A 226433-nucleotide genomic window follows, 5' to 3' on the forward strand; every position below is an offset into this window, starting at 1 on the left:
GCTATAATAAAACCAGTCAACGCGGGGTGGAGCAGCCCGGTAGCTCGTCAGGCTCATAACCTGAAGGCCGCAGGTTCAAATCCTGCCCCCGCAACCAAAGTTTACGATGACTATCAAGACTTTAAGCGGCCTCCCTCGGGAGGCCGAAGTCGTTTTTACCCCTAGCACAACGCTTGCACAAATCCCGAGGCCGATTTGACTGTTCCCTTGAGGTCGTGATTCCCTGTTCCCATATCGAAGACGGAAACAAACAGGGGCCGGTATGGCGAGCCACGAAATCCTCGGAGGGAAGGTCAACGTTTACCGGCGCGGGGGACTGACTTGAGTGCTCCCCGTTTCACCGGACAGGTCGGCTAGATTGATTTAGCCCTGATGAACTGCCGAGGGGAAGCCATCTTGAGCGCGGAATGTGGATGGATTTCGTTGTAGTCCTCGATCCATCCGTCGATGAGCCGGAGCGCCGTTTGGGCATCCGGTAGTGCCGAGATGCGGATGTAATCCCGCTTCAGGGTTTTAACGAAAGCCTCTGACATTCCGTTCGACTACGGGCTGGCCACCGGCGTGAAGCAGGGCGTTAAATTGAGTGCCTGGGTAAATAGCCTGGTCTCCCGTGCTGTATAAGCCGAACCGTTGTCCGAGAGATGCTCGATAGCGTGCGGGGTTCGGGTTGCTGCGAACCGCTTTTCGACGGCCTCCAGCATCATGTCGCGCACGTCTGAGCCGGAAATACCCGCATTGGCGACCGCCGTCCAAGCGATCATCTCGCGGTCGAAGGCGTCGATGATGGGGGCGAGACGAATGACCTCTCCATTCCAGCAGGTGAACTCCAGACCGTCCGAACACCGGCGCAGGTTGGAGCGCATAGCGGGTGTTGTTGGGGTCGCCGTAACAAGGCCGAGCTTGATTGCAATCAAGATACCTCGGCTTGTTGCGTAGGTATCCGATGAGGGCCGTGCGTTATGCCATTTGAGAGTCGACAGCAGATAGTCGGCTGCGATCAATCGCTTCACAAAGAAGTACGTAATACCCATTTACTTTTATGATTATATAATGCAGTTTCTCCACGTCATACCCATGGAGGTGGGTTCACGCGATAAGGAGGATAGTCGCAATGCTTCATCTCAGAAAATTCCTCGTGGCCGCAACGGTCGCCGCCACTGCCGCGATGTCGGCGGCGAGTGCCACAATGGCGCAGGGTCTTGAGTTCACCATCACCGCTCCGGCCGGCGCCGGTGGCGGGTGGGACTCGGCGTCCCGCTCACTCCAGGAAGTCATGATGGCCACGGGTGCCGCAAAGAGCGTGCAGGTCGTCAATGTTCCGGGTGCCGGCGGCACGGTCGGGCTGGCGCAGTTCGTGGGGTCGGCAAAGGGCAGTCCCAAGCAGCTCCTCGTCGCGGGCATTACCCTTGTCGGCGCCAGCATCTCGAACAAGTCGCCCGTGGATCTTACGCAGATCACGCCGGTCGCCCGCTTGACAGGCGATCCGCTCGTCATCGTCGTTCCCAAGGACTCCCCGATCCAAACCATGGATGACCTGCTCAAGGCCATCAAGACCGACGTTGCCAAGGCCATCTGGGTCGGCGGGTCCGCCGGGGGCGCGGACCACATCCTCGCTGCGCTGGTCACGAAAGCCGCTGGCGAAGATCCCGCGAAGATCAACTACGTTGCCTATTCCGGTGGCGGTGAATCTCTGGCGGCCATGCTTGGCGGGCAGGCGACGGCAGGCGTTTCCGGTTACGGTGAATGGGAAGGCCAGATCAAATCCGGCGATCTCCGCGCTCTGGCTATCTCCTATCCCGAGCCTATCGAAGGAATTGAAGCCAAGCCGCTGAAGGCGCAGGGCCTTGATATCGAACTCGTCAACTGGCGCGGAGTTTTCGCCGGTCCCGGCGTCGAGGGCGCTGACCTTGAGGCTATCGAGGCTGCCGTAGACAAGACGGTAAAATCCGAACAGTGGCAGGCCGTTCTCAAGACGCGCGGCTGGACCGACTACTACGCGCCATCCGGCGAATTCAAGACGTTCATCGGCTCGGAGACCGAGCGCGTGCACGGCATTCTGAAGTCCATCGGCCTCGCCGACTGATTTCTCCCAAGACCGGGATGCCCGTCTGCGGCATCCCGGCGACGAGGAAACAATGACCAGTAAACCAGCTTTTATCCATAACCGCCCCGCGGCGGTCATTGCCATCGTGCTTTTCGCTATCGCCGCAGTGACCTACTGGGACGCGAGCCGAATGGTTGTACGGGCCACATACGGAATGAGCGCCACCGCGGCTTCATATTTCGTTGCGATTCTGTTCGCAATTCTGGCGGCCGGCCATTTGATCAGCGCGTTCAAGCCGAATGATGTCGAGAACGAGGAAGTCGACTGGAAGGCCGTCGGTTGGATCGGTCTCGCCCTGTCGGGACTGATCGCGTCCATCTGGGCAGGGGGCGGGTTCATTCTGGGATCGACGCTGCTTTTTGCCTTCACGGCGCGCGCCTTCGGCCGCAAGGCATTCGTCATCGATATTTGTCTTGGGGCGATCCTCGGCATCGTCATCTTCCTTCTTTTCAACAAGCTTCTGACGCTCGCGTTGCCCACGGGCCCGCTTGAGCGGCTGTTCTGAGGTCGCCATGGACACCCTCATCTATCTTTTCCAGGGCTTCGCCATTGCCATCGATCCCGCGAACCTCATCTACGCGGCAATCGGGGTCATCATAGGCACGGCGGTCGGCGTGCTTCCCGGTATCGGCCCGGCGCTGACGGTCGCGCTTCTGCTTCCCGTCACTTTCAAACTCGATCCCGGCGGCTCCATCATTATGTTCGCGGGCATCTATTATGGCGGGATGTACGGTGGTTCGACGACTGCGATCCTTCTGAATACACCCGGGGAAAGCGCGTCAGTGGTGACCGCGCTCGAAGGCAATCAGATGGCGCGCAGGGGAAGGGGCGGTCCGGCGCTCGCCACGGCCGCAATCGGATCCTTCGTCGCGGCCCTGATCGCAACGGTCGGCCTCGCATTCCTCGCGCCCGTCCTCGTTAAAGTCGCGGTCAAGTTTGGCCCTTGGGATTATTTCGGCCTCATGCTGATTGCGTTCGTCACTGTTTCGGCGACGTTCGGATCGTCGCCGCTACGTGGTCTGACGAGCTTGGCGTTTGGCCTGTGGCTCGGTCTTATGGGCATAGACCAGCTTACGGGCCAGGCACGTCTGACCTTCGGCGTCCCTGAACTTCTCGACGGGGTTGAGGTGACGACGCTCGCGGTTGGCCTGTTCGCCATAGGAGAAGCCCTGATCGTGGCTTCCCGGCATCTCTACAAGCCGGAAAAACCGATCTCGGTGAAGGGATCGATCTGGATGACGAAGGAGGACTGGAGCCGGTCGTGGAAGCCCTGGTTGCGCGGAACCTTCATCGGTTTCCCGATCGGCGCGCTCCCGGCAGGCGGCGCAGAAATCCCGACATTCCTCAGCTACAACATCGAAAGGAAGCTGTCCCGCAAACCCGAGGAATTCGGCGAAGGTGCGATTGAGGGCGTTGCAGGCCCCGAAGCGGCGAACAATGCCTCCGCGGCAGGAACGCTCGTGCCGTTGCTCACGCTTGGCCTGCCTACGTCCGCGACGGCAGCAGTGATGCTTGCGGGATTCCAGCAATATAACATTCAACCGGGACCGCTCCTTTTTGCTCAGCACGCCGATCTCGTGTGGGGTCTCGTTGCGAGCCTGTTCATCGCCAACGTGATGCTACTGGTGCTTAATTTACCGCTGGTTGGCCTTTGGGTCAGGCTGCTGAAGATCCCGCTTCCATGGCTTTACGCCGGAATTCTGGTCTTCGCGTCAATGGGAACGATTGCGGCGAATCCATCCGTCGTCGAACTGCTCTTGCTGACCGGATTCGGTGTCGTCGGATTCCTCATGCGGCGTTTCGACTATCCGATCGCGCCTGCCGTCGTTGGCCTTATCCTTGGTCCTCTTGCTGACAGTGCATTGCGTCGCTCGCTTCAGATGAGCCTCGGCGATCCGATTGTCTTCTTGCAACATCCGAGTTCGGCCATCATGATCGGGATCGCGGTCGTTGCTCTTGTCGCACCGTTCATCTTCCGCGGACTGTCACGTTTCCAGCAGGACGAGGATTGATTGGTGACCGGCGACCCATCGCGCTATGGTAACATGGCGCGATGTTCCGTAAGAGGACATCGCGACCATGCGATGAACAGGACAGGGCGGCGGATGGCTAGGAAAAGCCTGGTACCACAGATCAGCAGCAACATCGTCGAGTATGTACAGACGAACCGCATGCAACAGGGCCAGCACCTGCCATTGCAGCTGCTGGCTGATACGTTCCGGGTTTCGCGTGCGCCGATCCTGAGCGCTCTCCAGAAACTCGAAGGAGATGGTATCGTCCGGGCCGAGCCAAACAGGGGCTACTTCCTTGCCGTCGACGCTGAAAATATCGCGCTTGAAACCGCCAGCGACGATATGGACGCGGCGGGCGACGAGGCGATCTACTTCCGTATGGCCGAAGACCGTCTGTCGGGCAAGCTTGAGGAGCGCGTCAGCGAAAACGAGTTGATGCGCTTCTACGACGTTCCCAGAACCCGTCTCCTGAAAGTTCTGCACCGCATCGCTGACGAAGGCTGGATCGAGCGGCTGCCGGGGAACGGGTGGGCGTTCCGTCAGGCTCTGACCTCCAGACAGAGTTACGAGGATGGATATGCGTTCCGGGCCGTGATCGAGCAGCAGGCGATGCTGTTGCCGACGTTCGAGCCCGACGTCGAGGGCTTGAAGCGCGCCCGCGAGGTCCAGACCGCCTTGCGCGACGGCGGCTTCGAGACCTGGTCGCGTGCCGATATCTTCAAGGCCAACAACGAATTCCATGAGATGCTCGTCGCATGCTCCCGCAACGAGTTCTTCCTCGACTCCATCAAGCGGATCAACAGACTTCGCCGCCTCATCGAATATCACATCACTATCGACCGCAGCCGCCTGCCGAAGCAGACGGCGGAACATCTCCATATCCTCGATCTCGTCGAGGACGGGCGACGAAACGAGGCTGCGGCGTTTCTATTCACCCACATCATGGGCGCGAGCCGCATCAAGACCCCGAAGGTCTGACGTCCATCAGTCCAGCGTCTTGAAGACGATGCAGACAGGGCTCCCGACCGAGAGCACCTCATCCCTCGCAGACAGGCGACCGGTCACTGCGTCTATGTCGAACGCGGTCACGCTGTCCGAATCCTCGTTTGCCGCGAGAAGGGCGCCGTTTGGGAGGATTGTGAAAAATCTCGGTGTCTTTCCGCCGGTCGCCCAATGTCCGGCGAGACGCATGTGGCCGGAACGGTCCAGCTCGAAGACCACGATGGTGTCGCTGCCGCGATTGCTGGCATAGACGAACCGTCCGTCGCCCGATATCGCGATTTCGGCAGCGCGGCTGTTGCCGGTGAAGGTGTCGGGAAGGGTCGAGAGTATCTGGAAGGGCGAGAGGCGTCCGTTGTCGGGATCGAAGCGGTACGCGGTGACAGTTGAGTCGAGCTCGTTGACAACATAGGCGAGGCGGCCGTTGGAGTGGAACGCGATGTGTCGGGGACCCGAGGTTTCCCGCGTGGCGCAGGCGCTCGCTTTCCGCAAGGTTCCGCTCGCCGTGTCGATCTCGTAGATGAGGACGGTGTCGGTACCCTTGTCCGGCACCGCGATCCACCGGCCACTCGGATCGAATTCCACCTGATGAGGCTTGGGCATGGGCTGCTCGACGCGATGTGGGCCGATTTCCCCGGTAACTGCGGCAAGGTCACAGACCTCGCCCAAGGATCCGTTATCGAGGCGCGGAAGAAGGGCGATCGACGACGTAACGTGATTTGCGATGACGAGGTATCGGTTCGTCGGGTCGAAGGAGAGATCGACCGGATTGCGTCCCCGTGTCGATTGCGTTCCCAGTGGCGTCAGCTTGCCCGTCGACCGTTCGATCGAGAATGACGTCACCCGATCCGAGTCGCCGTGGACGGTGTGCAGGAACTGGCCGGTTCGATCGAATGCCAGGAAGGACGGGTTTTCCATCTCGAGGAGCTGAAGGTGTTCCCACTGCATGTCGTTGCGAAGACGGTACACATTGAGGCCGTTGCCGCGCGCATTGCGCTGCCGCGTTGTTCGTGCGCCGACATAAACGACCAGGTCGCCGCGATTTTCCATTTCTCAGGTCTCCTCCGTACGGTCCAGAACCTGATAAACCGATCCTTCAAAAATCACAATTGCATTTTATAATTATAATATGTAAAAAAGGGTCGTGCCTTGGGAGGCAAGCGACATAAACACCTTTGGGAGGGAGCCATGACGCTCACCGATACGAGCACGCTTGAGAAGACCACCACGCGTAAAGTCTTCTGGAGAATCGTGCCCTACTGTTTCATCCTCTATGTCATTTCCTATCTGGATCGCGCCAATCTCGGATACGCGGCCCTCGAGATGAACAAGGATCTTGCCCTTTCCGCCGAAGCTTTCGGCTTTGCGGGAGGAATCTTCTTCATCGGCTATTTCCTGTTCGAGGTTCCGAGCAACGTCGCCCTCCAGAAATACGGCTCGCGCATCTGGATTTCGCGTATTCTGCTTACCTGGGGTGCGGTTGCGGTCCTGACGGGTTTCGTTCAGGAAGCCTGGCAGCTCTATACACTCCGCTTCCTCCTCGGCGTCGCGGAAGCAGGCTTCTTCCCCGGTATCATCATCTATCTCACCTACTGGTTCCGCGCCAAGGAACAGGCAACGACGGTGGCGTTCTTCACCGCCGCTATCCCGGCTTCCTATCTGCTCGGCGCGCCGCTCAGCACCTGGATCATGGACAACGTGAACTGGTTCGGGCATGCGGGCTGGCGCTGGATGCTGGTGCTCGAAGGGTTGCCCGCGATCCTGGCCGGTGTCTTCAACTACTTTTACATGACAGATCGCCCGGAGAAGGCGAAGTGGCTGACCGAGGACGAGCGCAACTGGCTGGTCGGCGAGCTTGCCCAAGACCATAACAAACGCAAGAACGTCCAGCATCTTGGGCTGTGGGCTGCGATCTCCAACCCGAAAGTGCTTTTCCTGTCAGCGATCTATTTCATCTATCAGGTCGGCAACCTCGGGATTGGTCTCTGGATGCCCCAGATCATCCAGAGTTTCGGTAAGTCGCTAACGCACACCCAGATCGGCCTCGTCGCCATGATTCCCTATGCGATCGCCACGGTCGCCATGGTCCTGTGGTCCAGGAGTTCCGACCGCACGGGCGAACGACAAAAGCACAGTGCCGTACCGCTCCTGATCGGAGGATTCGCGCTGGCCGCTACAGGCCTGACAAACGATCCCTATGTCGCGATCGGCCTGATCTCGGTGGCTCTCGCAGGCATCTATGCGTTCAAATCGCCGTTCTGGTCGTTGCCGGGTCTTTTCCTGTCACGTTCGACGGCGGCGGTATCGATTGCGGCGATCAACTCGATCGGCAACCTCGGCGGATTCGTCGGACCCTACGCGATGGGTTGGGCTAAAACGGCGACAGGCAGCCCGCTCGGCGGCCTTTTGTTCCTGGCGGTGCTTCTCGTGATCTTGTTCTTCATGACATGGTTCATGCGCTTCCCGGCTCCCGACGCCGATGACAGTCCGACCGGACAGTTCCACGCCGGCCGTACGTCCTCCCGCAAAGCCTGAATGGAAAAACAGCATGCGCACCACATTCGACATCAACGGCGTCAGCCACGACATCATCGATCTTCCGGCCGAGGCCGGTGATTGTCTGGTGCGCATGCCTTATATCCATCGCATCCTGCTGGAGAACGTTCTCCGTACGGCAGGTGATGACGCCTTTCGTGCCAAGGACGCTATGCTCGCCTGGCTCGAAACGGGCCAGAGCGATGTCGAAATCCCCTTCCTGCCGAACCGGGTGCTGATGCACGACACGACATGCGGGCCCGCGCTCGTGGATATCGCCGGAATGCGCTCGGCGCTCGCTGAGGCAGGCGGCGATCCGGCCCTGCTCAACCCGGTGGTTCCCGTCGATGTCTCCACCGATCACTCGGTCGCCGTCGATGCTTTCGGAACTTCGGCGGCGCTCGCGCGCAACATGGAGCGGGAGTACGAGCGCAATGCCGAGCGCTATAGTTTCATGAAATGGGCGACCAACAGCCTTGCCGACTTCCGGGCGCATCCGCCGGGAACCGGGATCATGCACACGCTCAACCTCGAACGGCTTGCGACGGTCGCGACGTCGGTGCAGCGCGACGGCAGGCTGTGGGCCATGCCGGACACGCTGATCGGGACGGACAGTCATACGCCGATGATCAATGGCATTGGCGTGCTGGCTTGGGGTGTCGGCGGGCTGGAGGCGGAAAGCGTTTTCTTCGGCATGCCTGTCGCCCTTCGCGTTCCCGATGTTGTCGGCGTCCGGCTGACGGGCGCGCTGAGGGAGGGTGTTCTTGCAACCGATCTGGCGCTTGTCGTTACCCATCTGCTCCGCCAGATCGACTTGCAGGACAAGTTCGTCGAGTTCTATGGCCCGGGCGTGTCGAACCTCACGGCGGGCGACCGTGCGGTCGTCGCCAACATGACGCCCGAGTTCGGGGCGAATAGCGGCTATTTCCCGATCGACCGCCAGTCGGTCGACTACCTTCTCGCCACCGGGCGCAGGTCGGTACACGCCGCTTTCGTCGAGGCCTATGCGAAACGGGTCGGCATCTGGTTCGATCCGAACGCCAATCCACGCTACACGTCCACCCTCGATCTTGACCTGTCCAGCGTCGAACCCAGCCTCGCAGGCCCCCGTCGCCCGCAGGACCGGATTGCAGTCAGCGAAACCCGTAGTGCAATCGCGGGAATGAAAAAGAACGGCGGCGCGCCTTCCGTCGAGGGTGAACCGAACGACGGCTCGGTCGCGATCGCGGCCATCACAAGCTGTACCAATACGTCCGATCCGCGCCTGTTGATCGCTGCCGGACTTCTAGCCCGCAAGGCGAAGGCCTATGGGCTTCGCCCTCCGCACTGGGTCAAGACGTCCACCGCGCCCGGCTCGCCGACGGCGGAGCGCTATCTCGTGCGGGCAGGGCTTTTGTCCGATCTCGAATCCGTCGGCTTCGGTATCGTGGGTTACGGCTGCACGACATGTATCGGCAATTCCGGCCCGCTGACCGAGCCGGTCGCGGATGCGATGGCCAGGCGTGGGATCCTTCCGGTCGCCGTGCTTTCGGGGAACCGCAACTTTCCCGGGCGCGTCCATCCCCAGCTTGAGGCCGGGTTCCTCGCCTCGCCACCAATGGTCGTGGCCTTCGCGCTCGCCGGGACCGTCGAACTCGATATCATGAACGATCCGATCGGGGTTTCGCAGGACGGCACGCCGGTGACCCTCTCCATGCTGTGGCCGAGCACCGTGGAGATCGACGAAGCCCTGGCTGCCGCGTCGAAGATAGAGGACTTCGCACCCGCCTACGATGCCGCCGAAGCGAGCAAGGCGTGGAAGGAGCTTCCGGCTCCAACGACGACGCTGTTTCCCTGGGACGAGACATCCACTTACATCCGCCGTCCGCCATTTGCGAGTTTCGGCAAGGGCACCAAGCTCGGAACCTATGAGGCGCATCCGATCCTCGTTGTTGGCGATGACATCACGACCGACCATATTTCACCGGCCGGGGCGATCCCCGCAAAGGGCGATGCCGGGCGCCATCTGATCGAACGCGGGCAAAATCCCTTCGACCTCAACGTCTTCTCGTCGCGGCGCGGCAACTGGGAAGTGATGATTCGTGGCCTGTTCACCAACAAAACGGTGCGCAATCTTCTCGGCGACGACATTCCCCCCGGTTCCACCATCCACGCCGGATCGGGCGATGTCCTGTCACTCTGGGACGCGGCGCAACGATACCAAGCCGAGGGCAGGTCCGTGGTCGTGGTGGCAGGCGAGCGTTATGGAATGGGTTCTTCTCGTGACTGGGCAGCCAAGGGTGTGGCGCTTCTCGGTGTTCGCGCCGTGCTCGCAGCCAGCTTTGAGCGCATTCACCGCTGGAACCTGATCGGCATGGGCGTGCTGCCCTTACGGTTACCGCAAGGCGTCAAGCCCGCTGACCTCGGCATCTCGGCAGATGATGTCGTCGTGATTGATGCCGATCCACAGACCATGACACCACGTTGCGATGTGACCGTGACAATACGCAAGGTGGATGGCACTTCGACGACCCTGGATGCCGTGGCGGCAATCGAAACCAGTGCGGAGGTCGGCATTCTTCGGGCAGGCGGCGTGCTGCCGCTCATCCTCAAGCAATTGCTGAACAGGCCGGGTCGGAAGGCATCCGGGCGGGACGCGTGATCGGAGAAGCGAAATGACAGACATCGACATCGCCAAAGTGCGACGCGCAATCGCTCCCTCGGGTACGTTGCGGACGACGATAAACGTCGGGAATCCGATCCTCGCAAGCCGGAAAGACGTGCCGGGAGGCGTCGCAGGCGTTTCCGTCGATCTCGCTCGGACGCTGGCCGAGCGTCTGGACGTACCGCTCGAACTTGTCGTTCTGGAGTCAGCGGGTAAGGCAGTCACCGCCGTTGAGGAAGGCCGTGCCGATATCGGCTTCTTCGCTCGCGATCCCACACGCGCGCAACTGATTGCGTTCACTGCCCCCTATGTGCTGATCGAGGGATGTTATCTTGTCCGAGACGGCTCGCCGGTCTCCGAAATGAAAGACATTGATGTTGCCGGCCGTAGGGTGGTTGTGGGCAAGGGCAGCGCCTACGATCTGTATCTTACACGAGAACTTCGACACGCCGCGATTGAGCGCGCCGCGACGTCCCCCGCCGTCGTCCAGCATTTCCTGGAAACGTCAGCCGACGTCGCTGCGGGCGTTCGTCAGCAACTCCAGCAGGACGCGGACCGGTTCGGTGGACTGCGGTTTCTGCCCGGCCGCTTTATGGTGATCGAGCAGGCGATGGGAGTGGCACGGACGCATGGCCCGGTGGCGGAGAGCTATCTGACCGCGTTTGTGGAAAGCGCCAAAGCCGAAGGTCTGGTTACCGACTTCCTGAAAGCGAATGGCGTGGATGCGGTCTCGGTGGCTCCGCTGACAGTAGATGTCATATCATCCTGATCTTAATGTTAGCATTTTGCGGAGCACAAGTATCCTCGCGATTTGCGGAGCCGAACTCGTGATGTCCCTGACCAAGATTTGCAGCATTTTTGGACCGACGGAAGGATTATTCGCCGCTTCGATTACCGATCGATCGCCTAGGCTTGCCAGAGCCGTCGACAATACCCTAGCGGTCCTTGATGGTTCGAGCGGACTATTGAAAAGCCAATCAATGTCCTCCTGCTTAAGACGAATGGTCTTGGTCAGAAACCGATCTGCATCGGAAGGCGGTATTTCATCCGTGACGATGCTTCTTACGGTCCGCAAGGCGATATCGTCGGGGATAGCGCCACTCAATACGTCATCGAACTCGGGATAGGCCAATTCCGTTTGGCGGACGACCTCGACAATACGTTCAACTCAATGCTCCTCTGAACTGGCGCGCAAGATACTCGCCAACAAGGGCGCGACAAGCGTTAAGCGAACTTAGTCCCGCTTTGTCCTAATGCGTAAGCAAAGTTGGAGGCTGCTCACTTCCGTCTGGCCTCTAACCTCGGAACCATCTGCTTTTTCCTTTGTTAGTGCCAACCTAAACGCAGCGCACGTTGTCGAGCCGACGCTCTTAGACAATATGACATGTGCGTTTTTGCGTCGGAATCGGTGTAAGCGGTGAGGTGCAGCACGCTATGAACAAGTTCTTCACCCTTTTTGCCAGCCGTACCGCGTCCTTTTCAGGCTCGCCCACTGCGTTTGTCGTCGCGCTTGGCGCGATCATCGTCTGGGGAACAAGCGGGCCGCTGTTTGGCTTTTCGGAGGTCTGGCAACTGGTCATCAACACGGGCACGACCATTGTCACCTTCCTCATGATTTTCCTCGTGCAGAATTCGCAGAACCGGGATTCCGCAGCGATGGAAGCAAAGCTGGACGAACTCCTGAGAGCCGTGGAGCAGGCACGCGCTGATTTTATCGGGATCGAGCATCTCACGGAAGACGAAATAGAGGAGATCCGCTCTCGGCTGGAAAAGGAAAACGGACCTGAAGGCGAGAAGCCGCCTCCGCATCACGCCATGGCGCGACTGCTGTCCCGGCGTTAGGTCAGACGGTTTGCCAGCTGGCGGCGGCGGCAGTCACCCACACCAACATGCGGCAAAGCCCGCTGACAGAAGGAGCTATCATGTCTCTCAAGGTCCTCGCATTGAATGCGACACTCAAGTCTTCCACGTCGGCAGAGCCGTCGTCGACCGGAAAACTGCTGACATTGATCCTTCGGGAACTCGGCGATCATGATGTGCAAACCGAGACGGTCAGGCTTGCCGATCATGACATCAAGGCCGGCGTTACGTCCGATGAAGGCGAGGGAGACGCCTGGCCGGCCATCCGTGAAAAGATCGTTGCAGCCGACATTCTTCTGCTTGGAACGCCGATATGGCTCGGACAGCCCTCGAGCGTTTGCAAAAGAGCGCTGGAGCGCATGGATGCATTTCTGGACGAGACCGACGAGCAGGGGCGTATGGTTTCCTATGGGAAAGTCGCTGCGGTGGCGGTCGTCGGAAATGAAGACGGTGCTCACCATGTTTCGGCGGAACTTTTTCAGGCCCTGAATGATGTCGGCTTCACTGTTCCCGCAAATGCGGTTGCCTACTGGGTGGGGGAGGCAATGGGTTCGAAGAATTTCGTCGATCTCGATGAAACGCCGGACGCCGTTAAAACCATGGTCAGCATGCTTGTGCGCAACACGGTGCACCTGGCTCTGCTCCTTAAGAACAGTCAATATCCGGGCGACAAGGACTGACGTTATAAGGGCGGCGCTGCCGGCTTTTCCGCCAAGGACGTGGTATAAAACGGCTGCTCCTCCTCGCCATACCCCGTCCGGCGTCTCGGGTAAGGCGATCATCGTGTGAGGCGGCATTCTCCCTGCCGATAATTATTTTCGGAACTCTCTGCATGTCGGTTTGTTCGAGAGGCGTTCATGCCGGCCTGAGATGGGTTTCCCGTCTCTCGGAGGAAAATTCCCGAAAGGGAGGTTCGCAATCGATGATCCTAGCGGAGGAAAAATCCAAATGAAGAAAACTGTTTTCGTTGCGTTGCTCTTAGGCGGCGGTGCGCTGTCGGCTTTCGCCCAGCAGACGCCAACCGCCAATCCGGGTGGCGATACGCCGGCTGTCGCGACGCCGGGCGCCAATAATCCGACGGCTCCGGTGGAGGGCGCCAACAGCTTCACTGAAGCGCAGGCCAAACAGAGGATGGAAGAGGCCGGGTACACGCAGGTCAAGAACCTGACGAAAGACGACAAGGGTGTGTGGATGGCATCGGGCATGAAAGGCGGCAAGACCGTGGCCATAGCGCTCGATTATCAGGGCAACGTCGTCGCCAAGTGAGGCGCGCAGGATTTTGGGAGAAGTGACATGAGAACCGTAACCGGACTTTTCGACGACTATGATGATGCAAGCGCCGCCGTTTCCGAACTGGAAAGAGCAGGCGTGCCGTCAAGCGATATCAGCATCGTCGGCAGCAACGCCGACAGGCGGCATGGAGAGGATTCCGATTCCAACGCAGCGGAGGGCGCAGGCACAGGTGCTGGCATCGGTGCGCTTGTCGGTGGCGCGGGCGGTCTGCTGACGGGGCTTGGATTGATGGCGATCCCGGGCGTGGGGCCCGTGGTTGCAGCGGGCTGGCTTGCCGCAACGGCAGTCGGGGCAGCGGGCGGCGCTGTCGCCGGTGGCGCTGCCGGCGGGCTTATCGGAGCCATGACCCGTTCGGGCGTTTCCGAAGAGGATGCCAATCTTTACGCCGAAGGGGTGCGCAGGGGCGGTACGCTGGTGACCGCCCGAGTGGAAGATAACCTGGTGCCGGAGGCGGAGGCCGTGCTCAAGCGGCAGGGGTGGGTCGACCCCGCGGAACGCCGCGCGGCCTATCGCGAACAGGGCTGGACGGGCTTCGACGAGGCGTCAAGACCCTATGCGCCGGAAGACGTTGAACAGGAGCGGAACCGGTATCGCCCCTCAGCAATTTGACGTGCTCACCCGTCAACCCGGGGGCATGGTCTGTCATGCCCCTGGTCAACGCCTTGCAGGAGCTGACATGGCCAGAAAACCAGATTCCACCTCATCATCCGCCACTGCCACCATTCACGACCAGAAGCTTGTTCGGGGAGCCGGCGGCGAACTGCATCAGACTGCTGCCGGCGAGGAGCCCGTGCTGACGACCGCTCAGGGCGGGCCGGTAGCGGACGACCAGAACTCTCTTCGAGTTGGTCCTCGCGGCCCGCTTGTCGTGGATGATTTCCATTTCCGCGAGAAGATTTTCCATTTCGATCACGAAAGAATCCCTGAGCGCGTGGTTCACGCCCGCGGTTATGGTGCGCATGGCTACTTCGAGACCTATGAATCCCTTGCCGCCCACACCAGCGCCGATCTGTTTCAGCGGGCGGGTGAAAAGACCCCGGCCTTCGTGCGGTTCTCGACCGTCGCCGGCAACAAGGGGTCGGCCGACCTCGCGCGGGATGTGCGCGGTTTCGCCGTGAAGCTTTATACCAAGGAGGGTAACTGGGATCTCGTCGGCAACAATATCCCGGTATTCTTCATTCAGGATGCGATCAAGTTTCCGGATCTTATCCATGCCGCCAAGCAGGAGCCTGATCGCGCCTTTCCACAGGCGCAAACCGCGCATGACACCTTCTGGGATTTCATCAGCCTCACGCCCGAAAGCATGAACATGGTCATGTGGATCATGTCGGATCGGACCATTCCACGCTCCTTCCGGTTCATGGAAGGTTTTGGGGTGCACACCTTCCGCTTCATTAACGCGAAGGAGCAATCGACCTTCGTGAAGTTTCACTGGAAGCCGAAGCTCGGATTGCAGTCGGTGGCGTGGAACGAGGCGGTCAAGATCAACGGCGCCGATCCCGATTTTCACCGGCGCGATCTTTGGGCGGCGATCCAGTCCGGCAATTTTCCGGAATGGGAGCTGCAGGTTCAGCTTTTCGATCAGGATTTCGCCGATAGCTTCGATTTCGACGTTCTCGACCCCACCAAGATCATTCCCGAGGAGATATTGGCGCCGAAACCGGTCGGCCGGCTTGTCCTAGACCGTATGCCGGACAACTTCTTTGCCGAAACCGAACAGGTGGCGTTCATGACGCAGAACGTGCCGCCGGGCATCGATTTCAGCAATGATCCGCTGCTGCAGGGCAGGAATTTTTCCTATCTCGATACGCAGCTCAAGCGTCTCGGCGGGCCGAACTTCACGCATCTGCCCATCAATGCTCCCAAGTGTCCTTTCGCGCATTTCCAGCAGGACGGCCATATGGCGATGCGCAATCCGACCGGACGGGCGAATTATCAGCCCAATTCCTTCGGGGAAGGGCCAAGGGAATCGCCGTCGCGTGGATTCCAGCATTTCCCTGCGGAGGAGCAAGGCGCCAAGGCAAGGTTGCGGCCGGAAAGTTTCGCCGATCACTACAGCCAGGCGCGCCAATTCTACATCAGCCAGACGCCACCCGAGCAGCGCCATATCGCATCGGCGCTCACCTTCGAACTCAGCAAGGTAGAAACTCCCGTCATTCGCGAGAGAATGGTCGCGCATCTTCTCAATATCGACGAAACGCTTGCCGCGACGGTGGCGCAGAAGCTCGGCCTGCAAGCCATGCCGAAACCGACGGATGCCGCCATGCCAACCCGTCAGGATCTGGAGCCGTCGCCGGCGCTCAGCATCGTTCAACGGGGTCCCAAACGGTTCGAGGGTCGCAAGCTTGGCATTCTCATTACCGACGGCGTGGACGCTAAACTGCTGAAGGGGCTGACCAAAGCGGTCGAGGCAGAAAAAGCTGTCTTCGAGCTTATCGCGCCCAAGGTCGGAGGGGTAACGGCGTCGGACGGCACCTTTGTCGAGGCACATCACATGATTGATGGCGGGCCTTCAGTGCTTTTCGATGCGGTGGCGCTGCTGACATCGGCGGCGGCCATCGATGAGCTGATCAAGGAGGCAACTGCGCGGGATTTCGTCGCCGATGCGTTCCAGCACTGCAAATTCATTGGCTACGACCAGTCGGCGCTGCCGTTACTGGAAAAAGCGGGAATTGCCGATGTCATGGATGAAGGCATGCTGCCATTGCCGGGTGAAGGGGGACTTTCTGCCTTCGTGTCAGAGCTCGGCAAACTTCGAGTCTGGGCGCGCGAACCGTCGCTCAAACTCGGCAAGGCCTCCGTGCCCGTCGATAAACGGTGAAACACCCACTCTCACTCACCACCAAGCAACAGGAGACTAAAAATGGCTGAGAAGACATTGGAAGACCTTTTCCTCGATACGGTGAAGGATATTTATTTCGCGGAACGCCAGATTCTCAAGGCGCTCCCGAAAATGGCGCGGGCTGCGCAGTCAGCGGAGTTGAAGGCGGCATTCGAAAAGCACAGGGACGAGACCGAGGTCCACGTGGAGCGATTGCAGACTGTCTTCGATTTGCTCGGCAAGCCGGCACGCGGCAAGACCTGCGAGGCGATCCAGGGCATTATCTCGGAAGGCGAGGAAATCATGGAGGAGTTCAAGGGCTCGCCAGCGCTCGATGCCGGGCTGATTTCTTCGGCGCAGGCCGTGGAGCACTACGAGATTACCCGTTATGGCACCTTGAAGACGTGGGCGGTCGAACTCGGCATGAAGGAAGCGGCGAAACTGTTCGAGCAGACGCTGGGCGAGGAAAGCGCAACGGATACGGCTCTCTCGTCGCTTGCCCAGGCACGCGCAAACGTGAAGGCCAAATCCAAGGCGGCGTGAGCCGTCATGCGGACGTGCCGCTGATATTGGCGGCACGTCCAATTTTGCAGTTGTCTCTTTCATGCGAGGCTGAACCATGAGGCTGTTTCGCGACAATGGATTGACGATTGTCCTTGTCCTGACTTCCCTGTTGACGATCGGTGGCATGCTCGCGACCGGCTGGGCTGTTTACAACGAGGAGCTTGCGCAGCATCAGGCGGTGCCCCTTACGCTTCTTTCCTACGCAAAGAGCGGCCATTTTCTTTCCGCCCTGTTCGAAAACTGGGAGAGCGAATTCCTCCAGATGTCGGCGTATGTCATGCTGACCGCGTTTCTTTTTCAGAGAGGCTCATCGGAATCCAAAGACCCCGATAAAGCTGCATCGCAAGACGAAGATCCCGCACAAAAAGCAGATGATCCCGAGGCGCCCTGGCCGGTGAAAGCAGGGGGATTTATCCGCACCCTCTATTCCTATTCTCTGGGATTGGCGCTGTTCTTCCTTTTCATCGTCAGTTTTGTTCTCCATCTGAAATACAGCGCCGACGCAGGGGCAGTGGAAGCCGCCATGCACGGTGAGCCCGAGACAACGCTATTTGCGCATCTGGGAAGTGTGGAATTCTGGTTTGAATCCTTTCAGAACTGGCAATCGGAGTTTCTTTCGACCGCAGTTCTCGTCGTTCTCTCCATCTTCCTGCGCTTCCGCGGATCGCCGGAATCGAAACCCGTTGCCGCTCCTCACAGTGAGACCGGCGGATAGGGAGGAGGAATTGATCGAGTTTTCTCCCGAGGGAGACTGGCGGCACCTGTGCGTCGACATGCAACGCGTTTTCGCCGAGGATACGCCATGGCATGTCGAATGGATGGACCGCATCAGCGAGGAGGTGGAGGCTTTGGTTCAAGGCGATCCCGCCCGATGCATCTTCACCTGTTTTGTGCCGCCGAAATCTGTCGAGCAGGCCGCCGGTGCATGGCGGGCCTATTATGAAAAATGGCCGATGATGACGCAGCAGTCGCTGGCCCCGGAACTGATCGGTGTTATACCAGCGCTGTCGCGCTACATACCGCCCGCCCGCATCTTTCGTAAAAGCGTGTACTCCCCCTGGCAGCATGGAGGACTTGGCGACATCCTGCGGGAGGAACGGGTTTCAACACTGGTGATTACCGGCGGCGAAACAGATGTCTGCGTTCTCGCTACCGTTCTGGGAGCGATAGACCAGGGTTTTTACGTCATTCTGGTCGAAGACGCGCTTTGTAGCGGAAGGGATGCGACACACGATGCGGCGTTGAAGCTGCTGTCCGGCCGTTTTTCGACACAGTTGCAGGTGTGCGATACGGCGACCCTCCTTGCGGCGCTTCCCAGGCAATCCGCTCCGCGGTTCATGAGACCCTAATATCAGAATTGCTTCGGGCGATTAGCGGAAGCAGCCAGCGGTCTTCACCGAAGAAAAGGAACAAGCTTGCCCGAGCGAAGTTAGGCCGCCTATCTTCACACGAACCGGAGGCTCCACCGTGGCCCAAACCGTTGATCACGAAACCAGCAACAGCCTGAATATCGAGGCGGCGACCCCCAAGGTGATTAAGATCATAGTGGGGGAGCGGACGGTGCTCGAGGGCGTGCTGAACACCGGCAGCGTCTTGAGGGTGCAGACAAAAGAAGGCGCCGAGCCACAATCCATCGAACTTGTGATCGAGGACCTGGCTCGGTGAAGGTTGTCGTGTGCGACCGGATTAACCCTGGAAATTGCCGTCGCTGGTATCCCGTTCGTTGTAGTTCAAATCCCAGTCCTTCTCGGGTTTCTTGACGCCGGGCGGCAGCTTGTTGACGGTTGCGTCGTCCGAACCGGTGATAACCCTTGGCTTCGCGCTCGCCACGCCGTTGTTTTTCGAGGTTTTCTTGCCGCGCGCAAATTGCGGTTCACTGTCCTTGTGAATCTGCTTCAGCTTGTCGTTCTTGTTCATGACATCCTCCTTGATCCCTCCCAAACCGTTTTCCCGCGCCACTGTTCCCTTAGTGCCTCAGCAAGATCGGAACCTCTTCATGGAGCTGCGGTTAGAAAGACCGGCCGGATGGCGGATCCGTCATTCCTGTAACCATAAGCGGAGATGAAGCGATGAACCGACCCGACAAGGATACCCAGCCGGAGCCCGGTACGGACGACGCCCGTTCCGGTGATAGTGAAGAAAGCCGCCGCGACAGGGAACAGACGAGAAAGAACGCTGAACGCATGATCGAACAGAGGCGGCGGAGGCAACCGGCCGGGCGCGAGGATGAGGCCTGAAACCACCCTGTCCTGCCTCAACTATTACGCACGCCTGCGGTTTCCAATCAATTCAGCCGCAATCTTCATTGATTGCGCCATTGTACGTTGGCGTACAGCAACCAAGCGTCTGCCGGGACATTTCCCCATAGTGAAAGGATGGGAAAATGGCCAAGCACGCTGTGAGTGGAGTTTCCGGAAACACATTGAGTGAAGCGCAGCTGGAGGTGTTGCGCATCGGTATTGCGGATCTGGCGCCGGCCCTGACGGCTTTTGCGCGCCGCTTCGTCAGAAATGAGGAAGATGTTGACGATCTCGTCCAGGAGACGATGTTGCGGGGGCTTCGGGCTCTGCATGGTTTTACCCCCGGCACGGCGTTGAAATCATGGCTCTTCACCATTTTGCGCAACACGTTCTGCACTCGCTACAAGGTGTCGAGGCGTGAATGCGTCGGCTTGCCGGTCGGTATCGAGCAATCCATGTCTACCCCTGCCAGTCAGGAATGGCGTGTGCAGCATCAGGAGGTCATGCGGGCTATCCGCCATCTCGACAAGGACCAGAAAAAAGCTCTGCTGCTCGTGGCGGCAGGGACGAGTTATTCCGATGCCGCCGCCATCTGCGGCTGCCGGGTGGGCACCATCAAAAGCCGCGTCAACAGGGCGAGGGAGTCGCTACGTCGAAATCTGGACTGAGTGGCGGTGACAGCCAGCCACCTGCCGCAGACAGGCGGGCGCTACCTGTCCTGCTGGTGACCTTGATGTGTCGTGTTTATCTTTATGTTTGCCTGCCTCCCGGTCTGGGTTGAAACCTTCTGTTCCTTGACGGCGGAGGCTTCTTCCGTGTTCAGACGGTCGTTGTCGCCGGGTCCTTGCTGGCTTCTGTTCTCTTCTGGAATGGGGAGTGTTTTCCTGGTCATGTTGTACCTCGTGCGGCATGAGTTCAGTGGAGCGACCCGAACCATGCTTGCGCAGGTTTGTTCCCCTGTCCGTCGACGCCTTTCATATTGCAGGCGAGTGGCGCCACGGATGGATGAATGGGAAACCGGAACGCATCATTCTGCCCTTGGGCGTGACGAGGTACGCGATTTTCCGAAACCGCAGAGGGACGCCCTTCCAGACGTCATCGAACCTGAGACCAAGGCGAGAGATAACGCGTAAGGCTGGAAAATCAGCCGACAAGCAATTTGGTTCGAAAATAGAGAGTTGCGAGCCGCTGAAGTTTCAGGGGATCGACAACGCCGCGATCATACATTTTCAGGACATAGCGGGCGACGTCTGCCCGGCACAAAGCCGGGTCGCGTTCTGCGGACAGAACATTCTCGTAGGCTGTCTTAACGATGTTGATGTCTTCGTTCAGAAAAATTCCGGAACTCTGGTACTCGTGATTGGCGTACATTTCACCTCCTTGAAACGCGTCCTGCATTTCACAGCGTGAGGGAAGATGAATCCATACTATAGGGAAATGGCCAAACGTAAATGTCCGGAAGCGTACCGAACGTCGATTGGGAAGGCGGTCCCGTCTACCGAACCCCACTGCTTTCGACAATGACGAGGTCGCCAAGCGGGATTTCAGACTGGTATTCGGACAGAAAGCGGGCAAATACACGATTGCTTTCCTCTTCAGGCATGCCGTAGAGATCGCGCGCATAGGTCTCGAGCATCTCGCGGTTCCTGATCGTAATTCTTCCCCTTTCGGAACGAATGAACCCATGACTTTCGAGAACGTGGAGGGCGTCCGTTACACTTGCGCGCCTGACGGCCAGCATGGTGGACAAAAAGTCGTGGGTCAGTGGCAGATGATTGCCTTCTACGCGGTCGTGGCACATCAGCAGCCAGCGGGCGAGCCGCTCCGTTACGGACTGGGTGGCATTGGAAGACGCCGTGTATTCCACCTGCGTTCTTGAGATGTGCAGGGCACAGACAAGAATGTCGAAAAAGACCCGATATTTTTCAAGAAGCGCTTCAAACGACCGCATATCCATGAAAAGGGCTTCGCCGGGAGCCTGTACCACGATTTCGGTCAGGTTTGTTTCCGCGCCAGCGACCGCCCCTGTCGGCACAAATCCCTCTCTCCCGACAAGTCCCGCTTCGGTTTTGCGTTCCGATTTGGTGACGACCACGACGGAGGCAATGCCGGATGACAAAAAGAAAACACGTTCGACGGGCGCGCCGGCGGATATCAACACATCGCCCAATGCGAGCTTGATGGGCTTACAGACGCCCGTTACTTCACGCCTGATGTCATCTGGCAGAAGAGAAAGCAGAAAGTTCGCTTCGCCATGGCCCTCGGCTTGCTTCAGCATAACACGTGCCTCGCTTTAATGTCTGATGCCCCCTCCTTGCGCCATCAAAGCGGAAACAATGTTTTCGATGTCTTCCGAACGTCCGGAGAGGACAAAAGGTCCCGGCTCGCTGTCAATAACCGTCTCTGGCACGAAAAAAAGATAAGGAATTGCCTCTTCGTCCAGTTGCTCGGTGAGACGCAGCATGACGTCCGCCTCGTAACGAACGTCAATAATCGCCGCGGCAAATTTGAGAGCGTCTTCACTTTCTATGAAGCTGGCGGAGTAGGGTCCCTCCAGGCCGATCTGGGCATGAAACCACGCCATTCGGATTTCCGATGTAACAGTATCTGTCATGCCGATGATTGCGATGGTGAGGCGTTTAACGGTCTGCATGCTTTACTCCTCGCACACCATCGGCATGCGTGTGCCTGTTCCCCCACCATAACGCCAGAGCAAGATGATTTCAGCCGCATGGTCACTGAATTTATCAAATAAGCGCGAGGGGAATACCGCGGTGTCAGAAATTGATCCCGAAAAACGGCGGCCAATGCTCGAGTTCGAGAAGCAATGACCTGATGGTGCAGGCTTCCTGCTGCGGAACAATTGCGGATGGATGGGGTTAGGCGCGGTGGCACATGAGGGAGTATCCGATGCACGCCAAAAATGAGGACATGGCTAACGCGCCGCGCGAAAGTATCAGGCCCGAGCAAGACATGAACAGACCATTGAGCGAAAGGCTCGATTCGAAATTCTCGCCCGTCGGCATAGATGATGGCGATTTTCGCGGGCGCAAACGGACGTGGAAAACCATGATGGTCTACACGCTGGTCATATTCGCGCTCGCTGTTGCGATTGCGCTCTATTTTCTGACAGGAACACATCCCGGCCGCGCGGTGTGAGGCGAGGCCGGCCCGCCATCCGGTCTATACTTTGCCGGTTGCCAGATCGAGGCCGCCGATCGATGGAAAGCAGACTTCTTCGCTTCTTCGCCGCAAGGGAATATCCACCTGATAGGGCACAGCCACCATCAACTGCAGGGAGGTGCGCAACCGGTTCGGCGCCGTGGTGTCGGTCAGGGTCAGATGGGCGGTCGCAGCAAGGCGTTCCGCCTCCTGCGTCGGGACCACATTGCTCTCCAGCAGCTTCGCAGCCGCCAAAGCCAGGTGGCGACTGGGGTAAACAGCCCTTACGACGTCAGAAACGACAACGGCCCACCCATTTTCATGCGCGATGATCTGGTATTCGATGCTCTTTTCCATGGTGTTCAAGCCTCCCTGTTCGGTCGCACCTAACCACGCTGGGAAAAGCTTGTTCCTGACATTGGGCGCGATTGCGGCAGGCCGGTTACGCTAACTCGTCGCGCCAAGGATTTCGCCTATTTTATGCAGGTCGGAGACGAAGGCGCGGTGCTGTCGATCCGCCTCCTGCCGGTCGCGAAGGCGCAGCAGATAAGACGGATGGATGGTGACGAGAAGGCGTGTGCCGCCCGGCGTCAAAAGAACATGCCCGCGTTCCTTCGTCACGCCGCTTGCGCGTCCCGTCAGCGCGTAAAAGGCCGTGGCGCCCATCGCCACGATAAGGTCTGGCTCGATAAGCCGCAATTCTGCACCTAGCCACCAGGCGCAGCGCTGCACCTCCCCGCCGTTCGGGCGGGCATGCAGACGTCGTTTCCCACGCTGCTCGAATTTGAAATGTTTTACGGCGTTGGTCACATAACATTGCGAACGATCCACACCCGCTTCTTTGAGGCATTCGTCGAGCAGGCGACCGGCCGGACCAACGAAAGGCCGTCCTTTCAGGTCTTCTTCATTGCCGGGCTGTTCGCCGACGAGGACAACGTGCGCCCGGGTGTCGCCGTCGCCAAAAACAAGCTGGGTGGCTTGCCTGTAGAGATCGCATCGTTCACAGCTTTCCGCTTCCTTGCGCAAAGCGCGAAGTGAGGGCGCGCCGGCGCTTTCGGGCTGGAAGGCGGGTGGCGGACGGTTTTTGCGCGTGTTTCGTGCCAAGGCGGTAGCTCCCCGCTGATACGGCCATCTCCCCCTTCCTTGACGGTTGGGGTCCACATACCCAATGGCCGGGTTTCGATGTATGATGCTGCCTGAAAAATGGGTCAAAATTTGAACTTGCGGCCATTCTGCGGTGCAGAACGATCCGTTCTACCAATTCGTACGGAAACGTACTCACTGTTTTCATGGGATTTTCCGCTGCTAATATGACTGCCGCAGGTTGATGTTTTCGAGCAGAGGGGCGAACCGGGCGAACCGCTATGCTTGGATCAGATTTTCTTGTTTATAACCGATTGTTGAAGACCCTCGGCACAGAACGCCTGTCGCAGCTTGCGTCCCGGCTGGAGCCCGTGGATCTGCCGGCGGGATATCGGCTCGTTGCCGCTGGCAAGCCCATTTCTCATCTCTGTTTTATCGAAACCGGTCTTGCATCGACGGTTGTTCATGATGACGGCGGCAAGAGCATTGAAGCCGTGCTTGTTGGGCGAGAGGGCATCACCGGCTGGCCCGTTCTGCTGGGCGCGGAAACCACGCCGGACGAAACCATCATGGGCGTGGGCGGTCGTGGCTTCCTGATTCCGGCCGTTGAAATACGGCGGGAAATGGAGGAAGACGCGCGCCTGCGTGAGCTTTTGCTGGGCTATATCAACGTCTGCCTGCTTCAGGCCGGCCAGCTTGTGCTTGCAAATGGGCAATATGGTCTGCGGGAAAGGCTCGCACGCTGGCTGCTGATGTGTCATGACCGCCTCGATACGGATGATCTGCCGATCACCCATGAGTTTCTCTCCACCGTTCTTGGGGTGCGGCGGCCGGGCATTACCAACGAGCTGCATGTTCTCGAAGGCATTCATGCCATTCGCGCCAGCCGCGGAAATGTCCGGATCGTCAATCGCGGTATACTGGAAGACGTCGCCGACATGACTTACGGCGTCCCCGAAAGAGAATATGAAACACTGATGGCCCGTATGCGGACGGACGATGCCCTTTCAGTCCTTTCGGTCCAGCGCGTCGGTGAAACGGACGACTTTCAGTAAGTCATGCTGCTTGTTACGGATAATGATGCATCCTTCGGAGATGTCACGCCCTTGCAGGATCGCCTCGCTCATCAAGGCGCGGGCGTCCTTGCGCGCCTCTTCGATCGCTTGGTCGAGGGAAGGGAGCTCGCTTCCCTCCGGGTCATCAAGGACGTTTTTACCGCTGATTACATTGAAGAAAAATCTTGGCATGGCGGGTCTTCCCAAGAAAAGATGGTCGCCGCTGACGCATGAAGTGGCCTGTCCCTAGCCAAACTGCCGCAAATATTGCGCCTGTTTCTCAAGCCGTGCGGCAAGTTCGGAAATGCTCATATTCGTCGCGCATAGATGAATGGCGCATTCCAGGAATTGCAGGGACGAGCGTCGGAGAAAGTCCTGCTGCTGCTCATGCGCCATTCTGGAGATGCGATCGGTTTTTCCGGATTTATCCGTCATCGTCTGTTCCCTCGGTTTGAATTCTGGATCGCCTAACCAGTGGAGCGTGCAATTGTTTCGAAAAAAATCCCCCTGTTGCCTCCCGGTCTTTGCGGAACATTGCCGCAGCAAAGTGGTTGGGGAGCGTTGAAACCCAACCGGAGGCAATGATGACCAAGAATTCTCCACGAGACGGCGCTCCCGGCACCACCGACCAATCGCCGCGATGGGAAGGGCCGAAGGAAAGCCGACCCAGAGGCTACATGAAACCCACGGACGACCCCGAGCACGATCGGGATGCTGTCGGTGAAAACCTCAAGGACCCACGGAAGAAGCGTGTTTCCGATGCGATGAAAACCCGCGACGACCAATAGGCCAACGGCTTGTCCGCTGCCACCCAACGACAGGAGGAATAAATGTCCACCTCGACGAAAACACCGGCAAGTATCCGGCAGGGCGGGCCGGGCTCTTCCCATGAAAACGCAAAGGCCCCGCCGGAGATCAAGAAACCTGCGGCAGACAATGACAAACGTTCAAAGAGCAGGGTTTCCGGGGGAGGGGGTGAGCGTGACAGTCACCACACCCATGACCCCGAACGAAAATAATGATCCGCCGGGAGAAGAACGATGAAAAAGGCAAAAAAGAAAAAGAAGTGGTCACAGAAGGTGACGAGGGAAAGCGATGCGCTCGATCTTGATAAGGAGGTCTTCACCAAAGACGATCCCTCGCAGATCGCACGTTCGCTGAAAGCCTCGGCGGAACAATCCTCCAGGCGCAAGACCAGCCCTTTCCGGTCTGCAATGTCGATGCTGGTGTTTTACATCAACCGTGCTGGCCGGACGTTGCCCGGAAAACGAAAGGAAGTGCTGGAAGATGCGAAGGGCGAGCTTCGCAAGGAATTCGGGAAATCGCGATAGACGCACGTGCACTCCCCTTTGGCCCCTATCGCGCGAAGCCCCGAAGGAGGGCGCGGGGCCGTGCAGCAAAAAATCGCTTCTACGCGATATTAAGTCCCGGAACTCCTGTGACGCGCCATGCCGCGGGACGCCGGATGACGACGCGGCGGCGTCAAGAGGCGCTGCCAGAGACGCCGGCCGATCATCTCGAAGGGCTGCCGATCTTTGCGTGGAGGCGCTCGTCGATTGCGTTCATTTGCTCGATTTCTGCGCGCTGGCCGCGGGAAATCTCCGCACAGAGCGCCATAAGTTCCGGATCGGTGATCTTCGCATTTCTGCACATGAGAATGGCACCGGAATGATGGGGGACCATCGAAGCAATGAATTGTCGGTCGCCGATCAGGGTCTGGTTACGTGTGCCGGTGAAAGCTGCCACGAAGAGGAGGGCGAGACCGGCATGGAGAAAAAGGTTCAGCCGCTTGTTCGGATACATCCCATCCATCGTCGCGAGCATGAGGACGCCCATCGGTGCAACCATGGTTAGAGCCATGTAGACCATATTGAGATTGTTCCGGAAGTCGCCCCAGCCATCGATCATGGAGAACATCACGAGGTACATAACCACCAGGCTGAGAACCATGTTAAGCGCGAAAGCCGCATAGGGATGGCTGGCGGCGTGGGGTTTCCCCTCATGATTGGCGCTGTGATTGTCGTCCATCTGGTGCTCCCGTTGCCGCACAGCGGCTTGCCCCGGGGAGGAGTGCAGCCCTCCCCGGTGATGATCTAATCGGTGGAGCCAGTCAAAACAGGCTCCGGGCCATAGGTTTAATGCGGCTGCACGCCCGACTGGCTATGGGTCCCGCCGGGACGGGAGATCGCGGCCAATGCCTCGCCCACGCCGGTGCCGTCGGTTTCCACGGCGACATCGCCGAGGGACAGGATTCCCACCAGCTGCTTGTTGCGGTCGAGGACGGGGATACGGCGGATCTGCTGGTCGCCGAGATTGCCGCAGACATCTTCCACATCCTCGTCATCGAAGCAGTATTTCACTTCCCGGGACATGATGTCGCTCGCTTTGGTGTCCGGACCTTTGCCTTCGGCAACGGCGCGAATTGCGATATCGCGGTCGGTGAGCATTCCCACCAACTTTCCTTCCTTGCCGACCGGCAGGACGCCGGCATCGATTTCCGCCATAATGCGGGCTGCTTCCTGAATGGTTTCTTCCGCATTCACGACGCGCACATCATGCGTCATGACTTCCTGGACTTTCATCGCGGTAACTCCTCCTGACGATAAATCCTTGCTGCAGACCCGCTTAGTGCTGGGCGTGCTGCTCGTTGCGTTTGCGGGTGGCGGCTGCCTTTTTGGCGGAAGCGGATCGCTCTGCCTTCGGTCTTGCAGCAGCGGCCTCACCACCTTTGCGGCCACCCTTTTCGGAAGAGGCGTGGTTCTCGGCATGACCGCGACCGGAGCCGGATTTCTTGCCGCCGCCGCTTTCCTTGTTCACGGTGGCCCAGGCACGCCGCTCGGCCTCTTTCTCGCCGACGCCGCGATCCTCATATCCTTCTTCGATATGCTCGGCCTTGCGCTTCTGTTTGTTCGTATAGGAAGACTTGTCGCCACGGGGCATCGTGCTTCTCCTCTTGGTTGAAGCGCCCCTAACTCCAGTGGTCAAACGATGTTCCTGAAGATGTGAGATCGGTTTTCCGCGTTCTGCGTCCCTCCGCTTGTAAATGCAAACATTAAGGCGGTGAACGACGGAGGGCGTCGCTGTTCTCCCCATTGTCACCGCCCTGGGCTGTTTCGCTGCTCGGGAGACGAGCCTCATTGATCATGCAGGTGAACAAGCTGGCTGATTTCGACATCCCCGGGGACAAGGCGATTCAGGTCTGGACCCTGCCATCCAAAGACAGAGGACCAGTTTCCATCGGCCTCATCGACGGTGCGCGCTCGGCACGTCTGGCTGTTCCGGAATTGCCAACACCAAAGGGGGACCAGCTCTACGAGATCGCTCCGGAAGACGCTGGCGGATCTCCGACCGGGCGGCCGACCGGACCAATATTGGCTAAGGGTCTCGCGAAGTTGCTGCGATAACAATCGCGCCAGATATCTCCGTGTGGTGCTTGTATGGTAATTCAATATTTTGATGATGTGAGTTATGGAAAGGAGGGCTATAACTCATGTGACGTGTGCACTGCCATGCTTACCAGGCAACCTCGTAGATACTGGCAGCATCCGATAGCGACATGGTACGCGGGTTGTTGACCAGCAGGCGGGTCTGTTCCATCGCACTTTCCGCGAGCAGAGGAATTCCCTCCTTTGGAATTCCGACATGCCTCAGTCTTACGGGAAGATCGAGGCGTACTGGCAGCATCGTCAGTCCGTCGATGAAACCGGAGAGACGCCCGTTCTGATCGGCAGACTCAAGGTGAGGAAAGAGACACGGTGCCAGTTCCGCGTAGGCATCACCACACACCGTCGCGTTGAAGCGCAAGACGTGCGGCAGTACCAGACTGTTGGAAAGACCGTGGGGAACGCCGTAGCGGCCTCCGATCGGATAGGCGAGAGCATGAACGGCAGCGACAGGCGAATTAGCAAAGGCCTGCCCCGCCAGCATTGCACCCAGCAGCATCGACTGTCTGGCGGCAAGGTCGGTTCCATCCTCGACGGCGACCGCGATATTCGCTCCGAGAAGCCGCAGGGCTTCTTTGGCAAGGGCACGGGAAACGGGATTGTTGTTTGCACTGGCGGACGTGAAGGCCTCGATGGCGTGGACCATTGCGTCAATTCCCGTCGCCGCGGTCACGGCGGGAGGAAGTCCGATGGTCAGGTTCGCGTCGAGAAGCGCCACGTCTGGCAGAAGTACGGGTGATACTACGCCCTTTTTCTGGTGTTCGCCCGTGGTGATGATCGAAATCGGCGTGACTTCCGATCCGGTACCGGCCGTTGTCGGCACGAGCACCAGCGGCAGACGCTCCCCCGTCACCTTGCCAACGCCGTAGATAGTGTCGAGCGCTTCGCCGCTTTTGGCAATGAGCGCCACAAGCTTTGCGACATCGAGCGACGAGCCGCCGCCGATGCCCAGCACACCGGTTGCGCCAAACGTCACCGCCTGTGCGGCAGCCGTATGGATGATGGCTTCCGGCGGATCAGCGACAACGCCGGTGAAGATTGATGTTTCGGCGCCGGCTTCTGTAAGGCTGGCAAGCGCCGGCTGAACGAGCCCCGCCTTGACGACCCCATCGTCCGAAATCACCAGAACGCGCGGACCGAGCATGCTCCTCAGCTCCGAAAGCCTTGCGATACAGCCCGGTCCCGCAATGATCTGCGGGACGGTTGCGAATGTGAATGCGGACATGCTGCCGACCTTTCACTGATGCCATTTGACGAGAGGCTGATAATGATGCGGCTGGCGCATGACGACAAGGTCCTTTCGTCTGACGATGTTCGTTGGATAGGGCGTGTCGAGATTGGTGGTATCGACGGCGGCATCGGCAATGCCCTCCTCATCGAGAATGGCCGATTCCTGACGCGGAAAGGCAAAGGAATCCGGCCCGAAGACCGCGCTCTTGCCCAGATATCCCCGTGGCTCATCAAGTACATTGGCGAAGGCGAAATAGACGTTGTTCTCGCCGCCGCGAACCCGCAGAGCGTGCCAGTGAAAGGGGTCTGCTCCCTTCGGGATGGGATAGTTGTGCGGAATTTTCGTGCCCGCATGGCTGCCGGTGAACGTGCCGGCGATTGCCGAAGGGCAGGCGACCAGATCGCAGCCCATCAGCGACAGCGAACGGATGGCTTCCGGATAAAGCGCGTCGTGCCCGATCGCGAGACCCAACCGGCCGATGGCGAGATCGTAGATTTTCCATTCGTCGCCCGCCGTCGCCCAGCTATCGGCAATGCCCAGATGCGTCTTGCGATAGCTGCCCACCAGCCCCTCGGGTCCGGCAAGGACCACGCTGTTGTAGACCCTGTCTCCGTCCGCTTCGGCAAACCCTGCGACGAGATAGAAGCCGAGTTTCATGGCCAGACGAACGAAGGTCGATACCGTTGGGCCTGAAAGAGGTTCCGCCCGGGTTTGGGGGGACTCCAGCCCGGTCAGCGACAGTTCCGGAAACACTAGAATGTCCGGCGCTGCCGTCGCCTTCGCCTCGGTCGCCAGCCGTGTGATCTGGGCAATATTGTCGGCAATGACGGACGTAGGGGCGAACTGGGCAACGGCGGCACGGGAGGTGCGTCCGCGCGGGATTGGCTGATAGCCGTAGAGGCGGAAGTAGTCACCGGGGTTCCAGGTGAAACTGTTGGTCATCATGTTCATGTAAAGCTCGGGCCGGCGCGACTTGAAGACCGGTTCACTGAGGACCTCACGGCGGCGCGCGCGGGCAAGATCGATCGCCCCATAGGCTATTCCATCGCCCGTATCGATCGATGCGGCGACCGTCCCATCCGGCTCGATCACGCAGCTTCCGCCGGAGAACTGCACGGTCCGTTCCAGTCCCCACCGGTTGCTTTCGATGACATAGCAGGCGTTTTCGAAGGCGCGGTTGATCCAGTAAGGTGCCGGGGTGCGCTCCTGCAGCCAATTGGAGATATGGCAGATGATGTCGGCGCCGGCCAAGGCTTCCAGCCGCGCCGTCTCGAAGAAATGCAGATCCATGCAGACCAGCATGGAAATACGGCCGATCTCCGTTTCGAACACCTCGTGCACGATATCGCCGTTCGCAGCCCATTTCGGCTCGGCAATATAGGGATGCGACTTGCGGTGTCTGCCAACGACGCCGTCGGGACCGATGAGAACGGCCGTATTGTAATAGAGATCGCTCGCCGGATCGACTTCCGGCATGCCGACCACGATATAGCAGCGGTGTTTGCTGGCAATGGCCTGAAAAACATCAGTGGTCGGTCCGGGGATCGTCTCGACAAACGGTTTGACTTCCGCCCTGTCGAACCAGCAATAACCGGTCGTGCCCATCTCTGGCGTGACGATCAGGCGTGCGCCCGCCTCCGCCGCTTCTTCGCAAAGGGCTTTCAGCCGGGTGATATTGCGTTCTTTTTCAAACATTGTCGGTTCGAACTGGATGGCGGCGGCGGTGTAGCTCTTTATCGATGTCATGATTATTCCCATTGTCTTTATTGAAGGATTTGTCTTTTTCAGACAGCCATATGCCGATGAACGAGCACGTCGGAGAGCATGTCGATGGCGCCGGCCGCAACCACGCTTCCCTTCTCCAGCATGGCGAAGTGGTGAGATGCGTGCCGTGCGAATGCGACGTTCTGCTCTACGAGGATGATCGTCATGCCGATCTCGCGATTGAGCCGGATGATGATCTTTTCGATTTCCTCGACGATAGAGGGCTGGATGCCTTCGTTGGGTTCATCGAGAAGCAGCACTTTCGGGCCGGCGGCCAGCGCGCGTGCGATGGCGAGCTGCTGTTGCTGCCCACCCGAAAGCACGCCGCCGGGCCGGTCCAGATTGGCCATCAGATAGGGGAAAAGTTCCGGCACCAGCGCGGGAATGTCGCGTTTGCCGTCCGCACGTGCGAAGGCGCCCATCAGGATGTTTTCGCGGATGGTAAAATCGGGAATGATCTCCCTGCCCTGGGGGACGTAGGCGATACCGGCACGCGCCCTCCTGTGCGTCGGGGACGCGGCGATGTCCCTGCCCTGGAGATGCATCTCGCCCGTCATGCGGTCTGTCAGCGCCATCAATGTTTTCAACAAAGTGGTCTTGCCGGTGCCGTTGCGGCCGAGAATGCTTGTCACCTTGCCGGCCGGAACATCGAGCGTGACGCCATGCAGAATGTGACTGCGTCCATAATAGCTGTGTACGTCTTTCAGGGTCAGCATCAGGATATTCCTTTCGAACCGAGATAGGCTTCACGGACTTTGGGATTGTGTTCGATATCGCCGACGCAGCCTTCCGCCAGAACCTCGCCCAGATGAAGGACGGTGATACGCTCGGCGATCTCACGCACGAACCCCATGTCGTGCTCGACGACGAGGATGGTGTGGCGGCCTTTGAGGTTTTTGATGATCTGCGCCGTCTTGCGGGTTTCGGCCTGGGTCATGCCGGCTGTCGGTTCGTCCAGCAGAACGACCTTTGGATCCTGGACGATGAGCATGCCAAGTTCCAGCCATTGCGTCTGGCCATGGCTGAGATACGCCGCCGTCATATCCTTTTCTGCTTCGAGGCCGGTAAGGGCGAGTACCTCATCGACGCGTTTGGCTTCCGCACGCGAAAATCCAAACCGGAGGTTGGCAAAAACGGAGGGATTTCGGCAATTTGCTACCTCCAGATTCTGTCGCACGGTAAGATCGCGAAAAATGCTGGGAATCTGGAATTTTCGGCCAATCCCTGCACGGGCGATTTTGTGTTCCGGCCAGTTTGTGATGTCCGTGTCGTAGACGAAGACCTTACCCTGGGTACTGCGCGTCTTGCCGCTGATCAGATCCATCAGGGTCGTCTTGCCGGCGCCGTTGGCGCCGAGCAAAACCCGCAGCTCGCCATCGCCGACGGTGATACTGACATTGTTGACGGCTCTGAAACCGCCGAAATCGACGCTGAGACCGTCGATGGTCAATGCGATTGCACTCATATCACAATGCCTCGCTCTGTTGCTGCAACGATGAAGACGCCACACCCGGCTTGACCCGGCGGATGAACTGCCGCAGCACATCATGCGCCACGCCGCCAAGGCCACGCGGCATGAACAGGACGACGAGAACGAAGATGAGGCCGATGATCGCTTTCCACGCCTCGACCAGTGCTTCGGTTTCGCTGACCTCAGCCTCGATCATGTTGATGAGGATCGCGCCGATGCAGGCACCGAGCAGGGAGGAGCGGCCGCCGACGGCAGCCCAAACCACCATCGTCACGGAGAAGGAAAGATCCATGAAGGTCGGCGAGGCGAACTCCGCGACGACGACGTAGAGCATACCGGCAACGCCGGCTATTCCGGCTGAAATGGCAAAGAAGAACACCTGGTAGAGCGAGACGTCGAAACCGAGATAGCGGGCGCGAACCTGATCGTCGCGGATCGCCTGGAGGATCATGCCAGCACGGGTTTCCACGACAAGACGCGCACCGATGAGCGTCAACGACAGGCATATGGCACACAGATAATAGGTTGCCCGGCTGTAAGGGTCGAATTCAATGCCGCCGATCGTCAGCCAGCCAAGATCCGTCAGGCCGTTGAAGCCGTTCGTCACCGGTTGCGCATCGACCATCACGAGACGCACGAGCAGAACCAGCGCCAATGTAATGATCGAGACGAAGACACCGGAAATGCGCTTGCGGAAAACCAGCATACCGAGTGCGCCGGCCACCACCACCGGAAGCACGATGCCGAGCACGAGACCGACCGACTGGCTTTGAAAGGGAAGCCAGAGGAAGGAGCCCTTGTTGATGCAGCAGAGTTCCGTCGGCGCGCCGGGTTCGGCATTCCAGAGCATGAAATCCGGGACCGGCTTGTCGGAGCCCTGTTGCAGGCTGGTCATGCTCGACAGCTTCAGGGACATGGCGAGCATATAGGCGCCAAGACCAAAAAACAGTCCCTGGCCAAGATTGAGAATGCCCGCATATCCCCATGTCAGCGCAATGGCGACGCCGAGCATCCCGTAGACCAGATATTTCGAAATGCGGTTCAGCCAGAATTCGTCGCCAAAAACAGGCGCTGCAAAGATCAGCGCGATAAAAATGGCGTAGGCGGCGATCTGGAATTTTCGTTCGATGCTCATATCAGCGCCCCTTGAACGAGAACAGCCCGCTGGGCTTGACCAGAATGACGACAATGACGACCCCGAACACGACGGCGCGCGCCAGAATGTCGTTCGTGCCGATGGCCACCAGCGCGTTGATTTCACCCAGCAGCCCTGAAGACAGGGCCGTGCCGAAAAGGCTGCCGACCCCACCGGTCACCACGACCATGAAGCCGTCGACGACCATCGTCGTCCCCATGTCGGGGAAAACGGTCTTGAAGCCGGACATCATCACGCCGGCGACGCCGGCAAGACCGGAACCGAAGGCGAAGGTCAGGGCATTGATGCGTTTCACATCGATGCCGCAAGCGGCAGCCATTTTCGGATTGCGGATGATGGCCCGCACCTGCATGCCTGCTGCCGTACGGTAGAGAATGAACCATGTCGCCAGCGTCAGCGCGGCTGTCACCGCGATGATGAAGGTGCGGTAGGCGTTTATATCGGCCCCGGCGAGCCTGAACGTGCCTTGAAGATAGGAAGGCACCGCCACATTTTGCAATCCGGCGCCAAGGCCTTCGATGTGAATGCCGAAAAATGTGAGGCCGAATTCGAGCCTTACGGCTTGTTGTAAAAGAATGGCGATGCCCCAGGTGGCGAGAAGCGTGTCGAGCAGACGGCCATAGAGCCGCCGCACGACCACCCGTTCGATGACCAGGCCAAGCACTGCGGTTACGACGAAAGCCAGCGGTATTGCGAGTAGCAGGCTTGCCTTCAGCCAGATGCCTGAGAGCACGGCGACATAGGCGCCGATCATGACCATTTCGCCGTGGGCCATATTGATGACGCCCATGGCGCCGTAGGTTATGGCGAGACCGAGCGCCACCAAAAGAAGGATCGAGCCCAGACTGAGGCCGATGAAGAGAATATCGAGCATAACGCCACCGTTCGTAAGAAGGGCGGATCAGACTCTCTTCTGTCCCTTGCCAATGCTGAACGCGGATTGGCAATGAGCAAAGAAAAAACGCAGATCCGCCTTGCCGAGACATGGTCCCGCCAACAAGGTTGGCGGGACAAAGCGGGTAGGGGTCAGCCCTTGAGCTTTGCTGCGTCGAGACCGTTGCTGGTGCAGAACAGATTGCTTTCCGTCTCACCATAGGCCGAATAGGGCAACGGCTTGATTGGTGCCGGGTAGGCGTTGACAACCTTGCTCTGGCCATCCGACTGCCACTGTCCGATGCGCGGCGTCAGCCAGCAATGCAGGTTGTCGGGGTCGGTCGTCACCTTGCCACCAGGTGCTTCATAGGTCTGGCCGCGAATGCCGGCCCGGATCGCGTCGGCAGACAGGTCGCCGGATTTTTCGACTGCCTGCTTCCACAGGAACACCTGGAAATAGGCAGCCTCGAGCGAATGGTACGTCACGGCTTTGGGATCGTTGACGAATGTCCTGAAGCGTTCGATGAAGCTCTTGTTCGCTGGCGTTTCTATCGACATGAAATAGGGGAATGAGGTGTAGCTGCCTGCCGCATATTCGGCGCCCATGGCCGCAATCTCGATTTCGGACGTCACCGTCGCGCAGATCGGGATAACCTCCTGCGAAAGACCCTGATTCTTGAATTCGCGGTAGAAGGCGATGATCGAGTCTCCGACCACGTTGGAAAGAACGACGTCCGCGCCGGATTCCTTGATCTTGCTGACCATGACCGCCCACTCAGAGTGGCCAAGTTCCAGATATTCGTCTGCCACCCATTCAGCGCCGGCCGCTTCAATCAGTTTCTTGGAAACCTTGGCCATTTCACGCGGGTAGACGTAGTTCGAGCCGACGATGAAGAACTTCTTCTTGCCCAGCTTTTCGACGATCCACGGAATGTAATTGGAGAGTTGCTGGTTTGGAACAGCGCCGGAATAGACGACGTTGCGCGAGCACTCGAAGCCTTCATAATGCGTCTGATAGAACAGCATCGCGCCGCGCCGTTCGAAGATCGGCAGGACGGCCTTGCGGCTGGCGGATGTGTGGCAGCCGAATACGGTTGAAATCTTGTCTTTAAGGATCAGCTTCGAAGCTTTCTCGCTGAAGATCTTCGGATCGGAGGACCCGTCTTCAACGACAACTTCGACCGGACGGCCGAGAACGCCGCCGGCCGCATTGATCTCTGCCACGGCCATCATGACACCGTTGGCCAGAAGTTTTTCGGCGACGGAAAGCCCACCCGTCTGGGAGTAGAGCGCACCGACCTTGATCGCGTCGGCTGCAAAGGCCCGGCCGCCCAGCGCCGGCAGGGCGAGTGCGGCGGAAGCGGTGGCTGCGGTTTTCAGAAGTTCACGTCTGTTGAACACCATCTTGGTTCCCCTTTTTTGATTGGCGCACGCGGTGGCACTGCCCGGCTCCATGGCGAGGCTTCATGCCGAAAAAAGTGTAGGAAGGCTGACGTCACTGTCAGCAGACAACAAAAAACCCGCGAGGCTTGTCAAAGCCTGCGGGCACCCTTGCCATCACCGCATCACGGCTGCGCCGCGTGCAACAGCGACACATGGCTTCGATAAAAGAAGGGATGTGCCGGAGGTGTTCATCTGGAACACATCAAAAACTAATCATGTTTTTGGGAAGGGCGCAAGAGCTGTTCAGCGTTGATAATCGAATTGGCGATTTCATCGATCGGCACGCGTCGTGCCATCGCTTGCTCGCGCATTTCGCGGTACGCCTCGTTTTCGCTGGTGCCGCGATTGGCCATCAAAATCGCCTTGGCGCGGGCAAGCTTCTGGTCTCCCAATACCTTGCGTTTATATTTGCGTGCTTCTTTCACGAGCTTTTGGCGCTCCAGCCACAGGCTGCGGGCGATGGCGAGATTGGTCAGCAGACCGAACGGCTTGATCGGCCTCTCGACAATGGCGAGCGCTCCGCTTTCCAGAACGATCTGCAACGTCGAGGGATTTTCGTAACCGACGATGGCAAGCATGGTCGGAGCGGGGTTTGGAAAACACTTCAGCAGACGTTCGATTTCCGGTCGCGCCTCGTCTTCCATGGCAAGAAAGACGACGTCTGTGCCGTGCGGCAATTCGGCAGGCACCGGCCAGAGGCAACTGACCGTGCAGCCGATACGGCGCAGGTGATCGACGAGGAACTCTCCCTCCGATGTCCGGGGATGAATGACCAGGACCTTTAGATCCCGCAAATCTCTGAGAAGGGCGAATGACATCGTCGCTCCTTCTCAGACCCGGACGCGATGCGGGAAAGTTTGCGTCAGATCCGGGCGATATTCGCGCATGAACGGATCTGGCGCCACCCGCAGTGACGGATCATAGACAATATCGTAGCCGCCCTGCGCATTCACCTTTGCCACTCTTGGCCACAGATGCGTGTGGTTTGTCAGCCGGTCTATCTTCACCGCGCCCTGTGGGGCATCGTATTCGACCTCATAGAGTGCCGGCAGAAGCTGCTCAAGCCCGTCGCCGCCGGCAAGCTTTAAAGCCGCCGCATAGAGATATACCTGAAAATAAGCCGCTTCGGCTGGCGCAGTTGGCAGCATCTGCTGGCCGTACCGCTGTTGATAGGCCGAAACGAAGGCGCGGGCGCGGGGGGTGTCGAGAGAAGCGAAAAAGGGAGCCGCGGTTATGTGCCCTTCCGCCACCTCCGGGCGCATGCGTATCACGTCGGCCTCGCTTGTCGATTGACTGGTGATCGGCATCTTCTGCGCATTGAAGCCCGCTTCCTTGAACGCCGTGTAGAAAGGAATGATACCGTTGCCAACGATCGTTGAATAAATAACGTCCGGCTGCGCTGCGCGAATGTGTCTGATGATCTTGGCGACGTCCTCGTCTTTGAGGTTCAGCGGAACATATATCTCGTCCAGGACCTGTCCCCCCACCTGAAGAAAAAGGTCGCTGATCGTCCGGTTCGATTCATAAGGATAGACGTAATTCGACCCCACAAGAAAAACCCGCTTTCCATAGTGCTTGGTGAGGAAATCGACCAATTGGACGGAGTTCTGATTGGGGGCTGCCCCTGTGTAGATGCAATGCCGGGAGTATTCGAACCCCTCGTACAAAGTCGGGTAAAACAGCAAAGCATCACGGGCCTCGATGACGGGAAGAGCGGCTTTGCGGGTGCTCGACATGTGGCAGCCGAAAACGACCCGGACCCGATCTTCGTCGCAAAGTTTGACTGCGAGCTCCTTATAGAGACTGGGAGTTGATTGCGGATCGTAGGCCACCGGCTCTATCTCTCGGCCGAGCACGCCACCGGCTGCGTTGATTTCATCGATCGCCAGCAAGGTAGCAGCTCTCTGGGTTGTTTCCACGGCTCCGGTCACGCCCGTTTCGGAGAACAGCACACCGACCCGCCAGCTTTCTGAATGCATCATCGCCCACCAAAAAATAAAAAAAGCCCCCGCCCGTTTCCGGTCGAGAGCTACCCTGCTCATGGAATATCAGCGGCTCATTTTGAGCCTGCCAGTCAATGATGTCAGTTTCTTTATCTGGTGACAATAGCGGAACGAAGGGCCGTTATGACTATGTCGGTTCGAGCGTGTTCAAAAGTTAGTTTTTAGTTGATGGTATCGCTTCCCACGCAGCCGATGTTCAGGGATGGATAAAGCGCGCTCACCGCATCGACATCCGCCTTCAATTCACGGATCATCCATTCCTTGACCTGCGTGACGATTGGTCGGGCGGGTTTGGTTCGCAGTCGGATAAGATGGCAGCGCCGGCCGGTGACCATCAAGTGTTCGCTTGCTGGAACCAGTGTCCGCGTCCGTAGCCAATGGGCGACGACGTTGAGCCAGCCAAGCGCCACGCCCTGGCCCAGGAGAGCAGCCTGCACGACGATGGCGTAATCGGAGAAGATCATCGAATTCTGCGGGTCGCTACCGCTGGCCGGTGTGAACAGCGTCGACCAGTTGGGCTGCGCATCGCTTAAATTGATGGTCGTATCCGGCACGCGATCAATATCGTTGCCGGAAATGGCATGGCTTTCCCTGTAACCCGGACTGCAGATCGGCAGCAGGATTTCGGGCATGACGAAAGCTGCCTCGTGATGCCTGTCCGGTCCATCGACGAAGCGCATCCCAAGATCGACGTCGTTGACCGGCCCCGACAGGGCGCCCATCATGAGCTGGAACCGAAGATCGACATTGGGAAATTCCCTTTTGAATTCGGCCATTCGCGGCATCATCCAGTGCGTGGTGAAGCCGGTCGAGACGGAAAGGGACACGGTTTCGATACCGGTTCGGCGATCCTCGATTTCCCGCAGGGCGCTTTCTATTCCGGCGAAGCCTCTGGCGATCGCATCGAACAGCAGCTGGCCGGGTTCCGTCAGCATCACGCCACCGGGCTGCCGAAGAAACAATGTCGTATCAAGATGTTCCTCCAGCCGGGACATCATGCGGCTCACAGCCGCCGGCGTCACGTTCAATTCGTCTGCTGCCCTCGAGAAACTGCCGCAGCGCGCAGCGGCCTCGAAAGTAAAGAGGCCATTCATGGAGGGCAGGGAACGGCGAAGGAATGTCATTACATTTTGTAACATCGCATAGATTTTTTTTCAATTGCTTATCCGCCTTTTGTTTGGTCTCTTTGCTGTCAACGAAGGCGAGAGACCTTCCATGAATTGAGGGGAACGCGACAGATTGGTTTCAGGCCGGCGCTGGGCGTCACAGGCTGAAAATCTGCTCTTCGTTCCGCAAAAACGCGCTGCCATACGTCGGAGCACCACCGAACGTACTGGGATTTTTTAGTGGAATCATATGATTGAGCAGCCAAATACAGAGCGGGTAGGCGTTTCCATCAAAGAGGCGGTCAAGTGCTACGGAACGTTTCGTGCGCTGGACGATGTCAATCTCGATGTCGCTCCCGGCGAATTCGTTTCCATTCTCGGGCCTTCGGGGTCAGGCAAGACCACGTTGCTGGGAATTCTCGGCGGCTTTGTCCAGCCGACATCGGGGTCAATTTGGTTAGGCGATCGGGATATTACATTTGAGCCGCCGCATAAGCGGGATATCGGTATCGTCTTTCAGAACTACGCGTTGTTTCCGCATATGAGTGTAGGCGAAAACATTACCTTTCCGCTAAGGGCGCGGCGGCTACCGAAGGCGAGCTGGCCGGCGAAACTCAAGGCTGCGCTCGAGATTGTCGAACTCACCGGCTATGAGAACAGGCGTATCCACGAATTGTCGGGCGGCCAACGTCAGCGCGTGGCGCTGGCGCGCGCCATGATCTTTGAGCCGGGCCTCATTCTCATGGACGAGCCGCTTTCGGCGCTCGACAAGCAGCTGCGCGAGACCATGCAGATCGAACTCAAACGGCTGCATAAGCGGCTCGGCGCCACGATCGTCTATGTGACGCATGATCAGCGCGAGGCACTGACGATGAGCGACCGCGTGGCGATCATGCACAGGGGACGTCTGGTGCAGGTCGATACGCCGGAGCGCCTGCATGACCGTCCCGTCAACGCCTTTGTCGCCCGTTTCATCGGCGAGGCGACCCTGCTTGCGGTTCGGCGCGAAAGCGAAACGGCGGTGCGGCTGGGAGACCGGCTGCTGCACACGGCGCATCGCGTGCCGGAAGGCGAAAAGCTGCATCTCGTGGTCCATTCGGAAAAACTCGTGGTGGCGGATGGCGCCGAAGCCGATGGCGGCAACAGGCTGACAGGCACCGTCACGGATACGCTTTATCAGGGCGAAAGCATTCGGGTTTTCGTGCGGCTGGACAGCGGCGACGATCTGAGTTTCCGGCTTCCCAGCAACCATGCCGGCCGCGCGCTGATGAAATCACCAGGTGAGGCGATCGCGCTTTCACTCCACCCCGAAGACACGGTGATCGTTCCCGAAGCAGGTTGAGACATTCCATTCCATGCAGTCAACAAGGATAAAGACGATGCAGCTTACGCAATTCAAGGTCATGACCTTCGATGTGGTCGGCACTTTGATCGATTTCGAAACGGGTGTGCTCAATGCGGTGCGTGCGCTCGGCGGCGAAAAGGCGGCGAGGGCCACCGACGACGAGATTTTCGAGCCCTACAAGCGCGGCCGCGACAAGTTCTATGGACGGTCTTCCTTCGCCATGAAAGATGTCTATCTTTCTCTCGCCAACGAACTCGGTTTCAACAATGACGACGCCACGGCGGAAGCCTTCCAGCTTGCCGTGCTGCGCTGGCCAGCCTTCGCAGATTCCGTGGAAGCGCTCGCCCGCCTGCGCAAGAACTTCCGTCTTGTCGCCATGACGAATGCCGACCGTACGGCATTTTCCGCCTATTCCGATACGCTTGGCAATCCGTTTCACGACAGCGTCACCTGTGATGAGGCCGGGTGCGCCAAGCCCAATCCGCAGTTTTTCGCCTTCAACAAGGGGCGTCAGTCGGCTTTCGGTTTCAAGCAGTCGGAAATCCTGCATGTCGCCCAGAGCCAGCATCACGATATCGGCGTCGCCCGCGAACTTGGCTACACGACCTGCTGGATCGAGCGTCGCCAGGGCCAGCAGGGGTTCGGCGGCACGCCGGCTCCGAAGGTGGTGACCCGGCCCGACTTCCACTTCTCCTCGCTCAAGCAACTGGCCGATGCCGTGGACGCGGAGCTTGCTGCCGGCGTCAAGACGGCAACGGCAGCCTGAAAGCGAGAGAGCCGTACCGATGGCCGCACGTCCCCCTTTTCCCGATATCCACTCCCTCTGGCAGGAGACGGCTTCGAGCCGTCCTGCCTTCGACCGGCTCTCGGGTGATCGTCGGTTCGATGTCGCGATCATCGGTGGCGGCTATACAGGCCTTTCCGCGGCGCGCTATCTGGCCCGCCGCGGCCTGTCTCCGGTGGTGCTGGAGGCAAGCCGGATCGGCTGGGGCGCGAGCGGCCGCAATGGTGGCGTGGTGTCGGGCAAGTTCCGGCTTTCCTTCTCCGACATCGCCGCCCGCTACGGGCTGGAGACGGCGCGGCGCATGCATGATCTCGGTATCGAGGCCATCGATCATGTTGGCGAACTGGTAGAGGATTACGCAATCGCCGCTGCCGATTATCGCCCAACCGGTTCGCTGCGTTGTGCCCACAATCAGCTGTCACTCGATGGCCTGAAAAAAGAAGTCGAGTGGCTGCGTGGATCGCTTGGCGACCATGCCTGCACCATTCTCTCACCGGAGGAAATGGAGGCGGAGACGGGCTCACGCGATTTCGTCGGCGGCATGCTCAATACCCATGGCGGCGTCATCCACCCCTTGAATTTCGTTTTGGGCATGGCGGCCGGATTGAGTGCCGCAGGCATCGCGATCCACGAGAAGACGCCGGTGGCGGCATTCAGGCGAGATGGCGCCGGCATCGTTCTTGAAACGCCTGACGGTGTCGTTTCGGCCCGGCAGGTGGTAATCGCCACCAATTCCTATTCCGATCTGACGCCGGCCACGTCGACGGTCCGCAAATCCATCATTCCCTTCCGCTCCGCGATGATTGCGACCGAGCCGCTGACCGGCAGACCGGGTGCTTCCCTCCTGTCGCAGGGACGCAGCTATACCGAGACGCGGCGCATGATGCGCTGGTTCCGCAAGGCCGGAGACCGCGTAATGTATGGCGGGCGCGGCGCCTTCGGCAAGGCGGATTCCGAAAGCGCGTTTGCGGCGCTGCACAAGGCCATGGTGCGGCAGTTTCCAGAACTCGCAGCGGTATCTGTCACCCATCGCTGGTCCGGCCTCGTGGCCATGACGATGGACAGCATTCCGCATCTGGGCCGGCTGGACGACCGGGTCGTCTATGCAGTCGGTTATAATGGAACCGGGGTGGCCATGGCCTCCAACATGGGCCGCTACGTTGCGGCCATGGTTGCCGGGCAAAGCCCCGATCTCGGGCTCTTGACCGCGGAGCCGCTCAAACCCGTGCCTTTTTATCCCATCAGGGAGCCAGCCGTCCGGCTCGTCGCCGGCTGGTATCAGTTCCTCGATGCAATCGGGCGCTAAGACCCGACAGTCGCATGCCAACAGGGGCGACAGCGCCTCGCCATAAAGAGGAGAACGACGAATGAAATACAGATTTTCCATGCTCGTGCTTTCCGCATCCGCCGCCGTTTTTTCGGCTGGCTTGGCATCGGCGGAACAGATCACCTTCGTCTCACAGGGCGGCGCCTATCAGGAGGCGCAGACCAAGGCGATCCTCGATCCCGTCGCCAAGCTGCTCGGCATCACTGTCAATCAGGACAGCGCGCCCGATGCCTGGCCGGTGATCAAGACGCAGTCCGCATCCGGCAAGATCGTCTGGGACGTCATCGACACGCCGGCGAAGGATTGCATACGCGGCGGGGAACAGGGAATGATCGAGAAACTCGATTTTTCCAAAATACCCAATGCGGAAAAGATGCCGGCCGAATACAAGAGCCCCTATTCGGTCGCCTATGAATTCTACTCGAGCGTGCTTGCCTACAACAAGGACAAGTTCGGCGGCAACCCGCCCAAGAGCTGGGCGGATTTCTGGGATGTGAAGAAATTTCCGGGCACGCGGGCGCTTCGTAACCATCCCCTGGCGACACTCGAGGCCGCTTTGCTCGCAGATGGCGTGCCAGTGGACAAACTTTATCCGCTCGATGTCGAGCGGGCTTTCAAGAAGCTCGAAGAGATCAAACCCTATGTCACGGTGTGGTGGACCTCCGGCGCCCAGTCGGCGCAGCTTCTGGCCGATGGTGAAGTCGACATGGAGATGGCGTGGAATGGCCGCGTTGCTGCGGTGGTGAAGGAGGGCGCGCCGATCGGTTATTCGTTCAATGAAGGTTTCCTTCAGTATACGTCGCTCTGCATTCTCAAGGGCGCGCCGAACCTCGAAACGGCTGTCAAGTTCGTCAATGCGGCGCTGACCCCTGAAATCCAGGCGAATTTCCCGGCCTATATCGATTACGGTCCAGGCAATCCTGAAGCGTACAAGACCGGCAAGATTTCGCCGGAACGCGCTGCCGAAATGCCGAGTTCGCCGAACAATGCCGCGCTTCAGGTTCTGGTGTCGGATGAGTGGTGGAGTTCCCCGGCCGGTGAGGAGGCGCAAAAACGCTGGGCGCAGTTCATCCAGAAATGATGTTCGGCCTGTGGAGGGTCACTGATGGCACAGTCGAAACGAAATCCGTCGGCGATGCATGAGCAGCGTGAGCAACGGCTCATGCTGTTGCTGCTGGCGCCAGCGCTTGCGGTCGTCGTCGTTCTGCTGGTCCTGCCGCTTCTGTGGCTGGGCTGGCAGTCGATCCGGCAGGATGGCGGCTTTACGCTCGCTCACTATCAGCGGTTCCTGACGGATTCCGTCTACTGGATGACCTTCCTTCAGACCTTCCGCATTGCGGCGGTCGTCACGCTGATGACCGTCCTCCTCGGCTATCCCGTCGCCTATGTGGCGGCGGGCCTGCCCCAGCGCTGGAGCGTGCTTGTTCTCGCCATGGTGCTGCTGCCTTTCTGGACATCCGTTCTGGTGCGCGCCTATGCCTGGCTCATCCTGCTGCAGCGCAACGGTATCATCAATTCGGCGCTGACGGGATCGGGCCTGATCGATGCGCCGCTCCGGCTGGTCAACAACGAATTCGGCACGGTCATGGCGACGATCCACATCCTGCTGCCCTTCATGGTGCTGCCGCTCTATGCGACGATGAAGAAAATACCCACGGAACTGACCATGGCCGGCGCCAGCCTCGGCGGCTCACCCATGCATGTATTCTGGCGGGTTTTCCTGCCGCTGTCGCTGCCGGGCATGATCGCCGGCATGGTGCTGGTCTTCGTGCTCACCCTTGGTTTTTATATCACGCCGGAACTGCTGGGCGGCGGGCGCACCTACATGGTCTCCATGCTCGTTTCGCGCAACATCGAGGTTTATAACGAATGGGGCGCGGCCTCGTCGATCAGCGTCGTCCTGCTTGTCTGCGTTTTTCTGGTTTTCCGGCTGGCGAGCCTCATCATTCCGTTCGAACGCATCATGGGAACGAGGTGACGCATGAGCCTGTCGAAAATCCTTCTCTACGGCTTTGTAGCCCTCGTTCTCGCCTGGCTGATGATCCCCATCCTGATCATCCTGCCAATGTCCTTTTCCGGCGCACGCTTCCTTGCTTTCCCGCCGCCATCCTGGTCGCTGCGCTGGTATGAGGCTTATCTTGGCAGCGCCGCCTGGATGCAGGCAACGCGTGTAAGCCTGATCGTCGCCGTCTCCAGCGCCGTCATCGCCACCATTCTCGGGACTGCGGCGGCCTATGCGCTCAACCTCACGCAATCGCGGCTGGTGCGCAGCCTGCAGGCGCTGCTGCTTCTGCCGCTGATCGTGCCGATCGTCATCACCGCCGTCGGTGTCTTCCTGGTTTACGCACAGATCGGGCTTCTTGCCTCGCTGACCGGGCTGATCCTCGCCAATGTCATGCTGGGCCTGCCCTATGTCGTCACCTCGGTTCTGGTCGGGCTGCGCAAGTTTGACCACACGCAGGAGATGGTGTCGCGTAGCCTCGGCATGAACCGTTGGCGGACCTTCTTCATCGTCACCCTGCCGCAAATCCGCCCGAGCGTCATTTCCGGTCTGCTCTTCGCCTTCATCTCCGCCATCGATGAAACCGTGGTTTCGCTTTTCATTTCCGGCGGCGAATATCAGACGCTTACGAAGCGCATGTTCACAGCGCTGCGCGACGAGATCGATCCGACCATCGCCTCGATCAGCTCCCTGCTGACGGCGATCTCGTTCATCCTGCTGATGCTGGCGGCGATCAACGCCCGCAACACCGAATACTCGCAGGGACGGGCGACATGATCGTCGATCACCTGATCCTCGGCGGTGGATCGGCGGGCTGCGTGCTGGCCGCACGCCTTTCCGCAGATCCGCGGCGGACGGTCGTTCTGGTCGAGGCCGGGCGCAATATTGCGGCGGAGGATATCCCGGATGAGGTGCGCAGCCGTTATCCCGGCCGTGCCTATCTCGATACGCGCAATATCTGGTCGCAGCTCACGGCGTTGATGGGCCATGCCCGTTCCAACGCGGCGTCCCGTCCACCGCGTCGCTACGAGCAGGCGCGGCTTCTGGGGGGAGGCTCGGCGATCAATGCGCTGATGGCCAATCGGGGGGCGCCGGCCGACTATGCCGAGTGGCAGGCGCTTGGGGCGGACGGCTGGGGCTGGGACGATTGCCTGCCCTATTTTCTGAAGATCGAAGCCGACAGGGATTTCTTCGGCCCGCTTCACGGCACGACCGGGCCGCTGACGATCCGGCGCATATCCGACGACAGGATTTCACCCTTCGTCGACCGAGTCATGAAAACGCTCGACCGCCGCGGCTATCCGACAAGGCCGGACCAGAACGGACCCTGGGAAGACGGCGTCTTTCGCGGCGCCATCGCCGTCAGCGATAGCGGGGAGCGCTTGCCGACCTCGCTTGCCTATCTGACGCCGGACGTGCGCAAACGTCGGAATCTCAGGATCATCACCGAAAGCGTCGCGGACCGCATCCTGTTCGATGGTCGTCGGGCCACGGGTGCGATATTGGCGGGTGCTACGGCGGAGACGATCCATGCGGCGGAAGTGATCGTCTCGGCCGGCGCCATTCACACGCCCGCATTGCTGATGCGCTCCGGTATCGGCCTCGTCGGTGACATCGCCGCCGTGGGGGGCAATGTCGTGGCCGGCCGCAGCGGCGTCGGTCGCAATCTGATGGAGCATCCTTCGATCGCCGTCGCTGCCTATCTGCCGCCGCAGATGCGGGTGCGTGACAGGGGAGAACACCACGAACAGGCGATCTGGCGTTTCTCGTCCGGTCTTGACGGCGCGCCGCAGGGTGACATGCATGCCGCGATCCTGTCGCGATCCGGCTGGCACTCCATTGGTCTACGTCTGGGCAGCCTGTTCTTCTGGGTCAACAAGTCCTATTCGCGCGGCTTTGTGAAGCTTGCTTCGCTTGACCCCCATGTGGAGCCGGAGGTCGATTTCAGGATGCTGAGCGACGAGCGTGATCTGAGGCGGCTCAAGCTTGCGCTGCGGCTGGGTGCGGAAGCTCTGACCGATCCTTTTATGGCGGGGCACAGCGGCACTGTTTTTCCATCGAGTTATTCGCCCCGGGTGGCGAAGGTCGCTGCACCGGGGACATGGAACGCGTTGCAACGGGGTCTTTTCTCGGGTCTTCTGGATGTGGCGGGTCCGCTGCGCCCCGCATTGGTGCATTCGGCGATAACACTCGGCACGACCATGCGGGGGCTGCTTGAAGACGACGCGGCGCTGACGGAATTCGTCCGCCGCCATGTGGGCGGCACGTGGCATCCTTCGGGAACGTGCCGCATGGGATCGGCTGACGATCCCATGGCGGTGACGTCGTCCACGGGCCGCGTGCACGGCGTGGAAGGATTGAGGGTCTGCGACGCATCGCTGATGCCGTCGATCCCCTGCGCCAATACCAACATTCCCACAATCATGATCGCGGAGCGGATCGCCGACTTTATCCTGGCCGGCCGCTGAGATCATTGGAGACGGATATGGACAACTATCTCAAATTCTACATCGACGGCGCCTGGGTCGATCCTCTCGGCGGCCAGCGTCTATCCGTCGTCGACCCCGCCACCGAAGAGCCTTTCGCGGAGATAGCCATGGGATCGGCGGCGGATGCCGAGCGCGCCATCGCCGCCGCGCGCCGCGCCTTTGCTGCCTTTTCGCAGACGACGCGGGAAGAGCGCCTCGGCCTGCTCGAGCGCATTCTTGAGATATTGAAACGTCGGCAGAACGAGATAGGCGACGTGATCTCTCATGAGATGGGCGCTCCTCGAAAAATGTCGCGGGATGAGCAGGCGGGTATCGGCGTGGCGCATTTTGAGCAGACTATCCGCGCCATGCGTGATTTTTCGTTCGAATACATGCAGGGCACGACCCGTATCGTCCATGAACCGATCGGTGTCGTCGGCATGATCACGCCGTGGAACTGGCCGATCAACCAGATCGCCTGCAAGGTCGCCCCGGCGCTCGCCACCGGCTGCACAATGGTGCTGAAACCCTCGGAAATCGCGCCGCTCAACGCCATACTTTTCGCCGAAATCCTGCACGAAGCCGGTGTTCCCAAGGGCGTGTTCAACCTTGTCAATGGTGACGGCCCGACCGTGGGCGCGGTACTGGCGAGCCATCCCGATGTCGACATGGTTTCCTTCACCGGCTCGACACGCGCCGGCATTTCGGTCGCGCAGGCGGCGGCCCCGACGGTGAAGCGCGTGCATCAGGAGCTGGGCGGCAAATCGCCCAATATAGTGCTCCGAACCGCTGATCTTAACGCCGCCGTGCGCGCCGGGGTGATCAGGTGCTTTGCCAATTCCGGCCAGTCCTGCAATGCGCCGACCCGTCTTCTCGTCCCTGCGGAGCAAATGGACCGGGTGATTGGCATCGCCCGTGCGGCGGCGGAATCGATCCGTGTCGGTACACCCGGCGATGCCGAAACGGATATCGGGCCGGTTGCCAGCAAAACGCAATTCGACAAGATCCAGAGCCTCATCCGCAAGGGAATGGAGGAAGGGGCGGAGCTCGTTGCCGGCGGGCTCGACCGGCCAGCGCATCTGAACAGCGGCTATTATGTACGGCCAACAGTTTTTGCGCGCGTTACGAACGACATGACGATCGCGCGTGAAGAGATTTTCGGGCCTGTGCTTGCCATTCTCGGTTATGGCAGCGAGGACGAGGCGGCGGATATCGCCAACGACACGCCCTATGGGCTGGCATCCTATATTCAGGGCGCACCCGAGGAGGCGCGTGCCTTCGCACGACGGCTCAGAACCGGCATAGTGCGCCTCAACAGCTCCGCCTGGGATGGGGCCGCGCCCTTCGGCGGCTACAAGCAGTCGGGCAACGGTCGGGAATACGGCAAGTTCGGTCTGCACGAGTTCACCGAAATCAAGGGCATCGTCGGCTTCGGAGATTGACCGTTACGACCCATCTCGTATCGTGACGCGTTCATCGGGACTCGCCTCGAAATCGGGAAGCGTTAGACATTCATCCCCATCGCGCCGTGCCGACAGCGATAACAGGGCCGGTTGCCTGACCAGTCGGCGAGCCGCCGAAAGGTTCGACGCTGATCGCGAAGGTGGTGCCTTCGGTGATGCTGTTGCGCATGTCTGCGGGGATTATAAGATCGCCATTCGTGCCGGGCTGGAAGACGCCGAGCGAGCGGGTCTTGCCGCCATCCATCACCAGCCACAGTTCCAGAGACTTTTCGTCGGTCTTGCCGGTTGCGACAGGCACAATGTGCATCCGTCCGGATTCCGCATCGTAGGAGGCGAGGAGATTGACCTGGCTGTCGGTCGTTGCAAGTTCGGCCACCAGCGGGGTGGCGCCCTGCCACTTTTCGGGGAAGGCGGCGTAAACGATGGCCGCCACGGCGGCTGCGCTGGTGGCAACCGAGATCCAGCGCCAGAAGGACGCGGAATTCCAGAGGCTGCCATTGGTATTGACGGTCCTGCTGCCGAACAGGCGTTCTTCGATACGCGCAAGAACAGCAGCGCTCGGTGCCTGCGCCTGGTAATCGGCATTGAAGTCGGAAAATTCCGCCTCCCAACGCTGCACCAGCTGTGCGAAGGCCGCGTCGTCCTGCATGCGTCGTTCCAGTTCACGGCGCTTTTCGAGCGGCAGGACGCCCAGAACATATTCACCGGCGAGGATGTCGTCGCGCGAATGCTTGCCGCCGCTCTGTTCGCCCGTTGTCATCGCTGCATGCACTCTCTGAGTTTGAGAAGACTGCGTCGCAGCCAGGTTCTGACCGTGTTGAGCGGCACGCGCAATTCTTCGGCGAGTTCGAGATAGCTCAAGCCCTCGACATAGGCCCGACGCACCGCCTGCGCGTGTACAGTCTCAAGCTCGCGCATGCAGTCTTCGATCCTGCGGCCTTCATCGGCGAGAACGATCTGCTGCTCAGGATCGCGGGTGCTCTCGTCGGCAAGATCGTAGGCTTCCTCGATGTCGTCGGTTATGGGCTTGCGCGCGCGGATCGTATCTATTGCATGGTTGCGGGCAATGGCGGCAAGCCATGTGGCGGGTTTGCCGGCGCTGGCGGCAAATGTTCGGGCCCGCTGCCAGACCTTGATATAGATTTCCTGCAGCGCCTCCTCGGCTTCCGTTCTGTCACGCAGGATTTTCAGGCAGATCGCGAAAAGCTTCGGACTGGTTGCCTGATAAAGCGAGACGAATGCTGAACGATCACCCATGCCGACGCGGTTGATAAGGCCTGCGATCTCTGTGCCCTGCATTCGAACCTTCCTTGCTGCGCCTCCTTTATAGGGTCGTCTTTCGCAGGAAGACAAGAGATGCATGCTCATGCTGCGAACCTGGCAACGACTGGGCCGCAGGGTTATCGGACTTAAGCGGCCGGTAAGAGGGGATGTCGTCATCATAGGCCCGTCGGATTTTCCAGCGGGCCGATCAGCCGCACCGTGATGAGATAGCCGATTGTAGCCGCTGCTGCGGAGACGAAGGTTCCCCATAGAAGATCGGCGACGGTCAGGGTCGTGGACCAGCTTTTCAACGTCGCCTGATTGGTCAGGTCGTAAGTGGCATAGGCCATGAAGCCGACCACTGCGCCATAAAGCAGCGCGGTCGTCCATTCCCCCGTCTGAAAGGCCGGGCGAACCGCAAGAAAGGTCAGGCCGGCGGCATAGATGAGGTAAAAGACGACCGCCGGAGTAAGCCGGAAGTTTTCTGCCAGAAGATCGCCGATGGCCGGGCGGTAAAGACGCGACGCCATCGTGCTCAACCAGATGAAGTCAATCACCAGAAAGGCGACGAGAGTAAAAAGGTAGGCTGCGAAATAGGTTTTCATTGGTGTTTTCCTTTGCAGGGCATCGATAAGGAGGCGACGATGTGGGTCGAAGCAACGTGAAGATGTGGCTAGTCGATCCTTGTCCAGTTTATGCCCTTGCACAGCAGACCGGCGACGATACAGCCTTTCGTGGTCATGCCGTTGCCGTTTATTGTCACTGTTATCCTGTAGGATTTGTCCCGCTGGGGGTCGAAAGCGGTGCCGGAATAGCTGCCTGCCTCTGTCTGCTTTATGTCCATGATCAGCCGGTCCCCGGCCTTTTCCTTCGGGGTGCCCTGCTTGATCCAGGTGTTTGTGGCACAGATATTTTCACCGCAGGGCGCGATCAGTACTTTCGCCTTGCCGTCTCCGCGCGCCCAGTTGCCGTCGATATCGGCCGCGGTCGCGTTGGACGCGACCAGCAGTGGCCATAGGACGGAAGCAACCGTCAATCCGTTGATCATCATTGTCTCTCTCCGCAGTTTGGTCCCGCCTTATCTGTGTTCGATCGTATAGAAGCCGACGTTTATGCTCCCCTCGGCAAAGCCTGCCTCGCAATAGCAAAGATAATAATCCCAAAGCCGTCGAAAGCGGTCATCGAAGCCGAGCAGGGAAATCGTCTGCCACCGCGCATGAAAACGCTGGCGCCATTCGGCGAGCGTGAGCGCGTAGGACTGGCCGAAAAGTTCCTTATCGGTGAGCTTCAGGCCGGTTTTGCCGACCGCTTTTTCGAGCGCGGCATTTGAGGGCAGAAAGCCGCCGGGAAAGACGTATTTCTGGATGAAATCCGCCTTACGCCGATATGTATCGAAGCGGCTTTCTTCAATCGAAATGATTTGCAGCACCGCACTGCCGCCCGGTTTCAGGCATCTTTTCAGCGTTTCGAAATAGCTCGGCCAATAGGCCTCGCCGACTGCTTCGAACATTTCGACGGAGACAATCCTGTCGAATTGGCCGTTCAGGTCGCGGTAATCCTGCAGCCTCAGATCGATGCGGTCTGTACTGTCCGCTTTTTCCGCCGCATTTTTTGCCCATTTTAACTGGGACGGGGAGAGAGTGATGCCGGTGACGTTGGCTTTGGCCTGCGTGGCAAGGTGAATGGCGAGTGCGCCCCAGCCGCAGCCGATCTCCAATATGTTTTCGCCGCCGCTCAATTGCAGTTTATCGACGATACGTTCCAGTTTTTTCAGTTGGGCGGCTTCGAGCGTAGACGCCGTGTCATCGAAAATCGCCGACGAATACAGCATAGAGGGATCAAGCCACTGCCGGTAAAACTCGTTGCCGAGATCATAATGCGCTTCGATATTGCGGCGGCTGCCGCGTCTGGTATTGGCATTCAACCCGTGCGCAGTGCGGTTGAGAAGGCGCATCGGCAGGCTGCCGCGCATTGACCTTGCGAACGCCTCGCGATTTTGGGCCGCAAAGCGGATCAGCGCCGTCAGATCTGGTGTGGTCCAGTCGCCTTCGATGAAACCCTCGGCAAAGCCGATGTCGCCGTTCAGCAGCATCCGCCGGATCGCGCGCCAGCTATGCAGGACAAGGATTGCCTCGCTGCCATTCGTTGCGCCGGATTTTTCAATGATGCCGCCGCCGGGAAGAATGATATGTAATCTTCCCCTGTCGATATTGCTCAACAGCCGGTTGATGAGCCACATGCCTGGGCTGATGCGGTCGTTCAGGCGCGTATTCTTCGCCGATAATTCCGTGAGATTGTCAAACGGGGTCATGAATTTTGGCCTCGATTTGCGACGATGAAGGATGACGGAAGGAGACTGGACCGGCAGGCGGCAGCGGCCGTTTTCTGAGCTGCACGCCTTTCAGCCAAATTTTCAGGGCCTCCCAATGAATGCCCAGAATGACCTTGAGCGTCAGGAGGGGAATGGCGACGAAAGCTTTCAGAAGCGCGCCGTCCGTCAATTCGACACGCCGGGCCAGATGCCGGGCGGTCAGGATCAGGCCGTCATTGTCGAAAGTATCGATGACGATTTTCAGCCTGTCGCCGGGCGGGGCGACGCGGAAAACATAGTGGAGATCCATGTCCATGAATGGAGAGACATAAAAGGCCTTGTCGCATTGCTGGACGATCTCGGTCGATTTGCCGGCTTCCACCGGGATCAGGTATGAGTGTCTCTCGCCAAACGTGTTGTCCACCTCCCAGAGGATAGCTTTGAGCGACAAGTCGCGCCCGTAGCAGAAGAAGACACTGAGTGGGTTGAAGGCCCAGCCGAGCACGCGCGGCATGGTGAGCAGACGTATCGGCCCTCCGTCCACCGTCATGCCTGCCGCCGTCATGACTGCCTCGATCTGCTGGCGCAGCCCGATGGCGCTGCGGTTGCCGCGGTCCCTGCTGTGAAACGAGAACAGGTTGAACCGGTCTACGGAGAAAAATCGCAATTTCCGGTCGAGCACGTTCAACTCATCGAGGTCGAGGAGCAGCGAATAAATCCGGTAGGCGAGCTTATGGGTTTTCGGCTTGAAGCGCGCATGCGTTACATGGCCGGGAAAAAGCGCCGAGGCGAGGGGAGACGTCACGCCATCGCCTCCATGATTTCCGTGTCTGTTGCAATCGTCGCCAAATCCAGGCGAATGATCCGGCCGTTGTCGTCGGCAACTTTCCATGGACGGGATATACCGCCAAGATCTTCGGCGACGGCAAGGCCAGCCTGAAGACCGTCTTCATGAAAACCGGATCCGAAATAAGCGCCGCAGAACCAGGTGTTTCTCAGACCTTGCAAGGCCCATAGTTCCTGACGCGCCTGTTCGGTGCCAGCATCAAAAACCGGATGGTGATAGATTTCCTCGGCGATGATTTTTCCTTGATCCGGTTCCCGCACCGAGTTCAGCGTTACGAAAATGTCCGGGGCTTCACCCAGCGGCTGAAGCCTGTTCATCCAGTAGGTAATGCTCGGCTGGCTCGTTTTAATGCGCGTGTCGGCCACATAGTTCCAGCTTGACCAGGCACCGCGGCGGCGCGGCATGAAACGGCTGTCGGTGTGAAGCACGGCGCGGTTTTGGGTGTAGGAAAAAGCGCCAAGAATGCGCCGTTCGGCGCGTGTTGCATCCGCGAGCATGTCGAGCGCCTGATCCGCATGGGTTGCGATCACCACGTCATCGAAGCGCACGGCTTTGCCGTTCGGAGTGGTGATTTCGACGCCGCCCGGCAGGCGGTGGATGCGCTTCACCGGCGTTGAGAGGAAAATTCGATCGGCAAACGGCGCGGTGATGCGTTTCACATATTCGCGCGAGCCACCGACGACTGTGCGCCAGACCGGCCGATTGCGCAGCAACAGCAGGCCGTGATTGCGGCAGAATTTGATAAAATGCGCCGCCGGATAACGGCCGACCTCCATGGCCGGCGTGGACCAGATGGCCGCAGCCATGGGGTAAAGATGATCGTCGCGGAACGCTGAACCATACCGGTTGCGGGAGAGATATTCGTCAAGAGACAGATCGCCCATCAAATGCAGGTCGCGTGGGGCGTTGCGGTAAAAGCGCAAAAGGTCCGCAAGCATCGCCCAGAAACGTGGTCTGAGGATGTTGGACTTCTGGGCCAGGAGGCCAAGGCCGGTTCCGCCGGAATATTCGAAACCGCCATTATCCAGAGAAACGGCGAAAGACATGTTCGACGCCGCTGTCGCCACGCCCAATTTCTGGAAAAGCGCGGTGAGATTGGGATAGGTCTGCTCGTTATAGACAATGAATCCGGTATCGACATGGACTTGTCCATGGTCCGTGCTGAACGCCACCGTATTGGTGTGGCCGCCGATGCGGTTAGCCGCTTCGAAAACAGTTACATCGTGCCGTTGCGACAAAAGCCAGGCCGCCGACAAACCGGAAATTCCCGTTCCGACCACGGCGATGCGGCGCCGGCTTTGTTCTTTTTTCGCTTCGGTATCGAACATTTTTCCTCGCTATCGCACTGTCAATCCAGTCTTGGGGACCGCGACATGTACGAGGAGGCAGCCCGATCAGTTTCACCGGCGCATCGATTTTTTGAAATTTTGTCCGGCGCCTGAAACTCTTTTGCCGGTCCGCTCGTATTCGCCATCACGAGACCCGACCTCAAACAGTTCAAAATGGCGAGCGAAGTGGTGATGTTTTCTGTAGTCCTGGCGCTTGCCATTCTCATCTCGCTTCTGATGGCGGGCGCTTGGCCGTTGCAGAGAGCAACCGGTTCAAGCGGCTGGATCGACACGGTCTGGGCGGCGACTGTCGGGCTTGGCGGAGTTTTCGCTGTTGCTTTCGCCAGCGGAGATGGATGGCGGCGCGGTGCGGTGCTTTTTCTGGTCGTTGTCTGGTCCCTGCGGCTTGCCGGCCACATTGGCATGCGCACGCGAGGAGGCGGGGAGGATCCCCGCTATGCAAAGCTTATGGAGCAATGGGGGAGCGCTGCCGCCGTGCGGCTATTCATCTTCCTGCAGATACAGGCAATCGCCGCTTTCGTGCTCGTTCTTGCGGTCTATCTTGCGGCAAGCAACACCCATGTCTTTCCGCGTTTGGTTGACCTTATCGCCATGGTGGTCGCCCTTGGCGCGCTTGCAGGCGAAGCGCTCTCCGACGCCCAGCTCTCGAAATTCAGAAAGACCGCAGCGGCAAAAAACAGTGTCTGCGAAACCGGCCTGTGGCGTTATTCCCGTCACCCCAACTATTTTTTCGAATGGCTTTTCTGGTGCAGTTTTCCGCTGTTGGCCATTCAGGGGCCGGCCTTGTCATGGGTATCGCTCGCCGCGCCGGCGATGATGTACTGGCTGCTTGTCCACGTCTCCGGGATTCCGCCGCTTGAAGACCATATGCTGCAATCGCGGGGGGAAAAATTCCGCGCCCTTCAACGACGCGTCAACGCCTTCTTTCCGGGGCCGCGCAAGAACGAGGACAGGCCATGAACATGCTCGCATTCGCCATCAACGCCGCCGAGCGCGCGCCGCTCAGCGACAGCGTGACGCTCGCCGGAATAGATATGCTCTGCGCACGGACGAAGCGGCGGATTGCCGCCATTCCAGCGGATGCGGAAGAGGTTTTCGCGGCGGATATGGTGAAGTTTCCCGTCGCCAGCCATACCGACGATGCAAACAAACAGCATTATGAAGTGCCAGCGGCATTTTTTGCGCTCGTTCTGGGAGAGCAGCGCAAATATTCCTGCTGTTATTATGACGATGCCACGACGACGCTGGATGAAGCTGAAAATGTTGCTTTGGCCAAGACCTCGGCCCATGCCGGCCTTGAGGACGGCATGGATATTCTGGAACTCGGCTGCGGATGGGGTTCGTTATCCCTCTATATGGCCGGCCGTTTCCCCAATGCGCGCATCATCTCAGTCTCGAATTCCGTGTCGCAGCGCGAATATATAATCGGTCGTGCCCGAGAACGGGGGTTTTCAAACCTTTCTGTAGTGACGGCCGATATGAATGATTTCACGACGGGCGATCGATTCGACCGTGTCGTATCGGTGGAAATGTTCGAGCATATGTCGAACTGGCGCGTGTTGTTCGAGCGTGTTCACTCGTGGCTGAAGCCGGACGGCAGGTTTTTCCTGCATGTGTTTAACCACCGCGACCGATCCTATCGTTTTGACCACAACAATCCTGCCGACTGGATCGCCCGGCACTTCTTCACCGGCGGCATCATGCCGGCCTTCGACCTTCCCCATCGCTTCAATCAGCTTTTCACCATCGAGCGGGAGTGGCGCTGGTCAGGGTCGCACTATCGTCGAACAGCGTTCGACTGGCTCGAAAATTTCGACAAAAAAATTGACCGTATCCGGCCCATTCTGGAGCAAACCTATGGTGCCGACGCCCGGCTGTGGGAAAGGCGATGGCGATTGTTCTTCCTGGCGACCGCGGGGCTTTTCGGGCACGAGGGTGGTGACGTATGGGGTGTGGGGCACTATTTTTTTAAGAGGGTTTAGTGTTAGCGCCGCGCAATCGGCATGGGCACGTTCTAAAAACCGCGCTCGAAACGTTTGCCAAAACGAACGTTTTCTCTCAGAGAGGGGTGCAGACCGGAAGCGAGGATTCTAATGCCCTGAAGCTCGATAGAACGAAGAATTTCCGGAGGTCCGACGTTCGAGCCATTTTTCGCCGCATCCTGCGCCACGGAGGGGAGACAAGCAGCAGGCTCGATAGAAAGGCAGCGATCGGGAAATTTCGTATCAGATAATTGTAGGGCATCAAGGCGTTCCTTAGGACGATTTCGACGGGCAACTCCCCGACAATCGAGATGAAAGGGAGGCATTGTTCCGGGGGAGATTTGCGAATTATGACCGGGCCTGTTTAATGGCGGCCTTGAGGCCTTTCTCATCCAGAACACCGGGATAGATTGTCTTGCCGATGACGAAGGATGGCGTGCCGACAAAGTTGAAGGCGAGTGCCTGGCGATAGTTTCGATCGAGCAGCGCGGAGATTTTCCTGTTGTTGCTGTTCACCGCTGCGGCGATGCTGTATCGGCTGGCTGCATTTGCCTCTTGAATCAGGATATCATCGACCTCTACAACCGGGTAAAGCCCGGTGCCCGGATCGTTGTACAAGGATAGGTGAAGCCGCTTGATAGTCTGGCGAAGTTCCAGAGGATTCCGAAGCCCGGATTAACCTAAGGCTAGAGGCTGAGACCGGGAAGAACGGTGCGGATGTGATTGCCCAGCGCCCTGGCTGCCGAAGATGTCTGCGTATCGGCAAACTCGATGGCAATGCCGATCGTCGGCAGGGGTGGTAGCCCGCTTTTGACGATATGAAGGTCGGCTGGAACGGCTGTCCTTGTCAGCACGCTGATGGCGTGGCCGGAGCGCGCGATTGCGATGAGGCCGGAAAGGCTGTTGCTGGCGAAGGCGACGCGGTAGCGGCGATTGGCGGCTTCCATGGCGTCGCACGCCGCGCGGTGATCCAGCGTCACGGGCGCGGAGAGCGCCAGCGGCAGCACATCCTTGGCGAGGAGATCCGGCTCCGGCCTGTCCGCCACCCAGACGAAGCTCTCCCTGCGCAGCACATCGCGGTGATCCGGATCGGATTGCGAAACCAGCGCCATGTCGATCTGGCGGCGCTGCAGGAGCGGACGCAGTTCCGTCGTGGGCGCACAGACCATGCGCAGATCGACTTTCGGGTAGGTGCCGAAGAAGCCTCTCAGCAGTTCCGGCAGGAAGGCGATGGAATAATCTTCAGGGCAGCCAAGGCTCACGGTTCCCTGCAGCGTTGCCTCGCCCATATCGGCAAGGATTTCATCATGCCGGGCAAGCAGGGCGCTGGCATGGGCAAGCAGTCTCTCGCCCGCTGCAGTTACGCGCACTCCCGAACCCGTTCGCTGGAGCAGAGTATGGCCGACCAGCTCTTCCAGCCGTTGCATCTGGGTGCTGAGCGCGGATTGGGTGCGCCCGATCTGTGCGGCGGCGACGCTGATGGAGCCGGCGCGAGCGACAATGATAAAGTTCTTCAGCAGGGTAAGATCGAGCATGGCGATATCAAAATTATCGATATCGGAGTAAAATACTATCAATTGGACTGAGGTGGCAATGGGTTGTTATGTTTCGGCAAGATAAACTCTTGGGGAATGTGCCATGGACAAGCTTGCGAAGAACTTCGCCTCGCTCAATGACGAACCGGCTTTCTGGGAGGCCGCCAATAAACATCTGACCCGCTACGGACCGGCCTTCGAGGAGATCATCGTCGAACGGGCTGAGGGGAGTTTCGTCTATGATGCGGATGGGCGCGCCATTCTCGATTTCACCTCCGGCCAGATGAGCGCTTTGCTCGGGCATACCCATCCGGATATCGTCGCCACCGTCAACCGGCAGATGGCATCGGTCGCCCATCTCTTTTCCGGCATGTTGTCGCGCCCGGTCGTCGACCTGGCGGCGCGGCTGGCGGCGCTCGCGCCGGGTCTCGATCGCGTGCAACTGCTGACCACCGGGGCTGAATCCAACGAGGCGGCGATCCGCATGGCGAAGCTCGTCACCGGCGGGCATGAGATCGTCGCTTTTGCGCAGAGCTGGCACGGCATGACCGGCGCTGCGGCCTCCGCCACCTATAGCGCCGGCCGCAGGGGTTATGGCCCGGCCACGGCCGGTTCACTCGTTATTCCCGCGCCGAATGCCTATCGTCCGCGCTTCAAGAATCCCGATGGATCGAATGACTGGCAGGCGGAGCTCGACGATGCCTTCGAACTGATCGATCGCCAGTCGACCGGCAATCTTGCCGCCTTCATTGCCGAACCGATCCTGTCGAGCGGCGGTATCCTCGAACTGCCGGCCGGTTATCTCGCTGCGCTAAAGAAAAAGTGCGAGGAGCGCGGCATGCTGCTCATCCTCGATGAAGCCCAGACCGGCGTCGGCCGGACCGGGCATATGTTCGCCTTCCAGCGCGATGGTGTGACGCCCGATATCATGACGCTGTCGAAGACGCTCGGCGCCGGCCTGCCGCTTGCGGCGGTGATGACGAGCGCGGAGGTCGAACAGAAGGCCTTCGAGAGGGGTTTCCTGTTCTATACGACCCATGTTTCCGATCCGCTGCCGGCGGCTGTCGGCGTGACGGTTCTCGATGTGGTGGCGCGTGATGGGCTGGTGGAACAGACGATTGCCCGCGGGAACCGTTTGAAGGAGGGGCTGTTCTCGCTGCAGCAGCGGTTCGAATGCGTTGGAGATGTGCGCGGGCGCGGGCTTTTGCTCGGACTTGAAGTCGTCGCTGACCGGCATACGAAAGCCCCGGGTTTCGAACTCGGTGCGCGCATCATGCAGGAGGCGATGTTGCGTGGCCTCAGCATGAACATCGTCAAGCTGCCCGGCATGGGCGGCGTCTTCCGCATTGCGCCGGCGCTGACGGTATCGGATTCGCAAATCGACCTTGGGCTGGAGATACTGGCGGATTCGATCGAATCCGCACAGCTTGCCCGCTAGGTGTAGCCGGCATTTGCCGGGAATGTCAGTTCAACCCTTGCGCCTTCGCCGGGTCTGGAACTGATATGCGCTTCGCCGCCGCTCTGGCGCACGAAACCGTAGACCATGGCGAGGCCGAGACCTGCACCGCCATGGTCGCCCCGCGTGGTGAAATAGGGCTCGAAGGCCTTGTCCACGGCCTCCGGCGTCATGCCGATGCCCTCGTCGGTGACGGCGATCACCAGCGTATCTTTGCCGGAGGCGGCCTCGATTGAAATCAGGCCGCCATCGGGCATGGCGGCTGCGGCGTTCAGGCAGAGATTGAGGATGGATTGTTCGAAAAGGGCCGGGTCCAGCGGTATCGAGGGAAGATCGCCATCGATATCGAGCGCGATCCTGCATTTGGGGCCGACGGCGATTTCCAGAATATCGGCCATGCCGCGCAGCAGGCTTGCGACATTGATGACGCTTGGATGAATCGGCTGCTGGCTGCCGATGGTAAGCATGCTGCTGGCCAGAGACCGGCCGCGATCCGCCGCCTTGCGGATGCGGGCGATGTGTCGCTTCTGGCGATCGTTGAAACCGGCTTCGCGCTCCAGAAGTCCTAGACTGCCGGTGATGATGCCGATCATGTTGCCGACCTCATGGCTGACCTGATGGGTCATGCGCATGATGCCATCAAGCCTCTGGGCTTTGACGGCTTCCGCTTCCTGACGATCGAGAGCGGTCACATCGCGGGCGAGCAGCACGATGCCGCCATCCGGCTGGCGTGACATCGATACTTCGATCACCCGCTGATCGTCGGTGCGATGGCGCAGGACTGCGCGGTCGAGCAGTTCTCCCGGCTCTGCATCGAAGGGCAGCAGAGCCGGGTCGATTTCCGGGATCGGTTCGACAAACCTCCGAAGCGGCAGTTTTCGCGACGAGCCGGAGCGTCCGACGAGTTCGATGATGCGACGGTTCATGGTGATGGGCCGGCCGGCCGGATCGAAGAGCGCAATTCCCTCATTCATGGTGCGGAAGGTCGAGCGGATGGTGCGAGCTGCCGCTTCGGCCGTACGCCTGAGGCGCGAGACGCGGTCGACGCTGTCATGGAAGGCGCGAAACGCATCGAGCAGCCGGATCAACTCCGTTTCGGGACCGGTATAGGAGGGCGGGCCGACATCCTTATCTCCCTTGGCGAGGGCATTCATGCCATTGGAGAGCGTCACGATCCCGCGCGAGACACGCATCACCGAGCGGATCGAGAAGATCGCCACGATGAGAACCAGAAGCGAGGCGACGGCGACAATGATCAGCAGCCGGTTGAGAGCATCGGAGGTCGAAATCAGGTCTTCGTTCAGGCTGCGCGCAACCGCATCGCCCTGGGTTTCGGTCACGTGGGAAAGATCGCGTGAGACGGTGTGAAGGCGGGAGACCGAGGCGCGGATGGCGAACATTTCCAGAAGGTAACGGCTCTGGGCCTCGAAGACCCGCTCATAGGGCTGCAGCTCGGCCATGGGCAGGCGCTCGCCGGGATAGCCCTGCTGGCGCGCCGTTGTTTCCGCCACGTAGCGGCGGCGCAGTTCGCCAAGCTGGAAAAGGCTGTCGGATGCGGATGCGGCCTGTACGATGCCGTTCATTCGCCGGCGCAGTTCCGGATCGAGGATGCCCTGACCGGTGGCGATTTCGCCGAGCGCCGCTGCCGCTTCCGCCTTGTGACCCTGTGCCGCATCGGCATCCTTCGCGAGATCGAGCGTCTGTTCCCGGATGATCTGAAGAAGTTCGACGATGCGTTCGCTGGCAAAGCCACGGGTGATCCGTTCGCCGCTGTCCGGTCCTGTCATTTTAAGCAAAATATCGACCTGCTGGACCACCGAGCGGCTTTCGCTGGAAACGCGATAGGGCGAGGCGGCGTTCATCAGGAACGGTGCGCTGGAGACCAGATCGGAGACCTGCCGCGAGACCAGCGACGCCTTGGCGAGACTGGAAAAAGCCTGCAACCCATAGGCCGCCATTTCATCGCGGGCGCGCTGCAGGCCATAAATGGCGATGGCGGAAAGGCTGAAGACGAGGAGGCAGGTAAAGACGATCGCAAAGGGCAGGCGAAAGGCGATGGAGGAAAGGAAGGAGCGGCTGATCACGGGGAAAGCTCGCCCTCATCGGTGTGGAGCACGTAACCCTTGCCGCGCCGCGTCTTGATATGGCGCGGCAGGTCGGGATTGATCTCGATCTTGCGCCTGAGCCGCAGCACCAGCACGTCGACATTTCTGTCGATATAACGGTCGCTCTCCGAACCCAGCCTGTCGAGAATCTGGGAGCGGCTGACGGGCTGGTTGGGTGTTTCCGCCAGTATTTCCAGAAGCGCGAATTCGGCGGTGGTCAGTGTACGGCTGCGGTCCGCGAGGCAGACGGCGCGGCGTGCATCGAGATCGATTGCCCAGTCGCCGAGGCGAAGCGCCCCGCGCCCATGATCGCTGTCCTTCTCCTGTTTCAGCGAAGGGATCGTTCGGCGCAGTACGGCTTTGATCCGGGCCGTGAGTTCGATCGGTTCGAAGGGCTTGACAACATAATCGTCGGCTGCGGTCTCAAGCCCGAGAACCCGGTCGGCGGCGCTGCCGGCGGCGGTGACCATGACAATGCCGATGTCGATCTGGCTGCGCAGCCGCTGGGCAAAGGTGCGTCCGGATGTGCCAGGCAGATTGTGATCGACCAGCACAAGCTGCATCCTGTCCCTTGCCAATATCTCGTCCGCCTCCTCGGCGGAGCGCGCGCAGGTGGGCAGCCAGCCCTCCGCCTCGATGAGGTCCGAGATGAGCTCGGCCATATCCGGATCGTCCTCGACGATCAGAATGCGAACCTTCTGATTAAGCACTGCACTTTCCTCCCGCCATCATCATAGGCATGGCGGCGACGATCTTCAAAGGCTCGCTGGTTATCTCCCCTGTCATAATTGTAATATCTGTAATCTTGTTCGGCGGTGCGGTGAAAGATTGGTAACCATTCTTCGATTGCGGTGCGGACAGGATGTGACATGCTGTAGGTGGAGACTGGAACGGGGAGGTTCCGGGCAGGGAGGCTTAATTGAAAGCATTGACCGCACTTGCGGCGAGCATGGCCCTATGGCTGTGCGGCGCAGGGCATGGCATGGCCGAGCCGAAGTTGAACGTCCTTTGCGGCGTCGACGAGGCTTGGTGCTTGACCATGCAGCGGGCTTTCGAAGCCAGGGCCGGTCTCGAGATTTCGATGGTGCGCAAGAGCACCGGTGAAATCCTCGATCAGATTCGTGCCGAACGATCCCATCCCACTGTCGATGTATGGTGGGGCGGTACTGGCGACACCCATTTGCAGGCGGGTTCTGAAGGGTTGCTGGATGAATACCGGCCCGCCCACCAGCAGGATTTGCTGCCCTGGGCGCAGAATTTCTCGGTGATGTCGGGATCGCGGTCTGCGGGAATTTATGCCGGCGCGCTGGGCTTTGCCTATAATTCGGAACTGCTTGCAAAGAACAATCTGCCGGCGCCGACCTGCTGGAAGGATCTGGCGAAGGATGTCTATCGCGGCCATATCCTGACCGGCAATCCGAACTATTCAGGCACGGCCTTCACCATGCTGGCCACCCTCGTTCAGCTCTTCGGCGAGGAGGAGGCTTTCGGGTTCATGGCGAAGCTCAACCAGAACGTCGTGAGCTATACCAAGGTTGGTGCAGCGCCCGTCAAGGCGGCGGCGCGGGGCGAGATCATGATCGGGATTTCCTTCATGCATGATGCCGTGACCCAGAAGATCGAAGGTTTTCCGCTGGTCATCGTCGCGCCGTGCGAGGGCACCGGTTATGAAATCGGGGCTGTCAGCATCGTCAAGGGCAATCGCAACGCGGCTCTTGCACAGGATTTCGTGGAATTTGCGCTGAGCCCGGAAGGGCAGGCGACCGGGGCTGCGGCCGGCCAGAACCAGGTGCCTTCCAACGCCCGGGCGACATTGCCGCTGACCGCACCTGATATATCGATGATCAAGATGGTGGATTACGACTTCGCCACCTTCGGACAGCCGGAAGAGCGAAGTCGGTTATTGAGCCGCTTCGACAGCGAAATCCACCCGAGCCAGACCCAGTAGGGCCAAAACCAAAATCCCAAAAAGACAGCGCGCGTGCCGCAAGGCGCCGCGACCGGCAGCGCCATGTCTGCGCGCGGCCAAGAATTCAGACGCAAGCTACAGGAGGATAACCATGCGACTGACGATACTTTCCACCCTGCTTTTTGCCGGCACGGCACTCAGCGCCGTTTCCGCGCAGGCGGCGGGCGAACTGAACCTGATCTGCTCGGCCGATGTCGTCATCTGCGAACAGATGAAGGGCGATTTTGAAAAGTCACACGACATCAAGGTCAATATGGTGCGCCTGTCTTCGGGCGAGACCTATGCCAAGGTGCGCGCGGAAGCCCGCAACCCGAAGACCGATATCTGGTGGGCCGGCACCGGCGATCCGCACATGCAGGCGGCGTCCGAGAACCTGACGCTCGAATACAAGTCGCCGATGCTGGACCAATTGCAGGACTGGGCTGTGAAGCAGGCTGAAAGCACCGGCTACAGGACCGTCGGCGTTTATGCCGGCGCGCTGGGCTGGGGCTACAACACCGAAATCTTCAAGTCCAAGGGTTACAAGGAGCCGAAATGCTGGGCCGACCTGCTGGCACCGGAACTGAAGGGCGAAATTCAGATCGCCAATCCGAATTCGTCCGGCACCGCCTATACGGCGCTCGCGTCGCTCGTGCAGATCATGGGCGAGGATCAGGCGATTGATTATCTAAAGAAGCTCAACGCCAATATTTCGCAATATACCAAGTCCGGCTCAGCACCGGTCAAGGCGGCGGCGCGCGGCGAAACGGCGCTCGGCATCGTCTTCATGCATGATGCGGTGGCGCAGACGGCGGAAGGCTTCCCGGTCAAGTCCATCGCGCCCTGCGAAGGCACGGGTTACGAAATCGGCTCCATGTCGATCATCAAGGGTGCGCGCAACCTCGACAATGCGAAGACCTGGTACGACTGGGCGCTGAAGCCGGAAGTGCAGTCGCGCATGAAGGACGCCAAGTCCTTCCAGCTTCCCTCCAACAAGACGGCGGAAGTGCCGAAGGAAGCGCCGAAGTTCGAGGACATCAAGCTCATCGACTACGACTTCAAGACCTATGGCGACCCGGCCAAGCGCAAGGCGCTGCTGGAACGCTGGGACCGCGAGGTCGGTGCGGTCGCCAACTGATCTGAAACACTGATCTTAACTCCGGCGACAGGCATCCCGGCTTTTTAAGCCGGGGTGTCCGCCACTCTTTCATCGGCATGAAACAAGCGAGGTCGGCCATGACACGTGGCAATCGCAGGCTGGACATCGTCCTGGCGCTCGGGGCTTTTGCCCTCATTCTTCTTCCCTGGTATCGCATCGAAGGCGGCTTTTTCAGCTTCCGCTGGCTTTCCGGATTTTTCTCGTCCGCCAGCAATGCGCCCGGCGTGCTGCAAATATTGTCCTATGGAAAACCATGGCTCGTCGGCGTTGTCCTCTTCTTCCTCGCTGCATGCCTTGTCCGGTCCATCCGTGATCCGATGCGGCGCGGCGGGCTGCTTGCCGTCATCGGCGCTGCCGGGCTCGTTTTCCTCGCCTTGCAGGGGCTGGCCATCGGCTTTACCGGCTGGAGCTGGACGGTGAGCGAAAACCTCTTCGGCATGCTTGCCGATGGCCAACCTTCCATGGGTGCCGGTGCCGTCGTCATGTCGTTCGTCTTCGTACTGCTTTTCGCCTTTGGGCTTGCCGAACGCGGCGTCATGAAAGGCGACGCCTTCGTCGTCGGCGCCATTTCCGTTCTGGTTTTCCTCGTCACGGTTTTTGTCTTCTATCCGATCGGCAGCATGCTGGTCGCCTCCGTTCAGGATTTCGATGGCTCCTTCAATGCCGATGGCTTCATCCGCAATATTCAGGATCCCGGCATCTGGAGCCTTGGCTGCGTGGCGGGCGAAGAGCGTTGCGGCGTTGCCTGGCGGACGCTATTTCTGGCGCTGATGACCGCTTTTGGTTCGACCGTGCTCGGTCTCGGCTTTGCGCTGATCGCCACCCGTACGCGCTTTCCCTTCAAGAAGGGCCTGCGGCTTCTGACGGTTCTGCCGATCATCACACCGCCTTTTGTCATCGGCCTTGCCCTGACGCTGCTTTTCGGCCGCGCCGGTGTCGTCACCGAATGGCTTTCCTATCTCTTCGGCATCGAACCGGGTCGCTGGCTTTATGGCATGACCGGCATCTGGATCGCGCAGGTCCTTTCCTTCACGCCCATCTCGTTCCTGGTGCTGATCGGCGTGGTCGAAGGTGTCAGCCCGTCGATGGAAGAGGCATCGCAGACGCTGCGCGCCGACCGCTGGCGCACCTTCTGGCGGGTATCGCTGCCGCTGATGAAACCCGGTCTCGCGAATGCCTTCCTCATCGGCTTTATCGAGAGCATGGCGGATTTCGGCAATCCGCTGGTGCTTGGCGGCACGCATGGCGTGCTGTCGACGGAAATCTTCTTTGCCGTCGTCGGTTCGCAGAACGACCCGTCCCGCGCTGCGGTTCTGGCGATCATCCTGCTGTGCTTCACGCTTTCGGCCTTCCTAGCCCAGCGCTTCTGGCTGACAGGCAAGAATTTTGCGACGGTGACGGGCAAGGGCGACAGCGGCGCGCATATCGCCCTGCCGCGCGGCTTGTCCATCGGCGTCCACGCCGTCGTGGTGCCGTGGATGGTCTTCACCATCGTTGTTTATGGCATGATCCTTGTTGGCGGTTTCGTGAAGACATGGGGTCTCGACAATTCCCTGACCCTAGACCACTACGTCCGCGCTTTTTCCATCAGCTTTTCCAATGGCTCGATTGCCTGGACCGGCGTTGCTTGGAACTCGTTCTGGACGACCATGAAGATCGCACTGGTTTCGGCACCGCTGACCGCCGCCGTCGGTCTTTTGACCGCCTATATCATCGTGCGGCAGAAATTTGCCGGGCGAAACCTGTTCGAATTCGCGCTGATGATGAGCTTTGCCATTCCCGGCACGGTCATCGGCGTCAGCTACATCATGGCCTTCAACCTGCCGCCGGTGGAAATGACCGGCTCGGCGCTGATCCTGATCGCCTGCTTCGTGTTCCGCAACATGCCGGTCGGCGTGCGCGGCGGCATTGCGGCGATGAGCCAGCTGGACAAGAGCCTCGACGAGGCCTCGCTGACGCTGCGGGCCAATAGTTTCCGGACCATCCGCAAGGTCATCCTGCCGCTCTTGAGGCCCGCAATCACGGCCGCACTGGTCTATTCCTTCGTGCGCGCCATCACCTCCATCAGCGCCGTCATCTTCCTCGTCAGCGCCGAATACAACATGGCGACCTCCTATATCGTCGGCCTTGTCGAGAACGGTGAATATGGGGTGGCGATTGCCTATTCCTCCATGCTGATCGTGGTGATGATCACCGTCATCACAGGCTTCCAGCTCATTGTTGGCGAGCGTCGCCTGCGGCGCGAAAACCGCGTCGCCGGCCTGCCCTCCGCTTCCTCCGTTCCTCTCGCTCAGGAGAAAACCGCATGATTTCCGTAAAACCCGGCTCCGTCACCTTTCAGAATGTCCGCAAGACCTTCGGCGCCTTCACCGCCATTCCCGACCTGTCGCTCACCATCGAGCCCGGCACGCTGGTCACCCTGCTCGGTCCCTCCGGCTGCGGCAAGACGACGACGCTGCGCATGCTGGCGGGCCTCGAGCATCCGACCTCGGGCCGCATCCTCATCGGCGACAAGGATGTGACCATGCTGCCCGCCAATGAGCGCGATGTCTCGATGGTCTTCCAGTCCTATGCGCTTTTCCCGCATATGACGGCGCTCGACAATGTCGCCTATGGCCTGCAATCCTCCGGACTGCGCAAGGCGGAAGCGCGGGAAAAGGCGGAAGAGGGCCTGAAGCTCGTCGGCCTTGCCGGCATGGGCCATCGCCTGCCTGCCGAACTTTCCGGCGGTCAGCAGCAGCGCGTCGCGGTCGCGCGCGCTCTCGTGCTCGAGCCGCAGGTGCTGCTGCTGGACGAGCCGCTTTCCAACCTCGATGCCCGCCTTCGCCGTCGGGTCCGCACCGAAATCCGCGAATTGCAGCAGCGGCTGGGTTTCACCGCGGTTTACGTGACGCATGATCAGGATGAGGCGCTGGCGGTTTCCGACCGGATCATCGTGATGAAGGACGGCGAAATCGCCCAGTCTGGTGCGCCACGCGATCTCTACGAGGCTCCGGCCTCCGCCTTCATCGCCGATTTCATGGGTGAGGCGAATGTCGTCGGTTGCGAGGTCATTGGCGTTGAGGGCGCCGATGCGCTGATCCGCGTCGGGGGGATCGATCATCGGGTCGCGGCCCGCAACGCCCGGCCGGGTCCCGCCGAGCTTGCGGTCCGCCCCGGCTCGATTTCCATCGGACAACCGGGCGGGCCGGGGCTTGCCGGACGGGTGCTGCACAGCGCCTATCTCGGCGGTCACGTCGAATATGAGGTGGAAACCGATATCGGTACGCTTTTCATTGTCGACCATGCCGTTGAGACCAGCCTGCCGGCGGCGAGCGATGTGACGCTGGGGTTCAAGAACCGGGGCATTGCCTTGATTCAGGCCTGAAGCCGCTGCCGATCCCGCATTCGTGTCGCGACAGAGGCAGATTTGGTCTGCCTCTGTCTGTCGGGAACGCAGGTCTCAAATATCCTTTGCCAGACGAAGCGCATCGTAGATCGCCGCATGGGTATTGCGCGCGGCGACCGCATCGCCGATCCGGAAGAGCCGGTAGGCGCCTTCCGGGTTGCGCTCGACCGCTTGGGCGGCTCCCGCAAGCAGGGCGTCGTAGGAGATTTCTCCGAGGTTTTTCGAACCGGGCTTGAGTTCGAAATAAAGGTCATCCAGTGGGACCGTGCCATGGTTGACGACGATCTGGTCGACGGTTCTCGATTTCGTCACGCCGCCATAATCGCTGCCGACATGGGCGACAAGCTGGTTGCCGTTTCTTTCCGCCGCTTCCAGCCGGTAGGTAACGGTGAAGGTGACATCGCGTTTCTGCAGCGAGCGCATATAGGGAACGAGGTTCATCGCCATGACTTCCGGGGCGAAGGCGCGGTCGGGCGTCATGATCTCCACTTTCGCCCCGGCTTTTGCGAGACATTCGGCGGCTTGCAGACCGGCATGATCGCCGGCATCGTCGAAAACCAGCACATTCGTTCCCGGCTTGACGTCTCCTGAAATGATATCCCATGCCGAGACGACGAGATCATTGCCGCTGGAAAGCACATCGGTATGCGGCAAGCCGCCGGTGGCGATGATGACCACGTCAGGGTTTTCCGAAAGAACCGTGTCCGCTTCGGCCCAGTTGTTGAAATGAAAGGTGACGCCCAGCCTCTCGCACTGGCTCATGCGCCAGTCGATGATGCTGATCATTTCACGGCGGCGTTCGCTTTGCGCCGTCAGCCGGATCTGGCCGCCGGGATTGTTGGCGGCCTCGAACACGACGACCTCATGGCCGCGTTCGGCACAGACGCGCGCGGCCTCGAGCCCGGCAGGACCGGCGCCGACGATCACCACCTTCCGGCGTTCCGCCGCTTTGGGTATCTCGTGCGGCATGGTTTCCTCACGACCCGTTGCCGCATTGTGAATGCAGAAGGCGAGACCGCCCTGATAGATGCGGTCGAGACAATAATTGGCGCCCACGCAGGGGCGAATATCGTCCTCGCGTTTTTCCATGATCTTGCGCACGATATGCGGATCGGTCATGTGGGCGCGGGTCATGCCCACCATGTCCACCTTGCCGGCGGCGATGGCGTGGCGGGCGGTGGCGACATCGGGGATCTTGGCGGCGTGGAATGTCGGGAAGCTGGTCGCGGCGCGGATTTCACCGGCGAAATCGAGATGCGGCGCATTGGCCATGCCCTGAATGGGGATGACGTCGGTCAGGCCCGGGTCGGTGTCGATATGGCCCCTGATGACATTGAGATAATCGATCAGGCCGCTGTCCTGCAGGCGTCTGGCGATTTCGATGCCCTCTGCCTTTCCGGTGCCGCCCTCAAGACATTCGTCGGCGGTATAGCGAACGCCGAGGATGAAATCGTCGCCCACGCGTTCGCGCATCGCCCTGAAAACGTCGAGACAGAAGCGCATGCGGTTTTCAAGCGGGCCGCCATAGGGGCCGTCCAGTTCGTTGGTCAGCGGCGAGACGAACTGGTCGATCAGATGGCCATAGGCTTCCAGCTCCACCCCGTCCATTCCGCCTGCCTTCATGCGTTCGGCGGCGTCGGCGAAGTCCTTGATGATGCGCTCGATATCCCAGTCCTCGATCTTCTTGGGAAAAGCCCGATGCGCCGCTTCGCGGTGATGGGATGGCGCAAGGATCGGCAGCCAGTCGCCCTTGTCCCAGCGGGTGCGGCGGCCGAGATGCGTGAGCTGGATCATGATAGCCGCACCCTCTTCATGCACGGCGTCGGTCATTTCCCGGATCCACGGGACGATTTCGTCCTTGTAGGCGAGCAGATTGTTGAAGACGGGCGGGCTGTCCCTGGAGACGGCGGCGGAACCGGCCGTCATCGTGAGCGCGACGCCGCCCTTCGCCCGCTCCACCGTGTAGGCGCGGTAACGCCCCTTCGGCATGCCGTCTTCGGGATAAGCGGGTTCGTGCGAGGTGACGATGATGCGGTTGCGCAGGGTGAGGTGTTTTAACTGGTAGGGCTGAAGAAGGGGATCACTGGACATAGCCTGCTCCAAAAGGGTTTCTGTCTCAAGGCTAAGCGTGAATGTACACTTGTGTCAATTTACAAAACACAATTGTCTTTCCTTTTGACATGGGTGTACATCCCGCTTGTCGCGAAGAGACCGATTTGCTACGAACGCGTCATGGAAGCGACATTAAACGACACCGGCTGGCGTGGATCGCAGGAGGGGTGGCTTGAGGCCGCCTATCAGGCTTTGCTGGAGTCGGGCGTGGATTCCGTCAAAATCCTGCCATTGGCGAAAAAGCTAAATCTGTCGCGCACGAGCTTCTACTGGTTCTTCAAGGACCGGGAGGAATTGCTGGCCGCGCTTGTCGCCCGCTGGCGGGAAAAAAATACCGGAAGCATCGTCCGGCAGTCGGAGGCCTATGCCGAGACGCTGGCCGAAGCCATGCTGAATGTTTTCGATTGCTGGCTGGATCCCGCGCTTTTCGACAGCAGATTTGAATTCGCCGTTCGAAGCTGGGCCCTTCAGTCCGATGAGATTCTTGCGGAGGTTCGCAAGGCCGACGAGATGAGAATGGTGGCGCTTGCACGCATGTTCGTGCGGTTCGGCCACAATGAAAACACGGCGGATGTGCGTGCCCGGACCACCTATCTGGTGCAGATCGGCTACATTTCCATGCAGTCCGAGGAAGATGTAGCGGTGCGGATGCAGAGGATTCCGGACTATATCGCCATCTATACCGGTGAGATGCCGCAGCGGCGTGAGCTTGACCGGTTTTATGCGAGACACGGGTACAGGCCTGCAACGGCGCAACCGTGACATTTCCGGAGTGACGTCAGCGCGAAAACGCACGCAATGCCGTCGGATTATGTGCTGTAAGGTGGTAGAAGACGATTTGTCTGCTCGCCCTCCTGCAATGTAGCTGCAACATTTTTCGACCAGTGGTGGGGATGGCAAGAATCCATCTCCGGGGGAAGTCATTGCGAATCTTGCTTCTTGAGGATGAACCCGAAATGGCGCGCGCGCTTCTAGAAGCCCTGCGCCGGCGCGATGTGCTTGCCGATCATGTCAGCACCATCAGCGATGCTGACGCCCTTGCGCGGGACGGGTCTTACGATGTTCTGGTTCTGGATCGCCGCCTTCCCGATGGCGAGGGGCTGAACCTGGTGGCTTCGCTTCGCCGGAGCAGGCATTCCGTGCCGATCCTTGTTCTGACGGCGCTTGGAAGTGTCGATCACCGTGTCGACGGGCTCGATGCCGGAGCGGATGATTATCTTGCCAAGCCCTTTGCAATCGAGGAGCTGCTCGCTCGCCTCAGGGCTCTCCACAGACGCGGCCCTTCTCTTTCTGACAAATATGCGCATTTCGGAAATCTGAGCATCGATCCGCGCAGCAATGAAGTCAGCATTGCCGGCTCCATCATCGAGTTGCGGCGTCGGGAATATCTGGTGCTTGAAGCGCTGATGCGGCGTCCGAACCGCATCGTCACGCGGTCGAACCTGATCGAGGCGGTCTATACGCTCGATGACGAGATCGAGTCCAACGCTCTCGATGCGCACATTTCCCGGATCAGGAAGAAGCTGGCGCAGGCTGACGCCACCGTGGAGATAAGGGCCGTGCGGAATATCGGTTATCTCATCCGGTTGAAGACATGAGACAGGAGCGCAATCGATCGCTGCGATGGGGGCTGATGAAGCGCCTTTTCGCATTGCAGGCGTTCCTGCTCGTCCTTTTCGTCATCCTTCTCATCGGCTGGATATGGACCATCGATCCACGGCTCGAAGGTGCGAATGAAGAGGCTGCCCGTATCGTTGCGGAGAGCGTGACGAAGGACGGACAGGGCAGGCCGCAACTGTCGGTGACGCCGGAGCTGGCGGAGCTGAAACGGCGCTATCCGAATCTCTGGTTTGTGGTGCGCGACGCCAATGACATCGTATTGCAATATGGCGCTGTCCCGGAGCCTGCCCTGTCGGCGGTATTTCCCCGGAGTTTTGACCGTGCGCGTCTGGAGGCGGCCGGAACGCTCCGCGCCACCGTTGAAAACCGCGATACAGCCGCCGGGCGGCTTCAGTTCATCGCCGGGACGGAGGAAGGAATTCCCAATGACGGTCTGAGTATCTGGATCAATGTTCAGCTGGATCTGGAAAAGGATGCCGAGGGCGCCATCCGCTGGCTGACCGTGCTGCCGGCGCTGGGTTTCATCATCCTCATCGCCGTCGTGCCCATGCTGATCCTGACGGGCATCGCGACACTGCTCGTGACCCCGCGGGCGGTCGGCCGCTCTTTGAGCGGGCTGATGGAAACCGTCAAACAGGCGCAGTCCATCGATTTCGAGAACCGGTCCGAGCGTATCGACCGTTCGAAAGTTCCCCTTGAAATCATCCCGCTGGTGGATGCCTTCAACGTCGCGCTGTCGAGGCTCGATGACGGGTATAATCGCCGCAACCGCTTTCTCGCCGATGCGGCGCATGAGCTGCGGACGCCGATCGCAATCGTACGCACCAGAGCTGACCTCTTGCCCGATGACGCGCTGAGCCGTCAGATCAGGGCCGATATCGACCGCTTGACCCGCGTTGCGCACCAGCTGCTGGAAATGCAGGCGGTGGGTGCGGTGAAACTGCCGGCGGAGCCGCGCGATCTCAATAAGCTTGTCGAGCGCATCGCAACAGACCTTGCCCCGATTGCAATGGATGCCGGATATGAATTCGATTTCGAGCCAAGCGCGGATGCGGCCATCTTTACGGTGCAGGCATCGATTATCGAGATGGCGGTCGTCAACCTCCTGCGCAATGCAATCGATCATGCGGGCGGCAGAGGCGCAATCACGATCCGGGTCGACCCGGCAGGTGCGATTGAGGTCCGTGATGAAGGGCCGGGCATCCCGGTTTCCGAACGCGAGCAGGTATTCGAGCCGTTTCATCGGATCAACACCAACTCGCCCGGAGCCGGCCTTGGGTTAAATCTGGTCCAGAAGGCAGCGGAGCTTCATTGCGGCCGTGTCTTGTTCCTCGATCTCGATCCCGGTTTTTGTGTTCGGCTCGAAATTCGCTCGATCTCCTCAAAAGGCATTGCGGCTGGCACCGTTTAGCTGATGAGATTCTCGAGTGCCCGAACGAGCTCCGATGACGAAATTACTTGCGATTTGGTTAAGGAAATTCCTCTAACTTGTTTAAATAAATAAATTATTTTGAATAATGCGCGCTCCATGCAATGCAAGCGCAATTCTCGCTGGGAAAATCCCCTTATCTGCTGAACGCATCCGCACGTCATGTCGGCCGGCGCAGCAGACAAACGGGAGCCGGTTTCCGGTTCTTCAACGCGAACTGAAACTTGGCTGCGCCGGAAGAAGGCGCATCGGTTTCGTCTGGAGTCATTCATGTCGATCATCAAGAAATCGCTTATCGCCGCGACCGTCGCTGTTGCGGTTGCAGGCAATGCCTATTCCGCCGATCTTACGAACTATAATACGCAGCAGTCCTTTGATTATGGCAATCAGCCGGCCTTCTCCTGGGGCGGGGCCTATGTCGGTGTGCATGGTGGCGTCGCTTCCCCGAAATTCAACCCATTGGCCAGCGGCCGCGGCCTGACGGGCGGTGTTCAGGCCGGTTATAATTTCCAGTTCGGCTCGGGTGTGCTCGGCGCGGAACTCGAAGGTTCCTATCTCGGAAATGAGGCGCGTGTGCCCAACGGCCGGTTGCGGGAGCGTTTCCGCGGCGCGGCCAAGATGAAGGCCGGTGTGGCGCTCGACCAGACGCTGATTTACGGCACCGCCGGCCTGACCACGACAAAGTTCAAGGACGGAAACGGCGTGACAGGTCCCGATGGCTGGAAACAGGGCTATCTGGTCGGGGCAGGCGTCGAACAGAGTTTCGGCGGCGGCCTGTCGGCGAAGTTCGAATATAATTATGTGAGCACCGGAAATGTGGCCACGACGACCGCCAGCGGCAAATCGAAAACCGATGTCAGCGATCATGTCATCAAGGCCGGCCTGAATTATCGCTTCTGATCGGCCCTTCCCATGACAGATTCCAGGGAGAATTTTCAAAAGAACGCCGCCGCTTTCGGTCTGGAAGCGGCGGTGAAAAAGGGCGGGGCGCGGCACATGGGGAACCGGGCTGCAATTTGAAACCCGTAACGGTCATTCGCATTCGAGCGAAGGTTGCCGGAAGCTCGTAACATACCATTCGCTCCCTGAATTGCGGGTGTAGAAGGTATAGAAGCAATCGATGCGCTCGATATAGGCCGGCGTTTCGGACACTTCGTAACGTTCGCCACGCCGTGTTGTCCGCACTTCGCCACTCGACGATCCGGCGACAGCCTGCGTCTTGTTTTTCCGCCATTGATAGGCCTGCTGGCCGGGACCCAGACTGTAGATATTGTCCGGCGGCCCATAGTCCAGCATCACGCTGGTTATGGGCGCGCCGATATAGCTTTTCATGACAGTCGAGGCGCAGGCCGTGAGCAGTATCGATGCGCCGGCGATAAGGAAGATTGCTGCCGGGACTGCAAGGGACGATCTGTTGGACATGGAAGTTCCTTTCTGCGGTGACCTTCGCAGGGATAGGAACCGGTTATTGCAAGTACATTGCACGGGAAAAGCGGGGCGAGGCGGTGGCATCCGCTGAAAGCGGCGATGTCCGAATTGCCGGTATCGGAGGCCGGCGATGTTGCGGCCGATATGTGTCGACAAGCCATTTCGACATCCTGGGACAGCGCAGGTTTCGTCGTTCAGGAAGCCATCCTTCATCTTTTGCAGTTAAGAATCATTTGCAATAAGGATTGACGTTGGTTTTATTTCCCATATTCTGCTGTTGCGAATGAGTTGCAATTTCGGTTTCCGGGCGAGTTCAGATGATCGATGTCGAATGGGTCGCTGCGAATGGGTTTATCTGCACGGCGGAGGCGGATGATCCGGCCGGGATCGCAGTTTCTTCCCGCAATTTATCCCTTTCGATCGGATGTCCAGATGCTCTTTGTTCCTGATGAAACCCGCAAACGCTTCCGCACCGAGGAAGCGATGATGCGAACGCGGGCAGCGCTGAAACGGGTCGGCCTGCGTCCAACCCGTCAGCGAATCGTGCTTGGCGGGCTTATTTTCCGGGAAGAGCACAGGCATTTCACGGCCGACGATCTGCATCGTGAGACCATTGCGACAGGAACGCGGCTGTCGCTGGCGACGGTCTATAATACGCTCAACCAGTTTGCCGAGGCGGGTTTCGTTCGCAGGGTCTGCATCGAGGGCGGGCGGACCTATTTCGACACCGATACCGCCAATCACCAGCATTTCTATGTCGAGGCGGAGGATCGGATCATCGATATTCCCGCCGACCGGATCAGTCTGGGAATGCTGCCCGAACCGCCGGAAGGATATGCCATCGACAAGGTGGATATTCTGCTTCGTCTTGTGCGTCTGGAGCCGGAGAAACAGGCTACTCGAGGGTGCGGTTCCGCATGTCGCGATGAGCCTGAACGCCGGGGATTGAGGGATGGAAACCTGAAATGACGACCTTCTGGGGAGCCGCCCGCGCCTGTGCGCCGGGCGCGCGTTCAAACCCGTTCATCGTCTCATAGCCCCGGCGCAGTCGGCGTCCGCTTTGTGAAAGCCGTCACAGATTTTGGAAATTGCGGCCCGCCTTTCCGGATGGAGGCGGAATGAGCCGCCTTGTCTCGTCCGGCAAACGGCAATGAAAGGAAATCCAAATGCTTACCATTGGTGCAAGACTGCCCGCATTCGACCTCCAGGCGGTTGTCTCCACTGATCCGGCCAATGCTTTTATGCGCATCAGCGACACGAGCAGCGCCGGCAAGTGGAAGGTCATCTTCTTCTGGCCAAAGGACTTCACATTCGTCTGCCCGACCGAAATCGCGGCTTTCGGCAAGCTCAACCCGGAATTCGCAGATCGCGACGCGGTCGTCTACGGTGTCTCGACCGACAGTGAATTTGTCCACCTCGCCTGGCGGCAGAACCACGCGGATCTCAAAGAATTGCCAATCCCCATGCTATCGGACATCAAGCGTGAGTTGAGCGCGGCTTTCGGCGTGCTGCATCCCGTGGAAGGCGTTGCGCTGCGCGCCACCTTCATCATCGATCCTGAAGGCATCATTCGCTTCGTCACGGTCAACGATCTCGGCGTCGGGCGCAATCCGCAGGAAGTGCTGCGGGTGCTCGATGCGCTTCAGACCGACCAATTGTGCCCATGCAACTGGCAGAAGGGCGACGACGTCCTGAAGGCCGCATAAGCGAGGGTCGAGCATGAAACAGGTTTCAATCCCAGGCGGAACGCAGGCCTTTGCCGCATCGCGTTCGCGAGACTTCGTCGTCATCGATGGCGGCGACCGATATTGGAAGAGGCTGACCGAACGGGCCAATATGGCCTATTCGCAAGGGGAAATTTCGCTTGCGCGCGGCATCTATGGCGATGCGCTGGCGGAGGGGGAGCGGCTGTTTACCGCCGCTCTCGAAAAGCCCTGCCACTATCCAGCGCCGGTCATCTACAACGTCTCATGCCATAATCTTGCGGAACTGGAGAATGGTGAGGGCAACCAACAGGAGGCGGAAGGGCTTTACCGGAGAGCTTACGAGCGGCTTCTTGAGGCCGCCCGGTCATCTTCCTCGCCGATGGCGATGCGGGTCGCCTGCGTGCAGCATCTCAAACAGGCTCTCGCAGCCCTTGCACATCATCTCCGGTCGCGGGGGCGTGACGACGGGGTGATCGACCGTGCGGTTCAGGAGGCATATGGCACAGCCTTTGCGGTCTTCCGCGCGGCCCGCCATGCCGAGCAGGCGGGCGACGATTGCCCGCATTGCCCGATCATTCCGTCATGACGATGAAAGCCCACTCTCAAACACATTAGGATAATGCAACGTGAATACGCTAGACGATACGATGAAATCTTTTCTCGCCAAACAGCTGCCGATCCAGTCGACGGTCAGCAAGGACGGCTTGCCGGACATCGGGCCGAAGCGCTCGCTCAGGGTCTATGACGACAGGACGCTGATCTACAATGAGAATACCGGCGGTCAAACGCTGCAGAACATCCGTGACGGCTCGAAGATCGCCGTCGCGGTCATAGACCGGGAAGCGCTCGACGGATATCGCTTCGTCGGCCGGCCGGAGATTTTCACCGACGGGGCCCCGTTTCAGAATGCCCTGGGTTTCGCCGGCAAGGCGGGAATGAAAGAACCCAAATGCGCCGTGCTTATCCACCTGGAGGCGATTTATACGCTGCGGTCCGGCCCTGATGCGGGCAAGAAACTCTCAAATCCCGAATAGGCGGAAACCTCTGCCGATCATAACGGTCCGCATTTTTCAAATGCGGGCCGTCTAGAGGCCGGCAATGTTCCGGCCGATATGGCGCAGTATGCTTTTGAAGAGTTTTACTTCGGTCGGGTCGAGGCCCTCGATCGCGGTTTTTTCGAACATGGCGGCGATGGGCATGAGTTCATCGGCCAGTTCCTCGCCCTTCGGGGTGAGGGTGATGCGCACGATGCGCGCATTGTCGAGCGGCCGCTCGCGGCTGACGAGGTTACGCCGTACCATCAGCCCCACAAGCCGGGACAGCGTGGAAATCTCCACCGACACCATGTCCGAAAGCTCGGTCAGCGTCTTGCTCTCCTGCTGCCTCAGCGTCGCCAGCACGCGATACATCGGCAGGGTGATGTCATAGGAGGCCAGTCTTACCGAAAAGCGCTCGCCAAGCCGAACGCCCACCCAGTTGAGCAGGTAGGGTACCGAATCGGTGAATTGATAGGACACGAGCAAATCCCCGTTTGAGAACCATCTGCGCAGATGCTGATGTGCGCCTATCGGCTGTACCGGCACAATCCATCCGTTTCAATAGCTTCGCCCCATAAGACGGGGGAATGCGGCGTTCTGCCTTTCACAAAAAATGACGAAAAACATTTGCATTGACAAATGTTGCAAACGCAAATAAATAAGAATGCAGGATTTGGGAGGATCTCATGACATCAGCATTGTTTGGCCTGAGCAGCCTTGCGCCTGAAGGCGTCGGTCAGAATTTCCGTTCAACGATGCGTCGTTTCCCGGCGACTGTGACGGTTATCACGGCCTGTGCTTCGGGTGATCAGCGCGATCACGGCATGACGGTCACGGCCGTCACTTCGGTCTCGATGGAGCCGCCGTCCCTGCTGGTTTGCCTGAACAATCGCACCCTGCTGCATGAACTGCTGCTGTGCCGGCCCGATTTCATCGTCAATGTGCTGACGCAGGATCAGATTGCCCTGTCGGATGCCTTCAGCGGCAAGGTGTCGCCGGAAGAGCGTTTCCGCGATGGTCAATGGCAGCGCCACGACAATGGCGTTCTCTATCTGCCCACGGCCCATGCCGCCATCGCCTGCCGTCGGGTCGCGGCGATGCCTTACGGAACCCATACCGTCTTCATCGGGCAGGTTGTTTCGGCCGATGTCAGCGAGACGACACGGCCGCTGCTCTACGAAAACGCCCAATATTGCGCCGCAAGCCCCGCGAGCCTGCCCGCCTGATCATTGCCGCCCAGACAATCCCGGCGGGATAACCTCCGGCCAGCAACATCCGGCCAGTAACGTCCGGAAGGAGACAATCATGAACGATATGAGCCATGCGCCGCTGCCGGCGCAAACGAACCCGCGTGCCCGCCTCGCAAGCCGCGTTACCGGCATAGCCGATCTTTTCCGGGCGAGCGCCAGACAGACGGAGGAGGCCCGGCGCGTTCCGGCCAGCCACATCGAGGCGCTTCGCGGCATCGGTTATTTCGATATCGTCAAACCCCGCGCCTTCGGCGGCAAGGGCGGCGATTTCGCTGAACTGGTCGAGGCCAATATCGAGCTTTCGGCCGCCTGTGCGTCGACCGGCTGGGTCGCCGGCCTGCTGTCGGCCCATCAATGGCTGCTGGCGATGTTTCCGGAAGAGGCGCAGGCCGATGTCTGGGGCGAAAACCCCGATGCACTGCTGTGCGGTTCCTATGCGCCGGTAAAGATGGCGGAGCTCGCCGATGGCGGTTACCGCCTCAGCGGCAAATGGGCTTTCGCCTCGGGCTGCGAAAACGCGCAATGGTCCCTCTGCGCCGCCATCCTGCCGCCGCAGGGTGAAGGCAAGCCGGTTCCGGCCTTCCTGCTCGTTCCCGCCGGGCAATATGTGGTCGAAGACACCTGGCACGTGGTCGGCCTCGCCGGCACGGGTTCCAAGACGCTCGTTCTCGACGATGTCGTCGTTCCCAAACACCGGGTTCTGACCTTTCCTGACGCCACCAGCGGAAAGACGCCCGGCGGACACTATTATGCGGAGGAAGGCCTGTTCAACATGCCGCTTCTGACCGGCATTCCCTCCTGTCTCGCGGCGGCCGGCGTCGGCGCGGCCAGGGGCGCGCTTGCCGCCTATGTCGATCACGTCGGCGGTCGGGTGACGCGCGGTGCCGTGGCGGGCGGCAATAATCGCATGGCCGAATTTCCGACCATCCAGCTGCGTGTCGCGGAAGCTGCCGCAAGCGTCGATGCGGCTTGCGAAATATTGCTGCGCGATGTTGCCCGCGCACAGGCGCTCTCGCAGGCAAGGATTGAAGGCCGGGCGGAATTTACGGTGGATGACCGTCTTCTCAGCCGTCGCGGTCAGTCCTTTGCGGTGTCTCTCGCCCTGCGCGCCGTGCAGGCGCTCAACGATTCCACCGGCGGCGTCGGGCTCGATCTTTCCAACCCGGTGCAGCGGGCTTGGCGGGATGCGAATGCAGTCGGCCGTCATATCAGCATGAACTGGGACGCCGTGGGCACCATGATCGGCCAGAGCATGCTCGGGCTGGAACCCAAGGGCCAATATTGATCGCCTCTCAGGCGGCAAATCAAAGAGTGAATTCGGAGGAAACCACATGCAAGGCAAGGTCGCTCTCGAGGAGCATTTCGCAATCCCGGAAACGCTTCAGGATTCGGCCGGGTTCGTACCCGGCGACTACTGGAAGGAACTGCAGCACCGCCTGCTCGACATTCAGGATACGCGCCTGAAGCTGATGGATGCGCATGGCATCGAAACCATGATCCTGTCGCTGAATGCGCCGGCGGTGCAGGCCATTCCCGACAGGAAGAAGGCGATCGAGATCGCGCGGCGGGCAAATGACGTTCTCGCCGAAGAATGCGCCAGGCGGCCGGATCGCTTCCTTGCCTTCGCAGCACTGCCGTTGCAGGACCCGGATGCGGCGACGCAGGAGCTTCAGCGCTGCGTCAACGATCTCGGTTTCGTCGGCGCGCTCGTTAACGGTTTCAGCCAGGAGGGCGATGGCCAGACGCCGCTTTATTACGACCTGCCGCAATATCGCCCGTTCTGGGGCGAGGTGGAAAAGCTCGACGTGCCCTTCTACCTGCATCCGCGCAACCCGCTGCCGCAGGATTCTCGGATTTATGACGGTCATCCCTGGCTGCTCGGCCCCACCTGGGCTTTCGCGCAGGAAACGGCCGTGCACGCGTTGCGTCTGATGGCGTCCGGCCTGTTCGACGAGCATCCGCGGCTCAACATCATTCTCGGCCATATGGGCGAGGGCCTGCCCTACATGATGTGGCGCATCGACCACCGCAATGCCTGGGTAAAGCTGCCGCCGCGTTATCCGGCCAAGCGCCGTTTCGTGGATTATTTCAACGAGAATTTCCACATCACCACCTCGGGCAATTTCCGCACCCAGACGCTGATCGACGCCATTCTGGAAATCGGTGCGGATCGTATCCTGTTTTCCACGGACTGGCCCTTCGAGAATATCGACCACGCCTCCGACTGGTTCAACGCGACGACCATCGCCGAGGCGGACCGGGTGAAGATCGGCCGTACCAATGCGCGCCGCCTGTTCAAGCTCGACGGGCGCTGAACCATGCAGCCGTTCGTCTATATGGCCGCGCCCGCCCGCATCGTCTTCGGCGCGGGCAACTCGGCGGGCGTGGCGGAGGAAATCCGCCGCCTTGGCCTGTCGCGGGCGCTGGTGCTTTCCACGCCGCAGCAGAAGGGCGACGCGGAGGCGCTTGCCGCCCGGCTCGGCCGGCTTGCCGTGGGTGTCTTCTCCGATGCGGCCATGCATACGCCGGTCGAGGTGACGAAAAACGCGGTCGAAGTCTATCGCACCGCCGGATCGGATTGCGTTGTGGCGCTTGGCGGCGGCTCCACCACCGGTCTCGGCAAGGCCATTGCGCTGCGCACCGATGCGGCGCAGATCGTCATCCCGACCACCTATGCCGGTTCCGAGGTGACACCCATTCTCGGCCAGACGGAAAACGGGGTGAAGACCACCATACGCGGGCCGGAAATCCTGCCGGAAGCGGTGATTTACGATGCGGAACTGACGCTTGGATTGCCGGTCGCCATCAGCATGACGAGCGGGCTGAACGCCATGGCGCATGCGGCGGAGGCGCTTTACGCGCAGGATCGCAATCCCATCGCCAGCCTGATGGCGGTTGAGGGATTGCGGGCGATGATCGAGGCGCTTCCCGGCGTGAAGGCTGCGCCGCAGGATGTCAAAGCACGCGAGACCGCGCTTTATGGTGCGTGGCTGTGCGGCACGGTGCTTGGCGCCGTCGGCATGTCGCTGCATCACAAGCTTTGCCACACGCTGGGCGGCAGTCTCGATCTGCCGCACGCGGAAACCCATGCGGTGCTTCTGCCGTATACCATCGCCTATGTGGAACAGGCGGTGCCGGATCTGCTTGCGCCACTTGCTTCTCTTGTAGGCGGCAGGGCCGGGGCGGGACTCTATGATTTTGCCGCCCGGCTTGGCGCGCCGTCGAGCCTTGCTGCTCTCGGGGTCCGGTCGGACGATCTCGACCGCATGGCGGAGCTTGCAACGGCCAATTCTTACTGGTGCCCGCGGCCAATCGAAAAAACTGCGATCCGCGACCTTTTGCAATGCGCCTTCGAGGGCGCGCGGCCGGAGTGATGGGAGGAGACGATGGATATGAAGATGAGCAAAGATGACGGCTACTTCGTCGAGGAACGTTCGGCTGAAACCGTGATCACGCGGATGCGCGACTGTGACGATCCGCGTCTGAAGGAAATCATGGCGGTGGTGACGCGCAAGCTGCATGAGGCGGTGAAGGAAATCGAGCCGACCGAGGAGGAGTGGATGAAGGCCATTCATTTTCTCACCGAGGTTGGCCAGATCTGCAATGAATGGCGGCAGGAATGGATCCTGTTTTCCGATATTCTCGGTGTCTCCATGCTGGTCGACGCCATCAACCATCGCAAGCCGAGCGGCGCGTCGGAATCGACCGTTCTCGGCCCCTTCCATGTCGCGGATGCGCCGGAAATGCCGATGGGTGCGAATATCTGCCTCGATGGCAAGGGTGAGGATATGGTGGTCACCGGCCGCATCCTCGATACACACGGCGCGCCGGTCGCCGGCGCACGCATAGATGTCTGGCAGGCCAATGACGAAGGTTTTTATGACGTGCAGCAGAAGGGCATCCAGCCCGATTTCAACCTGCGCGGCGTCTTCATCACCGGCGAGGACGGGCGCTACTGGTTCCGGGCCGCCAAGCCGAAATATTATCCGATCCCGGATGACGGTCCGGTCGGGCAGCTGCTGCGCGCCATGGGGCGGCATCCCTACCGGCCGGCGCATCTGCACTATATCGTTTCGGCCGAAGGCTTCACTACGCTCGTCACCCATATTTTCGATCCCGACGATCCCTATATCCGTTCGGATGCGGTCTTCGGCGTAAAAGAAAGTCTGCTCGCCGATTTCCAGCGGGTGGATGATGCGCAAAAGGCGCGGGACCTGGGTTTCATCGGCGACTGGTTCTGGTCGGTGAACCACGATTTCGTGCTCGCCCGATGAGCGGCGGGAGCGACCGAACCCGGCTTTACGTGCGTTTCGCCGAAAGCGATCCCGCTGCGGCCGCACAACGGGCGGCGCAGATAGAGGCTCACAAGGCCCATCTGCGCAATGGCGAGGCGATGGCGGAAGGGTTCAGGATTCTTGTCTCCGGCCCGATGAGCGCGATTGCCGACGGCTCATCCGCCGCCCTCATTATTGCGCAGGCGCGCTCCATCGAAGATGTCATCGCCTTCAGCGATGCCGATCCATTCGTCATTCACGGTGTTTATAACCGCATTCATATTTTGAGCTGGACGCCGACGTTGTCGACGATTTCCGGGCTGGAGCCTGGCTGAATTTCGTCGGCGCGGTGCGCCTGGCATTTGTTAATATTTCATTTGCAATTTTTGCAAATGCAACATTTAATCGAAGGCGGGATGCTGGCGATATGTGCTTGACAGGAGCAGGGCACATATCAGTGTGGAGCACGCCGGGCACTCACGGAGGATATCGCAGGAACGGGAGACGCTTATCCATACCGGATGGCGCGTTCATGCGTGAAAGGGAGGAAGATGTCCACGAATTATCTGAGCGCCGCGTCAGCGCGGACGAAGAACCCGGCCGGCGTTATCGCGACATGCGGCCTGATGATCATGTTTGACGGTTACGATCTGGTCGTTTACGGCGCCGTCGCACCGGCACTCTTGAAAGAAAGCGCATGGGCGCTCAACCCGGCCATGGTCGGGCGCGCCGCCGCGCTGACGCTGGTGGGCATGCTGCTCGGCGCGCTTTTTGCCGGCACCATGGCCGACCGCATCGGCCGCCGGAAGGTGGTTCTTCTCAGCCTCGCCGGCTTTTCGGCGATGATGATTGCCTCGGCCATGACGCCGAATTTTCTCGCCTTCGAAATCACACGCTTCTTCGCCGGTCTCGGGCTTGGCGCACTGTTGCCGACGGTCACCGCGCTGGTGCTGGAATTTTCGCCGCCGCATCGCAGAGCGCAGGCCAATTCCCTGTCTTTCCTCGGTTATCTTATCGGCGGCATCATTTCCGGCGTCATGGGCATCCTTCTTCTGGAGACCTATGGCTGGCGGCCCTTGATGCTGATCGGCGGCCTGCCGCTTATTCTTCTGCCGATCTTCATGCGCTTCCTGCCGGAATCGCCCGAATGGCTGGCAAGCAAGGGGCGGCAGGCGGAGGCTGACGGCATTTGCGACAGCTACGGTCTGCAACGCATCGTACCGCATGCGAAAATTCAAAAGGGCGGTGTCGGAGCGCTGTTCTCGGAAGGCCGGTTGCTCTCGACGCTGAATGCCTGGGGCATCCACTTCTGCTCGCTGCTTCTCACCTTCGGCATGGTCAACTGGCTGCCCACCATCATGAACAAGATGGGTTATGACATCAGTTCGGCGCTCAGCTTTTCCGTCATGCTCAATGTCGGGGCTGCGATCGGCATTCTCATCGGCGGGCGGTTTGCGGATAAGGGCAACGTCAAGGTGGTCGTGGCGATCCTGTTTGCCATCGGCGCCGCCTCGATCTTCGCCCTGACGGTGAACAAGGGGCCGCTTCTTTATGCCTTCGTCGCCCTTGCGGGTGCGGGCACCATCGGCACCCAGATTCTCGCCAATGTTCTGGTGGGACGGCTCTACCCCGTTCATATTCGCGGCACGGGTCTCGGCTTTTCGCTGGCGGTTGGGCGGCTCGGCGGCATTGCCGGTCCGATGATCGGCGGCCTCGTGTTGCAGCGCGGTCTGGCGCCCGAGTGGAATTTCTACATTTTCGGCTCGGTCGCACTTGTGGGGCTGATGCTGACGGTATTGACCCTGCTTTACCGCACCTCCGGTGACGCGCGGGTTTGATGAATGAAACGGCCGGCCGCGGAGAACTGAAATCCGCGGCCGGCGCATTTCCGGCAAAACCGCCGAGCGGTTTTACGCCCGGAAAATGACGTTAACGCATCATGCCTTGCGGGATACCGGCGCGATTGTCGCCATCTGCTGCAGCGTCCGTTCGTTGATGCGTTTGGCCCGTGCCAGCGCATCGTCGCGATCTTCCGGCAGTGTATAGGTCATATAGGACAGCGAGGTTTCGAGATCGTTGTTGTTATGTCCGAGAATGGCGGCGAAGTAGCTGTTCTTGGTCACATGCGGCGGCGCGAAATTGTGAAAGGCCACCTCGGCATAGAGGTGCCGGAGGCCATAGGGCTTGGGAAGCTCTTCCTTCGGCCAGAGATCCTCGAACAGGTTAAAAACCGTGTCCCGAAGCAGCAGGCGGGTTTCCGACGAAAAATCGTCGATCGACATGCCATGCCACAATTTTCCCTGTCCGCTTTCGCGCAGGCGCCTATAGGCGGCCAGAATGGTTTCCGAACGGGCAAGCACCGGGATTTCATAGGTAATCCCAAACTTCGTTCCTTCGCCCTGTTTCGTCTTGGCCTGGCCGTTGAACAGGAGGCTCCATTTGGAGACGCCCTTGCCATAGGGGGCAGGTGAAAATTCCGCCTGGGTGAAGACCTCGTAGGGGCGGCGTCCCGTCATGCCGATCAGGCCGATGCCGATCATCAGGGGATCGGCGGACAGGAGCTTATCGGCGCAAATCTTCAGAACCTGCCGATAATTCTCGAAGGTGATCAGCGCGCCGTGCTTTCTGGCGATCTTCTCCATCTTCACCCGGCGTGCATCGTCATACATCGCGGCATCGCCGGTGGCGATCTTCAGCATCGGATGGTCGTCCCCGAAGGCCTCGCGGATGGCGTTGCGATATTTGGTGATGTAGGAGATGATCGTGGTCTGGGCTCTGCCCTTCATGGTGCCGATTTCAGCATTCCACAGGGTCTGCATCTCTTCTTTCGTTCCCATGCCGTTCATCGCCGCAATGAAATCCGCGATACGCAGCAGAACGGTCGGCTTGCGACCGGCGGTATTGAACTCCGCCCGCTCGATTTTCTCGACGATGGAGGTCGCCACGCCGGTTTTCGTATAGTCGGCGCGCGCAATATAGGTGTTCAGCCGCTCGCGCAGCTTCTTCATGTTACAGATGGCAAGCGGTGTGCTCTTGACGCCGAACTCGGCCTTCAGCGCATTGCGATATTTCATGATGTAGAGTTCGAGCGTCTTTTCGGTGCGGCCATTGTCGAAATGGTAGCGGACCTCGGCATCCCACAGATCGCGGATTTTTCTGTTGCGCAGCGTGTCATCGCTCTTCATTGCCTCTTTGACCTGACCGACGAAATGATCGATGCGTTCCACGAGGACTGGTGTTTTCGTCTTTCGCTTTGAAGCGGGCATGCGGCGGCTCCCTGAACCCGTCCGGAAATATAAAATCCATGGTTGGCGATCAACAGCAGCACGGTTGCGGAAATGTGATGAACATCCACTGCAGGCCGGTTTCTTTTGAATAATAGTTTAAGCGATTCCGCAAGCACGGCCGTGATGCGAAGAAGCATCGGCGATGCATTCGCCGTCAAAGATTATCCGAGATTCGGAATATCGGCCTGTGGTGATGCAGGCTATTTCGGCAGCCGGGTCTTCAGCGAGGTCACGATACGCTTGGCCAGTCCCTCATAGTCCTCGTCAAAATGGTGGCCGCCCTCGATGCCGACCGCTTCCACGCCCTTGGCTTTCAGGCCGGGGCAGGGGTCTTCATCTTCTTCTTCCGTGCCATAGATGCATTGCACCAGCTTCGGATCGATCTTGGCGATGTCGTCCACCGTCTTGCCGCCCTTGCCTTCACCGGCAACGCCAAGCCAGCCTTCGACGGAAATCTCGAAATCCACTTCGGTCGAAAGTCCCATCAGGGTCAGTTGCACGACATGGGACTTGTCGCGGTCCGGCAGCAGATTATAGGTGGCGGGAAGAATATCGGCACCGAAGGAATAGCCGATCAACACCACATTGCGCACTTTCCATTCCTTGCGATAGGTGTCGATGATGCGGCCGAGATCGGTGGCGACCTCCTGCGGTTTCTTTTCCTTCCAGAAATAGCGAAGCGAATCGACGCCGATGACGGGTATGCCTTCCTTCTGGAAGGCGCCGCCCACTTCCTCATCGAGATCGCGCCAGCCGCCGTCACCGGAATAGATCACCGCCATGGTGTCCATCACCGGGCTGGTTTCCAGAACCTTGATCGGCAGGCCGAGCGGGCTGTCCGTGTCGCCTGCGGCGTCGATCTGGTCGGACAGGGTCTGGGTCAGAACCTCGTCCGCCTTGTCATCCACATCCGTCACGTCGATATCGGGATGCAGCTTGACGAGCGCATTGACGTGGTCGCGGCCCTTCTGATCCGCGGCAGGCGTGAACAGCACGCTGACGGGGGCGGGCAGCGGGCCGTCGGTCAGGCCATAGACCGTTTCGCCATCCGCCTTGTCCTTGATGGCGGGGGTGCAGAGGATTTTCTCAAGCGGCAGGCCGGCCTTGGGGTCGACGGCGATGGCTTCCCGGACGGTGGAGACGGGGCTCTGCGCAATCATCGCCAGCGCCAGCGTTCCGCCCTTGCCGATGCCGGTGAGGATGGGCTGGCGATAGCTGCTCGTGCCGGCGGTGCGCTGAATCTGCTGCGAGAGCGACTCGATGTCCGAGATCATATAGATGCACTCGTCGTCATCGGCCTCGAGCGCCTTCAGATATTCCTTGAAATCGATACCGACCACGGCGGCACCTTTTTCCACCAGCGCTCTGGCGCGGGTCTCATCGGCGGCCGTCCATCCGTCCGCATTGGAAATCAGGAAGACGCTGGCGAGAATTTCGCCATCCGGCACCATGATGTGTCCGGCGGGGATCATGCCGGTCTCGTAAGCGGGCTTGTCCTGCGCAAGAACGGCGCCGGAAACAAGAAAGGGGGAGGCGAACAGGGCGGAGGCGGCAAGAACCGCTTTCAGCATGCTGGATTTTCTCATTTTCCGATCACTCCTCTGACGCCGCCGCTGATGAGAACCGTCGCGTCCATCAGCGCCAGAGCGGCGTCTGCGCCGTTCTGCACGGCAAGGTAACGCGGTTCCCATTTCGGGTGGAACTTCGCCTTGAAGGCGCGAAGTCCCTTGAAGTTGTAGAAACGTTCTCCGTGTTCGAAAAGCGTGCTGCCGATGCGGTCCCAGACGGGGGCGGCGTCGCGTTTCGACATGCCGGACATGGGGGCCATGCCGAGATTGAAGCTCTCATAGCCCGCTTCGCGCAGATATTGCATGATGCTGACGAAGAGAAAATCCATCGAGCCGCGCGGCGCATCCGGCGAAAAACGCATGAGGTCGACTGTGGCTTCCTTTTTCGTGTCCGTCACCATCAGGTTGGCGAAGGCGGTGATCTTTCCATCCTTGCGCAGCACGGCGACGGGTTGCGACAGGATGTAATCCGGCTCGAAAGCGCCAAGAGAGAAGCGCTTTTCCCGGGTATTGTGGTGGGCGAGCCAGCCATCGGAGACCTGTTTCAGCTCATCCAGAATATCTGCCACCTGCGCTTGCTCGACCACCTCGAAGGTCAGTCCGTCGCGCGCGCCGCGGCTCAGCGACTGGCGAAGATTGGCAAGCTTGCCGCCCTTCAGTTCGAATGCGGTGAGATCGACCAATGCCAGTTCGCCGAGCTTGAAGGCGCGCAGGCCTGCATCGGCGCAATGGGAGAGGAGGAAAGGCGAAATCTGATAGAAGGCGGCGCGCGCGCCGGCGCCACGGGCGGCTTCCACAAATTGCCAGACCAGATCCGGAAAATCATCCTCATCGCCGACCGGATCGGCAAACGCGATCCATGAGCGGCCCTGAATCCCATACATGATGAAGGCGTTGCCGCTTTCGGAGAACATCACGTGTTTGTCGCCCATGCGCACGAGATTGGCGTCGGCCGCATCCTGTGTCATGACGATGCCGGTCGCACTCGTGACGTCGTCGGCCTTGATGGCGTCCGGCCTGAAGGCCACCGGCCGCATCAGGCTGAAGATGGCGATGGTGGAGGAGGCGAGCACGAGGCCGAGAAGGGCGCGCAATCCGCGCGGCGCTTCCTCGGAGAATTCGAACTGCCACCATAATGTCTGGCTGTAATCCGTATCGCGATAGACGAAGAGCAGGATTGTCGCCGCGCCGGCAATGATGACGGCCATGGCGGCGAGCCAGCTTGGCCCAAGCGCCTGCTTCACCAGCGAGGCATGGCGGTTAAAGCTGCGCATATTGACGGAAAGGGCCGCGATGAAGACGCCGAGGATGGCGGCTTCGAACACGGCGATGGCCTTGAGGAGCGAGAGGACCAGCGCCAGCGAGGCCGCGACGAGCGCAATCCACCAGGCGCCGTCAAGCCGCTGCCCAAGGCCGCGCGAAGCGACGACAAGCACGAGGCCGAGAATGCTCGTCAGAAAATGCGCCGCCTCGACGATGGGAAGCGGCACGAAATTGGAGAGGAAATCCAGATTGCTGTCCGGCGTCGGCGTCACGCTAGAAAAGATCAGCATGGTGCCGAGGATCATCGCGAAGGTCGATAGCAGCGGCGGCGCGAGCCTGACGGCAAGCTGGCTGATATCCGACACAACAGGCTTTGCCGCGAACTGCTTCATCTCCGAGACGAGCATGACCAGAATGGCCACCACCAGCGGCAGCACGTGATAGATCACGCGGTAGAGAACGAGGCTTCCGAGCAGCTGATCGACGCTGATGGCGTTGCCAAGCCCCGCAACCATGACGGTTTCGAAGACGCCAAGACCGGCGGGCACATGGCTGAGGACGCCGAGGCCGACGGCGGTGGCGTAGATGGCGAAAAATGTCGGCCAGCCCAGATGCGTGTCGGGCAGCAGGACATAAAGCACGGAGGCGGAGGCGGCGATATCGAAAGCGGAGACGAGAAACTGGCGCGACGATGTCCGGCTGTCCGGGAGACGAAGACGCCATGCGCCGAGCCGGATGGCGCGCCCGTTGCGCCCGACATAGGCCGCCACCACGAGAACCGCGATTATGGCAAGCGCTGCACCCCTGAGAATGACGGCATCGACGCCGATGATGGCGGCGATGCGCGGCGCGACGATGAAGGTGGAGATGGCGCTGACCGAAAGCAGCCCAAGCCCGAAGGACAGCGTGACGAAGGCGATGACGCGGGCGATTTCACCGGGTGACAGACCCAGCCGGGAATAGGCGCGAAAGCGGATGGCGCCACCGCTCAAGGGGCCGAAACCGGCAGTGTTGCCAATGGCATAGGCCGCAAACGCAGTTGCCGCCATGGGCGGAAAGGGTAGCTTGCGGCCGATATATTCGATGGCATTGGCGTCGTAGAATATCAGCGCCAGAAAGCTGAGCGCGGTGAAAACGATGGCGAGCAGCACCGCCGAGGCCGAGGTCTGCGTCAGCGCATCGATGACGTCGTCGTAGCGGACTTCGGAGGTCAGGTGATAGATGGCGAAGGTCATCATCACGAAGACCAGCGTAATGGCGATCGCGGTCAGATAGGGGCGGTTTCTGGCGAAAAAGCTTTCAACCGCAGATTCCGTAACATCGGTTTGTGTAATTTCGCTCTTGTCTGCCATTTACTTTGCCCAGCGCCAGTTCCTGTTGGCGAACCACAGGATTGTGTCGCTAATTCGTTTCGGTTGAGGAAATGTGATTAGCAGAAAAGCATGAAGTGTCGATGTGAAGTTTATGGCCGATCATGCGTTAATTTCACCGGATTTGGGGCGGAAAATGCAACTATGGAATGTATGATTGACGGGATTGTTCCGAATGACGCCAAATTGACCGTTGCGGTTGCTTGGTGGTGCCGTTTGATGCGACTACACGCTCCTTTCGATTGAAGGAGATGCCAATGAACACGCCCATAAGAATAGTCGTTTCGCTCGTCGTCGCCCTCGTGGCGGGCGGCGGATACATGGCGGTGGATAAGATGCACGGCGCCGAATGGGTCGTTTCGCCGCAACAGATCACGGAGGCCAAGGCGAAAGGGCAGATGGGTTATGAATCCCGTCCGGGAACCGTAACCGTATTGCCGATCCGCAGCGAGACGGCGGATGTGCTGCCGATGAAATGGGCGATGATCGGTGTCGTAGCCGGGCTTCTGGCTTTCCGGGCGACCGGCAGGAAAAAAGCGGCAAAGGCTTAAGGGCCTGCCGCTCACATCTCCGGCGCTTTGCGCCGGAGATAAATTGCAATATGCCTTACGCGCCCCAGGTTTTTTCGAGCACACGGATCCAGTTGCCGTGGCAGATTTTGGCAAGCGCCTCGTCGTCATAACCACCCTTGCGCAGGGCTTCGACAAGCAATTGCAGATCGGCTGCGTCCTTCATGGCGGCGGGAATGGTGGTGCCGTCGAAATCCGAGCCGAGCGCGACGTGATCGATGCCGATGCGGTTGACGATATAGTCCACGTGGCGGACGAGTTCGTTGAGATCGGTGTCCGGGTTCTTCACGCCATCCTGCCGCAGGAACAGAACGCCGAAATTGATGCCGGCAAGGCCGCCCGTGTCGCGGATGGCGTCAAGCTGCCGGTCCGTCAGATTGCGGCTGTGATTGCACAGCGCATAGGCGTTGGAGTGCGACGCCACCAGCGGCGCGTCGGAAATCCCGGCAATGTCCCAGAAACCCTGCTCGTTCATGTGCGACAGGTCGACCATGATCTTCAGCTCGTTGCAGGTCTTTATCAGCCGCTTGCCGGCATCGGTGAGGCCGGGGCCGATATCCGGCGTCGAGGGGAAACGGAAGGGAACGCCGTAAGCGAAGATGTTCGGGCGGCTCCAGACCGGCCCGAGCGTGCGCAGGCCCGCTTCGTAGAGAACGTGGAGAGCATCCAGATCGGCGCCGATCGCCTCCGCACCTTCGATATGGAAGACGGAGGCGAAAGCGCCCTCTGCCATGGCGTTGCGGATATCGGCGGCCGTGCGGCAGACCTTGAGCGCGCCTGCGGATTGTTTCTCTGCCCGGAACAAAAGAGCGGCCATGGCGAGCGTCGCCTTCAGCGCATCCGCCTCGGTCGGCGTCGGGTAGTCGCCGTTGGCGTCCTTGTCCATGCTGGGCGAAGGCACATAGGCGGCGCAGAGGCCACCGGCCAGCCCGCCTTTCTTGGCGCGAGGCAGGTCAATGTGGCCGACGGTATCCCCTTCGATGAGAAGCGTTTCGGGGGAAACATTGCCCGATCGCCATAACCGCAGCAGCACGTCGTTGTGGCCGTCGAAGACGGGTACGGTTTTTTGATCGGTCATGGTCATTCACCTTCGGAAATGGGATTGCGCGGACGCGCGTGCGGACGAGTTTTCTGAATTGGTAGAGGAAAGGTCAAGGCGGGAGCAAATGCAATCCGTGCATAGGCTCTGCCAAATTTGGAATTGGTCGGGCCTCGTTTGCTCATGGTAATCGCGGGAAACATAAAAAAAACGACTGGATTGGGGCAAACCCACCATTTTCCGAAAAATAAGGTCCGAAAGGGGATTTTCGATGATTTCAAGACGCAACCTGCTGATTGCCGGCGCTGCCATTCCGTTCCTGTCTTATGCGCGCATTCCGGCATTTGCCGCGACACCGAAGGACATTCTGGTCGTTGCCCAGCAGCTGGACAATATGACGAGCCTTGACCCGCATGAAGGTTTCGAAGCCGTCGGCGGTGAAATCATCTCCAACATGTATCAGAAGCTGGTGCGCGCCAACCGCGAGGATTCCACCAAGGTTGATCCGGTTATCGCGAAATCCTGGGAAGCCGATGCGGACAGCAAGGTCTTCACCTTCGTGATCGGTGACGAAGCGACATTCGCGAGCGGTGAGAAAGTAACCGCGGAAGACGTCGCCTTCTCGCTGCAGCGCGCCATCAAGATGAACAAGAGCCCGGCCTTCATCATCAGCCAGTTCGGCTTCACGCCCGACAATGCCGAGACGACCATCGTTGCCACTGATGACAAGACGGTGAAGCTGACGACGGCAAAGCCGACCGCCATCTCCTTCCTGCTTTATTGCCTCTCCGCCAATATCGGCGCGATCGTCGAAAAGAAGGCGGTTCTCGCCAATGCTTCTGGCGAAGACCTGGGCAATGGCTGGCTGCAGAAGAACAGCGCCGGCTCCGGCGACTTCGTGCTGCAGGCCTGGAAGCCGAGCGAAAGCGTTGCGCTCACCGTCAATCCGAACGGTCCTTACAAGGGCAATATCAAGCGCATCATCCTGCGCCATGTCACCGATCCGTCTTCCCAGCTTCTGATGCTGCAGAAGGGCGATATCGACATTGCCCGCGACCTGACCTCCGAGCAGCTGCGCACGGTCAAGGACGACGCCAATATCGAGCTGGAGCGCAAGTCCATTGCCTCGCTGGTGCTGATCTCGCTCAACCAGGGCAATGAGAACCTCGCCAAGCCGCAGGTCTGGCAGGCCATCAAGTGGGCGCTGGACTACAAGGGCATGCAGGAAAACATCGTGCCGCTGACGCACGAAATCCACCAGAGCTTCGAGCCGAAGGGCTTCCCCGGCGCCGTCAACGACATCCCGTACCAGCGCGATGTCGAAAAGGCCAAGGCGCTGATGGCCGAAGCCGGCTTTGCCGACGGTTTCGAGATCAGTATGGATCACTATTCCGCCCAGCCTTACCCGGATCTGGCGCAGGCCATTCAGGCCAACCTTGCCGATATCGGCATCAAGGTGCGCCTGCAGTCGGCGGAAAACCGTCAGGTTCTGACCAAGATGCGCGCCCGCGAACACCAGATGGCGCTTTCCGCATGGGGCACGGATTATTTCGATCCGCATTCCAACGCCGATGTCTTCAACATCAACAAGGACAATGGCGACGACGCCAAGTCGAAGCCCTTCCTGTGGCGTTCACGTTTCAAGAACGACGACTTCGCCGCCAAGGCGGAAGCCGCCCGTGACGAGAAGGACCCGGCAAAGCGCGTGGAGCTTTATGAAGCCCTGCAGCGCGAGCACATGGAAAACAGCCCCTTCGTGTTCATGTTCCAGACCACGAAGACGGCAGCTTTCCGCAAGGGCGTTTCCGGCTTCGAACTCGGCGTTCTCTCCGAGGGCAATTCCTACCACGATGCGAAGAAAGCGTGACATTGAACAAGCGCGTTAAAAGCATATCGTCGATACTGGGCAGCGTCATCCTGACGCTGTTCGGTTTGATGGTCATCACCTTCATGATCGGGCGCGTCATGCCCGTCGATCCCGTCATCGCGGCGGTCGGCGACAATGCGCCCGAAGACGTCATCGTGCGCGTGCGGGCCGAAATGGGTCTCGACCAGCCGCTGGTCGTGCAGTTCTTCCATTATGTCTCGCAGGTTCTGCATGGCGATTTCGGCAATTCGATCCTGACCCGCAATCCGGTCTGGATCGATATCAAGCGCGTCTTCCCCGCCACTTTCGAACTTGCCACCGCAGCACTTATCCTCGCAGCGCTGATCGGCATTCCGCTCGGTGTCTGGGCCGCCGTGAAGCAGGGCAAGATCACCGATCAGGTCATCCGCGTCGTCTGCCTTGCCGGTCACTCCGTGCCGGTCTTCATGCTGGCGCTGATTTCGCTGCTCGTCTTTTACGCCACGCTTGGCGTCGCACCGGGGCCGGGCCGGCAGGACATCATCTATGACGGCATGATCACGCAGGTCACCGGCCTGATGACGGTCGACACGCTGCTTGCGGGCGACTGGGATGCCTTTTACGACGCCATCGCCCATATGGTGCAGCCCGTCTGCATTCTCGCCTATTTCAGCATGGCCTATATCACCCGCATGACGCGCGCCTTCATGATCGACGCGTTGAAGGGCGAATATGTCATCACCGCTCGTGCCAAGGGGCTGTCCGCCATGACCGTGATCTGGGGCCACGCCTTCCCGACGGTCGCCGTGCAGCTCGTCACGGTTCTGGCGCTCACCTATGCCGGCCTTCTCGAAGGTGCCGTGGTGACGGAAACCGTCTTCAGCTGGCCGGGCCTTGGTCAATACCTCACCGTCTCGCTCATGAACGCGGACATGAACCCGGTCGTCGGAGCAACCCTGTTGATCGGCTTCATCTATGTCGCCCTCAACCTGCTCGCAGACGTGCTTTACAGAGTTATGGATCCTCGCGTTCGATGATGTTAGCTAATTTCAGAAATTGGGCTCTGGATGAGACGCCGCATTCCCGCACACAGGCTGCCTGGGGAAACCGGTATCGCATCTGGCTCAACCTCAAGTCCAATCCGCTGGCGGTGATCGGTCTGACCATCATCGTCCTGTTCATCGCCCTGTCGCTTCTGGCGCCGCTGCTCGCGCCCTATGATCCGGCGACGCAGAATCTCGGCAATCGCTTAGCGTTTCCAAATGCCGAACACTGGTTCGGCACGGATGAGCTGGGCCGCGACATTCTCTCGCGCATTCTTTACGGCGGCCGCGTCACGCTCGGCATGGTCATTGCCGTCGTCGTTCTCGTGGCACCCATTGGCCTCGCCATCGGCTGCATCGCCGGTTATTTCGGCGGCATTGTCGATACGGTGCTGATGCGGGTGACGGATGTGTTTCTGGCTTTCCCGCGCCTCATCCTCGCGCTCGCCTTTGTCGCGGCGCTGAAGCCCGGCGTTGAAAGCGCCATTCTCGCCATCGCGCTCACCGCATGGCCGCCCTATGCGCGTCTTGCACGCGCCGAAACCATGACGGTGCGCGGCAGCGATTTCGTCGCGGCCTACCGGCTGACGGGCGCTTCCGCCTGGCGCATCATCGCCCGCCATATCGCGCCGCTCTGCGTGCCGAGCCTTATCGTGCGCATCACGCTCGACATGAGCTCGATCATCATCACCGCCGCAAGCCTCGGCTTCCTCGGCATGGGCGCGCAGCCGCCTTCGCCGGAATGGGGCGCGATGATTGCCACCGCCAAGCGCTTCATCTTCGAACAATGGTGGGTCGCCACCATTCCCGGCATCGCCATCTTCCTCGTTTCGCTCGCCTTCAACTTCCTTGGCGATGGCTTGCGCGACGTTCTCGACCCGAAGGGACATTGAGCCATGCTGGTCGAAATCGAAAATCTGAAGATCGCTTTCCAGACCCGCACCAGCCGTTTCGAGGCGGTGCGCGGTGTCTCCATGAAGCTTGGCACTGAAAAGCTCGGTATTGTCGGCGAATCCGGTTCCGGCAAGAGCCTGACGGCGCGGGCGCTGATGAAGCTTCTGCCCTCTAATGCCGATATTAGGGCCGACAAGCTCTCCTTCGACGGTATCGATGTGCTCGCCGCCAGCGAAAGGCAGATGCGCCAGATCCGCGGCAAGCGCGCGGGTTTCATCCTGCAGGACCCGAAATATTCGCTGAACCCGGTGAAGACCATGGGTGCGCAGATTGCGGAAGCCTGGCGTGCCCATAAGGGCGGTAGCAAGCGTGCTGCCATGGAAGCGGCAATTGCGCTTCTCGATCAGGTGAAGATCCGCAATCCGCGCCAGGTCGCTTCTTCCTATGCGCATGAGGTTTCCGGCGGCATGGGCCAGCGCGTGATGATCGCCATGATGCTGGCGCCCGATCCCGAACTCCTGATCGCCGACGAGCCGACCAGCGCGCTCGATGCGACGGTGCAGGCGGAAATCCTGCGGCTGATCGAGGAGCTGGTGTCGGAACGCGGCATGGGCCTCATCCTCATCAGCCACGACCTGCCGCTCGTTTCGCATTTCTGCGACCGCGTGGCCGTGATGTATTCCGGCCGGGTGATGGAGGAGCTGAAGGCGTCCGAACTCCTGAAAGCCGAACATCCCTATACAAAGGGACTTCTGAACTGCATTCCCTCGCTGACGCATCCGCGCGAGCGTCTTCCCGTTCTCAACCGTGATGCAGCGTGGTCCAGCCAATGATCGATGTCGACAATCTCCGTATCAAGTTCGGCGACCGTGAAGTCGTGAAAGGCGTGTCCTTTTTGGTTGAGAAGGGTGGCAGCTTCGGCATCGTCGGTGAAAGCGGATCGGGCAAGTCCACCATCCTGCGCGCCATGGCCGGCCTCAACGAAAGCTGGGAAGGCCGCATCGCCTTTGCCGGCAAGGATGCACCGCTGAGGCGCACGCCGGAATTCTTCCGGCAGGTGCAGATGGTGTTTCAGGATCCTTACGGGTCGTTGCATCCGCGCCAGACCATCGACCGCATTCTCAGCGAACTGCCGCTGGTGCACGGCATGGACAATATTGAAAAGCGCATCCAGCAGGCGCTCTCGGATGTGGCTCTGCCGCAGGCAGTGCGCTTCCGTTTTCCGCACCAGCTTTCCGGCGGCCAGCGCCAGCGCGTGGCGATTGCCCGCGCGCTGATCGCGGACCCGCAGGTGCTGCTGCTGGATGAGCCGACCTCGGCGCTCGACGTGTCGGTGCAGGCGGAAATCCTGAACCTCTTGCAGGACCTGCGTGCGGCACGCAACCTCACCTATATTCTCGTCAGCCACAATCTGGCGGTTATTGCGCATCTGTGCCCGCAGGTTGGCGTGATGTTGAATGGGGAAATGGTGGAGCAGCTGAGTGCGAGCGATCTGCGCGAGGGCCGCACGAAACATCCGCATACGGAAGAGCTGCGCAGCCTGAGCATCCGGCTGGAAGAGCCGGCCTGACGGCCGGTCACCCGGCCAACGTTACACATGGATCGAGCGGGTGCCGCCCGCTTCTTCTCCCCGGCGGGGAGAAGAAACAAGCGGCGATGCCGGTGACAAAACCGTTGTCCTCGCACGCTGCAATAGAGATACGAGACCGAACCATGCCACAGCAATTCGACTGGAACGCCGCTTCAACCCTTTCAGAGAGCTTCGTCTCGCAATGGGCGGGCAACGAGCCGGGTGGAGCGGTCATCGGTTTCGATCTCAACGGTATCCGTTTCGCCCATGCGGGCGGTGTCGAGAGCCTTTCGACATTCGCACCTTTCACGCCGCAGAGCGTGGTGCGTTATGCTTCCGTCACCAAACACGCTTTTTGCGCGATGGTGCTTACCCATTCCGATCTGATCGGGCTTGACGATACACTCGGCAAGCATCTGCCGGAGTTGCAATCGCCGCTCCGCGAGGTGACGGTGGGGCAGGCGCTGGATATGAGTGGCGGCTTGCCGGATACGCGGGAATGCCTCTCACTGCTTGGCCTTTCCGTCTATACCGAGACGAAGGCCGGCCCGCTTCTCGAATACCTGTCGAGGTTGGCCCGGCTGAATTTCGAAGCCGGCAGCGAGGTGTCCTATTCCAATACCGGTTATCGTCTGGTGGAAGCGGCGTTGGAACGCCGGGGTTTCCGTTTTGACGATTTCGTGCAGACGCAGATTGCCGGCCCCTTCGGCGTGTTCCTGAAGGCGCCCGATGTCTGGAACGATCCGGTCGATGGCCTCGTGCCGGGTTACTGGAAAGCCGAAGACAACTGGCAGCTTTCGGCCGCCGGTCTGCATATTTCCGCTTCGGGCAGTCTTGCCGGCAGCGCCGAAGCGCTGACCCGCTGGCTGCAGGGGCTGATGCGGGGCGAGGGCAGCTTTGCGGGCGTTCTCGACAGGCTTTCTGCTGAACGTTCGTTGGCCGATGGGCGGATGAGCGAATATGGCCTCGGCCTGCGCTGGTCGCATCTCGGCGACAGGCGCTTCGTCGGCCATGGCGGTTCGCATCCGGGCTACAAGACTTATTTCCTGCTCGATCCGGAAAACGGCACGGGTTTCGTCGTGGTGTCGAACCGCGAGGATACCAACGGCTTCAAGATCGCGCTCGAAAACATGGTGGCCCTCACCGGCCTGCCTTTGCCCAAGCCGGCCGCCAGCCTGCCGGAAGGCCTTTACGTGACCGAAAGCGGGCCGTGGTGGCTGGAAATCAAGGGCAGCACATCCACCTTCATCGATGGTGACGACACGCTTTATGAAGATGTCGATGGCTGGGTATCGTCGCGTTCGGCATCGTCGCCCATGCGTCTGAGGCTTGAGGGCGGTGCGATTGTCGGTGAGGCCGGTCACGCCGCCCGCCGCTTCCTGCCGGTCCGCGATCATGCGGTGCCGGATGATCTTTCAGGATCATGGCGCTCCGATGAGGGCGCCGAATTTTCGATCAGCGGCTCCTCATTGACGATGGGCATCGGCCCGACGCGCCGCAGCATGCCTCTGAAGGCGCTCGGCAATGGCCGTTTCCTCTTCACGCTGATTGACGGGCCATGGACGAAGCGCGTCTGCCTCAATCGTCTGGGCGATGACCGGATCGAGCTGGTTTCCAGCCGGGCGCGGATGATCGAATATTCAAGGGCTCTTTAAAAGAGTTTCATTCACATCCCATTGCTCCTAATAAAGACGCTTTCCGAATGAACGGATAGGATATTGTTGGTGGGGGAGTGTGAGCCGTGGAAGTCAAATGGCTCGAGGATTTCCTGGCGCTGGCCGGAACGCTCAATTTCTCGAAGGCGGCGGATGAGCGGCATGTGACGCAATCCGCCTTCAGCCGGCGCATCAAGCAGCTGGAGGCTTGGGTGGGCGCGACGCTGGTTGACCGCGCCTCCTATCCTTCCCGGCTGACCGAAGCGGGCGTGAAATTCGTGCCGGTGGCGCAGGAAACGCTGAAGCAGCTTTATCATGCCCGGCGCACGCTTCTTCAGGAAGAGGGGGCGGATGCCAGGACGGTGCGGCTGACGGCTCTGCACACCCTGTCCTTCACCTTCTTTCCCGACTGGCTGAAGCGGGTGAACGAAAAGGCGGGACCGCTGTTTTCTGTGTTGAGGCCCGATTCCGGCAGCATGGAGGAAAACCTCAATTCGCTGGTGGATGGGCAGAGCGATTTCCTGCTGACCTATGCCCACCCTGAAGTGCCGATGCTGCTCGATGCGCAGACCTTCGAGTTCCGGGTGCTGGGTGCGGAAAACATCATTCCCGTTTCCGCGCCGGCGAAAGATGGTTCACCGCTGCATGAACTGGTGGAAAATGCGCGAAAACCCTTTGCCTATCTCGATTATGAAAAGGCCTCGTTCTTCGGGCCGTTGCTGCGCGATCTCCTGAGCGCGCGCCTGCCGCAATTCGAGCGGGTGCATGAGGGCAGCATGTCGGTGGGGCTGAAAGCCATGGCGATGGCCGGCTGGGGTGTCGCCTGGGTGCCGGAAAGCCTGATGCGGCACGAGCTGGATAGCGGCGCTCTGGTGCGGGCCGCTGATTCAAGTTTCGATATTGCCGTCGATATCAGGCTTTATCGTTCGAAGGAGAACCGCCGGCCCGTGGTTGAGCGCATCTGGGCGGTTCTCGAAGGTTAGAGCATTTCCGGTAAAAGTGGCCCCCGGTTTTCCATCCGGAAATGCGGCAAACAAAACGCTTTCGATCAGATGGCGGTGCGGCGGGCGTTTTCGAGGTAGAGCGCGCGCAGGCGGCTCACCATCGGGCCGGGCTTGCCGTTACCCACCGGCTTGCCGTCGATCTTCGTGACCGAAACCACGAAGTTGGAGGCGCTGGTCAGGCAGGCCTCGTCGGCATTCAGCGCCTCTTCCAGCGTGAAGGGGCGTTCTTCCAGCGTAAAGCCGGCTTCCTTGGCCAGCTGTAGGGCGGCAAGACGGGTGCAGCCGGGCAGGGTCTTGTTGCTGTTGCCGCGGGTGATGATCTTCTTGTCGGCGGTGACGATATAGGCGGTCGAGGACGCGCCTTCGGTGACGAAACCATCCTCGATCATCCAGGCTTCGTCGCAGCCTTCGGCCTTGGCGATGCGCTTGGCCATGACCTGCGGCAGAAGGCAGACGGTCTTGATGTCGCGGCGTTCCCAGCGCTGGTCGGGAACGGATTTGACGGCGATGCCGGCTTCCTCGACCGGGGTGCCGATCAGCTTCTTGGCCTGGGTGAACATGACCAGCGTCGGCTTCAGATCGGTGGAAAACAGGAAGTTGCGGTCTTCGGCACCACGCGTCAGCTGCAGGTAGATCATGCCTTCGACGAGGTTGTTATCGGCGATCAGGCGGCGCTCGGCCTCGACGATTTCCTTGGTCGTGACCGGCAGGGCCACGTCGATTTCGCGGGCGCTGCGCTCCAGCCGGGCCATATGCAGGTCGCTGTCGATCAGCTTGCCTTCCAGAACCGAGGTGACTTCATAAATACCGTCGCCGAACAGGAAACCGCGGTCGAAGATGGAAAGGCGGGCGTCCGCTTCGGGCAGGAATTCGCCGTTGACGTAAACGATGCGACCGGATTGGCTAGTCATGAAAACTCCGTCTGGAAAAGTCAGGCTGAAAGAAGGGTTTTAAGGGCGTCGATGGAAATGGCCTCGACCGTGGAGGCCTTGCCGGTGCCGGCATTTAAGCCCGTGGTCGTGGTTGCTGCGCAGAGCGAATTGAGGATCGCCTCCTCTGTCGCCTCAATCGCTGCTTCGAAGAGCGGCGAAATCGCATCGTTGGAAAGCTCCGGGTATTCTGTCACCGCCTTGCGGCGTGCGGGCGTGCGGCGAAGGCGCTCATCGGTGGAGAATGCCAGTGCGTAGTCGCCGGAGCCATTGCTGAGTGCGGCGCCCGTGCGAGCCAGCCCACCGAAGCTCCTGGCGGCCAGACGCTTCAGATTGCGGGACGACAGCGGCGCGTCGGTCGCGACCACGATGACGATGGAGCCGTCCTTATCCTTATGCTCCGGGCTGAGATAGGGCTTGCCGCAGACCAGCAGATGGCCGCCATAATTGGATTGTACGAGAACGCCGAGCGTATAGGTCTTTCCGGCAATTGTGACGATTCGCGAGGTGGTGCCGATGCCGCCCTTCATGCCGAAGGCCACCGTGCCCGTTCCGGCGCCAACGCCGCCCTCGGCCACCGGGCCTGTGGCCGCGTTTTGCGGCGCGGCCGAAATTTCCTCGATGGTCGGGCGGCCGGCGCGGATGTCGTTGAGCCGGGAATCGTTGGTTTCGCCGACGACGGCATTGATCGACACGACTTTCTCATTGCCCGGCTGCGCCAGCGTATGGCGGTTGATCGCCTCGATGGCCCGGCCTGTCGCCAGCGTATTGGTGAGGATAACAGGTGTTTCGAGTTCGCCGAGTTCCTCGATCTGGGTGGAGCCGGCAAATTTGCCGAAGCCGTTATAGACGGCGAAGGCGGCGGGCACCTTGTCCTGAAAGAGATTGCCGCCATGCGGCAGGATCGCGGTTGCGCCGGTGCGGATCGTGTCGCCTTCGATGACGGTCGAATGGCCGATGGTCACGCCTTCGACATCGGTGATGGCGTTGAGCGGGCCGGTTTCGAAATGGCCGGGCCGGAAACCGATATCGCGCAGTCTCGGGCGGGTCGTCTGATACATCGGGCGATCACTTTTGCGGAATGCAGGCGGAAATTGGAGCGGGCGCGGCTTGCGAAAAGCTTTGCCTGTCCGAACGTTAGCCTAGTTCTCCGCGAAACGGCATCGCAAAAATGGAATAGTTTTATGCGGGCAATGGATGCGCTCAGGAGGCGCGCAGCGTGGGTTCGCCTTCACGCTCCAGCCATTGCCGCATGGCTTCCTCGGTCTCTTCGCGCGTGGGTGCGCCGATGCGGCCGCCGAAGATCGTGCATTTCAGGGCGGCGGCAACGGAGGAGAGGCGGATGGCGGCACGGCTTTCCATGCCTTCAGCCATCGCCAGCGCAAAGGTGCCGTGGAAGATATCGCCCGCCGCCAGCGTATCCACTGCTTTAACCTGCACCGTCGTCTGGAAATGCACGGTCGGATCGCCGGCCTCTGTCCACCAGCAGCCTTGCGGACCGGCGGTGACGGCGATGAAGGTCTGCGGGTAGTGGGAATGCAGCACCGGCAGCATGTCCTTCACCGTTTCAAGTCCGGTCAGCCGGGCGGCGGCGGGTTCGGAAAAGACGATATGGGTTGCGGCGGGGGCCAGCTTCTCAAGGGTTTCGATGGGTGCAACGTCGCCATCCAGAATGGCTAGTTTGCCCAGAGTGCGTGCCACAGTCAGAACATCGAGCGCCAGTTCCGGCCAGCGAACATCCACCAGAACGGCGTCAAAGGGGGCAATATCTGCCGGCGTGCAGGAGCGTTTTTTCTCATGCAGGCGATGATCATAGAAAGGCACGATCAGCCGTTCTCCCCGGTCATCGATGATGATCGTCGAGAGGGCCGAGTGTGCGCCGGGCGCAACCGTCATGCCTGATGTGTCGATGCCGCTTTCACTGAGATCGCGAAGGATACGGGCGCCGGTCTCATCGTCACCCACTGCACCCCAGAGGCTAGCGCGGCCGCCCATGCGATGCACGGCATAGGCGGCGCTCGACGCCATGCCTTCGGCGATCTGCAACATTTCGTAAGGCAGGACCTTGCCTTCGCCCTTCGGCATGTCATGCACGCGAAACAGGGTGTCCAGCACGGCGGCACCCACGCAGAGCACATGCTTGCCGCCCTGTTCCTTCACCATTCTCTTCGCTCCTGCCGTGTTCAGATACGCTTGCCGCTGTCCTTGTCGAACAGATGCACGGTTGCCGGATCGATGGCAATGTGGATCGTATCGCCGAAGCGGACATTGAGGCGCTCGCGGAACAGGCAGGCGATGTCATCGCCCTTGCAGTTGAGCTTGGCGTAGATTTCCGAGCCGGTGCCTTCGACCAGTTCGACCCGGCCTTCGATGCCGGTCTCAGCGGCGCGGATATGTTCCGGCCGCACGCCATAAACGAGATCGCGGCCGCCAAGTGTGCCGAGATCGGCATTGGCGGGCAGCGGCAGGCTGAGGCCCTTTGCGGTGCGGAAAACGCCTTCCTCGACACGGCCGCGAATGAAATTCATGGCGGGCGAGCCGATGAAACCGGCAACGAAGAGGTTGGCGGGATTGTCGTAAAGCTCCAGCGGCGCGCCGATCTGCTCGATGACGCCATCATGCAGCACCACGATCTTGTCGGCCATGGTCATGGCTTCCACCTGGTCGTGGGTAACGTAGATGGTGGTGGTGCCGATGCGCTGGTGCATGGCCTTGATCTCGCCGCGCATCTGCACGCGCAGCTTGGCATCGAGGTTGGAGAGCGGTTCATCGAACAGGAAGACCTGCGGGTCGCGCACCAGCGCGCGGCCCATGGCGACACGCTGGCGCTGGCCGCCGGAGAGCTGGCGCGGATAACGGTCCAGCAGCTTTTCCAGCCCCAGAATGGCGGCGGCCCTGTCGACCTTGGCCTTGGTTTCCTCGGCGCTCACCTTCTTCAGCTTCAGCGCGAAACCCATATTGTCCTTCACCGTCATGTGCGGATAAAGCGCGTAGTTCTGGAAGACCATGGCGATATCGCGGTCGCGGGCGGGCAGGTTGCTGACCTCGCGCGCGCCGATGTGGATTTCGCCGTCGCTGAGTTCCTCCAGCCCGGCGATCATGCGCAGCAGGGTGGATTTGCCGCAGCCGGAGGGGCCAACAAGCACGACGAATTCGCCATCCTTGATGTCGATATCGATGCCGTGGATGATGTTGACCGCGCCGAAGCGCTTCTGGACGTTTTGGATATTGACCGGTGCCATGTGCAGGTTCCCGTTACGAGCAATTCCAGCAAAAGTGCGTCGCGGTTTTGCGTTCGGAATTGCGTTAAAAGAGTAAGGGCATGGAATGCCCTTCGTTAGGTTCAGCCGCCCTTGACGGCGCCGGCGGTCAGGCCCGCCACGATCTGTTTCTGTGCGAACATGGTGAGCAGCAACACCGGCAGTGTGACGATGAGTGCGGCTGCGGCAAGCGGACCCCAGCTCACCTGTTCGAAAGAGAGCATGTTGTAGACCGCGACCGGCAGGGTGCGCGTTTCACGGCTGGCCAGCACGATGCCGAAGACGAAGTTGTTCCACGAGAAGATGACCGCGAGGATGAAGGAGACGACGATGCCGGGCTTGGCAATCGGCAGCGCCACCAGCCTGAACACCTGCCAGGAGGATGCGCCGTCGATGCTTGCCGCCTCTTCCAGTTCCTTCGGTGTGGTCTCGAAATAACCGATCATGATCCAGACGACGATCGGAACCGTCACGACAAGATGGATGATGATCTGCGGCCAGAGCGTGCCCAAGAGGTTCAGCCATTGGAACAGCAGGAACAGCGGAATGAGGAATGAGAGGCCGGGCGTCATGCGGGCGATCATGATGACGACCGCCGACTTTTCCGCCTTGAGCCGCGCGATGCCGTAACCGGCGGGTACGCCGATGACGAGCGCCAGAATGGTGGCCGCACCGGTGACGAGGACCGAATTCCAGAAATAGAGAAAGAAATTATTCTCCTCGAACACCTTCACATAATTCGACCAGGCGAAACGCTCGGGAATGAGGATCGGCGGATAGGCGCCGTTGTCGATTTCATATTTCAGCGACAGCGAGATCATCCAGATGAAGAACAGGATGACCGGCGAAATCATCACCAGTGCCACGAAGAAAAGGCCGATGCGGTCGAGATTTTTGCGTTTCAGGATTTTTCCAGACATCAGCGATCCTCCATCTCGTTCCACTGCGAGCGCTGGCGCACCATCAAAAGCACGAAGGACAGCGCCACGATGATGATGAAGAAGACGACGGCCATGGCCGAGCCGTAACCGATGTCGTAGTAGGCGAACGCCGTGTTGTAGAGATAGATGTTGATGGTTTCCGACGCCGTGCCAGGCCCCCCTTGAGTCATCGCATAGATGATGTCGAAGCTTTTGACGGCGTCGATGGAGCGGATGATGACGGCGATCATCAGGAAGGGCGCAATCATCGGCATGGTGAGATAACGAAACTTCTGCCAGGCGTTGGCACCGTCGATTTCGGCGCTCTCATAGGGTTCGCGGGGTACTGCGGCCAGCCCGCCGAGCACGATCAGCATGACCAGCGGCGTCCATTGCCAGGTTTCCACCAGCACCAGCGAAGGAATGACTGTTGACTGGTTGTAGATCCACTCCAGCGGGCCGATGTGGATGAAGGACAAGAGATAGTTCAGAACGCCGAGCTGCGGGTGGAACATCATGGTCCAGACCAGCGCGATGGCGACCGGGGTCGCCATCATCGGCATCACGAAGACGCCGCGCAGAAAACCGCGCAGCGGAAACTGCGCATCGAAAACCAGCGCCGCCAATGTTCCGAGGAATAGTGGGGCGACGACCGACAGCACGGTATAGATGAGCGTGTGCCAGAGCGATTCCCAGAACCGGGCGTCGCTGGCGAGCCGGATGTAGTTCTCGAAACCGATAAAGCTCTGCTCCTGTCCGAGCGTCCAGCGATGTGCGCTCATCCAGAGGGTAAAGACCCATGGAAAAACGATTACCGCCGAAATGACGACAAGTGCCGGTATGACAAAGGGCCAGTAGTTGGGAGCAAGCCTTGCCGGCCTGCTCCCTTCTTTACGACTGACGCCTGTTTTGGTGTTTTCGATGCTCACGGAGGCCATTATCCCTCGCTACGCGCCAGAACGGGTGCGAACTGTTCCGTCGCCTTCTTGAGTTCGGCGGCAGGATCCGCGCCGCCGATCATGTTGGTGAGGCCGACGCCGTAGATGTCGCGGAATTCCGTCACCGGAATGATGACGGGCAGTGCAAGCTGCGAGACCTTGCCGGAACCGACGACCGCATCCAGCCAGGCGGTCGGCATCTTCACGCCTTCGCGCACCTTCTGGTCTTCGAGGATGGACTGGCGGAAGGGAACGCCGGCGCCGGCCTGCAAGAGACGCGCGCCCATTTCATGGGAAATCGCCCATTGGCAGAAGAGATAGGCGGCTTCCTTCTTGCTGCTGGCTTCGACGACACCGAGACCATCGCCGAAGGTGCCGGCGGCCTGGGTTGCCGGGCCCTTCGGCATGACGCCGTAACCGACCTTGCCGACCACGCGGGATTTTTCCGGGTTCTCGATTGGCGGCGCAAAACCGACGCCATCGAACCACATGCCGATCTTGCCCTGCAGGAAGGCCGACTGCGCTTCCGCCCAGTTGAAGCCGGAGACGCCGGGAGGGGCGGCTTTGGTCATCAGGCGCTGATAGAGTTTTGCCGCTTCCACCGCTTCCTTGGATTCGGTGTTGACCTTTCCGTCCGCGCCGATGGGCTTTGCGCCGTAACCCAGCATCAGCGAGGTCCAGACCGGGGTATTGGCGTTCTTCAGGCCACGCGCCACGAAACCGTAGGTGTTGGTTGCGGGATCGGTAATCTTTTCCGCCGCCGTCACCAGTTCCTCGAAGGTCTCAGGGTATTTCAGGCCCTTGGCTTCGAAGAGTTCCTTGTTCCAGTAGACGATCCAGTAATCCACCGAGAAGGGCAGCGAGCGCAGCACGCCGTCACTATCCTTGGCAAACAACATGCCGGCTTCGGCAAAATCCTTCTCCGCAAGCGAAGGATCGGTCAGCGACGGGTCCTTCAGGAAGCCGCTGATATCGGCAAGCCATTTGCCCTTTTCGAACTGGCGCTTCTGCACGTGGTAGCTCAGATGCACCACATCGAAGCTCGGCTTGCCGGAGGAAAGCTCGATCACCACCTTCTGGCGCTGCTGCTGTTCCGGGGTTGCCTCGGCATTGACCTTGATGCCGGTCAGCTCTTCGAATTCGCCGAGATATTTGATCAGCGTTTCGCTGCGCGGGCTTTTGACGAGATTGACCTCAAGCGTGGTGCCGGCGTGTTTTTTCCAGTTCACCGCTGCCGATGCCGGGCGAATGCCGAGCATCGCGCCGCCGCCAAGCGCCGCCGTGCCTGCCAGAAAGGCGCGACGCGTGGGGTTGAGCAATGAATGCGTCATGTCAGTTCTCCTCCAGATTAGCCGGAAATTCTCCTCACCCCGGCTTGTTGCTTATTTTCATGCAATCCCGGCGCAGAACCCTCTTCAGTCCCTGCCGGAATTGCCCTAAACCGCCAGCGCCCTGTCCCTTGCGTTGCGGATATGGGCGGTCAGCCGCTCCACGGCGTCTTCGACGGATCGCCTCTCGATGGCTTCGAGAATGGCGAGGTGTTCCTTCATCACCGACTTCACATGGCCGGCAATGCGGAAGCGCTCCTGATTGATGAGGCGCATCTTGATGGAATTGACCCGGTAGGCGTTCGAGATGATCGAATTGCCGAGCGCATCGATGAAGGCATCGTGCATGCCCCAGTCCACCTGCTGCGCATGCTCGTCCAGTTCCGGCGATTCCCCGCCATTTTCAGCCGCTCCGGCAATATCGCGATGCTGTTTTAAAAGCTTTGCGATGGCCTCGTCGGAGGCCGAGCGGGTAAAGAGCGCGACAGCCTCCTTCTCGAGAAAGATGCGGAACTGGAACGCCTCGCGGATGAGGTTGAGATCGATATGGGCGACCTGCAACCCCCGTTGCGGCACGGTCTTGATCAGGCCCTCTGCCTCCAGTCGTGGAATTGCCTCCCGGATCGCGCCGAGCGGCAGACCCGTCAATTCCACGAGGCGGCGTTGCGAGATGAACTGCCCCGGGCGAACGTCGCGCGAGAGAAGGTGATGCGTAAAGCTCTCATACGCCCGTTCCCGCAATGTCTGTTCGCCGGTATCTTCCATGCTCAACCTTTCAAGGTCTGTTCAGGCGGCCTGTTTGCGAAACAGCGCATCGAATGCGCCTTCGATCTGCCGCCGGTCCTCCGGTGAAATGGCGACGAGCGGTGCGCGCACGTCCGACCAGATATTTTCCCCTGTCGTGTGTGATACCAGCACCTTGACCGCTGGCGTAACCGGAAATTTCAGAAGTTCCACAACAAGATCGACGATACGCTCGTCGTCCTTGCCGTCGACGGCCATGGCGCGGACTTCCTGTGTCAGGAAATTGGCGACGCCGGAGATGGCGCCCTGGCCGCCGAGGCGAACACCCTTCGCCAGATCGCGCTCATCGCCGATCAGGATGGCGAGATCGCCATGTTCTTTCAGCAGGCGCTCGGTATGGCTCCAGTTTCCGGAGGAATCCTTGACGCCGGTGACGACGCCGGGGAATGCCTTTTTCAGCCGTCCAACCAGCTCGACCGACAATGTCACCATGGTCACGGAAGGAATGTTGTAGACGAGAATGTCGCGAGCGCCCTTGCCGATCTTTTCGAACACCGCCGAGAACCAGGCAAACAGGCCGTCATCGCCGACATTCTTGAAATAGGAGGGCGGAGCGAGGAGAATATTGCGGGCGCCGGCCTTCAGGGCCTCTGCCGACTGGTCGGCCGCGTCCTCGATGGAATCCACCAGAACGCCGGTGACCAGACGGGAAGGCGCAACGCCCGCCTCGATGAAGCGGGAAAGAATGACCTGCCGTTCACGGCTGCCGACGGAGCATCCTTCGCCCGTGGTGCCGAAGAGTGTCACGCTGTCGCAGCCATTTGCGAGGCAGCGTCGGGCATGGGCGATCATGGCGTCGATATCGACCGTTCCGTCCTTTTTGAAAGGGGTGGTCAGGGCTGCCGAAAGGCCAAATTTCTGGGTCAAGTAAGATGCTCCTCGAAGGTGATTGCACATTGATAGCGCTCTGACATGTTAGTTGTAAAGAGGTAATTGCAGTTTGATTGTTCGGAAGATGGGAATCAAGGAATTCGCTTCGTCGTGCCTTGAGCGGCAACGCTGCGAGGCGTTGGGATGGAAGGCTTGTACAGGGGCAGGGGGGCTGCTTTACCGTGGCGACAGCGGGCTTATGCTCTTTGCAGGGCGAACGGATAAATGCGAAAATAAAATTTGACTGTCGGAGTAAAGATTTTTATCAGCAATCTGAATATCAGGGATAAAGGGACCATCATCATGACCATTGCGGAGCCGTCAGCGCCTGTAGCAGACATTGAGCAGAGCCGCGTCAAGCGCCTGAAAGCTGCGACGCGCGGCGCGCATGGCGATCTCGATGCCTTCATCATGGCATCGAAGCCGTTCGAGAGCCGGGAGAACTTCGGCAAATTCGTGGAAACGCAATATCTTTTCCATCGTGACCTCGATGTCTTCTTTTCCAATGCGACGCTCGATGGCCTGCTTCCCGATCTCAAGGGCCGCCGCCGTCTCTCCATGATCGAGCAGGACCTTGCCGATCTCGGCCTTGCCATTCCCGAAACGGCGGAGCCGCGCTTCACCGGTGAAACGCCGTTCGATCTGCCGGAGGCCATGGGTTGGCTTTATGTGGTCGAAGGCTCCAATCTGGGCGCTGCTTTCCTGCTGAAGGATGCGGCCAAGCTTGGTCTGAATGAAGAATTCGGCGCGCGCCATCTGGCCGGTGCTCCGGAAGGACGCGGCCTGCACTGGCGTACCTTTACCGCCGCGCTCGATGAAATTTCGCTGACGGTCGAAGAGGAAGAGCGGGTCATCGCCGGTGCGGAAGCGGCTTTCCGGGCCGTGCATGCCTATGCGCGGCAGCGCCTCGTCTGAGGTTTCGGCATAGCTTTGCGGCAGCTCCTCTCAGAGCGCTTGGAATGCTGCGTGTGCATGGATGTTTGGCCGGGTTTTAGCACCCTCGCGGGGGCACCCCGGACTAGATCCGGGGTCCAGCGCGATCAAGTCCTTGATCGCAAAAGACTCATTCCTCACGGCGCAGACGCGCCGTGGCTGGATGCCGGATCTAGTCCGGCATGACGGAGAAGAGCTTCCGGATTTTGTACGACGCTCCGCGCCCCTTGTAAGAGCCGCCCATTCCCCGCAGATTGCGTTCGATATTTGCCGAATAAACAGGCAAATAATTTTATCGAATGATAAAATTTTTATCTTTTGGTAAAAATAATTCGCCTCCAAAATTTTATCCATTTGATAAAATTATTTTATTTGGTCTGGCACAGAACCTGCTACTCTTTTGTCAAGTCAGGAGACACCTGACGCTAAAAAGGGAACAGCAAAATGGAAGTTGGTGTTTTTATCCCGATCGGGAACAATGGTTGGCTGCTGTCAGAAAACGCGCCGCAATACAAACCGAGCTTCGACCTGAACAAGGCCATCACGTTGAAGGCAGAGCAATATGGTTTCGATTTCGCTCTTTCGATGATCAAGCTGCGCGGCTTTGGCGGCAAAACCGAATTCTGGGACTATAATCTGGAATCCTTCACGCTGATGGCGGGCCTTGCCGCCGTCACCTCCAAGATCAAGCTGTTCGGCACGGCCGCTACGCTGGTCATGCCGCCGGCCATCGTTGCCCGCATGGCGACGACCATCGATTCCATTTCCGGCGGCCGTTTCGGCATCAATCTTATTACCGGCTGGCAGCGGCCGGAATATAGCCAGATGGGGCTTTGGCCGGGCGACGATTATTTCGGCGACCGCTACGAATATCTCGGCGAATATACGACAGTCCTCAAGGAATTGCTGACGGAGGGCCAGTCGGACTACAAGGGCAAGTTCTTCCAGATGGAGGATTGCCGCATGAAGCCGGTGCCGCAGGGCGACGTCAAACTCATCTGCGCCGGCTCTTCCAATTCCGGCATGGCGTTTTCGGCCAAGTTCGCCGATTACAGCTTCTGCTTCGGCGTCGGCGTCAATACGCCGAAGGCCTTCGCGCCCACCAATGAGCGGCTGCTGGCGGCAACGGAAAAGACCGGCCGCGAGGTTAAATCCGTCGTGCTGACGATGGTGCTTGCCGAGGAAAAATCCGAAGATGCCTGGGCGAAATGGGAGCACTACAAGGCCGGTGCGGATGAGGATGCGATCAAGTGGCTCGGCCTGCAAAGCGCTGTCGACACCAAATCCGGCTCCGACACCAATGTCCGGCACATGTCCAATCCCGTCTCGGCGGTCAATATCAATATGGGAACGCTGATCGGCTCCTATGAGGAAGTGGCGGCGATGCTGGACGAGATGAGCGAAGTGCCGGGAACGGGCGGCGTGATGCTGACCTTCGACGACTTCCTCGAAGGCGTCGAAAAATTCGGCAAATATGTGCAGCCGCTGATGAAGAGCCGCGCGCATGTTCAGGCTGCACTGGAGGCTGCGGAATGAGTGAAGCCGTCGTGGCGGGTTACAAGGGCCCGGAAAGCCGTTCGGAAAGCGTGACGCTTCCCGCCCGGCCGGAGCCGATCACCCTGAAACCCAGCGAGACCGCCGTTGTGGTGGTCGACATGCAGAACGCCTACTCGACCGAGGGCGGTTATGTCGATCTGGCCGGTTTCGATATTTCCGGGGCCAAGGGCACCATCGCCAACATCAAGAAGACGCTGGATGCCGCGCGGGCGGCGGGTGTTCAGGTCATTTATTTCCAGAATGGCTGGGACAAGGATTATGTCGAGGCGGGCGGCCCGGGCTCGCCCAACTGGCACAAGTCCAATGCGCTGAAGACGATGCGCAAGAGGCCGGAGTTGCAGGGCCAGCTCTTGGCCAAGGGCACGTGGGATTATGCCATTGTCGACGAGCTGCAGCCGCAGCCCGGCGATATTCTGGTGCCGAAGACGCGTTACAGCGGTTTCTTCAATACCAATATGGACAGCGTGTTGCGCGCCCGCGGCATCCGCAATCTGGTCTTTGTCGGCATCGCCACCAATGTCTGCGTGGAAAGCTCGCTGCGCGACGCCTTCCATCTCGAATATTTCGGGGTGATGCTGGAGGATGCCACGCATCATCTGGGGCCGGACTATATCCAGCAGGCGACGGTCTACAATGTCGAGAAATTTTTCGGCTGGGTCGCCACCGTCAATGATTTCTGCGGCGTCATCTCGCAGGCCGCACCCGTCAGCGCTTGATATCCAACCACAAGAGGAGAACGAAATGCCGAAGAAGATTGTCGTGCCTGCCGGCACCAGCAAACCCATCGCTCCCTTTTCGCCGGGAACCCTTGCCGATGGCGTGGTTTACGTTTCCGGTACGCTGCCCTTCGACAAGGACAATAATGTCGTGCATGTGGGCGATGCCAGCGCGCAGACCCGCCATGTTCTGGAAACCATCAAGTCCGTCATCGAAACCGCCGGCGGCACGATGGAGGACGTGACGATGAACCATATCTTCATCACCGACTGGGCCAACTACCAGGCCGTCAACACGGTCTATGCCGAATATTTCCCCGGCGACAAGCCGGCGCGTTATTGCATCCAGTGCGGCCTCGTAAAGCCTGACGCGCTGGTGGAAATCGCCACCGTCGCCCATATCGGCAAATAGGGCGAAACGGCAGATGATGCATTTCGAGGTTCATGGCCGGACTGATCCTGAGGCGCCCACAATCCTGCTGTCATCGGGGCTGGGCGGATCGGGCTCCTATTGGGCGCCGCAGATCGAAGCCCTTTCCGATCATTTCCGGATCGTCACCTACGACCATCGCGGAACCGGCAGGACCGGCGGCGAGGTGCCGCTGGATGGCGGCATATCGGCGATGGCGGATGATGTGCTGGAAATCGTCGCGGCGCTGAACCTCGAGAAATTCCACTTCATGGGCCATGCGCTTGGCGGTCTGATCGGCCTCGATATCGCGCTGCGCCAACCCGGTCTCATCGACAGGCTCGTTCTGATCAATGCCTGGAGCAAGGCCGATCCGCATTCCGGGCGCTGCTTCGATGTGCGGATCGAGCTTCTGGAAAAATCCGGCGTCGAGGCTTTCGTGAAAGCCCAGCCGCTGTTTCTTTATCCGGCCGCGTGGATGTCGGAACATCAGGAGCGGCTGGCGCGGGACGATGCCCATGGCGTCGCGCATTTTCAGGGCAAGGCAAATGTGCTTCGGCGCATCGCGGCGCTGAGGGCCTTTGACGTCGATAGTCGCCTTGGCGAGATCGGCAATCCGGCGCTAGTGGTGGGCACGAAAGACGATCTTCTGGTGCCCTACACCCGCTCCATGCGTCTCGCTGAGGGTTTGCCGCAGGGCGAACTCTGCCTTCTCGATTTCGGGGCGCATGCGGTCAATATTACCGAAGCTGACCTTTTCAACGCTCGGCTTTTGCAGTTTCTGCTACCGGCAACACGAACATTCTGACGGGATTTTTAGGACAATGACGACAGCACTCGACGACAAGGCACTTGCAGCACTTTTCACCGCGGCCCGCACCCATAATGGCTGGGCTGACAAGCCGGTCGGCGACGAGACGCTGAGAGAGCTTTACGATCTGACGAAGATGGGTCCGACCTCGGCCAATTGCTCGCCGGGGCGTTTCGTGTTCGTGCGCAGCCAGGAAGCGAAAGAAAAACTGCGGCCGGCGCTTTCGTCGGGCAATCTTGAAAAGACCATGGCAGCACCCGTCACCGTGATCGCCGCCATCGACCGCGAATTTTACGAAAAACTGCCGATGCTGTTTCCGCATGCCGATGCCCGTTCGTGGTTCACCTCCAGCCCGGCCGTGGCCGAGGAAACGGCCTTCCGCAATGCCACGCTGCAGGCGGGTTATCTCATCCTTGCAGCCCGCTCCTTGGGCCTGGATACCGGGGCGATGTCCGGTTTCGACAAAGGCAAGGTGGATACGGCGTTTTTCGCAGGCACGACATGGAAGTCCAATTTCCTGATCAATCTCGGCTATGGCGATCCGTCGAAGCTTTTCGGACGGTTGCCCCGCCTTGGCTTCGAAGACGCCTGTGTGCTGGCTTGATGGCCTGTTAAGGAAGGATGGGTTAGATGCAGATGATGTCTCTTGAAAAGGAAGCGGAAATGGAGACGAAGACTGCACAGCAGCGCAGCCTCGATTATAGAAACGCCATGGCGCGGCTCGGTGCGGCGGTCAATATCGTCACCACGGACGGTGCGGCAGGCCGTGCAGGCTTCGCAGCGACGGCGGTTTGCAGCGTTTCCGACAATCCGCCTACGCTTCTTATCTGCCTCAACCGCAATTCTTCCGCTTACAGGGTGGTGAAGGCCAATGGCGTCGTCTGCGTCAACACGCTCGCTGCCCATCACGAGGTGCTGAGCACGCTTTTCGGCGGCAAGACGCCGGCGGAAGAGCGTTTCGCCGCCGGGAGCTGGAGTGTGCTCGAAACCGGCGCACCGGTTCTGGAGGACGCGCTTGTCTCTTTCGACTGCCGCATCCGCGAGGCGCATGACGGCGGCACGCATGATATTCTGATTTGCGATGTCGTCGATATGAAGATCAATGCGGGCGATGAGGCGCTGATGTATTTCAACCGGCGTTACCGGGTGCTTTGATCCAGCGGGAGTTTTCCCTGTCGGAATGTAGAAAGGGCGTTTCCGGCCTCCCGGAAACGCCCTTTTCATTTACTTGATCAGCGGTAGAAGATCGTTGATCGACTTCTTGGCGTCGCCGTAGAACATGCGGGTATTGTCCTTGTAGAACAGCGGGTTCTCGATACCGGAGTAACCCGTGCCCTGGCCGCGCTTGGAGACGATGACCAGTTTGGACTTCCACACTTCCAGAACCGGCATGCCGGCAATCGGCGAGTTCGGATCGTCCTGGGCGGCTGGATTGACGATGTCGTTGGAGCCGATGACGATGACGACGTCGGTATTGGGGAAGTCGTCGTTGATCTCGTCCATTTCCAACACGATGTCGTAGGGCACCTTGGCCTCGGCCAAGAGCACGTTCATGTGGCCGGGAAGGCGGCCTGCGACCGGGTGGATGGCGAAGCGCACGGTCTTGCCGTCGGCGCGCAGCTTGCGGGTCAGTTCGGAGACCGCCGCCTGCGCCTGCGCCACCGCCATGCCGTAGCCGGGAACGATGATGACGCTGTCGGCGTCATTCAGCGCGGCCGCCACGCCTTCGGCGTCGATCGCCACCTGCTCGCCCTCGATTTCCATCGCTGGGCCCGTCGTGCCGCCGAAGCCGCCGAGGATGACCGAGATGAAGGAGCGGTTCATCGCCTTGCACATGATGTAGGAGAGGATCGCACCCGAGGAGCCGACCAGCGCACCGGTGACGATCAGCAGATCGTTGCCGAGCGTAAAGCCGATTGCCGCCGCCGCCCAGCCCGAATAGCTGTTCAGCATCGAAACGACGACAGGCATGTCGGCGCCGCCGATGCCCATGATCAGGTGATAACCGATGAAGAAGGCGGCAAGCGTCATCAGCACCAGCGTCCACGCGCCTGCGCCGTTGCAATACATGATGAGCAGCACGAGCGACAGGATCGCAGCGCCGGCATTGAGCAAATGTCCGCCCGGCAGCTTCTTCGCCTTGCCGTCCACCTTGCCGGCAAGCTTGCCGAAGGCGACGACCGAGCCCGTGAAGGTGACCGCGCCGATGAAGACGCCAAGGAAGACCTCGACCTTCATGATCGCCAGTTCCACCGGCGTCTTGTGGGCGAGAATGGCGGAAAAGCCCGTCAGCAGCGAACGCGCGGTCTCATCGAGCGAGGCGACATGCGCTTCCTCGATATGGGCGTTGAAGCCGATGAAGACGGCGGCGAGGCCGACGAAGGAGTGAAGGGCTGCAACGAGCTGCGGCATTTCGGTCATCTGCACGCGGCTTGCGACGAAGTAGCCGAGAACGGAGCCGCCTGCCAGCATCAGCAGCACCACGAGCCACTGTCCGACGCCCTTGCTGATCTCAGGGCCGAAGACGGTGGCGACGATGGCGAGACCCATGCCGACAATGCCGTACCAGACGGCGCGTTTGGCGCTTTCCTGTCCGGAAAGGCCGCCAAGAGAAAGGATGAAAAGAACGGCTGCGGCAACATAGGCCGCGGAAACGATACCAATGGTCATTGAATGTCCCCTACACGGCTCAGGACTTCTGGAACATGGCGAGCATGCGCCGTGTCACGAGGAAACCGCCGACGATGTTGATCGTCGCGATCAGGACGGAAAGCGAGGCGAGGATCACCACCAGCCAGTTGCCGGAACCGATCTGCAGCAATGCGCCGATGATGACGATGCCGGAAATCGCGTTCGTCACCGCCATCAGTGGCGTGTGCAGCGAGTGGCTGACATTCCAGATGACCTGGAAACCGACGAAGCAGGCCAGCACGAAAACGATGAAGTGGCTCATGAAGCTTGCCGGCGCGAAAGCGCCCACCAGAAGCAGGATCGCCGTACCGACGGCGAGCAGGCCAACCTGGCTTTTCGTCTGCGCCTTGAAGTCCGCGTGTTCCTTGGCGTGCTTTTCCTCAGGCGTGAGTTCTTTTGCTCTTTCCTTCGGCTTTTGCGCGGCAATCGCCTGAATTTTCGGCGGCGGCGGGGGATAAGTAATTTCACCCTGATAGGTGACCGTCGCACCGCGGATGACGTCGTCTTCCATGTTGTGAACCGGCTTGCCGTCCTTGGCGGGCGTCAGATCGGTCATCATGTGGCGGATGTTGGTGGAATAGAGCGTCGAGGCCTGTGTCGCCATGCGGCTCGGGAAATCCGTATAGCCGATGACGATGACGCCATTCTCTGAGACGACGCGCTGGTCGGGAACCGTGAGGTCGCAATTGCCGCCGCGCTCGGCGGCGAGGTCGATGATGACCGAACCCGGCTTCATCATTGCCACCATGTCGGCGAGCCACAGTTTCGGGGCGTCGCGGCCCGGAATGAGCGCCGTGGTAATGACGATATCGATCTGCGGAGCGAGTTCGCGGAATTTTTCGAGCTGCTTCTCGCGGAATTCCGGCGAGGAGGGAGCGGCGTAACCGCCGGTGGCGGCGCCGTCCTGCTGCTGATCGGCGAAATCGAGATAGACGAATTCCGCGCCCATGGATTCGATCTGTTCGGCCACTTCCGGGCGAACGTCGAAGGCATAGGTAATGGCGCCGAGCGATGTGGCCGTGCCGATGGCGGCAAGACCGGCAACACCTGCGCCGATGACCAGAACTTTGGCGGGCGGCACCTTGCCGGCGGCGGTGACCTGACCGGTGAAGAAGCGGCCGAAATTATTGCCGGCCTCGATGACCGCACGATAACCGGCGATATTGGCCATGGAGGACAGGGCGTCCATTTTCTGGGCGCGGGAAATGCGCGGCACCATGTCCATGGCGATGACATTTGCGCCCTTTTCCTTCGCCTGCTCCAGAAGGTCCTTGTTCTGGGCGGGATAGAAGAACGAGATCAGCGTCTTGTCCGAAGACAGGCGATCAATCTCCGACGTTTCCGGCGGGCGAACCTTGGCGATGATGTCGGAACCGACGTAAAGCGCATCGGCGCTGTCGACGATCGTTACACCGGCTGCGCGATAGGCGTCGTCGGAAAATCCCGCCGCCTTGCCTGCACCGGTTTCAAGAATGCAATCATATCCGAGTTTCTGCAATGCCTGGGCGCTGTCGGGCGTCATGCCGACGCGCGCCTCGCCCTCATATAATTCCTTAGGTGTCCCGATTCTCAAAATGGCTCTCCCTCTGCCTGATAATATAGGGGGGTCATAACCTATTCAGGGGGGCTTTGTCTCCATATTGATTTTGTCTTGCCTGCGACGGAATGACAGCCCGCTGCGACAGTCTTGTTCGATATGCGGACGTACCGCGCAATAAAAGAACCCGGCGCTTCAGCGCCGGGTTCCGAAAATGTCAAACAGGGTATGGCTCAATCCATGGCGTGGATATCGCGATCCTTGGTTTCCGGGAGGAACAGCAGGCCGACGACCAGTGTGATGCCTGCGAAGATGATCGGGTACCAGAGGCCGTAATAGATGTCGCCCTTCGCCGCGCTCATCGCAAAGGCGGTGGCGGGCAGAAGGCCGCCGAACCAGCCGTTGCCGATGTGGTATGGCAGCGACATGCCGGAGTAGCGGATGCGGGTCGGGAACAGTTCGACCAGCAGGGCCGCGATCGGGCCGTAGACCATCGTCACGTAGATGACGAGGACGGTCAGAACCGCGATGATGACGACCCAGTTCACGGCGGCCGGATCGGCCACCATGGAGAAGGTGCCGCCACCGGCTACGGTGTAGACGGCCATTTCCGCGGCACCAGCGGCTTCTGCCGGTGTCAGCAGCTTGTCCGCCACCAGCTTGTCGGTCGCGACCATTTTCTTGTCGGCAGCGCGAACGGCCTCCGCATTGAGGTTAAGCTCAGGGTTTGCGGCAATGAAGGCATCCAGTTTCGCGTCCGGCACCTGTGCCGCGCCGCGCACCAGCGGGTAGCCGCCATCGTGAAGCGCCATGTTGACCTGTTTCTGGAAGGCCTTGTCCTTGGCTGCCGCATCCGCGCCGGCGGCCGCCGCATCGTAGCTGGCGATGGTCGCATCGCCGATCTTGATGCTGGCCGGCTGGCCGGCTGCTCCTGCAACCACGTCATAGGGAACGGAGTTGCGCGTCAGGAACGAGGTGGCGATATCGCAGGATGTGGTGAATTTCGCCGTGCCCGTCGGGTTGAACTGGAACTTGCAGTCGCCGGGGGCTGCGGTCACGGTGGCGCGAACGGTGGACTGGGCTTGCGCAAGCGCCGGGTTGCCGGCCCATGTCAGTGCCTTGAACAGCGGGAAGTAGGTCAGCATGGCAAGGATGAGACCGGCCATGATGATCGGCTTGCGGCCGATCTTGTCGGAAAGCCAGCCGAAGATGACGAAGAAGCTGGTGCCGAGGATGAGTGCTGCCGCTACCATGATGTTGGCGGACTGGCCGTCGACCTTCAGGATGCTCTGCAGGAAGAACAGCGCGTAGAACTGGCCCGTATACCAGACAACGGCCTGGCCGATGACGGCGCCGACAAGCGCGATGAGCGCGATCTTGGCGTTTTTCCACTGGCCGAAGGCTTCACTGAGCGGCGCCTTGGAGGTTTTTCCTTCTTCCTTCATCTTCTTGAAGGCGGGGGATTCATTCATTTTCAGACGAATCCAGACCGATACGCCGAGCAGCAGAACGGAAACGAGGAAGGGGATGCGCCAGCCCCAGGCGGCGAAGGCTTCCTTGCCGAGTGCGAACTGCACGCCGAGAATGACCACCAGCGACAGGAACAGGCCGAGCGTCGCCGTCGTCTGGATCCACGAGGTGTAATAACCCCTGCGGCCGTTCGGTGCATGTTCGGCGACATACGTTGCCGCACCGCCATATTCACCGCCGAGCGCCAGACCCTGCAGCATGCGCAGCGCGATCAGGATGATCGGAGCGGCAATGCCGATCTGCGATGCGCCGGGCAGGACGCCGACGAGGAAGGTCGAAACGCCCATGATGAGGATGGTGATGAGGAAGGTATATTTGCGGCCGACAATGTCGCCCAGACGGCCGAATACCAGCGCGCCGAAGGGGCGCACGAGGAAGCCGGCGGCGAAGGCCAGCAGCGCAAAGATGTTGCGTGTCGTTTCCGGATATTGGCTGAAGAAGTTCGCGCCGATATAGATCGCGAGCGAGCCGTACAGATAAAAATCGTACCATTCGAAGACTGTTCCGAGAGAAGAGGCGAAAATCACCTTCTTCTCTTCACCCGTCATTGGACGGGCGGCGCCGCTCACGGCTGCAATATCTGCCATTGTCTGTCCTCCACAGATGTCCCAATTGGCGCATTGCGGAGCCCATCTCTCTCCTCCGGACTCCCCATAAGGGTGCAATGCGCGGAGTGTCAGAGTGACAGAAAATTAACTGCAATAAGAGCGATGCTTTCGGATTATGACTTTAGTCTAATGCAAGGCGTCCCGAAAATGTCGCGAAGCCGATTTGACGTCTTGCGCAAGGCGTCTCCAAACGCGCCTTTTTTCTTGACACAAACAAGAAACCTTCTAATAGCTTCTCGCGAAGAAGGAGCATCACCTTGCGCATGCATGTTGCAGACATGTTCGTCATGGAAGGACCGGCACAATCCGCCGGCGATGATCCGCGCCTTTCTCATTCTACCCGAATTACGGCCAAAACGACGATTAAAACCGTCTAACGTCTCTGGCCACCGCTCTCTCCCCGGTTTGGCTGGGGATCGAGGAAGCCGCGATCTGATGCGGGTTCCCACCTCACCAAAAAGAGGAGAGACAGAAAGAGAGCTTGATCATGGGTTTCAAAGTTGCAATTGCAGGCGCCACCGGCAACGTCGGTCGCGAAATGCTCAATATCCTGGCCGAACGCGGTTTCCCCGCCGATGAAGTCGTGCCGCTCGCTTCCGCCCGCTCGCAGGGCACGGAAGTCTCCTATGGCGACCGCACGCTGAAGGTCTCGAACCTCGAGAACTACGATTTTTCCGACACGGATATTTGCCTGATGTCGGCTGGCGGCGATGTTTCCAAGAAGTGGTCGCCGAAGATCGGCCAGCAGGGCTGCGTCGTCATCGACAACTCTTCCGCATGGCGCTACGATCAGGACGTTCCGCTGATCGTTCCGGAAGTCAATGCCGATGCGGTTGCGGGCTTCACCAAGAAGAACATCATCGCCAACCCGAATTGCTCCACGGCACAGCTCGTCGTCGCGCTGAAGCCGCTGCATGACTTCGCCAAGATCAAGCGCGTCGTCGTCTCCACCTACCAGTCGGTTTCCGGCGCCGGCAAGGACGGCATGGACGAGCTGTTCCAGCAGACCCGCGCCGTCTTCGTGGCCGATCCGGTCGAAGCCAAGAAGTTCACCAAGCGCATCGCCTTCAACGTCATTCCGCATATCGACGTCTTCATGGAAGACGGCTACACCAAGGAAGAGTGGAAGGTTCTGGCCGAAACCAAGAAGATGCTCGACCCGAAGATCAAGGTAACCTGCACGGCCGTGCGCGTTCCCGTCTTCATCGGCCATTCGGAATCGGTCAATATCGAGTTCGAAAACGAGATCACCGCCGATCAGGCGCGCGATATCCTGCGCGAAGCGCCGGGTTGCCTCGTCATCGACAAGCGTGAAAACGGCGGCTACATCACCCCGGTTGAATCCGCCGGTGAGGACGCGACCTATATCTCGCGCATCCGCGAAGATGCGACGGTCGAAAACGGCCTCAACCTGTGGGTTGTTTCCGACAATCTGCGCAAGGGTGCGGCTCTCAACGCCGTACAGATCGCCGAACTCTTGATCAATCGTGGTTTCATCAAGCCCCGCAAGGCGGCAGCCTGATACCATTTTTTAAGGTTCGTTAAGTATAACCCGTCTGTTCTGTGTGGGGCAGGCGGGTTTCATAATTGGCGACGATCACGGCCAGTTTATTTGCAGGCCTTGCTGCCGAAAGGCAATTTAGGCCGCCAAAAGACAGTTTTGGCACCTGAATCATACAGTATTGACGGTTTGGTTCTCGGGAAAAATTCCCCAAAGGATATCGAAGGCAGATTTTGATGCGGGCAATGAAGGTAATTCTGGCTGGTGTGGCCATGGTTTCGGTTCTGGCAGCGACGCCGGTTATGGCTGCGCAATGCGGCAACACTTCGGCGGGCTTCGATGCCTGGGTCGGCGCCTTCAAGCAGGAAGCGGCGGGCCGCGGCGTCAGCGCCTCGGTACTCGACCGGGCTTTCTCCGGCGTCTCCTACAACCAGGCGACGATCCGCGCAGATCGCGGCCAGCACAGCTTCAAGCTCTCCTTCGAACAGTTCATGCAGAAGCGCGGCGGTCAGACGATCATTTCGCGCGGCAAGACCATGAAGAAGAACAACGCTTCTCTCTTTGCTTCCATCGAGCGCGCCTATGGCGTGCCGGCCGGTCCGCTGCTCGCCATCTGGGGCATGGAAACCGGCTTTGGCGGCTTCATGGGCAACCAGCACACGCTTTCCGCCGTGGCGACGCTCTCCTTCGATTGCCGTCGTTCGGATTATTTCACCGAGCAGCTTTATGCGGCCCTCAAGCTCGTCGGCAGCGGTTCGCTGAACGTCAATGCCAAGGGTGCGGCCCATGGCGAAATCGGCCAGACGCAGTTCCTGCCGCTGAATGTCGTGCGTTACGGCGTGGATTTCGACCGCGACGGCCGTATCGATCTGGTCGGTTCGCGCGCCGATGCGCTGGCTTCCACCGCGAACTTCCTTGTCGGCCATGGCTGGCAGCGTGGCGCCGGTTATCAGCAGGGACAGGCGAATTACGCCGCCATCCAGGGCTGGAACGCCGCAAGCGTCTACCAGCAGGCCATCGCCTTCATCGGCAAGGCGATTGACGGCCAATAAGGTCTTAGGTTTGAAAGGCCTTGTGATAACAAGGCTTTATCCGCATTTTCGACGTCATCCTCGGGCTTGTCCCGAGGATCTGCAACGTTCCGATTTTGTGCGAGGTGGTTAGATCCTCGGGACAAGCCCGAGGATGACGGGAGTTACTGGAGCGGGGCCTAAAAGGTGCCCAATAGTGCAAGCCCGCTTCATTCACAGATCCGGGCGACGAAAATCGCCCGTTTTGCTGTCCATCACCCACAATTCGCCGGTCGAAATATCGAACCATGCGCCGTGCAGCTTCACCTTGCCGGCGGTTTCCTGTGCCTTGACGAAGGGGAAGCCGCGCAGATTGGCGATGGAGTTGCGGATGGAGACGCGTTCCAGTGCCGTCTGCCGCTCGGAGGCGGTCATCACGTCGTTGCTCTGGATTTGCTCGGCCGCTGATTTGACCATGTTCATCCATTTGCCGATGAAATCGCCCGGCGACAGCGGCTCGAGATTGGGATCGAGCGCTGCCTGAATGCCGCCGCAGCGGCCATGGCCCATGACGACGATATCCTTCACCTTCAGAACCTGAACGGCATATTCGATGGCCGCCGAGGTGGCGTGGTACTGCCCGTCCGGCTCGAAGGGCGGTACCATGTTGGCGACGTTGCGGACGACGAAAAGCTCTCCCGGTCCGCAGTCGAAAATGGTTTCCGGCGCGGAGCGGGAGTCACAACAGGCAATGAACAGGGTCTGCGGCTTCTGTCCGGTATCGGCCAGAACGCGGTATCTTTCGCGCTCGTCGACATAGCGGCCGCTCATGAAGTTCTTGTAGCCGTTGAGAAGGGTTTCCGGAAAATCTTTCATCTATCGCAGTACCGTTGTGGTTGGACCGAGATCAAGAAAAGAACTCGGTGCGTTGAAGACCAATCCTTTGGAGCATTTTCGCCTTTCTTCGAACCGCGAAACCGCTCCAACTCCTTGTTTGCCGCATTTCCGGACGGAAAACCGAGGGCCACTTTTCCTGGAAATGCTCTAGCCGCTATTTGCGCTTGCTGCGCGAAGGATGCAAGAGATGGCGCATCTGCACCATGGCCATGGGTGTGGAGAGACTTGAAGAGTCCGTCTCCAGCGTCAGTTCGTTCATGTCGCGTTTTTTGGTGCGCGCCAGAATTTCGAACACGCTGGCGGTTGCGAGCTGCAGCGCCTTTTCGTCATCCATGCCTTCCAGCAGACGGGCGAGGAACAGCGCCGACATCAGATCGCCGAGACCGTTCGGCGCATTCTCAATGGCGCGATGTTCGGCAAGCAGCGCGTGGCGGCCGCTGAGATAAAGATTGCCGGTGCCGCCCGTCATCATCGGCACGGCCGAGGTGACCAGCATTTTCGGTGGGCCCAGCGCGAGCGCTGCATCCATGATGGCATTGTTGGTCTCGAGCTCCGCGCCGCTCATCCAGGCCAGTTCATAACGGTTCGGCGTGGCGACGGTGGCAAGCGGAATGAGGTGATCGCGGATGGCTTCTGCGGTCTCGAGCGGAATGTAAAGCCCGCCCAGATCGCCCATGACGGGATCGCAGGCGTAAATCAGCGACGGGTTCTTTTCCTTCAGATTGCGGATCAGCCGTGCGACGGAGCGCACCTGCGCGGCGCTACCGAAATAACCGGTCAGGACAGCCTTGACCTCGCCGATCCATTTGGCGTTTTCGAGGTCGGTCATGGCCTTGTCGAAATCGTCGTCCTGAAAGCGCATCCGGGTGGAAGGGCCGTGGCCGGGATGCCAGGGCATGACGATGGTGGGCACCGCCCAGACGGGATAACCGAGTGTCTCCAGCGCAAAGACTGCGGCGCGATTGCCAACGGAACCACGCATGACATGGCTGGAAATGACGATGACGGCGCCCTGTGTATTTTCCTGCATCACGGCCTTCTTGCTTTCAAACGAGGCAGAAAGCCCGCAAGTGCACCCCGCCTTGCCACTGCCCAAAGATCAAGATGCGCTCTCATGACATATCGCAAGGCCGGTTTCCACCGTTAATCCCGCAAGGGTCTGTCCCGCAAAAGCATGGCGCGGTCAGGTTCTTTGTCTCTGCCAGCGCTACCTGCCTGTCATTGCGAGATTGCCGAAGTACTCTATAGTTGTACCATGCTCGATCTCGTCATTGCCTATTGGCCGCATATTCTTGCCGTTCTCTCGATTTTGATGGGAACCGTGGCGGCCGTGCATGCCACGATGACGAAGGAGGAGGTCCGCTCCGCGCTAGGTTGGGTCGGCGTCATCGTGCTGTCGCCCATCGTCGGCGCGGTCATCTATGCCATTGCCGGCATCAACCGCATTCGCCGGTCCAGCATCACCCAGCAGCGGTCCTTCATGCAGGACGAGATCATGGATCGCGTGGCGCGTCTGGATGCCAGCGGCGAGACGATAGCCGCACGCTTCGGACGCCGTTTCGAGGCGATGAAGACGCTGGGCGACCGGGTGACGCGCCATGCGCTGACGACCGGCAACGGCATCGAGCCGCTGGTGACGGGGGATGCCGCCTATGCCGCCATGCTGGAGGCCATCGACGAGGCGAAGCGGTCGATCATTCTCGAAACATATATTTTCGACAATGACCGGATCGGCGCCCGCTTTGTCGCGGCGCTCGAAAGGGCGAAGTTTCGCGGCGTGGAGGTGCGGGTGCTGGTGGATGCCGTGGGTGCGCGTTACTCGGTGCCGAGCATCCTGCCGACGCTCAGGGAAAAGGGCATCGTCTGCGATGTCTTTAACGGCAATGTCATCATGGGGCTGCGGCTGCCCTATGCCAATCTGCGCACCCACCGCAAGATCCTCGTGGTGGACGGGCGCATTGCGTTCAGCGGCGGCATGAATATCCGCGAGGGTTTCACCCAGGAATTCGGTGGCGAAAGCCAGTCGCACGACACGCATTTCAAGATCACCGGGCCGGTCGTATCGGATTTTTTCTCCATCGCGGCGGAGGATTGGCGCTTCACGACAAGGGAGCTTCTGGATGCGCCGGTCTGGGATATCGCCATTCCCGATGGCGTGCCGGGTTCGCAGATCGTTGCCCGCGTCTGTTCCTCCGGGCCAGACAAAAGCATCGAGACCAGTCACAAGATGCTGATGGGCGCGTTTTCCGTCGCGCGCTCCTCCATTCTCATCATGTCGCCCTATTTTCTCCCCGATCGGGAGCTTATTTCGGCGCTCATAACCGCAGCAAGGCGGGGAGTCGTGGTGGATATCATCGTGCCGAAAAGCAACAATCTGGTGCTTGTGGACAGGGCGATGACGGCGCAGTTCGACCAGATGCTGAAGAATTATTGCCGCATCTGGCGGGCGACGGGGGCTTTCAATCATTCCAAGCTTCTGGTGATCGACGGGCGCTGGAGCTACATTGGCTCTTCCAATCTCGATCCGCGTTCGCTGCGATTGAACTTTGAGATCGATCTCGAAGTTATGGGTGAGGAATTCGCCGCGACAATCGGCGAGCGCATCCTGGATGCACGGGCAACCGCCTTGCCCGTGCGGCTCAGCGAACTGAATGCGCGGCCATTCGTTGTCCGTTTTGTGGAGCGTGTCCTGTGGCTCGCTTCGCCTTATCTTTAGAGTGCGGTGCGTCCGACAGGGCGCTGCGCGAGACCGGAGGCATCGACGCGTGAAAAAGAACGGTTTGCTGGATGATGAAAAAACGGCTTTGACGAAAAACACCAGCCTGTCCGCCTTCGTCATGCAGTCGTTGCGCGACCGTCGCCAGCGCCAGAATGCCGCGCCAGCGACGAAAGATCATTCCTTCCCCGTCATCGCCTCCTACAATGTGCATAAATGCGTCGGCCGTGACCGCAAGTTCGATCCCGATCGCACCAGCCGCGTCATTCAGGAAATCGGCGCTGACATCATCGCCCTTCAGGAAGCGGATAGCCGTTTCGGAGAGCGTACCGGCCTGCTCGATCTCGCGCGGCTGGAGCGGGAAAGCGGCCTCATCCCCGTGCCCGTGCAGGCCGGCGTGAAGGCGCATGGCTGGCACGGCAATGTCGTGCTGTTCAAGGAAGGGGCGGTGAGGGATGTGCATACGCTGAAATTGCCGGGGCTGGAGCCGCGCGGCGCGCTCGTCGTGGAGCTGGATCTGAAAAGTGGCGGCACGCTGCGGGTCATCGCCGCCCATTTCGGGCTTCTCAGACATTCCCGCGCCCAGCAGGCGAAAGCGTTGATCGGCCTTCTGGAAGCACGCAACGAATGCGCGACCATCCTCATGGGAGACCTGAACGAATGGCGTCTCGGCAACGGGTCGTCGCTCAATACGTTCAGGGATGCGTTTGGCGCCTTGCCGCCGGCGGTGCCGAGCTTTCCGTCCAACCTGCCGGTGCTGGCGCTCGACAGGATCATCGCCAATCGTGAAGGACTGATAGAGCAGGTGGAGGCGCATGACAGCGCACTGGCGCGCATCGCCTCGGATCATCTGCCGCTGAAGGCCGCGGTGCGGACCGACCTGCTTCCGGCCTGATACCGCTGCGGAAGATATGCCGCAAGCAAGAGACCGGACCCAGGCAAGGGGGAAGTCGTTACGCTGCCGTCAGATGGCTGCGCGAACGGGCTTCCAGCAATGATGTGCGAATGGCTTCCATCAGCCGCTCACGGTTGTTTCTGGTCTTGCTTCTGTCCAGGTTCTGCGCGGAAAGCGCCAGATCCAGACCTTCATGCATCACTATCGAATAGGCAACGGTCGTTGCCCAGTTTTCGTATTCCTGCTCCATCATGCAGCCCCTGAACTAAATCATTTAGTCCGAATCACCCTGTTCTTGAGAATTTACCACAAAATACAAAGCATAAAATAGCATCGTTTCTTGCAGCTTCGTCGAGTTGGTGCGGATATATTGATTTTTGACAGGTTCAATGCGGGACAATATAGGTGATTTTCCCGCTTAAGCATTTGAAACTGATTCTATTTCAGTGGAGTCGCATAGACGTTTCCAGCCATAAAAAACGCCGCGCATCGGGGGATGCGCGGCGGGCTTGCTTCGAAGGTGGCGGTGGATGGGAGTGCGGTCTCAGCCGGCTTTTTCGAGCTTGTAGTCCGAATTGGCCGGTTCGTCCTGCTTGTGCTGGATGAGCGGACGATTGCCCGCCAGCCTACGCACCAGCACGTAGAAGACCGGTGTCATGAAGATGCCAAAGAACGTTACGCCGATCATGCCGGAGAACACCGCGACACCCATGGCCGCACGCATTTCCGCACCTGCACCGGTGGAGACGACCAGCGGCACCACGCCCATGATGAAGGCAAGCGATGTCATCAGGATCGGGCGCAGGCGAAGCCGGCTTGCCTCGATGGCCGCCTGAAGCGGCGTTCGTCCTTCGAATTCCAGCTCCCGGGCGAATTCCACGATCAGGATCGCGTTCTTCGCCGAGAGACCGACAAGGACGACAAGGCCGATCTGCGTAAAGATGTTGTTATCCCCTCCCGTCAGCCAGACACCCGTGAGGGCCGCAAGCACACCGAGCGGGACGATCAGAATGATCGCAATCGGCAAGGTGAGGCTTTCATATTGCGCGGCGAGCACGAGATAGACGAGCAGCAGCGCCAAGGGGAAGACCACGATGCTGGAATTGCCGGCCAGAATCTGCTGGTAGGTCAGGTCCGTCCATTCGTAGTCGACACCGGCGGGCAGGGTTTCGGCAAGGATTTTTTCAATCGCCGCCTGCGCCTGTCCCGAGGAGAAGCCCGGCGCCGGACCGCCGTTGATATCGGCCGCAAGGAAGCCGTTATAACGGTTGGTGCGCTCCGGCCCCGTCGTCGCATTTACCTTCAAGAGCGTCGACAGCGGGATCATCTGACCCGATGCGGAGCGAACCTTCAGGCGACCGATATCTTCGGCATGGGCGCGGAACTGGGAATCCGCCTGAACCCGCACGCTGTATGTCCGTCCGAAAGCATTGAAGTCGTTGACATAGAGCGAGCCGAGATAAATCTGGAGCGTCTGGAAGACGTCGCTGACGGAAACGCCCAGCTGTTCCGCCTTGGCGCGGTCGAGATCGGCGAAGAGCTGCGGCACGTTGATCTGGTAGCTGGAGAAGATGCCTGCGAGTTCCGGCGTCTGATAGGCCTTGCCGATCACTGCCTTCGTCGCTTCATCGAGCGTCTGGTAGCCGTAGCCGGCGCGGTCTTCGATCTGCAGCTTGAAGCCGCCCGTCTGGCCGAGACCGTTTACCGGCGGCGGCGGGAACATGGCGATGAAGGCATCCTGAATGCCCGCATATTTCTGGTTCAGCTGCATGGCGATGGCGCCGCCGGACAGTTCCGGTGTCTTGCGTTTTTCGAAGTCATCGAGAACCGCAAAGACGATGCCGGAATTGGAGCCGATGGTGAAGCCGTTGATCGACAGGCCCGGGAAGGCGATGGCGTGGCTGACGCCGGGTGTTTCGAGCGCGATGTCGCTCATCCGCTTGATGACGCTTTCCGTGCGGTCGAGCGTTGCGCCGTCCGGAAGCTGGGCGAAGCCGATCAGGTACTGCTTGTCCTGCGCCGGCACGAAGCCGCTCGGGACGGTGGTGAACATGCCGTAAGTGGCGGCCACCAGCGCCATATAGACCATCATGACAAGGCTCTTACGCGTCACCAGCCCGCCCACGGTCTTGCCATAGCCGTTGGAGGCGGCACCGAAGGCGCGGTTGAAGCCGCGGAAGAACCAGCCGAGGATTTTATCCATGAAGCGGGTCAGCCAGTCTTTCGGTGCGCCGTGTTCCTTCAGCAGCAGGGCTGCAAGAGCGGGCGACAGCGTCAGCGAGTTGATGGCCGAAATGACGGTGGATATGGCGATGGTCAGTGCGAACTGCCGGTAGAACTGGCCGGACAGGCCAGAGATGAAGGCAAGCGGCACGAAGACCGCGACCAGAACCAGCGCGATCGCGATGATCGGCCCGGACACTTCCCGCATCGCCTTATAGGTGGCGTCACGCGGCGAGAGCCCGTTTTCGATGTTTCGTTCGACGTTTTCGACGACCACGATCGCGTCATCCACCACGATGCCGATGGCGAGCACGAGCCCGAACAACGTCAGCGCGTTGATGGAGAAACCGAAGGCATACATGACGGCGAAGGTGCCGATGATCGAGACCGGAACGGCGATCAGCGGAATGATCGAGGCGCGCCATGTCTGCAGGAAGAGGATGACGACGAGCACCACGAGGCCAACGGCCTCGAGGAGTGTATCGACAACCTTCTCGATGGAGGAGCGCACGAATTTCGTCGTGTCGTAGACGATCTCGTATTTCACACCGTCAGGCATTGCCAGCTGCAGATTGTCCATCGTGGCGCGGACATTGTCGGCGATTTCGATGGCGTTGGAGCCGGGGGCCTGAAGCACCGCGACAGCCACGGCGGGTTCGCCGTCCAGCAGCGAACGCAGCGTGTAATCGGCCGCACCGAGTTCGATGCGGGCGACATCGCGCAGGCGGGTGATTTCACCGTTGGCGCCGCTCTTGACGATGATGTTGCCGAATTCCTCCGGCGTCGTCAGACGGCCCTGCGCATTGACGTTGAGCTGCAGGTCGACGCCGTTCGGGCTTGGGGAAGCGCCGATGACGCCGGCAGCGGCCTGAACGTTCTGCTGGCGGATGGCGTCGGAAACGTCGCTGGCTGCCAGATCGTGCTCGGCGACTTTCTGCGGGTCGAGCCAGACGCGCATGGAATAGTCACCTGCGCCGAAGACCTGAACCTGGCCGACACCTTCGATGCGGGCAAGCCGGTCCTTGACGTTCAGCGTAGCGTAGTTACGCAGATAGGTGATGTCATAGGCGTCGGTCTTCGAGACGAGATTGACGACCATGATGAAGTCGGGTGAGCTCTTGACGGTGGTGATGCCGAGTGCGCGGACTTCCGCCGGTAGGCGCGGTTCGGCCTGCGACACGCGGTTCTGCACAAGCTGCTGCGCCTTGTCGGGATCTGTGCCGAGCTTGAAGGTCACGGTCAGCGTCAGCACGCCGTCGGACGTTGCCTGGCTGCCCATATAAAGCATGTCCTCGACGCCGTTGATCTGTTCTTCGAGCGGCGTTGCAACGGTTTCAGCGATAACGGTCGGGTTCGCACCGGGATAGGTGGCGCGCACGACGACGGATGGCGGAACGACTTCGGGATATTCCGAAATCGGCAGGGCGCGCATGCCAAGAAGGCCTGCCACCACAATCAGGATCGACAAGACGCCGGCGAATACCGGCCGGTCGACAAAAAATCTGGAAATATTCATATCCAGTCCCTCTCCGGGTATATTTTGGAATGCGAAGGCCGCTCCGGCGGCAATCCTGCCGCCGGTGAAGGCCGGTTCTGTCTGAATGCGCGTCTCGCGAAAGTGCGGGACGCTTACTGATCAAAGAGGTGGGTTACTGCGAGGCAGCAACCTTGTCTTCCGCCTGCGGTGCAATGGTCGCACCGGGGCGAATGCGCTGCAGGCCGTTGACGACGATCGTATCACCGGCGGCAAGGCCGCTTTCGATGATGCGCTGGCCATCGGCCGGTGCGCCCGGCTTGATCTGGCGGTAGCTCACCTTGTTTTCGGCATCGACCACGAAGACGAAGCGCTTGTCCTGATCCGTGCCGATGGCCCGGTCGCTGATGACGATGCGGTTTTCCGGCTTCGGTTCACCCATGCGCACCCGCACGAACTGGCCCGGAATGAGCCTGCCGTCCGGATTTTCGAAGACGGCGCGGACACCGATGGTGCCGCTTGCCGAATCCACCTGGTTGTCGATCAGGTGCAGCGTGCCCTTGATCGGCGTGCCTTCATCCGAAAGGGTGCCGATTTCCACCGGGATCTGTTCGAGGGCGGGCAGGGCGCCATCCGTCTGCGGCAGTTCGGCAAGCGCCTTGGCCACTACGCCTTCGCTGGCGTTGAAGCTGGCATAGATCGGGTTGACCGATACCAGTGTCGTGAGCGCCGGCGAGGTCGAGCCGGCGGCGACGAGGTTGCCGGCGGTGATTTCGATGCGGCCGACGCGGCCGGAAACCGGGGCGAGGATTTCGGTATAACCGAGATCGAGCTGAGCCGTGGTCAGGGCTGCGCGGGCGGCGCGAAGCTGGGCTTCGGCATCCGCAAACGAGCTTTGACGCTGGTCGAGATCGCTCTGGGAGATGGTGCGATTGTCGGAAAGCCTGCGGCCACGGTCGAGTTCCGTTTTGGCAAGGCTGACCTTGGCTTCGGCCGAAGCGACCTGGCCTTCAGCACCCGCAACGGCGGCCTGATAAGGGGCCGGGTCGATGGTGAAGAGAGGATCGCCTTCCTTCACCAGCGCGCCTTCGCGGAAATGTACGGCCTTGATCTGGCCGGCGACGCGGGAGCGGATCTGCACCCGGTCAACGGCTTCGAGACGGCCGGAAAACTCTTCCCAGCGCATGACGTCGCGGCTTTCCACCTTGGCGACGGTAACCGGGATTGCCGGTGTTTCGACAGGCGTGGAGGCTGCCGTTGCATCGCGGCTGGTGGGGAGGTCGAAAAACAGTGCTGCTGCTGCAACGGACATGGCAAGTCCGATGCCGGCACCCGTCAGGGCCCGGCGCTTTGTGTTCAGCGTCATGGGTATCTCCTTGGCCCCCCGATCGGGAGCAGGTCGTTCATAAATAAATGCGAATTTTCAGTGTTTTAACTGGTCAACGAAAGTCTTGAACTCCGAACAGACGGAGGAAACCCATCCGCCGCCCTCTCCTTGATAAAGCCCCGTCCAGCCGACGCCGGCGGGGAAAACATGCTGCCTAACGCTGACACCCGAGGCGATGAGCCTGTCGGCATAACCGACCGTTTCGTCGCGCAGAGGGTCGTCCTCGGCGGTAAAGATCAGCGCCGGCGCCACCCGGTTCAGCCGCGTGCACTGGCAGGGCGCGGCATAGGGGTGAAAAAACCCGCACGCCTTGGCAAGGTAATGGCTCCAGCCATCGGCCCAGCGCTGGCGCATGCCGATCCTGTCCGCATCGCGGAAGGATTCCGTCGTCATCATCGGGTCGATCATGGGCGACAGAAGAATCTGGCCTGCGAGTTTGCCCGGCATGCGGTCACGGGCCTTCAAGGCAAGCCCCGCCGCCACATTGCCGCCAGCCTCTTCGCCGGCCACGAACAGCAGCGATTTCGCGCCGCCATAATGCTTGCGGTCCCGGCTCAGATGATCGAGCGCCTCATAGGCGCAATCGATGACCATCGGAAACTCGTTACCGGACGGCTTGCTATAGTCGGCTTCCACGACCACTGCGCCGCTTTCCGCAAGCGCGCGGGCCACCGGAAGCTCGGGGCAATTGCCGCCCGGCTCAAGGCCGGGTTCCAGAAACGATCCGCCGCGCAGATAAAGCACGACAGGCGGATGGCTGCAGAGGCAGGAACCTTCATAACGGCGCACGGAGAGCTTCGACGCGGACGTCTCGCTACCCATATTTTCCCAATGCGCGTTCATGAACCCAGATCCTTTGCGCCGCCACTTAAAGCGCGTCGCGATCTTCTGGATAGCACCTGCGCTTTAAGTCTTTACCTTGCCGCATGTCGTCACCGCAAAACCGCCGCGCACTTTTGCGCGACATGCTCGAGACGGATCATATTGCAAAATCTGAAATCCATATTATTGTTCGGATCGAAACGATCAAGCATGCAAATTTGAAAACACTATTCCGAAATCACGGATAATCATATCTCCGAGGCAGTGAATGGATCAGCTCTCCGCCATGCGGGTTTTTACGCGGGTCGTGGAAACCGGCAATTTCAGCCGCGCCGCCACCGCGCTGAACATGCCGAAAACCACTGTCACCAATATGGTGCAGGCGCTGGAGGCGCATTTGCACACCACACTTCTCAACCGCACCACGCGCCGGGTTATGCTGACAACGGACGGCGCTCTCTATTATGAGCGGGCCTCACAGATTTTATCGGAAATCGAAGAACTTGACGGCAGCATGTCCAGCGCACAGGTGCAGCCCTCCGGTCGGTTGCGGGTGGAAATGGCCGGTGTCTTCGCGGACCTGGTGGTTATCCCACATCTTTGCGAATTTTACCAGCGTTATCCGCAAATCCGTCTCGATCTCGGTGTCGGCGACCGTCTGGTCGATTATATCGCGGAGAATGTCGACTGTGCGCTGCGGGTCGGCGTGCTGCGCGATCAGTCGCTGATTGCCCGTAAAGTGGGCGAACTCCGGTTCGAGACATTCGCCTCGCCATCCTACATCGAAAATTTCGGCATGCCGCAAGAACCGGAGGATCTGGAGAAGGAGCATTATTCGGTGGGCTACCTCAACGCCACCACCGGCCAGATCATGCCGGCCTCCTTTGACAACGGCGTGCGCAGCGTCGAGCTGACCCCGAATTATGTCGTCTCGGTCAATGACAGCCGTACCTATCTCAATGCGGCGCTGGCCGGCATGGGCATCGTGCAGCTTCCCGTTTTCATGGTGAAGGATGCGCTTTCGCGGGGAGAACTGGTGCCGGTGCTTTCCGAATGGCGGCGCGAGGCCATGCCGATCTATGTGGTCTATCCCCAGACCCGGCATGTAACCAACAAGGTCCGCGTTTTTGTCGACTGGCTGGCCAAGCTGGTGCACGGCCTGGTGTGAGGCGGCCAGTCACCGCCCGACCCTTGCTGCGACAAAATCGATGAAGGCGCGAACGCGGGCGGCCAGGTGTTCGTGACCGGCATAAACCGCGTGGATCACTTCCATCTCCTCGGCATTGTAGTCTTCCAGAACCGGCACGAGCAGGCCCGCCTCGATATCCGGCTCGATATGAAATTCGCCGACCCTTCCCAGTCCCAGGCCCGTCAGGCAGAGCCTTCGCATGGCCATGCCGCTGTTGACCGAAACGTTGCCCGTTACGGGCAGTCGGTAGACTTCCGCAGAGCCGGGGTTGCGAAACGGCCATTCGTTGAGGCTGCGGCTGAAATTGAAGCTGAAGCAATTGTGCCGCGCCAGATCCTGCGGTGTTTCCGGCATGCCGTGTCGTTCGATATAGGCGGGGGAGGCGACGATGACGCGACGGACTTCCTTCAGCTTTCTCGCCTTCAGGGATGAATCTCCCATCGCGCCCGAGCGGATGGCGATATCGGTGCGTTCCTCTATCAGGCTGATGACGCCGTCGGTCAGTGAGATATCCAGCTCGATTTCCGGATAAAGCGACAAAAATTCCGGCGCAAGCGGCAGGAGATAACGTTCGCCGAAGCCCAGCGTGGCGTTGACGCGCAAAAGGCCGCGCGGCACCACTTTGCCGCCGCTCGCCACGATCTGCTCGGTCTCGGCTATGTCGGCGAGAATGCGCCTTGCCCGCGCAAGATAGACTTCGCCCTCCGGTGTGAGCGTGACAAGCCGGGTGGAGCGGGCAAGCAGCCGGGTGCCAAGGCGGTCTTCGATACGGGTGACGAGCTTGCTCACCGCCGAGGGTGAAAGCTTCAGCCTGCGCCCGGCGGCGGAAAAACTGCCGAGCTCCGCCGCCGCCACGAAGACTTCCATTTCTCCGGCCCGATTGTCCATCGTCGCACCACCTGTGAAATCAATTCAAAGGTATTTATCCGACCTTGCCGATTATCATGCAAGTCCCCTTCGCCCATATTGCATCCATAAATTTGATCCAACCGGACGGCGTCGCCGTCCAGAACGCCCGCGATCCCGCTCCGGGCGAAGAGGTATTCGTCATGCCATTGGCCATATTTGCCCTGACGATCGCGGCCTATGCGATCGGCACCACGGAGTTCGTGATTGTCGGTCTTCTGCCGACGGTCGCGACCGATCTCAACATTACCCTGCCGCTTGCCGGCCTCATCGTCAGCGTTTATGCGCTGGGCGTCACCTTCGGTGCGCCGATCCTGACGGCGCTGACCGGCAGGATCGAAAGAAAGCCGCTGCTGCTCGGCCTGATGGCCCTGTTCATCATCGGCAACAGCGCTGCGGCCCTGTCGCCCAGCTATGAGATGCTGCTTGTCGCCCGCGTCATCGCCGCCTTCGCCCATGGCGTCTTCTTCTCGGTCGGCTCCACCATCGCCGCCGATCTCGTGCCGGAAAATCGCCGCGCCTCGGCCATTGCCATGATGTTCATGGGGCTGACGGTCGCCATCGTCACCGGCGTTCCGCTTGGCACCTATATCGGGCAGGTCTTCGGCTGGCGTGCGACCTTCTGGGTCGTTGCCGCCCTCGGCGTCATCGCCTTCTTCGGCATTGCCACGCTTCTGCCGAACACGCTCAAGAAGGCGCCGCCGGCGAGCCTCTTCGATCAGGTCCGTGTTCTCGGCTCCGGTCGCCTGCTCATCGTTTTCGCCATGACCGCGCTCGGTTACGGCGGCACCTTCGTCGCCTTCACCTTCCTTGCGCCGATCCTGCAGGATGTCACCGGCTTTTCCGAAAAGAGCGTCAGCCTGATCCTCGTGCTTTATGGCATCGCCATTGCGGCCGGCAATATTGGCGGCGGCAGGATCGCCAACCATAACCCGGCCAGGGCGCTGATCGGCCTCTTCCTGGCGCAGGCCATCGTGCTGCTCGTCTTTTCCTTCACCGCCTTCTCCCCGGTGCTGACGCTCATCACGCTTGCCGCGCTCGGCTTCCTGTCCTTCGCCAATGTTCCCGGCCTGCAGCTTTATGTGGTGCAGCTTGCCAAGGAACATCGCCCCGGCGCCGTCGATGTCGCCTCGGCGCTCAACATCGCCGCTTTCAACCTCGGCATCGCCATTGGCGCATGGCTTGGCGGTCTGGTGGTGGAATCACCGATGGGGCTTGCCGCAACCCCGTGGGTCGGCGCCATTCTCGTCGCCGTGGCCCTGCTCTTGACCCTCTGGAGCAGCGCGCTCGACCGCCGCGCCGCGCTGACCCTGAAAACCGCCTGAACTTTTCATAAAATTCCCGGCCGATCCCCAAGTCGGCCGGGTCACTTCAAAGGAGAAAATATATGTTTGATGTCACCGCAAATGGCGCTTCGATCCCGGCACTGGGTTTCGGCACGTTTCGTATTCCCGGTGCCGATGTGCTGCGCATCGTTCCCCATGCGCTGAAAGCCGGTTTCCGCCATATCGATACCGCCCAGATCTACGGCAATGAGGCCGAAGTCGGGGAAGCCATCGCTGCCTCCGGTGTGGCGCGGGGCGGCGTGTTTCTGACCACCAAGGTCTGGGTCGAAAACTACAGGCACGATGCCTTCCTCGTCTCCGTGGATGAGAGCCTGAAAAAGCTGAAGACCGATTATGTCGACCTGCTGCTGCTGCATTGGCCGAACGAGGCGGTTTCGCTTGCCGAACAGATCGGCGCGCTGAACGCGGTGAAGGAAGCCGGCAAGGTTCGCCATATCGGCGTTTCCAATTTCAGCACGGCGCTGATGGTCGAGGCGGTGAAGCTGTCCAAGGCCCCGATCGTGACCAACCAGATCGAATACCACCCCTATATCGATCAGGACGTGGTTATCGCCGCGGCGAAGGCTGCCGGCATGTCGGTGACGGGTTATTACGGCATGGCCGATGGCAAGGTGTTTAACGATCCGGTGCTGAAGGAAATCGCCGCAGGCCGTGGCAAGTCGGTGGCGCAGGTGGTACTACGCTGGCTCGTGCAGCAGCAGGGTGTCATCGCACTGTCGAAGACGGTCAGCGAAGCCCGCGTCGATGAAAATCTCGCCATCTTCGATTTCGAGCTTTCCGCCGATGAAATGGCGGCGATCCGCGCGCTTGCGAGACCGGATGGCCGTATCGTTTCACCGGAAGGGCTTGCACCCGTCTGGGACAAGGCCGCCTGATAATAAGAGCCGGGGAGGGAACGCCCTTCCCGGTTTGCCCATGCGTGGAAAATCCTTGCGCATTTCGCACGGCGATGCGCGTCACAGCCCATGGAAACGACGCGTCTCACATCGGGTGCAGTGAAGATTTATCTGCCTGTTCTGGAAATTTGGAGCGGGCGAAGGGATTTGAACCCTCGACCCCAACCTTGGCAAGGTTGTGCTCTACCCCTGAGCTACACCCGCTCAAATCCACCGGTCCGGGGTAGTTCGCTGAACCGTGGGCCGCCGAAGCGGCGACGGGTGCTATATCGCTCAATCGTTTTTGGAATGCAACAGTTTCTTTTGCGGTTTCGGTGGAAATCCGCCTGTGTGCGGATTTATCCGAAATCTGGCGGTCATCACGGGCTGACGACCAGGGAATTTCCGTTGAAGATATTGTTTCAGCTGGTTTTTATCCCCCTGCCATGGGGGTGGCGGTCGGCGGGAATGCCAGAAAATAACCTATTTACATTTGGTTAAAATCTGATTCGACAAGTGATTCGTTCGGGTGTACAAATTCCCTGTCCACAAGAAAAATCGAAACGATATTGGGAACGATACTTGGCATATCATCATCGGGAGGATGAGCCTTGTCGTACGCAGCTTTTGAACGGGTTGGCGCACAATTGTCGCCGGAGCAGATCTCCGATCTGCAGACTATTTTCGATGGCGTATGTTTCGAATGCTTTCAAGACCGCAGCAGCCATGTTGCCAATGAGTGCGCGGCAGTTTTGATCCGTAGCGCCCAGCGCGGCATTCTCGACCATGAGATGTTGCGCGATATCGGTCTTGCGGTTTTACGTCGGCACTGATTGCGCCATATGACAATAAAAAAGCGCCCGAGCATCTCGGGCGCTTTCGTGTGTGTTGTGGCGGGAGCCGCTTCCGGCTCAGCTCTTTTCCTGCACATGCGCTTCGAGGAACCAGAGCGACTTGTCGAGATCGCGCGAGGCGGCGGTGAAGATATCCGCCGTCGTCGGGTCGCCCGCCTCGTCGGAATCGTCGATAGCCTTGCGGATCATGTTCGCGACTTCGCCATAACGCTCGATCAGTTCGTCCAGATGGTCGTGGATCTTGTAGATGTCGGTGGGATAGGCCTTGAGCTTCGTCGTCGAGGAGACGGATTGCAGGCTGCCGAGCGCAGTGCCGCCAAGCTGGACAACACGCTCGGCAATCGTATCGCCATGATTGTCGAGCTGGGTGCGGAAAGTGTCGAGAAGTTCATGCACGGCGATGAATTGCGGGCCCTTGAGGTTCCAGTGCGCCTGCTTGGTGATGAGTGCAAGGTCGATTACCGAGGCGAGCGATTCGTTGAGAATGCCGATCACGGTCGACTTGGCGTTGGAAGGCAGGTCGTTCTTCGTCTTGTGCGTCTTCATCGATGTCTCCTGAAGTTGCGGACGGAATGCCGCTTTGGAAAAGTCCGTCGTTTAACGTCCGGGCCAGTGGCCCTGTTCCATGCTAAGCACTGGGACAGCAAAAATCCTGCACAATCATCATGTCATTCGTAAAACAGGCAGATGCGCCGGCCGTCTATCTCATTGACGCGGATCGGCATGTCGTAGATGTCCTTGAGGACGTCCGGACGGATGATCTCTTCCGCCGGCCCCTGATGGCAGATGCGGCCTTCGCGCATGGCGATGATGGTGTCGGAATACCAGGAGGCGAAGTTGATGTCGTGCAGCACCAGAACCACGGTCTTCTTCAGCTCGTCAGCGGCGCGGCGCATGATCTTCATCATGCTGGAGGCGTGTTTCATGTCGAGATTGTTGAGCGGCTCGTCGAGCAGCACATAATCCGTATCCTGGCACAGCACCATGGCCACGAAGGCGCGCTGGCGCTGGCCGCCGGAAAGCTCGTCCAGAAACCGGCCGGCAAGGGTTTCGAGATGCAGATATTCCAGCGCCCGGTCGATATGGACCTTGTCCTCGATGGTGGGGCGACCCTTGGAATAGGGGTAACGGCCGAAACCGACGAGATCGCGCACTGTCAGGCGCGAAGAGATGTGGTTGTCCTGCCGCAATATGGAGAGCCGCTTGGCCAGCGTGTCGGAAGGGGTTTTCGTGACATCCAGACCGTCCACTGTCACCGTTCCGGCATCCATCGACATCAGCCTTGCGACGATGGAGAGCAGCGTCGATTTTCCCGCACCGTTCGGCCCGATGATGGAAGTGACGCCGCCTGCCGGAATGGAGACGGAGACGCCGTCAACGACGAGGCTGTCGCCATAGGATTTGCTGATCTGACTGGCGATGATCATCGCGCCCCCCGCTTCAGAATAAGACCGATAAAGACGATGCCGCCGAGAAATTCGATGATGATCGAGAGCGCCGTATCGAAGGCGAAGACCCGCTCCAGCACCACCTGGCCGCCGACGAGGCAGATCACGGCGATGAGGATCGCCGCCGGCAACACATAGGCGTGTTTGCCATTGCCGGTAAGATAATGGGCAAGGACTGCCACCAGCAGGCCGAAGAACATGACCGGGCCGACGAGTGCGGTAGAGACGGCGACGAGCACCGAGACCAGCACGAGGATGATGGTGACCGTGCGCTTATATTCGACCCCGAGGCTGATGGCCGTTGCGCGGCCGAGCGAGAGGACGTCGAGCGTGTGCATGAGCCTGAGCCCGATGATGGTCACCACGCCGATGATGACGGCGGAGACGGCAAGAAGCGTCGGATCGATGGAATTGAAGCTGGCGAACAGCACATCCTGCAGCACCGTATATTCATTGGGGTCGAGCACGCGCTGCATGAAGCCCGAGAGGCTGCGGAAGAAGACGCCGAAGACGATGCCCACCAGCACCAGAAGATGCAGGCTGCGTTCCGCGCCGACGAAAAGCCAACGATAGAGCAGGGCGGAAAAGGCGACGAGCAGCGCGGTCTCCGTGAGAAATTTCAGCTGCGGATCGATCAGGACGACGGTTGCCGAGCCAAAGACGAAGATCAGCCCGGTCTGCATCAACACGTAAAGCGAATCGAAACCCATCACCGAAGGGGTGAGGATGCGGTTGTTGGTGACCGTCTGGAACAGCACGGTGGAGACCGCGATGGCATAGGCCACCAGCAGCAGCGACAGAAGCTTGATGCCGCGAAACGGCAGCACGAAGCTCCAGCTGCCCTTGGCGCCCAGCGTCATGAAGGCGGCCATTGAGATGAGTGCGAATGCCGCAAGCACGAGCAGAACGGCTTTCGCGCGCCGGTCGGGATGTCTCTCACGCATGGTGGCGTTTCCGCAGCAGAAGATAGAGGAACAGCGCGCTGCCGATGACGCCGACCACGGTTCCGATAGGTATTTCGTAAGGCGCACGCACGGTCCGGCCGATGATGTCGCAGGAAAGCACAAAGACCGCGCCGAGCGTCGCCACCCAGGGCACGGACCGGCGCATATTGTCGCCGATCATCAGGCTGACGACATTCGGCACGATCAGCCCGAGAAACGGGATCATGCCGACGGTGACGACGACGACGGCGCTTACCAGCGAGACGATGGTGAGGCCGAGCGCCATCACCCGGCGATAGTTCAGACCGAGATTGGTGGTGAAATCGCGGCCCATGCCGGCCACGGTGAAGCGGTCTGCGGCGAGATAGGCGGCGATGGCGAAAAGGAAGCCGACCCAAAGCAATTCATAACGGCCGCGCAGCACTCCGGAAAAATCTCCCGTCATCCATGCGCCGAGCGATTGTAGAAGGTCGAAACGATAAGCGAAGAAGGTGGTGACGGCGGAGATGACGCCGCCCAGCATGATGCCGATCAGCGGCACCAGCAGCACGTCGCGCAGCGGCACCTGCCTAAGGATACGCAGGAACAGCGCGGTTCCGGCGAGCGCAAAAACGGCGGCCACCAGCATCTTGCCGAAGATCGGCGTATCCGGCGCCAGCAGGGTGACGGTGAGCACGCCGAGGCCGGCGGATTCGGTGGTGCCCGCCGTCGAAGGTTCCACGAAGCGGTTACGCACCAGCATCTGCATGATGAGCCCGGCAATCGCCATCGAGCTTCCGGCCAGTATCAGCGCCAGCGTGCGCGGAATGCGGCTGACGAGCAGCACGCGCAGCGCGTCTGCACTCGTGTCCGGTGCGAAAAGCGTTGTGAGCGAAACGTTGCTCACGCCGACGAACAGGCTGACGATGGCGAGCGTCAAGGCCAGAAGAAGGGCAAGGATGAGAGACAGGGATTTCACGTTGGCGGTTTTTCGAAAATGGTGAAAGCTCCCGGCGACCCCGCAGGTTTACGGTGAGGCTACAAACCTTTCTCCGTCATCCTCGGTCCCCGGAACAAGCCCGAGGATGACGTCGAGTATGGAGCAGCCTTCAGAAGCGGATGCCTGGAGGCTTTTACGATTTCTTCTCCGAGACGGCCTTGTAGACCTGATCGAGCAGGGTGGTGAGCGCCGTATAACCGCTGCTGACGATATAGGCCGCCTGCGGATCGAGATAAACGATCTGCTTTTTCTTCCAGGCATTGGTCTGGTGCACCAGCTCGTTGTCCAGCACCTGCGCGGCTGCCTTGCCCGGATCGGTGGCGCGGCCGATGCCGGCATCGCGGTCGATCACGAACAGCCACTCGGGATTGACCTCGGCCAGATATTCGAAGGAGACGACATCGCCGCGGTCGAAGCGGTCGTCGATGTCGGCTGCGACCGGCCTGAAGCCGATTTCGGTGTGCAGCCAGCCGGTGCGCGAGCTTGGGCCATAAACGCCGACCTTGCCGGCATTGGTGACGAGGATCATCGCCGTGCCGGAATTGGGTGCGATTTCCTTCAGCTTGGCGACTTTTTCATCGATGGCGGCATCGAGCTTCCTGGCTTCTTCCTGCTTGCCGAAGATATCGCCGAGCTTGGTGATGTTGGCTTTGACGCTGCCGATGAATTCCTTGGAATCCACCGACATGTCGATGGCGGGCGTGATCTTCGCAACGTCCGGATATTTCGCCCGCGAACGGCCGCCGACGATGACGAGATCGGCCTCGGCCGCATTGATCGCCTCATAATCGGGCTCAAACAGCGTGCCGACCTTCAGATATTTGCCATCGGCATATTTCTGCAGATAGGTCGGCAGGTTGGAGCCGACGACACCGGCGGGCTCGACGCCGAGCGCATCAAGATTGTCGAGCGAGGGAATATCGAGAACCAGAACCTTCTTCGGCGCCGCCTTCAGTACGGTCTCACCCTGTGCGTGCCTGATCGTCATTTCTTCGGCACTTGCCGTCATTGCGCCGAGGCTGAAGGCCGCTGCCGCCAGCAGCCGAACGGGGAAGGTGAAGTTGATGGCCACTTAATATGTCCCTTGCAATATGGTTCCGAGCCGGCGGACGTGATCCCGCCGGGTTAACTTGATGTTGGCAATCAGCTTTATTGGCAAGGTCGGCGGAAATCAAAATTATGTTTTAGAACGGTTCTGAATTGCGGTGAGCGGGAAATGTGCGGGTGGAAAAGCATGGTCTGCAATCTGTCCGGCCGTCATCCTCGGCCTTGTGCCGAGGATCTAATCACGTTGAACAAAATCGACAGGTCGCAGATCCTCGGCACAAGGCCGAGGATGACGGAAGCACCGTTTTCGCACGCGTCGCTAACCCGGTCTGTGTCCGCACGTCTCAATCCGGCGGCCAGTCGCCGACGATTTCGCGCCTTTCCAGTTTCAGCGACCGGTCCGGTTGCACGCGGTAGGTTTCGATCGCCAGCCGCCCGTCGCCCATGACGAATTCATTGCTGAGCGTGCTACCGATGGGGGATTTGGTGAGTTTGGTGCGCGGCTGTCCGCCATAGGTGATGCTGCCGGGAATGGGCTCGACATCGGGGGCGGTGGTGCAGCCGGCAAGCGCCAGAACCATCATGATCGCGATCGTGCGCATGTCTTTCTCCTGCGGTTGGCGCAATTCTATCATGGGCGTGCGTGCATCACACATCCCGTTGGCGTGAATAAAAAAGGCCCCGCATCCGGAGATACGGAGCCAGTTGCCTTGGGAGGCTCTTGGTTTCTCAGTCCTCGTTGGCGGCAAGCTGCGTCAGCACCTCGCCACGGCCGCGGATACGCATGATGAGCGGGATGATGAAGGCGGCGGCTGCCACGATGAAGAGGCCAACGGCAATCGGCGAGGTGAACAGCACCGTCGGGTCGCCCTGGCCGATGGCAAGAGCGCGGCGCAGCTGCTGTTCGGCGAGCGGGCCGAGGATGAGGCCGACGACCGCAGGCGCAATCGGATAACCGAAGATGCGCATGATATAGCCGAGGATACCGAAGGCGAGCAGCATGCCGAGTTCGAAGACCGACGGGTTGGCGCCGATGGTGCCGAGCGTCGCAAACAGCAGGATGCCGGCATAAAGCCAGGGCTTCGGAATGGTCAGCAGCTTCACCCACAGGCCGACGAGCGGCAGGTTTAGAACCAGCAGCATCAGGTTGGCGATGAACAGGCTGGCGATCAGGCCCCAGACCAGCTGCGGATTGGTGGCGAACAGCAGCGGGCCGGGCTGAAGGCCATATTGCTGGAAGCCGGCGAGCATGATGGCGGCGGTCGCCGTCGTGGGCAGGCCGAGCGTCAAGAGCGGCACCAGCGTACCGGCGGCGGAGGCATTGTTGGCGGCTTCCGGACCGGCGACGCCTTCGATGGCGCCATGGCCGAATTCTTCCGGATATTTGGTCAGCTTCTTTTCGGTGGCATAGGACAGGAAGGTGCCGATTTCAGCGCCACCCGCCGGCATGGCGCCGATGGGGAAGCCGATGAGCGTGCCGCGCAGCCAGGCTTTCCAGGAGCGTGCCCAGTCCTGCGCGCTCATCCAGACGGAGCCTTTCACGGCTTCGACCTTATCCGGGCCGGTGCTGCCCTGGGCGACGATGAACAGCGTTTCGCCGATGGCGAACATGGCCACCGCAAGCGTCGTCACTTCCACGCCGTCGAGCAGGTCGGGAATGCCGAAGCTCATGCGGGTCTGGCCGGTCAGCTGGTCGATGCCGACGATGGCAAGGGCAAAGCCGATGAACAGCGAGGTAAGGCCGCGCAGCGCCGAGTCCCCGAAGGCGGAGGAAACGGTGACGAAGGCGAGCACCATCAGCGCGAAATATTCACGCGGGCCGAAGACCAGCGCCAGCTTGACGATATAGGGCGCGATGAAGGCGAGCGCGATGGTGGCGATGAGGCCGGCGACGAAGGAGCCGATGGCGGCGGTGGCCAGCGCCGGACCGCCTCTGCCCTTGCGGGCCATCTTGTTGCCTTCGAGCGCGGTCACTATCGAGGCGCTTTCGCCCGGCGTGTTGAGCAGGATCGAAGTGGTCGAGCCGCCATACATGCCGCCATAATAGATGCCGGCGAACATGATGAGCGAACCGGCGGGATCGAGCCTATAGGTAACGGGCAGAAGCAGCGCCACGGTCAGCGCCGGCCCGATGCCGGGCAGGACGCCGACGGCGGTGCCGAGCGTGACGCCGATCAGCGCATAGAGCAGGTTCATGGGTTGTGCGGCAACCTCAAGACCGTGCAGCAGGAATTCAAAGGTACTCATGGACAGATGTCCCCCAAGTGGACCCGATGGGCGGGCGGAACGACTGGCTTTTGCGTCATCGCGCGCCAATTGTTCCTGTGATCTCGAATTTTGGTCGGAATGGCTGTTAGAACAACAGCCGTTCCAGAGGCCCGGCGGGCAGCGAAAGCTGCAGCAGCCGCGCGAAGATGAACCAGATGAAGAAGCTCAGGGCGATGCCGATGGGGATCGAATACCAGAGCTTGCGTTTGCCGAAGGCGCGCGCCGTAAAGGCGAAAAGCAGGCCGGTGGCGATGGAAAAACCCGCGACGTTGAGCAGCAACATCTGTGCGGCAAGGCCGGCAACGACCCAGATAACAGGGGCGATTTCCTGTTTGTCGCGTTCTGGAAAATCACCGCGCCAGGCCTCGATGGCCGTCCACAGCGCCAGGCCGACAAGACAGAAGCCAATGGCGTAAGGCACGGTTGCCGGGCCGACCGGCGAATAACCGGTGACGCTGGCGAGACGGGCGCTGTCCCAGAAGATCACGCAGGCGATGATAACGAGGAAGATGGCGATCGCCAGCGCCGCCCAGTCAGGGCGGCGCTTTTGATGCTGCGAAGGGTTGGAACCCTGGCTCATTTTACCAGTCCGATGTCTTTGAGGATGGCGGCGGTGGCGTCGGTATCCTTGGCGAGCTGCGCCTTGAATTCGTCACCGGCGAGATAGGTGTCCATCCAGCTCTTGGTCTTCAGGGTTTCCTGCCACTTGGCGGACTTCACCAGCTTTTCGATGTCGGCGTTAACGGCCTTTTCCTGCTCCGGCGTCAGGCCGGGAGGAGCGGCGACCATGCGCCAGTTCTGGACGACGACATCAAGGCCGCTTTCCTTCAGCGTCGGCGCATCGACGCCTTCCAGCTTCTCTTCGCTGGAAACCGCGAGCAGGCGCAGCGTGCCAGCCTTTACCTGGCTTTCGAATTCGCCGTAGCTCGAAATACCGGCCGTCACCTGCGAGCCGAGGATCGAGGCAAGCGCTTCGCCACCGCCGGAATAAGCGATGTAGTTGATCTTGGTCGGATCGACGCCGGCTGCCTTGGCAATCAGGCCAACGGCGATATGGTCGGTGCCGCCGGCGGAGCCGCCGCCCCAGGAAACGCTGCCCGGATCCTTCTTGAGCTGGTCGACGAGGTCGCCGATTGTCTTCAGCGGCGAAGATGCCGGAACGACGATGGCTTCATATTCGCCGGTCAGACGGGCAATCGGCGTTACTTCCTTAAGCGTGACGGGCGCGTTGTTGGTGAGGATCGCGCCGACCATCACGTAACCGCCGACGATGAGGGCGTTCGGGTTGCCCTTCTGCTGGCTGGCGAACTGCGCAAGACCGATGGTGCCGCCGGCGCCCGGTACGTTCTGCACCTGAACGCTCTTGGAAATGCCTTCTTCCTGCAGCACGGTCTGCAGGGAGCGCGCGGTCTGGTCCCAGCCGCCGCCGGGATTTGCCGGGGCAATAATGGTGTAGTCCGCTGCAACCGCCGGAAGCGCGATCACGCCCGCCAGGAATGTGCCGATAAGAAAATGCTTCACTTGGAAAACCCTCCTCAGGATGCCCTTTTTGGGCGTCGTTTTTCGTTTATGCGGGGGGCTTTTCGGACGCGTCTGCGCCGGCGCTGAATGCTCAGCGTGGGGCCTTGGCAATCCTGGATTTCCTCCCGCATCTTCTTCCGCCTCCACGGAATGAAGAAGAATTGCAGAGCATCACAGAAAGCTGTCATCTAACTGACGCTACGCAAGTCCTTGCGCATTTACTCTCTATTAATTTGTATCGGACGTCTACTGTGGCGTGTGGGATGGCGCTTTCAAAGCTTGCCGTTCCCTCATCCCTGTGGATGGTGGGGTGCTCAAACCTACTGCGACCGCAACGCCTCGTTCCAGCGCTCGATCAGGCGGCTGCGCTTGACCTGATCCAGATAGACCATCAGGCCGGGGCTGACGGGCACGGGGCGCAATTGTGCGCCGTGGATGGCCTGCATGGTGTTGGCGGTGTTTTCGCCCGCCACTTCCGGACTGACGGCGGGGATCTGCAACTGCCGGGCCATGATCGTCTGGCCCTCCTTAGACATGAAGAATTCGAGATAACGACGGCCGAGCGCGGGATTGGCGGCGGCTTCCGGCACCAGACCGATGCGCGACATGACGACGGTATAGTCTTTCGGGAGCACGATGCCGACATCGGGGTGGCGCGAGGCCCAGTCGGCCGCATAGGAGCCAAGAATATTGTAGCCCAGCACGAAACGTCCGTCGGAGACGCGTTCCAGAATGGCCGAGGAAGTGGAATAGACCTTCACGCCCGCCGCGCCCATGGCCTTGATGACGTTCCATATATCGCCGAACTGCTCCTGATCGCGCGACATGAACAGGAAGCCGACGCCGGAGCGTTCGATGTCGTAGGTGGCGATGCGGCCATGCACTTGCCTGGCGTGGCGTTCGAGATAATCGACGAATTCGGCGCGGCTGGCTGGCGGTTCTTCGGTGGTGAAGCTCGGCTTGTGATAAACGAAAACCGCCGGCTCGAAGGTCAGCGCATAGGCGGTGTTGCGCCAGTTCGCCCAGGCGGGCCAGCGGGCGCTCATGGCGAGGTCGGAACGCTGGGCATAACCGTCATTGCTCAGCTTCACCTGCAGATCCATGGCGGAGGAAAAGGCGAAATCGGCGGTCTTTTTGCCGGCGTCGGTTTCCTTCACGATGCGGTCGTAAATCTCGCCGGTCAGCATATCCTCATAATGGACGGCGATATCGGGATTGGCCTTCTGGAAACCCTCGATCATCGGCGTCGCCAGCGGTTCGTCCAGCGAGGAATAGACCACCAGCGTTTCGGCATCCGCCTTGCCGGAGGGTGCCGGAAAGATGGCGACTTGCGCAAGCGCCGGCGAGGCCATGCAAAGACAGAGACAGAGGAGAAGGCAGATACGCATGGAAAAGATCATGCAGCAGGCGCTGGCCATTCACAAGCGGTAAGGGTCTGGTTAAACTCGGCAATGCTGTGGGAGGGAAGATTTGCGTATTTTGCTGGTCGAGGACAATCAGGTGCTGTCGGAGGGGCTGTCGGCGCTGCTGCGCGGCAGCGGTTATGCCGTGGATGTGGTGTCCGATGGCGCTTCCGCCGATGCGGCGATTGCGGCTGAAAGTTTCGATCTGGTCATTCTCGATCTCAACCTGCCGGAAATGGACGGTATCGAGGTGCTGCGCTCCATGCGCTCGCGCCAGGACAAGGCGGCGGTGCTGATCCTGACGGCGCGCGGCACGCCGGAGGAAAAGGTCAAGGGGCTCGATCTCGGCGCCGACGACTACATGATCAAGCCTTTCGACATCACCGAATTCGAGGCGAGGGTGCGGGTGCTGCTGCGCCGCAATGCCGGGCTGCGCTCCTCGGCGCTGAGTTTCGGCAAGGTGCTTTTCGATCTCAATTCCCGCACCTTTTCGGCGGATGGGCGTCCGCTCGATATTCCGGCGCGCGAGGTGGCGCTGCTCGAAGTGTTGTTCATGCGGGCCGGCAAGGTCGTTGCCAAGGAAGCGATCGTGCAGTCGCTGACCGGCTTCGACGACGATATTTCCGCCAATGCCATCGAGCAATATGTCAGCCGCCTGCGCAAGCGGCTCGCGCCCCACGGGCTGACAGTGAAGACGGCGCGCGGCATCGGTTATTATCTCGAAAAGCTGCCGGAGATGGCTGAATGAGACAGGCCGCCTATTCGCTCAGGCGGCGACTTTTAGGCTGGCTTCTCATCTCCACCGCCATTATCGGCTGCGTTGCGCTGACCGATACCTGGCGCGAGGCGGTCAATACCGCCAATGTCGTCTCCGACCGGGTGCTTTCCGGTTCCGCACTTGCCATTGCCGAGCGGGTGGTGGTGGCAGAAGACGGCTCGCTGGAAGTCGATATTCCCTATGTGGCGCTGGAAATGCTGACATCGGCCGCACAGGACCGGGTGTTTTACCGTGTCGACGGGCCGAACGGGCAATTCCTCACCGGTTACCAGAACCTGCCGACGGTGGAGAACCCGAAGGGCGATACCCCCGCTTATCGCGATGCCGTGTTCCGCGATGAACCGATCCGCATCGCCGCCATCCGCCGCTTCGCTTCCACCGGCATCAATTCCGTGCCTTTTTCCGTAACGGTCGCCGAAACCACCATTGCCCGCAGCCAGCTGGCGCAGGCGATCATCCTGCGCTCTGCGCTGCGCCTGCTGTTGATGATTGTGGGGGCGGCGATCATCGTCTGGATCGCGGTGACGATTTCGCTGCGCCCGCTTTACCGGCTCAGCGAAGCGATTGCCGAGCGCAGCCCGAATGACCTGCACCCCATCCGCCAATCCGTGCCGGTGGAGGTGGAGAATCTGGTGGAAACGGTCAATTCCTTCATGGTGCGGCTGCAATCGGCGCTCGATGCGCTCCGCCATTTTACCGGCAATGCCAGCCACCAGCTGCGCACGCCGCTTGCCATCATCAGCACGCAGCTTGCGCTTTCCGCCCGCGCCGCGAGCCTTGAGGAAGCGCAGGCGGCGGCGCTGAAGGGCGGGGCGTCCGTGGCCCATGCCGAACATATCCTCGCCCAGCTGCTGCGCATGGCCAATATCGATGCCGCCGGTTCGAGCGAAAAGCATGATTTTTCTGCGATTGATCTCGTGGCCGTTGCGCAGAATGTGACGGCCGATTTCGTGCCGCGTGCGGCCGAAGCCGGCATCGATCTCGGTTTCGAAGGCGAAGGGGAGGTCGCCATTGCCGCCGAGCCGCTCCTGATCGGCGAACTGATCGGCAATCTCGTTTCCAATGCCATCAATTATGCCGGTCGCGGTGCGGAAGTCACAGTCCGCGTCGGCAGGCAGGCGGGTGAGGTCTGGCTGGAAGTGGAAGATAACGGCCCCGGCATTCCTCCGGAAAAACGCGCCATGGTGCGCCAGCGCTTTGCCCGCGGCGAAGCCAACGCCGCCCCCGGCGCCGGCCTCGGCCTTGCCATCATCGAAGAGATCGCCGGGCTGTTCGGCGGGCGGCTGACGCTGGAGGATGGCGCGGAGGGGCGTGGGCTGAGGGCGCGGGTGGTGTTCGGTGGGAGGGGGGACGCTTAAGGATAATGTCGCCCAGACTGCCGGTGCTTACCCCATCCGCTCGGAAGCATAACTTCCCGGGCTTGGCGGAAAGACGACGGTGCGGTTGCCGTTGATGAAGGTGCGGTGGTGGATATGGGCGTGGATGGCCCGGGCCAGCACCTGGCTTTCCACATCGCGGCCGAGCGAGACATAATCGTCGGCGCTCTGTGCGTGGGTGATACGCACCGTGTCCTGCTCGATGATCGGGCCTTCGTCGAGATCGGCGGTGACGTAATGCGCCGTGGCGCCAATCAGCTTCACACCGCGCTCATAGGCCTGCTTGTAGGGGTTGGCGCCCTTGAAGGAGGGCAGGAAGGAATGGTGGATGTTGATGATTTTGCCAGACATCTTCCGGCACATATCGTCGGACAGAACCTGCATGTAGCGCGCCAGCACGACGAGTTCCGTGCCGCTGGTCTCGATCAGGTCCATCAGCTGGGCTTCGGCTTTGGGTTTATTCTCCTTCGTCACCCTGATGTGGTGGAAGGGAATGTCGTGGTTGACGACGACCTTCTGGTAATCGAAATGGTTGGAGACGACGCCGACGATGTCGATCGGCAATGCGCCGATCTTCCAGCGATAGAGCAGGTCGTTGAGGCAATGGCCGAAACGGGAGACCATCAACAGCGTCTTCATGCGCTGGCCGTCCGGATAGATATCCGCCTCCATGCCGAATTTTTCCGCCACCGGCTTGAAGCCGTCGGTGATGGCCTCAAGCGTGGCGCCCTCCTCGGAGATGAAGGAGACGCGCATGAAGAACTTGCCCGTCTCGAGGTCGTCGAACTGCGAACTGTCGACGATGTTGCAGCCTTTTTCCGCCAGATAACCGGAAATCGCAGCCACAATGCCACGGGTCGATTTGCAGGCTACGGTCAGAACATAGGATGTCATTCGTTTTCCCTCAAAGACGTCGCGCCGGCATCAACCGGCGCAGTTCGGCGCGTTCCATAGCGCAGCTCCGCGGCGGAGCAAAGCGTCAAGACGAACGCAGCCAAAGTCATAGGGCGGGAAAGGGCAGCGCGCCGTGCCGGAAGCGACATGGAATGTTCCATGGCCAGCACGGTTTGGGCCAGCACGGCGACGCAGGGTGTTTCGGCAGGTTGCCGGCCTCAGGCGCGGCGCAGGCGCATTGCCGTGCGGCCGCGACCGTCGAGCAGTTCGAGCGTGCCCCGGCGCGGCTCCAGCCTGAACGAGCGGGCGCCTTCCAGCGCTTCGATGAACTGCCGTTCCTGGCGCATGATGTCAGGCGCGCAGGCCATCTGGGTGGAAATCATCCGGCCGAAATCGACGCGGTTGCGGCTGATCTTCACCTCGCCGCCGATGCCGTTGCAACCGGCATTGCCGGAAACGCGGCCCTCGCGGGTAATTTCCAGCGTCGCCTGACGGCGGCCGCGAACCCGCTCGCCACGGATGTCCTGCACCAGCCAGCGCCCATCGATACCGGCTTCCGGCTCCGGCCGGCCCGGACCCGCGCCGACGCGCTCAAGCACAAGATCGGTATCGTCGCGACCGCCGGTCAGCACCGAATAACGGCGCGTGGTGGTGAAGAGCAGCCGGTCGCGGTCGCGGATTTCGGCGCTCAACGCATAGGAGCGGCGGCCACGGATGTCGCGGTCATCATAACGCAGCACGAAGGGCACCGGCACCTGCCCGCGCGGGCGGATGGTGGTCTCGGCAATCGTCTGCGACGGCGCATCCGCCAGCGAAACGTCGATCAGGCGCACGGTAACGGTTGCGCCCGGCGGTAAAGCGATGCGTTCGCGATAGGAAACGCTGCCGCGCAGGCTTGCCGGTGCGGCAGCCGCGCCGCCCGCTGCAAAAAGCGGGGCAAGCGCAACAAGCCCGGCGAAACTGCGGCGCGAAAGAAGAGGTTGGCGGTCGGTCATGGTGCTTGCTCCGTGCTGGTGCCGATCAAATTTCAGCGGATGATAAAAAACGGCACTGAACGGGCGATGAACCGGTGGTTGTTTTCTCACGCGTGAGCCGGAGAGGTCCCGGGCGAATGATGACGCGTGCGATTATGAAAGCAGTGGGGAGGCAGCTGGCAGCCTCCCCACGGGTCTCAGCCGCGGAAACCGTCCCGCAGCGCTTCGAACTTCGCCAGCTGCCCGGCCAGCAGTTCCTTGTTCTCGTCGCGGCGGACGAAAATCTTGAACATGGCGCTGCCGGCGGCGTTCATGAACCAGACGGAACAGGAGCGGCGGCCGTGGAAGCCGCGGTCGACGAAGGTGATGCCGGCGCAATTGTCCTTCTTGATGTGACCGCCGATGGGGCTGTCGCCGTGGATGTTGAACCAGCCGTGGCTTTCGCTGCCTTCCGGCAGGTGGCCCGGCACTTCGAACACGATATCGCCGGTCTGCACGATCATCAGGACTTCGCCCCAGCCGCGCATCTCGTTCCAGATGGCGTCGAAGCGGTCGGCGGCAGCGGAAACGGCGGCACCTTCCGGCAGGATCGCCAGAATTTCGGCCGGCGTCACCTCGGCCTTGGCGGCGATGGCCTCCACGATACCGTCAGGCTTTTCGGCGAGCGCAGCGGCGGCGCGGGCCTGCCTGTCGTCGTCGGTCTTTTGGGCTGCAATGCTCATCGGGCGGCCTCAGGCGGCAATCGAACGGCGTTCGCCATTCTTGTCTTCATGGATGATGACGTCGAAGCCTTCGAAATGCGGGCCGGAGAGATATTCCACCTTGCCACGGTTTTCGCCGGCCTTGGCGTGGGCGGCGCGGAACTGTTCGGATTTCGTCCAGGCGAGGAAATCGTCCTTGGTGGCCCAGACGGTGTGCGAGGCATAAAGCGTGTGATCATCCGCCTTCGGGCCTTTCAGCATGTGAAATTCGATGTAACCCGGCAATTCGCTCAGATGCGATTTGCGCTCGCGCCAGATGGATTCGAAGGTTTCCTCATAACCCGGCACGACGCGAAAGCGGTTCATTGCGATAAACATGAAATTCTCCCTTTAAGTTTCCAGTTTGAGTCAGGATATCCAGCCGCAGGGAGGTTGGAAAGGGGTTCACGACAAAGCGAACAAATTTACTCCACTTATCGATTGCACCGCCCATAAACATGTGTAAAGAACTCAAGATTAATTGGCGCGGGCAAAGCCGCGCCGGGTCGTGTTTCAGGATAGCGCCATGTTGAATTCCCGCCTTCGTTCCTTCGTTTTCGCCGCCCTCGTGCCCGCCGCAATCGCCTTTGCCGCACCTGCCGCCATGGCTTCGGACAAGGGCAATCCGGAAGCGAAACGCATCGTCGCGGTGGGCGGCACGGTCACCGAAATCCTTTATGCGCTGGGCGCAGGAGACCGCGTCGTTGCGCGTGACAGCACCAGCAGCTATCCGGCCGATGCATTTGCCAAGCCGGATATCGGTTACATGCGGGCGCTTTCGTCGGAAGGCATCCTGTCGCAGAAGCCCGATCTCATCCTCTCCGAAGACGGGTCCGGCCCGGCCGATGTCATCGCCATCCTGAAAGCAAGCGCCGTGCCTTTCGTCACCGTCGATACGCCGCCGAGCGGCGACGCCATCCCCAAAAAGATCGAGGATATCGGCGCGGCGGTGGGTCTTTCCGACAAGGCGAAGGCGCTGGCTGCCGAGACCAAGGCCGGGCTCGATGCGCTCGCCAAGGATGTTTCGGCCGTCCCGGAAAAGGGCAGAAAGCGGGTTCTCTTCGTGCTTTCCACCGCCGGCGGCCGCATCATGGCTGCGGGCAAGGATACCGAAGCGGCTGCGATCATCGAAATGGCGGGCGGCATCAATGCGGCTCAGGAGATCAATGGTTACAAGCCGCTGACGGATGAGGCGGTCATTGCCGCGGCACCCGATCTGGTGCTGACCATGGCGCGCGGCGATCATGCCGCCAAGGCGGAAGAGATCTTCGCGCTGCCGGCCTTCCAGTCCACGCCTGCCGCCGCCAGTAAGGCGCTCATCAGCATGGATGGGCTTTATCTCATCGGTTTCGGCCCGCGCACGCCCGCTGCGGGCCGCGAGCTGGCAGCCAAGCTCTATCCTGAGGTGGTGAAGCCGTGAGCCTTGCCGCCTTGAGTTCCGCTGAAGGCAGGGTTGCGGGCGACAGATCCCGCCAGGGGGTCGTCACCCTCGCCGTGCTCGTCGGCATCCTGCTGTTTGCCTGTGGTGTGTCGCTGGTCAGCGGACCCACGGGCGTCGGCATGTCCGAACTCTGGGCTTATTTCACCGGCGGCGCGGATCATCTCGATGCGCGCGACAGGGTCATTCTCGAGGCGGTGCGCCTGCCGCGCACGGCGCTCGGCATGTTGATCGGCGCGGGGCTTGCCGTTTCGGGGGCGATGATGCAGGGCCTGTTCCGCAATCCGCTGGCCGATCCCGGCATTGTCGGCGTCACCTCGGGTGCGGCCCTCTTCGCGGTCGCGGCCATTTCTCTCGGGGAAGGCGCGCTTGCCACCGTCGCCGTGTTTTTCGGCCCGCATTTTCTGCCGCTGATGGCATTTTTCGGCGGGTTGCTGAACACTTGGGTGCTTTACCTGATCGCGACGAAGGATGGCGCCACCTCCACCACCACGCTCATTCTGGCCGGCATTGCGGTGGCGGCGATCAGCGGTGCTTTGACGGGGCTGATGATTTTCATGGCCGATGACCGGGCGCTGCGCGACATTACCTTCTGGTCGCTCGGTTCGCTCGGCGGGGCCACGCCCGCCAAGGTGCTCGCCACCTTGCCCTTCATCGTCATCGTGCTTGCCATCATTCCCTTCGTTGCGCGCGGGCTGGATGCGCTCATTCTCGGCGATGCCGCCGCCTTTCACATGGGCATTCCGGTGCAGCGGCTGAAGCGGATCGTCATTCTGGCTGTTGCCGCCGCCTGCGGGGCGAGCGTGGCGGCGGCCGGTTCCATCGGTTTTGTCGGCATCGTCGTGCCGCATCTTCTGCGGCTCGCCATCGGCCCGTCGCACCGCTTCCTGTTGCCGGCCTCCGCACTTGGCGGGGCAGCACTTCTGCTTCTGGCCGATAGTTTCGCCCGCACCGTCGCGTCACCGGCGGAACTGCCCATCGGCGTCGTCACGGCGCTCATCGGCGCGCCGGTCTTCCTGTTCCTGCTATTGGGACGCGGCGGCTTTTCCATGCGGAACATGTCATGATCCGGGCCAAAAACCTCACCCTCATCCGCGCCGGTCGCCGGCTTCTCGATGCGGTCAGCGTCGATCTGAAGCCCGGCAAGGTCAATGTCATCATCGGTCCCAACGGCGCGGGCAAATCCACGCTGATGAAGGTTCTCTCGGGCGAGATGCGCGCCGAGGGCGGTTCGGTGACCTATAACGACATCGACCTGCCGGCCTTCACACCGGTCCAGCTCGCCCGTCTCAGGGCCGTGCTGCCGCAGAGCACCCAGCTTGCTTTCCCCTTCACCGCGCTCGAAATCGTGCGGATGGGGGCTGTCGCACAGGGGTCCCGCGCGCCGGAAGAGCAGGCCCGCCGCGCGCTCGCCAGGGCCGGGCTGCGCGGTTTCGAGCAGCGGTCCTACAACATGCTCTCCGGCGGCGAACAGCAGCGGGTGCAGTTTGCCCGGGCGCTGGCGCAGGTGCCGAACCCGATGGAAAATGGCGCGGCGCGGGCGCTCTTCCTTGATGAGCCCACCGCAAGCCTCGATATCGGCCACCAGATCGCGGTGCTGGAAACGGCGCGCGACTTTGCAAGCGGCGGCGGGCTGGTGCTCGCCATCCTGCACGATCTCAACCTTGCGGCGGAATTTGCCGATCAACTTATCGTCATGCATGGCGGCCGGGTGACGGCGAGCGGCCCCTCGCTGGAAACGATCAGCGACGAGACGATTGCAAGGGTCTATGGCATTGGCGGTGTCGTCGGCCGGCTGCCGGCGCGGCATATTCCTTACGTGTTGCCGCAGTCGCGCCACCGTTAAGGACTGTCCTTCGCCTCAGCTTTCCGGACGGGTGGCGATGAAGAGCGCCGAGCCGAGCATGACGGCGGCGACGATGGCGGCCCGCAGCAGCGGCGGCTCGCTCAGGAACCAGAAAGCGGCGTAACTGACGGACATGGCAGAAAGTGCTGCGACCTTGGCATTGCGCGCGATTGCGCCGCGTTGGCGCCATCGCCGCAGCGAAGGGCCGAATCTGGGATGGGCCAGCAGCCATGCCTCGAGTTTTGGCGAGGAGCGGGAAAAACACCAGAGCGCCAGAAGCAGGAACGGTGTGGTGGGCAAAACGGGAAGAAACGCGCCGACAATGCCGGTCGCGACCATAAGCCAGCCAAGACAGAGATAAAGAAGGCGCATGTATAAGCCGGTATCATGAGTTCTCTACTCATGATAGAGCGGCGGCATGAAATCTGTGAGCCCTGTTGCCGCAGGTCGTTGTCGCAGAGCCTTACCGCAGGGGGCGAAGCAGAGTTTTTCTCCATCACATTTATCGTGATCGGCGTTTGGCCCGTCGGTCTAAAAGCGCCTTTAGGGTTGAAAGCGAAGCACGCAGTCTTTATCCCCTTGGGCCGCGATGCCCGGAGCATAACCGGGCCGTCAAAGGTTAAGAAGAAGAAGGAAAACACCATGGCCAAGCTGATCCACTCGATGGTCCGGGTGCTGGACGAAAAGCGTTCGGTGGAATTTTACAAACAGGCTTTCGGGCTTGAGGTTGCGGAACGCGCCGAGTTCGAAAACTTCACGCTGATCTATCTCAGCGATGCCGAGGGCGATTTCGAGCTGGAACTGACCGTCAACCGGGGTCGCGAAGTGCCCTATGCGCTGGGCGACGGTTATGGTCACCTCGCGGTCAGCGTGGCCGATGTGGATGACGAGCATCAGCGCTTCACCGAGATCGGCCTTTCTCCCGGAAAAATCATCGAAGCCGATTATAAGGGCCAGCCTTTCGCGAAATACTTTTTCATCTGCGATCCGGACGGTTACAAGATCGAAGTGCTGCAACGCGGTAACCGGTTCAAATAAGCGCGATTATGGGAGAGGCGGGCATGGCAGAGGCAGGCGTCAAACTCGAGGATAGCTGGAAACGCGTTCTTTCCGGTGAATTCGCCAGCCCCTACATGCTCAAGCTGAAAGAGTTCCTGCTTGCCGAAAAGACCGCCGGCAAGCGCATCTTCCCCAGGGGTGCGGAATATTTCCGGGCGCTGGATCTCACGCCTCTCGACGAGGTCAAGGTCGTCATTTTAGGCCAGGATCCCTATCACGGGCTCGGTCAGGCGCATGGGCTGTGCTTTTCCGTCCAGCCCGGCGTGCGCATTCCGCCCTCGCTCGTCAATATCTACAAGGAATTGCAGAGCGATCTCGGCATTCGCCCGGTGGGTCACGGCTTTCTGGAAAGCTGGGCGAAACAGGGCGTGCTATTGCTCAACAGCGTGCTGACGGTGGAAGAATCCCGCGCCGCCTCGCATCAGGGGCAGGGCTGGGAAAAATTCACCGACGCCGTCATCCGCGCCGTCAACGACGAATGCGACCATGTGGTGTTCCTGCTCTGGGGTTCCTACGCCCAGAAGAAGGCGGCCTTCGTGGATCAGCGCAAGCATCTCGTGCTGCGCTCGCCGCATCCGTCCCCACTTTCGGCCCATAACGGCTTTTTCGGCAACGGCCATTTTTCCAAGGCAAACGCCTTTCTCGTCTCCCATGGCCGCCAGCCGATCGACTGGCAATTGCCGGAAACGGTGGGAAGCGACAAAAACCTTCTCTAGACACTCATAAAATACCTTTACGCTTTGCGGTTGTCGGGATTAAAGATAACCGGACTAAGAAGTGAAGGATTATGCCCGTGTCTCTCCTGTCTGCCGAAACCTCCGTCTCGCTGCCCGATCCGCTGTCGATCGTCGATGCTTTCGAGGATCATTTTTCCGAGCATATGGAGATGGAGCGCGAAGGTGCGACAGTGCGGTTCAAGACGGAATACGGCCATGGCAGCTTCAGCGCCGAGGGCGGGCGTTTCGCCGCAAGGGTGAGCTGCATTTCCGAACATATATTGATGTCGGTGAAGGCGATGGTCGCCGAGCATATCGTCGAATTCTCCGGCGAGACGGGGCTGGATTTCCGCTGGAGCGGCCATGGCGCAGAGCAGCGTGAACTGCCCAATCTTTTCGTCGGCAAGGTCGCCCGCGCTTATAATCTGACGCCGCATATGCGCCGGCTGGTGGTTTCCATCGAAAGCGGCATCGAAAGGCTGCTCTCCGGCGGCATGCATGTGCGCCTGCTTCTGGTGCCGGATCAGGCCCGCGCCCCGGTCTGGCCTTATCTTGCGCCCACCGGCGCCATCGTCTGGCCGGCGGGCGACGATCTTCTCACACGGCGTGTCTACACCATCCGTTCCGGCGATATCGCGCGCGGTGAAGTCGATATCGACTTCGTCATGCATGAGGGCGACCACATGCCGGGCGCAACCTTCGGCGCGACGGCGAAGCCCGGCGATGTTCTCGGCATCATCGGCCCGAGCGGTGTTTGCCCGGAAGCCGAGCGTTATGTCTTTGCCGGTGACGAGACGGCGCTGCCGGTGATGCTGCGCATGGCCGCCGAAATGCCGGCCGGCAAAAAACTCAGCGTCTATGCCGAGATCGACGATGAAGCCGAGCGGCAGGAGATCGTCTGCGCGGCAAATGTCGAGTGGATATGGCTTTATCGCCGCGGCAAGCCCGCCGGCACATCCGGCCTCATTGAAAAGGCGCTGCGCGACCATGGCTGGAGCGCGGATCATGACGGGCTGCATGTCTTTGTCGCCTGCGAAAAATCCGAGGCGAGGGCGGCAAAATCCTTCCTCACCGACGAGATTGCTTTCCCGAAAGCATCGCTGCGCGCCGTCGGCTACTGGACCCTGGGCGTCGCCGACGATCATTGAGCTGCCTTATCGGGCTCGTTGAACAGTCGGTTTTATCGTTCATCATTCGGGAACAATCCGTTCCCGTTGTCCACTCTATGCCTGAGAGCGCTGTTACCCCATCTTTACGCCATGAACAGGGCAGGCCCCAACCGTGAGGCCCGCCAGGCAAAAGGGGTTTATCATGCTCAACCAGATCAAGGGCCTGCACCACGTCACGTCCATGGCGGCGAGCGCGCGCCAGAACAACAGTTTTTTCACCGATACGCTCGGCCTGCGCCGGGTGAAGAAGACGGTCAATTTCGATGCGCCTGACGTCTATCATCTCTATTATGGCGATGAAGTCGGCACGCCCGGCTCCGTCATGACCTATTTTCCGTTCCCTCATATCGCCCGCGGCCGTCCCGGCACCGGCGAAGTGGGCACGACGCTGTTTTCCGTTCCGGAAGGGTCGCTCGGCTACTGGCAGGACCGCCTTTCCAAGGCCGGCGTGGATGGCCTGAAGGCCGATGAAGCCTTCGGCAACAAGCGCCTGCATTTCGCAGGTCCCGATGGCGACGGTTTTGCGCTGGTCGAGGTCAGGGATGACAACCGTGCGCAATGGGTCGGCAACGGCGTCGGCGCGGATCAGGCAATCCATGGTTTTCAGGGTGCGTCGCTGCGACTTCGCGATGAAGGTGCGACCGCCGAGCTTTTGAAATTCATGGGCTATCAGGAAGTGGATCGTCAGGATGGCGTTCTGCGCCTCGGCATTCCCGGCGGCAACGGTGCCGACTTTATCGACATCGAAACCATGCCGAATATTTCTGGCGCGCGGCTGGGTGCGGGGTCTGTGCACCACATCGCCTTTGCGGTCGAAAACCGCGAAAAGCAGCTGGAGGTGCGCAAGGCGCTGATGGATACCGGCTATCAGGTGACACCGGTGATCGACCGCGATTATTTCTGGGCGATCTATTTCCGCACGCCGGGCGGGGTGCTGTTCGAAGTGGCTACCAACGAACCCGGTTTCGACCGCGACGAGGACACCGCCCATCTCGGCGAGGCGCTGAAGCTGCCGACCCAGCACGCGCATCTGCGCTCCGTGCTTGAAGAGCATCTGGAGCCGCTGGGGGACGAGAAGGGGGTTTGATCGCTCGACAGCGTTTAGCGGGACGTTGCGACCTGCTTCTTCTCCCCGCCGGGGAGAAGGTGGCCCGAAGGGTCGGATGAGGGGGTAACGTTGCCGGATTTCGGAGAGCTTGCCCCCTCATCCCGCTGCCGCGGACTTCTCCCCGGCGGGGAGAAGACACAAGCCGCGTCCGTTCGCTTCATATGATTGCTCCGCCTGGCTGAGAAGCCGCGCGGAAGCCGTTGAACCTCTTCCTTTCAGAAAGGATCCTCCCATGACCAGGGACAGCTATTTCCACAAATCCCGCGCCGGCGCTGCCGGTGCACCGCTTTTCGTTTTGCTGCACGGCACCGGCGGCGATGAAAACCAGTTCTTCGATTTCGGCTCGCGCCTGCTGCCTGAGGCGACCATTCTCTCGCCCGTCGGCGATGTCTCCGAACATGGCGCGGCGCGGTTTTTCCGACGCACGGGCGAGGGCGTCTACGACATGGCCGACCTTCAACGGGCGACCGTCAAGATGGCGGATTTCATCAGGGCGAACCGGGAGCATTATCAGGCCGGTCCGGTCATCGGCCTCGGTTTTTCCAACGGCGCGAATATTCTTGCCAATGTGTTGCTCGAAGAGCCCGGGCTTTTCGACGCTGCGGTGCTGATGCATCCGCTCATCCCGTTCGAACCGAAGATTTCTCCCGCCAAGGCTTCGCGCCGGGTGCTGATCACGGCCGGCGAGCGCGATCCGATCTGCCCGGTGCCGCTGACGAAGGCGCTGGAAGAGAGCCTCAAGGCGCAGGGTGGTACGGTGGAAACCGTGTGGCATCCGGGCGGGCATGAAATCCGCTCCGGCGAGATCGATGCGGTCAGGGGTTTTCTGGCGGCTTATGACGCTTAGTGGGATGTCTGCGCCATGCCGGCTGTCAAGCCGGCATTCGCCTGTGCCGCCGCCTCAGCGATATCCGCATTGCTGCAACTGCGCCTCGTAACGCAGCGCCATGTTGGCGGAGCGGCGGGCGGCCTTCTGGACCGCGGAATTGTTGCGCCAGCTGCCCTTCGCATAACCGGCATGGCCGGAATAATAGGCGAGGTAGAGATTATAGGGGTCGTTCAGCGAAATGCCGTTTTCACGCCGGCTCTTGGCGTGATACCAGCCGACGAAGTGGATGGCATCGGTGAAATCGGTGCGGCTTGCCGACCAGCGGCCGGTTTCACGCTGGTAAACGCTCCATGTGCCGTCCAGCGCCTGTGCATAACCATACGCGCTCGACTGGCGTGTCCAGGGAATGAAACCGAGAAGCTTGGTGCGCGGCGGCCGCGCATAGGGGCGGAAGGCGGATTCGGTATAGATCGTCGCCATCATGACAGGCACGGGCACGCCGAATTCGCGTTCGGCCGCTTTCGCATCGCGCCGCCAGTTGTTGAAGATGCCGTTCCGCTGCTCGAAAATCGCACAGGCATTGGTCACCTGCGACGGTGCGGTGGCGCAGCCGGCCAGAACGAGCATCAGAAAAACAACGGCAAATACGCCACGCATAACGGAACCCTTTCGTTCCGCTATTCTTAAATTGCTAACCATTAACGTCGGGTTTTAAGACAAGGTTAATTCAAATGCCGCCGATCGGGCGGCCGTTAACCCGCTGAAAATTCCTGTGGCCGGGATGGGGCGAGGCCGCCTCCCGGGCGCCTTTTTTCAAGAAGCGTTCATCCCCGCGCGTCCACGGTCCCACCGGCCCGGCTATACTTGGCCCATCCCGGTCATCAGGCGTGCGCGCGGCGCAAGGTGGGCGGGGCAGGCGGCCGAAACCGGGGAGTTTCCCGATGTCACGGTTGAGGCGGCCGGCATATGCCCATCCTCCAAACAGGAACCGGTTTGGCGGGCGGGTCATATGTTTCAAGCCGGGGCCGCATCGTCTGCAAACCCTGCAATACCCTTTGATACTCCCGCAGCGATGCGGCCCCTATATCGCTTCCCAACGTTGCCGCGGAATTCGCGGTGACGGTGTCGGCGCATATTCGAAAAAAAAGCGTCCGCTGTACAAAAATGAAAACCGATAAAATTGTAGCAATCGGCTTAAAGCGGCTGAAAACAGTGCTGTGCCATTGTGGGATCACAGACGGGGAGCGGCCTTTTAAAGAGACGCTCCACACAACAGAAATCGAGACCGGCACAAGCCGGCGGATCGCAAACGGGGTATGAAATGCTGAAGAAGATTATTGCTGCCGCCATCTGCGGAATTGCCGTTGCTTCCATGTCCAATCATGCCGACGCGGCTGGCGCTGCCGGTTTTGCCCGCGGTTTTGCCGCCGTCGAGAAATCCGCGGTGACGCAGATCGGTGTTTCGGCGCCGGGCGGTTTCGATGGCTGCGTTCTTTCCGCCGGCCAATGCGTCTCCACCATCGCCGCGCCGCTGACGGTCGAGCGCCGTGAGGAACTGCTGCGCGTCAACCGCGATGTGAACGCCACCATGGGCGCGCTCGATGATTATTTCTCCGGTTTTGCAACCGATGTTCCGGCAACGCCGTCGTTGAGCCTTGGCGATTGCGGTGACTGCGCCGCCATCAAGCGCACGGCCCTTGCCGGCGTCGGCTGGTCTTCCAGCGCACTGCGCCTTGCCTTTTCGCTGAACAATGACGGATCGCTCGAAAAAGTGCTGATCGTCACCACCGACAAGGGCGATATCGTCCTTGGCAACGCCGTCTTTTCTCCGGCCGAGCGCGAAACCGCGCTTTAAGCCCATCTTTTCATGCCTGCCAGACTACGCCGGTTTTCCTGACCCCATTGGTTCAGGAAGCCGGCGATTTTTTTCGTTCTGCGACGGCAATGCCGGCCAGCGCCATGACGAGTGCCATGATCTGGTAGGTGTGCAGGGTTTCGCTGAGGACGACAACGGACAGCAATGTGCCGAAAACGGGTACGAGGTTGATGAAGAGGCCGGCGCGGTTGGCGCCGATCTGCTCCACGCCCTTGATGTACAGGATCTGCGCGATGAGTGACGCAAAAATGGCGGCATAGACCACCAGAACCCAGCCCTTTTGATCCGGCCAGATGACGCTGTCGCGCGACATTTCCCAGAAGACCAGCGGCACCGAGGTGATGAGGGCGAAGAAGGCGGGGATGGCCATCAGCGTGCGCCAGTCCACCGCCGGTTTCCAGCGCAGGATGACGGTGTAGATGGCATAGACCAGCACGGCGAGCAGCATGATCGCGTCGCCGACATTCATTTCCAGTTGCAGCAGCGAGACCGGATCGCCATGCGAGGCGAGAAGCGCCACGCCGGCGATGGTGAGGCAGAAGCCGGCGATCTGGCCGAACAGCACGCGGGTGCGGAACAGGATGAAGTTCAAGACGAAGATGACCATGGGAATGCCGGCCTGGATGACGGCGGCGTTGATGGCCGAGGTGTGTTGCAGGGCCGTGTAGAGAAACACGTTGAAGGCGGTATAACCGACGCTGCCGAGCACGAGGAAATAGGGCAGGCGTTTTTTCACCACCGGCCAGTCCTTGATGAGCTGCGGCACGGAAATGGCGAAGATGATGGCGACGGCGAAGACCCAGCGCAGGAAGGTGAAGGCCATGGGGCTGATGTGGCCGACGGCGAGCTTGCCGGCAACGGTGTTGCCGCCCCAGCAGAGCGTGGCGATGATGAGGGCGATATAGGCTTTGGAGGGCACGCTGATGTTTCGCTTCTTCACGGGGCGGGAAAACGGCTAAGGGGTGAATGGCGGTCTTGCGCCCGCGCCTGGCCCCCACGGGGCGAGATAATGCGGGAAATCCGCGCCTTGTCACGGAAAAAGCAAAATTCTCCATAAGAAACAGGGTCGCTTTCCGTAAAACAACACAGTATACATTCGCGGGTTTGGGTTTCCCATCGGGTTATCGGGCGCGCAAGCGCCATGAGCAGGAAAGCAAGAAATGACGAATGTTGTGGTGGTCGGCTCGCAGTGGGGCGACGAAGGCAAAGGCAAGATTGTCGACTGGCTGTCCGAGCGGGCAGATGTCGTCGTGCGGTATCAGGGCGGCCATAATGCCGGCCATACGCTTGTCATCGATGGCATCAGCTACAAGCTTTCGCTTCTGCCGTCCGGCGTCGTGCGTCCCGGCAAGCTCGCCGTCATCGGCAATGGCGTCGTGGTCGATCCGCATGCGCTGATCGCCGAAATCGGCCGTCTGGAAGCGCAGGGCGTGAAGGTTACCCCGGAAAACCTGCGTATCGCCGACAATGCCACTCTCATTCTTTCGCTGCACCGCGAGCTGGATGGCATGCGCGAAGACGCGGCCTCGAACAGCGGCACCAAGATCGGCACCACCCGCCGCGGCATCGGCCCGGCTTACGAAGACAAGGTTGGCCGCCGCGCCATCCGCGTCATGGATCTGGCCGACATGGAGGCGCTTTCCGCCAAGGTCGACCGTATCCTGACGCATCACAATGCGCTTCGCCGCGGTTTCGGTGCAACCGAAGTCTCGCACGAGACGATCATGGAAGAGCTGGGTTCGATTGCCGAGCGCATCCTGCCGTTCAGCGAAACCGTCTGGCTGCTGCTCGACAAGAAGCGCCGCGCCGGCGCGCGCATCCTGTTCGAAGGCGCTCAGGGCTCGCTGCTCGATATCGACCACGGCACATACCCCTATGTGACCTCTTCCAACACGGTTGCCGGCCAGGCCGCCGCCGGTTCGGGCATGGGTCCGGGTTCGCTGGGTTATATTCTCGGCATCACCAAGGCTTACACCACCCGCGTCGGCGAAGGTCCGTTCCCGACCGAGCTTAACGACGAGATCGGTCAGTTCCTCGGCGAAAAGGGCCATGAATTCGGCACCGTCACCGGCCGCAAGCGCCGCTGCGGCTGGTTCGACGCGGCACTGGTGCGCCAGTCGGTCGCCACCAATGGTATTACCGGCATCGCGCTCACCAAGCTTGACGTGCTTGACGGTCTCGACGAGCTGAAAATCTGCGTCGGTTACAAGCTTGACGGGCAGGAAATCGACCATCTTCCGGCCAGCCAGGGCGCGCAGGCGCGGGTCGAGCCGATCTACATCACACTGGAAGGCTGGAAGGAATCTACCGTCGGTGCCCGAAAATGGGCGGATTTGCCTGCTCAGGCAATCAAATATGTCCGTCAGGTCGAGGAATTGATCGGGGCGCCTGTCGCACTTCTGTCGACAAGTCCGGAGCGTGACGACACCATACTTGTGACTGATCCGTTTGAGGATTAATGTCCTCGGCGATCTAGATTCATAAACCATATCGGGCCGGTACGTCGCCGGTCACGACGAGAAAGTGCTTATGGCGGATTTTGTAGCAGTCATTCGCAAGGCCGTGGATGGCTTGGCGAACAATACTCCCGAAAACCGGGCGAAGGTTTACGACAAGGCGCGCAGTGCGGTTGTGCGCCAACTCGAGAATATGAAGCCACGTCCGCCGGAAGAATTGTTGCGCCGGCAGATCGCCAAGCTGGACGCCGCCATAGCCGAGGTGGACAGCGAATATGCCGAGGCGCTTCCGGCGCTGGAGGATGATGACGCTGTCTCTCCCGCCGCGGAAGAGACGGCGGCATCCTACTACCAGCAGGATGCTGCCGACGAAGACGAGGCCCGCGCTGCCGAGCCGGCAGAGGATGCCGACCGGGAAGAGGCGCGGCACGAGCCGGCCTACGAAGAGCCGGCATCCGCTGAGCCCGCGCAATCGGAGCCGGCTTACGAAGAAGCGGCCGAAGAGGAAGAGCCCCGGCACGCTGACACCGCTGCCGATGAGGAGCAGCATCACGGCGACCGCGCGCCGGAAGAGCTTTATGATGCGCCGGAAACGGTTCATGCCGCTCCCGCCCCGGCACACGCCTCCGACGAAGCCGTCGGCACTTATTTCACACGGACGGATGAAGAGCCGGCTCACCAGCCGGAGCCTGAAACGGCGCTCGGCGCTGCCGATGATTCCGTTCCCTCCCATTGGGCGCAGCCGGTGGATGAGGATGACTGGCGCAAGCTCGATGAAGCGCAGGACGACGATGTGCGTCCGGCCGCCGAGGAATATGAAGAGGTTCGCAACGAGACCGACGAACGTCCGCTCGTTGCCGGTTATGCCGCGCAGCATTACCAGGAGCCGGAAGTAAGTTTCGAGCCCGCCCCTTACGAAAAGGATGAGCGGCGCGAGGCGGACGACCATTTCGGCCCCGCCGCCGTGGAGCATGCTCCGGCGTTTGGCGGCCGGCACGATTTTGACGACCATCGCCAGCCGGAAGAGCAGGCTCCGAAAAAGGCGGCCGTGGTCGAGGATTTCTCGTCCTATTTCCAGGATGCGGATATTGCCATTCCCGCCAAGGACGCGCCGGCGCTGCCGCGCGCGGATAACGATCTCTTCGGCGATCAGGCAGCGGCAAAGGACAACAAGGAACGCACGCCCTGGGACGATCTGGACGAGCTGATCGGTTATGACGGCGCATCGTCCTCCACCCGTCAGGCTTCGGGCGAAACGAATGGCGTGGGCGCTGCCGCCGCAACGCCCGCCTATATGGTCAAGAAGAAGCCGCGCCGCAATTATGCGTCGCTGGTTCTGGCCCTTGTCGGCGTGGCGCTGCTTGCCGGCGGCGGTTATGCCGTGTGGATGAACCGCGATGCGCTGAACGATATGGTCGGCGGGCTGGTCAGCTCCGCACAGAACGGCGGCACCAGTCAGACGGCTTCGAACGGCACGGGTGAGGCGCAGACCTCGACACCGCCGGCGACCCAGCAGCCGCCCGCCACCGGGCAGCAGCCGACAACCCCGACCAACCATCAGACCCCGACCCATGGCGATGACGGCTCCGTCAGCGGCACCAAGTTCACCCAGCGGCTTCTGGCCGACGGAACCGAGCGTGACGAGGGACCTGCCGCCGGTGCGAACGGCCAGCCGGTCACCGCCGAAGGCCAGTCGGTCTATGAGCAGAATGTCGCGCCGCCGCCTGCGGGCGAGGCTCCGGCCAACAATGCCGGTGCGCCCGCTGGAACGCCTGCCGGCACGCCGCCGGCGCAGCAGCCTGCCGCCGCTGCCGGCGACCGCATGTTCCTTTATGAGGAAGTGCTGGGCCAGACGGTGCCGACCGCCATTCAGGGCAGTGTTTCCTGGTCGCTGCAGCAGGAAAATGACGGTGAGGGCAAGCCTTCTCCGACCGTGCAGGGCCAGATCACCGTTCCCGGCCGTGGCCTCAGCGCGCTGATCACCTTCAAGCGCAATACCGACCCGTCGCTGCCGGCCAGCCATCTTATCGAGATCGTCTTCTCGGTTTCGCCCGGCTTCGAAGGCGGCGCTATCGACAGCGTCCAGCGCATCGCGATGAAGAGCACCGAGCAGGATCGCGGCAACGCGCTGATCGCGGTTCCGGCCAAAATCACCGACGATTTCCACATGATCGCGCTCAACGACTTCCCGGATGCGATGAAGACCAATCTGGAGCTTCTGAAGAGCCGCAACTGGATCGACATTCCGGTTTCCTACCGCAACGGCCGGCGTGCGCTGCTGACCCTGCAAAAGGGCAATGACGGCATCGCCGCCTTCGACAAGGCGCTCAGCGAATGGGCGGCGGCAACGCCGGCGACCGGGCAGTGATGATTTAAGGGCGGCTCAGGCCGCCCTTTTCGTTATATGGCTGCGGCGGTGTTTTTGCGTTGGCGGGTGATGGGTGGGTTAGTTGGTGCTGGTGGGTGTGGCTTACCCCCCTCTGCCCTGCCGGGCATCTCCCCCACAGGTGGGGAGATCGATATGCCGCGAGGTCGCGGCCAACTCAACGGTCAAGGATGAAGCGGCGGTAGAGCGTCTTGCCGATCTCCCCACCTGTGGGGGAGATGCCCGGCAGGGCAGAGGGGAGTAAGCGGCATACTCCGAAATGCGGATATTTTCCCTACCGCTTCTCCTCCAGCACAATCGTGGGTGACAGAGCATTTCCCCGTCCGCCTTTTACAAATAAAAAATCCCCGGCCGGAGGCCGAGGATGATTCACGGTCAGCGCATTGGTGTCGGGAGCACGTCCACTCACGCATCCACCACGCGCAGCGCACGGGCGGCTTCAAGGGCTTCCTTCTGCACCGCTTCCTGCACCTTCTCGAAGGCGCGAACCTCGATCTGGCGCACGCGTTCGCGGCTGATGTCGAACTCGGAGGAGAGCTCCTCCAGCGTCACCGGATCTTCCGCCAGACGACGAGCCTCGAAGATGCGGCGTTCGCGGTCGTTCAGCACGCCCATGGCTTTCGCCAGCATGCGGCGGCGGGTTTCCAGCTCGTCCTGTTCGATCAGCACGTCTTCCTGGCTGTCATGGTCATCCACCAGCCAGTCCTGCCATTGGCCGGACTCGCCTTCGGACGCCTTGATCGGCGCATTCAGCGACGCGTCGCCGTGCAGGCGGCGGTTCATCGAGATGACTTCTTCTTCCGACACCTGAAGCTTCGTCGCGATTTCCTTGACGTGCTCCGGCTTCAGATCGCCATCGTCGATTGCCTGGATGCGGCCCTTCAGACGTCGCAGGTTGAAGAACAGGCGCTTCTGGTTGGCGGTCGTGCCCATCTTCACCAAAGACCAGGAGCGCAGGATATATTCCTGGATCGAGGCCTTGATCCACCACATGGCATAGGTGGCCAGACGGAAACCGCGCTCCGGATCGAACTTCTTCACCGCCTGCATCAGGCCGACATTGCCTTCGGAGACGACTTCGCCGATGGGCAGGCCGTAACCGCGGTAACCCATGGCGATCTTGGCGACGAGACGCAGATGGCTGGTGACGAGTTTATGCGCGGCGTCGCGGTCGCCATGCTCGGCATAACGCTTGCCAAGCATGTATTCTTCCTGCGGCTCCAGCATCGGAAATTTACGGATTTCGTCGAGATATCTATTGAGACCGGCTTCGCCGGCTGTAATCGTAGGCAAACTATTGCGGGCCATAAAGCACCCCCTTATCTATGGTCTGGAACGGCACCCTCTTTGATCGGCGACTGACCCGCCGGAGGCACACCGTAAGCTGCGGGTCGTTACCGACCCCGCACGAACCCATGTGACAGATATGTACGCGCCCGCCGCGTTTCAAGCGAACGCTGCGTTCACACATACGTTATGTTCCAGTGACACCTTCTTTGACCTGTTTAACTTTCGAACGGTAGATTCGTTCCGAAAAACCGCCAAGGCCGGAGCGCACCATCAGCTCATACATCACCCGCCGGCGCATGGGATTGTGCAGGCGCATAACCTTCGAGCCAAGGAACTGCGTCTCGACATGGGCAAGCGCCTGCAGATCGGGATCGGCGGCAATCGCGTCCGCATAGGTCGCGTGAAATTCCCGGCGGCAGACATAGGTTTTGTATTTCGTCATGCCGAAGCAGACGAGGCTGTGGCCGTGGGTGCGCAGGAAATCGGCGACGCCCACCGTCACTTCCGGCCAGGCGGGATTGAAGGTGTCGTCGAAGACGATGACGCCATGCGGCGCGATCACCTCCATCGCCAGTTTCGCATCGGCCAGCACGTGGTGCAGGTTGTGGCCGCCATCGATGCTGAAGAAGCGCGCGGGGCCGATGCGGGAGGTGATGTCGGCGGGCGCCAGCTGCGTGCTGTCGCCCCTGATGATCAGGTCCTCATCCATGGCGAAACCCAGCCGACGGCCGTTTTCCATCAGGCGTTCATATTGGTCGAGGCTGCCATCTTCGGGCGGATCGAGATCGAAGAGATCGACGCCCAGCACCTTTTCCTGCCTCCCGGCGAATTTGCGCAGCAGGAAATAGGAGCGGCCGTAATAAACGCCGATTTCCGCCATGCCGCCATGGAGGCCGCTTTTTGTCTGGGCCTGCAACAGCGCCTTGAAGACGAGCGCATCGGGCGGGTCGATATAGCCTTCGACGCTGCGCAACTCCTGAAAGATAAACCGGCGGTCTTCGATATTCATGCGATAGATCCCGTCATCATGCCGGTTCCGTTCGGGGGCGGATCGAACGGATGGCGTCCCTGCGGTTTTATTTGGCTGGCTTGAAATCGGCACGATTTAACGGCGGCGATTTCAGGCTTTGCGGGGCCGAGGAGGTGTGACGATTGAAGCGAAATTGGGGCGGTCTATAAAAAGGACCGACTGCGGAATATCGCTATCCGCTAATCTTTTTTTATTATCCGGGGCTTCCGGCGAAATGCATGGCGCAGTTTTTTTGACCGCGCCATGCAGGTTTTCAGCCACGCAATGCGGCGGTCAGCGCTTCCATGTCATCCGGCAGGTCGGTTTCGAATTCCATCACCTCGCCGGTGCGCGGATGTTCGAAAGCGAGCAGATAGGCATGCAGGGCCTGGCGCGGAAAGCCGCGGACGGTGCTCTTTGCCGGTTCTTCGAGAAGGTTCGCCTTGGTGCGGAAGGCCGCGCCATACTCGGGATCGCCGATCAGCGGATGGCCGATATGGGCCATGTGAACGCGGATCTGGTGGGTGCGGCCGGTTTCCAGCCGGCATTCCACCATGGAGGCGAGGCAGGTGGCGTCCGGCCGTTCATGGTAACGCTCCATCACCTCGTAATGGGTGATCGCCTCGCGGGCATCGTCCGAATCCTCGTGCTTGACGGCGCGTTTGGTGCGGTCGGCGCTGCGGCCGAGTGCGGCGTCGATGGTGCCGCGCAGGGTGCGCGGGCGGCCCCAGACGACGGCCTTGTAGGCGCGCTCCAGCGGCCCGGTGCGGCCATGGTCGGCAAATTGCGCGGCGAGATGGCGGTGGGCATTGTCGTTCTTTGCCACGACCATGACGCCGGAGGTTTCCTTGTCCAGCCGGTGCACGATGCCCGGCCGCCTGACGCCGCCAATGCCGGAGAGGCTGTCGCCGCAATGGTGGATGAGGGCGTTCACCAGCGTGCCGGTCCAGTTGCCGGCGCCCGGATGCACGACGAGACCGGCGGGCTTGATGAGCACGATCAGGTCTTCATCCTCATATTCCACGTCGAGCGGAATGTCCTCGCCCTTGGGTTCCGGGTCTTCCGGCTCGGGCATGACGATTTCGATGCGGTCCTTGGGATGCACCTTCTTTTTCGGTTCCGTCACCGGCTGGCCGTTGATGGAGACCGCGCCCTGCTCGATCAGCGCTTTCAAGCGGCTGCGGGAGAAGTCGCCGCCCACTTCGCCCGCCAGCCATGAATCGAGGCGGCCTTCGGCGTTTTCCCCGGCAATCAGGACTTTCCTTGCGTCTCCGCCTTGTTTAAAGGGGTCGTTCATTCTTATTTTTCCGATCCATCAGCATTTCAGGGAACCCGATGACGCAGATCGAGCAAGACGAACAGGAAGACAAGCCGCTTGATCCGGCCATGGAAAAAGTTCGCCGCAAGATGATCCGTTTGCAGATCGTGTCGGGCTCCGTGATGTTTATCAGCCTTATGGCCGTCTTCGGTGCGGTTGTCTACAAGGCGATGGGGCCGTCGAAGGCGGTTCAGACGCAGAGCGAAGCGCCGAACCTCGCCGTTCCCACCGGCAACGGGCCGGTTGCCGTCACCGCCAGCCTGCCGCAGGGCTTCGTCATCGACAATGTCAGCTATTCCGGCGGCGACATGCTGTTTTACGGGCGGCTTGCCAACGGCACCCGCAAGGCGCTGGTCTTCAACGTCGCGGCCGGCCGGTTCCTCGCCGATGTGACGGTCGATGGCCAGTGAGGCCAATAAGCTGCTGGACGGGCGGCCGCTGATCCCGGTCGAGGACCCGGCCGATCCGCGCATCGCCGCCTTTCGCGATATTCGCGAGCGCGACCTGACCGGGCGCCAGGGCCGTTTCATTGCCGAAGGAACGGTGGTGCTGCGCATGCTGGCCGCCGCCCATAAAGCGGGCGGCGCCTTTGCGGCCGAGAGCATCCTCATCCTCAGAAACCGGCTTTCGGGCGTCGCGGATATCCTTGCCGATTTCCCGCCGAATGTGCCGGTTTATGTGGCGGAAGCGCCGGTGCTGGATGGCATCGTCGGGTTCCACCTGCATCGCGGCATTCTGGCGCTTGGGCGACGGGTTCAGGATCGCGGACTGCAGGAGATGACGGCGGCACTTCCTGCCTCGTCGCTGGTGCTTGTGGGTTGCGGCATTTCCAATCACGATAATCTGGGGGCGATGTTCCGCAATGCGGCGGCGTTTTATGCCGATGCGGTGCTGCTGGACGAGACCTCATGCGATCCGCTTTATCGCAAGGCGCTGCGCGTTTCCGTCGGCTCGGTGCTTTCGGTTCCCTGGCATCGCGGCGGCGGGGCGGTGGAGATGCTGGAGCGGCTTTCCGAGGCCGGGTTTGCGATCTGGAGCCTTTCGCCGGGTGGCGAGACCGAGATCCGCGATATTCCCCGGTCCGAGCGCATGGCGCTGGTGATCGGTACAGAAGGCGAGGGGCTGCCGCAATCGGTGCTGTCGCGGTTTCATACCGCACGGATTGCGCAATCGCCGCAGCTGGATAGCTTGAATGCGGGCACGGCTTCGGGGCTGGCGCTTTATCAGATGGCGGGGGTTATGGGGCGGGTTTAGGGGTTTCCGCAGCATATGCGGTTTCACCCCCCTCTGTCCTGCCGGACATCTCCCCCACAAGGGGGGAGATCGACAAGCGGCCAGGTTTCGGCCATCTCGACGTTTGAGAATGAAGTGATGTTAGTGCTTCTTGCCGATCTCCCCCCTTGTGGGGGAGATGCCCGGCAGGGCAGAGGGGGGTAAACCACACCCACCGAGGACCTAGTGTTCCCGCTTCTCCATCACCACCTTCGCCCGCTTCGCAAGGCTCTCCCGCCCCGATGAGCCGGAGGCCTTGGCGAGCAGCGCCGGAATGGGCGATTTCTCGCCCTCCTGCGCGGCCGTGAGCGCGATCATCTCGGCGGCGATCCTTGCGATTTCGCGGCGGATGGGTTCGTCATTGCCGGTGCCGCGCACGTTCAGCAGGCGTTCGGTGAGCGCGGTGCCCTGATTGCGGATATCCTCGATTTCCTGCTCCAGACCTTGCGACACCGCTGGCTCCGTCACGACCGGGGGGGCTGGTTCCTCCGCGGCCATCGCCGGTGCTGCCTCTTCGGCGGGTGCGGTTTCAAGCGCGGCGGCTGGGGCAGGGGCCGCCGGTTGCGATGGGCCAACCGTTTTCTCGACCGGCACGGCCGGGTTCGGCAGGCGGATGATCATGTCGTTGGCGCGGCCGCCGGTTGCGGCAAGCTGTTCCTTGAGGCGGGCGACTTCCTGATTGCGCAGCGTCAGCATCGTGTCGAGATCGGCATTTTTCGCCATGACGGTCGCGACCTGTTCCTCAAGCCGGGTGACCTTGCGGCTTTCGCGGGCAACGGCCGTCATCGCTTCCTTGTTGCGGGCCGCCACATCCTGCAATTCGCGGGTCGCGGTCTCGCCTTCCTTGCGGAAACGCGTGGCGCTCTGCTTGGCCTGCTCGGCTTCCAGATCGCGGGTGGCGGCAAGGATTTTCGAATCATCCAGCTCGCGCGTCAGATTGGTGAGGCGTGCGGTGAGATCGGACATCTGGCCGGCGCGCTCGTTGGCGGCCTGCTCCTGTTGTGCGAGGTTCGCCTGTACGGCGCCGGCGTGTTCTTCGGCGGCATCGAGGGCCGCGCGCAATTCGCCGATTTCCAGCGTCAGCTCCTCGATTTTCAGGGAGAAGCTGCGGTTCTGCTCGCCCAGCCGATAGGCATCGCTGGAGGCGGCCTCGTTGGCGAGACGCAGCGAGGTGTTCTTTTCCCGTTCCGTATCCAGTTCCTGGCGGACCTTGGCGTTTTCGGCGGCGTAGAGCGCACGCGCCATGTCCTTCTGGGCGCGCACTTCCTGCGGGCTGATGGGCATTGTCGCGCGTATGCGGTTTTCCGTATAGGCGACGATGCGGCGGTGGATCGCGGGTGCGATCAGCAGGGCCAGCAGGGTTGCGGTGAGAAAACCCAATCCGAAGAGAATGGCATATTCGATCACGCGGGACAGTCTCCGAAACTCAGATACGCGCGCATTCGGAAAGAGGGGCGCGAAAGCACGTTACGCTATTATTGCAACCGTGGGGAGGGGTGTCGCACCGTCAAAACCGGCCCGTTATTTCCTCCCGCCCCGGCTTTAGCGAGTCAGAAGGGGTTCCAGGTCGGCTGCTGGGTGAGCTTCAGGTAACCGACATTGATGCCGAGGCGCGCGCCGATGCCGGTGCGGATGGGGGCAAGCGTCACGTCGCTGCTCTTCAGATAGGTCATGCCGACGCCGGCGACGATGAAGGCGGAGCCGCTCACACCGCCGTAACGGCGGTAAAGCGCATCGACGGAGGGCAGGTTGTAGACCAGCATCATGGCGCGGGTGCCCTGGCCGCCATAATCGAGGCCGAGGGAGGGGCCCTGCCAGAAGACGGGGTGCTGGCCGGCATTCTTGGTGTAAAGCGTGCCTTCGCCATAGGTGAGGCCCGCGACGAAGGCGCCGGAGCCTTCCTGGCCCAGAATGTAACCGTTTGGAAGACCGTATTGCTGGAAGGCGCGCTCCACCACCTTGGCAAGGCCGCCGGTGGTTTCACCGAAGAATCCGTGGCCTGCATCCACGACTTCCTGGAAAGAATATTGATCGCTGTTCTGGGCCGCGGCCGGTGCGACCCATATCAGGAGGCTCGCAAGGAGCGCGACAATCTTTCCCAGTCCGAGGCGTGCAATGGTGCGGGTTTTCGTAAGGCGCATCGTCATGTCCGTCCGTCTGTTTCGTTAGCGCATCGGTTCGAAAATCCGAATCGGTTTTCGAAAGGGCCGATGCCCAGAGTCAAAGTTCTACAGCATGTTTCGCGCATCCTTGCGGATACACGGGGCTCCAGTGTGGCCTGTTAAGGCATTTGGCATTTTGAAACCATCCTATTAACAATCGGTTTACCAAATATGGTGTCATTATGGCTTAACAATTTCCACACCGTCCGCGCCTCCCTTGCGCAGGAGAGAATTTTATGACCAGCAAACTCAATATCACGCTGTCCGGTCCCGATCTGGCGGCTCTTCTGTGCAGCCGTGTGTGCCATGATGTGATTTCTCCTGTCGGCGCCATCAATAACGGCCTCGAACTCCTGGACGAGGGCGGCACGGATGACGATGCGCTCGATCTCATCCGCACGTCAGCCCTTAACGCATCCGTGCGGCTGAAGTTCGCCCGCCTTGCCTTCGGCGCTTCCGGCTCCGCCGGCGCGTCCATCGACACCGGCGAGGCCGAAAAAGCCGCCCAGGATTTCGCCGCCGCCGAAAAGAAGGCGGAGGTGAGCTGGAACGGCCCGCGCGCCATCGTTGCGAAGAATCGTGTCAAACTTCTGCTCAATCTCTTTCTCGTGGCTTATGGCGCCATTCCGCGCGGCGGCAATGTGGATGTGCTGCTGGAAAGCCCCGACGGCGACGCCAGGTTCGAAATCACCGTCAAGGGCCGGATGATGCGCGTGCCGGCCAAGTTCGTGGAAATTTACGAGGGCAGGCTGGAAGAGGCGGTCGACGCCCATTCCGTTCAGCCCTATTACACGCTGCTTCTGGCCGAGGAGGCCAATATGGCGGTGGAATACAAGGTGCATGACGACCGCATCGTCTTTACCGCCAAGACGGTTGCCGAGTGACCGTTCAATCGCCGATCTGAATTTGTGAAAGGCCGGGACCGCGTCTGCCGACGCGCCGGCCTTTTTTCGTTTGGGGAGCATGTTCATGACACGTCTGACAACCGCTCGCCTTGTCCTGCGGCCGCATGCCATCGCGGATGAAGCGCTTTATCGCGCCTTCTGGGGCGCGGATGTTCCGCAGATCGAAGGGGTCGTATCGATTGCGCCGCTGGACCCGGAACTCGCCTTCGCCCGGCTTTTGCGTTTTCTGGGCCATTGGTCCGCGTTCGGCTTCGGCCCCTTTGTGGTGGAAGAGCTTGCCACGGGGCGCATCGTGGGCGAGGTGGGCTTTGCCCATATGCGCCGTGGCAACGGTGAGGATTTCGACGGCGTGCCTGAGGCGATGTGGAAAATCGACGGGGCGCTGGCGGGCAAGGGTGTCGCGACCGAGGCGGTGGAGGCGGCACTGCGATGGTTCGATGGTCGCGGGATTTCCCAGCGGACCGTCTGCATGATCAATCCGCTCAACAGCCCGTCGCTGGCGATCGCCGCCCGATTCGGCTTCCGGCCATTTCGCGATACGGCGTTCCGCGACAGCCCCGTTCGGCTTTTCGAGCGGATCGTGGATATCTAGAGCATTTCCAGTAAGAGTGTGACGCGGGTTTCTCCAGCGCCCGGTGTTGCTGTTCCGAATCGCGTTTCAGGACGACCTGAAACCTGTTTGAGGTCTCGGCGGGCGGCGGATTGAACCAGGAGTTGGTCCATATCAACTCCGGAGCATCCCATGCGCTATCTTCTTCTGGCGGTCATCGTCATTTTCTCCACTGTCCAGTCCGCAATGGCGGAAAGCGGCATCGGCTTTAAACAGATCGAATTGCCGGATGAGGCCGGTTCGAGACCGCTAGCCGTTTCATTGTGGTACCCGGCCGCGCCGTCGGGCAAAAGCGAGATCGTCGGCGAAAATGCCGCCTTTTACGGCCTTGAGGTTCAACCGGGCGCTTCCCTTCTTGACGGTTCCCGTCCTCTCATATTGCTGTCGCACGGTTTCGGCGGAAGCTGGCGCAATCTGAACTGGATTGCCGGTGAGCTTGTGCGGGAAGGTTATGTCGTGGCCGCCCCGGATCATGGCGGCGAATCGTTCACCGAAGAAAATGCGACCGAGATCGTTCCATTGTGGGAACGGCCGCGCGACATCAGCAGAACGCTGACCGCATTGCTGGGCGATGACCGATTCGCCGGCGGGATCGACGCGACGCGCATCGCCGTAATCGGCCATTCCCTCGGCGGCTGGACCGCAATGGAGCTGGTTGGCGCGCGATACAGCGCCGATCTTGCCCTGAAGGACTGCAAAGGAGAAAAACGTCCGCCGCAATGCAAGGCTCCGCGGCTGCTCGCCAAAGTCGGGGTTGTCGGTGACGGTAGGGCCGATCCGCGTCTTTCGATGGATTTGAAGGATACCCGCATCCGCGCGGCCATCGCGCTGGATCTCGGGCCGGCCGCCGGTTTCCTGCCGGAGACGCTGCAAGCCGTCGGCGTGCCGGTTCTGGTTCTGGCCGCGGGTGTGGAAACACCGGAGATCGCTGCCATCAAGGCCGATTCCGACTATATCGCCCGGCATTTGCCAAAGGCGACGACCGTTTATCGGGAAATACCGGATGCCAGCCATTTCAGCTTCATGCAGATTTGCAGGCCGAACGGCGAAAAGATCGTGGAGGAGCTTTCACCGGGCGAAGGTTTCGTCTGCCGGGATGGCGGCGGCAGGGACCGCGCGGCCATCCATGCGCAGATCGCGCAGGCGATCCTCGGCTTTCTGAAAGCGGAAATGCGCTAGGGCGGGTTTTCCGGACGCCTCGTGGCCGGATGATCCCGAGGCGTCCCTTTTTTAAACGGCGCTTACCGGATGGTGCCGATAAACGAGGTCTTCGGGATCGGAACGGGGTGCCGCCAGGTCGAGCCTGCCGCCGATTCGTTCGGCGACGGCCGCGGATTTGCGGTTCTGCGGCGAGACATAGCTGACAAGCGTGGGCAGGTTCAGGGTCTTGAAGGCCCAGTCGCGCAGTGCCGAGGCGGCTTCCGCCGCATAGCCGCGCCCTTCATGGCCGTCGTAAAGCAGCCAGCCCAGTTCCTTTTCCGGAAACAGCGGACCGTGATTGATGCCGACCTGGCCGACACATTGTCCCGTTTCGCCAAGCTCGATCATTAGCGCGCCATGGCCGAAAAAGTACCAGTTAGCCTGATCGTGGCAGAACACGCCCCAGGTCGAGGGCAGGTCGTAAGGCCCGCCGACGCCGATGGAGCGCAATGACGTCATGAAATCCCGATAGGCGGGAAAATCCGTGATCGCCAGCGGGCGCAGCGTCAGGCGTTCGGTCCTGAGGGTGGGGATGGGGTGGTTCATCTGCCATCGTCCTTTTGCGGTGCGTAGCTCGCCCTTGTCACGCATGCCAATGACGCTGCCGCATCCGACCTTCAAATCGCAACAAAAAACCCGCCGTTTCCAGCGGGTCTTTTAAAAACTGTCCTGTTCCGGAAGGGATCAGGCGGTTTCGAGGAATTCCGTCGCGCCATCCGGCTCGCGCAGAACATAGCCGCGGCCCCAGACGGTTTCGATGTAGTTTGCGCCGCCGGCGGCGTTTGCGAGCTTCTTGCGCAGCTTGCAGATGAAGACGTCGATGATCTTCAGTTCCGGCTCGTCCATGCCGCCATAGAGGTGGTTCAGGAACATTTCCTTGGTCAGCGTCGTGCCCTTGCGCAGCGAAAGCAGCTCGAGCATCTGATATTCCTTGCCGGTCAGGTGAACGCGCTGGCCGCCCACTTCAACCGTCTTGGCATCGAGATTGACGATCAGCTCGCCGGTGGCGATGACCGACTGTGCATGGCCCTTGGAACGGCGGACGATGGCGTGAATGCGGGCAACAAGCTCGTCCTTGTGGAACGGCTTCGTCATGTAATCGTCTGCGCCGAAGCCCAGGCCGCGAACCTTGTCCTCGATGCCGGCCATGCCGGACAGGATGAGGATCGGCGTCTTGACCTTGGAGAGGCGAAGCGTTCTCAGAACCTCGTAACCCGACATGTCGGGCAGGTTGAGGTCGAGAAGAATAATGTCGTAATCATAGAGCTTGCCGAGGTCCACGCCTTCCTCACCGAGGTCGGTTGTGTAGACGTTAAAGCTCTCCGACTTGAGCATCAGTTCAATGCTCTGCGCTGTCGCGCTGTCGTCTTCAATAAGTAGAACCCGCATAATTATCCCCTTTGCCGCCCGCGAACCGGTAAATCATTGCCTCGCGCGATGCGGATCCAGACGTTGCCTGATTTGCAGGCTGCCACCAAATGGTTAACAAATTCTAATTGCCTTTGGCAAGGTGTATCGAATTTATTAAGCAAAGTAGGCATTTCGCTGTTTTTGCACGTGAATCCACCATCGCCAAAATTGAAGCTTAACGTGAGGAAATCCCGTTAAGTGATTCAATCGACTCTTACATCGTCGGGTCCATTTTTTTGGACCTGGCATTTACCGACCCTTAAATGATCGTCGTTATCATTAACGATGCCCGTAAACGAAAGGTTAACGACGGCGGTTTTTTATTAACGTCGGGTAACTTTTGGGAATCATTCCGGGACAGGGGTAAACCCTTACGGAAAAACGGGCGGGTTAAACGGGCCGATCAGGGTGGCATAGTGCCTTTTTGATCCGGGTCTCGCTATCCATGGAGTATTGCGTATGAAGTCGCGTGACAGCCTGGTTCGCCTGAAGGAATTTCAGGTCAATGAAAAACGCCGGCAGCTTAACCAGCTGCAGCAGATGATGTCCGAGTTCGAGCGGATGGCAAAGGAACTGGTGCATCAGATATCTCTGGAAGAAAGCAAGTCGGGCATTACCGATCCGACGCATTTCGCCTATCCGACCTTCGCCAAGGCCGCGCGCCAGCGGGCGGATAATCTTCAGGTCTCGATCCGTGAGCTGAAGGCCCAGCAGGAAGCCGCCGAAGCTTCGCTGGAAGAGGTGCAGGCCGAATATGAAAAGGCCGCTGCCCTCGAAAACCGCGACGGAGCCATCCGCGCCCGCGCCTGACCTATAGGCGCAGGAATTGACGAAGATCGTCCTCATTGACGGCTGCCGGTGGATCAGGAGGCGGCTTTCAATGACGGGACGCCATGCATTTTTTCGAAAGGCCGCTCCTTAAGGGCGGCCTTTTGTTTTGCCGTGTTGCCGATGTTTCCCGCCGGGACGGTCAGGCCTGATTTCGATTGTCCGGAGGTGGGGAAAGGCGTATTTTACGGAGGTTCCGACCGTGAGCCGGAGGCTTTTACGCGCACGCGCCCCGTGCGGGTGCGGGCGGCACTTGCAGGGAGGAAAAAATGGCCCGCCAATATATCGATTGCCGCGAATTCCCCAGTGACAGCAGATGCACCGTCGCCATCTCCGCCGATTCTCCGGAGGAACTTATGGAAGCGGCCGTGCAACACGCCGTGGCCGTGCATGGGGCAAAGGATACGCTCGAATTCCGTGAAGAAGTCCGCCGGAGCATGCATGCCGGGACGCCGCCGTTGAAGGTGGCGTGATTGCTGGCACACCCGAATATCTCCGCCGTCGTGCCGGTCCCCGGAACAAGCCCGAGGATGATCCGGCATCCAGTCGGCGCGCGTCTGCGCGACGAGAAGAGTCTTTTCAGCTCAATGACTTGAGCTTGCTGGACCCCGGCTCAAGGCCGGGGTGACGGCGTGTGGATGCTCCGTTTTGGCCAAAACATCCGTCGATACGTAGATAACTGACATAACCCTCGTTATGTCTGCCCATTTACCCCTGAATAACATCCGCCCATTCGGCATGGCGCAACGTCTGGGCCTTGAAGAACGGGCAGAGCGGAATGATTTTCCAGCCGCCCTTGCGGGCTTCATCGATCGCATGGGCGGCGAGCGCCTGGCCGACGCCTTTGCCGCGCAGCGCATCGGGCACGCCGGTATGATCGATGATGATGAGGGAAGGGGAGGTGCGCGAATAGGTCATCTCCGCCTTGTGGCCGTCGATGGTCGCTGAATATTCGCCGTGCGATCCGGTTTCGGTTGTCTTGATGTCCATGATGAGCGCCTTCCGCATTGCTGTTCGTTGTCGTCACTGTACCGGCTTCAGCCTGAATTGAAACAGCGGGATAGCGAACGCAGCGGACACAAACCGGCGACAATCGCCGGCTCTGTGGGGCAGTTCTCAGGGAAAATCCGAAATCAAACCGAAAACCCCGTCGATAATCCGGCGGGGCGTTCTGGAAACTCGGTCTGGGCGCGTTTTCGCGCCGGCGCACTGTTTTAGTGGCGATATTGCTGAATACGCGTGGTGCGCAGGCCGGCAAGGCCATGATCGGCAATCGAGGACTGCCAGGACAGGAATTCTTCAACGGTGAGCGTATAACGCTCGCAGGCTTCCTCGAGGCTCAACAGTCCACCGCGTACCGCTGCAACCACCTCCGCCTTTCTGCGAATGACCCAGCGACGGGTATTGGCAGGCGGAAGATCCGCGATCGTCAGAGGGCTGCCATCGGGGCCGATGACATATTTAACTCGTGGGCGTATCATTTCGGTCATTGGACACTCTATACAAACTCAAGACCATATGACGGGAACTCTATCCCGGTACCTTTAAAAATTGCCTAAGCAGCTCTAGACAATTTATTAAGAATTTGAACGGTTTCGCCTGATTTGTTCGAGTCGCCTTATTTTGCCGGGAAAAAATTTTTCCAAAAATCGCAATTTTTCTCTCTCATCGGTTGTTTCCGTCAGAGTGCCGCAAGCGAAAGGCACGTTTTCCCGCTGCCCTGGGTAAATTCCGCCGTTCCCTCATGCTGCAGCCGCAGGCGGTCGCCGGCATCGAGGGAAAGGATGGAGGTTACAGACTGCGATGTGCCTGATGTCGATGCATTGCCGGCGATGCCGAAGCTGGCCGCCGCGCCATCGATGAAAAGCGTCACCCGGTGGCCGGAAGAGGAGACCACGGCGAGCGTCAGGGCCGCCAGATAAGGGCCCTTTGCCGGCACCACGAGTTCACGTCCGCCACCGCTTACCGCATCGCCGAGCGCAAAGCCGCCATCGGCGATGGAGAGCAGGGAAAAACCTGCCGCCGCGCCATTGGCGGATTTCGTCGTGCCCGCCGGCAGGCCGGCAACGGCGAGCGGGCGGTTCGGCATCGAGACCCGGCCATCGCCGCTGCACAGAAGTGCGGTGTGCCATGAGGCGCCATCCTTGCTGGTCTTGATCGAAAACCCGTCAGTGCCGGCGAGTCCCATTTCCGCCCGGCCGCTCCAGCCGGACTGGAACAGCAGCGAGGCGGTATCGCCCTTGCCCGCCTTGTTGATCGTCATGCGGTGGCTGCCACCTTCTTCGGTATGGGTGAAGAGGCTGGCGGGGGAGGTGAGCGCCAGCCGGTTGGTGGCGTCGGCCTCTGTGCCGATGCCCAGCCTTTCCAGCCGCCCGGCGGCCGGCAGCGGCATGTCGCGCCAGTTGCCATCGTGCAGGATGCGATATCTGCTCTCGGCCGTAAACCACGCCGTCCAGCCCGGCTGCGGCGCGATCGAGAGCCAGGCGCCATCCTGCCGGAAGGCGAGCCTTCCGGCTTTGCCGGCCCAGTCGCCCGTGGCATCGGCGGAGAGGAGGAAACAATCGCCTTCCGCTGCGTTATCGGGCGGCGCGGCGACGATGGCCTTGATGACCAGTTGCACGATCGCATCCAGCCTTTGCAGGGCTTCATTATGGGTGACGTGTTTCTGGGCCTGCGAGGGGAGGATATAGGGAAGCCGAAGTCTCGCCGTCTGTTCCGTCATGATGTGCCTTCCGCGCTGTGGGGTTTCGTTGCGGGGCCATTGTGGGGTGGTGGCGTGGGGTGGGGATGAGCGGGGAAGAAATTTGTCCGCGTTGATCGGTATGAGGATGTTTTTGGGGGCTTCGGCGTATGCGGCTTACCCCCCTCTGCCCTGCCGGGCATCTCCCCCTCAAGGGGGGAGATCGACTCGTGGATAGGTCTCGCCTATCACGACGTTGCAAATGAAGCGGTGGTAGCGCCCCCTGCCGATCTCCCCCTTTGAGGGGGAGATGCCCGGCAGGGCAGAGGGGGGTAAGCTGCATACTCCGAAGCTCACCAAAGCAGAAATCCGATCCACCCGTTGCAGTAGCCGCAGAAGACGGAAAGCGGCGTTACCCCGCGTGTTCCACCGCCATCGCCCCTTCGGCAATGAAATCCGGATTGGCCAGCGCATCCTCGCCATCGCCCCTCACCGCATATGCAAGCGGCCTGCCCTCGCAATCGAGCGTCCTGCCGCCCGCAGCGCGCAGCACGGCGTCGCCGGCGGCCGTGTCCCACATCATGGTGCGGCTGAAGCGGGGGTAGATATCGGCGGCGCCCTCCGCCAGCATGCAGAATTTTAGAGAGGAGCCGACGGAGATGCAGTCCTTCAGGCCGTGTTCGGCTACGAAAGCTTCCGTTTTCGCCGTGCAATGCGAGCGGCTGATCAACGCCACGGGGGAGGCGCCGCGCTGGCGCGCCCGGATGGGGTGGCGCGAAAGGATGACGCCTTCGCCTGAAATGGCGAGCTTTTCGGCGGCATTGTCCTTGCCCGTCCATGCCTGCCCGCGACAGGGGGCGTAAACCACGCCGGCGACCGGAACGCCGTTGCGGATGAGCGCGATGTTGACGGTGAAATCGTCCTTGCCGGAAATGAATTCCTTGGTGCCATCCAGCGGATCGACGAGGAAGAATTCCGCACCGGTTTCCGGCAGGATGCCGCTCGATACCGCCTCTTCGGCAACCACGGGAATATCGGGAAAATGGGCGGCCAGCGCCGCAAGAATGATCGCTTCGGCGCGCTGATCGGCCTCGGTCACCGGCGAGCAGTCGTCCTTATACGACACATGCGGGCCGGCACGGTGGACCGCCATGATGGCCTGCCCGGCGTCCAGCGCCGCTTTCGTCAATATGTCGATCATCTCTTTGCCAATTGATCCCGTCTGCGGGATATCGCCGTTCCGATCTTCGCTACTCCTTTGCCCGCTGCCCGTCAAATAATGGCGTCGGACAATGCTGAAATAAGCATCCAGCCGTCATTTTTTCAGCACTTCCTGCCAAAATCATGGCTCTTTTGACCGGGAAAGCGGCAGTCCATGTGGAAATTCCAAATTTTGTGCAGGATCGCCCGTTTTTGACTTCACATTTTTAACGAACACGATATGCATTTTGGGGGTGGGGGCCTGCCTGCAAGGGCGCTCCTATAATTAACATAACGAGGCGTGGCCCATTCGAGGTCGTGCCCGGGGGAAAGACATGGAGTATTTTATCCAGCAGCTCATCAACGGGCTGACTCTTGGATCGATCTACGGCCTCATCGCTATCGGCTATACGATGGTTTACGGCATCATCGGCATGATCAACTTCGCCCATGGCGATATTTTCATGCTCGGCGGCTTTGCCGCGCTGATCGTTTTCCTGATCGTGACATCCTTTGTCGCCGGCATTCCGGTGGCGCTTCTTCTGCTTCTGATGATGGTCGTCGCCATGCTGATGACCGGCCTGTGGAACTGGGTGATCGAACGCGTCGCTTACCGGCCGCTCAGAGGTTCGTTCCGTCTTGCACCGCTGATCACGGCCATCGGCATGTCGATCGCGCTGTCCAACTTCATCCAGGTGACGCAGGGTCCGCGTAACAAGCCGATCCCGTCGATGGTGACGGAAAGCTATCATTTCGGCGCCATTACCGTGTCGCTGAAGCAGCTGATCATTATGGTCGTCACCTCGGTGCTGCTCTTCGCCTTCTGGTATATCGTCAACAAGACCCCGCTCGGCCGGGCGCAGCGCGCCACCGAACAGGATCGCAAGATGGCGGCACTGCTCGGCGTCGATGTCGACAAGACGATCTCCATCACCTTCATCATGGGTGCGGCGCTCGCCGCTGTCGCGGGCACCATGTATCTCATGTATTACGGCGTTGCCTCCTTCAGCGATGGCTTCATTCCCGGCGTCAAGGCGTTTACGGCGGCCGTTCTCGGCGGCATCGGCTCGCTTCCGGGCGCTGTTCTCGGCGGTCTGCTGATCGGCCTCATCGAATCGCTGTGGTCGGCCTATTTCTCCATCGCCTACAAGGATGTCGCGGCATTCGGCATCCTGGCTTTCGTGCTGATCTTCAAGCCGACCGGTATTCTCGGTCGTCCGGAAGTCGAGAAGGTGTGATCCCATGACCAATATCGCTTCCGACAACGCTGCTTCCAGCCCGAGCCTGATGGCGGCGGCTGTGAAGGAGGGCCTGATTGCGGGCCTCATCTCGTTCGGCATGTTCATTCTTTATGTCGGCATCGTCACCTATCAGGATATCAACAACCAGCTGATCTGGGGCACCCGCTGGGGGCTTCTGGCGGTCTTCGTCGGCATTGCCGCTGTCGGCCGCTTTCTCGTCGTCGGCTTCATCAAGCCGTCGCTGGATCGTCGCAAGCTGGCCAAGGCCAAGAGCGGCGTGCTGGAGATTTCCGAAGAGAAGGGCTTTTTCCACAAGCACTTCCTGAAGCTGGCGCTGGTCCTGCTGCTGCTTTATCCCGTTATCGCCGTGCAATTGTTCGGCTTTCAGGGTTCGCTGAAATTCGTCGACAATTTCGGCATCCAGATCCTGATCTATGTGATGCTGGCCTGGGGTCTCAACATCGTCGTCGGTCTCGCCGGCCTGCTCGATCTCGGTTACGTGGCCTTTTATGCGGTCGGCGCCTATTCCTATGCGCTGCTCTCCAGCCATTTCGGCCTGTCCTTCTGGGTGCTCCTGCCGGTCGCCGGCATTCTCGCTGGCTTCTGGGGCATCATCCTCGGTTTCCCGGTTCTTCGTCTTCGCGGCGACTATCTGGCAATCGTGACGCTCGCCTTCGGCGAAATCATCCGCCTCGTGCTTTTGAACTGGACGGATGTGACCAAGGGCACCTTCGGTATTTCGGGCATCGCCAAGGCGTCCGTCTTCGGCATCTGGTCCTTCGATGTCGGCGCGTCGAACAATTTCGCCAAGGCCTTCGGCCTGTCGATGTCATCGGCCTATTACAAGATCTTCCTGTTCTATGTGATCCTGCTGCTTTGCATGCTGACGGCCTATGTGACCATCCGCCTGCGCCGCATGCCAATCGGCCGTGCCTGGGAAGCGCTGCGCGAGGACGAGATCGCCTGCCGTTCGCTCGGCATCGATACGGTCATCACCAAGCTCACCGCTTTTGCCACGGGCGCAATGTTCGGCGGTTTCGCCGGCTCCTTCTTCGCCGCGCGTCAGGGTTTCGTGTCGCCGGAAAGCTTCGTGTTCCTCGAATCCGCCGTCATTCTCGCCATCGTCGTTCTCGGCGGCATGGGCTCGCTGACGGGTATCGCCATTGCGGCGCTGGTCATGGTCGGCGGCACCGAGCTCCTGCGTGAAATGGAGTTCCTGAAGCACGTCTTCGGGCCCGACTTCACGCCTGAACTTTACCGTATGCTGCTCTTCGGCCTTGCCATGGTCATCGTCATGCTGTTCAAGCCGCGCGGTTTCGTCGGCTCGCGTGAACCCACGGCCTTCCTCAAGGAACGCAAGGCCGTCTCCGGCAGCTTTACCAAGGAAGGTCACGGTTGATGGCTTCCGGAACGGCAACAATGACACCCAATACGACTGGCGATACGATCCTCAAGGTCGAACATCTCTCGATGCGTTTCGGCGGCCTGATGGCCATCAACGACTTCTCCTTCGAGGCGAAGCGCGGCGAGATCACGGCGCTGATCGGCCCCAACGGTGCGGGCAAGACCACGGTCTTCAACTGCATCACCGGCTTCTACAAGCCGACCATGGGCATGATCACCATGCGCCAGCAAAGCGGCGAGGCGCATCTTCTCGAGCGCCTGCCGGATTTCGAAATCACCAAGAAGGCCAAGGTGGCGCGCACCTTCCAGAACATCCGCCTGTTTTCGGGCCTCACCGTTCTGGAAAACCTGCTGGTGGCGCAGCACAATGCGCTGATGAAGGCCTCGGGTTACACGATCCTCGGCCTCCTCGGCCTGCCCGCTTACCGGCGGGCGGTGGATGCCTCTATCGAAAAGGCCAAGTACTGGCTGGAAAAGGCCGATCTGATCGACCGCGCCGACGACCCGGCCGGCGACCTTCCCTATGGTGCGCAGCGCCGTCTGGAAATCGCCCGCGCCATGTGCACGGGGCCGGAGCTTCTGTGCCTCGACGAGCCGGCCGCCGGCCTCAACCCGAAGGAATCGCTGGCGCTCAACGCGCTCCTGCGCGGCATTCGCGATGAGGGCACGTCGCTGCTCCTCATCGAGCACGACATGTCCGTGGTGATGCAGATTTCCGACCATGTGGTGGTTCTGGAATATGGCCAGAAGATTTCCGACGGCACGCCAGACCATGTGAAGAACGACCCGAAGGTCATCGCCGCCTATCTGGGTGTCGAGGATGATGAAGTGGAAGACGTGATTGCGGAAGAACTCGACGGAGGAGCGGCCTGATGTCCGGTGAACCGCTTCTGAAAGTCCAGGGTGTCGAAACCTATTATGGCAATATCCGCGCTCTGGCCGGTGTCGATGTCGAGGTCAAAAAGGGTGAGATCGTCAGTCTGATCGGCGCCAACGGCGCCGGCAAGTCGACGCTGATGATGACCATCTGCGGCAGCCCGCAGGCGCGCGCCGGCCAGGTGATCTTCGACGGCGAGGACATTACCCAGCTGCCGACCCATCTGATCGCCCGCAAACGCATTGCCCAGTCGCCCGAAGGCCGCCGGATTTTCCCGCGCATGACGGTGCTGGAAAACCTGCAGATGGGCGCCAATCTCGATAACCTGAAATATTTCAAGGAAGACGTCGAGAAGATCTTCGTGATGTTCCCGCGCCTGAAGGAGCGCCAGAGCCAGCGCGGTGGCACGCTTTCCGGCGGCGAGCAGCAGATGCTTTCCATCGGCCGTGCGCTGATGGCACGGCCGAAGCTCCTGCTGCTGGACGAGCCGTCGCTCGGTCTCGCACCCTTGATCGTCAAGGGCATTTTCGAGGCGATCAAGAAACTCAACCAGGAAGAGGGGCTGACCGTCTTCCTCGTGGAGCAGAACGCCTTTGCCGCGCTCAAGCTTTCCGACCGCGCCTATGTGATGGTCAACGGCAAGGTGACGATGAGCGGTTCGGGCAGGGAACTGCTCGCCGATCCGCAGGTGCGCGCCGCCTATCTCGAAGGCGGACGGCACTGAAAGATTTTACTTGCGCCGGAAATTTTGCGGCGCAAGACTGCAAACGGCGGCCTGTCGTCCTTTCGGCCAAACCTTAAGGAACCATGGCGGGGTGCAAACAATAAAATGCCCGGCGGGAAAACGACGGGACGACAGACAAGGCAGGGTCAGGGCGTTTCAGCCCGGCACTGATGGGGAAAGAGATGCAGGGCCTTTTTTTCGAAACGGATAACGGCGTGCGGTATGTTCTGCGCGCGCTGGTTGTTCTTCTGGGTTTCTGGACGGCATGGCGCACGGGCAAGTCCGTGGCCGATGGCTGGGGCGGTTATACGCGGGTGGTGATCTATACGCTCGCTCTGGGTGTGGTGATGCGGTTTCTGCATCACGCGCTGTTCAACGGGCCGTTCATCAACGGCTTCTATTACGTGTTTGACGTCGTTCTTCTTCTGGTTTTTTCCAGCGTCGGTTTCCGCACGCGCCGGACGAGCCAGATGGTCAATAACTACTATTGGCTTTACGACCGGACATCGGCATTTTCCTACAAGAAGAAAGATTGACAGGCGGATTTTTCCGGCTGCACAATGCTCGTCAGAGTGGAACAGTTTCCTGTTCAGTGAAGGTGGGTACTGAACAGGTCCTTGCAATCAACCCATCCAAAGGAACTGGGAGTAAAGTAATGAAGAAGTCTCTTCTTTCCGCTGTTGCGCTGACCGCCATGGTCGCGTTTGGCGGTTCGGCCTGGGCCGATGTCGTGATCGCTGTCGGCGCACCGCTGACCGGCCCGAACGCTGCTTTCGGCGCTCAGATCCAGAAGGGTGCCGAACAGGCCGCGAAAGACATCAATGCCGCCGGCGGCATCAATGGCGAGCAGATCAAGATCGTGCTGGGCGACGACGTATCCGACCCCAAGCAGGGTATTTCGGTTGCCAACAAGTTCGTCGCTGACGGCGTGAAATTCGTTGTCGGTCACTTCAACTCCGGCGTTTCCATTCCGGCTTCTGAAGTTTACGCCGAAAACGGCATTCTCGAAATCACACCCGCCGCAACCAACCCGGTCTTCACCGAGCGCGGCCTGTGGAACACGTTCCGTACCTGCGGCCGTGACGACCAGCAGGGCGGCATTGCCGGCAAGTACCTGGCCGATCATTTCAAGGACGCCAAGGTCGCCATCATTCACGACAAGACGCCTTACGGTCAGGGCCTTGCCGATGAAACCAAGAAGGCTGCCAATGCCGCTGGCGTGACGGAAGTCATGTATGAAGGCGTCAACGTCGGCGACAAGGACTTCTCCGCGCTGATCTCCAAGATGAAGGAAGCCGGCGTTTCCATCATCTACTGGGGCGGCCTGCACACCGAAGCCGGCCTCATCATCCGTCAGGCGGCTGACCAGGGTCTGAAGGCCAAGCTCGTTTCGGGCGACGGTATCGTCTCGAACGAACTTGCTTCCATCGCCGGCGACGCCGTCGAAGGCACGCTCAACACCTTCGGCCCCGATCCGACGCTGCGCCCGGAAAACAAGGAACTGGTAGAGAAGTTCAAGGCCGCCGGCTTCAACCCGGAAGCCTACACGCTCTACTCCTATGCCGCGATGCAGGCGATTGCCGGTGCGGCGAAGGCCGCCGGTTCCGTGGAGCCGGAAAAGGTTGCCGAGGCCCTGAAGTCCGGCACCTTCCCGACTGCACTCGGTGACATCTCCTTCGACGAGAAGGGCGACCCGAAGCTTCCCGGCTACGTCATGTACGAATGGAAGAAGGGTCCGGACGGCAAGTTCACCTACATCCAGCAGGGCAGCTAAGCCCTTCTGCGACACCCTATCGAAGCCCGGCAGCGATGCCGGGCTTTTTGTTTGCGGTCTCGGCCATACTAGGGACAACAAGGCAGGAAACTAATCCTCTCGGAAACTGCAATGAGGGATGGCAATGACGACAAAGCGAGCCGTGTCGCTCTTCCTTGTTCTCGCCGTGCTGGCGACGGCGCTTGTCGGCCTGCATTTCTTCAGCAAATCCCGGACGACGCAATTATTCGGCGGCATCATCGCAAGGGTCGAAACAGCGAGGCCGATGGTAGCGCTGACTTTCGACGACGGGCCGTCGGTGCGTTTCACCCCTGATGTCCTGGCGATCCTGAGGGAGCGCGGGGTAAAAGCGACTTTCTTTTTGACCGGTCGGGAGGCTGAAGAAAATCTGCCGCAGGCGCGCATGATCGTCAGCGACGGGCATCAGGTCGGCAACCATAGTTACACGCATTCCAACATGATGCTGATGGGGCCGGCGCGGATCGGGCAAGAGATCGAGCGCACCGATGCGGCCATTCGGGCTGCTGGTTATGAAGGCGAGATCATGTTCCGTCCGCCCTATGGCAAGAAGCTGCTCACCTTGCCCTGGTATCTTTCCCGGCATGACCGGAAAACCATCATGTGGGATGTCGAGCCGGAATCCTTTCCCGATGTCGCCGAGGATGCGGGCGCCTTCGCCAGGCACGTGATCGAGCAAACCGGAAACGGCTCCATAATCATCATGCACGTCATGTATCGAAGCCGCGAGATATCCCGGCAGGCTTTGCCCTTGATCATCGACGGTCTGCGTCAACGCGGGTTTGAGTTTGTCACCGTCTCGCAATTGCTCGAAAACCGCTGAAGCCCCATTCTCCTGCCAGAGCGCTTCAGTCGATCCGGGTAAGAATAAAGTCCGCACGTTCCTCTATGCCGGATTTCGGAAGCACGGAAATATCGTAGCCAAGTTCGTCATAGTCGCGGAGCAAACGCTCATATTCCTCGACCGCCGCATCGAAGCCATGCTTGCGCTCGCTGTCGCCCCTGTAGATTTCCGGCCATGGCGGGGTGAGGAAGACCAGACGATTATAGCGGTGTGCAGCCACCAGCGTCTCGATGAAGGCATCGCCATTTATATGGCGAAGCGCTGAGGCGGCATCGATCAGGCCGCGATCGAAGAAGACCGGGCCTTCCGGTGGGGCTTTTTGCCGGTCTTCGAGCGCCATGGCGATGGCGCGGCGGGCAAAGGCTTCGATGTCGATCCACGGCAGGGCCGTGCCGCCATTGCGGGTTTCTTCGATGACGATGCGGCGGCCGGGTTCTTCCACGGTGGCGAAACCGCGTCGGGCAAGCTCGGCGAGAAGCGTGGATTTTCCGCCGCCGGAGCAGCCGGAAAGGATGATGAAACGGTCCATTGGATTTCTATCCTGTGACAGGGTTCAGGTGGTTCGAACGGTGATTTTTGGGTGGGGGTTGCCACTTGTTTCTTCTCCCCGAGGGGGAGAAGGTGGCCCGGAGGGTCGGATGAGGGGGCAACGTTGCCGGATTTCGGAGAGCTTGCCCCCTCATCCCGCTGCCGCGGACTTCTCCCCCTCGGGGAGAAGAAACAAGGGGCCGCCGCTCCACCAATGAGCGGACGCTGCGCTCAAGCAGAAAATATATGCTGGACGAACCTTAGCATATTAACGGCTGTCGTCACCCCTGATGCAATATATGCGCTGCCTTCACAGCCGCCGATGCCCGGTTTTCCACCCCGAGCTTCACATAGATCTGCTCCAGATGCTTGTTCACGGTTCTCGCGGAAAGGCCGAGGATATCGCCGATATCGCGGTTGGATTTGCCCTTCGCGATCCACAGCAGCACTTCCGATTCCCGGGCGGTGAGGGAAAAATGTTCGCGCAGCAGGTGGTCGCCGGATTTTTCATTGGCGGCGGTGAGGCGGAAGAGGAATTCATCCGGCCCCATGGCGCCGAGGAAGGACAGTTGCAGGGCGGGCCGCCCGGCCTCGGTGATCGTCAGCGGCACGTCGCGGCCGGTTTCCGCCGCCGCCCGTTCTGCGAGCCAGCGGCCGATATGGCTGGTGACGATTTCCATGCCGTCGTCGCGGCCGGTGGCGGCGTTGACGAGGCGCGTCGCCTGCGGTGTCGACCAGTGGATGGCGCCGTTGGCGCGCACGGCAAGCAGGTGGCGGCCGGCGGCATCGAGCGCGACGCGGGCGCTTTGCGCCGAACGGGCATTGGAAAGGTGCACGCGGATGCGGGCGCGCAGCTCGTCTATATTGATCGGCTTGGTCAGATAATCGACGCCGCCGGATTCGAGCGCCCGCACCACATGTTCTGTTTCCGTCAGTCCGGTCATGAAGATGACGGGCACCTGCGCCACCGCCGCATTGGCCTTCAGGCGGCGGCAGGTCTCGAAACCGTCCATGGCCGGCATGACGGCGTCGAGCAGGATGATATCGGGCGTGATGCGTTCGGCAATGTTGAGCGCGGCCTGGCCGGAGGTGGCGATGAGGGCGGAAAAGCCTGACTGTTCCAGCGCGTCGGTGAGGAACCCCAGTGCTTCCGGGCTGTCATCCACCAGCAATACGATGTCTCTCGGGGCTGCCGCCGCCTGACCGCTCATGCCTTGCCGTCTCCCGTGTCACTATCCGCAAACCGTTTGAGAAAATGCGCGTAACCGGCCAGATCGAAGGCCTGCACATAGGTGCCGAGCTCCTGCGTGAAGGGCAGGTTTTCCGTGTTGCGGGCAAGATCGGCGAGTTTCGCCTCGATGCCGCGTATGTAGCCTATTTCGCCGAGCCGCTGCAAATCCTGAATGTGGATTGCACCGGGATGGACGACCTGCGCCACGGGCGGCGGCGATGGCGAGGGCGGCATATCCGCCTCGTAGATCCATTTCAGGCCGAGATGCACGGCAAGCCTGTCGCAGAGATGGCGGATATCGACAGGCTTGGCGATGGCGTCATTGTGGTTGTCTTCTCCAGCACCCGCCACTGTCCCGTCGCCGATATTGGCCGAGAGCATGATGAGCGGGGCAGTCTGGCCGGCTTCACGCAGTTTCGTCACAAGCTGCCAGCCGGTCATGCCGGGCATGGAAATATCGATGAGGAAGAGGTCGGGCTTCACGCCTTCGATGAGCGTCAGGCATTCCGGCCCGCTTTGAGCCGTCAGCACCACGAAATCGAGCGGCGAGAGCACCTGCCGCATCAACTCGCGATGATCCTCATTGTCGTCAACCACGACGATGGTGCGGCGCGGCCCGGAATAGGAACGGATGGTCTTTTCCGCCGCCGGCGCCGTGCTTGGCCGGTGCACGGCAGACAGCATGAGGCGCACGCGGAAGGTGGAGCCTTCATCCTTTGCGCTGGAAACGGAAATTTCGCCGCCGAGCGTATTGGTGAGGAGCCTTGTGATGGTGAGGCCAAGGCCGAGGCCCGGCATGGGGCGCACGCTGTCTGCCTCGCCGCGCTGGAAGGGCTCGTAGATGCGGGCGAGGTCTTTTTCGGCAATGCCGCGGCCAGTATCGGCGACCGTGAAACTCGCCACCTGGCTGCGATAACCGACATCGAAGGTGACGGCGCCCTCATCGGTGAATTTGATGGCGTTGGAGATGAGGTTGACGAGGATCTGGCGCAGCCGCTTTTCATCGGTGCGGACATATTGCGGCAGGGCGCGGGAGCGGTCATGGCGGAATTCCAGCCCCTTGGCCTGCGCCTGCGGCCGGAACATGTCGACGATCTGGTCGAGGAAATCCTGAATATTGATCTCGTTGGAATAGACCTGAAGCCGCCCGGCCTCGATCTTGGAAATATCGAGAAGCCCGTCGATCAGGCCGGACAGGTGATCGGCCGAGCGGCGGATGACCTTGATCGCCGATTGCCGGGGCGGGGGAATGGTGTCGTCGCGTTCGAGGATCTGGGCATACCCCAGAACGGCATTGAGCGGCGTGCGCAATTCATGGCTGAGGCCCACCACATACCGGCTCTTGGCGCGGTTGGCGGCCTCGGCCGTTTCCTTGGCGTCCTGAAGGGCGGCGTCGGTCTTCTTGTGGGCGGCGATTTCCTTCAGCAGCAATGTGTTCTGGCGGGAGGATTCCTCTTCCGCGACCACCCGGCTGTCATGGGCGAGCACGAGGAACCAGCAGACGATGCCGGCGATGACGGCGAAGACGAAAAACACGATGAGGATGGTGCGGTTCACCACATCTGCCGTTTCCGGCGAGGCGGTGCCGACCTGATGGGCGATCATCGCGAGAATGCCGCCGATGGCGGTGACGGCAATGGCCGCCGCCATGCCGTAGCGTCCGAGCCGGGTGGCGAGTTTCGCCACCAGCTGATCCGGCAGGAAGGATTTCGCGACTGTGGCGACCTGATAGTTGAGCTTCGCCTTCGGCTTGCACATGTCGTGGCAGCGGCTGTCCAGCGAGCAGCAGAGCGAACAGATCGGCGCGGCATAGGCCGGGCACCAGGCCATGTCTTCCGGCTCGAAAGGGTGTTCGCAGATGGAGCAGGTGATGCTGCTCTCCTCACGCCATTTCTGGCGCGGTTTGCGGGCGAGATAAAATTTGCCCTTCGTGCCCCAGGCAATCAGCGGCGAGGCGATGAAGGCGACGATCAGGGTCAGATAGGGCGCGAGCGATGCGGCGAGCGGGCCGAAGGCGCCGAAATGCGCCATCAGCGCGATGGTGGCCGAAAGCGCCATGGAGCCGACGCCGACCGGGTTGATGTCGTAAAGATGGGCGCGCTTGAATTCGATGCCGGGCGGAGCAAGGCCGAGCGGCTTGTTGATGAAGAGATCGGCGGAGATGGTGCAGAGCCACGCCATGGCGATGATGGAGAAGATGCCGAGCGTTTCTTCCAGCAGCCGGTAAATGCCGAGCTCCATCAGAAGCAGCGCGATCGCGACGTTGAAGACCAGCCAGACGACGCGGCCGGGATGGCTGTGGGTGAGACGCGAGAAGAAGTTCGACCAGGCGAGCGAACCCGCATAGGCGTTCATGACGTTGATCTTCAGCTGCGAGACGACGACGAAGGCGACCATCAGCAGCATGGCTGCGGTTTCGTTGGGGATCATGTAACCGAAGGCGGTGAGATACATCTGCGCCGGATCGGCGGCGCGATCCACCGAGACACCGGAGCTGAAGGTGAGCACCACGAGGAAGGAGCCGGCGAGCAGCTTCGGCACGCCGACGACGACCCAGCCCGAGCCCGCCAGGAAAACCGCAATGCGATGGCGCAGGCGGCTTTGCCCCTCGGCCGGCAGGAAGCGCAGGAAATCCACCTGTTCGCCGATCTGCGACATCAGCGCCAGAATGACGGCCGAGGCCGCGCCGAATTCCACGAGGTTGAAATCCGCCATCGTGCCGGGCGGGCCGGAGGCGTGGTGAATACCGGCAAAGGCACGCCAGAGATCGTATTTCTCCCAGTCCATCAGGGCGATGAAGACGAAGGGCAGGATGTTCAGCACGATCCAGAAGGGCTGGGTGACGATCTGGAAACGGCTGATGAGCCGCACGCCATGGGTGACGAGCGGAATGACCATGACGGCCGAGATGATGTAGCCGATCCACAGCGGAATGCCGAGCGCCAGTTCCAGCGCGCCGGACATGATCGACGCTTCGATGGCGAAGAGCATGAAGGTGAAGGCGGCATAGATCAGCGAGGTGATGGTGGAGCCGATATAACCGAAGCTCGCGCCGCGCGTCAAAAGATCGATATCGACCCCGTGACGGATGGCATAACGGCTAATCGGCAGGCCGACGGCGAGCATGGCGATGGCGGCGACGAGGATGGCGTAAAAGGCGTTGGTGGTGCCGTAGGAGAGCGTGATAGCGCCGCCGATGGCTTCCAGCGCCAGAAAGGAAATCGCGCCGATGGCGGTGTGGGAAATGCGGTTGGAGGAAAATTGCCGGGCGCTTTTGGCGGTGAAGCGCAGCGCATAATCTTCCAGCGTCTGGTTGGCGACCCAGCGGTTATATTCGCGCCTGACGGGGATGATGCGTTGCCGTGCGGCCATGCCTATCTAGCGCCTTTCCGCAACGGGCCTCTCACAGCCGCACCGACATGCCGCCATCCACCGTCAGCACATGGCCGTTGACGAAGGAGGCCGCGTCGCTGGCCAGAAACAGGGCAGCACCGGCGATCTCATCCGGCCGGCCCCAGCGCTCCAGCGGCACCCGCAGCTTGGCGAAGGCCACCATGTCAGGATTTTCGGCAAGGGCGGCATTGGTTTCGGTGGCGAACATGCCGGGCGCGATGGCGTTGCTGGTAATGCCACGCGCGCCATATTCCACGGCAATCGCCCGCATCAGCCCGGTCAGCCCCTGTTTGGCGACGGGATAGATCGCATCCCCCGGCCGGACGATATGGCCGAGAATGGAGGTGATGGTGATGATGCGGCCGTAACCATTGGTGTTCATGGCCTCCGCCGCATCCCGCGACAGCGAGATGGAGGAGGTGAGATCGGTGCGGATCAGTTCCAGCACGTCCTCGTCACTGAATTCGGCAAGCGGGCGGCGGTCGCGCGCGCCGACATTGTTGACGAGGATATCGAGATGGCCGAACTCGTCCATGATACGGCGAACAAGGGCGCTGCCGGCAGCCGTATTGGCAATATCGAAGGCGGCGTAATCGGCCTTGCCGCCAGCCTTGCGCAACGTGTCGACCGCCTGTTCCAGCGTTTCGGCGCTGCGGCCGGTCAGCCAAACATGCGCGCCCGCTTCGGCAAAGGCGCGGGCAATTTCAAAACCGAGGCCGCGGCCGCTGCCGGTGATGATGGCCGTGCGGTTTTCGAGAGAGAATTTCTGGAGAATGCCCATCGCTCACCTTCTTGCTTTAGAGCGTCGGACCGAAAACGACGGTGCGGTTTTCGGAAAATCCGAGGCTGTTGGTCAAAGCCACGCCGCTTGTTTGAGCTTGCGTATGGGAAGACTATGCCGTGTGCGGCGCTCGGCGAAAGGTCGCCTGACCGGCCCGGCCGTTCGGTGGACAGAAAAATGGCGTCGCCCGGTTGCGGGCGACGCCATGTCTTGGCTTATCAGGCAGCAGCCGACTTTGCGAGCGGCACTTCTGCAATCGTCTTCAGAACGACGGAAGCGATCTGGTAAGGGCAGCCCTGCGAGTTCGGACGACGGTCTTCAAGGTAACCCTTGTAACCGTTGTTGACGAAGGAATGCGGAACGCGGATCGACGCGCCACGGTCGGCAACGCCGTAGGAGAACTTGTTCCACGGAGCGGTTTCGTGCTTGCCGGTCAGGCGCAGGTGGTTGTCCGGACCGTAAACGTCGATGTGCTCTTTCCAGTTCTTGGCGAAAGCGGCCATGAGGGCTTCGAAATATTCCTTGCCGCCAACTTCGCGCATGAACTTGGTGGAGAAGTTGCAGTGCATGCCCGAACCGTTCCAGTCGGTGTCGCCGAGCGGCTTGCAATGGAATTCGACGTCGATGCCGTACTGTTCGCAAAGACGCAGCAGCAGGTAACGGGCGATCCAGATCTGGTCGGCGGCGCGCTTGGAGCCCTTGCCGAATACCTGGAATTCCCACTGGCCCTTGGCCACTTCGGCGTTGATGCCTTCGTGGTTGATGCCGGCTTCGAGGCAGAGGTCGAGGTGCTCTTCAACGATTTCGCGGGCAACCGAACCGACGTTCTTGAAGCCGACGCCGGTGTAATAAGGACCCTGCGGAGCCGGGTAACCCTGTTCCGGGAAGCCGAGCGGGCGGCCGTCCTGGTAGAAGAAATATTCCTGTTCGAAGCCGAACCATGCGTCCTCGTCGTCGAGGATGGTTGCGCGGCTGTTCGAAGCATGCGGGGTGACGCCATCGGGCATCATGACTTCGCACATGACGAGTGCACCGTTGGAGCGGGCCGGGTCGGGATAGATCGCGACGGGCTTCAGCACGCAATCCGACGAGTGGCCTTCGGCCTGCTGCGTGGACGAGCCGTCAAAGCCCCAAAGCGGCAGCTGCTCGAGTGTGGGGAATTCGTCGAATTCCTTGATCTGGGTCTTGCCGCGCAGGTTGGGGACCGGCTTGTATCCGTCCAGCCAGATGTACTCGAGTTTGAACTTAGTCATTACGAACCTCTCATAGGTAACAATGCGAAGCCTTGAGGCCTCCCGTGGCTTTGGCCACCGAAGCACATTCGCGTTCAAGGGCTGACCCCTTAGATGCATGCCGCGTGCCAGATTGGCGATATCAGGCGATTTTTTCGAAAAATCTTTCAGGCCCCCTGCAACGCAGGAGCCTGGATATCGCGCGCGGACGGTTCTGCTGCACTGCGGCAGGCAAATTCACCCCTCATGTTTCATCATTGAATCCTGATAGATAGCCGGCGTCTCCCGGCGGAATGCCCTGCTGCGGTGCAATGATTTCGGTTGCGCGCGAGGGATTGGCATTTGCCCCAAAAACCGGCGCTTTCGGAATGGTTTTTCTTGTAGATGAGACGATTAATGCCTATATTTTTCGCAAGGTGATTTTTTTTTAATCAAACGGAGCGAATCTGGCCTTTGCGGGTTAGCTCCAGACATAAAGTGCTTCGATGCAAACAAAGTGAGATGATCGAAATGGCAACTGGCATTCATCGCGAGACGGCAACGATCTATCAATTCCCGGTCGGCGGGCGTGCGGGTCTTTCCAAGTTCCGCAACAGCAGCCTCAGCGACCTCGAGCGTCAGGCGCAGGAGCCGCATATCGATTTCGGTTCGTGGTATCACGACGATGCGATCCGCGACGAAGAGCGGAACGATAAGCCGCATTCCTGATGGTCGCATTCCTGATGTGAGACCGTGCCGTGCATTTCTTCTCCCCGCCGGGGAGAAGGTGGCCCGAAGGGTCGGATGAGGGGGCAACCCCTCCGTATATCGCGGCGCTCGCCCTCTCATCCCGCTGCTGCGGACTTCTCCCCGGCGGGGAGAAGAAACAAGCTGAGGCCTCCTGCTTCACAGACAAGCACCTTCAGGTTCAGCTTATTCCCAACCCCTCATGCATCTTTCGCCACCCCGCCTACGTCAATTGACGTATACGGTTTCGCGTCTGCGAGATCGATAGTCCCTCCAGCAGCGGCCGCAGATGCCGCTGAGCCTCCACGAGAGGCCAAACAAGGAGAGGGGTTCTTCCGATGACATTCCGCAAGACGCTTAGTGCCGCGCTGCTTGGCGCGATCCTGTCCACCACCGCCTTCCACGGCGCTTTTGCCGCTGACGACACCATCAAGGTTGGCGTGCTGCATTCGCTGTCCGGTACAATGGCGATTTCAGAAACGACGCTGAAGGACGCCATGCTGATGCTCATCGACGAGCAGAACAAGAAGGGTGGCGTGCTCGGCAAGAAACTCGAAGCCGTGGTGGTCGATCCGGCTTCCGACTGGCCGCTTTTCGCTGAAAAGGCCCGTCAGCTGATTTCGCAGGACAAGGTCGCCGCCGTTTTCGGCTGCTGGACGTCTTCCTCGCGCAAGTCGGTTCTGCCGGTCTTCGAGGAGCTGAATTCGATCCTGTTCTATCCGGTTCAGTATGAGGGTGAAGAATCCTCGCGCAACATCTTCTACACGGGTGCGGCGCCGAACCAGCAGGCCATTCCGGCCGTCGATTATCTCGCCAATACCGAAGGTGTGGAGCGCTGGGTTCTGGCCGGCACGGACTATGTCTATCCGCAGACCACAAACAAGATCCTGAAGGCCTACCTGATGTCGAAGGGCGTCAAGGAAGAGGACATCATGATCAACTACACGCCGTTCGGTCATTCCGACTGGCAGACGATCGTGTCCGACATCAAGAAGTTCGGCTCGGCCGGCAAGAAGACCGCCGTGGTTTCTACCATTAACGGCGATGCCAACGTGCCTTTCTACAAGGAACTGGCGAACCAGGGCATCAAGGCTGAAGACATTCCCGTCGTTGCCTTCTCGGTCGGTGAAGAAGAGCTTGCCGGTCTCGATACCGCACCATTGGTCGGCCACCTTGCCGCCTGGAACTACTTCCAGTCCGTCGATGCGCCGGTCAATGCCGAATTCATCAAGACCTGGCATGCCTTTACCAAGAACGACAAGCGCGTGACCAACGACCCGATGGAAGCCGCCTATATCGGCTTCAACGCCTGGGTAAAGGCCGTGGAATCCGCCGGCACGACGGATACGGACAAGGTTCTGGACAGCATCATCGGCGTTTCCGTGCCGAACCTTTCGGGCGGCTACTCCACCGTCATGCCGAACCACCACATCACCAAACCGGTGCTGATCGGCGAAATCCAGGCCGATGGCCAGTTCGAAATCGTACAGCAGACGCCGCAGGTCGTGGGTGACGAGTGGTCGGATTATCTGCCGGATTCGAAGGATCTGATCTCGGACTGGAGGAAGCCGATGTCTTGCGGCAACTTCAATGTGGCCAGTGGGAAGTGCGGCGGCAAGGGTAGCTGATTAGCGAGGTGGGTGCCGCTCCCTTTGTTTGGGGGCGGTTTTCTCATTGGAAACTGAACAAGCATGCCCCCCTTTGCCCTGCCGGGCATCTCCCCCACAGGTGGGGAGATCGACTCGAGGCAAGGTTTCGCCCTTCTCATTGGTTGAGATGGAGCGACGCAGGCGTGCCTTGCCGATCTCCCCCCTTGTGGGGGAGATGCCAGGCAGGGCAGAGGGGGGTGAGCGGCATATTCAAGTGGCATTACCCACAAACGCCCTGTCGTAAAACGCCCAAGGAACCCGACATGACGATCCGATCTTTTCTCGGAGCCATCTTCCTCTGGCTCACCCTGGGGATCGCAGCCCAATCCTTCGCGCAAAGCGAGCCGAAGGCGCTGATCGACCAGCTCGGCACGGCGGATTTCAAGCAGGCCGAAGTGCTGATCGGGCAGATCGCCGCCACGGGCGATGCGCGTGTCGTGCCGGCGCTCGAGGCTTTTGCGGCGGGCGATCTTTATGTGCGCAAGGCCGACAATCTGGTTTTCATGGCGAAACCGGCAGGTTCCAATTTTACGCTGATCGACCCGCTGACGGGCGAAAGTGCGGGTGAAGCGCCGAAGGCGGCTGTCAGCAAGATCAAGGTCAACAATAATCTGCGCCGCGTCATCCGCGCTGCACTCGGCGGTCTGACCCTGCTCAGCCCGGAAAAATCCGTGCGGCTTTCCGCGGCAGACGCCGTTCTGAAAGCGCCAAGCGCGGAAAATCTCGAATTGCTGGAAGCGGCCATCGCCAAGGAGACCGATACTGAGGTGCGGACCCGGATGGAGGAGGCGCGGGCTGTCTCGCTGCTCTCCTCCGAACGGTCGCTGGAACAGAAGAGGCAAGCAATCGCCACCATCAAGAGCCTTGGCGGGCGCGATGCCATCGGCATTCTGATGGCGGCTTCCTCGTCGGTGGATCAGAGCCTGAAACCGGATATCGACAGCGCCATATCGAGCATCGAAAGCTCCCTTGCCTTCTGGGACTATGCGCAGAATGTCTGGTACGGCCTGTCGCTCGGTTCCGTGCTTTTGCTCGCCGCCATCGGCCTTGCCATCACCTTCGGCGTCATGGGCATCATCAACATGGCGCATGGCGAGATGGTGATGATCGGCGCCTACTCCACCTTCATGGTGCAGGAGGTGATCCGCACGCATTTCCCCGGCCTGTTCGACTGGTCGCTCGCCATCGCTCTGCCCGCCGCCTTTCTTGTGACGGCCTTCGTCGGCCTCGTGATGGAGCGCGGCGTCATCCGCTTTCTTTACGGGCGGCCGCTGGAAACGCTTCTCGCCACCTGGGGCATCTCGCTCATCCTGCAACAGGGCGTGCGCTCCATCTTTGGCCCCACCAACCGGGAAGTCGGCAGCCCGAGCTGGATGTCCGGCTCCTTCAGCGTCGGTTATCTCAATTTCACCTGGAACCGGGTGTGGATCGTCTGTTTTTCACTGTCGGTGTTCTTCGCGCTGCTGGTTCTCCTGAAGCGCTCCGCCTTCGGGTTGCAGATGCGCGCCGTGACGCAGAACCGCCGCATGGCCTCTTCCATGGGCATTCGCACGCCGTGGGTTGATGCCTTCACCTTCGCGCTTGGTTCCGGCGTTGCCGGTCTTGCCGGCGTGGCGCTGTCGCAGATCGACAATGTCTCGCCCAATCTCGGCCAGAGCTACATCATCGACAGTTTCATGGTGGTGGTGTTCGGCGGCGTCGGCAATCTCTGGGGAACGCTGGTCGGCGCGTTGTCTCTCGGTGTGCTCAACAAGTTCCTCGAGCCGACGGTCGGTGCCGTGCTCGGCAAGATCCTCGTGCTCGTTCTCATCATCCTGTTCATCCAGAAGCGGCCGCGCGGTCTCTTCGCACTCAAGGGAAGGGCGATCGAAGCATGATTACCGGCTTCCTCCTGCGCGCGCTCGACCGCCGCATCTCCATCGCCATCGGCATCATTCTGGCCATCGCCGTTCTGGTGCCGGCCTCCAACCTGCTTTTGCCGGCCGACAGCGCCTTCCGCATCCCGACCTATATCATGTCGATGCTCGGCAAATATCTCGCCTATGCGCTGCTGGCGCTGGCGCTCGATCTCGTCTGGGGTTATTGCGGCATTCTCTCGCTTGGCCACGCCGCCTTCTTTGCGCTCGGCGGTTATGCCATGGGCATGTATTTGATGCGGCAGATCGGCACGCGCGGGGTTTATGGCCATCCGGTGCTGCCTGACTTCATGGTCTTCCTCAACTGGAAGGAACTGCCGTGGTTCTGGCATGGCTTCGACATGTTCTGGTTTGCGGCGCTGATGGTGCTTGTCGTGCCGGGGCTGCTCGCCTTCGTGTTCGGCTGGTTCGCCTTCCGCTCGCGTGTCAACGGCGTTTATCTCTCCATCATCACCCAGGCCATGACCTATGCGCTGCTGCTTGCCTTCTTCCGCAACGACATGGGTTTCGGCGGCAATAATGGCCTTACCGATTTCAAGGATATTCTCGGCTTTTCCGTGCAGGCGGATGGCACCCGCGCCGTGCTGTTTGCCATGACGGCGGTGATGCTGGCGCTTTCTCTGCTGATCGCGTCGGGCATCGTCAATTCCAAATTCGGCAAGGTGCTGGTGGGCGTGCGCGATGCCGAAAGCCGGGTTCGTTTCCTCGGTTTCCGGGTGGAAAACATCAAGCTTTTCACCTTCGTCGTCTCGGCCATGATGGCGGGCATTGCCGGCGCCTTGTTCGTGCCGCAGGTGGGCATCATCAATCCCGGCGAATTCTCGCCCGCCAACTCCATCGAAGTGGTGGTGTGGACGGCGGTGGGCGGGCGTGGCACGCTGATCGGGCCGATCATCGGGGCGCTGCTGGTCAATGGCGGAAAAAGCTATTTCACCGGCGCTTTCCCCGAATTCTGGTTGTTTGCGCTGGGCGGGCTGTTCATCGCAGTGACGCTGTTCTTCCCCAAGGGCATCGTCGGAACGCTGCAACACTATCTGGCCCGGCGGCGCGAAAAGCGGGTCGCGCTTGCGGCAGGCGACGTCCCGCAGGGCAATGACAGCGGCTCGACAGTGGCGCAACAGGCGGCGGAGTGAGGCGGATATGAACACGATTTCCGAAAACAGAACGAAAAGCCTGCTTTATCTCGACGGCGTCTCGGTGTCCTTCGATGGTTTCAGGGCGCTCAATTCCCTCTCCTTCGTGGTGGAACCGGGTGAGCTGCGCGCCATCATCGGCCCGAACGGTGCGGGCAAGACGACGATGATGGACATCATCACCGGCAAGACAAGGCCGGATACGGGCACGGTGCTGTTCGAAGACAGCATCGACCTCACCAAAAAGGACGAGGCGGATATCGCCCAGCTCGGCATAGGCCGAAAATTCCAGAAGCCGACGGTGTTCGAAAGCCATACCGTCTGGGACAATCTGGAACTGGCGCTCAACCGCAAGCGCGGGGTGTTCGCGACGCTGTTTTACCGGCTGACGGAGGAAGACAAGGCCCGCATCGAGGAAATCCTCGCCACCGTGCGTCTTGGCCACCGCCGCGGCGATCTCGCCGCCAACCTCTCGCACGGCCAGAAACAATGGCTGGAAATCGGCATGCTGCTCGCGCAGGAGCCGAAGCTGCTGCTGGTGGATGAGCCGGTGGCCGGCATGACGGATGCGGAAACGGCCGAAACCGCCGTGCTTTTGAAGGAAATCGCCAAGACCCGCTCGGTGGTGGTGGTGGAACACGACATGGGCTTTATCCGCGAACTGGGGGTGAAGGTGACGTGCCTTGCCGAAGGCTCGGTGCTGGCGGAGGGATCGATCGATTTCGTGTCGAACGATCCGAAGGTGATCGAGAATTATCTGGGGCGGTGATGGAAGCGTCTGCGTTGGCCATACCCCCCTCTGCCCTGCCGGGCATCTCCCCCTCAAGGGGGGAGATCAGATGCCGCACCCGCCCGTTCCAACTCAAAGCTGTTGTGGAGCAGGGTGTTTGCCGCTTGCCGATCTCCCCCCTTGAGGGGGAGATGCCCGGCAGGGCAGAGGGGGGTAACGCCTCCCACCAATGCGCCAATGGAGTTTCACCATGCTGACAGTCGACAACATCAACCTCCATTACGGCGCAGCGCAAGCCTTGCGCGGCGTTTCGCTTAATGCGGAGATGGGCAAGATCACCTGCGTTCTCGGCCGCAACGGTGTGGGTAAAAGCTCGCTTTTGCGCGCCGTCACCGGCCAGCACGCCATCAGTGCCGGGACGATCAGCTTTGAAGGGGCGGCGCTGGATGGGCTGGCGCCTTACCACCGGGCCAAGCGCGGCGTCGGCTACGTGCCGCAGGGGCGAGAAATCTTTCCGCTGCTCAGCGTGCAGGAGAATCTCGAAAGCGGCTATGCGCCGCTGCCGCGTAAGGAACGGTTCATCCCGGATGATATTTTCAGCCTGTTTCCGGTGCTGCAATCCATGCTGGGAAGACGCGGTGGCGATCTCTCCGGCGGCCAGCAGCAGCAGCTCGCCATTGGCCGGGCTTTGGTGACGCGGCCGAAAATTCTCGTTCTCGACGAGCCGACCGAGGGCATTCAGCCATCGATCATCAAGGATATCGGCCGGGCGATCAAATATCTGCGCGATTCCACCGGCATGGCGATCCTGCTGGTCGAGCAATATCTGGATTTCTGCCGCGAGCTTGCCGATTACGTCTACATCATGGACCGCGGCGAAATCGTGCATCAGGGGCTGGCCGAAACGCTGGATACGCCGGAAGCGCGGCGTCACCTGACAGTATAAATCGAGACTAAAAATGCTGCGCGCCGATCACGGCGTGCAAACGGCCGATTAATATTTTGAAAGCCTATGCGTCTCGACATGGCTTTCATGCGTAATTTTAGCATTTCATTGAATAATTGCCTGTGATATTGGCAGCGAAAATGCTGCATGCGAGACACAGGAAAAGTCTATTCGCACGCCGCGACAGTTGATCCCTTACATTCCACGCACGTCCGACGTATCGTCGGGAAAACCGTGCCCAATAAAGGCGTGTCAATGCATCAAGACTTTGCCATCGGCCGGGCCGCCCGGCTGTTCCGCTCCGCCCGCACCCTCTTTCTGGGTCTTGCGATGTGCGCGAGCGCCGGTGTCGCAGCGTCGGCATCGACCTGCGGTCAGTTGCCCGGACCCGGCATGGAATCGGGCAGGCACGATTTTTCCATTCTCTCCAACGGTGAAAAACGCGACGGCGTCTATTTTGTTCCCTCGGCCTATGATGGAAAAAAGCCGCTGCCTGTGGTGTTCGATTTCCATGGCTCCAACAGCAATCCGCATGGCCAGCTGAACCGCAGCGGCTGGGACAAGCTGGCCGAGCGTGACGGTCTGGTGGTGGTGGCGCTGGCCGGCAGCCTGAATGGCGAATTGCCCGGCACCCATGCCTGGAATGTTCCCGGTGTTACCAAGCGTCCGGGCGGGCTGGACGAGGTCGGTTTCATTCGCGATGCCATTACCATGGTGAAGGGCAAGTTCTGCGTGGATGAGGAGCGTTTTTACGGTTCCGGTTATTCCGGCGGCGGGCGCATGCTGTCGCAATTCATCTGCAATGGCAGCGCGGATTTCACCGCCGCCGGCTTCGTCGCCTCGCTGCGGGCGGGTTATCCGCTGGAGACCGAGGGCAAATGGGCACCGGATGCGGCAAGCTGCACGCCGGCGCGGCCGATGTCGATCATCGCCTTTGCGGGGCTGAAGGATCCCGCCAACCCCTATCAGGGCGGCGGCAAATCCTACTGGCAATATGGCGGCGAGACGGCGCTGAAGCGCTGGGCCGAGATGGACGGCTGCAAGGGCGCTGCCAAAAGCAAGGTGGGCGAAAGTTTCACCGTCAATTCCTATGATGTCTGCAAGGCCGGCGCACGCATTCAGTCCTATGTCATCAACGACTGGGACCACGCCTGGCCGCGCGCGACGATGAAGGCGGAAGTGCTGGCCGCAAGCGCCGTCGTCACCCGCAAACCGGGCGGCGAACAGACGCCGAAGGCGGAACCGGCCGTGGAGCGCAAGATGCCCACAGGCGAAGTAACGCGCACGGTTGATGCGGCCGAAAGAATGTGGGATTTCTTCCGCAATACGGAAGGGCAGCTGGTCGTGGATGCCGTCGTCAAGAAGGATTGCGGCGCAAAGGCCTCATCCACTTCCGCAACCGCTTCGGAGACCGCGTGCAGCCAGAACAGCAAGCCATCGGCCCTTCCGGTCGCCAAGACGCTCAACCTGTCCGGCAGCAGCGCGCCCGTGGCAGAGGACGCATTGTAACCAAAGCGGTTGAAGGGCGCAGCCGGCTGGAGGAACTGTTCCAGGAAGGCTGTGCCAAAATCCGCCTGCCGGAAACCTTTTCGAACGAAGCCGAAGCCATTCTCATCAATTCCTCCGGCGGCCTGACCGGCGGAGACGAACTTGAATGGCAGGCGGTTGCCGGCGCCGGCACCTCGCTGGTCGTGACCACGCAGGCCTGCGAGAAGGTCTACAAGGCATCCTCCGGCACAGCCACCGTTACCGCCCGGGTTTCCGCCGGGCCGGGCGCCAGATTGCACTGGCTGCCGCAGGAAACCATTCTTTTCGACCGCGCCTCGCTGACCCGCCGGCTGGAAGCCGATCTCGACCAGTCTTCCGAATTCATCGCTGTCGAAGCCGTGCTGCTCGGCCGTCAGGCCATGGGCGAGGCGATGACGCATGGCCTTTTCCGCGACCGCTGGCGCATTCGCCATGGCGGCAGGCTGGTGCATGCCGAAGAGCTTCTGCTGGAAGGCGAGGTATCGGCGCTGACCGCGAAACCGGCGGTTCTGGCCGGTCAGGTCGCCTTTGCGACGCTGCTTTATATCGGGCCTCTCTCCGAGGCGCTTCTGCCTAAAATCCGGGCTATTGCCGGGGAAAGCGGCGGTGCCAGCGAATGGCAGGGCAAGCTTGTTGTGCGCGTCTCCGCCGAAGATGGTTTCTCCTTGAGAAAATTGCTTTTTCCGATCATTTCGCTCTTGCGAAACGGCGCGCCAGTGCCGAAAGTCTGGAATCTGTAAACCCTTCGGATCGTCGGCAACCGGCGGCCTTCGGGGTCTGTCAACATGTCGGATCTGCTTGCCGCAACCATGCTTGCGGAACAGGTTCCAAGCTGCGGGACCACGATGAACCTTAGCCCAAGAGAAAAAGACAAGCTGCTGATTTCCATGGCCGCCATGGTGGCGCGCCGCCGGCTGGAACGCGGCGTGAAGCTGAACTATCCCGAAGCGATTGCGCTGATTACCGATTTCGTGGTCGAGGGCGCCCGCGACGGGCGTGCCGTGGCGGAGCTTATGGAAGCGGGCGCGCATGTCATTTCCCGTGATCAGGTGATGGACGGCATTGCCGAGATGATCCACGATGTGCAGGTGGAAGCGACGTTTCCCGATGGCACCAAGCTGGTGACCGTTCACGAACCGATACGGTGAGGGGGCGAATATGGCGCTGGAGCTTCGACCCAATTGCGAATGCTGCGACCGCGATCTTGCCCCCGACAGCCGGGATGCGATGATCTGCTCGTTCGAATGCACCTTCTGCGTCGATTGCGTGACGGATGTGCTTCACGGCGCCTGCCCGAATTGCGGCGGTGAGCTGGTTCGCAGGCCCGTTCGCCCGGCGGCGAAACTCGTCAATAATCCCGCGTCGACACGGCGCGTCCTGAAGGCCGAAGGCTGCACGGCGGCCAACGCTGCCTGAGACAAAAGGGGAAATACCATGAAACCCGGCGAAATCATTACCGCAGAGGGCAGCATCGAACTCAATGCCGGCCAGCCGACCGTGACCATCGAAGTTGCCAATTCGGGCGACCGGCCGGTGCAGGTGGGCAGCCACTATCATTTCTATGAGACCAATGCCGGTCTCCTGTTCGACCGCGACAAGGCGCGCGGCATGCGCCTCGATATTCCCGCCGGCACGGCGGTTCGTTTCGAACCCGGCCAGAAGCGGGAAGTGACGCTGGTGCCGCTTTCCGGCAAGCGGGAGGTTTATGGTTTCCGTCAACAGGTCATGGGGAGGTTATGAAATGGCGACGGCGCATTATCATGGAAGCTGCCAGTGCGGCAGCGTCAGCTTCGAGGTCGACGCCGATCTCGATCATACCATCATCTGCAATTGTTCGCGCTGCAAGCGCCTGGGTTCCACACTGGCCTTCGCGCCGCGTGAGAAATTCACGCTGCTTTCCGGCGAGGACAAGCTGGCGGAATATCTCTTCAACAAACACAATATCCATCATCTTTTCTGCTCCACCTGCGGCATCGAGAGCTTTGCTTATGCCGATGGGCCGGATGGAACACCGATGGTGGCGGTCAATGCCAATTGTCTCGATGGTGTCGATCCCCGGGCGTTGAAGCCGCAGGCTTTCGATGGCGCGGCGGCCTGAGCGATGGAGATGAGCCGAAAAAACGTTCTTATGGCGGCTGTGCTGCTCAGCGCGACCGGCGGCCTGTCCATGCCGGCCGCTGCGCAGGGCGAGCCGGATTGCAAGGCCCCGCAGACGCAGGCGGACATGACCATTTGCGCCGGCAAGGATTACGAAAAGGCCGACAAGCAGTTGAACGCCGAATATCAGAAGCTGCGCAAGCTGCTCACCGAGCGCGATAAAACGGCGGATGCAGACGGTAAGGGTGCGACCGACGCGCTGGTGACTGCCCAGCGCGCCTGGGTGGCGTTTCGTGACGCCAATTGCGCGCTTGCCGGCTTTCAGGCCCGCGGCGGCTCGATGGAACCGATGCTGATTTCCTCCTGCCTCGCCGAGATGAGCGGCAAGCGGGCGGAAGAATTGCGTCAGTTGTCGGAAGGTTTCTGAACGCATGGGGCGGCGCATCACGATCGTCGGAAATGGGGAACTGCCGCCGGGCGCAGCCCGGCTCATCGACCGTTCGGATATCGTTGTCCGTTTTAATGATTGCCGCTCGCTTGGTCTGGGCGGCACGCGCACCGATGTGGTGGCCGTGTGTAACACCGGGCGGCCGGGTCTCGAGATGACCGAGGGGACCGAATGGCGCGAGAGTGACGGTGTGCGGCAGGCTGCCGCCATCTGGTCGGTGCGTGATCCCGCAAAATTTTCCGAAATGGAACCGGACATACGCGCATGCTGGCCGGAACTCACTGATTTCTGCGCCGATTATACCGGCGAATTCGCGGCCATCGCACGAGCTGGCGGCAAGAGCCATGTCGTTATTTCTCGCGGTGTGCATGAGAGGCTCGATACGGCGCTCGAAGCCTATAAGCCCGCACCATACGTCTGCCCCAGCACCGGCCTCGTCGCCATTGCCCATGTTCTTGAAAATGTCAGCGGCGATGATGACGAGGTGACCATTGCCGGTTTCAGCCACCAGGGCTGGAGTGGCCATCCATTTGCTGCCGAACAACAGCTGGTCGAAGCCCTTGCGGGCGAGGGCCGGCTGACACGAATTTCTCCCACATCGATTTTCTCCGCGTCCGAAGGAGCCTGAGCCCATGCCCTACAAGATTTCCCGCGCCGCCTATGCCGGCATGTTCGGCCCGACCGTCGGCGACAAGGTACGTCTTGCCGATACCGAACTCTTCATCGAGATCGAGAAGGACCACACGATCTATGGCGAGGAAGTGAAATTCGGCGGCGGCAAGGTCATTCGCGACGGCATGGGCCAGAGCCAGGCGACGCGGGCCGAAGGCGCGGTCGATACCGTCATCACCAATGTGGTGATCGTTGACCATAGCGGCATCTACAAGGCGGATGTGGGCCTGAAGAACGGCCGCATCCACGCCATCGGCAAGGCGGGCAACCCCGATACGCAGCCCGGCGTGACGATTATCGTCGGCCCCTCGACGGAGGCGATTGCCGGCGAAGGCAGGATCCTGACAGCCGGCGGCATGGATGCGCATATCCATTACATCTGCCCGCAGCAGATCGAAGAAGCGCTGATGAGCGGCATCACCTGCATGCTGGGCGGCGGCTCCGGCCCCGCGCATGGTACGCTTGCCACCACCTGCACCGGCGCCTGGCACATCGAGCGGATGATCGAGAGCTTCGATGCCTTTCCGATGAATCTCGGGCTGGCGGGCAAGGGCAATGCCTCGCTGCCGGCCCCTCTGGAGGAAATGATCCTTGCCGGCGCGTCGTCGCTGAAGCTGCATGAGGACTGGGGCACGACGCCCGCCGCCATCGACAATTGCCTGACGGTGGCTGATCAATACGATGTGCAGGTGATGATCCACACCGATACGCTGAATGAAAGCGGTTTCGTGGAAGATACGGTTGCCGCCATCCGTGGCCGCACCATCCATGCCTTCCACACCGAAGGGGCGGGCGGCGGGCACGCGCCTGATATCATCAAGGTCTGCGGCAATCCCAACGTCATTCCGTCTTCCACCAACCCGACACGGCCCTATACCGTCAATACGCTCGCCGAACATCTCGACATGCTGATGGTGTGCCACCACCTGTCGCCGTCCATCCCTGAAGATATCGCCTTTGCCGAAAGCCGCATCCGCAAGGAAACCATCGCGGCGGAGGATATTCTCCATGATATCGGCGCGTTTTCGATCATCTCTTCCGACAGCCAGGCCATGGGCCGCGTCGGCGAAGTGGCGATCCGCACCTGGCAGACGGCCGACAAGATGAAGCGCCAGCGCGGCCGCCTGAAGGAAGAGACCGGCGAAAACGACAATTTCCGTGTCCGCCGCTATATCGCCAAATATACCATCAACCCGGCCATCGCCCAGGGTGTCAGCCACGAGATCGGCTCCATCGAAGTCGGCAAGCGTGCCGATCTCGTCTTGTGGAACCCGGCCTTTTTCGGCGTGAAGCCGGAGATGGTGCTGCTCGGCGGCTCGATTGCCGCTGCCCCGATGGGTGACCCGAATGCCTCCATTCCCACGCCGCAGCCGATGCATTACCGGCCGATGTTTGCCGCCTATGGCAAGCTGCGCACCAATTCCTCGGTCACTTTCGTGTCGCAGGCGTCGTTGGATGCCGGCCTTGCCCAGCGCCTCGGCGTCGACAAGAAGTTGCTGCCGGTGAAGAATGTGCGCGGCGGCATTTCCAAGGCGTCGATGATCCACAATTCGCTCACCCCCCATATCGAGGTCGATCCGGAAACCTACGAAGTGCGGGCGGATGGCGAGCTTCTGACCTGCGAACCGGCAACGGTGCTGCCGATGGCGCAGCGTTATTTCCTGTTTTGAGAAACGGCTGCTCCGCGCTCAGATGCACATGAGCGCGGTCAGCAGGCTTGCAACGCCGGCCATGAACAGCCCCATGGCCGCCATTGCAGGGATTTTGATCCTCGGCTGATCGATGATGGCGTCCGCCTCGCCCGCAAGCAGGGTTATGGCTTGCAGAAACAGGTAGAGGCAGAACAGCAAAGAGGCGCTGAAAAACAGGGCGGCTGGGTAAACCAGCCAATTGGAAAGGTCCGGCGTCCTGTTCTTGAAAGTGGCCAGAAGGAGGATCAGCGAAAGCCCGGCGCTGGCGATGATGCGGAAAACCGCCAGCATTTCCTTGGTCGATTCCTTGTTGCCGTCATTCATTTTGACCGCTTGCGCCACCAGGACAGCCCCAGGATGTCTTTCATCAGGTAAGGCGGCTCCGTGTGGCTGTTGCGCTTGTCCTGAAATTTTTTCGATGAAGGCAGCTTTTCCTTCTCCGCTTGCCGCTTTGCATAGGTCTCCTCCCAGCAGGCGATGAATTCATCCGCGTGTCTGTAGCCAAGCTCGCAGGGCACTTTTCTGCTGAGCGCCGAGGGGCTGAGCGTTTCCACGTCAATGATGCGATGGGCGAATGCGCCCACCGCACTGGCCTGCAAAGTCACGACTTCATCGATGTACCATGACCGCCATTCGGCGAAACTCTTGCCGTCTACCTTTTCCGCGACCTTCCGCAGCAAGTCTCCATCCATCTTTTCGCAGACATCCGTGACCAGCCCTGCGACGAAGCCACGCAGATTGGAGCATTGCGGGCCGTCGCTATAGTCGAAATAGGCTCTGAGGGTACTGTCGAGATGATTGAGTACGCGATCTTTCAAAATCAATTTCAGTGTCTCCCGTTGGGTGGCGGAATATTACTTAAAAGTGCATTTTTGTAAACTGTACTTTATAGTTGCACCAGGTAGTGCATGCCCTGTTTGAATCTCCTTTGAAATCGGGATTTTTATGCTGCACCGCAGCGCGTCTTGCGCTATGGAAACGGCAAAAGAATTCCGCGCGGATCGATCCCAAGCGATCCTCGCAAAACGCCAGAACAGGAGACAAGACATGCTCGGCAAAAAAGTGCCCGCCGTAACCTTCCGCACGCGCGTTCGCGATGAGGCCGTCGGTGGCCCCAACCCGTTCCGTTGGCAGGACATGACCTCCGACGATTATTTCAAGGGCAAGAAGGTCGTTCTGTTTTCGCTGCCCGGCGCCTTCACGCCGACCTGCTCGACCTACCAGCTTCCCGATTTCGAAAAGCTGGCGGGTGAGTTCCGCGCGCTCGGCGTCGATGACATCTATTGCCTGTCGGTCAATGACGCCTTCGTCATGAATGCCTGGGCAAAGGGCCAGAACCTCGAAAACGTCAAGGTCATTCCGGATGGTTCGGGTGAGTTCACCCGCAAGATGGGCATGCTGGTCGCCAAGGACAATCTCGGTTTCGGCATGCGCTCCTGGCGTTACGCCGCCGTCGTCAACGATGGCGTCGTCGAGCAGTGGTTCGAGGAAGAGGGCTATTCGGACAATTGCGAATCCGACCCCTATGGTGTTTCCGCGCCGCAGAACATTCTGGAAAACCTGAAGGCACGCGCTGCGGCCTGATTTCGGTTTCAAGATTTTTGCGAAGGCCCGGCCGCAATGCCGGGCTTTTTTCGTTTCGGCTGTGAGCATGTCCGGAAATCGCGCCTTGAAATCACCCCGCCTATCCGGCAAAAATCAGACCTCCAAGACTGTTTCTGAAACGGATCATCCCATGCTGCGCGTCACCTCCTATCATCCGGCCGGAACCCCTGCCGACGAAGCTTCCGGTTATGTCACCCTGGCGCATGACCAGCGGCATCTGCGCCGCAAGCTGCTGCATCTGCAAAATGACGAGATGGTGATGCTGGACCTGAAGGAAGCCGTGCTGTTTGCCCATGGCGATCTTCTGGTGGTAGAGAACGGCGACCTGATCGAGGTCCGTGCGGCGGATGAAAAGCTGTTCGAAATCAAGGCGAAGGATCGGCTTCACCTGATCGAGCTCGCCTGGCATCTCGGCAACCGGCATCTTTCCGCGCAGATCGAGGAAGAGCGTATTCTCATCCTGCGCGACCATGTCATTCGCGCCATGCTGGAAGGTCTGGGCGCCATCGTGCGTGAGGTGGAAGAGCCATTCCAGCCGGCGCGCGGCGCTTACCACGCCCATGGCGGCCATTCCCATGGTCATGACCACGGGCACCACCATCACGATCACGGCTGAGCCGTGAGTGAAGATCGCGGCGTCGCCGCGCTGCTGCGGCTCATGGCCTGGATGTCGCCTGCTTTTCCCGTCGGTGGTTTTTCCTATTCCGGCGGTCTTGAAAAGGCGGTGGAGGATCGGCGCGTCGGCGATGCGGCGGCCCTGCGCGACTGGCTCGAAACGCTGCTGCGCCACGGCAGCATGTGGAACGATGCGGTGTTTCTGGCGCATGCCTGGCGCAGCGCCGGGGATGCGGCCATCTTGAGCGAAACGGCCGATCTGGCGCGGGCGCTGGCCGGTTCGGCGGAGCGATACCGCGAGACGGTGCTTCTGGGCGATGCCTTCGTTGCCGCCGCCGGCGCATGGCCGCATGCGGTTCTGGACCTGCTGCCGAAAGACGTTCCCTATCCCATCGCCGTCGGGGCGGTTGCCGCCGGTCATGCGGTGCCGCTCAGGGAAACGATTGCTGCCTTTTTGCATGCCGGCGCTTCGCAGATCGTTTCAGCGGGCATCCGCCTCGGGGTCGCGGGACAGAAGGATGGCGTTACCATTCTGGCCGCAAGCGAGACGATCATCGCAGAGATGGCGGTGCGGGCGATGCAATCCACGCTCGACGATCTCGGCGGCGCGACGATCATCGCCGATACGGCAGCCATGCGCCATGAAACGCAGGGCACCCGGCTTTTCCGCTCCTGAAAGGGCGGCACGATCCTTGCATATCTTGAAGCGTCCCGTTGAGGGACTATGGTGAAACAAGACCACGCATATCGAAGGGAACAGAGTGATGAAATCGGGTAATGGGCCGCTGCGCGTCGGCATTGGCGGGCCGGTCGGTTCTGGCAAGACGGCGCTGACGGAGAAGCTCTGCAAGGCGATGAGCGCGGATTATTCGGTCGCGGTCGTCACCAACGATATCTACACCAAGGAAGATGCCGAGGCGCTGGTGCGCATGCAGGCGCTGCCGTCCGAGCGTATCGTCGGGGTCGAGACGGGCGGTTGCCCGCATACGGCCATTCGTGAGGATGCGACGATCAATCTGCAGGCGATTGCCGGGCTCAATGCGCGCTTTCCCGATCTCGATGTGGTCTTCATCGAATCCGGCGGCGACAATCTCGCGGCGACCTTTTCGCCCGATCTGGCCGACATCACCATCTATGTCATCTCCGTCTGCCAGGGTGAGGAGATTCCGCGCAAGGGCGGGCCGGGCATCACCCGCTCGGACCTGCTGGTCATCAACAAGAAGGACCTTGCGCCCTATGTCGGCGCTGACCTCACCGTCATGGACAGCGACGCGACCCGCATGCGCAACGCCATGCCCTTCGTCTTCACCGATATGAAACGCGGCGACGGTGTGGATCGCATCGTCGGTTTCCTGAAAGAGCAGGGCGGTCTCTGAAATATGGCTATCTCCTGCCGTTTCGGCGCTTACGACGTTTCCCGTTTTGTCGACGGTGTCTACAAGGCGCCGGTCGGCCATCTCATCCACCGTCAGGGTGCTGAAGCGCTGGCTGCGGCCCTTGCCGGCCATCAGGGCGAAACGGTGGACATGGACGTCAACTGCGTCGCGCTGTCCGGCCCTGACGGCATCTGGCTGATCGATGCCGGTTGCGGCACGGCCTGGGGTGCAGCCTATGGCCATGCCCGCGCGGCGATGATCGCCGCCGGGATCCAGCCGGCCGATGTGACGCGTGTCATCCTCACCCATATTCATGGCGACCATGCGCTTGGCCTCATTGATGGCGAGCGGCCTTATTTCCCCAATGCCGACATATGGGTGCCCGAGGCCGATCTCGGTTTTTTCAGCAGCGCGGAGGCGCGCAAGAGCCTGCCGCCCGCCCGGCAGGGCGGTTTCGACCTTGCCGCGCGGCTGCTCGACATTTGCGGCCCGATGCTGCGGCCGATCCCCATGGGCGCGGTCGCCGAGGGTATCGAGGCAGTCGCCATGCCCGGCCATACGCCGGGGCATACCGGTTATCTGATCGGCAGTGGCGATGAGCGGCTGTTATTATGGGGCGACGTGCTGCATGTCAGCGAGTTGCAGGTGAAGGATCCCGGTGTCGGTTTCGTCTATGATATCGATTCCGCGCTTGCTTATGAAACACGCCTCAAGGCGCTGGCCGAGGCCGCCGATCATGGCTGGCTGGTTTCCGGCGGTCATCTCGGCGGATTTTTCCGTGTCGAGCGGCAGAACGACAGCTTCCGCTTCGTGCCCGATTTCGGACATGCAGAAGGGCGGAATGCCTGATGGCATCCCGCCCTTCGTCCTCTCCCGGTATTTTCAGATCTGCTTCAGCGCGGCGACGTCATTGACCTGCACGATGCGCCCGCGCACGGTAACGCCAGCCTTTTTCAGCGCCGAAAAGGCGCGCGACAGCGCTTCCGGCGCGAGGCCGAGCTTGCCGGCGAGCAGGCTTTTCTGGAATGGCAGCCGCAGCGAAAAGGATGTCGCGTCGCGCGGGCCCTGATTGATGAGGTAATGGGCGACACGTTGCGGCGCCGTCTGCAGCCGGTCGTTGGCGATGCAATCCATGGTGGCCAGCAGGCTGTTGGACAGGCAGCGCATGACGGCCTTGGCGATGGCCGGCTCCTGATCGATCAGGCTGCGGATTCTCGCAAGTTCGAACCGCGCCACGGTGCAGCTTTCCGCCGCCTGCGCGCTGTAGCGATAGGTATCGCTGCCGAAAATCAGGCATTCATTGAAGGTATCGCCGGGGCCGCTGACGCGCACATCCGCTTCGCGCCCGTGCCGGTCCAGCCGGTAAAGCCTGATATAACCCGACAGCACGCAGTAGAAATGCTGCGCCGCTTCGCCTTCCTTGAAGAGCACATGGCGGGCGTTCACATTGGTGATGGTCGCCGCCTCCATCAGCTTCAATGCCGCCGCATCATCCGCTATCCCGATCAAGGGTGCACGCAGTAAAATGTTCCTGTCCCTGTTGCTCAGCTTCACGGTCTTGTTCACGTCCATCCGGCTCCCGCTCATACCTTTTGCCGGGCTGTCCGAAGCGATACGAAACCGGGGATGTTCGTGTTCCCGCACGCCTATCTGAAAAGAGCTCATCGCATTATCCTTCGACCGGCAATTCCCGATGCGAGGGAGATTAGCAGTTCACCTGGAAAGCGAATTGATTTCGATCAAACAGGCATAAGCCGCTTTTACGGCGGAGGGATGCGGCTGTTTGGACGTGTTGCCCAAGCATCTATGGAATCATTCACTTGGGCTCGATAGAATTCTCGGGTCAAGCCCCACTGCTGTCCGGTTTAAACCTTGGTCGAGGCCTGAAGCGGGTTGGGGAAGGTAAGTATCTCCTCGACGTCATCCTCGGGCTTGTGTGGAGGATTTGTGGTTTACTGGATGCATCAGCCGGGCATCGCAAACCCGGCTGATGCAGGCAGGCGGCCGTTTTTTCGGGCTGGTTTAGACAGCCGAGGACAAGCAAGGCCCTGCCTGCTCCCTTTGACCCCGAACGGTTGATCGGGCTTTTGCCCGCACCACAAGCCTGGGAGCAAGGCCATGATACACGATATCGCCGTCGTCGGCATTGACGTTTCCAAGCAGTATTTCGACATCCATATCCACCCCGCCGGTAAAAGCTTTCGTTGCGGTTCGTCACCGCACGAGATCACGCAGCTTGCCCGGCGTCTTTGGGAGCTGGGGCCGGTCGCCGTCGGCCTCGAAGCCTCGGGCGGCTATGAAAGCAGGCTGGCCGATGGTCTTCATGCCGCCGGCCTTGAGGTTTATATCGTCGCCCCCGCCCGCGTGCGCAGCTTTGCCCGCGCCATCGGCCAGCTGGCCAAGACCGACCGCATCGATGCGGCCATGATTGCGCGTTATCTGGCGGCGGTGCGGCGTGACCTCACACCCTACGCGCCTGATCCGGCTTGCCGCAGGATGCATGCGATCAGCGCCCACCGCCGGCGCCTGCTGGCCGAAAGGAGCGGGCTCGTCAGCCAGCTCGACACCATCGACGAACCGCTGGTGCGCGACCTGATCGAGGAGCGTCTGCGGACCATCGCACAGGATATTGCCACATTGGATGCGGCAATCGACGATGTGCTGACGCAGACGCCGAGGCTGCGCAAAAGCCATGCCCGCCTTCGCCAGGTCACCGGCGTCGGGCCGGTCCTGGCAACGGCGTTGCTTGCCGACATGCCGGAGCTGGGAAAAGTCTCTGCAAAAGTCGCCGCCGCCCTTGTCGGGGTGGCGCCTTATGCTCGCCAGTCGGGCGCAACCGAACGAAACGGGCGATGTGCAGGGGGCAGAAAACATCTGCGCGACATCGCCTATATGGCCGTACTCAGCGCCATCAAGGTCAGAGACCCTGTTCTTGGCGGCTTCTATCAACGGCTCAGAATGCGCGGCAAGCCCTTCAAACTCGCCATCATCGCAACCGTGCGAAAGCTCATCACAATCCTCAACGCAATCGCTCGATCAGACCCGGCATTCGCACAGTAGATCCACGGTTGCTTGTCCCGAGGATCTAATCACGTCGAATAAAATCAAACGGTTGCAGATCCTCGGGACAAGCCCGAGGATGACGGAAGAGAGAGATCGCCATAAAGAGAAACGCCGGGCACGAGGCCCGGCGCTACAACTTTCACTCCGCAGCAAGCGGCGGCAGCCGCAATATGTTGCTGCCCTTGTCCGCGGCCTTGTCGCCGGTGCCCTTTTCCATGCTGGCGACGCGCGCCTCCAGTGAGGAGAGCGCCAGGCTGTTTTCGCGGGCGATCTCCGAGAGTTTCTCGTTGGAGAGGGCCTCTTCCTCCTCTTCCTTCTTGCCGACGAAGCGGCCGAAGAGGTGGGCGAGCAGGCGCGACAGGTCGTCCATGATCAGGAAGAAGGCCGGCACCACGATGAGGGACAGCACCGTCGAGACGATGATGCCGCCGATCACCGCAATCGCCATCGGCGCGCGGAACGAGCCGCCTTCGCCGACGCCGAGTGCGGAGGGCAACATGCCCGCTGACATGGCGATGGAGGTCATGATGATCGGGCGGGCGCGCTTGCGGCCGGCCTCGACCATGGCATGCACCCGTTCCATGCCGTGGCGGCGCATTTCGATGGCGAAATCCACCAAGAGGATGGCGTTCTTCGTCACGATGCCCATCAGCATCAGGATGCCGATGAGAACGGGCATGGACAGCGCGTTCTGCGTGATGATGAGCGCGACCGCCACGCCGCCGATGGCAAGCGGCAGCGAGAACAGGATGGTGAAGGGCTGGATGACATCCTTGAACAGCAGGATGAGCACCACCAGCACCAGCATCAGGCCGAGCAGCATGGCGTTGACGAAGCCCTGCTGCATTTCGCCCTGCACCTTGGCGTCGCCGCTTTCTGCAAGGCGCACGCTCGCCGGCAGGTCGGTTTCCGACACGATGCGTTTGAACTCGGCCGTCGAGGTGTCGAGCGCCGTGCCGAAGGGCACGTCGGAGCCGATGGAGACGACGCGGTTGCGGTCGTTGCGCTTGATCGAGCTTGGGCCTTCCGAATAGTCGATATCGGCAACGCTATAGAGCGGCACCAGCGACCCGGAGGCGGTCTTGATCTTCAGCGCGCGGATGGTGGCGAGATCGCGGCGGGTATCGAGCGAGGCCTGCACGCGGATCGGAATCTGCCGGTCATCCAGCGAAATCTTCGTCAGCTGCGCATCGATATCGCCGATGGTGGCGACACGCACGGTCTGCGAAATCTGCTGAGGCGTGATGCCGAGACGGGCGATCTCATCCTTGCGCGGGCGAATCTGCAGTTCGGGGCGGGGCAGGGCACCTTCCGAGCTGACATTGGCAAGGATGGGCGAGGCGCGCAGGCGGCTTTCGAGCAGACCGACGGCATCGTTCAAATCCTTCTCGTTCGTCGAGAGGAAGTTGAAGGAGAGCTCGCGTTCCGCACGGTCGTTCAGCTTGATGATGCGGACATCCGGAATGCCGCGCACCTGTGCGAAAATATCCCGTTCCACATCCCATTGCGGACGTGTGCGGCCCTTTTCCTCCACCTTCGGAAGATATTGGCCGATGAGCGGGATGGAGCCCAGCCCCTTGTTGACCACCAGCTTAAGCAGCGAATGATCGATGTGCTGGAGGATGACGTTGACGGTGGCGCGGCGAAGCTCCAGATCGCCCTTGGGCGAAGCGCCGCCGAGGATGAAGACGCTTTCGACGCCGTTGATGTCACGCAGGGCATGATAAATCTGGGTCGTCGTGCGGTCGGTTTCGTCGAGCGTCGCATTGGGCGGCAGTTCCACCGAAAGCGTCACGCGCGAGGCGTCGTCCGGCGGCAGGAAGCTGCCCGGAACGCCGGCGAGCAGAATGACGGAAGCGACGAGGAAGCCGATGGCGCCGAGCAGCGTCAGATAGCGCGCCCACCATTTGCGGGTGGTGGCGGTCACCATGCGCGTATAGGCCTTCATCAACCGGCTGTCATTGTCGTGGTGATCGTCCATCGCATCTTCGGCGCGCATCAGATAGGCCGCCATCAAGGGTGTGATGAGACGGGCTACCGCGAGCGAGAAGAACACCGAGAAGGCGACGGTGAGGCCGAACTGGATGAAGTACTGGCCGGGAATGCCGGGCATGAACGACACCGGCACGAAGACCGCGATGATGGTGAAGCTGGTGGCGATGACGGCAAGGCCGATTTCATCCGCCGCTTCCAGCGCCGCCCGATAGGGCGTCTTGCCCATCTTGATATGGCGGGCGATGTTCTCGATTTCCACGATGGCGTCGTCGACGAGAATACCCGTGGCGAGCGTGAGCGCCAGGAAGCTGACGAGGTTGAGCGAGAAGCCCATGATATCCATGATCCAGAAGGTCGGGATCGCGGAAAGCGGCAGCGCCACGGCGGCAATCAGGGTTGCGCGCCAGTTGCGCAGGAAGAGCAGGACGACGATGACGGCGAGGATCGCGCCTTCGATCAGTGTATCGAGTGCGGCCTTGTAGTTGCCATAGGTGAAATAGACGGCGTCATCGACCATTTCGATCGACACATCCGGATGATTCTTGCGCACTTCATCGAGGCTTGCCGCCACGGTTTCGGCGACCGAGACCTCGCTCGCGCCCTTGGAGCGGAACACCGCGAAGGTGACGGCGGGGTTGCCGTTGAAGCGCGAGAAGGATTTCTGTTCCTGATAGGTGTCGGTGACCGTGCCGAGCTCGGAGAGCTTGACGAAACGGCCGTTGGAAAGCGCAATCGTGGTGTTGGCGAGCTGGCTCACATCGCGCGTGTCGCCGAGCGTGCGGATGGTCTGCTCGTTACCGCCGACCTGGCCGCGGCCGGAGCCGAGATCGATATTGGTGCCGCGCAGCTGGCTGTTCACCTCGGTTGCGGTGATGCCATAGGCGTCAAGCTTTTCCGGGCTCAGCGACACGCGAACTTCGCGGTCCGCACCGCCGTAGCGGTCGACCTTGCCGATGCCGGACTGGCCCTGGAGCGAACGCTTGATCGTGTCATCCACGAACCAGGACAGTTCTTCCAGCGTCATGTTGGGCGAAGAGACGGCAAAGGTCTGGATCGCCTGTCCCTCGACGTCGATCTTGCTGACGACGGGCACTTCGATATCGGCGGGCAGATCGCTGCGGATCTTGTCGATGGCGTCCTTGGTGTCCTGAACCGCCTCTTCCGTCGGCTTTTCGATGCGGAAGACAACCGTTGTCGTCGACTGTCCGTCGACCACGGTGGACTGGATTTCGTCGACGCCGCTGATGGCGGCGACGGCGTCCTCGATCTCCTTCGTCACCTGCATTTCCAGCTCGGACGGCGAAGCGCCGCTCTGGGTGACCGTGACGGCCACGACGGGAACGTCGATGTTCGGAAAACGGGTGATGGGCAGGGTGTTGAACGCCTGCATGCCGAGGATCATCAAAAGCGCGAAGCCGAGCAGCGGCGCAATCGGGTTACGGATTGACCATGCGGAAAAGTTCATCTCATTCCCTCAGTCAGTTGGACGCAGCCGTCTGGGCTTCCACCGGTCTTATCCGGTCACCATCACGCACGAATGCTCCAGCTTTCTCGACAACCTTGTCTCCAGCGGCAAGACCGCTGACAATCTCGATAAAACCGCCGTCTTCGATGCCGGTCTCGATCTTCACCTGCTTGACGACATCGCCTTCCACCTTGCGGGTGGTGGAGCCTTCACGCCCGGAGGTGACGGCCGACAGCGGCAAAGCGAGCGCATTCGTCTCCTCGACGATGATCGCCGCGCTGGCATACATGCCGGAACGCGCCGGGCTGTCGGTCGGCAGAACCACATGCACGGAGCCGAGGCGCGTCGTCGGGTCGACGGTGGGTGAAACGAGGCGCACCTTGCCCTCTATTTTCTCAGCTCCGCCGGCAACCGTCAAATAGGCTTTCTGGCCTGCCTTGACCTTCTGGATATCGGTCTCGGAGAGATCGGCGACGAGTTCTATCGCGCCGTCCTTGATGACGGTGAACAGCGGATTGCCCGCACCGCTGGCGATTGCGCCCACCTTGGCGTTCTTGGCGGATACGATGCCGGCGACCGGGGTTTTCACGCCGGTGCGCGTCAGCTTCAGATCGATGTCGTCGATCTGCGCGTCGACGACCTTGATGTCGGCCTCGCCGGCGGAAACGGCCTGTTTGGCCGCATCGAGGCGGGCCTGCGCCACCTGAGCGGCCGCTTCGGTCTTTTCCGTCTCGGAGACGGAGCCGGAGCCGCTCTGGCCGAGCTTGGCGGCGCGGTCGCGCTGGCGAAGGGCGTCATTGAGATTGGCCTGCGCTTCCAGCACCTGCGCCTTCGACTGGGTGACGGAGGCTTCGGCCTTGGCCTTGTTGGCCTCAAGCTGGCTCTTTTGCAGCACGAGGCTGTCGGAGGACAGCACGGCCAGAACCGCATTCGCCTCCACCCGGTCGCCGATATCGGCATTCAGCGTGTCGATCGACAGGCCATCGACCAGCGGCTGAACGTAAATCTCGTCCACGGGGCGGATCGTGCCGGTGGCGATGATGCGGTCCACGAGATCGCGTTTTGCCGCATGGGCGACGATGATGGAAGGCAGGTTCTGCTGTTTGACCGGCGCCTGCGCCTCTCCCTCGGCGGCTGCGGAGAGGGGAAGCGCCGTTGCGGAAAGAAGAAGGAATACAAAGCGGTTAAACGTGACTTTATGCTGCATGTGTCTTGGCTCGCGCAATATCCGATCGCATGTCCTGCAGCCCCAGGGCTCTTTTTTAAAAGGTCATGCGATAGCGAATGTGAAACAAGGGATCACAATACTTCCTTTTCGATCCTCCCGATTCAAACGCCCCTCAACGCGAATCTTAAGCACCTTTGCCCTGTGCTTATTTTACAAGATCAAATTTGGCAGTCTTGTGGGCGGGACTGTAATTCTTGTTGTCGTGCAAATCAATCCGCATAGCCGCGATGGTTGATATACATTTTTGTATAGGTCGAGATATTGTAATTCGTCAAATGGGTTACCAACGAAATAGGCGAGGTGCTTATACCTTCGAACTATCGGCGCATTCTGGCAAAGCCTCCAAAAGAAGATCGACACCAGATGGGAAATCGAGTTGAGCGTTTCTCACCGACGTCATCCTCGGCCCTGTGCCGAGGATCTATAACGTTGTGATTTTGTTGACGTGGTTAGATCCTTGGGACAAGCCCAAGGATGACGTCGAGAGAATTGGCGCCTTGGTACCAATCATAAATCAGAACGCGCGGACCTCCCGCGCGCTCAATTATCTAGGCGTCACTTCGAACTATTTCAGCGCCGCATCGGTGATTTCGGTCGTGAAGGCACCGGAGGGTTCCTTGGTGATGACCGGGTCGGAACCGCCGCCCAGCAGCGTCTTGACCGTGCGGTCATAGTCCGCCTTGTCGAGCGCGCCCTTCGAGCCGGCGGTGAGTTTTGCCACTTCGCCCATCATGCGCTTCTGGTGTTTTTCGGTCTGGGCGCCGGAGGCGTCGTTTTCAAGAACGATATCGGCGGCGTCGTCAGGGTTTTCTTCGGCCCATTTCCAGCCTTTCATGGAAGCGCGGACGAATTTGACCATGTCTTCCTTGAACTTGGCGTCTTTCAGCTTGTCTTCCAGAACGTAAAGCCCGTCTTCCAGCGTCGCCACGCCTTCCGCCTCGTATTTGAAGGTGACGAGTTCCTCCGGCTTGATGCCGGCATCGATGACCTGCCAATATTCATTATAGGTCATGGTGGAAATGCAGGCGGCCTGTTTCTGCAGCAGCGGATCGACATTGAAGCCCTGTTTCAGAACGGTCACGCCGTCCGCCCCGCCGGCGGTCGGGATTTTCAGGTGCGCCATCCAGGACAGGAACGGATATTCATTGCCGAAGAACCAGACGCCCAGCGTCTTGCCCTTGAAATCTTCCGGCTTGGAGATGCCGGTTTCTTTCAGGCAGGTTAGCATCATGCCTGACGATTTGAACGGCTGGGCGATATTGACCAGCGGCACGCCTTTTTCGCGGGTGGCGAGTGCGGATGGCATCCAGTCGACGATGACGTCCGCACCGCCGCCGGCCAGAACCTGCGCCGGTGCAATGTCCGGGCCGCCGGGCTTGATGTCGACATCGAGGCCTTCGGCTTCGTAAAAACCCTTGTCCTTTGCGACGTAATATCCGGCGAACTGCGCCTGGGTCACCCATTTCAGCTGCAGGGTGATCTTGTCGGCGGCCTGCGCGCTGAATGCCGTCATCACTGACGCGCCGGCAAGAAGCATGGATGCAAGTTTCATTTTCATCGCTGTTCCCTTTTTCGTTATTACGTTCGTCCCCCACGGACGGACGGATGCCAGAAGGTGACGGCCCGCTCCGCGAGCGCCACGAGACCATAAAAGCCGGAGCCGGCGAGTGCGGCGACCGCGATTTCGGCCCAGACCATATCGACATTGCTGCGGCCCATTTCCGCAGAGATGCGGAAACCCATGCCGACGATGGGCGTGCCGAAGAATTCCGCGACGATGGCGCCGATCAGCGCCAGCGTGGAATTGATCTTCAACGCGTTGAAGATGAAGGGCCAGGCGGCGGGCAGGCGCAGTTTCAGCAATGTCTGCCACCAGCCGGCGGCATAGGTGCGCATCAGGTCGCGCTCCATGTGGCTGGAAGCGGCAAGCCCCTGCACCGTGTTCACCAGCATGGGGAAGAAGGTCATGATAACGACGACGGCGACTTTCGACTGCCAGTCGAAGCCGAACCACATGACCATGATGGGAGCGATGCCGACGACCGGTAGAGCGGAGACGAAATTGCCGATGGGCAGCAGGCCGCGCTGGAGGAAAGGCGAGCGGTCGATGAGAATGGCGACGAGGAAACCGAGGCCGCAGCCGAGCACATAACCCGTCAGTACCGATTTGATGAAGGTCTGGCGGAAATCCGCCCAGAGGATCGGCAGGGAGTCGGCGAGCCGTGCGAGGATGGCGCTCGGAGCCGGCAGCAGGATGGGCGGGACGGAAAAACCGCGCACCACGCCTTCCCACAGCGCGAGGATGGCCAGTCCGAAGAGGAGCGGCACGGCGATGCGACCGATACGTTTTGCCGCTGGCGTGGAGACGTGGCGGCGCACCAGCCATTCGTTGAAGGCCCAGGCGGCAAGCCAGAACAGGATCGCGCCGAAAAACCAGCCGGGATGGGTCATGGCCGGGCTCCCATTCTCTTGAGGACGGCGGCATGGGCGATGCCGATGATGGATACGAGAAGGGCAGCCACACCGGCGGCCATGAACAGCGCCGCCCATATCTGCACCGTCTGGCCGTAATAGGAACCGGAAAGCAGACGCGCGCCGAGCCCGGCAACGGCGCCTGTCGGCAATTCACCGACGATGGCGCCGACCAGCGCAATGGCGACGGCGATCTTCAGCGAGGTGAAGAGATAGGGCAGCGCTGCGGGCCAACGCAGCTTCCAGAAAATCTGGCCGGGTGAGGCATTATAGGTGTGCATCAGGTCGAGCTGGATCGTTTCCGGGCTTCTGAGACCCTTCACCATGCCGACGACGATGGGGAAGAAGGAAAGATAGGTGGAGATCAGCGCCTTCGGCAGCAGCCCGGAAATGCCGATGGAGTTCAGGACGACGATGATCATCGGCGCGACGGCAAGGATGGGGATGGTCTGGCTGGCGATGATCCACGGCATGACAGAGCGGTCCATGGCGCGGTTATGCACGATGGCGACGGCAAGCAGGATGCCAAGTACCGCGCCGATGGCGAAACCGAGCAGGGTGGCCGAGAGCGTAACGCCGGCGTGGTAAATGAGGCTGCGCTTGGAGGTGATGGCCTTGTTGACCGTGGTGTCCCACAGTTCCGCGGCAATCTGGTGCGGGGCGGGGAGAACCGGACGCTCCTGGACGAAGGTTTGCGGCAGGAGTTCGAAGAAGCCCGGCGTTTGACCGGCGCGGGTGGCCTGATCGCGGGCGAAAGGCATGTTGAGATAGATGACAGCGAGGTGCCAGAGGATGAGGATGGCGAGGAGGACGGTTAGGATGGGGAGGAGGCGGTGGCGGAGGAGGGTCATTGCGGCGCCCTCGGTGGGTGGGGGTTCCGTTTGCTCCGAGGGTGCGGCTTACCCCCCTCTGTCCTGCCGGACATCTTCCCCTCAAGGGGGGAGATCAGCAGGAGGCTCGCTCGTCGTTTTGCCCTCAAGCCTCGAGATGGGCGATACCTCGCCGCAGGTCGATCTCCCCCCTTGTGGGGGAGATGCCCGGCAGGGCAGAGGGGGGTAACGCTTGCCGCAACGGCGTCTTTTCCAGCCTCACCCCTCATAGCTATGCCCCGCCTTCAGCCCCTCACGCACCCGATGCGCAATCGCCAGAAATTCCGGTGTCTCGCGAATCTCGAGCGGCCTTTCCCGTGGCAGGGTGGATGTGATCACATCCGTCACCCGGCCCGGCCGGGGCGACATCACGACGATCTTGGTCGAGAGATAGACCGCTTCGGGAATGGAATGGGTGACGAAGCAAATTGTCTTGCCGGTCGCATCCCAGAGTTTCAGAAGCTGTTCGTTGAGGTGATCGCGCACGATCTCATCCAGTGCGCCAAAGGGTTCGTCCATCAACAGCAGGTCGGCGTCGAAGGCGAGAGCGCGGGCAATGGAGGCGCGCTGCTGCATGCCGCCGGAAAGCTGCCAGGGATATTTCTTGCCGAAACCGTTGAGATTGACGAGATCGAGCGTGCGCTCGATGCGCTCGCGCTGCTCGGCCTTGGTATAGCCCATGATTTCGAGCGGTAGCGCAATGTTCTTTTCGATGCTGCGCCAGGGATAAAGGGCGGCGGCCTGGAAGACATAACCGTAAGAGCGGTCCCGGCGGGCGTTTTCCGGCGTCGTGCCGTTGACGGTGATGTCGCCGGAAGTGTGTTTTTCAAGATCGGCGATGACCCGCAGGAAGGTGGTCTTGCCGCAGCCGGAAGGGCCGATGAAGGAGACGAAATCGCCCTTGCCGACCTCCAGGTCGACATTGGAGAGTGCGTGTACCGGGCCATCGCCCGTTTCGAAGGTGAGGCCGAGATTTCTGGCGGAAACGACGGAATAGGGGGAGGCCTGGTTCATCTGGGCTTGGTTTCGCTTTCCGTCAGGGCCGCGCGCGCCAGCGGCAGCATTTGTGTTTCCGTAAGCCTTGCGATCGTTACGCCGGGGTGGCGGTCGAGATCGAGCCAGCGCACTTCCTCTATTTCCGCCTGCGGGGCGACATCCGCATGAAGCCTCGCGATGAATGTATGGGCGACGACGTCGGCCCCCGTCTCATTGGCGGCCTCCTCGCGAAAGACGCCTTCATAACGGGCGGCATTTTCGGGAAGCGTCAGGCCGATTTCCTCGGCAAGTTCGCGGTGAAGCGCCTGTTCCGGCGTTTCGCCCGGATCGATCTTGCCGCCCGGCTGCATGAATTGCGTGGTGCCGCGTTTGCGCACGACCAGCATCTGTCGCCGCTCATTGAGGAGAACGGCTGCGGCGATGACGATTTCGCGTTTCGGCCCGGCACTCACGGTCATACACCCGATGCCGGGATGCCGCTGCGCTCCACCTTGCGCGGCGCGACGAGTTCCTTCCAGGTGGAGAGCGCCCGGC

The 226433-nt window shown here is 60.4% G+C and carries 227 protein-coding genes, 2 tRNA genes and 2 pseudogenes (1 of these 231 running past the window's edge); 127 read left to right on the forward strand and 104 right to left on the reverse strand.

All coding sequences use genetic code 11. The annotated features are described in order from the left end of the window. Positions 1-20 precede the first annotated feature (20 nt). Positions 21-97, forward strand: a tRNA-Met gene (locus tag ACQZ5K_RS14830). 256 nt (positions 98-353) lie between these two features. On the opposite strand, the pseudogene ACQZ5K_RS14835 reads toward ACQZ5K_RS14830, so the two are convergent. After that, positions 354-863, reverse strand: a pseudogene (locus tag ACQZ5K_RS14835) (DDE-type integrase/transposase/recombinase); the annotation flags it as partial. Between the two features lie 248 nt (positions 864-1111). Here ACQZ5K_RS14835 and ACQZ5K_RS14840 point away from each other — a divergent pair. From ACQZ5K_RS14840 to ACQZ5K_RS14855, 4 genes are all read left to right on the forward strand, one after another. Beyond that, positions 1112-2083 carry a Bug family tripartite tricarboxylate transporter substrate binding protein gene (locus ACQZ5K_RS14840; RefSeq protein WP_448740687.1) on the forward strand — a complete coding sequence of 324 codons (972 nt, stop codon included), beginning with the start codon at positions 1112-1114 and terminating at the stop codon, positions 2081-2083. Positions 2084-2135: 52 nt separating this feature from the next. Beyond that, a complete protein-coding gene (locus ACQZ5K_RS14845; protein ID WP_448740688.1) occupies positions 2136-2609 on the forward strand; it encodes a tripartite tricarboxylate transporter TctB family protein in 474 nt (157 codons plus the stop codon). 7 nt (positions 2610-2616) lie between these two features. Then, positions 2617-4116 carry a tripartite tricarboxylate transporter permease gene (locus tag ACQZ5K_RS14850; RefSeq protein WP_448740689.1) on the forward strand — a complete coding sequence of 500 codons (1500 nt, stop codon included), beginning with the start codon at positions 2617-2619 and terminating at the stop codon, positions 4114-4116. A 93-nt stretch (positions 4117-4209) separates the two neighbouring features. Continuing rightward, positions 4210-5094, forward strand: coding sequence for a GntR family transcriptional regulator (locus ACQZ5K_RS14855; RefSeq protein ID WP_142781571.1), 885 nt, complete (start codon positions 4210-4212; stop codon positions 5092-5094). A gap of 6 nt (positions 5095-5100) precedes the next feature. Here the strand turns inward: ACQZ5K_RS14855 and ACQZ5K_RS14860 are convergent, their stop codons facing one another. Next, positions 5101-6165, reverse strand: coding sequence for a lactonase family protein (locus tag ACQZ5K_RS14860; protein ID WP_448740690.1), 1065 nt, complete (start codon positions 6163-6165; stop codon positions 5101-5103). 138 nt (positions 6166-6303) lie between these two features. Between ACQZ5K_RS14860 and ACQZ5K_RS14865 the strand changes: the two genes are divergently transcribed. From ACQZ5K_RS14865 to ACQZ5K_RS14920, 12 genes are all read left to right on the forward strand, one after another. Further along, positions 6304-7650 carry an MFS transporter gene (locus tag ACQZ5K_RS14865; protein WP_448740691.1) on the forward strand — a complete coding sequence of 449 codons (1347 nt, stop codon included), beginning with the start codon at positions 6304-6306 and terminating at the stop codon, positions 7648-7650. Positions 7651-7663: 13 nt separating this feature from the next. Then, positions 7664-10291, forward strand: a complete 2628-nt coding sequence (gene acnA / locus ACQZ5K_RS14870; protein WP_448740692.1) for an aconitate hydratase AcnA — start codon at positions 7664-7666, stop codon at positions 10289-10291. Positions 10292-10304: 13 nt separating this feature from the next. Continuing rightward, entirely contained in the window at positions 10305-11063 is a 759-nt protein-coding gene (locus tag ACQZ5K_RS14875) for a transporter substrate-binding domain-containing protein (protein WP_448740693.1), read from the forward strand. Between the two features lie 665 nt (positions 11064-11728). Beyond that, entirely contained in the window at positions 11729-12136 is a 408-nt protein-coding gene (locus ACQZ5K_RS14880; protein WP_003520641.1) for a low affinity iron permease family protein, read from the forward strand. An 80-nt stretch (positions 12137-12216) separates the two neighbouring features. Next, complete coding sequence (locus ACQZ5K_RS14885; protein WP_448740694.1) at positions 12217-12834, forward strand: flavodoxin family protein; 618 nt, start codon at positions 12217-12219, stop codon at positions 12832-12834. 268 nt (positions 12835-13102) lie between these two features. Beyond that, the gene (locus ACQZ5K_RS14890) at positions 13103-13420 is read left to right on the forward strand and encodes a PepSY domain-containing protein (protein ID WP_425624710.1); all 318 of its coding nucleotides are present in this window, start codon (positions 13103-13105) and stop codon (positions 13418-13420) included. A gap of 27 nt (positions 13421-13447) precedes the next feature. Continuing rightward, positions 13448-14056 carry a general stress protein gene (locus ACQZ5K_RS14895; protein ID WP_003520644.1) on the forward strand — a complete coding sequence of 203 codons (609 nt, stop codon included), beginning with the start codon at positions 13448-13450 and terminating at the stop codon, positions 14054-14056. A gap of 67 nt (positions 14057-14123) precedes the next feature. Beyond that, positions 14124-16268, forward strand: coding sequence for a catalase (gene katE / locus ACQZ5K_RS14900; protein ID WP_448740695.1), 2145 nt, complete (start codon positions 14124-14126; stop codon positions 16266-16268). A 42-nt stretch (positions 16269-16310) separates the two neighbouring features. Next, positions 16311-16811, forward strand: a complete 501-nt coding sequence (locus ACQZ5K_RS14905; RefSeq protein ID WP_448740696.1) for a YciE/YciF ferroxidase family protein — start codon at positions 16311-16313, stop codon at positions 16809-16811. Between the two features lie 76 nt (positions 16812-16887). Then, positions 16888-17547: a DUF6766 family protein gene (locus ACQZ5K_RS14910; RefSeq protein ID WP_448740697.1), complete on the forward strand. Its 660-nt coding sequence runs from the start codon at positions 16888-16890 to the stop codon at positions 17545-17547. A gap of 10 nt (positions 17548-17557) precedes the next feature. Continuing rightward, entirely contained in the window at positions 17558-18181 is a 624-nt protein-coding gene (locus tag ACQZ5K_RS14915) for a cysteine hydrolase family protein (RefSeq protein WP_448740698.1), read from the forward strand. 118 nt (positions 18182-18299) lie between these two features. Beyond that, on the forward strand, positions 18300-18497 hold the full coding sequence (locus ACQZ5K_RS14920) for a hypothetical protein (protein ID WP_080820184.1): 198 nt from the start codon (positions 18300-18302) through the stop codon (positions 18495-18497). 21 nt (positions 18498-18518) lie between these two features. Here ACQZ5K_RS14920 and ACQZ5K_RS14925 read toward each other — a convergent pair whose 3' ends face one another. Then, a complete protein-coding gene (locus tag ACQZ5K_RS14925; protein ID WP_448740699.1) occupies positions 18519-18749 on the reverse strand; it encodes a hypothetical protein in 231 nt (76 codons plus the stop codon). Between the two features lie 152 nt (positions 18750-18901). On the opposite strand from ACQZ5K_RS14925, the gene ACQZ5K_RS14930 reads away from it, so the two are divergent. Together ACQZ5K_RS14930 and ACQZ5K_RS14935 are read left to right on the forward strand one after the other, a co-directional pair. Next, complete coding sequence (locus tag ACQZ5K_RS14930) at positions 18902-19069, forward strand: hypothetical protein (protein WP_162936913.1); 168 nt, start codon at positions 18902-18904, stop codon at positions 19067-19069. 146 nt (positions 19070-19215) lie between these two features. Beyond that, entirely contained in the window at positions 19216-19740 is a 525-nt protein-coding gene (locus ACQZ5K_RS14935; protein WP_080820186.1) for a sigma-70 family RNA polymerase sigma factor, read from the forward strand. Positions 19741-20215: 475 nt separating this feature from the next. On the opposite strand, the gene ACQZ5K_RS14940 is transcribed toward ACQZ5K_RS14935, so the two are convergent. From ACQZ5K_RS14940 to ACQZ5K_RS14950, 3 genes are all read right to left on the reverse strand, one after another. Next, entirely contained in the window at positions 20216-20443 is a 228-nt protein-coding gene (locus ACQZ5K_RS14940; RefSeq protein WP_003520654.1) for a hypothetical protein, read from the reverse strand. Between the two features lie 124 nt (positions 20444-20567). After that, positions 20568-21350 (reverse strand): Crp/Fnr family transcriptional regulator, encoded by a 783-nt coding sequence (locus ACQZ5K_RS14945; protein ID WP_448740700.1) that lies wholly within the window; start codon positions 21348-21350, stop codon positions 20568-20570. A 15-nt stretch (positions 21351-21365) separates the two neighbouring features. Beyond that, a complete protein-coding gene (locus tag ACQZ5K_RS14950; protein WP_003520657.1) occupies positions 21366-21725 on the reverse strand; it encodes a hypothetical protein in 360 nt (119 codons plus the stop codon). A gap of 320 nt (positions 21726-22045) precedes the next feature. Between ACQZ5K_RS14950 and ACQZ5K_RS14955 the strand changes: the two genes are divergently transcribed. Then, positions 22046-22231 (forward strand): hypothetical protein, encoded by a 186-nt coding sequence (locus ACQZ5K_RS14955; RefSeq protein ID WP_448740701.1) that lies wholly within the window; start codon positions 22046-22048, stop codon positions 22229-22231. A 24-nt stretch (positions 22232-22255) separates the two neighbouring features. Here ACQZ5K_RS14955 and ACQZ5K_RS14960 read toward each other — a convergent pair whose 3' ends face one another. Both ACQZ5K_RS14960 and ACQZ5K_RS14965 read right to left on the reverse strand, forming a co-directional pair. Further along, positions 22256-22591: a hypothetical protein gene (locus tag ACQZ5K_RS14960; RefSeq protein WP_448740702.1), complete on the reverse strand. Its 336-nt coding sequence runs from the start codon at positions 22589-22591 to the stop codon at positions 22256-22258. Positions 22592-22681: 90 nt separating this feature from the next. Continuing rightward, positions 22682-23338: a UdgX family uracil-DNA binding protein gene (locus ACQZ5K_RS14965; protein WP_448740703.1), complete on the reverse strand. Its 657-nt coding sequence runs from the start codon at positions 23336-23338 to the stop codon at positions 22682-22684. A 260-nt stretch (positions 23339-23598) separates the two neighbouring features. Between ACQZ5K_RS14965 and ACQZ5K_RS14970 the strand changes: the two genes are divergently transcribed. Next, entirely contained in the window at positions 23599-24372 is a 774-nt protein-coding gene (locus ACQZ5K_RS14970; protein ID WP_448740704.1) for a Crp/Fnr family transcriptional regulator, read from the forward strand. Here the strand turns inward: ACQZ5K_RS14970 and ACQZ5K_RS14975 are convergent. Continuing rightward, positions 24325-24564, reverse strand: a complete 240-nt coding sequence (locus tag ACQZ5K_RS14975; RefSeq protein WP_080629468.1) for a DUF6894 family protein — start codon at positions 24562-24564, stop codon at positions 24325-24327. The two genes, ACQZ5K_RS14970 and ACQZ5K_RS14975, sit on opposite strands and share 48 nt — an antisense overlap. 54 nt (positions 24565-24618) lie before the next feature. After that, a complete protein-coding gene (locus ACQZ5K_RS14980; RefSeq protein ID WP_377311272.1) occupies positions 24619-24807 on the reverse strand; it encodes a hypothetical protein in 189 nt (62 codons plus the stop codon). Positions 24808-24956: 149 nt separating this feature from the next. Here ACQZ5K_RS14980 and ACQZ5K_RS14985 point away from each other — a divergent pair, with 149 nt between their 5' ends. From ACQZ5K_RS14985 to ACQZ5K_RS14995, 3 genes are read left to right on the forward strand one after another with little or no spacing between them, the layout of a single operon-like run. Next, positions 24957-25160, forward strand: a complete 204-nt coding sequence (locus ACQZ5K_RS14985; protein WP_433823892.1) for a hypothetical protein — start codon at positions 24957-24959, stop codon at positions 25158-25160. A 42-nt stretch (positions 25161-25202) separates the two neighbouring features. Beyond that, positions 25203-25391 carry a hypothetical protein gene (locus tag ACQZ5K_RS14990; protein ID WP_080629469.1) on the forward strand — a complete coding sequence of 63 codons (189 nt, stop codon included), beginning with the start codon at positions 25203-25205 and terminating at the stop codon, positions 25389-25391. 21 nt (positions 25392-25412) lie between these two features. Continuing rightward, a complete protein-coding gene (locus tag ACQZ5K_RS14995; protein ID WP_004433095.1) occupies positions 25413-25703 on the forward strand; it encodes a DUF3175 domain-containing protein in 291 nt (96 codons plus the stop codon). 181 nt (positions 25704-25884) lie between these two features. Here the strand turns inward: ACQZ5K_RS14995 and ACQZ5K_RS15000 are convergent, their stop codons facing one another. From ACQZ5K_RS15000 to ACQZ5K_RS15010, 3 genes are all read right to left on the reverse strand, one after another. Continuing rightward, positions 25885-26400, reverse strand: coding sequence for a DUF305 domain-containing protein (locus ACQZ5K_RS15000; protein ID WP_448740705.1), 516 nt, complete (start codon positions 26398-26400; stop codon positions 25885-25887). Positions 26401-26507: 107 nt separating this feature from the next. Then, positions 26508-26954 carry a CBS domain-containing protein gene (locus ACQZ5K_RS15005; protein ID WP_004433100.1) on the reverse strand — a complete coding sequence of 149 codons (447 nt, stop codon included), beginning with the start codon at positions 26952-26954 and terminating at the stop codon, positions 26508-26510. Positions 26955-26997: 43 nt separating this feature from the next. Further along, the gene (locus ACQZ5K_RS15010) at positions 26998-27312 is read right to left on the reverse strand and encodes a plasmid stabilization protein (RefSeq protein WP_448740706.1); all 315 of its coding nucleotides are present in this window, start codon (positions 27310-27312) and stop codon (positions 26998-27000) included. Between the two features lie 176 nt (positions 27313-27488). On the opposite strand from ACQZ5K_RS15010, the gene ACQZ5K_RS15015 reads away from it, so the two are divergent. Continuing rightward, complete coding sequence (locus tag ACQZ5K_RS15015; protein WP_448740825.1) at positions 27489-27776, forward strand: anti-sigma factor domain-containing protein; 288 nt, start codon at positions 27489-27491, stop codon at positions 27774-27776. 109 nt (positions 27777-27885) lie between these two features. Here the strand turns inward: ACQZ5K_RS15015 and ACQZ5K_RS15020 are convergent, their stop codons facing one another. The 10 genes from ACQZ5K_RS15020 to ACQZ5K_RS15065 form a co-directional block, all read right to left on the reverse strand. Continuing rightward, the gene (locus tag ACQZ5K_RS15020; RefSeq protein WP_448740707.1) at positions 27886-29040 is read right to left on the reverse strand and encodes an iron-containing alcohol dehydrogenase; all 1155 of its coding nucleotides are present in this window, start codon (positions 29038-29040) and stop codon (positions 27886-27888) included. 12 nt (positions 29041-29052) lie between these two features. Further along, positions 29053-30804, reverse strand: coding sequence for a nitrilase-related carbon-nitrogen hydrolase (locus ACQZ5K_RS15025; RefSeq protein WP_448740708.1), 1752 nt, complete (start codon positions 30802-30804; stop codon positions 29053-29055). A 26-nt stretch (positions 30805-30830) separates the two neighbouring features. Then, positions 30831-31526 (reverse strand): urea ABC transporter ATP-binding subunit UrtE, encoded by a 696-nt coding sequence (gene urtE / locus ACQZ5K_RS15030; RefSeq protein ID WP_448740709.1) that lies wholly within the window; start codon positions 31524-31526, stop codon positions 30831-30833. After that, positions 31526-32275 (reverse strand): urea ABC transporter ATP-binding protein UrtD, encoded by a 750-nt coding sequence (gene urtD, locus ACQZ5K_RS15035; protein WP_448740710.1) that lies wholly within the window; start codon positions 32273-32275, stop codon positions 31526-31528. The genes urtE (ACQZ5K_RS15030) and urtD (ACQZ5K_RS15035) overlap by 1 nt, the downstream gene beginning before the upstream one ends. Before the next feature lies 1 nt (position 32276). Beyond that, positions 32277-33416 (reverse strand): urea ABC transporter permease subunit UrtC, encoded by a 1140-nt coding sequence (urtC, locus tag ACQZ5K_RS15040; RefSeq protein WP_448740711.1) that lies wholly within the window; start codon positions 33414-33416, stop codon positions 32277-32279. Position 33417: 1 nt separating this feature from the next. Beyond that, positions 33418-34311, reverse strand: a complete 894-nt coding sequence (gene urtB, locus ACQZ5K_RS15045) for an urea ABC transporter permease subunit UrtB (RefSeq protein ID WP_448740712.1) — start codon at positions 34309-34311, stop codon at positions 33418-33420. Positions 34312-34463: 152 nt separating this feature from the next. Beyond that, on the reverse strand, positions 34464-35714 hold the full coding sequence (locus ACQZ5K_RS15050) for a transporter substrate-binding domain-containing protein (protein ID WP_448740713.1): 1251 nt from the start codon (positions 35712-35714) through the stop codon (positions 34464-34466). 248 nt (positions 35715-35962) lie between these two features. Beyond that, positions 35963-36571: an ANTAR domain-containing response regulator gene (locus ACQZ5K_RS15055; RefSeq protein ID WP_004433113.1), complete on the reverse strand. Its 609-nt coding sequence runs from the start codon at positions 36569-36571 to the stop codon at positions 35963-35965. 12 nt (positions 36572-36583) lie between these two features. Next, positions 36584-37735, reverse strand: coding sequence for a transporter substrate-binding domain-containing protein (locus ACQZ5K_RS15060; RefSeq protein WP_448740826.1), 1152 nt, complete (start codon positions 37733-37735; stop codon positions 36584-36586). A gap of 182 nt (positions 37736-37917) precedes the next feature. Continuing rightward, the gene (locus tag ACQZ5K_RS15065) at positions 37918-38880 is read right to left on the reverse strand and encodes a LysR family transcriptional regulator (RefSeq protein ID WP_004433115.1); all 963 of its coding nucleotides are present in this window, start codon (positions 38878-38880) and stop codon (positions 37918-37920) included. Positions 38881-39112: 232 nt separating this feature from the next. Here ACQZ5K_RS15065 and ACQZ5K_RS15070 point away from each other — a divergent pair, with 232 nt between their 5' ends. The 8 genes from ACQZ5K_RS15070 (at position 39113) to ACQZ5K_RS15105 (ending at position 48230) form a co-directional block, all read left to right on the forward strand. After that, on the forward strand, positions 39113-40204 hold the full coding sequence (locus tag ACQZ5K_RS15070) for an ABC transporter ATP-binding protein (protein WP_448740714.1): 1092 nt from the start codon (positions 39113-39115) through the stop codon (positions 40202-40204). 37 nt (positions 40205-40241) lie between these two features. After that, on the forward strand, positions 40242-40973 hold the full coding sequence (locus ACQZ5K_RS15075) for an HAD-IA family hydrolase (RefSeq protein WP_059755226.1): 732 nt from the start codon (positions 40242-40244) through the stop codon (positions 40971-40973). A gap of 19 nt (positions 40974-40992) precedes the next feature. Further along, positions 40993-42297, forward strand: coding sequence for an NAD(P)/FAD-dependent oxidoreductase (locus ACQZ5K_RS15080; RefSeq protein WP_448740715.1), 1305 nt, complete (start codon positions 40993-40995; stop codon positions 42295-42297). Positions 42298-42358: 61 nt separating this feature from the next. Beyond that, positions 42359-43399: an ABC transporter substrate-binding protein gene (locus ACQZ5K_RS15085; RefSeq protein ID WP_448740716.1), complete on the forward strand. Its 1041-nt coding sequence runs from the start codon at positions 42359-42361 to the stop codon at positions 43397-43399. 24 nt (positions 43400-43423) lie between these two features. Further along, positions 43424-44296, forward strand: a complete 873-nt coding sequence (locus ACQZ5K_RS15090) for an ABC transporter permease (protein WP_448740717.1) — start codon at positions 43424-43426, stop codon at positions 44294-44296. A 3-nt stretch (positions 44297-44299) separates the two neighbouring features. Then, on the forward strand, positions 44300-45097 hold the full coding sequence (locus tag ACQZ5K_RS15095; protein ID WP_196378818.1) for an ABC transporter permease: 798 nt from the start codon (positions 44300-44302) through the stop codon (positions 45095-45097). Next, positions 45094-46788 carry a GMC family oxidoreductase gene (locus tag ACQZ5K_RS15100; RefSeq protein ID WP_448740718.1) on the forward strand — a complete coding sequence of 565 codons (1695 nt, stop codon included), beginning with the start codon at positions 45094-45096 and terminating at the stop codon, positions 46786-46788. The genes ACQZ5K_RS15095 and ACQZ5K_RS15100 overlap by 4 nt, the downstream gene beginning before the upstream one ends. A gap of 17 nt (positions 46789-46805) precedes the next feature. Further along, a complete protein-coding gene (locus ACQZ5K_RS15105; protein ID WP_448740719.1) occupies positions 46806-48230 on the forward strand; it encodes an aldehyde dehydrogenase family protein in 1425 nt (474 codons plus the stop codon). A gap of 70 nt (positions 48231-48300) precedes the next feature. Here ACQZ5K_RS15105 and ACQZ5K_RS15110 read toward each other — a convergent pair whose 3' ends face one another. From ACQZ5K_RS15110 to ACQZ5K_RS15140, 7 genes are all read right to left on the reverse strand, one after another. Beyond that, positions 48301-49011: an anti-sigma factor gene (locus tag ACQZ5K_RS15110; protein WP_448740720.1), complete on the reverse strand. Its 711-nt coding sequence runs from the start codon at positions 49009-49011 to the stop codon at positions 48301-48303. After that, a complete protein-coding gene (locus tag ACQZ5K_RS15115; RefSeq protein ID WP_448736400.1) occupies positions 49008-49550 on the reverse strand; it encodes a sigma-70 family RNA polymerase sigma factor in 543 nt (180 codons plus the stop codon). Before ACQZ5K_RS15115 ends, ACQZ5K_RS15110 begins: the two co-directional genes overlap by 4 nt. Positions 49551-49690: 140 nt before the next feature. Then, positions 49691-50119 carry a DUF2177 family protein gene (locus ACQZ5K_RS15120; protein WP_448740721.1) on the reverse strand — a complete coding sequence of 143 codons (429 nt, stop codon included), beginning with the start codon at positions 50117-50119 and terminating at the stop codon, positions 49691-49693. Positions 50120-50187: 68 nt separating this feature from the next. Then, entirely contained in the window at positions 50188-50565 is a 378-nt protein-coding gene (locus tag ACQZ5K_RS15125) for a DUF2147 domain-containing protein (RefSeq protein WP_035237020.1), read from the reverse strand. A gap of 27 nt (positions 50566-50592) precedes the next feature. After that, positions 50593-51825, reverse strand: a complete 1233-nt coding sequence (locus ACQZ5K_RS15130; protein ID WP_448740722.1) for a class I SAM-dependent methyltransferase — start codon at positions 51823-51825, stop codon at positions 50593-50595. Then, on the reverse strand, positions 51812-52630 hold the full coding sequence (locus ACQZ5K_RS15135; RefSeq protein ID WP_448740723.1) for a DUF1365 domain-containing protein: 819 nt from the start codon (positions 52628-52630) through the stop codon (positions 51812-51814). Before ACQZ5K_RS15135 ends, ACQZ5K_RS15130 begins: the two co-directional genes overlap by 14 nt. Beyond that, complete coding sequence (locus tag ACQZ5K_RS15140) at positions 52627-54000, reverse strand: NAD(P)/FAD-dependent oxidoreductase (protein WP_448740724.1); 1374 nt, start codon at positions 53998-54000, stop codon at positions 52627-52629. The genes ACQZ5K_RS15135 and ACQZ5K_RS15140 overlap by 4 nt, the downstream gene beginning before the upstream one ends. Before the next feature lie 192 nt (positions 54001-54192). Here ACQZ5K_RS15140 and ACQZ5K_RS15145 point away from each other — a divergent pair, with 192 nt between their 5' ends. The 3 genes and pseudogenes from ACQZ5K_RS15145 to ACQZ5K_RS15155 all read left to right on the forward strand — a co-directional run. After that, entirely contained in the window at positions 54193-54981 is a 789-nt protein-coding gene (locus ACQZ5K_RS15145; protein ID WP_448740725.1) for a DUF1295 domain-containing protein, read from the forward strand. After that, the gene (locus tag ACQZ5K_RS15150) at positions 54978-56003 is read left to right on the forward strand and encodes an SAM-dependent methyltransferase (RefSeq protein ID WP_448740726.1); all 1026 of its coding nucleotides are present in this window, start codon (positions 54978-54980) and stop codon (positions 56001-56003) included. Before ACQZ5K_RS15145 ends, ACQZ5K_RS15150 begins: the two co-directional genes overlap by 4 nt. Before the next feature lie 522 nt (positions 56004-56525). Further along, positions 56526-56627, forward strand: a pseudogene (locus tag ACQZ5K_RS15155) (L,D-transpeptidase family protein); the annotation flags it as partial. 62 nt (positions 56628-56689) lie between these two features. Here ACQZ5K_RS15155 and ACQZ5K_RS15160 read toward each other — a convergent pair. Then, the gene (locus ACQZ5K_RS15160; RefSeq protein WP_448736407.1) at positions 56690-57538 is read right to left on the reverse strand and encodes a LysR family transcriptional regulator; all 849 of its coding nucleotides are present in this window, start codon (positions 57536-57538) and stop codon (positions 56690-56692) included. A 103-nt stretch (positions 57539-57641) separates the two neighbouring features. Between ACQZ5K_RS15160 and ACQZ5K_RS15165 the strand changes: the two genes are divergently transcribed. After that, positions 57642-58976 (forward strand): aspartate aminotransferase family protein, encoded by a 1335-nt coding sequence (locus tag ACQZ5K_RS15165; protein ID WP_448740727.1) that lies wholly within the window; start codon positions 57642-57644, stop codon positions 58974-58976. Here the strand turns inward: ACQZ5K_RS15165 and ACQZ5K_RS15170 are convergent. Together ACQZ5K_RS15170 and ACQZ5K_RS15175 are read right to left on the reverse strand one after the other, a co-directional pair. Next, positions 58973-61078: a sensor histidine kinase gene (locus ACQZ5K_RS15170; RefSeq protein ID WP_448740728.1), complete on the reverse strand. Its 2106-nt coding sequence runs from the start codon at positions 61076-61078 to the stop codon at positions 58973-58975. The two genes, ACQZ5K_RS15165 and ACQZ5K_RS15170, sit on opposite strands and share 4 nt — an antisense overlap. Then, positions 61075-61809, reverse strand: coding sequence for a response regulator transcription factor (locus ACQZ5K_RS15175; protein ID WP_080856758.1), 735 nt, complete (start codon positions 61807-61809; stop codon positions 61075-61077). Before ACQZ5K_RS15175 ends, ACQZ5K_RS15170 begins: the two co-directional genes overlap by 4 nt. 239 nt (positions 61810-62048) lie before the next feature. Here ACQZ5K_RS15175 and ACQZ5K_RS15180 point away from each other — a divergent pair, with 239 nt between their 5' ends. The 4 genes from ACQZ5K_RS15180 to ACQZ5K_RS15195 all read left to right on the forward strand — a co-directional run bounded on the left by ACQZ5K_RS15180 (position 62049) and on the right by ACQZ5K_RS15195 (position 67573). Further along, positions 62049-63047, forward strand: coding sequence for an ABC transporter substrate-binding protein (locus tag ACQZ5K_RS15180; RefSeq protein WP_448740827.1), 999 nt, complete (start codon positions 62049-62051; stop codon positions 63045-63047). Between the two features lie 112 nt (positions 63048-63159). Then, positions 63160-64185 (forward strand): ABC transporter substrate-binding protein, encoded by a 1026-nt coding sequence (locus ACQZ5K_RS15185; protein ID WP_003503939.1) that lies wholly within the window; start codon positions 63160-63162, stop codon positions 64183-64185. A 98-nt stretch (positions 64186-64283) separates the two neighbouring features. After that, complete coding sequence (locus ACQZ5K_RS15190; protein WP_448740729.1) at positions 64284-66515, forward strand: ABC transporter permease; 2232 nt, start codon at positions 64284-64286, stop codon at positions 66513-66515. Beyond that, positions 66512-67573, forward strand: a complete 1062-nt coding sequence (locus ACQZ5K_RS15195) for an ABC transporter ATP-binding protein (RefSeq protein WP_004433151.1) — start codon at positions 66512-66514, stop codon at positions 67571-67573. The genes ACQZ5K_RS15190 and ACQZ5K_RS15195 overlap by 4 nt, the downstream gene beginning before the upstream one ends. A gap of 75 nt (positions 67574-67648) precedes the next feature. Here the strand turns inward: ACQZ5K_RS15195 and ACQZ5K_RS15200 are convergent, their stop codons facing one another. Further along, positions 67649-69685, reverse strand: a complete 2037-nt coding sequence (locus tag ACQZ5K_RS15200) for an oxidoreductase (protein ID WP_448740730.1) — start codon at positions 69683-69685, stop codon at positions 67649-67651. A 141-nt stretch (positions 69686-69826) separates the two neighbouring features. Here ACQZ5K_RS15200 and ACQZ5K_RS15205 point away from each other — a divergent pair, with 141 nt between their 5' ends. The 4 genes from ACQZ5K_RS15205 (at position 69827) to ACQZ5K_RS15220 (ending at position 73655) form a co-directional block, all read left to right on the forward strand. Continuing rightward, positions 69827-70468 (forward strand): TetR/AcrR family transcriptional regulator, encoded by a 642-nt coding sequence (locus ACQZ5K_RS15205; protein WP_448740731.1) that lies wholly within the window; start codon positions 69827-69829, stop codon positions 70466-70468. A gap of 161 nt (positions 70469-70629) precedes the next feature. Further along, complete coding sequence (locus ACQZ5K_RS15210; protein WP_059755161.1) at positions 70630-71304, forward strand: response regulator transcription factor; 675 nt, start codon at positions 70630-70632, stop codon at positions 71302-71304. Between the two features lie 35 nt (positions 71305-71339). Beyond that, complete coding sequence (locus tag ACQZ5K_RS15215) at positions 71340-72737, forward strand: sensor histidine kinase (RefSeq protein WP_448740732.1); 1398 nt, start codon at positions 71340-71342, stop codon at positions 72735-72737. A 288-nt stretch (positions 72738-73025) separates the two neighbouring features. Next, positions 73026-73655, forward strand: coding sequence for an outer membrane protein (locus tag ACQZ5K_RS15220; RefSeq protein WP_448740733.1), 630 nt, complete (start codon positions 73026-73028; stop codon positions 73653-73655). Between the two features lie 132 nt (positions 73656-73787). On the opposite strand, the gene ACQZ5K_RS15225 is transcribed toward ACQZ5K_RS15220, so the two are convergent. Beyond that, positions 73788-74177 carry a hypothetical protein gene (locus tag ACQZ5K_RS15225; protein ID WP_004433166.1) on the reverse strand — a complete coding sequence of 130 codons (390 nt, stop codon included), beginning with the start codon at positions 74175-74177 and terminating at the stop codon, positions 73788-73790. A gap of 438 nt (positions 74178-74615) precedes the next feature. On the opposite strand from ACQZ5K_RS15225, the gene irrA reads away from it, so the two are divergent. From irrA to ACQZ5K_RS15245, 4 genes are all read left to right on the forward strand, one after another. Further along, complete coding sequence (gene irrA, locus ACQZ5K_RS15230) at positions 74616-75152, forward strand: iron response transcriptional regulator IrrA (RefSeq protein ID WP_448740734.1); 537 nt, start codon at positions 74616-74618, stop codon at positions 75150-75152. 197 nt (positions 75153-75349) lie between these two features. Beyond that, a complete protein-coding gene (locus ACQZ5K_RS15235; RefSeq protein ID WP_269829893.1) occupies positions 75350-75889 on the forward strand; it encodes a peroxiredoxin in 540 nt (179 codons plus the stop codon). Between the two features lie 13 nt (positions 75890-75902). Then, positions 75903-76475 (forward strand): hypothetical protein, encoded by a 573-nt coding sequence (locus ACQZ5K_RS15240; protein WP_448740735.1) that lies wholly within the window; start codon positions 75903-75905, stop codon positions 76473-76475. 40 nt (positions 76476-76515) lie between these two features. Continuing rightward, positions 76516-76923, forward strand: a complete 408-nt coding sequence (locus tag ACQZ5K_RS15245; RefSeq protein ID WP_448740736.1) for a pyridoxamine 5'-phosphate oxidase family protein — start codon at positions 76516-76518, stop codon at positions 76921-76923. A 51-nt stretch (positions 76924-76974) separates the two neighbouring features. Here the strand turns inward: ACQZ5K_RS15245 and ACQZ5K_RS15250 are convergent, their stop codons facing one another. After that, entirely contained in the window at positions 76975-77406 is a 432-nt protein-coding gene (locus ACQZ5K_RS15250; protein WP_448740737.1) for a MarR family winged helix-turn-helix transcriptional regulator, read from the reverse strand. Positions 77407-77612: 206 nt separating this feature from the next. Here ACQZ5K_RS15250 and graD point away from each other — a divergent pair, with 206 nt between their 5' ends. The 7 genes from graD to ACQZ5K_RS15285 all read left to right on the forward strand — a co-directional run bounded on the left by graD (position 77613) and on the right by ACQZ5K_RS15285 (position 84288). Further along, positions 77613-78152, forward strand: a complete 540-nt coding sequence (gene graD / locus ACQZ5K_RS15255) for an FADH(2)-dependent resorcinol hydroxylase reductase component (RefSeq protein WP_020810141.1) — start codon at positions 77613-77615, stop codon at positions 78150-78152. A gap of 79 nt (positions 78153-78231) precedes the next feature. Continuing rightward, the gene (gene graA, locus ACQZ5K_RS15260) at positions 78232-79461 is read left to right on the forward strand and encodes an FADH(2)-dependent resorcinol hydroxylase oxygenase component (RefSeq protein ID WP_004433172.1); all 1230 of its coding nucleotides are present in this window, start codon (positions 78232-78234) and stop codon (positions 79459-79461) included. A 46-nt stretch (positions 79462-79507) separates the two neighbouring features. Then, a complete protein-coding gene (gene tsdA, locus ACQZ5K_RS15265) occupies positions 79508-80491 on the forward strand; it encodes a gamma-resorcylate decarboxylase (RefSeq protein ID WP_059755140.1) in 984 nt (327 codons plus the stop codon). Between the two features lie 3 nt (positions 80492-80494). Further along, on the forward strand, positions 80495-81550 hold the full coding sequence (gene graC / locus ACQZ5K_RS15270; RefSeq protein WP_448740738.1) for a maleylacetate reductase: 1056 nt from the start codon (positions 80495-80497) through the stop codon (positions 81548-81550). A 12-nt stretch (positions 81551-81562) separates the two neighbouring features. Further along, on the forward strand, positions 81563-82450 hold the full coding sequence (gene graB, locus ACQZ5K_RS15275; RefSeq protein ID WP_448740739.1) for a hydroxyquinol 1,2-dioxygenase: 888 nt from the start codon (positions 81563-81565) through the stop codon (positions 82448-82450). Beyond that, the gene (locus ACQZ5K_RS15280; protein WP_448740740.1) at positions 82447-82785 is read left to right on the forward strand and encodes a YciI family protein; all 339 of its coding nucleotides are present in this window, start codon (positions 82447-82449) and stop codon (positions 82783-82785) included. The genes graB and ACQZ5K_RS15280 overlap by 4 nt, the downstream gene beginning before the upstream one ends. Positions 82786-83001: 216 nt before the next feature. Continuing rightward, a complete protein-coding gene (locus ACQZ5K_RS15285) occupies positions 83002-84288 on the forward strand; it encodes an MFS transporter (protein ID WP_162935813.1) in 1287 nt (428 codons plus the stop codon). A 99-nt stretch (positions 84289-84387) separates the two neighbouring features. Here ACQZ5K_RS15285 and telA read toward each other — a convergent pair whose 3' ends face one another. The 3 genes from telA to mprF all read right to left on the reverse strand — a co-directional run bounded on the left by telA (position 84388) and on the right by mprF (position 89920). Next, entirely contained in the window at positions 84388-85716 is a 1329-nt protein-coding gene (gene telA / locus ACQZ5K_RS15290) for a telomere resolvase TelA (RefSeq protein ID WP_448740741.1), read from the reverse strand. Positions 85717-85937: 221 nt separating this feature from the next. Then, on the reverse strand, positions 85938-87308 hold the full coding sequence (locus ACQZ5K_RS15295; RefSeq protein ID WP_448740828.1) for a virulence factor: 1371 nt from the start codon (positions 87306-87308) through the stop codon (positions 85938-85940). 11 nt (positions 87309-87319) lie between these two features. Beyond that, positions 87320-89920 (reverse strand): bifunctional lysylphosphatidylglycerol flippase/synthetase MprF, encoded by a 2601-nt coding sequence (gene mprF, locus ACQZ5K_RS15300; protein ID WP_448740742.1) that lies wholly within the window; start codon positions 89918-89920, stop codon positions 87320-87322. A gap of 275 nt (positions 89921-90195) precedes the next feature. On the opposite strand from mprF, the gene ACQZ5K_RS15305 reads away from it, so the two are divergent. After that, entirely contained in the window at positions 90196-90489 is a 294-nt protein-coding gene (locus ACQZ5K_RS15305) for a hypothetical protein (RefSeq protein WP_448740743.1), read from the forward strand. Between the two features lie 55 nt (positions 90490-90544). On the opposite strand, the gene ACQZ5K_RS15310 is transcribed toward ACQZ5K_RS15305, so the two are convergent. Beyond that, positions 90545-91585: a dipeptidase gene (locus ACQZ5K_RS15310; RefSeq protein ID WP_448740744.1), complete on the reverse strand. Its 1041-nt coding sequence runs from the start codon at positions 91583-91585 to the stop codon at positions 90545-90547. Positions 91586-91817: 232 nt separating this feature from the next. On the opposite strand from ACQZ5K_RS15310, the gene ACQZ5K_RS15315 reads away from it, so the two are divergent. The 7 genes from ACQZ5K_RS15315 (at position 91818) to ACQZ5K_RS15345 (ending at position 99537) form a co-directional block, all read left to right on the forward strand. Then, complete coding sequence (locus tag ACQZ5K_RS15315) at positions 91818-93413, forward strand: ABC transporter substrate-binding protein (protein ID WP_448740745.1); 1596 nt, start codon at positions 91818-91820, stop codon at positions 93411-93413. A 2-nt stretch (positions 93414-93415) separates the two neighbouring features. Further along, positions 93416-94429: an ABC transporter permease gene (locus ACQZ5K_RS15320; protein WP_448740829.1), complete on the forward strand. Its 1014-nt coding sequence runs from the start codon at positions 93416-93418 to the stop codon at positions 94427-94429. Further along, positions 94426-95328: a nickel transporter permease gene (gene nikC, locus ACQZ5K_RS15325; protein ID WP_080807181.1), complete on the forward strand. Its 903-nt coding sequence runs from the start codon at positions 94426-94428 to the stop codon at positions 95326-95328. Before ACQZ5K_RS15320 ends, nikC begins: the two co-directional genes overlap by 4 nt. Before the next feature lie 3 nt (positions 95329-95331). Beyond that, positions 95332-96162 (forward strand): ABC transporter ATP-binding protein, encoded by an 831-nt coding sequence (locus ACQZ5K_RS15330; RefSeq protein ID WP_448740746.1) that lies wholly within the window; start codon positions 95332-95334, stop codon positions 96160-96162. After that, positions 96159-96899, forward strand: a complete 741-nt coding sequence (locus tag ACQZ5K_RS15335) for an ABC transporter ATP-binding protein (protein ID WP_448740747.1) — start codon at positions 96159-96161, stop codon at positions 96897-96899. The genes ACQZ5K_RS15330 and ACQZ5K_RS15335 overlap by 4 nt, the downstream gene beginning before the upstream one ends. Before the next feature lie 143 nt (positions 96900-97042). Continuing rightward, positions 97043-98554, forward strand: a complete 1512-nt coding sequence (locus ACQZ5K_RS15340; RefSeq protein ID WP_448740748.1) for a serine hydrolase domain-containing protein — start codon at positions 97043-97045, stop codon at positions 98552-98554. Positions 98555-98640: 86 nt separating this feature from the next. Beyond that, entirely contained in the window at positions 98641-99537 is an 897-nt protein-coding gene (locus ACQZ5K_RS15345; protein WP_448740749.1) for a LysR substrate-binding domain-containing protein, read from the forward strand. Between the two features lie 65 nt (positions 99538-99602). Here the strand turns inward: ACQZ5K_RS15345 and ACQZ5K_RS15350 are convergent, their stop codons facing one another. The 9 genes from ACQZ5K_RS15350 to ACQZ5K_RS15390 form a co-directional block, all read right to left on the reverse strand. Then, on the reverse strand, positions 99603-100469 hold the full coding sequence (locus ACQZ5K_RS15350) for a D-amino-acid transaminase (protein WP_448740750.1): 867 nt from the start codon (positions 100467-100469) through the stop codon (positions 99603-99605). A gap of 20 nt (positions 100470-100489) precedes the next feature. Further along, on the reverse strand, positions 100490-101548 hold the full coding sequence (locus tag ACQZ5K_RS15355) for a P1 family peptidase (protein WP_448740751.1): 1059 nt from the start codon (positions 101546-101548) through the stop codon (positions 100490-100492). Positions 101549-101690: 142 nt separating this feature from the next. Further along, on the reverse strand, positions 101691-102650 hold the full coding sequence (locus ACQZ5K_RS15360; protein WP_448740752.1) for a sugar kinase: 960 nt from the start codon (positions 102648-102650) through the stop codon (positions 101691-101693). 20 nt (positions 102651-102670) lie between these two features. Beyond that, a complete protein-coding gene (locus ACQZ5K_RS15365; protein WP_448740753.1) occupies positions 102671-103729 on the reverse strand; it encodes an ABC transporter ATP-binding protein in 1059 nt (352 codons plus the stop codon). Positions 103730-103830: 101 nt separating this feature from the next. Continuing rightward, positions 103831-104652 (reverse strand): carbohydrate ABC transporter permease, encoded by an 822-nt coding sequence (locus ACQZ5K_RS15370; RefSeq protein WP_170985890.1) that lies wholly within the window; start codon positions 104650-104652, stop codon positions 103831-103833. A 14-nt stretch (positions 104653-104666) separates the two neighbouring features. Beyond that, positions 104667-105605: a carbohydrate ABC transporter permease gene (locus ACQZ5K_RS15375; RefSeq protein WP_269829911.1), complete on the reverse strand. Its 939-nt coding sequence runs from the start codon at positions 105603-105605 to the stop codon at positions 104667-104669. Then, the gene (locus ACQZ5K_RS15380; protein ID WP_448740754.1) at positions 105605-106936 is read right to left on the reverse strand and encodes an ABC transporter substrate-binding protein; all 1332 of its coding nucleotides are present in this window, start codon (positions 106934-106936) and stop codon (positions 105605-105607) included. The genes ACQZ5K_RS15375 and ACQZ5K_RS15380 overlap by 1 nt, the downstream gene beginning before the upstream one ends. A gap of 105 nt (positions 106937-107041) precedes the next feature. Further along, positions 107042-107698, reverse strand: a complete 657-nt coding sequence (locus ACQZ5K_RS15385) for a GntR family transcriptional regulator (RefSeq protein ID WP_448740755.1) — start codon at positions 107696-107698, stop codon at positions 107042-107044. 21 nt (positions 107699-107719) lie between these two features. After that, positions 107720-108604, reverse strand: coding sequence for a dihydrodipicolinate synthase family protein (locus ACQZ5K_RS15390; RefSeq protein ID WP_448740756.1), 885 nt, complete (start codon positions 108602-108604; stop codon positions 107720-107722). Between the two features lie 306 nt (positions 108605-108910). Between ACQZ5K_RS15390 and ACQZ5K_RS15395 the strand changes: the two genes are divergently transcribed. The 7 genes from ACQZ5K_RS15395 to rutF all read left to right on the forward strand — a co-directional run bounded on the left by ACQZ5K_RS15395 (position 108911) and on the right by rutF (position 114188). Next, positions 108911-109522, forward strand: coding sequence for a biliverdin-producing heme oxygenase (locus tag ACQZ5K_RS15395; protein ID WP_448740757.1), 612 nt, complete (start codon positions 108911-108913; stop codon positions 109520-109522). A gap of 462 nt (positions 109523-109984) precedes the next feature. After that, the gene (gene rutA / locus ACQZ5K_RS15400) at positions 109985-111076 is read left to right on the forward strand and encodes a pyrimidine utilization protein A (protein ID WP_080850924.1); all 1092 of its coding nucleotides are present in this window, start codon (positions 109985-109987) and stop codon (positions 111074-111076) included. Next, positions 111073-111813: a pyrimidine utilization protein B gene (gene rutB / locus ACQZ5K_RS15405; protein ID WP_003492071.1), complete on the forward strand. Its 741-nt coding sequence runs from the start codon at positions 111073-111075 to the stop codon at positions 111811-111813. Before rutA ends, rutB begins: the two co-directional genes overlap by 4 nt. A gap of 25 nt (positions 111814-111838) precedes the next feature. Beyond that, complete coding sequence (rutC, locus tag ACQZ5K_RS15410) at positions 111839-112225, forward strand: pyrimidine utilization protein C (RefSeq protein ID WP_003492069.1); 387 nt, start codon at positions 111839-111841, stop codon at positions 112223-112225. A 13-nt stretch (positions 112226-112238) separates the two neighbouring features. Continuing rightward, positions 112239-113030 (forward strand): pyrimidine utilization protein D, encoded by a 792-nt coding sequence (gene rutD, locus ACQZ5K_RS15415; protein ID WP_448740758.1) that lies wholly within the window; start codon positions 112239-112241, stop codon positions 113028-113030. 16 nt (positions 113031-113046) lie between these two features. Further along, positions 113047-113637, forward strand: coding sequence for a malonic semialdehyde reductase (locus ACQZ5K_RS15420; RefSeq protein ID WP_020810327.1), 591 nt, complete (start codon positions 113047-113049; stop codon positions 113635-113637). Positions 113638-113663: 26 nt separating this feature from the next. Then, entirely contained in the window at positions 113664-114188 is a 525-nt protein-coding gene (gene rutF, locus ACQZ5K_RS15425) for an NADH-dependent FMN reductase RutF (RefSeq protein WP_448740759.1), read from the forward strand. Positions 114189-114257: 69 nt separating this feature from the next. Here the strand turns inward: rutF and ACQZ5K_RS15430 are convergent, their stop codons facing one another. From ACQZ5K_RS15430 to ACQZ5K_RS15440, 3 genes are all read right to left on the reverse strand, one after another. Next, positions 114258-115703 carry an NAD(P)(+) transhydrogenase (Re/Si-specific) subunit beta gene (locus ACQZ5K_RS15430; protein ID WP_003522629.1) on the reverse strand — a complete coding sequence of 482 codons (1446 nt, stop codon included), beginning with the start codon at positions 115701-115703 and terminating at the stop codon, positions 114258-114260. A gap of 19 nt (positions 115704-115722) precedes the next feature. Then, positions 115723-117297, reverse strand: a complete 1575-nt coding sequence (locus tag ACQZ5K_RS15435; RefSeq protein WP_448740760.1) for a Re/Si-specific NAD(P)(+) transhydrogenase subunit alpha — start codon at positions 117295-117297, stop codon at positions 115723-115725. A gap of 197 nt (positions 117298-117494) precedes the next feature. Continuing rightward, a complete protein-coding gene (locus tag ACQZ5K_RS15440; RefSeq protein ID WP_003522627.1) occupies positions 117495-119378 on the reverse strand; it encodes an MFS transporter in 1884 nt (627 codons plus the stop codon). Positions 119379-119886: 508 nt separating this feature from the next. On the opposite strand from ACQZ5K_RS15440, the gene ACQZ5K_RS15445 reads away from it, so the two are divergent. Beyond that, the gene (locus ACQZ5K_RS15445) at positions 119887-120921 is read left to right on the forward strand and encodes an aspartate-semialdehyde dehydrogenase (RefSeq protein WP_448740761.1); all 1035 of its coding nucleotides are present in this window, start codon (positions 119887-119889) and stop codon (positions 120919-120921) included. A 215-nt stretch (positions 120922-121136) separates the two neighbouring features. Further along, positions 121137-121952 carry a lytic murein transglycosylase gene (locus tag ACQZ5K_RS15450; protein ID WP_003522625.1) on the forward strand — a complete coding sequence of 272 codons (816 nt, stop codon included), beginning with the start codon at positions 121137-121139 and terminating at the stop codon, positions 121950-121952. Positions 121953-122144: 192 nt separating this feature from the next. Here the strand turns inward: ACQZ5K_RS15450 and ACQZ5K_RS15455 are convergent, their stop codons facing one another. Then, complete coding sequence (locus ACQZ5K_RS15455; RefSeq protein WP_006312112.1) at positions 122145-122786, reverse strand: carbonic anhydrase; 642 nt, start codon at positions 122784-122786, stop codon at positions 122145-122147. A gap of 175 nt (positions 122787-122961) precedes the next feature. Beyond that, a complete protein-coding gene (gene pdxY / locus ACQZ5K_RS15460; RefSeq protein ID WP_031233580.1) occupies positions 122962-123837 on the reverse strand; it encodes a pyridoxal kinase PdxY in 876 nt (291 codons plus the stop codon). Positions 123838-124062: 225 nt separating this feature from the next. Between pdxY and ACQZ5K_RS15465 the strand changes: the two genes are divergently transcribed. Both ACQZ5K_RS15465 and ACQZ5K_RS15470 read left to right on the forward strand, forming a co-directional pair. After that, a complete protein-coding gene (locus tag ACQZ5K_RS15465) occupies positions 124063-125523 on the forward strand; it encodes a phospholipase D-like domain-containing protein (protein ID WP_448740762.1) in 1461 nt (486 codons plus the stop codon). 49 nt (positions 125524-125572) lie between these two features. Further along, positions 125573-126418 (forward strand): endonuclease/exonuclease/phosphatase family protein, encoded by an 846-nt coding sequence (locus ACQZ5K_RS15470; protein WP_080815877.1) that lies wholly within the window; start codon positions 125573-125575, stop codon positions 126416-126418. A 58-nt stretch (positions 126419-126476) separates the two neighbouring features. On the opposite strand, the gene ACQZ5K_RS15475 is transcribed toward ACQZ5K_RS15470, so the two are convergent. The 4 genes from ACQZ5K_RS15475 to ACQZ5K_RS15490 form a co-directional block, all read right to left on the reverse strand. Beyond that, on the reverse strand, positions 126477-126671 hold the full coding sequence (locus ACQZ5K_RS15475) for a hypothetical protein (RefSeq protein WP_003522620.1): 195 nt from the start codon (positions 126669-126671) through the stop codon (positions 126477-126479). A 291-nt stretch (positions 126672-126962) separates the two neighbouring features. Next, positions 126963-130157 (reverse strand): efflux RND transporter permease subunit, encoded by a 3195-nt coding sequence (locus ACQZ5K_RS15480; protein WP_003522619.1) that lies wholly within the window; start codon positions 130155-130157, stop codon positions 126963-126965. Between the two features lie 133 nt (positions 130158-130290). Continuing rightward, positions 130291-131481 (reverse strand): efflux RND transporter periplasmic adaptor subunit, encoded by a 1191-nt coding sequence (locus tag ACQZ5K_RS15485; protein ID WP_448740763.1) that lies wholly within the window; start codon positions 131479-131481, stop codon positions 130291-130293. Between the two features lie 57 nt (positions 131482-131538). Further along, positions 131539-132345, reverse strand: coding sequence for an alpha/beta hydrolase fold domain-containing protein (locus ACQZ5K_RS15490; RefSeq protein WP_003522617.1), 807 nt, complete (start codon positions 132343-132345; stop codon positions 131539-131541). A gap of 247 nt (positions 132346-132592) precedes the next feature. On the opposite strand from ACQZ5K_RS15490, the gene ACQZ5K_RS15495 reads away from it, so the two are divergent. Beyond that, on the forward strand, positions 132593-133492 hold the full coding sequence (locus ACQZ5K_RS15495; protein ID WP_003522616.1) for a LysR family transcriptional regulator: 900 nt from the start codon (positions 132593-132595) through the stop codon (positions 133490-133492). A gap of 9 nt (positions 133493-133501) precedes the next feature. Here ACQZ5K_RS15495 and ACQZ5K_RS15500 read toward each other — a convergent pair whose 3' ends face one another. Then, the gene (locus tag ACQZ5K_RS15500) at positions 133502-134401 is read right to left on the reverse strand and encodes a LysR family transcriptional regulator (RefSeq protein ID WP_003522615.1); all 900 of its coding nucleotides are present in this window, start codon (positions 134399-134401) and stop codon (positions 133502-133504) included. Positions 134402-134562: 161 nt separating this feature from the next. Between ACQZ5K_RS15500 and ACQZ5K_RS15505 the strand changes: the two genes are divergently transcribed. Both ACQZ5K_RS15505 and ACQZ5K_RS15510 read left to right on the forward strand, forming a co-directional pair. Continuing rightward, positions 134563-135744 carry an MFS transporter gene (locus ACQZ5K_RS15505; protein ID WP_448740830.1) on the forward strand — a complete coding sequence of 394 codons (1182 nt, stop codon included), beginning with the start codon at positions 134563-134565 and terminating at the stop codon, positions 135742-135744. A gap of 62 nt (positions 135745-135806) precedes the next feature. Further along, entirely contained in the window at positions 135807-136640 is an 834-nt protein-coding gene (locus ACQZ5K_RS15510; RefSeq protein WP_448740764.1) for an aldo/keto reductase, read from the forward strand. 150 nt (positions 136641-136790) lie between these two features. On the opposite strand, the gene ACQZ5K_RS15515 is transcribed toward ACQZ5K_RS15510, so the two are convergent. Continuing rightward, positions 136791-136865: transfer RNA gene (locus tag ACQZ5K_RS15515), tRNA-Gly, on the reverse strand. A gap of 386 nt (positions 136866-137251) precedes the next feature. Here ACQZ5K_RS15515 and ACQZ5K_RS15520 point away from each other — a divergent pair. Next, positions 137252-137473: a hypothetical protein gene (locus tag ACQZ5K_RS15520; RefSeq protein WP_448740765.1), complete on the forward strand. Its 222-nt coding sequence runs from the start codon at positions 137252-137254 to the stop codon at positions 137471-137473. A 78-nt stretch (positions 137474-137551) separates the two neighbouring features. Here the strand turns inward: ACQZ5K_RS15520 and dps are convergent, their stop codons facing one another. From dps to ACQZ5K_RS15570, 10 genes are all read right to left on the reverse strand, one after another. Then, positions 137552-138040 (reverse strand): DNA starvation/stationary phase protection protein Dps, encoded by a 489-nt coding sequence (gene dps / locus ACQZ5K_RS15525; protein ID WP_003522611.1) that lies wholly within the window; start codon positions 138038-138040, stop codon positions 137552-137554. A 122-nt stretch (positions 138041-138162) separates the two neighbouring features. Beyond that, positions 138163-138921, reverse strand: a complete 759-nt coding sequence (locus tag ACQZ5K_RS15530) for an iron ABC transporter ATP-binding protein (protein WP_448740766.1) — start codon at positions 138919-138921, stop codon at positions 138163-138165. Next, on the reverse strand, positions 138918-139886 hold the full coding sequence (locus ACQZ5K_RS15535) for an iron chelate uptake ABC transporter family permease subunit (protein WP_448740767.1): 969 nt from the start codon (positions 139884-139886) through the stop codon (positions 138918-138920). The genes ACQZ5K_RS15530 and ACQZ5K_RS15535 overlap by 4 nt, the downstream gene beginning before the upstream one ends. Continuing rightward, positions 139879-140844: an ABC transporter permease gene (locus ACQZ5K_RS15540; RefSeq protein WP_448740768.1), complete on the reverse strand. Its 966-nt coding sequence runs from the start codon at positions 140842-140844 to the stop codon at positions 139879-139881. Before ACQZ5K_RS15540 ends, ACQZ5K_RS15535 begins: the two co-directional genes overlap by 8 nt. Positions 140845-140998: 154 nt before the next feature. Continuing rightward, positions 140999-141937 carry a siderophore ABC transporter substrate-binding protein gene (locus ACQZ5K_RS15545; RefSeq protein ID WP_448740769.1) on the reverse strand — a complete coding sequence of 313 codons (939 nt, stop codon included), beginning with the start codon at positions 141935-141937 and terminating at the stop codon, positions 140999-141001. Between the two features lie 319 nt (positions 141938-142256). Further along, entirely contained in the window at positions 142257-142514 is a 258-nt protein-coding gene (locus ACQZ5K_RS15550; protein ID WP_003522606.1) for a hypothetical protein, read from the reverse strand. A 127-nt stretch (positions 142515-142641) separates the two neighbouring features. Further along, positions 142642-144159: a tripartite tricarboxylate transporter permease gene (locus ACQZ5K_RS15555; RefSeq protein WP_020809148.1), complete on the reverse strand. Its 1518-nt coding sequence runs from the start codon at positions 144157-144159 to the stop codon at positions 142642-142644. 106 nt (positions 144160-144265) lie between these two features. After that, positions 144266-144760: a tripartite tricarboxylate transporter TctB family protein gene (locus tag ACQZ5K_RS15560; protein ID WP_003522604.1), complete on the reverse strand. Its 495-nt coding sequence runs from the start codon at positions 144758-144760 to the stop codon at positions 144266-144268. Next, positions 144757-145701, reverse strand: a complete 945-nt coding sequence (locus tag ACQZ5K_RS15565) for a Bug family tripartite tricarboxylate transporter substrate binding protein (RefSeq protein WP_020809150.1) — start codon at positions 145699-145701, stop codon at positions 144757-144759. Before ACQZ5K_RS15565 ends, ACQZ5K_RS15560 begins: the two co-directional genes overlap by 4 nt. A 320-nt stretch (positions 145702-146021) precedes the next feature. Beyond that, a complete protein-coding gene (locus tag ACQZ5K_RS15570) occupies positions 146022-147119 on the reverse strand; it encodes an ABC transporter substrate-binding protein (protein ID WP_425102653.1) in 1098 nt (365 codons plus the stop codon). A gap of 52 nt (positions 147120-147171) precedes the next feature. Between ACQZ5K_RS15570 and ACQZ5K_RS15575 the strand changes: the two genes are divergently transcribed. Together ACQZ5K_RS15575 and ACQZ5K_RS15580 are read left to right on the forward strand one after the other, a co-directional pair. After that, positions 147172-147852 carry a response regulator gene (locus ACQZ5K_RS15575; RefSeq protein ID WP_003491888.1) on the forward strand — a complete coding sequence of 227 codons (681 nt, stop codon included), beginning with the start codon at positions 147172-147174 and terminating at the stop codon, positions 147850-147852. Continuing rightward, a complete protein-coding gene (locus ACQZ5K_RS15580; RefSeq protein WP_262533835.1) occupies positions 147849-149240 on the forward strand; it encodes a sensor histidine kinase in 1392 nt (463 codons plus the stop codon). Before ACQZ5K_RS15575 ends, ACQZ5K_RS15580 begins: the two co-directional genes overlap by 4 nt. 27 nt (positions 149241-149267) lie before the next feature. Here ACQZ5K_RS15580 and purU read toward each other — a convergent pair whose 3' ends face one another. The 4 genes from purU to ACQZ5K_RS15600 all read right to left on the reverse strand — a co-directional run bounded on the left by purU (position 149268) and on the right by ACQZ5K_RS15600 (position 152205). Beyond that, a complete protein-coding gene (purU, locus tag ACQZ5K_RS15585; RefSeq protein WP_035259300.1) occupies positions 149268-150152 on the reverse strand; it encodes a formyltetrahydrofolate deformylase in 885 nt (294 codons plus the stop codon). A 218-nt stretch (positions 150153-150370) separates the two neighbouring features. Further along, positions 150371-151147: a YbaY family lipoprotein gene (locus tag ACQZ5K_RS15590; protein ID WP_059754584.1), complete on the reverse strand. Its 777-nt coding sequence runs from the start codon at positions 151145-151147 to the stop codon at positions 150371-150373. Between the two features lie 176 nt (positions 151148-151323). Further along, on the reverse strand, positions 151324-151848 hold the full coding sequence (gene hutX / locus ACQZ5K_RS15595) for a heme utilization cystosolic carrier protein HutX (RefSeq protein ID WP_020809737.1): 525 nt from the start codon (positions 151846-151848) through the stop codon (positions 151324-151326). Positions 151849-151857: 9 nt separating this feature from the next. After that, the gene (locus ACQZ5K_RS15600) at positions 151858-152205 is read right to left on the reverse strand and encodes an antibiotic biosynthesis monooxygenase family protein (protein ID WP_003522597.1); all 348 of its coding nucleotides are present in this window, start codon (positions 152203-152205) and stop codon (positions 151858-151860) included. 187 nt (positions 152206-152392) lie between these two features. Here ACQZ5K_RS15600 and ACQZ5K_RS15605 point away from each other — a divergent pair, with 187 nt between their 5' ends. Genes ACQZ5K_RS15605 through ACQZ5K_RS15615 form a run of 3 tightly spaced genes read left to right on the forward strand, consistent with a single transcriptional unit; the run spans position 152393 to position 155150 of the window. Beyond that, positions 152393-153286, forward strand: a complete 894-nt coding sequence (locus ACQZ5K_RS15605; RefSeq protein ID WP_448740770.1) for a heme/hemin ABC transporter substrate-binding protein — start codon at positions 152393-152395, stop codon at positions 153284-153286. After that, on the forward strand, positions 153283-154371 hold the full coding sequence (locus ACQZ5K_RS15610) for a FecCD family ABC transporter permease (RefSeq protein WP_448740771.1): 1089 nt from the start codon (positions 153283-153285) through the stop codon (positions 154369-154371). Before ACQZ5K_RS15605 ends, ACQZ5K_RS15610 begins: the two co-directional genes overlap by 4 nt. Further along, entirely contained in the window at positions 154368-155150 is a 783-nt protein-coding gene (locus tag ACQZ5K_RS15615; RefSeq protein ID WP_448740772.1) for a heme ABC transporter ATP-binding protein, read from the forward strand. The genes ACQZ5K_RS15610 and ACQZ5K_RS15615 overlap by 4 nt, the downstream gene beginning before the upstream one ends. Before the next feature lie 15 nt (positions 155151-155165). Here the strand turns inward: ACQZ5K_RS15615 and ACQZ5K_RS15620 are convergent, their stop codons facing one another. Then, a complete protein-coding gene (locus tag ACQZ5K_RS15620; protein WP_448740773.1) occupies positions 155166-155522 on the reverse strand; it encodes a YbaN family protein in 357 nt (118 codons plus the stop codon). A 270-nt stretch (positions 155523-155792) separates the two neighbouring features. On the opposite strand from ACQZ5K_RS15620, the gene ACQZ5K_RS15625 reads away from it, so the two are divergent. The 5 genes from ACQZ5K_RS15625 to ACQZ5K_RS15645 all read left to right on the forward strand — a co-directional run bounded on the left by ACQZ5K_RS15625 (position 155793) and on the right by ACQZ5K_RS15645 (position 160049). Further along, positions 155793-156188, forward strand: a complete 396-nt coding sequence (locus tag ACQZ5K_RS15625) for a VOC family protein (protein ID WP_448740774.1) — start codon at positions 155793-155795, stop codon at positions 156186-156188. A 23-nt stretch (positions 156189-156211) separates the two neighbouring features. Continuing rightward, complete coding sequence (gene ung / locus ACQZ5K_RS15630; protein ID WP_448740775.1) at positions 156212-156925, forward strand: uracil-DNA glycosylase; 714 nt, start codon at positions 156212-156214, stop codon at positions 156923-156925. Between the two features lie 71 nt (positions 156926-156996). Then, positions 156997-158073: a DUF2218 domain-containing protein gene (locus tag ACQZ5K_RS15635; protein WP_448740776.1), complete on the forward strand. Its 1077-nt coding sequence runs from the start codon at positions 156997-156999 to the stop codon at positions 158071-158073. Positions 158074-158236: 163 nt separating this feature from the next. Further along, complete coding sequence (locus tag ACQZ5K_RS15640; protein ID WP_448740777.1) at positions 158237-159181, forward strand: VOC family protein; 945 nt, start codon at positions 158237-158239, stop codon at positions 159179-159181. A 253-nt stretch (positions 159182-159434) separates the two neighbouring features. Next, complete coding sequence (locus ACQZ5K_RS15645; protein WP_448740778.1) at positions 159435-160049, forward strand: alpha/beta hydrolase; 615 nt, start codon at positions 159435-159437, stop codon at positions 160047-160049. A gap of 54 nt (positions 160050-160103) precedes the next feature. Here the strand turns inward: ACQZ5K_RS15645 and ACQZ5K_RS15650 are convergent, their stop codons facing one another. Then, a complete protein-coding gene (locus ACQZ5K_RS15650) occupies positions 160104-160688 on the reverse strand; it encodes a transglycosylase SLT domain-containing protein (protein ID WP_003522586.1) in 585 nt (194 codons plus the stop codon). Positions 160689-161352: 664 nt separating this feature from the next. On the opposite strand from ACQZ5K_RS15650, the gene ACQZ5K_RS15655 reads away from it, so the two are divergent. After that, positions 161353-161886, forward strand: a complete 534-nt coding sequence (locus ACQZ5K_RS15655; RefSeq protein WP_448740779.1) for a transglutaminase-like cysteine peptidase — start codon at positions 161353-161355, stop codon at positions 161884-161886. A 52-nt stretch (positions 161887-161938) separates the two neighbouring features. Here ACQZ5K_RS15655 and ACQZ5K_RS15660 read toward each other — a convergent pair whose 3' ends face one another. Continuing rightward, complete coding sequence (locus tag ACQZ5K_RS15660; RefSeq protein WP_448740780.1) at positions 161939-162826, reverse strand: DMT family transporter; 888 nt, start codon at positions 162824-162826, stop codon at positions 161939-161941. A gap of 241 nt (positions 162827-163067) precedes the next feature. Here ACQZ5K_RS15660 and ACQZ5K_RS15665 point away from each other — a divergent pair, with 241 nt between their 5' ends. Together ACQZ5K_RS15665 and ACQZ5K_RS15670 are read left to right on the forward strand one after the other, a co-directional pair. Further along, positions 163068-164366, forward strand: coding sequence for an adenylosuccinate synthase (locus tag ACQZ5K_RS15665; protein WP_046801505.1), 1299 nt, complete (start codon positions 163068-163070; stop codon positions 164364-164366). Positions 164367-164436: 70 nt separating this feature from the next. Beyond that, positions 164437-166731 (forward strand): hypothetical protein, encoded by a 2295-nt coding sequence (locus tag ACQZ5K_RS15670; RefSeq protein WP_448740781.1) that lies wholly within the window; start codon positions 164437-164439, stop codon positions 166729-166731. Between the two features lie 423 nt (positions 166732-167154). Here ACQZ5K_RS15670 and rpoH read toward each other — a convergent pair whose 3' ends face one another. The 3 genes from rpoH to ACQZ5K_RS15685 form a co-directional block, all read right to left on the reverse strand. Beyond that, positions 167155-168057 carry an RNA polymerase sigma factor RpoH gene (rpoH, locus tag ACQZ5K_RS15675; RefSeq protein ID WP_003522581.1) on the reverse strand — a complete coding sequence of 301 codons (903 nt, stop codon included), beginning with the start codon at positions 168055-168057 and terminating at the stop codon, positions 167155-167157. Between the two features lie 166 nt (positions 168058-168223). Continuing rightward, positions 168224-169048, reverse strand: coding sequence for a class I SAM-dependent methyltransferase (locus ACQZ5K_RS15680; protein ID WP_448740782.1), 825 nt, complete (start codon positions 169046-169048; stop codon positions 168224-168226). A 274-nt stretch (positions 169049-169322) separates the two neighbouring features. Continuing rightward, on the reverse strand, positions 169323-170345 hold the full coding sequence (locus ACQZ5K_RS15685) for an RluA family pseudouridine synthase (RefSeq protein WP_035259711.1): 1023 nt from the start codon (positions 170343-170345) through the stop codon (positions 169323-169325). A 38-nt stretch (positions 170346-170383) separates the two neighbouring features. Between ACQZ5K_RS15685 and ACQZ5K_RS15690 the strand changes: the two genes are divergently transcribed. Then, complete coding sequence (locus tag ACQZ5K_RS15690; protein ID WP_448735298.1) at positions 170384-170776, forward strand: hypothetical protein; 393 nt, start codon at positions 170384-170386, stop codon at positions 170774-170776. Then, the gene (locus ACQZ5K_RS15695) at positions 170766-171620 is read left to right on the forward strand and encodes a TrmH family RNA methyltransferase (protein ID WP_448740783.1); all 855 of its coding nucleotides are present in this window, start codon (positions 170766-170768) and stop codon (positions 171618-171620) included. Before ACQZ5K_RS15690 ends, ACQZ5K_RS15695 begins: the two co-directional genes overlap by 11 nt. Positions 171621-171821: 201 nt before the next feature. On the opposite strand, the gene ACQZ5K_RS15700 is transcribed toward ACQZ5K_RS15695, so the two are convergent. Together ACQZ5K_RS15700 and ACQZ5K_RS15705 are read right to left on the reverse strand one after the other, a co-directional pair. Next, a complete protein-coding gene (locus ACQZ5K_RS15700; protein ID WP_448740784.1) occupies positions 171822-173045 on the reverse strand; it encodes a hypothetical protein in 1224 nt (407 codons plus the stop codon). Between the two features lie 143 nt (positions 173046-173188). Further along, complete coding sequence (locus ACQZ5K_RS15705; protein WP_003522931.1) at positions 173189-173785, reverse strand: DUF1134 domain-containing protein; 597 nt, start codon at positions 173783-173785, stop codon at positions 173189-173191. A gap of 251 nt (positions 173786-174036) precedes the next feature. Between ACQZ5K_RS15705 and chpT the strand changes: the two genes are divergently transcribed. From chpT to ACQZ5K_RS15720, 3 genes are all read left to right on the forward strand, one after another. Beyond that, on the forward strand, positions 174037-174684 hold the full coding sequence (chpT, locus tag ACQZ5K_RS15710; protein ID WP_003522930.1) for a histidine phosphotransferase ChpT: 648 nt from the start codon (positions 174037-174039) through the stop codon (positions 174682-174684). Positions 174685-174769: 85 nt separating this feature from the next. After that, the gene (locus ACQZ5K_RS15715; protein WP_080850972.1) at positions 174770-175297 is read left to right on the forward strand and encodes a GNAT family N-acetyltransferase; all 528 of its coding nucleotides are present in this window, start codon (positions 174770-174772) and stop codon (positions 175295-175297) included. A 150-nt stretch (positions 175298-175447) separates the two neighbouring features. Continuing rightward, a complete protein-coding gene (locus tag ACQZ5K_RS15720; protein WP_448740785.1) occupies positions 175448-176494 on the forward strand; it encodes an alpha/beta hydrolase family protein in 1047 nt (348 codons plus the stop codon). A 51-nt stretch (positions 176495-176545) separates the two neighbouring features. Here ACQZ5K_RS15720 and ACQZ5K_RS15725 read toward each other — a convergent pair whose 3' ends face one another. Together ACQZ5K_RS15725 and ctrA are read right to left on the reverse strand one after the other, a co-directional pair. Continuing rightward, on the reverse strand, positions 176546-177061 hold the full coding sequence (locus ACQZ5K_RS15725) for a GNAT family N-acetyltransferase (RefSeq protein ID WP_448740786.1): 516 nt from the start codon (positions 177059-177061) through the stop codon (positions 176546-176548). A 138-nt stretch (positions 177062-177199) separates the two neighbouring features. Further along, positions 177200-177904: a response regulator transcription factor CtrA gene (gene ctrA, locus ACQZ5K_RS15730; RefSeq protein WP_003522926.1), complete on the reverse strand. Its 705-nt coding sequence runs from the start codon at positions 177902-177904 to the stop codon at positions 177200-177202. A 480-nt stretch (positions 177905-178384) separates the two neighbouring features. On the opposite strand from ctrA, the gene ACQZ5K_RS15735 reads away from it, so the two are divergent. Together ACQZ5K_RS15735 and ACQZ5K_RS15740 are read left to right on the forward strand one after the other, a co-directional pair. Continuing rightward, a complete protein-coding gene (locus tag ACQZ5K_RS15735) occupies positions 178385-178735 on the forward strand; it encodes a flagellar export protein FliJ (protein ID WP_003491821.1) in 351 nt (116 codons plus the stop codon). Positions 178736-179022: 287 nt separating this feature from the next. Beyond that, entirely contained in the window at positions 179023-179226 is a 204-nt protein-coding gene (locus tag ACQZ5K_RS15740) for a DUF1059 domain-containing protein (protein WP_003522925.1), read from the forward strand. Positions 179227-179461: 235 nt separating this feature from the next. Here the strand turns inward: ACQZ5K_RS15740 and ACQZ5K_RS15745 are convergent, their stop codons facing one another. From ACQZ5K_RS15745 to cysQ, 4 genes are all read right to left on the reverse strand, one after another. After that, a complete protein-coding gene (locus ACQZ5K_RS15745; RefSeq protein WP_003522924.1) occupies positions 179462-179743 on the reverse strand; it encodes a GNAT family N-acetyltransferase in 282 nt (93 codons plus the stop codon). Between the two features lie 224 nt (positions 179744-179967). Further along, a complete protein-coding gene (gene sciP, locus ACQZ5K_RS15750; protein ID WP_003491799.1) occupies positions 179968-180243 on the reverse strand; it encodes a CtrA inhibitor SciP in 276 nt (91 codons plus the stop codon). Positions 180244-180434: 191 nt separating this feature from the next. Next, the gene (locus ACQZ5K_RS15755) at positions 180435-181475 is read right to left on the reverse strand and encodes a DUF2793 domain-containing protein (protein ID WP_448740787.1); all 1041 of its coding nucleotides are present in this window, start codon (positions 181473-181475) and stop codon (positions 180435-180437) included. 370 nt (positions 181476-181845) lie between these two features. Beyond that, entirely contained in the window at positions 181846-182634 is a 789-nt protein-coding gene (cysQ, locus tag ACQZ5K_RS15760; RefSeq protein WP_448740788.1) for a 3'(2'),5'-bisphosphate nucleotidase CysQ, read from the reverse strand. Positions 182635-182968: 334 nt separating this feature from the next. Here cysQ and ACQZ5K_RS15765 point away from each other — a divergent pair, with 334 nt between their 5' ends. The 7 genes from ACQZ5K_RS15765 (at position 182969) to ACQZ5K_RS15795 (ending at position 189494) form a co-directional block, all read left to right on the forward strand. Continuing rightward, on the forward strand, positions 182969-183871 hold the full coding sequence (locus ACQZ5K_RS15765) for a branched-chain amino acid ABC transporter permease (protein WP_004430050.1): 903 nt from the start codon (positions 182969-182971) through the stop codon (positions 183869-183871). 49 nt (positions 183872-183920) lie between these two features. Continuing rightward, on the forward strand, positions 183921-185273 hold the full coding sequence (livM, locus tag ACQZ5K_RS15770; protein ID WP_371259707.1) for a high-affinity branched-chain amino acid ABC transporter permease LivM: 1353 nt from the start codon (positions 183921-183923) through the stop codon (positions 185271-185273). Next, positions 185273-186151 carry an ABC transporter ATP-binding protein gene (locus ACQZ5K_RS15775; protein WP_003522919.1) on the forward strand — a complete coding sequence of 293 codons (879 nt, stop codon included), beginning with the start codon at positions 185273-185275 and terminating at the stop codon, positions 186149-186151. The genes livM and ACQZ5K_RS15775 overlap by 1 nt, the downstream gene beginning before the upstream one ends. Then, positions 186151-186879 (forward strand): ABC transporter ATP-binding protein, encoded by a 729-nt coding sequence (locus ACQZ5K_RS15780; RefSeq protein ID WP_125145471.1) that lies wholly within the window; start codon positions 186151-186153, stop codon positions 186877-186879. The genes ACQZ5K_RS15775 and ACQZ5K_RS15780 overlap by 1 nt, the downstream gene beginning before the upstream one ends. Positions 186880-187061: 182 nt before the next feature. Continuing rightward, positions 187062-187415: a DUF6867 family protein gene (locus ACQZ5K_RS15785; protein WP_003522917.1), complete on the forward strand. Its 354-nt coding sequence runs from the start codon at positions 187062-187064 to the stop codon at positions 187413-187415. A gap of 119 nt (positions 187416-187534) precedes the next feature. Beyond that, entirely contained in the window at positions 187535-188653 is a 1119-nt protein-coding gene (locus tag ACQZ5K_RS15790) for a branched-chain amino acid ABC transporter substrate-binding protein (protein WP_004430064.1), read from the forward strand. A gap of 124 nt (positions 188654-188777) precedes the next feature. Beyond that, the gene (locus tag ACQZ5K_RS15795) at positions 188778-189494 is read left to right on the forward strand and encodes a polysaccharide deacetylase family protein (protein ID WP_003522914.1); all 717 of its coding nucleotides are present in this window, start codon (positions 188778-188780) and stop codon (positions 189492-189494) included. Between the two features lie 25 nt (positions 189495-189519). Here ACQZ5K_RS15795 and ACQZ5K_RS15800 read toward each other — a convergent pair whose 3' ends face one another. From ACQZ5K_RS15800 to ACQZ5K_RS15820, 5 genes are all read right to left on the reverse strand, one after another. Then, the gene (locus tag ACQZ5K_RS15800; protein ID WP_448740789.1) at positions 189520-190044 is read right to left on the reverse strand and encodes an AAA family ATPase; all 525 of its coding nucleotides are present in this window, start codon (positions 190042-190044) and stop codon (positions 189520-189522) included. A gap of 280 nt (positions 190045-190324) precedes the next feature. Continuing rightward, positions 190325-191254, reverse strand: coding sequence for a response regulator (locus tag ACQZ5K_RS15805; protein ID WP_065656763.1), 930 nt, complete (start codon positions 191252-191254; stop codon positions 190325-190327). Next, the gene (locus tag ACQZ5K_RS15810; protein WP_448740790.1) at positions 191251-194646 is read right to left on the reverse strand and encodes a hybrid sensor histidine kinase/response regulator; all 3396 of its coding nucleotides are present in this window, start codon (positions 194644-194646) and stop codon (positions 191251-191253) included. The genes ACQZ5K_RS15805 and ACQZ5K_RS15810 overlap by 4 nt, the downstream gene beginning before the upstream one ends. Positions 194647-194677: 31 nt before the next feature. Further along, entirely contained in the window at positions 194678-195448 is a 771-nt protein-coding gene (locus tag ACQZ5K_RS15815; protein WP_448740791.1) for an SDR family oxidoreductase, read from the reverse strand. Between the two features lie 218 nt (positions 195449-195666). Continuing rightward, the gene (locus ACQZ5K_RS15820) at positions 195667-196701 is read right to left on the reverse strand and encodes a glutamine synthetase beta-grasp domain-containing protein (RefSeq protein WP_035260390.1); all 1035 of its coding nucleotides are present in this window, start codon (positions 196699-196701) and stop codon (positions 195667-195669) included. A 480-nt stretch (positions 196702-197181) separates the two neighbouring features. Here ACQZ5K_RS15820 and ACQZ5K_RS15825 point away from each other — a divergent pair, with 480 nt between their 5' ends. From ACQZ5K_RS15825 to ureC, 15 genes are all read left to right on the forward strand, one after another. Then, the gene (locus ACQZ5K_RS15825) at positions 197182-197388 is read left to right on the forward strand and encodes a DUF2735 domain-containing protein (RefSeq protein ID WP_003520619.1); all 207 of its coding nucleotides are present in this window, start codon (positions 197182-197184) and stop codon (positions 197386-197388) included. A 356-nt stretch (positions 197389-197744) separates the two neighbouring features. Next, a complete protein-coding gene (gene urtA / locus ACQZ5K_RS15830; protein WP_020808758.1) occupies positions 197745-199034 on the forward strand; it encodes an urea ABC transporter substrate-binding protein in 1290 nt (429 codons plus the stop codon). A gap of 284 nt (positions 199035-199318) precedes the next feature. Next, on the forward strand, positions 199319-200932 hold the full coding sequence (gene urtB / locus ACQZ5K_RS15835) for an urea ABC transporter permease subunit UrtB (RefSeq protein ID WP_448740792.1): 1614 nt from the start codon (positions 199319-199321) through the stop codon (positions 200930-200932). Next, positions 200929-202104, forward strand: a complete 1176-nt coding sequence (gene urtC, locus ACQZ5K_RS15840) for an urea ABC transporter permease subunit UrtC (RefSeq protein ID WP_448740793.1) — start codon at positions 200929-200931, stop codon at positions 202102-202104. The genes urtB (ACQZ5K_RS15835) and urtC (ACQZ5K_RS15840) overlap by 4 nt, the downstream gene beginning before the upstream one ends. A gap of 7 nt (positions 202105-202111) precedes the next feature. Next, the gene (gene urtD / locus ACQZ5K_RS15845) at positions 202112-202873 is read left to right on the forward strand and encodes an urea ABC transporter ATP-binding protein UrtD (RefSeq protein ID WP_020808761.1); all 762 of its coding nucleotides are present in this window, start codon (positions 202112-202114) and stop codon (positions 202871-202873) included. 211 nt (positions 202874-203084) lie between these two features. Then, entirely contained in the window at positions 203085-203780 is a 696-nt protein-coding gene (gene urtE, locus ACQZ5K_RS15850) for an urea ABC transporter ATP-binding subunit UrtE (protein WP_448740794.1), read from the forward strand. A gap of 255 nt (positions 203781-204035) precedes the next feature. Further along, positions 204036-205289 carry an alpha/beta hydrolase family esterase gene (locus tag ACQZ5K_RS15855; RefSeq protein WP_448740795.1) on the forward strand — a complete coding sequence of 418 codons (1254 nt, stop codon included), beginning with the start codon at positions 204036-204038 and terminating at the stop codon, positions 205287-205289. Then, positions 205196-206047, forward strand: a complete 852-nt coding sequence (locus ACQZ5K_RS15860) for an urease accessory protein UreD (RefSeq protein ID WP_448740796.1) — start codon at positions 205196-205198, stop codon at positions 206045-206047. The genes ACQZ5K_RS15855 and ACQZ5K_RS15860 overlap by 94 nt, the downstream gene beginning before the upstream one ends. 105 nt (positions 206048-206152) lie before the next feature. After that, entirely contained in the window at positions 206153-206455 is a 303-nt protein-coding gene (locus tag ACQZ5K_RS15865; RefSeq protein WP_003520609.1) for an urease subunit gamma, read from the forward strand. A 10-nt stretch (positions 206456-206465) separates the two neighbouring features. Beyond that, positions 206466-206723, forward strand: a complete 258-nt coding sequence (locus tag ACQZ5K_RS15870; protein WP_142779660.1) for a DUF1272 domain-containing protein — start codon at positions 206466-206468, stop codon at positions 206721-206723. Between the two features lie 18 nt (positions 206724-206741). Then, the gene (locus tag ACQZ5K_RS15875; protein WP_035219981.1) at positions 206742-207047 is read left to right on the forward strand and encodes an urease subunit beta; all 306 of its coding nucleotides are present in this window, start codon (positions 206742-206744) and stop codon (positions 207045-207047) included. Between the two features lies 1 nt (position 207048). Continuing rightward, a complete protein-coding gene (locus tag ACQZ5K_RS15880) occupies positions 207049-207405 on the forward strand; it encodes a GFA family protein (RefSeq protein ID WP_448740797.1) in 357 nt (118 codons plus the stop codon). 9 nt (positions 207406-207414) lie between these two features. After that, entirely contained in the window at positions 207415-207831 is a 417-nt protein-coding gene (locus ACQZ5K_RS15885) for a lysozyme inhibitor LprI family protein (RefSeq protein ID WP_448740798.1), read from the forward strand. Positions 207832-207835: 4 nt separating this feature from the next. Beyond that, entirely contained in the window at positions 207836-208480 is a 645-nt protein-coding gene (locus ACQZ5K_RS15890) for a Urease operon accessory protein (protein ID WP_448740799.1), read from the forward strand. A 4-nt stretch (positions 208481-208484) separates the two neighbouring features. Beyond that, on the forward strand, positions 208485-210194 hold the full coding sequence (gene ureC, locus ACQZ5K_RS15895; protein ID WP_448740800.1) for an urease subunit alpha: 1710 nt from the start codon (positions 208485-208487) through the stop codon (positions 210192-210194). 18 nt (positions 210195-210212) lie between these two features. On the opposite strand, the gene ACQZ5K_RS15900 is transcribed toward ureC, so the two are convergent. Both ACQZ5K_RS15900 and ACQZ5K_RS15905 read right to left on the reverse strand, forming a co-directional pair. Further along, on the reverse strand, positions 210213-210539 hold the full coding sequence (locus tag ACQZ5K_RS15900; protein ID WP_448740801.1) for a hypothetical protein: 327 nt from the start codon (positions 210537-210539) through the stop codon (positions 210213-210215). After that, positions 210536-211039, reverse strand: coding sequence for a hypothetical protein (locus ACQZ5K_RS15905; protein WP_137003925.1), 504 nt, complete (start codon positions 211037-211039; stop codon positions 210536-210538). Before ACQZ5K_RS15905 ends, ACQZ5K_RS15900 begins: the two co-directional genes overlap by 4 nt. Before the next feature lie 223 nt (positions 211040-211262). Here ACQZ5K_RS15905 and ACQZ5K_RS15910 point away from each other — a divergent pair, with 223 nt between their 5' ends. The 5 genes from ACQZ5K_RS15910 (at position 211263) to aidB (ending at position 214660) form a co-directional block, all read left to right on the forward strand. Continuing rightward, positions 211263-211799 carry a peroxiredoxin gene (locus ACQZ5K_RS15910; protein ID WP_003520599.1) on the forward strand — a complete coding sequence of 179 codons (537 nt, stop codon included), beginning with the start codon at positions 211263-211265 and terminating at the stop codon, positions 211797-211799. A gap of 151 nt (positions 211800-211950) precedes the next feature. Further along, positions 211951-212436 (forward strand): urease accessory protein UreE, encoded by a 486-nt coding sequence (gene ureE, locus ACQZ5K_RS15915; RefSeq protein WP_448740802.1) that lies wholly within the window; start codon positions 211951-211953, stop codon positions 212434-212436. A 3-nt stretch (positions 212437-212439) separates the two neighbouring features. After that, complete coding sequence (locus ACQZ5K_RS15920) at positions 212440-213111, forward strand: urease accessory protein UreF (protein WP_448740803.1); 672 nt, start codon at positions 212440-212442, stop codon at positions 213109-213111. Between the two features lie 88 nt (positions 213112-213199). Then, entirely contained in the window at positions 213200-213811 is a 612-nt protein-coding gene (gene ureG / locus ACQZ5K_RS15925; protein ID WP_003520595.1) for an urease accessory protein UreG, read from the forward strand. A gap of 3 nt (positions 213812-213814) precedes the next feature. Then, positions 213815-214660, forward strand: a complete 846-nt coding sequence (gene aidB, locus ACQZ5K_RS15930) for an AidB family quorum-quenching N-acyl homoserine lactonase (protein ID WP_448740804.1) — start codon at positions 213815-213817, stop codon at positions 214658-214660. A gap of 33 nt (positions 214661-214693) precedes the next feature. On the opposite strand, the gene ACQZ5K_RS15935 is transcribed toward aidB, so the two are convergent. Continuing rightward, the gene (locus ACQZ5K_RS15935; protein WP_003520592.1) at positions 214694-215383 is read right to left on the reverse strand and encodes a Crp/Fnr family transcriptional regulator; all 690 of its coding nucleotides are present in this window, start codon (positions 215381-215383) and stop codon (positions 214694-214696) included. Positions 215384-215929: 546 nt separating this feature from the next. Between ACQZ5K_RS15935 and ACQZ5K_RS15940 the strand changes: the two genes are divergently transcribed. Beyond that, positions 215930-216871, forward strand: a complete 942-nt coding sequence (locus tag ACQZ5K_RS15940; RefSeq protein WP_142778744.1) for an IS110 family RNA-guided transposase — start codon at positions 215930-215932, stop codon at positions 216869-216871. A 142-nt stretch (positions 216872-217013) separates the two neighbouring features. Here the strand turns inward: ACQZ5K_RS15940 and ACQZ5K_RS15945 are convergent, their stop codons facing one another. The 8 genes from ACQZ5K_RS15945 to hydA form a co-directional block, all read right to left on the reverse strand. Continuing rightward, positions 217014-220334 (reverse strand): efflux RND transporter permease subunit, encoded by a 3321-nt coding sequence (locus ACQZ5K_RS15945; protein WP_448740805.1) that lies wholly within the window; start codon positions 220332-220334, stop codon positions 217014-217016. A gap of 13 nt (positions 220335-220347) precedes the next feature. After that, positions 220348-221541: an efflux RND transporter periplasmic adaptor subunit gene (locus tag ACQZ5K_RS15950; RefSeq protein WP_003520590.1), complete on the reverse strand. Its 1194-nt coding sequence runs from the start codon at positions 221539-221541 to the stop codon at positions 220348-220350. Between the two features lie 586 nt (positions 221542-222127). Continuing rightward, entirely contained in the window at positions 222128-223120 is a 993-nt protein-coding gene (locus ACQZ5K_RS15955) for an ABC transporter substrate-binding protein (RefSeq protein ID WP_448740806.1), read from the reverse strand. A gap of 20 nt (positions 223121-223140) precedes the next feature. Beyond that, positions 223141-224013, reverse strand: coding sequence for an ABC transporter permease (locus ACQZ5K_RS15960; RefSeq protein WP_448740807.1), 873 nt, complete (start codon positions 224011-224013; stop codon positions 223141-223143). Further along, positions 224010-224885 (reverse strand): ABC transporter permease, encoded by an 876-nt coding sequence (locus ACQZ5K_RS15965; protein WP_448740808.1) that lies wholly within the window; start codon positions 224883-224885, stop codon positions 224010-224012. The genes ACQZ5K_RS15960 and ACQZ5K_RS15965 overlap by 4 nt, the downstream gene beginning before the upstream one ends. Positions 224886-225122: 237 nt before the next feature. Beyond that, entirely contained in the window at positions 225123-225917 is a 795-nt protein-coding gene (locus tag ACQZ5K_RS15970) for an ABC transporter ATP-binding protein (RefSeq protein WP_220317311.1), read from the reverse strand. Beyond that, positions 225914-226357: an NUDIX hydrolase gene (locus tag ACQZ5K_RS15975; protein WP_162935823.1), complete on the reverse strand. Its 444-nt coding sequence runs from the start codon at positions 226355-226357 to the stop codon at positions 225914-225916. The genes ACQZ5K_RS15970 and ACQZ5K_RS15975 overlap by 4 nt, the downstream gene beginning before the upstream one ends. After that, positions 226354-226433: the end of a dihydropyrimidinase gene (gene hydA, locus ACQZ5K_RS15980; RefSeq protein ID WP_448740809.1), read on the reverse strand. 1378 nt of this gene lie beyond the right edge of the window; only the last 80 of its 1458 coding nucleotides appear in the window; its start codon lies off the right edge, out of view; it ends in the stop codon at positions 226354-226356. The genes ACQZ5K_RS15975 and hydA overlap by 4 nt, the downstream gene beginning before the upstream one ends.

This window comes from Agrobacterium sp. 22-226-1 (assembly GCF_053522345.1).

Coding starts and splice junctions, on each gene's coding strand:
- ACQZ5K_RS15600 (WP_003522597.1), bottom strand. CDS start 152,205: ATGTTTATCGCAATGAACCGCTTTCGCGTCGTGCCGGGTTATGAGGAA.
- ACQZ5K_RS15315 (WP_448740745.1), top strand. CDS start 91,818: ATGATTTCAAGACGCAACCTGCTGATTGCCGGCGCTGCCATTCCGTTC.
- pdxY (WP_031233580.1), bottom strand. CDS start 123,837: ATGCAGGAAAATACACAGGGCGCCGTCATCGTCATTTCCAGCCATGTC.
- ACQZ5K_RS15285 (WP_162935813.1), top strand. CDS start 83,002: ATGTCCACGAATTATCTGAGCGCCGCGTCAGCGCGGACGAAGAACCCG.
- ACQZ5K_RS14995 (WP_004433095.1), top strand. CDS start 25,413: ATGAAAAAGGCAAAAAAGAAAAAGAAGTGGTCACAGAAGGTGACGAGG.
- ACQZ5K_RS15795 (WP_003522914.1), top strand. CDS start 188,778: ATGACGACAAAGCGAGCCGTGTCGCTCTTCCTTGTTCTCGCCGTGCTG.
- ACQZ5K_RS15025 (WP_448740708.1), bottom strand. CDS start 30,804: ATGGGAATAATCATGACATCGATAAAGAGCTACACCGCCGCCGCCATC.
- urtE (WP_448740709.1), bottom strand. CDS start 31,526: ATGCTGACCCTGAAAGACGTACACAGCTATTATGGACGCAGTCACATT.
- ACQZ5K_RS15755 (WP_448740787.1), bottom strand. CDS start 181,475: ATGACGGAACAGACGGCGAGACTTCGGCTTCCCTATATCCTCCCCTCG.
- urtD (WP_020808761.1), top strand. CDS start 202,112: ATGAACACGATTTCCGAAAACAGAACGAAAAGCCTGCTTTATCTCGAC.
- urtB (WP_448740792.1), top strand. CDS start 199,319: ATGACGATCCGATCTTTTCTCGGAGCCATCTTCCTCTGGCTCACCCTG.
- ACQZ5K_RS15050 (WP_448740713.1), bottom strand. CDS start 35,714: ATGGTGTTCAACAGACGTGAACTTCTGAAAACCGCAGCCACCGCTTCC.
- graA (WP_004433172.1), top strand. CDS start 78,232: ATGAACGATATGAGCCATGCGCCGCTGCCGGCGCAAACGAACCCGCGT.
- ureC (WP_448740800.1), top strand. CDS start 208,485: ATGCCCTACAAGATTTCCCGCGCCGCCTATGCCGGCATGTTCGGCCCG.
- ACQZ5K_RS15505 (WP_448740830.1), top strand. CDS start 134,563: ATGCCATTGGCCATATTTGCCCTGACGATCGCGGCCTATGCGATCGGC.
- ACQZ5K_RS15200 (WP_448740730.1), bottom strand. CDS start 69,685: ATGTCCAGTGATCCCCTTCTTCAGCCCTACCAGTTAAAACACCTCACC.
- ACQZ5K_RS15140 (WP_448740724.1), bottom strand. CDS start 54,000: ATGTTCGATACCGAAGCGAAAAAAGAACAAAGCCGGCGCCGCATCGCC.
- ACQZ5K_RS15880 (WP_448740797.1), top strand. CDS start 207,049: ATGGCGACGGCGCATTATCATGGAAGCTGCCAGTGCGGCAGCGTCAGC.
- katE (WP_448740695.1), top strand. CDS start 14,124: ATGGCCAGAAAACCAGATTCCACCTCATCATCCGCCACTGCCACCATT.
- ACQZ5K_RS15615 (WP_448740772.1), top strand. CDS start 154,368: ATGATCCGGGCCAAAAACCTCACCCTCATCCGCGCCGGTCGCCGGCTT.
- ACQZ5K_RS15805 (WP_065656763.1), bottom strand. CDS start 191,254: ATGAGCGGTCAGGCGGCGGCAGCCCCGAGAGACATCGTATTGCTGGTG.
- ACQZ5K_RS14945 (WP_448740700.1), bottom strand. CDS start 21,350: ATGCTGAAGCAAGCCGAGGGCCATGGCGAAGCGAACTTTCTGCTTTCT.
- rutA (WP_080850924.1), top strand. CDS start 109,985: ATGGAAGTTGGTGTTTTTATCCCGATCGGGAACAATGGTTGGCTGCTG.
- ACQZ5K_RS15475 (WP_003522620.1), bottom strand. CDS start 126,671: ATGATGGAGCAGGAATACGAAAACTGGGCAACGACCGTTGCCTATTCG.
- ACQZ5K_RS14875 (WP_448740693.1), top strand. CDS start 10,305: ATGACAGACATCGACATCGCCAAAGTGCGACGCGCAATCGCTCCCTCG.
- ACQZ5K_RS14910 (WP_448740697.1), top strand. CDS start 16,888: ATGAGGCTGTTTCGCGACAATGGATTGACGATTGTCCTTGTCCTGACT.
- graC (WP_448740738.1), top strand. CDS start 80,495: ATGCAGCCGTTCGTCTATATGGCCGCGCCCGCCCGCATCGTCTTCGGC.
- ACQZ5K_RS15735 (WP_003491821.1), top strand. CDS start 178,385: ATGAAGTCGCGTGACAGCCTGGTTCGCCTGAAGGAATTTCAGGTCAAT.
- ACQZ5K_RS15695 (WP_448740783.1), top strand. CDS start 170,766: ATGGCCAGTGAGGCCAATAAGCTGCTGGACGGGCGGCCGCTGATCCCG.
- ACQZ5K_RS15705 (WP_003522931.1), bottom strand. CDS start 173,785: ATGACGATGCGCCTTACGAAAACCCGCACCATTGCACGCCTCGGACTG.
- ACQZ5K_RS15560 (WP_003522604.1), bottom strand. CDS start 144,760: ATGAGCCAGGGTTCCAACCCTTCGCAGCATCAAAAGCGCCGCCCTGAC.
- ACQZ5K_RS15465 (WP_448740762.1), top strand. CDS start 124,063: ATGCTCGATCTCGTCATTGCCTATTGGCCGCATATTCTTGCCGTTCTC.
- ACQZ5K_RS15010 (WP_448740706.1), bottom strand. CDS start 27,312: ATGCCCCGTGGCGACAAGTCTTCCTATACGAACAAACAGAAGCGCAAG.
- rutF (WP_448740759.1), top strand. CDS start 113,664: ATGCAGATGATGTCTCTTGAAAAGGAAGCGGAAATGGAGACGAAGACT.
- ACQZ5K_RS15150 (WP_448740726.1), top strand. CDS start 54,978: ATGAACATGCTCGCATTCGCCATCAACGCCGCCGAGCGCGCGCCGCTC.
- ACQZ5K_RS15960 (WP_448740807.1), bottom strand. CDS start 224,013: ATGACCCATCCCGGCTGGTTTTTCGGCGCGATCCTGTTCTGGCTTGCC.
- ACQZ5K_RS15970 (WP_220317311.1), bottom strand. CDS start 225,917: ATGAACCAGGCCTCCCCCTATTCCGTCGTTTCCGCCAGAAATCTCGGC.
- ACQZ5K_RS15640 (WP_448740777.1), top strand. CDS start 158,237: ATGCTCAACCAGATCAAGGGCCTGCACCACGTCACGTCCATGGCGGCG.
- ACQZ5K_RS15620 (WP_448740773.1), bottom strand. CDS start 155,522: ATGCGCCTTCTTTATCTCTGTCTTGGCTGGCTTATGGTCGCGACCGGC.
- ACQZ5K_RS14865 (WP_448740691.1), top strand. CDS start 6,304: ATGACGCTCACCGATACGAGCACGCTTGAGAAGACCACCACGCGTAAA.
- ACQZ5K_RS15825 (WP_003520619.1), top strand. CDS start 197,182: ATGATCGAAATGGCAACTGGCATTCATCGCGAGACGGCAACGATCTAT.
- ACQZ5K_RS15205 (WP_448740731.1), top strand. CDS start 69,827: ATGGAAGCGACATTAAACGACACCGGCTGGCGTGGATCGCAGGAGGGG.
- ACQZ5K_RS15355 (WP_448740751.1), bottom strand. CDS start 101,548: ATGTATCAGACGACCCGCCCGAGACTGCGCGATATCGGTTTCCGGCCC.
- ACQZ5K_RS15485 (WP_448740763.1), bottom strand. CDS start 131,481: ATGACGCTGAACACAAAGCGCCGGGCCCTGACGGGTGCCGGCATCGGA.
- ACQZ5K_RS14890 (WP_425624710.1), top strand. CDS start 13,103: ATGAAGAAAACTGTTTTCGTTGCGTTGCTCTTAGGCGGCGGTGCGCTG.
- ACQZ5K_RS14905 (WP_448740696.1), top strand. CDS start 16,311: ATGGCTGAGAAGACATTGGAAGACCTTTTCCTCGATACGGTGAAGGAT.
- urtB (WP_448740712.1), bottom strand. CDS start 34,311: ATGCTCGATATTCTCTTCATCGGCCTCAGTCTGGGCTCGATCCTTCTT.
- ACQZ5K_RS15070 (WP_448740714.1), top strand. CDS start 39,113: ATGATTGAGCAGCCAAATACAGAGCGGGTAGGCGTTTCCATCAAAGAG.
- ACQZ5K_RS15865 (WP_003520609.1), top strand. CDS start 206,153: ATGAACCTTAGCCCAAGAGAAAAAGACAAGCTGCTGATTTCCATGGCC.
- ACQZ5K_RS15510 (WP_448740764.1), top strand. CDS start 135,807: ATGTTTGATGTCACCGCAAATGGCGCTTCGATCCCGGCACTGGGTTTC.
- tsdA (WP_059755140.1), top strand. CDS start 79,508: ATGCAAGGCAAGGTCGCTCTCGAGGAGCATTTCGCAATCCCGGAAACG.
- ACQZ5K_RS15680 (WP_448740782.1), bottom strand. CDS start 169,048: ATGAATATCGAAGACCGCCGGTTTATCTTTCAGGAGTTGCGCAGCGTC.
- ACQZ5K_RS15120 (WP_448740721.1), bottom strand. CDS start 50,119: ATGAAAACCTATTTCGCAGCCTACCTTTTTACTCTCGTCGCCTTTCTG.
- ACQZ5K_RS14895 (WP_003520644.1), top strand. CDS start 13,448: ATGAGAACCGTAACCGGACTTTTCGACGACTATGATGATGCAAGCGCC.
- ACQZ5K_RS14960 (WP_448740702.1), bottom strand. CDS start 22,591: ATGGAAAAGAGCATCGAATACCAGATCATCGCGCATGAAAATGGGTGG.
- ACQZ5K_RS15110 (WP_448740720.1), bottom strand. CDS start 49,011: ATGACAACGGGCGAACAGAGCGGCGGCAAGCATTCGCGCGACGACATC.
- ACQZ5K_RS15765 (WP_004430050.1), top strand. CDS start 182,969: ATGGAGTATTTTATCCAGCAGCTCATCAACGGGCTGACTCTTGGATCG.
- ACQZ5K_RS14880 (WP_003520641.1), top strand. CDS start 11,729: ATGAACAAGTTCTTCACCCTTTTTGCCAGCCGTACCGCGTCCTTTTCA.
- ACQZ5K_RS15335 (WP_448740747.1), top strand. CDS start 96,159: ATGATCGATGTCGACAATCTCCGTATCAAGTTCGGCGACCGTGAAGTC.
- mprF (WP_448740742.1), bottom strand. CDS start 89,920: ATGGCAGACAAGAGCGAAATTACACAAACCGATGTTACGGAATCTGCG.
- ACQZ5K_RS14930 (WP_162936913.1), top strand. CDS start 18,902: ATGAACCGACCCGACAAGGATACCCAGCCGGAGCCCGGTACGGACGAC.
- ACQZ5K_RS14885 (WP_448740694.1), top strand. CDS start 12,217: ATGTCTCTCAAGGTCCTCGCATTGAATGCGACACTCAAGTCTTCCACG.
- ACQZ5K_RS15550 (WP_003522606.1), bottom strand. CDS start 142,514: ATGCGCACGATCGCGATCATGATGGTTCTGGCGCTTGCCGGCTGCACC.
- ACQZ5K_RS15655 (WP_448740779.1), top strand. CDS start 161,353: ATGCTGAAGAAGATTATTGCTGCCGCCATCTGCGGAATTGCCGTTGCT.
- ACQZ5K_RS15965 (WP_448740808.1), bottom strand. CDS start 224,885: ATGACCCTCCTCCGCCACCGCCTCCTCCCCATCCTAACCGTCCTCCTC.
- ACQZ5K_RS14860 (WP_448740690.1), bottom strand. CDS start 6,165: ATGGAAAATCGCGGCGACCTGGTCGTTTATGTCGGCGCACGAACAACG.
- ACQZ5K_RS15145 (WP_448740725.1), top strand. CDS start 54,193: ATGTTTTCTGTAGTCCTGGCGCTTGCCATTCTCATCTCGCTTCTGATG.
- ACQZ5K_RS15190 (WP_448740729.1), top strand. CDS start 64,284: ATGACACGTGGCAATCGCAGGCTGGACATCGTCCTGGCGCTCGGGGCT.
- ACQZ5K_RS15020 (WP_448740707.1), bottom strand. CDS start 29,040: ATGTCCGCATTCACATTCGCAACCGTCCCGCAGATCATTGCGGGACCG.
- ACQZ5K_RS14950 (WP_003520657.1), bottom strand. CDS start 21,725: ATGCAGACCGTTAAACGCCTCACCATCGCAATCATCGGCATGACAGAT.
- ACQZ5K_RS15940 (WP_142778744.1), top strand. CDS start 215,930: ATGATACACGATATCGCCGTCGTCGGCATTGACGTTTCCAAGCAGTAT.
- ACQZ5K_RS15195 (WP_004433151.1), top strand. CDS start 66,512: ATGATTTCCGTAAAACCCGGCTCCGTCACCTTTCAGAATGTCCGCAAG.
- ACQZ5K_RS15720 (WP_448740785.1), top strand. CDS start 175,448: ATGCGCTATCTTCTTCTGGCGGTCATCGTCATTTTCTCCACTGTCCAG.
- ACQZ5K_RS15950 (WP_003520590.1), bottom strand. CDS start 221,541: ATGCAGCATAAAGTCACGTTTAACCGCTTTGTATTCCTTCTTCTTTCC.
- rutD (WP_448740758.1), top strand. CDS start 112,239: ATGATGCATTTCGAGGTTCATGGCCGGACTGATCCTGAGGCGCCCACA.
- cysQ (WP_448740788.1), bottom strand. CDS start 182,634: ATGATCGACATATTGACGAAAGCGGCGCTGGACGCCGGGCAGGCCATC.
- ACQZ5K_RS15450 (WP_003522625.1), top strand. CDS start 121,137: ATGCGGGCAATGAAGGTAATTCTGGCTGGTGTGGCCATGGTTTCGGTT.
- ACQZ5K_RS15900 (WP_448740801.1), bottom strand. CDS start 210,539: ATGAATGACGGCAACAAGGAATCGACCAAGGAAATGCTGGCGGTTTTC.
- ACQZ5K_RS15220 (WP_448740733.1), top strand. CDS start 73,026: ATGTCGATCATCAAGAAATCGCTTATCGCCGCGACCGTCGCTGTTGCG.
- urtD (WP_448740710.1), bottom strand. CDS start 32,275: ATGAGTGCAATCGCATTGACCATCGACGGTCTCAGCGTCGATTTCGGC.
- ACQZ5K_RS15490 (WP_003522617.1), bottom strand. CDS start 132,345: ATGAACGCGCATTGGGAAAATATGGGTAGCGAGACGTCCGCGTCGAAG.
- ACQZ5K_RS15665 (WP_046801505.1), top strand. CDS start 163,068: ATGACGAATGTTGTGGTGGTCGGCTCGCAGTGGGGCGACGAAGGCAAA.
- ACQZ5K_RS15495 (WP_003522616.1), top strand. CDS start 132,593: ATGGATCAGCTCTCCGCCATGCGGGTTTTTACGCGGGTCGTGGAAACC.
- ACQZ5K_RS15165 (WP_448740727.1), top strand. CDS start 57,642: ATGGACAAGCTTGCGAAGAACTTCGCCTCGCTCAATGACGAACCGGCT.
- aidB (WP_448740804.1), top strand. CDS start 213,815: ATGGCTATCTCCTGCCGTTTCGGCGCTTACGACGTTTCCCGTTTTGTC.
- ACQZ5K_RS15870 (WP_142779660.1), top strand. CDS start 206,466: ATGGCGCTGGAGCTTCGACCCAATTGCGAATGCTGCGACCGCGATCTT.
- ACQZ5K_RS15690 (WP_448735298.1), top strand. CDS start 170,384: ATGACGCAGATCGAGCAAGACGAACAGGAAGACAAGCCGCTTGATCCG.
- ACQZ5K_RS15235 (WP_269829893.1), top strand. CDS start 75,350: ATGCTTACCATTGGTGCAAGACTGCCCGCATTCGACCTCCAGGCGGTT.
- ACQZ5K_RS15090 (WP_448740717.1), top strand. CDS start 43,424: ATGGCACAGTCGAAACGAAATCCGTCGGCGATGCATGAGCAGCGTGAG.
- ACQZ5K_RS15650 (WP_003522586.1), bottom strand. CDS start 160,688: ATGCGTGGCGTATTTGCCGTTGTTTTTCTGATGCTCGTTCTGGCCGGC.
- purU (WP_035259300.1), bottom strand. CDS start 150,152: ATGACATCCTATGTTCTGACCGTAGCCTGCAAATCGACCCGTGGCATT.
- ACQZ5K_RS15935 (WP_003520592.1), bottom strand. CDS start 215,383: ATGGACGTGAACAAGACCGTGAAGCTGAGCAACAGGGACAGGAACATT.
- ACQZ5K_RS15625 (WP_448740774.1), top strand. CDS start 155,793: ATGGCCAAGCTGATCCACTCGATGGTCCGGGTGCTGGACGAAAAGCGT.
- ACQZ5K_RS15130 (WP_448740722.1), bottom strand. CDS start 51,825: ATGACCCCGTTTGACAATCTCACGGAATTATCGGCGAAGAATACGCGC.
- ACQZ5K_RS15375 (WP_269829911.1), bottom strand. CDS start 105,605: ATGGCCTCCGTGAGCATCGAAAACACCAAAACAGGCGTCAGTCGTAAA.
- ACQZ5K_RS14970 (WP_448740704.1), top strand. CDS start 23,599: ATGCTTGGATCAGATTTTCTTGTTTATAACCGATTGTTGAAGACCCTC.
- ACQZ5K_RS15095 (WP_196378818.1), top strand. CDS start 44,300: ATGAGCCTGTCGAAAATCCTTCTCTACGGCTTTGTAGCCCTCGTTCTC.
- ung (WP_448740775.1), top strand. CDS start 156,212: ATGGCAGAGGCAGGCGTCAAACTCGAGGATAGCTGGAAACGCGTTCTT.
- ACQZ5K_RS14935 (WP_080820186.1), top strand. CDS start 19,216: ATGGCCAAGCACGCTGTGAGTGGAGTTTCCGGAAACACATTGAGTGAA.
- ACQZ5K_RS15530 (WP_448740766.1), bottom strand. CDS start 138,921: ATGATCATCGCCAGTCAGATCAGCAAATCCTATGGCGACAGCCTCGTC.
- graB (WP_448740739.1), top strand. CDS start 81,563: ATGGATATGAAGATGAGCAAAGATGACGGCTACTTCGTCGAGGAACGT.
- ACQZ5K_RS15360 (WP_448740752.1), bottom strand. CDS start 102,650: ATGGTGAAGGAACAGGGCGGCAAGCATGTGCTCTGCGTGGGTGCCGCC.
- ACQZ5K_RS15740 (WP_003522925.1), top strand. CDS start 179,023: ATGGCCCGCCAATATATCGATTGCCGCGAATTCCCCAGTGACAGCAGA.
- ACQZ5K_RS15445 (WP_448740761.1), top strand. CDS start 119,887: ATGGGTTTCAAAGTTGCAATTGCAGGCGCCACCGGCAACGTCGGTCGC.
- livM (WP_371259707.1), top strand. CDS start 183,921: ATGGCGGCGGCTGTGAAGGAGGGCCTGATTGCGGGCCTCATCTCGTTC.
- ACQZ5K_RS15225 (WP_004433166.1), bottom strand. CDS start 74,177: ATGTCCAACAGATCGTCCCTTGCAGTCCCGGCAGCAATCTTCCTTATC.
- ACQZ5K_RS15305 (WP_448740743.1), top strand. CDS start 90,196: ATGAACACGCCCATAAGAATAGTCGTTTCGCTCGTCGTCGCCCTCGTG.
- ACQZ5K_RS15455 (WP_006312112.1), bottom strand. CDS start 122,786: ATGAAAGATTTTCCGGAAACCCTTCTCAACGGCTACAAGAACTTCATG.
- ACQZ5K_RS15785 (WP_003522917.1), top strand. CDS start 187,062: ATGCAGGGCCTTTTTTTCGAAACGGATAACGGCGTGCGGTATGTTCTG.
- ACQZ5K_RS15080 (WP_448740715.1), top strand. CDS start 40,993: ATGGCCGCACGTCCCCCTTTTCCCGATATCCACTCCCTCTGGCAGGAG.
- ACQZ5K_RS15125 (WP_035237020.1), bottom strand. CDS start 50,565: ATGATGATCAACGGATTGACGGTTGCTTCCGTCCTATGGCCACTGCTG.
- ACQZ5K_RS15635 (WP_448740776.1), top strand. CDS start 156,997: ATGCCCGTGTCTCTCCTGTCTGCCGAAACCTCCGTCTCGCTGCCCGAT.
- ACQZ5K_RS14845 (WP_448740688.1), top strand. CDS start 2,136: ATGACCAGTAAACCAGCTTTTATCCATAACCGCCCCGCGGCGGTCATT.
- ACQZ5K_RS15955 (WP_448740806.1), bottom strand. CDS start 223,120: ATGAAAATGAAACTTGCATCCATGCTTCTTGCCGGCGCGTCAGTGATG.
- ureG (WP_003520595.1), top strand. CDS start 213,200: ATGAAATCGGGTAATGGGCCGCTGCGCGTCGGCATTGGCGGGCCGGTC.
- ACQZ5K_RS15945 (WP_448740805.1), bottom strand. CDS start 220,334: ATGAACTTTTCCGCATGGTCAATCCGTAACCCGATTGCGCCGCTGCTC.
- ACQZ5K_RS14980 (WP_377311272.1), bottom strand. CDS start 24,807: ATGACGGATAAATCCGGAAAAACCGATCGCATCTCCAGAATGGCGCAT.
- ACQZ5K_RS15055 (WP_004433113.1), bottom strand. CDS start 36,571: ATGTCATTCGCCCTTCTCAGAGATTTGCGGGATCTAAAGGTCCTGGTC.
- ACQZ5K_RS15715 (WP_080850972.1), top strand. CDS start 174,770: ATGACACGTCTGACAACCGCTCGCCTTGTCCTGCGGCCGCATGCCATC.
- ACQZ5K_RS15555 (WP_020809148.1), bottom strand. CDS start 144,159: ATGAGTACCTTTGAATTCCTGCTGCACGGTCTTGAGGTTGCCGCACAA.
- ACQZ5K_RS15975 (WP_162935823.1), bottom strand. CDS start 226,357: ATGACCGTGAGTGCCGGGCCGAAACGCGAAATCGTCATCGCCGCAGCC.
- ACQZ5K_RS15340 (WP_448740748.1), top strand. CDS start 97,043: ATGCCACAGCAATTCGACTGGAACGCCGCTTCAACCCTTTCAGAGAGC.
- ACQZ5K_RS15430 (WP_003522629.1), bottom strand. CDS start 115,703: ATGACCATTGGTATCGTTTCCGCGGCCTATGTTGCCGCAGCCGTTCTT.
- rutC (WP_003492069.1), top strand. CDS start 111,839: ATGCCGAAGAAGATTGTCGTGCCTGCCGGCACCAGCAAACCCATCGCT.
- urtC (WP_448740711.1), bottom strand. CDS start 33,416: ATGAGCATCGAACGAAAATTCCAGATCGCCGCCTACGCCATTTTTATC.
- telA (WP_448740741.1), bottom strand. CDS start 85,716: ATGCCCGCTTCAAAGCGAAAGACGAAAACACCAGTCCTCGTGGAACGC.
- ACQZ5K_RS15800 (WP_448740789.1), bottom strand. CDS start 190,044: ATGGACCGTTTCATCATCCTTTCCGGCTGCTCCGGCGGCGGAAAATCC.
- ACQZ5K_RS15160 (WP_448736407.1), bottom strand. CDS start 57,538: ATGCTCGATCTTACCCTGCTGAAGAACTTTATCATTGTCGCTCGCGCC.
- ACQZ5K_RS15685 (WP_035259711.1), bottom strand. CDS start 170,345: ATGAACGACCCCTTTAAACAAGGCGGAGACGCAAGGAAAGTCCTGATT.
- urtC (WP_448740793.1), top strand. CDS start 200,929: ATGATTACCGGCTTCCTCCTGCGCGCGCTCGACCGCCGCATCTCCATC.
- ACQZ5K_RS15180 (WP_448740827.1), top strand. CDS start 62,049: ATGGCCCTATGGCTGTGCGGCGCAGGGCATGGCATGGCCGAGCCGAAG.
- ACQZ5K_RS15185 (WP_003503939.1), top strand. CDS start 63,160: ATGCGACTGACGATACTTTCCACCCTGCTTTTTGCCGGCACGGCACTC.
- ACQZ5K_RS15310 (WP_448740744.1), bottom strand. CDS start 91,585: ATGACCGATCAAAAAACCGTACCCGTCTTCGACGGCCACAACGACGTG.
- ACQZ5K_RS15605 (WP_448740770.1), top strand. CDS start 152,393: ATGTTGAATTCCCGCCTTCGTTCCTTCGTTTTCGCCGCCCTCGTGCCC.
- ACQZ5K_RS15855 (WP_448740795.1), top strand. CDS start 204,036: ATGCATCAAGACTTTGCCATCGGCCGGGCCGCCCGGCTGTTCCGCTCC.
- ACQZ5K_RS15000 (WP_448740705.1), bottom strand. CDS start 26,400: ATGGACGACAATCACAGCGCCAATCATGAGGGGAAACCCCACGCCGCC.
- ACQZ5K_RS15085 (WP_448740716.1), top strand. CDS start 42,359: ATGAAATACAGATTTTCCATGCTCGTGCTTTCCGCATCCGCCGCCGTT.
- ACQZ5K_RS14985 (WP_433823892.1), top strand. CDS start 24,957: ATGACCAAGAATTCTCCACGAGACGGCGCTCCCGGCACCACCGACCAA.
- ACQZ5K_RS15075 (WP_059755226.1), top strand. CDS start 40,242: ATGCAGCTTACGCAATTCAAGGTCATGACCTTCGATGTGGTCGGCACT.
- ACQZ5K_RS15500 (WP_003522615.1), bottom strand. CDS start 134,401: ATGGACAATCGGGCCGGAGAAATGGAAGTCTTCGTGGCGGCGGCGGAG.
- rutB (WP_003492071.1), top strand. CDS start 111,073: ATGAGTGAAGCCGTCGTGGCGGGTTACAAGGGCCCGGAAAGCCGTTCG.
- ACQZ5K_RS15580 (WP_262533835.1), top strand. CDS start 147,849: ATGAGACAGGCCGCCTATTCGCTCAGGCGGCGACTTTTAGGCTGGCTT.
- ACQZ5K_RS15815 (WP_448740791.1), bottom strand. CDS start 195,448: ATGGGCATTCTCCAGAAATTCTCTCTCGAAAACCGCACGGCCATCATC.
- nikC (WP_080807181.1), top strand. CDS start 94,426: ATGATGTTAGCTAATTTCAGAAATTGGGCTCTGGATGAGACGCCGCAT.
- ACQZ5K_RS15420 (WP_020810327.1), top strand. CDS start 113,047: ATGACGACAGCACTCGACGACAAGGCACTTGCAGCACTTTTCACCGCG.
- ACQZ5K_RS15350 (WP_448740750.1), bottom strand. CDS start 100,469: ATGACTAGCCAATCCGGTCGCATCGTTTACGTCAACGGCGAATTCCTG.
- graD (WP_020810141.1), top strand. CDS start 77,613: ATGACATCAGCATTGTTTGGCCTGAGCAGCCTTGCGCCTGAAGGCGTC.
- ACQZ5K_RS14990 (WP_080629469.1), top strand. CDS start 25,203: ATGTCCACCTCGACGAAAACACCGGCAAGTATCCGGCAGGGCGGGCCG.
- ACQZ5K_RS14925 (WP_448740699.1), bottom strand. CDS start 18,749: ATGAACAAGAACGACAAGCTGAAGCAGATTCACAAGGACAGTGAACCG.
- ACQZ5K_RS15380 (WP_448740754.1), bottom strand. CDS start 106,936: ATGACGCATTCATTGCTCAACCCCACGCGTCGCGCCTTTCTGGCAGGC.
- chpT (WP_003522930.1), top strand. CDS start 174,037: ATGACCAGCAAACTCAATATCACGCTGTCCGGTCCCGATCTGGCGGCT.
- ACQZ5K_RS15295 (WP_448740828.1), bottom strand. CDS start 87,308: ATGCTGAAAGCGGTTCTTGCCGCCTCCGCCCTGTTCGCCTCCCCCTTT.
- ACQZ5K_RS15780 (WP_125145471.1), top strand. CDS start 186,151: ATGTCCGGTGAACCGCTTCTGAAAGTCCAGGGTGTCGAAACCTATTAT.
- ACQZ5K_RS15100 (WP_448740718.1), top strand. CDS start 45,094: ATGATCGTCGATCACCTGATCCTCGGCGGTGGATCGGCGGGCTGCGTG.
- ACQZ5K_RS15395 (WP_448740757.1), top strand. CDS start 108,911: ATGACCATTGCGGAGCCGTCAGCGCCTGTAGCAGACATTGAGCAGAGC.
- urtA (WP_020808758.1), top strand. CDS start 197,745: ATGACATTCCGCAAGACGCTTAGTGCCGCGCTGCTTGGCGCGATCCTG.
- ACQZ5K_RS14975 (WP_080629468.1), bottom strand. CDS start 24,564: ATGCCAAGATTTTTCTTCAATGTAATCAGCGGTAAAAACGTCCTTGAT.
- ACQZ5K_RS15005 (WP_004433100.1), bottom strand. CDS start 26,954: ATGAAAGTCCAGGAAGTCATGACGCATGATGTGCGCGTCGTGAATGCG.
- ACQZ5K_RS15645 (WP_448740778.1), top strand. CDS start 159,435: ATGACCAGGGACAGCTATTTCCACAAATCCCGCGCCGGCGCTGCCGGT.
- ACQZ5K_RS15910 (WP_003520599.1), top strand. CDS start 211,263: ATGCTCGGCAAAAAAGTGCCCGCCGTAACCTTCCGCACGCGCGTTCGC.
- ACQZ5K_RS15890 (WP_448740799.1), top strand. CDS start 207,836: ATGGGGCGGCGCATCACGATCGTCGGAAATGGGGAACTGCCGCCGGGC.
- ACQZ5K_RS15725 (WP_448740786.1), bottom strand. CDS start 177,061: ATGAACCACCCCATCCCCACCCTCAGGACCGAACGCCTGACGCTGCGC.
- ureE (WP_448740802.1), top strand. CDS start 211,951: ATGCTGCGCGTCACCTCCTATCATCCGGCCGGAACCCCTGCCGACGAA.
- ACQZ5K_RS15240 (WP_448740735.1), top strand. CDS start 75,903: ATGAAACAGGTTTCAATCCCAGGCGGAACGCAGGCCTTTGCCGCATCG.
- ACQZ5K_RS15790 (WP_004430064.1), top strand. CDS start 187,535: ATGAAGAAGTCTCTTCTTTCCGCTGTTGCGCTGACCGCCATGGTCGCG.
- ACQZ5K_RS15745 (WP_003522924.1), bottom strand. CDS start 179,743: ATGGACATCAAGACAACCGAAACCGGATCGCACGGCGAATATTCAGCG.
- ACQZ5K_RS15280 (WP_448740740.1), top strand. CDS start 82,447: ATGAGCGGCGGGAGCGACCGAACCCGGCTTTACGTGCGTTTCGCCGAA.
- ACQZ5K_RS15215 (WP_448740732.1), top strand. CDS start 71,340: ATGAAGCGCCTTTTCGCATTGCAGGCGTTCCTGCTCGTCCTTTTCGTC.
- ACQZ5K_RS15385 (WP_448740755.1), bottom strand. CDS start 107,698: ATGGAAGATACCGGCGAACAGACATTGCGGGAACGGGCGTATGAGAGC.
- ACQZ5K_RS15330 (WP_448740746.1), top strand. CDS start 95,332: ATGCTGGTCGAAATCGAAAATCTGAAGATCGCTTTCCAGACCCGCACC.
- hutX (WP_020809737.1), bottom strand. CDS start 151,848: ATGAGCATTGCAGCCCAAAAGACCGACGACGACAGGCAGGCCCGCGCC.
- dps (WP_003522611.1), bottom strand. CDS start 138,040: ATGAAGACGCACAAGACGAAGAACGACCTGCCTTCCAACGCCAAGTCG.
- ACQZ5K_RS15060 (WP_448740826.1), bottom strand. CDS start 37,735: ATGATGCATTCAGAAAGCTGGCGGGTCGGTGTGCTGTTCTCCGAAACG.
- ACQZ5K_RS15065 (WP_004433115.1), bottom strand. CDS start 38,880: ATGACATTCCTTCGCCGTTCCCTGCCCTCCATGAATGGCCTCTTTACT.
- ACQZ5K_RS15885 (WP_448740798.1), top strand. CDS start 207,415: ATGAGCCGAAAAAACGTTCTTATGGCGGCTGTGCTGCTCAGCGCGACC.
- ACQZ5K_RS15810 (WP_448740790.1), bottom strand. CDS start 194,646: ATGGCCGCACGGCAACGCATCATCCCCGTCAGGCGCGAATATAACCGC.
- ACQZ5K_RS14840 (WP_448740687.1), top strand. CDS start 1,112: ATGCTTCATCTCAGAAAATTCCTCGTGGCCGCAACGGTCGCCGCCACT.
- ACQZ5K_RS15115 (WP_448736400.1), bottom strand. CDS start 49,550: ATGCAGGGCACAGAGATCGCAGGCCTTATCAACCGCGTCGGCATGGGT.
- ACQZ5K_RS15775 (WP_003522919.1), top strand. CDS start 185,273: ATGGCTTCCGGAACGGCAACAATGACACCCAATACGACTGGCGATACG.
- sciP (WP_003491799.1), bottom strand. CDS start 180,243: ATGACCGAAATGATACGCCCACGAGTTAAATATGTCATCGGCCCCGAT.
- ACQZ5K_RS14850 (WP_448740689.1), top strand. CDS start 2,617: ATGGACACCCTCATCTATCTTTTCCAGGGCTTCGCCATTGCCATCGAT.
- rpoH (WP_003522581.1), bottom strand. CDS start 168,057: ATGGCCCGCAATAGTTTGCCTACGATTACAGCCGGCGAAGCCGGTCTC.
- ACQZ5K_RS15365 (WP_448740753.1), bottom strand. CDS start 103,729: ATGGCACCGGTCAATATCCAAAACGTCCAGAAGCGCTTCGGCGCGGTC.
- ACQZ5K_RS15535 (WP_448740767.1), bottom strand. CDS start 139,886: ATGCGTGAGAGACATCCCGACCGGCGCGCGAAAGCCGTTCTGCTCGTG.
- acnA (WP_448740692.1), top strand. CDS start 7,664: ATGCGCACCACATTCGACATCAACGGCGTCAGCCACGACATCATCGAT.
- ACQZ5K_RS14955 (WP_448740701.1), top strand. CDS start 22,046: ATGAACAGACCATTGAGCGAAAGGCTCGATTCGAAATTCTCGCCCGTC.
- ACQZ5K_RS15570 (WP_425102653.1), bottom strand. CDS start 147,119: ATGGCCAGCGCCTGCTGCATGATCTTTTCCATGCGTATCTGCCTTCTC.
- ACQZ5K_RS15105 (WP_448740719.1), top strand. CDS start 46,806: ATGGACAACTATCTCAAATTCTACATCGACGGCGCCTGGGTCGATCCT.
- ACQZ5K_RS15820 (WP_035260390.1), bottom strand. CDS start 196,701: ATGACTAAGTTCAAACTCGAGTACATCTGGCTGGACGGATACAAGCCG.
- ACQZ5K_RS14940 (WP_003520654.1), bottom strand. CDS start 20,443: ATGTACGCCAATCACGAGTACCAGAGTTCCGGAATTTTTCTGAACGAA.
- ctrA (WP_003522926.1), bottom strand. CDS start 177,904: ATGCGGGTTCTACTTATTGAAGACGACAGCGCGACAGCGCAGAGCATT.
- ACQZ5K_RS15590 (WP_059754584.1), bottom strand. CDS start 151,147: ATGACCGACCGCCAACCTCTTCTTTCGCGCCGCAGTTTCGCCGGGCTT.
- irrA (WP_448740734.1), top strand. CDS start 74,616: ATGCTCTTTGTTCCTGATGAAACCCGCAAACGCTTCCGCACCGAGGAA.
- urtE (WP_448740794.1), top strand. CDS start 203,085: ATGCTGACAGTCGACAACATCAACCTCCATTACGGCGCAGCGCAAGCC.
- ACQZ5K_RS15670 (WP_448740781.1), top strand. CDS start 164,437: ATGGCGGATTTTGTAGCAGTCATTCGCAAGGCCGTGGATGGCTTGGCG.
- ACQZ5K_RS15875 (WP_035219981.1), top strand. CDS start 206,742: ATGAAACCCGGCGAAATCATTACCGCAGAGGGCAGCATCGAACTCAAT.
- ACQZ5K_RS15480 (WP_003522619.1), bottom strand. CDS start 130,157: ATGAATATTTCCAGATTTTTTGTCGACCGGCCGGTATTCGCCGGCGTC.
- ACQZ5K_RS14855 (WP_142781571.1), top strand. CDS start 4,210: ATGGCTAGGAAAAGCCTGGTACCACAGATCAGCAGCAACATCGTCGAG.
- ACQZ5K_RS15440 (WP_003522627.1), bottom strand. CDS start 119,378: ATGGCAGATATTGCAGCCGTGAGCGGCGCCGCCCGTCCAATGACGGGT.